We start from the raw sequence: 230686 nt of genomic DNA on the forward strand, positions 1-230686 counted from the left end.
TTGCCACTCCCGGGGGTTTTCCACAAAGGAATAGGCACTGGCGTTCTGCGGTTGTAGGCTGGATAACCAGCCGCGCTCAATGCACTGACGGGCGCCGGGAATCAGTGGCAGCGGCTCGGCGATTAGAGTGGCACTGAGCCCATCGGGTTTCAGCATTTCCAATAAGTGGCCGAGTAAACCAAAGCCCGTGACATCAGTGAGAGCGTGGGCGCCGTGCTGGGCGAAAACCCCCGAAGCGGCGGCATTGCTGTGCAGCATGGTCTCCAATGCCTTTTGCAGCCAGCGACCTTTGGCTTCCCCCATCCCCTCGGCGGCGAGAATGGTGCCGATGCCCAAGGGTTTACTCAATATCAGACAGTCTCCTGTGTGAGCCCCACATTTTTCCAGCAGTTGCTCGCGCTCAGCCAGGCCGTTCACAGTGAGGCCCAACTGCATCTCCGCTCCTTCGGCAGTGTGGCCACCGGAGAGTACGCAATGGTGGCGGTTGAGTTCGTAAATCGTACCGGCGAGCAGCTGTTGTAAGTCCCGTTGGGTGATTTCTTCTGCCGCGGTGGGCAGGGTGGCCAATACCTGTGCACTCACCGGGCGGGCATGCATAGCGAACAGGTCAGAGAGTGCGTGCAAAGCGGCAAGTCGCCCGAACAGCCAGGGGTCTGCAACCGGGGCGCGCAGTTGGTCGGAACTCTGCACCAATAATTGCGAGGCGGGCAGGTCCATCACGGCGGCATCATCTCCAAGTCCGCGCAGTAGGTACTCAGATTGCTGTATGGGAAGCTTGGCCAGGGCGCCGCGTAGTACTTCAGGGCCTACCTTGGCACCGCAGCCATTGCAGCGCATGCTCGCCAGAGAGATGCCCTGGCGCTGGTTGAGTATCTCGCGAGGTTGGGCGCTCGGCATCTCTTCCATGCTGATGGACAGATCGCTAAAGCGCTGCATAAAGTTGCGATCAATATGGTCTTTCCAGCGCCACAGGGGGGCTCCCACTGCGGCAAGTCCATTGCGCACCGCAACCGCGCGCTTGCCGCCACAGGCCAACAGGCTCAGAAAGCGCTTTTGCGGTCGGTAATTTTTCAATAGCTGTCCGGTGAGAGTGGCGCGCAGATTGTGAAACAGCACCGGCCCTTGCCGCACTGCGTAGACACCAGCCTTGGGCAGTGGCCCGGCGGAAAAACTGGCCACGTCACCGGCGGCAAAGATTTCCTGATGTCCCTGGGCACGCAGTTTACGGTCTACTACTACGAAGCCTTTATCGTCCAGAGCTAGCTGGGAATCCGCCAGCCAGGGGGGAGCACAGGCGTTGGTTGAGAGCAGCACCTGATCCAGATTGAGTAACTCGCCATTGTTGCTGCGTACGCCCTGCTCAGTAATTTCTGATACCGGCCAGTTGTGATGTATCTCTACGCCGAGGCTATCGAGCTCACGGGCCACTAGTTTTCGCGCGAGGAAAGGATAGCCTTGCGGTATTTCATCAGCTCCGTGTATCAGGTGTATTTGAACGCGCCCGGAATAGATCTGCTCCTCCAGGCTATAAGCCATTGCCATGGCCAGTTCGCAACCACCAGCACCGCCGCCGACAATACCCAGGCGCAGAGATGTGCGATTTTTCTGTACATGTCTCTGCAGTTTTTGCCAGAAGTTGTAAAAATGTCCGATAGGCTTGATGGGGATTGCCAATTCTGAGCCGGGTAGCTCACGCACCGGGGTGGCACCGACATCCAGGGACAAGAGGTCGTATTCTAATGGTGGACGCCCGAGCAGTGATACCGTGTGCGCCTTTACGTCGATATGGTGGGCACAGGCCTGAATAAAACGAGCGCCTGCAGCGCGACACAGGCGCGCCAGATCGATATGGGTGTCATCCAGTGAATAGTGGCCCGCTACCATCCCCGGCAACATGCCGGAATAGGCGGTTTGGATTTGTGGAGAAACCAATGTCAGGCGCGCACCCGGCAGGGGGTTCATTGCCCACATTTGCAACACAATGGCATGGGTGTGGCCACCGCCGACCAGAACGATATCCTGGTAGTTAGGATGCTCCTGCATTTTTGCTCACTACTGATTTCTGCAACAGTTGCTGGGGTAAAGCCATTGCCCGCCAGCCAAATTCTCCCGCCGTGCAAATTCACTTCTGGATAAATTTTAGACAGCGTGAGTTGGGGCGAGACTGATCACACGACGTCAGCCTTCATTATCGCGAATCGCGACGCCAGGGTAAAAAAAACTGTGGGGCTGGTCTTTACTTTATGGGCTTGGCTGTCGTTGCAGCTTGCGTTCAACTCATTTCGCGGCGCGATTTTTCCAATGCCAACAGAGCCTGCCCGTCATAATGCCCGCTTTCATCACCTGCTGTGGTGGTTGATTGGCGGATTATTATTGCTGGAAGGCTTTTCATTCGTGCTTTCCGGTTTGGTACGCGATAAGGCCAGTACATGGATGGCCGAACGCGGACTGGATTTTCAGGCGCAACACTTTCGAGTGTCTCTGCTGGATTTAAGCTTGTTGCTTGTGGATGCGCGTGCAATCAACCGCGAAGGGAGAGGGTTTTCCGCCCAGGAAATTCTGCTGGATTACAGTTGGTGGCAGTTGCTGCGTGGTCGCGCCAATCTGCCTCGAGTCTCTATTAGTGGCGCCTATATGGATCTGCAATCTGTGCCGGGAGAATGGCGCAGAGAATGGGAGGTGGGCGGCTGGGATTTGGCACAGGTTGAGCGCAAGGATAGGGATTTTAAGCTGGCAATCGAGCGAGCACGAATTCGTAATAGCGAACTCTGCTATTTACACAAGCCCATCTGGTCTACAGCCTCCTGCGTTTACATTGGCGATATAAGAGCGCGGGATTTCACCCTGGGGCTGTGGCGCAAAGGAAACGTTCCCCTAAAAGTTGATATTGCCGCTGCTGGGATTGAATTACACGAATTATTAGCCAGAGAGAGAAAGTCTGCGCGATATAACACGACTTTGGCGCATCTGCACTTGAAGTCTGGGGATTTTCGTTGGCCTAGTTTGCGCACCGAAGCGGATGCCTTCCACGCAGAATTTTTTTCCAGTTGCCCGCCACAACAGTGGGCTGATGCGATTCACGGATTACAGCGCTTGATCGGCCACTGTGCCGCAGCGCGTCGTTTGAAAGCCGCTGGGGATTTAAAATTTGATTTTGGTCGTGTCGCTATGGCGCAGTGGCGCCGTGCCAATGGCGAAGGCGTTATATTACGGCGCAGCGATCAGCGTTGGCAGGACTGGCGCGCAGAAACCATTGCTATCCGCGATTTTGATTATGTTCGCCCGATTAAACGGCTGCGCTGGCGTCGTGCGGGCGCTACCGCCTTCGATTGGTGTCCACAGCACTTGCGCGATGCCAAACACCACTTTTGTGTGCGAGCCACTACCCTGAATCTCCCCGGTCCTACCAAGTTTGACTGGAATCAACCGCTCAAAATAGTTACCGGTCCCAGTCGCGCCCAACAGGTGCGCTATGTGGATGTCGCCCAGCCTCACAGGCAGCCTCTGACAGCATCACAAGCTCGGCTGGGTCCACTGGAGTTTGATAAAGCCAGCCGAATTCTCTCAGTGGGCAGTTTATCGGTGGATAGTGCCAGCGGCTGTGTGCCCGGTGAATTGTGGGGTAAACCCGACCACTGCGTGCGCTTAGCTAGTTTACGTGGAGAGGAAAAAGTGGCGCTGCGTTTTGGTTCGCAGTCAAAGTCGATTCCATGGGGAGCTGCTAGTGGGCCAATGTATCTGGGACAGATGCAGCTAGAAGGATTGGCAGAAGAGAGGCTGCGACTGCGTCAATTAAAGTGGGAGGGTATCGACACTTTAGCATCGGATACACCTTACTCAATTCAGGATTTTTCCCTGGAATCCTTGTCTGGCTGCTTATCGCGTGGCTTGCTGCCTGAGGGCTTGGGGCCCTTGTGCGCCCAGCTCAGCAGTCTTAAGGGGCGAGGTAATTTTGCCTGGCAGCCAGGTGAGGATGGGTATGCCATTTTTGGCAAATTGGGGGTGCAACGACTCATGTTGGGAGATAGTCCCAGCGGTAATAAAGGGCTTTTACTACAGAAAATGGCCAGCGGTAGCGGATATTTTCGCCGCGAAGCCGTTGAAGATCCCTGGGCTGCCAGCGCCATGGCATCAAGTATCGGCCCGATAGAGGCGGATTATGGTACGGAGAAGGGCAATCTAGAGGAACAGGGGCCTCAAGCCAGTAACCAAATGGCCAGTGTGAATGCGCCAAACTTCAAACTGGAAAATGCCAGTTTGCAGCGCTTAGATGGTTGCTTACCAGATTCTTGGGCACGGTTAATTTACCGGGATTCCCTGCCGCTTGAGGAAATGCCCACTTGCTTTGACTTTCGTGACTTGCGCCAGCAACAGCCTCTTCGCATTGCTTGGCGCGGAGGCTTTGATATTGCCACTGCAGAATTTTCTATCGAGCGTGCTCTGGCACACACGACACAAAATCGCTCCCTGCTAAATATTGAAGACCTAAATTTCCCATTAGTTAGAATCCGATATTTACCGTCTGCGGCGCTCAGCACTTATATCGCCTTGCCTGAAAGTGCACTGGAAATACTGGATATTTGCCTACCGGATATCGCGGTACTTTCTGATATTCACATTCGCTGTATAGACCTGCAGAAGTTGCATTTAGGCGAAGCCTTCCACTTGGAGTTTGGTCGACAGCAAGCATCGGCCAATTTGAATGACTCCAGCATTGCTCAGATTCAACTGCTGGAGATGGACGGAATAGCTGCACTGGATATTCAACAGCTTTCTCTGCCAGAATTAGAATTTCTCTGGTCCCGCAATGGTGCTGCCACTTCAGAAATAAAGTTTGACAAGCTGTCTGCAGAGTCCCTATTGGCTTGTCTCCCACAGCGACAGGGCATAATGGGAAAACTCCCCCATTGTATATACAGTCGGGACTTGCACTCTATCAATAGCAGTGGGGTGTCACTGGGAGTGACAGAATTTACCCGTGCTGCCTCTGCCGAGCCCATTTGGCAGTTTGCAAAACTTGACATTCCTCGGATTTATTTTTCCCCCGGCTCCATCGATCTCTACGATTTAACGATCGACAATATCTTAGTTTGTGGTTTACAGCGCCTGTTCCCTAGTGAAATCGATAGGGCAAACCTGGCTGACTGTATTGAAACACCACAGATAAAATTTACGGGTAACCCAATTAGTATCGGCTTTGAAAGTAGCATTGATCGGATTAGTTCTGGCGCTGTTTACACTGGTCCAATCGCTTTTTGGCAAAAAGGCAGAGATTTCCTGCAGGCAGGCCTGCAACAGTTGAGTTGGCGGGGAGTCAACTGGAATGGTGGGAAGGACTTTTCTGTTGCCGACTTAAAGATTCTCAATACCCGGGTGTGCCTGCCAGACTCCGGCAAGATTGTAACGATAGAAAGGCTTGAGCGATCCAGAGCTGGAGATACGCGGAGCTGTTATGGCGTCGATGAACTGTATATGCCAGGTTTGCAGCGCGTATCCTTAAGTCGGCCTTTTACTCTTGAGGGCTCTTTACATTTAGCTGGTCTCTCTATTCCACGCAAAAATACTGAGCCAATTAAAATACCCAACTTTCAGCTGGATAATATCTCTTTTGAGGGGGAGGCACTGGTACGGGTGCAGGGTGCCAGTGGCTGTTTACCCGCCGGACTTTTGAAAGACAAAAATATTGTCCCTTGTTATCAGTTGAGCCAATTACGCTTGGGAGGTATGGAAAGTCTACAAGGGGCGACCGGGAGGGTTTTTCTGCTCAGGGACATCAGTGTGGCGGAAATACAAATGCATGAGAAGGGCTTTACGCAAGCATTGTCTTTCCCGTTGTTGAAGACGCAGAGATTGCAAGTGGAGCAATTGCGTTTGGAGGGACGATCTCTAGGAGTACAACAACTACGGCTTCTGAGTATCGCCAGCTGTATTCCCGCCGGTTATTTTGATCAAGGGATTCATTGCTTCAAACTCGGAGCCGTTGAGTTGGATGGTAACTTCAATGGCGTACACGGGCTAACTCTTCCACTGTTTAAGGTTGAGAATATTGATCTTTTTTCACCTCGAGGCGAATTATTAGTAGAGGGGGAAAGTATTGAGATTGCCCACTTTTCTATGAATTCAGAAGAATGGTACTTCGCCTGGGGGGAGGCCGTACATTTCCATTTCTTCAATCGGGATCCTGGTGTTCCCGAGTTTGAACGCCACAGTACCGTTGGGGACTTTAGGTTGTTGCATATTAAAGGCTTGAGTTTCCATAAGCGTATGGAGTTATTGACGATTGATTTTATCGATTTCCTGCGCCCACGTTTTATCTTGTTGAGGGATGAGCAGGGTCAGTTTCCGGTAACCTGGGAGATTGCCGAACTGCGAGGGATACCGATTAATCAATATCTACATAGGAAGAAAAAACACCGGCCTCCACTCTTATACCATATTGGTGATATCCACCTGCGCCATGGTACTTTTACCTGGGTGGATCGAAAACATGAGTTTCGCGCACGGCTGCCAGTACGCGATATCAATCTTAATCTCAGTGATATCAGCAATGTGGGGGAGCATCCTCCAGCTGTGATTGTCGCGAATGGCCGCCCCGGTGGATTTGGCGATATTCAATTAGGGGGGACAATAGACTACTTGGGGCAAAAAAAATGGAATGCAGATCTGACCGGTTACCTGGCTAATGTAAACCTGATACCGGCTACGCCTTATATGGCCAAGCTACTTGGTTTCAAGATACTGCAGGGGCAGATGGATGCGGTGGTGAATATCCATATCTATGAAAATCAATTAAATGCCTTTGCCGATGTGGTGTTGGAAAAAATAAAAGTTCGGCGTGTACGAAAAGATGATCAATTACCAGTTAAGAAGAGGTTTATCCCTCTGAACCTTGCCCTTTGGCTGTTAAAAGATGGTAAGGGGAATGTGAAATTTGGTATGCCTGTAACCGGTAATATCCGCGATCCAAAGTTTTCTATGGAGTATGTCTTCAGCGAGTTACTACATAAAGCCATTATGGATGCTTTGTTTAGTTACTTCACCCCCTATGGTATTTATCTTTTGGCTAAATTGGCCTGGGGGCGATTTATGGCGAAGTCCTTTGATTCCATTGATTTTGCTCCCGGCAGTGCGGAGTTAAGTGGTTTGGCGCTGGCACAACTTCAGCAAATGGTTGCAGTGTTACATAAACATCCAGATGCCCGTCCTGGTGTTTGTGGTATTGCCAATGCCAGGGATTGGAATGCAATGTACCCAAATTCAACAATTGGTCTACGCGGTAGTCGCAGATTTTTATCAAATTTCTACCGTAGGCCGCCTATTTTCTTGAGGGAAGAATTTGAGAAGCTAGCCTTAGAGCGCAGTCGAAAAGTTGAGCGCTATTTGATTGATGCAGGTATCCCAGCTGCTGAGCTTATTCCTTGCGCACCGGATTATATGGGACGTGACTTTGGTGATCCAAGAGTTGAATTTTCTAATTAATATCAGTGATATATTTCTAAGGGAAGTTGATATTTGATGGGTGCCTTATTCTCTATGCTGGAGATATATCATCCTCTTGGATGAGTGTTTTGTGGAAGTGTAAGTGGCTATATTTATCAGTGTGGAGATATGTTGTTATTAATAAATGAAATACTTCCTATATTCTAGCTTGCTTTATTTATCAATAAAATCTGCAAGATATTTCTATGTTTTTTCAGTGAGGTTTGGGTTATAAATGCCCAAAAGGTAAATCATATTATCATATCTTGAAGTGCTTCTCATTTTTGTGACATAGTTGGTATGAGTATACCTCTCTTTGGGTAGTGCTATTTACCACTGATATTGCGACTATCTGTCAACTTATTTACTGCTATAAGTATTCAGGGATTGAATATGAGAATAATTATATTTTTCCTACTGCTGTTCTCAAGTTCTTCATTTGCTATTGAGCAGCAGCAGCAGCCTCTAAAAACCATGTCTACATGCCTGGTTATGAATAAATGGAGCTCCTGGGGGATGTGGGAATTCCAAGTTTATGCAATGGCCAGAGAAAAAATCTTAATTGGTAATAAAGAAAACCACTTTCTTATTACGGCAGACGAACCAGGTTTTCGTCATATCGTTGCGGGGGAAGTAGTGGCAAATTACCCAGAGGCAATCACCCTGAAAGCGCTTGGTAGCCAGTGTATGGAAAACTGCCCAGAGAATCACACTAAAAGAATTAACTGGTTCAAGCGCCGTTGTAAGTTTTATGAGTCTTAGATTGCCCTGTGGCAACAGTTAGTAAGTGTACGCTTCTATAGCTTTACAGAAGAGAGAGGAAAATATGAGTGATACTAATCCAGTACAGGGAAGCTGCCTGTGTGGTTCTGTGACCATCAAGGCCGAGCTGCCTTCTTCTGACCTTGGAGTCTGTCACTGTAGCATGTGTAAAAAGTGGAGCGGTGGTCCACTGTTGGCGGTGGACTGCCAGACCAGTGTGGAAATCTCTGGTGAGGAGCATGTATCTGTATTTGACTCTTCGGACTGGGCTGAACGCGGTTTCTGTTCCAATTGTGGCTCCCATCTCTTCTACCGATTAAAGGAAACCCAGCAGTATTCAGTTCCTGCGGGTATCTTCGAACTTCCCCCTGAAGTGACAATGACCCATCAGATATTTATTGATGAAAAACCCACATACTATAGCTTTGCCAATGAGACCAGAAACATAACCGGCCTGGAGCTGGTCACTGAATTTTCCGGAGAGTAAGTGATCACACACTCCTGATTACTTTTGGGGGGACCATTTGTCCCCCTTTAAGGTTACTATTGTTCGCTAACAGCGCTATCGGTTTGAAAGCGGCTGTGCCCATAGCAAATCGTGGGTAATTTGGGCTATCTGGAAGCAGCATTATCAAGCTGTGAAAAGGGCCTGAAAATTTGCAATGATCAAGTAGTAATAGGGAGTGGCAGAGTGCCATGACAGAAACACAGATAGTAGAAATTTTCCTGGCCAATCAGTGGTGGTCCATAATCGCCTTGGTAGTATGTGTCATAGGTGTGACCCTGTGTTGGTTTGGGGGCCTAATGGCTGCATTGACTGCCTTGGGTAATAAGCACTGGGTTTGGGGAATTGTCACTATATTTCTTGGCCCGATTACCGGAATTCCCTATGCGTTGCGGTATAAAGAAGCGGAGTATGCTCGCTCTTTGATGCTTCGAGGAGTATGGGTGTTGTTGGTTGGTTTGGTTATTGCTATTTTGATTTTATTTTTAGGCCGCTAGATTTATTGCGCGTTACTTTTAAGTAGCGCGTATCTCTCCAGAAGTATTTCCCTACTACATTTCTCTACTACATTTCTTTGCTGCTGCAGGCTGTTTTAATTGCAGGATTTATGAGATTACATTTTTTAATCTTTAAGATTGAGTGTGATTAATTTTAGTGCTGATGCCTGCTCCGTGCTTAAAGGTTCTATATATAATTTTTTGATGTTGCTATGTTTTTAGGGTGTTGAAAATATAAGCTATTTTTATTCGGGTTAATTATTTTTGTATTGTGGTTTTTTTAAATTGCAGGAACCTCTTAAGTTTTGATGGTGGTTTGAGTGGGGTGTTTAATTGTTCTTATTGAATTTGTTCAATGTTTTCTGAGCTTTTAATTTTGTTCGTTTTTTTTTGTGTAAAAGCTTTTGCTAAGCTTGCCTGTCTTTTAGGTTAGTGGAGAAAAATCAATTTTTCAGTTTTTAAATAGGATATTTGTACCATTTTGAGGTTATTAATGTCCTTTTTCTGTGTGTGGAAATAAAAATAAATAAAATAATTGGCGTATTTTTCTTGAAAGAGATCCATGCTCATCGATAGAATTCGGCGTGTATTTTATTGTTGGGAATTCCGCAATAAACTGTCTTTAAAGGGATGATGGGTGCTTAAGGGAGGAAAGTCACATGTGTTGTTATTCTTAGTAGCTGCTTTTGGGTTCTTTAAAGGTGAAGAGCTTTCTATTTGCTGTTGTTTTTGAGGTTGAGGTTTTTATTTTTCGATCTATTTAGATCTCTGTCGTTTGGTTTTTAACATGTTGACTCTTGTTCGTAACTTTTTTGTGCTGCAGGTTTTAAGTGCCAGTGCTATTGCTTATGGGTCTGCCTTGAGCGGGCCGAGCACAGATACTGATGGGAAATATTCCTTGTCATATAAGTCTGTAGCGCCACTTGGGATAATGGGTGTATATCTAAAAGAGTATAAAAATGGAACTTTTACTCGGAATATTTCATTAGACTATGGGTTTTCCAGTTCAAACTCTACTAAATCTGTAACCGTTTCTTCTGCCGGTAAATACTTTTATGAGTATTGGCATGAACACTGTACTCCAGATATTATCTCCCCTGATGATTGGGAAGATAAAGTTACATCTTGCCCTGCTTCCCGATTCAATAGGGTTAAGTTAGGCACTCATACCGTTAACGTTATATTTCAACCAGCAGCGCCCTCCAGTATCAATTACGGCACTTTCGATAGTGATGGGGCTTACAAGGTTAGCTGGTCTTCCAGTACTGGTGCAGGCCGGTATGAGCTCTACCGTAGGGTAAATAGTGGCTCCTGGAGCAGGGTTTATAACGGTTCTAAAACTAGCTTTGATGAAAGTGGCCGCTCTAGCGGTAACTACCAATATCGTGTACGAGCCTGTAACACCGCAAAGAATTTATGTGGTGCTTATAAGAACGGCGGAACCATAAAGGTAGAGCTGACTCCATCAACCCCAACCTCTATCACTGTTCCCAGTTATACCTCCTCTAGCAGCGTTAGCATCAGCTGGGCTGCCAGCAGCGGGGCTACTCGCTACGAGGTACAACAGCGCAAGGATAACGGCAATTGGTCCGGCAATATTTATTCTGGTTCATCCACCAGTACAACGGTTTCCTCCCTGAGCCATGGTAGTACTTACCGCTTTAGAGTGCGGGCCTGTAATACCACTTGTTCTGGCTATCGAGAAAGTAAAGATTTAGAAGTCTATTTCCGTCCTGGCGTACCAACACCTAAATTAAATACCACCACCAGCCTCGATGGTAAATATACTGTCAGCTGGAATACCAAGCAGTTTGCCACCAGTTATCAGTTGGTCGATGGCAGTGGCTCCACTCTGTACAATGGTTCTGGTTTAAGTAAGAGTTTCTCTGGTGTTAGCAATGGCTCTTATAGCTATAAGGTTCGCGCTTGTAATGCCAAGGGCACTTGCTCCAACTACTCCTCGTTAGTAACGGTTAAAGTCGATCGCGCTGTTGGTGTGCCCGTAGCCTCAGCTTCGCCAACCAACAGCTGGGATGGCAAGGTCAAGCTTAGCTGGAGCGAAGTTAAAAAAGGCGGTCTTACCGTTGAATATCAAGTGGTAGACAGTGCAAATAAGCAGCTTTATCGCGGCACTGCACGCAGCTACCAGCTGAGTAACTTGCAAGACGGGCGCCACTGCTACCGGGTACGTGCACTGACCTCAACAGATCAGTCCAACTATTCACCGGAAGCTTGCGCCACCGTAGCGTTGCTGAAGCCACCTGTAGCGCCTAGTTATATCACTGTACCTTCCTCTACTGGCGAAGCTTATACCGTGAGCTGGCCATCAGTTGCCGAAACTGATAGTTATCTGCTGCAGCAACGTATTAATAATGGCAGCTGGAAAACCGTGTATAACGGTGCTGGCAACAGCTATAAATACAATGCCTCTCCATTAGTATTCGGTACGCACGATTATCGTGTACAGGCCGCGAACAAAGCGGGCTCTTCCGACTTTAGTAATACCTTCACGGTAACGATGGAGCTGGATCCCACGGTACAGATTCGCAAGCAGCTGTACTACAACGAAGCCGATCAGGTACCTGCGGCCCAGGAAAATCCTGCCCAGGGTATTTTCTCCCGGGATAGAGCGGCCTTCCGCTACCTGGATCTGATGTATATCGTTGATACCAACACCAATACGGTGATTAACCCTTACGCCAGTGGTGAAGCCACGGTTGAGTTTTCCAGCCTGTATGACACTGCCGAGCGTAACCGTGCCACAGATGTGGAAGCGTTTATTTTTGAGCAGCTCACTCATCATCCCAACAATGAAAACCTGCAACGTTTCACGCTGGATGTTTACTACGATCGCGCGGTAGCGGAAATGATCCTGGCTAATGAAGCCCTGGATAATGCCCGTATTAGCCGCCTGCGTAACGAAGCGGTAGAGGTCGAAGTTGGCCATATAGAAACTGCACACCAGTTGTTGAAGGATGCCCTGAAGCAGTACAACTCCCTGCTGACCTATGCACCGGAGTTTTTAGCACAATGGGGTCCCTCCCGTGGTCAAATTAGCCCCCGCTACTACGACCCCAACGACCTGGCACAAAAAGATGTAACCCCAGCAGAATTACTGTTCACCGGGTACAAAGATGTCACCATGCTCTATCAGCTGATGAGCAAATTGGCTTCTACTAAAGTGCAGCAAGCGCGTCTGGCCGTCGTTGCCGGACAGACCAATACCACCCTGCTGGCACAAATGGTTGACGAGATGAATACGCTGCGCAGTGAGTTGATTGCTAAAGAGCAATCATTGCGTGCGATCTTCCCGAATACCGACTTTACCCAGGTGCAAGGTTTCTCTGGTCTGCCCGAAGCAGTGTATGCATGGCAAACCCATCTCAGCGATTTGGAAAACTCCGTGAGCTGGCTCACGGGCGAAACCAACATTCTGGGCCTGCCGCAGGATTCAGTGTTGCTGGTACAGGGTTACGGTATCGATGGCAACACCGTGTTTGATTCCTTCAATGCACTGAGTGACTTCCTCGGTAATGACAGCAGTGGCCCTATCGCCACCGCACAGAATAGTCTCGCCGCCGCAAAAACCAGCTATGAGAACTACCGCCACAGTGCCGACAAGCTGGCCACGGAATATACCGACCGCCACCAGCAGTTGGGCAACTGGCTGTACAGCCTGTTGGGCTTGGAGTTCCCAAGTAACTGCTTCAGCAAAGACTGCATTATTGTTGAAGAGTCTGCACAGCAAGGTAGTGAAATTGCGTTGCAGGCAAACAATATCGATATCGCGCAAATCGCATTGAGCAACAACCTGCAGCGTATGGAAGACCTGCTGAGTGCGATTGAAATTGAAATCGAGCGACGTGCGGAGGAGGAAGGTATCGTCGACGGCATGTCGAAGATCATCCTGGATTACGGCTCCAAGCAGGAATCCATTTCTAAGCAAATCACCAAGATTCGTAAAGAAGCGGAGAAATCCAGAAAACGCGATGGCTTCCTGAAAGTAGTGGGTGGTGCAATTAAAGCCTACTACACCGGAGATACAAGCACGCTAGAGCAAGGTATCGATCAGGTGGTTTCTAGTCATATCAATCTCAAGAGCATTAAAGATATTGGCAAGCTAGAAGCAATGAGCATTCGCTTGGGTGCAGAAGAGCGAGCGAAGCTGAATGACAGCACCAACAAATTGTTGGATGTCGAAAGCCGAGCGCGCGTGCGTACTATGTGGCTGGAGGCAAATACCATCGCGCTGGATATTGCCCAAGCGGAAGCTACGGTTGAGCAGGAAGTAGAACGTTTAGTCGGCATGCTGAATCAGGCACAGCGGGTTATGAACCAGATGTTCACTACTAATGCCAATCTGGCCGAACGTTATTTTGCTGACCCGATCCATGCCAGCCGCCTGACTACGGAAATGTTGCGTGCAGAGCGTCACTTTGAGGAAGCGCAGAAGTGGTTGTTCTACGCGGCCAGTGCGCTGGAATACAAGTGGCAGGAATCGTTTGTGGGATCAGTGACTGGCTCCAGAAAGGAAGACATTTTCCAAGTGCGCAATGCCCAGGAACTGAGGGATTTCTATAGTGAGCTTTTGACCTTCGATCAACTTCATAAGCTTGGAAGTATAGAGCAGGCGACGGACACCTTCTCTCTGAAAGATGATGTGTTCGGCTATGTGGATAAAATCAATGGTATTTCACAAACCTATGCACATCCGGACCCCGCTCAACAAGACGGTCCGCGGCTGAGCCCGCAGCAAGCCTTGCAGGAAAAGCTGCGCCTGTTGTCACGTAAATACGGCAGTGATACCTGGATAACCGTGGAATTTAGTACTGTGAAAGAATTACCGCGCAGTAACTTCTTCCTGGGGCCGGTTATTGCCGACAACGGTGATTTGTCTTGCTTGGCAACTGGTGGTAATTACCTGGATAAAATTGAAACCGTTGGTCTTAATATCCCCCTTGCATATAGCGTTAGTGGTGAAACCGAAACGCCTGCATTTTTGACTTATGGGGGCACTAGTTTCCTGCGTAGTAAAACTCCGGGAACTCTGGTGGAAAATGCGGATGGAGTTGGTATTCAGGACGAGTTTATAACTCATAGCACTCGATTCTGGGATGCCGTTGAGGGAACTGGGCTGGCGTTCAGAAATAGCTACCGTGTTTCTATGTCTGCGAACTTGGATGTGCTTAATAGTGGCACTGGTTCAAATTCCACGATTACCAGTGCGTTTAAAGAACGCAGTGTCGCCGCCACTGGCTGGCGCTTGTCGCTCAAGTTGGCAGACCGTTATGGTTCACTGGTAGACCTCAATGCGGTTAAAGATGTTGAGTTGATCTTTAACCATCGTTTTAAACCGAGAAATGTTGATAGCTGTGGTGGCGATGATGGCACTGGTCCATTGTTGCTACTGCGTAAACCTGTAGTTCATTAATCTTATAAATAGATGCATCTCACATTATGTGAGGTGCATCGGTAATTATCTTAACCTTCTTGTGCTTAAGTTTTTGTGCATATCTCTCTGTGCTTGTTAGGTTATTTTATGAATAGAGTATTTAATATTTAGCATGATAAAGATATTCAAATTGACAGGCCCACTATTTGCCGTTGGGTTTGTGTCTTTTAGTTTCTTGCCACAACATGCCCAGGCCGGGTGTAGGATTGATGGTGAGCATTCTATAGGTGGATCTAGGGGACAGGTTGTTTACGACTGTTTTGTTCAATTGCCATCTAGCTTCACACTCAGCTATTCAAATCGTAAGGCGACATTAGCCTGGAAAGAGTATACGCTCACCAGCGGAGAAACCAGACATGAAGATTACTCTCTTATTCAAACATTTAATGGCAAAGAGACAGTTTTAGATCACTATCCGCCTTCAACTGGTTCTCGTGTTGTTAATTTAACAGCCAATGGTACTTATTCTTTTTGTTATAAAGCGGAAGGGGAGGCGGGCTTGGTTGGGCCTGGGTTTATTGGGCGCCCAATGACCAGAGAAACCTGCCGTGAGGTAACTGTTACCTCTACGCCTTCTACTATAAATTATCCGACTTTTGATAGTGATGGCTCATATTCCATTAGTTGGTCATCAAGTTCTGCAGCCAGTCGTTATGAGCTTGAGCGCAGTATAAATGGGGGTTCTTGGAGTAGAATTTATAATTCATCTGGCACCAAGATTAATGAAAGTGGTAAATCCAATGGAAGCTACCGATATCGCGTAAGAGCCTGTACATCCAATATGTGCAGTGATTATAAAACCGGTGGAACCCTCAAAGTAGAAAAAACCCCATCAACCCCTTCCTCTATCACTGCTCCCAGTTATACCTCCTCTAGCAGCATTAATATCAGCTGGGCTGCCAGCAGCGGGGCTACTCGCTACGAGGTACAACAACGCAAGGATAACGGCAGTTGGTCCGGCAATATTTATTCTGGTTCATCTACCAATACAACGGTTTCTTCCCTGAGCCATGGTAGTACTTACCGCTTTAGAGTGCGGGCCTGTAATACCACTTGCTCTGGCTATCGAGAAAGTAAAGATTTAGAAGTCTATTTCCGTCCTGGCGTACCAACACCTAAATTAAATACCACCACCAGCCTCGATGGTAAATATACTGTCAGCTGGAATACCAAGCAGTTTGCCACCAGTTATCAGTTGGTCGATGGCAGTGGCTCCACTCTGTACAATGGTTCTGGTTTAAGTAAGAGTTTCTCTGGTGTTAGCAATGGCTCTTATAGCTATAAGGTTCGCGCTTGTAATGCCAAGGGCACTTGCTCCAACTACTCCTCGTTAGTAACAGTTAAAGTCGATCGCGCTGTTGGTGTGCCCGTAGCCTCAGCTTCGCCAACCAACAGCTGGGATGGCAAGGTCAAGCTTAGCTGGAGCGAAGTTAAAAAAGGCGGTCTTACCGTTGAATATCAAGTGGTAGACAGTGCAAATAAGCAGCTTTATCGCGGCACTGCACGCAGCTACCAGCTGAGTAACTTGCAAGACGGGCGCCACTGCTACCGGGTGCGTGCACTGACCTCAACAGATCAGTCTAACTATTCACCGGAAGCCTGTGCCACCGTAGATTTACTACAAGCGCCAGCAGCGCCGAGCTATATCACTGTGCCTTCCTCTACCGGTGAAGCTTATACCGTGAGCTGGCCATCAGTTGCCGAAACTGATAGTTATCTGCTGCAGCAACGTATTAATAATGGCAGCTGGAAAACCGTGTATAACGGTACTGGTAATAGCTATAAATACAATGCCTCTCCATTAGTATTCGGTACGCACGATTATCGTGTACAGGCCGTGAACAAAGCGGGCTCTTCCGACTTTAGTAATACCTTCACGGTAACGATGGAGCTGGATCCCACGGTACAGATTCGCAAGCAGCTGTACTACAACGAAGCCGATCAGGTACCTGCGGCCCAGGAAAATCCTGCCCAGGGTATTTTCTCCCGGGATAGAGCGGCCTTCCGCTACCTGGACCTGATGTATATCGTTGATACCAACACCAATACGGTGATTAATCCTTATGCCAGTGGTGAAGCCACGGTTGAGTTTTCCAGCCTATATGACACTGCCGAGCGTAACCGCGCTACAGAGGTAGAAGCGTTTATTTTTGAGCAGCTCACTCATCATCCCAACAATGAAAACCTGCAACGTTTCACGCTGGATGTTTACTACGATCGCGCGGTAGCGGAAATGATCCTGGCTAATGAAGCCCTGGATAATGCCCGTATTAGCCGCCTGCGTAACGAAGCGGTAGAGGTCGAAGTTGGCCATATAGAAACTGCACACCAGTTGTTGAAGGATGCCCTGGAGCAGTACAACTCCCTGCTGACCTATGCACCGGAGTTTTTAGCACAATGGGGTCCCTCCCGTGGTCAAATTAGCCCCCGCTACTACGACCCCAACGACCTGGCACAAAAAGATGTAACCCCAGCAGAATTACTATTCACCGGTTACAAAGATGTCACCATGCTCTATCAGCTGATGAGCAAATTGGCTTCTACTAAAGTGCAGCAAGCGCGTCTGGCCGTCGTTGCCGGACAGACCAATACCACCCTGCTGGCACAAATGGTTGACGAGATGAATACGCTGCGCAGTGAGTTGATTGCTAAAGAGCAATCATTGCGTGCGATCTTCCCGAATACCGACTTTACCCAGGTGCAAGGTTTCTCTGGTCTGCCCGAAGCGGTGTATGCATGGCAAACCCATCTCAGTGATTTGGAAAACTCCGTGAGCTGGCTCACGGGCGAAACCAATATTCTGGGCCTGCCACAGGACTCAGTGTTGCTGGTACAGGGTTACGGTATCGATGGCAACACCGTGTTTGATTCCTTCAATGCACTGAGTGACTTCCTCGGTAATGACAGCAGTGGCCCTATTGCCACCGCACAGAATAGTCTCGCCGCCGCAAAAACCAGCTACGAGAACTACCGCCACAGTGCCGACAAGCTGGCAACGGAATATACTGACCGCCACCAGCAGTTGGGCAACTGGCTGTACAGCCTGTTGGGCTTGGAGTTCCCAAGTAACTGCTTCAGCAAAGACTGCATTATTGTTGAAGAGTCTGCACAGCAAGGTAGTGAAATTGCGTTGCAGGCAAACAATATCGATATCGCGCAAATCGCATTGAGCAACAACCTGCAGCGTATGGAAGACCTGCTGAGTGCGATTGAAATTGAAATCGAGCGACGTGCGGAGGAGGAAGGTATCGTCGACGGCATGTCGAAGATCATCCTGGATTACGGCTCCAAGCAGGAATCCATTTCTAAGCAAATCACCAAGATTCGTAAAGAAGCGGAGAAATCCAGAAAACGCGATGGCTTCCTGAAAGTAGTGGGTGGTGCAATTAAAGCCTACTACACCGGAGATACAAGCACGCTAGAGCAAGGTATCGATCAGGTGGTTTCTAGTCATATCAATCTCAAGAGCATTAAAGATATTGGCAAGCTAGAAGCAATGAGTATTCGCTTGGGTGCAGAAGAGCGAGCGAAGCTGAATGACAGCAGCAATAAATTGTTGGATGTCGAAAGCCGAGCGCGCGTGCGCACCATGTGGCTGGAGGCAAATACCATCGCGCTGGATATTGCCCAAGCGGAAGCTACGGTTGAGCAGGAAGTAGAACGTTTAGTCGGCATGCTGAATCAGGCACAGCGGGTTATGAACCAGATGTTCACTACTAATGCCAATCTGGCCGAACGTTATTTTGCTGACCCGATCCATGCCAGCCGCCTGACTACGGAAATGTTGCGTGCAGAGCGTCACTTTGAGGAAGCGCAGAAGTGGTTGTTCTACGCGGCCAGTGCGCTGGAATACAAGTGGCAGGAATCGTTTGTGGGTTCAGTGACTGGCTCCAGAAAGGAAGATATTTTCCACGTGCGCAATGCCCAGGAACTGAGGGATTTCTATAGTGAAATGTTGTCCTTCGATCAGTTGCGCAATCTCAGTGGCACTCAGCAGGCGACGGATACCTTCTCGCTGAAAGATGATGTGTTTGGCTATGTAGATGATATCAACGGTATTGCACAGACCTACCAACATCCAGACCCTGCCCAACAAGGTGGTCCTCGTTTAAGTCCGCAGCAAGCACTGCAGGAAAAGCTGCGCCTGTTATCGCGTAAATACGGCAGTGATACCTGGGTAACCGTGGAATTTAGTACTGTGAAAGAATTACCGCGCAGTAACTTCTTCCTGGGGCCAGTTATTGCAGACAATAACGATCTGAGTTGTTTAGCTGCAGGTGGATCTTACCTGGATAAAATTGAGACTATTGGGCTCAATATCCCCCTTGCATTTAGCGTTAGTGGTGAAACCGAAACTCCAGCCTACCTAACTTATGGCGGTACCAGCTTTTTACGTAGTAAAACACCAGGAACTCTGGTGGAGAGTGAGGATGGCGTCGGTATTCAGGATGAGTTTATTACCCATAGCACTCGATTCTGGGATACTGTTGATGGAGCCAACTTGGCTTTCCGTAATAGTTATCGGGTTCCTATGGCCGCTAATTTAGATGTACTTAATAGTGGTGCAGGTTCTAGTTCTACGGTGACTAATGTATTTAAAGAACGTAGTGTCGCCGCCACTGGCTGGCGCTTGTCGCTCAAGCTGGCAGATCGCTATGGCTCACTGGTAGACCTCAATGCGGTTAAAGATGTTGAATTGATCTTTAATCACCGCTTCAAATCAAGAAATATAGATAACTGTGGTGGCGATGATGGCCCTGGTCCATTGTTGCTACTACGTAAGCCTGTAGTTCATTAATCGCATAAATAGGTGCATCTCACATTGTGTGAGGTGCATCGTTAATCATCTTAACCTTCTTGTGCTTAAGTTTTTGTGCATATTTCGTTGTGCTTGTTAGGTTATTTTATGAATAGAGTATTTAATATTTAGCATGATAAAGATATTCAAATTGACAGGCTCACTATTTGCTGTTGGGTTTGTGTCTTTTGGTTTTTTGCCACAAAACGCACAGGCTGGATGTATAAAGGATGGTGAGCATTCTCTAGGGGTGAGAAATACTGTTTACGACTGCAGGGTAGACTTGCCAGCTAGCTTCACACTCAGCTATTCGAACCGCAAGGCGACATTAGCCTGGAAGGAGTATTCTCTATCGAGCGGAGAAATAAGAAATGAAGATAATTCCATTGTTCAAAGAGTTAGCGGAAAGGAGACCGTTTTAGATCACTATCCGCCTTTAACTGGTTCTCGTGTTGTTAATTTAACAGCCAATGGTACTTATTCCTTTTGTTTTAAGGCAGAAGGAGTTATGGGGTTAGATGGGAATGGATTTGTAGGACGTCCATTTACTAGGGAGACCTGTCGTGAGGTAACTGTTACCTCTACGCCTTCTACTATAAATTATCCGACTTTTGATAGTGATGGCTCATATTCCATTAGTTGGTCATCAAGTTCTGCAGCTAACCGCTATGAGCTATATCGCAGTATAAATGGGGGTTCTTGGAGTAGAATTTATAATTCATCTGGCACCCAGTTTAATGAAACTGGTAAATCCAATGGAAGCTACCGATATCGCGTAAGAGCCTGTACATCCAATATGTGCAGTGATTATAAAACCGGTGGGACCCTCAAAGTAGAGAAAACACCATCAACCCCATCCTCTATCACTGTTCCCAGTTATACCTCCTCTAGCAGCGTTAACATCAGCTGGGCTGCCAGCAGCGGGGCTACTCGCTACGAGGTACAACAGCGCAAGGATAACGGCAGTTGGTCCGGCAATATTTATTCTGGTTCATCTACCAGTACAACGGTTTCTTCCCTGAGCCATGGTAGTACTTACCGCTTTAGAGTACGGGCCTGTAATACCACTTGTTCTGGCTATCGAGAAAGTAAAGATTTAGAAGTCTATTTCCGTCCTGGCGTACCAACACCTAAATTAAATACCACCACCAGCCTCGATGGTAAATATACTGTCAGCTGGAATACCAAGCAGTTTGCCACCAGTTATCAGTTGGTCGATGGCAGTGGCTCCACTCTGTACAATGGTTCTGGTTTAAGTAAGAGTTTCTCTGGTGTTAGCAATGGCTCTTATAGCTATAAGGTTCGCGCTTGTAATGCCAAGGGCACTTGCTCCAACTACTCCTCGTTAGTAACAGTTAAAGTCGATCGCGCTGTTGGTGTGCCCGTAGCCTCAGCTTCGCCAACCAACAGCTGGGATGGCAAGGTCAAGCTTAGCTGGAGCGAAGTTAAAAAAGGCGGTCTTACCGTTGAATATCAAGTGGTAGATAGTGCAAATAAGCAGCTTTATCGCGGCACTGCACGCAGCTACCAGCTGAGTAACTTGCAAGACGGGCGCCACTGCTACCGGGTGCGTGCACTGACCTCAACAGATCAGTCTAACTATTCACCGGAAGCCTGTGCCACCGTAGATTTACTACAAGCGCCAGCAGCGCCGAGCTATATCACTGTGCCTTCCTCTACCGGTGAAGCTTATACCGTGAGCTGGCCATCAGTTGCCGAAACTGATAGTTATCTGCTGCAGCAACGTATTAATAATGGCAGCTGGAAAACCGTGTATAACGGTACTGGTAATAGCTATAAATACAATGCCTCTCCATTAGTATTCGGTACGCACGATTATCGTGTACAGGCCGTGAACAAAGCGGGCTCTTCCGACTTTAGTAATACCTTCACGGTAACGATGGAGCTGGATCCCACGGTACAGATTCGCAAGCAGCTGTACTACAACGAAGCCGATCAGGTACCTGCGGCCCAGGAAAATCCTGCCCAGGGTATTTTCTCCCGGGATAGAGCGGCCTTCCGCTACCTGGACCTGATGTATATCGTTGATACCAACACCAATACGGTGATTAATCCTTATGCCAGTGGTGAAGCCACGGTTGAGTTTTCCAGCCTATATGACACTGCCGAGCGTAACCGCGCTACAGAGGTAGAAGCGTTTATTTTTGAGCAGCTCACTCATCATCCCAACAATGAAAACCTGCAACGTTTCACGCTGGATGTTTACTACGATCGCGCGGTAGCGGAAATGATCCTGGCTAATGAAGCCCTGGATAATGCCCGTATTAGCCGCCTGCGTAACGAAGCGGTAGAGGTCGAAGTTGGCCATATAGAAACTGCACACCAGTTGTTGAAGGATGCCCTGGAGCAGTACAACTCCCTGCTGACCTATGCACCGGAGTTTTTAGCACAATGGGGTCCCTCCCGTGGTCAAATTAGCCCCCGCTACTACGACCCCAACGACCTGGCACAAAAAGATGTAACCCCAGCAGAATTACTATTCACCGGTTACAAAGATGTCACCATGCTCTATCAGCTGATGAGCAAATTGGCTTCTACTAAAGTGCAGCAAGCGCGTCTGGCCGTCGTTGCCGGACAGACCAATACCACCCTGCTGGCACAAATGGTTGACGAGATGAATACGCTGCGCAGTGAGTTGATTGCTAAAGAGCAATCATTGCGTGCGATCTTCCCGAATACCGACTTTACCCAGGTGCAAGGTTTCTCTGGTCTGCCCGAAGCGGTGTATGCATGGCAAACCCATCTCAGTGATTTGGAAAACTCCGTGAGCTGGCTCACGGGCGAAACCAATATTCTGGGCCTGCCACAGGACTCAGTGTTGCTGGTACAGGGTTACGGTATCGATGGCAACACCGTGTTTGATTCCTTCAATGCACTGAGTGACTTCCTCGGTAATGACAGCAGTGGCCCTATTGCCACTGCACAGAATAGTCTCGCCGCCGCAAAAACCAGCTACGAGAACTACCGCCACAGTGCCGACAAGCTGGCCACGGAATATACCGACCGCCACCAGCAGTTGGGCAACTGGCTGTACAGCCTGTTGGGCTTGGAGTTCCCAAGTAACTGCTTTGCCGAGGACTGTGTGATTGTCACGGAGGATGCGCAGAACGGTAGTGAAATTTCTCTGCAGGCGAACAATATCGATATTGCGGAAATTGCACTGAGCAACAACCTGCAGCGTATGGAAGACCTGCTGAGTGCGATTGAAATCGAAATCGAGCGACGCGCGGAGGAAGAGGGTATCGTCGACGGCATGTCGAAGATCATCCTGGATTACGGCTCTAAGCAGGTTTCAATTAAGCAGCAGATTGCCAAAATTCGCAAAAAGGCGGAACAGTCTAGAAAGCGGGGTAGCCTGTTTAAAGGGATTGTGAAGTCGGTAGCAGCTATCGTGAGTCAAAACTGGGCTCAACTAGCGCAAACGGTAAAAGAAACCGCAGAAACCGTTGCTGAGCACAACCGCAATATAAAAACGATTAAAGATATTGGTAAATTGGAGGCAGAGAGCGCCCGCCTAGCGGCGGAAGAACGCGCGACCTTAAACGACAGCTCAAATAGACTACTGGGTGTGGAGAGTAAGGCTCGCGTGCGCACTATGTGGCTGGAAGCAAATATCATTGCGCTGGATATTGCCCAAGCGGAAGCTACGGTTGAGCAGGAAGTGGAACGTTTGACTGGCATGCTGAATCAGGCACAACGGGTTATGAACCAGATGTTCACTACTAACGCCAATCTGGCTGAGCGTTATTTTGCCGACCCGATCCATGCCAGCCGCCTGACGACTGAAGTACTGCGTGCGGAGCGTTATTTTGAAGAAGCACAGAAGTGGTTGTTCTACGCGGCCAGTGCACTGGAATACAAGTGGCAAGAATCTTTTGTGGGGTCAGTCACTGGCTTCAGAAAGGAAAGTATTTTCCGTTTGCGCAATGCGCAGGAACTGAGGGATTTTTATAGTGAAATGTTGTCTTTTGATCAGTTACGTAATCTCAGTGGCACTCAACAGGCGACGGACACCTTCTCTCTAAAGGACGATGTGTTCGGCTATGTGGATAATATCAACGGTATTGCACAGACCTACGTTCATCCGGATCCTGCTCAACAAGGTGGCCCGCGCTTAAGCCCGCAGCAAGCTTTGCAGGAAAAGCTGCGCCTGTTGTCGCGTAAATACGGCAGTGATACCTGGGTAACCGTGGAATTTAGTACTGTGAAAGAATTACCGCGCAGTAACTTCTTCCTGGGGCCAGTTATTGCAGGTAATAACGATCTGAGTTGTTTAGCTGCAGGTGGGTCTTATCTGGATAAAATTGAGACTATTGGGCTCAATATTCCCTTGCTGCACAGTGTTAGTGCTGAAACAGAAACTCCGGCCTACCTAACCTATGGTGGCACTAGCTTCCTGCGCAGTAAAACGCCGGGAACCTTGATGGAGAGTGCGGATAGTGTAGGTATCCAGAATGAATTTATTACCCATACCCCGCGTTTCTGGGATACCGTTGATGGAGCAAATCTATCATTCCGCAACAGTTTTCGAGTGCCAATGGCTGCAAATCTCGATGTGTTTAATAGCGGTGCAGCTTCCGTTTCTACAGTGACCAGAGCTTTTAAAGAGCGCAGTGTTGCCGCCAGTGGTTGGCGCTTATCACTCAAGTTGGCAGATCGTTATGGCTCATTAGTAGATCTCAATGCCGTTAAAGATGTTGAGTTGATCTTCAATCATCGCTTCAAGTCGAGAAATATAGATACTTGTGATGACGATGATGATGTTGGCCCACTGTTGCTACTTCGCAAACCCGTGATCCAGTAATTTTGAAAAATCAATGCACCTCACATGAGTGAGGTGCATTAATATGAGTCAATGTGGTCTATGTGAGGCGGAAATTAATTTCTTATTTTTTAGGGTGATAAGCTTTATTTTGTTGATTTGTTGATTTGTTGATTTGTTGATTTGTTGATTTGTTTGATTTGCTAGTTGTTTAGGTGCGCTTTCTGGTTTCTCTTTCTGGCACTATGTTAATTGGTTTTTTATGTGTGAGGGGGGGGTAATCTAGGTGGGTTTTTGAAATTTACAGATTATTTGTTTTGTTGGTTTTTTGATTTTACTTCAGGGCGCGTAGCGGTGATGTGCGGTTTTGAAGTTGGTGGCATGCACAAGATTGGCTGTGATTGGTTTCAAATTTTTTGGGCTGTGGATAAAGAGTTTTTCTTAAGGTTTATAGGTTTGGGGTTGTGATAAATGGAAGTGATACCGTTTCTAAGGTTTATGAGTCCAATTTTTTCAATTGGACTTTTGTTGATTATTTTTTTTCCGCAAAGCGTTCGAGCAGAATGTTCACTGGAGGAGTATTTTGTCGGGCAGAATACAGTCTTTGAAATCACTTGTAATCCAAGTTTGCCGTCAAGCTTTTCGTTAAGCTATTCAGATCGTAAGGCAAGTTTAGCGTGGAGTGGTAATCTTCCAAAAATGCTAAGACAAGAAAACTCTCTTGTGCAAAGATTTGGGGGAAAGGAGTCTGTTCTAGATAGCAACCCACCTTTTACAGGTTCTAGGACTGTCAGTTTGACAGGTAATGGTGTTTATTCTTTTTGCTATAAAGCGAAAGGACAAAAGGGCTTTGTTTCAGAAGGTCGGGTTGAAACTGCAGAAATATGCCGTAGTGTAGCTCTCACTGCTACTCCTGCAGCAATTAATTATCCGACTTTTGATAGCGATGGTTCATATTCCATTAGTTGGTCATCAAGTTCTACAGCCATTCGTTATGAGCTTGAGCGCAGTATAAATGGGGGTTCTTGGATTAGAATTTATAATTCATCTGGCACCAAGTTTAATGAAACTGGTAAATCCAATGGAAGCTACCGATATCGCGTAAGAGCCTGTACATCCAATATGTGCAGTGATTATAAAACCGGTGGAACCCTCAAAGTAGAGAAAACGCCATCAACCCCATCTTCTCTCACTGTTCCCAGTTATACCTCCTCTAGCAGCGTTAACATCAGCTGGGCTGCCAGCAGCACAGCTACACGGTATGAACTGCAACAGAGCAGGGATAACGGCAGTTGGTCAGGCGTTTACTCAGGCCCTGCAACCAGTAAAACTGATTCCTTCTTGGTTCATGGCAGTACCTATCGATACAGAGTACGCGCCTGTAATACCACGTGCTCTAGCTATGTGGAAAGTGGCAACTTGCAAGTTTATATTCGCCCAGGCGAACCGTCGCCAAAATTAAATCCGGGCACCAGCCTCGATGGTAAATATGAGCTTAGTTGGGACGCTGAGCAGTTTGCCACCAGCTACCAGGTTGTAGATGGCAATGGCTCCTCTGTTTACAATGGTTCTGACCTGAGCAAGAGTTTTACTGACATTAGCAATGGTACCTACAGCTATAAGGTGCGCGCTTGTAATGTTAAAGGCACCTGCTCCAACTACTCTTCACCGGTCAGCGTTATAGTGGATCGTGTTGTTGGTATACCGGTGCTGTCTGCAGCACCCACTAGTAGCTGGGATGGCAAAGTAAAATTAAGCTGGACAGAAATTAATAAAGGTGGTCTCACCGTTGAATATCAAGTGGTAGACAGTGCAAATAAGCAGCTTTATCGCGGCACTGCACGCAGCTACCAGCTGAGCAACTTGCAAGACGGGCGCCACTGCTACCGGGTGCGTGCACTGACCTCAACAGATCAGTCCAACTATTCACCGGAAGCCTGCGCCACCGTAGCGTTGCTGAAGCCACCCGTAGCACCTAGTTATATCACCGTACCTTCCTCTACTGGCGAAGCGTATACCGTAAGCTGGCCATCAGTTGCCGAAACTGATAGTTATCTGCTGCAGCAACGTATGAATAATGGCAGCTGGAAAACCGTGTATAACGGTGCTGGCAACAGCTATAAATACAATGCCTCTCCATTAGTATTCGGTACGCACGATTATCGTGTACAGGCCGCGAACAAAGCGGGCTCTTCCGACTTTAGTAATACCTTCACGGTAACGATGGAGCTGGATCCCACGGTACAGATTCGCAAGCAGCTGTACTACAACGAAGCCGATCAGGTACCTGCGGCCCAGGAAAATCCTGCCCAGGGTATTTTCTCCCGGGATAGAGCCGCCTTCCGCTACCTGGACCTGATGTATATCGTTGATACCAACACCAATACGGTGATCAACCCCTATGCCAGTGGTGAAGCCACGGTTGAGTTTTCCAGCCTATATGACACTGCCGAGCGTAACCGTGCCACAGATGTGGAAGCGTTTATTTTTGAGCAGCTCACTCATCATCCCAACAATGAAAACCTGCAACGTTTCACGCTGGATGTTTACTACGATCGCGCGGTAGCGGAAATGATCCTGGCTAATGAAGCCCTGGATAATGCCCGTATTAGCCGCCTGCGTAACGAAGCGGTAGAGGTCGAAGTTGGCCATATAGAAACTGCACACCAGTTGTTGAAGGATGCCCTGGAGCAGTACAACTCCCTGCTGATCTATGCACCGGAGTTTTTAGCACAATGGGGTCCCTCCCGTGGTCAAATTAGCCCCCGCTACTACGACCCCAACGACCTGGCACAAAAAGATGTAACCCCAGCAGAATTACTATTCACCGGTTACAAAGATGTCACCATGCTCTATCAGCTGATGAGCAAATTGGCTTCTACTAAAGTGCAGCAAGCGCGTCTGGCCGTCGTTGCCGGACAGACCAATACCACCCTGCTGGCACAAATGGTTGACGAGATGAATACGCTGCGCAGTGAGTTGATTGCTAAAGAGCAATCATTGCGTGCGATCTTCCCGAATACCGACTTTACCCAGGTGCAAGGTTTCTCTGGTCTGCCCGAAGCGGTGTATGCATGGCAAACCCATCTCAGTGATTTGGAAAACTCCGTGAGCTGGCTCACGGGCGAAACCAATATTCTGGGCCTGCCACAGGACTCAGTGTTGCTGGTACAGGGTTACGGTATCGATGGCAACACCGTGTTTGATTCCTTCAATGCACTGAGTGACTTCCTCGGTAATGACAGCAGTGGCCCTATTGCCACCGCACAGAATAGTCTCGCCGCCGCAAGAACCAGCTACGAGAACTACCGCCACAGTGCCGACAAGCTGGCCACGGAATATACCGACCGCCACCAGCAGTTGGGCAACTGGCTGTACAGCCTGTTGGGCCTGGATTTTCCGAGTAACTGCTTTAGCAAAGACTGCATTATTGTTGAAGAGTCTGCACAGCAGGGTAGTGAAATTGCCTTGCAGGCAAACAATATTGAGCTTGCGCAAATTGCACTGAGCAATAACTTGCAGCGCATGGATGACCTGCTGAGTGCGATTGAAATCGAAATCGAGCGACGTGCGGAGGAGGAAGGTATCGTCGACGGCATGTCGAAGATCATCCTGGATTACGGCTCCAAGCAGGAATCCATTTCTAAGCAAATCACCAAGATTCGTAAAGAAGCGGAGAAATCCAGGAAACGCGATGGTTTCCTGAAAGTAATAGGCGGTGCAATCAAAGCATTCTACCTAAAGGATTCAGGCCTGTTGGAGCAAGGTATTGATCAGGTGGTTTCTAGTCATATCAATCTCAGAAGTATTAAAGAAATTGGTAAGCTGGAAGCAATGAGCATTCGCTTGGGCGCTGAAGAGCGAGCTGAACTGAATGACAGCAGCAATAAATTGTTGGATGTCGAAAGCCGAGCGCGCGTGCGTACCATGTGGCTGGAAGCAAATACCATCGCGCTGGATATTGCCCAAGCGGAAGCTACGGTTGAGCAGGAAGTAGAACGTTTAGTCGGCATGCTGAATCAGGCACAGCGGGTTATGAACCAGATGTTCACTACTAATGCCAATCTGGCCGAACGTTATTTTGCTGACCCGATCCATGCCAGCCGCCTGACTACGGAAATGTTGCGTGCGGAGCGTCACTTTGAAGAAGCGCAGAAGTGGTTGTTCTATGCAGCTAGTGCGCTGGAATACAAGTGGCAGGAGTTATTTGTGGGTTCAGTGACTGGTTCTAGAAAGGAAGATATCTTCCGATTACGCAATGCCCAGGAACTGAGGGATTTCTACAGTGAAATGCTGGCTTTTGATCAGTTAGGTAGCCTTAACGGGACTCAGCAGGCGACGGATACCTTCTCACTGAAAGATGATGTGTTTGGTTATGTAGATGATATCAACGGTATTGCACAGACCTACGTCCATCCGGATCCTGCTCAACAAGGTGGTCCTCGTTTAAGCCCGCAGCAAGCTTTGCAGGAAAAGCTGCGCCTGTTGTCGCGTAAATATGGCAGTGATACCTGGGTAACCGTGGAATTTAGTACTGTGAAAGAATTACCGCGCAGTAACTTCTTCCTGGGGCCGGTTATTGCGGGTAATGGAGATCTCGCCTGCTTGGCAGCCGGCGGTAATTACCTGGATAAAATCGAAACTGTAGGACTTAATATTCCTCTGCTACACAGCGTCAGTGGTGAAACAGAAACTCCGGCCTACCTAACTTATGGTGGTACCAGCTTCTTGCGCAGTAAAACTCCTGGAACCCTGGTGGAAAATGGGGACAGTGTTGGTATTCAGGACGAATTTATCACCCATACACCTCGATTCTGGGATACTACTGATAGAACTAATCTGGCCTTCCGCAGTAGCTACCGTGTCTCTATGACTGCGAACTTGGATGCGTTTAATAGTGGCACAGGTTCCAGCTCTTCAATGACTAGCGTCTTTAAAGAGCGTAGTGTCGCCGCTACTGGCTGGCGCTTGTCAATTAAATTGGCAGATCGCTTTGGTTCGCTGGTGGATCTCAACGCGGTTAAAGATGTTGAGCTGATCTTTAACCATCGTTTCAAATCGAGAAATATAGATACCTGTGATGACGATGGCGATACTGGCCCATTGTTACTACTGCGCGAGCCGGTAGTCCATTAACTCTCTTTTTTAATGCCTAATAATTAGAGTATTAATTCGGCAACCGAGCAGTAATCATACTGCTGGGTTGCCGTCTTTATTGAAGATTATTTTTTACAGCATGACTCACGCTGGAGTCTATCGATAAATACTACGAGTCTTTAAAGTGTTTTTTGAGGAAACACTGATTTTAAAAACAAGGATGCTTATGCTGCGCAATTTATTGCTTTCTTGCTGCATGGTTGTGTCATCTACGGCTGCTGTTGCCGCCAATGAACACACCGCTTTGCAAGCACCCGTTCTCAATCTGCCGACAGGTCCGGGCAGTATCTCCGGGCTCGGTGAGGCTTTCACCCCTAATTTAAATACCGGCACCAGTTCACGCCTAGTGAACTTGGCTGTGCCCCCTGGGCGTAATGGACTGGCTCCGGATGTATCACTGGAATACAACAGCGGGTTTGGTAACGGGCTATTAGGACTGGGGCATAAACTGGTTATTCCCTATATCCAGCGTCAAACAGACAAGGGCCTGCCTAATTATTCAGAGTGGGGTCAGGCTGATCGGCAGGATAACGACCGCGATGGTCGCACCGATGAGTTTGATGAGTTTGATACGTTTATCAATCACCTGGGCGAAGAATTAGTTCTGGTGGAAGACGGTGTTTATCGCACCAAAAATGCCAGCGATTTTGCTCGCTACGAGCGTCTGTCGAAGGGTTGGCTGGTGACTCAATCCAACGGCCTGCGTTGGTATTTGGGGCAAGACTCTAATAGCCGAGTCAGTGGCAACAACGGCACATCGGTATTCTCCTGGTATCTAGAGGCGGTAGAAGATACCCATGGCAATCGTATCGACTATCAATATCGCAAGTTGGATGATGGCGTTCAGATTTATCTGGACAGGATTCAATATAATACGAATGGCGATATGGCGGTGCAGTTTCACTATGAAGACCGCCCTGACGTCCTAACAAATTATAAAGCGGGTTTTGAGATTAAAACCGCTTATCGCTTGCAGCGCGTGGAAACACAATTTGCCGGGCGCCACTTACGTAAATACGAATTTTCCTATCAGCCGCTAACGGAATGGCAAAGCCTCTCCTTGTTACAGGAAGTCCATTCCAGTGCAGGCGAGGGCGAATCTACGGTAACCCTGCCACCAGTACGCTATGGCTACACCCACTATCAGCAGGATCAGGTGTTTATGTCACCGATGCCGGCTGCGAGTCAGGTACCACTGAATAACCCCGACGTCGCCTTCTTGGATATTAACCGGGATGGTTTGCCAGATGTTGTTAACACGGCACCGAATAAAGACGTCTACTGGCTTAATTTAGGTCCAGGGGACGATGGCCTGCCGCAATGGCAGAGCTATCGCGAAATGAATACTTTCTCCACCAGTCGTATTTCCTATGATGCCGTCACCTGGGCTGATATCGACGGTAATGGTGCAGTGAATATGCTGCAGTATGGCTCGGGCAGTACACACTATTTCCACCTGGATAATAATCATAGTTGGCAGTACAGCGGCGCTATAGATGGGCTGCAAATCCCCCTTGATAGCCCCCATGTGGATATGCTGGATATCAACAATGACAAACGTATCGATGTCTTTGCGACGATAACCAATAGCAGCGGTAAGGTTTTATCCCATGTGGTGCAGCTGAACCATCCCGATGGCTGGTCACAGCCTATTCAATTGCCGATGCCCACAGGCACCGCAGCTATGCGTTTGGGTGATCCCAATGTCTTTCTTCGGGATATGAACGGAGATGGTCTGCCTGATCTGGTTTGGGTTAGCAATGGCTACGCGGCTTACTACGCTAACCGTGGCCTGCAGGGTTTTGCTCCCGCAGTAGTGTTTGCCAATAGTCCCGATACGTTACACAACCTCAAGAATGTTCGTGTTACTGATATCAATGCCGACGGCCGCGCTGACCTGGTGTATCTGAATGGAACCCATGTATCCATCTGGCTTAACCAGGGCCTGAACAGCAACCAACATCAATTAGCCCAATTTAGCCAGCCACAACTGATCCAGGCCCAAGGCAATGTTGCTCCCGAAGAGGTGCGCCTGGTCGATATTAATGGTAACGGCTCTACGGATATTGTTTGGTACAGCCCCGGTCGCGGTGCTAATACTTTTTATTTCGCAGAGCTATTCCCCAATGAGCAACCGAATCAGCTAAAAACGATCGACAATGGCCTGGGTGCATTGACGACCCTGGAGTACGGCTCTGTTGTCGAGGAGATGGTGAGAGACCGCGAGGGTAACAGCCCCTGGTCGCAGGGTATCCCTGTGGCAATGCAGGTACTTAAGCGCGTTGTTGTGGATGATGGCCGCGGTGGTGAACAGCAAACCACCGAGATGGATTACTGGGACGGCTTTTACGATGCTGCCGATAAAGAATTCCAGGGCTTTGCACACAGTGAAGAGCGTCGCGTGGGCGATGCCAGTACCCCGACACTGGCAACCCGCTACGAATTCCACCTGGGCCAAAAAGCCGATGGCACCGAACAGGAAGCCCTACAGGGCAAGATCAAACAAATAGAAACCCGCGATGCCTTCGGCGGAATTTTCTGGCGAGAGGAAAATCAGTGGGAGTTGCGCCAACTGCTGTCCGGTTATGCCGAGGAAAGCCGCAAAGTCGAGTTTGCGGCTATGACCGAACGCCAGCAGCATATGCTGGAGCGGGGCAGTGGTACCCCAGTGACCCTTGCCTGGGAGTATGACTACGATAATTACGGCAATACCACTTATATCAAAGAGCTGGGCCGTACCGATGGCAACTGGCAGGATGAGCGTATTACCCAATTGCGCTTCAGTGCGGAATCCGCCTCTGCACAGGGCCACTGGTTCCTGCACCTACCGCTAGAGCGCAAGGTTACCGACCTATCGGGCCGCGCTGTGGCCAAAGAGCAGTGGTTCTACGATGATGAAAGTTTCTCCGCAGGTAATTTAGGCGCGGTCTCCAAGGGCAACCTGACCCTGCGTCGACTCTGGCACGATGCTGAGAGTGCAGATGCCTATGTTGCCGCAGAGCGCCACCGCTACGATGCCTTCGGCAACCGCATTCAAAGTTATGACCCCTTGTGGGACGCCAACACAGGCCACCAAACCAAAGTCACTTACGACTCGCAATATCACACCTTCCCAACAGAAGTGGGTTTGCATACCGGCAGCCGCTGGCTCACCGCTCGTGCGGGTTATGACAAGGGCCTCGGTGTACTTACCGACTACACCGATTTTAACGGGCAGCAGACTCAATATGGTTACGACAGCCATGGACGCCTCACCGCCATGGCCAAGCCAGGGGACAGCCTGCAACTCCCCACGGTTGAGTACGATTACCAACTGGCGCAGATGGTGGATGGTCACCGTATCAGCTGGGTAGAGACTCGCCAGCGCGAGCGGAGTGGTGCTAGCGGTACCATCGACAGCCGCCGTTTTTACGACGGTCTGGGCCGCACCCTGATGGTGCGCAGTGAAGCCGAGCAACCGGGGCAGGTTGTGGTCAGCGATCACAGTAACTTTAATGCGCGCGGCCAGGTAGTGCAGACCGCACTGCCTTACTTTGCCCAGGGGCTCGCCTATCGCGCTAATGATAAAGGTCAGCACCACCGACAATATCTTTACGACGCCCAAGGGCGTACCCAGGAGGTTTATCAGCCCTATACCGCGCAAAGTGGGGAAAGTGTCTTCAATCGCATCACCTATTTGCCCATGGCACAGATGCTGGAAGATGAAGAGCAAACTCGTGCGAACAGTGTTCACCATGGGGCCGCCAAAAAACTGGTGTTTGATGGCCTGCAAACGGCGCAGGGTGAATACCGCCTGAGGCAAGTGGATGAAATTGTTGGAGCCAATACCCAGGGCGGCATCGGTGGTGCCACCTGGTCCACCTATTACGACTACGACCTCAATGGTAATTTTACCCGCCTGCAGGATGCACAAAATAATGTGCGCACCATGCACTACGACGACCTGGGGCGCATGCGCTTCTTGGACGACCCCAACCGCGGACAGCGCTGGCAGTACTTTGACGATGCCGGCAACCTGCTGGCCACCCGCGATGCCCTGGGGCAGGAGCGGCACTATCGCTACGACGGCGCCAACCGTCTCTTTGCCGAGTATCAATTATCGCCGCGAGGAGAAGCTCCCAGCGGCGCAAATTGGCAACCGGGCTTGCAGCTGGGCTCCACCTCACCGGTAGTCAGCTACCAGTACGACCAGCGCGGCGAAGAGGGCGGTGCCTTCCTGCTTGGGCGCCTGGCTAAAGTGACCGACCAAGCCGGCTTCGAGCAATGGGGTTATGACGCACGCGGTCGAGTGGTACAGCGCCAGCGCAAGATCATCGGCCCGCAAATTAACAGCCCCCTCTACACCACGCGCTTCGCCTATGACAGTGCCGGGCGTATGACACAGCAGTTCTACCCCGACAATAGCCGGGTGAACTTCGAATACAACACCCGCGGCCTGCTCGAGCGCATCCCGGGAGTGGTGGAACGCCTGGACTATACCGCCAATGGTGTTTTGCAGCACCAAGGGCTGGCCAATGGTGTTGAAACTGATTGGGGCTTTGACGAGCGCCAGCGACTGGCTGGCTTGCGCACCCAGCGCAGCGGGGACGCCCTGCCACTGCAACAGTGGGATTACCGTTTTGATGCCGTCTCCAATGTACTCGGTATCGACGACAAACGCCCCAGCGACGCTCTCGCCGCAATGGCTGCCGAACTCGGCGCAACCAGTGCCCAGGCAGCCTCCCTGGCAAAAAATATTGTCTACAGCTACGACGATGTCTATCGCCTGACCGGCGTTGCCGACGATATCGAGCAGGTTTATTACAGCTACGACAAAATCGGCAACCTGCTGCAAGTGGGTCGCGCGAGTGTCGACCTGGCAGATATGGCTACCGCTGGAAATACCCAGATCACAGATCTGCGTTATGGCGGCAGCAATGACAATGGCAACACTGGCGCCTCCAACCGCAGCAGCCGTGGCAGCCTGCCTGGACCCCAAGCGTTGAGCTGGGCTGAAGGCCTGATTGAATACGATGACAACGGTAATCGTACGCAAGCCGGCGACCAGGCCTACCACTGGGACCACGACCAGCGCCTGACTTACGCCGGTAATCAGCAAGCCGCTGACCAGTACGGTTATGACTTTAAACACCAGCGCCGCTTTAAAATCACCGAACGTACAGGCGGAGCTCGCAGCGTCACTCTGTATATCGACGGAGATAGTGAAGTACGTGATGGCAAATTACTGAAGTACATCAGTGTTGGCCAGAAACGTATTGCCCGCAGTGACCAGAGTGGAGAAGTGTTCACGCCGACTGAGTATTACCTGCACACGCACGTAGGTTCTACCGACCTGACTCTGGATAAGGCTGGCAAGATCATTAATGCCTTTATCTATAAGTCTTACGGCGAGCTGGAAAATGTCTTCGGTGATAGTACCGCAGCACCTTACCGCTATGCGGGCAAAGAGCTGGATGAGTCCACGGGTTTAGGTTACTTCGAACGACGTTACCTGCAGTCTGACTTTGGTACCTTTATCAGCCCGGATCCGGTGCTAAATCACTCGGGACGTTTTACGGATCCACAGCGTTGGACGCCTTATCGCTATGCGCGGAATAATCCAATTAATTATGTGGATCCCAATGGTGAAACGGCTATTAGGCAGTATAACCAAAGCAATAACTCCTCAGCACAAGTAAGTAGTGGTATGTCGGTTAGTTATTCCAGTGGTAATGGAGTTGCCCGTGATGGTTCAAGCGGGGGAGGAAGCAAAGGTACACATGGGGCTTTGAAAAATAATTCTCAAAATTTAGGAAATGGGTTGCATAAAAATTTGAAAGTAGGGCAAGAGGCTAGTGAAAAGGGGCTACATGAGAATTTGGAAATGGGACCAAAAGAAGTAGAAAAAAAACAGATCACTCGTCCTAAACAGTGTGGAGCAGGCGTCGTCACGTGTAAAGCAAATGGAACAGGTGGCGCAACAACTCCGCCTGATCATCCTAGATGGCCAGGGACAGGTTATACAAAAGACGGCAGAAAAATTGCTTTATATACTTGCTCTAATAGTGGAGGACAGTGTTCATTTCATGCTCCAAGCGGTGGTAAGAATGTATACGGTGCCGTCTTAGAAACAACTGTTACAAGAAGTGGTGATCTTTCTACTCATGCTACAGGATTGAAATCTTTCACAGTGGATCCTTCGCCTGGATTTTTGGAGGAATATTTTGGTGTGAAGCCATCTGACTTTGTGGAAGAGTTGCGGGCTAACCAAAAAGTTCAGTAGGGGGTTTTATGTGGTTTTTCTTAGAAAAAATTAGTTTAGCTTCGCACCTATTAACGGTGTTGATAATTCTACTTGGGGGGGGGTATTGGGTTCGGAAGTCATTAAACCGTTTCTCAGTGACAGGCTTGCTAGGTGCTTTTTTACTGTCTATTTCAGTTGGCTTAAGGTTTTATTTACCTGAGATTGAGTCTATTGATTTGGGGTACAAGAAGCCATTGTCGGGTAGTCCAATTGTGTGGGTGATATATATGTATGGATATAATATTGGTTTGTTTGTTTTTTGCTTATCTGTTTTTTGTGGTGTGATAAGTAAAGGTTGTAAAAAGGATTTTATTGGTGGGCTTTGATTAAATATTTGGGCTTAGCTGTAGGCGCTGATTAAAAATAATTGGCGCTTATGGCTTTGGAGGTTTTTGACCTTTTCGTAGTTATTGTTTAGTTGTTATACGTTGTCAAAGCTTATTGGCTTTGTGTCTATGTAAATCATAGTAATTTGGTTTTTAAAATGTTGACTCTTGTTCGTAACTTTTTTGTGCTGCAGGTTTTAAGTGCCAGTGCTATTGCTTATGGGTCTGCCCTGAGCGGGCCGAGCACAGATACTGATGGGAAATATTCCTTGTCATATAAGTCTGTAGCGCCACTTGGGATAATGGGTGTATATCTAAAAGAGTATAAAAATGGAACTTTTACTCGGAATATTTCATTAGACTATGGGTTTTCCAGTTCAAACTCTACTAAATCTGTAACCGTTTCTTCTGCCGGTAAATACTTTTATGAGTATTGGCATGAACACTGTACTCCAGATATTATCTCCCCTGATGATTGGGAAGATAAAGTTACATCTTGCCCTGCTTCCCGATTCAATAGGGTTAAGTTAGGCACTCATACCGTTAACGTTATATTTCAACCAGCAGCGCCCTCCAGTATCAATTACGGCACTTTCGATAGTGATGGGGCTTACAAGGTTAGCTGGTCTTCCAGTACTGGTGCAGGCCGGTATGAGCTCTACCGTAGGGTAAATAGTGGCTCCTGGAGCAGGGTTTATAACGGTTCTAAAACTAGCTTTGATGAAAGTGGCCGCTCTAGTGGTAACTACCAATATCGTGTACGAGCCTGTAACACCGCAAAGAATTTATGTGGTGCTTATAAGAACGGCGGAACCATAAAGGTAGAGCTGACTCCATCAACCCCAACCTCTATCACTGTTCCCAGTTATACCTCCTCTAGTAGCGTTAGCATCAGCTGGGCTGCCAGCAGCGGGGCTACTCGCTACGAGGTACAACAGCGCAAGGATAACGGCAATTGGTCCGGCAATATTTATTCTGGTTCATCCACCAGTACAACGGTTTCTTCCCTGAGCCATGGTAGTACTTACCGCTTTAGAGTGCGGGCCTGTAATAGCACTTGCTCTGGCTATCGAGAAAGTAAAGATTTAGAAGTCTATTTCCGTCCTGGCGTACCAACACCTAAATTAAATACCACCACCAGCCTCGATGGTAAATATACTGTCAGCTGGAATACCAAGCAGTTTGCCACCAGTTATCAGTTGGTCGATGGCAGTGGCTCCACTCTGTACAATGGTTCTGGTTTAAGTAAGAGTTTCTCTGGTGTTAGCAATGGCTCTTATAGCTATAAGGTTCGCGCTTGTAATGCCAAGGGCACTTGCTCCAACTACTCCTCGTTAGTAACGGTTAAAGTCGATCGCGCTGTTGGTGTGCCCGTAGCCTCAGCTTCGCCAACCAACAGCTGGGATGGCAAGGTCAAGCTTAGCTGGAGCGAAGTTAAAAAAGGCGGTCTTACCGTTGAATATCAAGTGGTAGACAGTGCAAATAAGCAGCTTTATCGCGGCACTGCACGCAGCTACCAGCTGAGTAACTTGCAAGACGGGCGCCACTGCTACCGGGTACGTGCACTGACCTCAACAGATCAGTCCAACTATTCACCGGAAGCTTGCGCCACCGTAGCGTTGCTGAAGCCACCTGTAGCGCCTAGTTATATCACTGTGCCTTCCTCTACCGGTGAAGCTTATACCGTGAGCTGGCCATCAGTTGCCGAAACTGATAGTTATCTGCTGCAGCAACGTATGAATAATGGCAGCTGGAAAACCGTGTATAACGGTGCTGGCAATAGCTATAAATACAATGCCTCTCCATTAGTATTCGGTACGCACGATTATCGTGTACAGGCCGCGAACAAAGCGGGCTCTTCCGACTTTAGTAATACCTTCACGGTAACGATGGAGCTGGATCCCACGGTACAGATTCGCAAGCAGCTGTACTACAACGAAGCCGATCAGGTACCTGCGGCCCAGGAAAATCCTGCCCAGGGTATTTTCTCCCGGGATAGAGCGGCCTTCCGCTACCTGGATCTGATGTATATCGTTGATACCAACACCAATACGGTGATTAACCCTTACGCCAGTGGTGAAGCCACGGTTGAGTTTTCCAGCCTGTATGACACTGCCGAGCGTAACCGTGCCACAGATGTGGAAGCGTTTATTTTTGAGCAGCTCACTCATCATCCCAACAATGAAAACCTGCAACGTTTCACGCTGGATGTTTACTACGATCGCGCGGTAGCGGAAATGATCCTGGCTAATGAAGCCCTGGATAATGCCCGTATTAGCCGCCTGCGTAACGAAGCGGTAGAGGTCGAAGTTGGCCATATAGAAACTGCACACCAGTTGTTGAAGGATGCCCTGGAGCAGTACAACTCCCTGCTGACCTATGCACCGGAGTTTTTAGCACAATGGGGTCCCTCCCGTGGTCAAATTAGCCCCCGCTACTACGACCCCAACGACCTGGCACAAAAAGATGTAACCCCAGCAGAATTACTGTTCACCGGGTACAAAGATGTCACCATGCTCTATCAGCTGATGAGCAAATTGGCTTCTACTAAAGTGCAGCAAGCGCGTCTGGCCGTCGTTGCCGGACAGACCAATACCACCCTGCTGGCACAAATGGTTGACGAGATGAATACGCTGCGCAGTGAGTTGATTGCCAAAGAGCAATCATTGCGTGCGATCTTCCCGAATACCGACTTCACCCAGGTGCAAGGTTTCTCTGGTCTGCCCGAAGCGGTGTATGCATGGCAAACCCATCTCAGCGATTTGGAAAACTCCGTGAGCTGGCTCACGGGCGAAACCAATATTCTGGGCCTGCCGCAGGACTCAGTGTTGCTAGTACAGGGTTACGGTATTGATGGCAACACCGTGTTTGATTCCTTCAATGCACTGAGTGACTTCCTCGGTAATGACAGCAGTGGCCCTATTGCCACTGCACAGAATAGTCTCGCCGCCGCAAAAACCAGCTACGAGAACTACCGCCACAGTGCCGACAAGCTGGCCACGGAATATACCGACCGCCACCAGCAGTTGGGCAACTGGCTGTACAGCCTGTTGGGCTTGGAATTCCCAAGTAACTGCTTTGCCGAGGACTGTGTGATTGTCACGGAGGATGCGCAGAACGGTAGTGAAATTTCTCTGCAGGCGAACAATATCGATATTGCGGAAATTGCACTGAGCAACAACCTGCAGCGTATGGAAGACCTGCTGAGTGCGATTGAAATCGAAATCGAGCGACGTGCGGAGGAAGAGGGAATCGTCGACGGCATGTCGAAGATCATCCTGGATTACGGCTCCAAGCAGGTTTCAATTAAGCAGCAGATTGCCAAAATTCGCAAAAAGGCGGAACAGTCTAGAAAGCGGGGTAGCCTGTTTAAAGGGATTGTGAAGTCGGTAGCAGCTATCGTGAGTCAAAATTGGGCTCAACTAGCGCAAACGGTAAAAGAAACCGCAGAAACCGTTGCTGAGCACAACCGCAATATAAAAACGATTAAAGATATTGGTAAATTGGAGGCAGAGAGCGCCCGCCTAGCGGCGGAAGAGCGCGCGACCTTAAACGACAGCTCAAATAGACTACTGGGTGTGGAGAGTAAGGCTCGCGTGCGCACTATGTGGCTGGAAGCAAATACCATTGCGCTGGATATTGCCCAAGCGGAAGCTACGGTTGAGCAGGAAGTGGAACGTTTGACTGGCATGCTGAATCAGGCACAGCGGGTTATGAACCAGATGTTCACTACTAATGCCAATCTGGCTGAGCGTTATTTTGCCGATCCGATCCATGCCAGCCGCCTGACGACTGAAGTACTGCGTGCGGAGCGTTACTTTGAAGAAGCACAGAAGTGGTTGTTCTACACGGCCAGTGCCCTGGAATACAAGTGGCAGGAATCTTTTGTGGGTTCAGTCACTGGCTTCAGAAAGGAAAGTATTTTCCGTTTGCGCAATGGGCAGGAGCTTAGAGATTTCTATAGTGAGCTTTTGGCTTTCGATCAACTCCATAAGCTTGGAAGCATAGAGCAGGCGACGGACACCTTCTCTCTGAAGGATGATGTGTTTGGCTATGTAGATAATATCAACGGTATTGCACAGACCTACGTTCATCCGGATCCGGCTCAACAAGGCGGTCCGCGCTTAAGCCCGCAGCAAGCCTTGCAGGAAAAGCTGCGCCTGTTGTCGCGTAAATACGGCAGTGATACCTGGGTAACTGTGGAATTTAGTACGGTGAAAGAATTACCGCGCAGTAACTTCTTCCTGGGGCCAGTTATTGCCGACAACGGTGATTTGTCTTGCTTGGCAACTGGTGGTAATTACCTGGATAAAATTGAAACCGTTGGTCTTAATATCCCCCTTGCATATAGCGTTAGTGGTGAAACCGAAACGCCTGCATTTTTGACTTATGGGGGCACTAGTTTCCTGCGTAGTAAAACTCCGGGAACTCTGGTGGAAAATGCGGATGGAGTCGGTATTCAGGACGAGTTTATAACTCATAGCACTCGATTCTGGGATGCCGTTGAGGGAACTGGGCTGGCGTTCAGAAATAGCTACCGTGTTTCTATGTCTGCAAACTTGGATGTGCTTAATAGTGGCACTGGTTCAAATTCCACGATTACCAGTGCGTTTAAAGAACGCAGTGTCGCCGCTACTGGCTGGCGCTTGTCACTCAAGCTGGCAGATCGCTATGGCTCATTGGTAGATCTCAATGCGGTTAAGGATGTTGAGTTGATCTTTAACCATCGTTTCAAGCCGAGAAATGTTGATAGCTGTGGTGATGATGATATTGGTCCACTGTTACTACTGCGCGAGCCGGTAGTCCATTAACTCTCTTTTTTAATGCCTAATAATTAGAGTATTAATTCGGCAACCGAGCAGTAATCATACTGCTGGGTTGCCGTCTTTATTGAAGATTATTTTTTACAGCATGACTCACGCTGGAGTCTATCGATAAATACTACGAGTCTTTAAAGTGTTTTTTGAGGAAACACTGATTTTAAAAACAAGGATGCTTATGCTGCGCAATTTATTGCTTTCTTGCTGCATGGTTGTGTCATCTACGGCTGCTGTTGCCGCCAATGAACACACCGCTTTGCAAGCACCCGTTCTCAATCTGCCGACAGGTCCGGGCAGTATCTCCGGGCTCGGTGAGGCTTTCACCCCTAATTTAAATACCGGCACCAGTTCACGCCTAGTGAACTTGGCTGTGCCCCCTGGGCGTAATGGACTGGCTCCGGATGTATCACTGGAATACAACAGCGGGTTTGGTAACGGGCTATTAGGACTGGGGCATAAACTGGTTATTCCCTATATCCAGCGTCAAACAGACAAGGGCCTGCCTAATTATTCAGAGTGGGGTCAGGCTGATCGGCAGGATAACGACCGCGATGGTCGCACCGATGAGTTTGATGAGTTTGATACGTTTATCAATCACCTGGGCGAAGAATTAGTTCTGGTGGAAGACGGTGTTTATCGCACCAAAAATGCCAGCGATTTTGCTCGCTACGAGCGTCTGTCGAAGGGTTGGCTGGTGACTCAATCCAACGGCCTGCGTTGGTATTTGGGGCAAGACTCTAATAGCCGAGTCAGTGGCAACAACGGCACATCGGTATTCTCCTGGTATCTAGAGGCGGTAGAAGATACCCATGGCAATCGTATCGACTATCAATATCGCAAGTTGGATGATGGCGTTCAGATTTATCTGGACAGGATTCAATATAATACGAATGGCGATATGGCGGTGCAGTTTCACTATGAAGACCGCCCTGACGTCCTAACAAATTATAAAGCGGGTTTTGAGATTAAAACCGCTTATCGCTTGCAGCGCGTGGAAACACAATTTGCCGGGCGCCACTTACGTAAATACGAATTTTCCTATCAGCCGCTAACGGAATGGCAAAGCCTCTCCTTGTTACAGGAAGTCCATTCCAGTGCAGGCGAGGGCGAATCTACGGTAACCCTGCCACCAGTACGCTATGGCTACACCCACTATCAGCAGGATCAGGTGTTTATGTCACCGATGCCGGCTGCGAGTCAGGTACCACTGAATAACCCCGACGTCGCCTTCTTGGATATTAACCGGGATGGTTTGCCAGATGTTGTTAACACGGCACCGAATAAAGACGTCTACTGGCTTAATTTAGGTCCAGGGGACGATGGCCTGCCGCAATGGCAGAGCTATCGCGAAATGAATACTTTCTCCACCAGTCGTATTTCCTATGATGCCGTCACCTGGGCTGATATCGACGGTAATGGTGCAGTGAATATGCTGCAGTATGGCTCGGGCAGTACACACTATTTCCACCTGGATAATAATCATAGTTGGCAGTACAGCGGCGCTATAGATGGGCTGCAAATCCCCCTTGATAGCCCCCATGTGGATATGCTGGATATCAACAATGACAAACGTATCGATGTCTTTGCGACGATAACCAATAGCAGCGGTAAAGTTTTATCCCATGTTGCTCAGTTAAATCACCCCGATGGCTGGTCGCAGCCTATTCAATTACCTATGCCAGCGGGCACCGCGGCTATGCGTCTGGGCGATCCCAACGTATTTCTCCGGGATATGAACGGCGATGGCATGGCGGATCTGGTCGGGGTTGGCAATGGCTATGTTGCCTATTTTGCCAACCGCGGTCTGCAGGGTTTTGCACCTGCTGTCGTATTTGCCAATAGCCCCGATACACTACACGATCTCAACAATGTTCGTATTAGCGATATCAATGCCGACGGCCGTGCTGACCTGGTATATCTGAATGGAACCCATGTATCCATTTGGCTTAACCAGGGCCTGAATAGCAACCAACATCAATTAGCCCAATTTAGCCAGCCACAACTGATCCAGGCTCAAGGCAATGTTGCCCCTGAAGAGGTGCGCCTGGTCGATATCAATGGTAACGGCTCCACGGATATTGTTTGGTACAGTCCCGGCCGTGGTGACAATACCTTCTACTTCGCCGAACTGTTCCCCAATGAACAACCGAACCAGCTAAAAAGTATCGACAATGGCCTGGGTGCACTGACAACCTTGGAGTACGGCTCTGTTGTCGAGGAGATGGTGAGAGACCGCGAGGCTAACAGCCCCTGGCCACAGGGTATCCCCGTGGCGATGCAGGTGCTAAAGCGGATTGTTGTCGATGATGGCCGCGGTGGCGAACAGCAAACCACCGAGATGGATTATTGGGACGGCTTTTACGATGCTGCCGATAAAGAATTCCAGGGTTTTGCGCACAGTGAAGAGCGCCGTATGGGAGATGCCAGCACCCCGACACTGGCAACCCGCTACGAATTCCATCTGGGCCAAAAAGCCGATGGCACCGAACAGGAAGCCCTGCAAGGCAAGATCAAACAAATAGAAACCCGTGATGCCTTCGGCGGAATTTTCTCGCGCGAGGAAAATCAGTGGGAGCTGCGCGAACTGCTGTCCGGTTATGCCGAGGAAAACCGCAGGGTAGAGTTTGCGGCTATGACCGAACGCCAGCAACATCTGCTGGAGCGGGGCAGTGGTACCCCCGTGACCCTTGCCTGGGAATACGACTACGATAACTACGGTAATACCACTTATATCAAAGAGCTGGGCCGTACCGATGGCAACTGGCAGGACGAGCGTATTACCCAATTGCGCTTCAGTGCGGAATCCGCCTCTGCACAGGGCCACTGGTTCCTGCACCTACCGCTAGAGCGCAAGGTTACCGACCTGTCGGGCCGCGCTGTGGCCAAAGAGCAGTGGTTCTACGACGATGAAAGTTTTTCCGCTGGCAACTTAGGTGCAGTCTCCAAGGGCAACCTGACCCTGCGCCGACTCTGGCACGATGCTGAGAGCGCAGATGCCTATGTTGCCGCAGAGCGTCACCACTACGATGCTTTTGGCAACCGCATTCAAAGTTATGACCCCCTGTGGGACGCCAACGCAGGCCACCAAACCAAAGTCACTTACGACCCGCAATATCACACCTTCCCCACGGAAGTGAGTTTGCATACCGGTAGTCGCTGGCTCACCGCTAGTGCGAGCTACGACAAAGGTCTGGGTGTACTTACCGATTACACCGACTTTAACGGACAACAGACTCAATATGGTTACGACAGCCACGGGCGTCTCACTGCAGTGGCCGAAGCGGGGGACAGCCTGCAACTCCCCACGGTCGAGTACGATTATCAACTGGCGCAGATGGTGGATGGCCACCGCATCAGCTGGGTAGAAACACGCCAACGCGAACGGAGTGGCGCCGGCGGTACCATCGACAGCCGCCGTTTTTACGACGGCCTGGGTCGTACCCTGATGGTGCGCAGTGAAGCCGAGCAGTCGGGACAGGTTGTAGTCAGCGATCACAGTGATTTTAATGCGCGGGGGCAAGTAGTACAGACAGCGCTGCCTTACTTTGCTCAGGGTCTCACCTACCGTGCCAATGACAAAGGTCAGCACCACCGACAATATCTTTACGACGCCCAAGGGCGAGCCCAGGAGATCTACCAGCCTTATACCGCGCAAAGTGGGGAAAGTGTCTTCAGCCGTATCACCTATCTGCCCATGGCACAGGTGCTGGAAGATGAAGAGCAAACCCGCGCGAACAGCGTTCACAATGGCGCCGCCAAAAAACTGGTGTTTGATGGCCTGCAAACGGCGCAGGGCGAATATCGCCTGAGACAAGTCGATGAAATTGTTGGAGCCAATACCCAGGGTGGCATCGGTGGCGCCACCTGGTCCACCTATTACGACTACGACCTCAATAATAATTTTACCCGCCTGCAGGACGCGCAAAATAATGTGCGCACCATGTACTACGACGACCTGGGGCGCATGCGCTTCTTGGACGACCCCAACCGCGGACAGCGCTGGCAGTACTTTGACGATGCCGGCAACCTGCTGGCTACCCGCGATGCCCTGGGGCAGGAGCGGCACTATCGCTACGACGGTGCCAACCGTCTCTTTGCCGAGTATCAATTATCACCGCGAGGAGAATCTCCTGCCGGCGCAAACTGGCAACCGGACTTACAGCTGGGCTCTACCTCACCGGTAGTCAGCTACCAGTACGACCAGCGCGGCGAAGAGGACAGTGCCTTCCTGCTTGGGCGCCTGGCCAAAGTGATCGACCAAGCCGGCTTTGAACAGTGGAGTTATGACGCGCGCGGCAGAGTCGTACAGCGCCAGCGCAAGATCACCGGCCCGCAAATTGACAGCCCCCTCTATACCTCGCGCTTCGCCTATGACAGTGCCGGGCGTATGACACAGCAGTTCTACCCCGACAATAGCCGGGTGAACTTTGAATATAACGCCCGCGGCCTGCTCGAGCGCATCCCGGGAGTGGTAGAGCGCCTGGACTATACCGCCAATGGGGTTTTGCAACACCAAGGGCTGGCCAATGGTGTTGAAACTGATTGGGGCTTTGACGAGCGCCAGCGACTGGCTGGCTTGCGCACCCAGCGCAGCGGGGACGCCCTGCCACTGCAACAGTGGGATTACCGTTTTGATGCCGTCTCCAATGTACTCGGTATCGATGATAAACGCCCCAGCGACGCCCTCGCCGCAATGGCTGCTGAACTCGGCGCAACCAGTGCCCAGGCAGCATCCCTGGCAAAAAATATTGTCTACAGCTACGACGATGTTTATCGCCTGACCGGTGTTGCCGACGATATCGAGCAGGTTTATTACAGCTACGACAAAATTGGCAACCTGCTGCAAGTGGGTCGCGCGAGTGTTGACCTGGCAGATATGGCTACCGCTGGAAATACCCAGATCACAGATCTGCGTTACGGCGGCAGCAATGACAATAATAACAACGGCGCCTCCAACCGCAGTAGCCGTGGCAGCCTGCCCGGCCCCCAAGCGTTAAGCTGGGCCCAAGGCCTGATTGAATACGATGACAACGGTAATCGTACGCAAGCCGGTGACCAGACCTACCACTGGGACCACGACCAGCGCCTGACTTACGCCGGTAATCAGCAAGCCGCTGACCAGTACGGTTATGACTTTAAACACCAGCGCCGCTTTAAAATCACCGAACGTGCAGGCGGAGCCCGCAGTGTCACCCTGTATATTGACGGAGATAGTGAAGTACGTGATGGCAAATTACTGAAGTACATCAGTGTTGGCCAGAAACGTATTGCCCGCAGTGACCAGAGTGGAGAAGTGTTCACGCCGACTGAGTATTACCTGCACACGCACGTAGGTTCTACCGACCTGACTCTGGATAAGGCTGGCAAGATCATTAATGCCTTTATCTATAAGTCTTACGGCGAGCTGGAAAATGTCTTCGGTGATAGTACCGCAGCACCTTACCGCTATGCGGGTAAAGAGCTGGATGAGTCTACGGGGTTAGGCTACTTCGAAAGGCGCTATCTACAGTCTGACTTTGGTACCTTTATCAGCCCGGATCCAGTGCTAAACCACTCGGGACGTTTTGCAGATCCGCAGCGTTGGACGCCCTATCGCTATGCGCGGAATAATCCGATTAACTATGTTGATCCAAAGGGTGAGTCAGTAGTTAAACTGGCTGTGACTGCTGCAAAACTAGCATTTAAAGCTTACAGGCAATTCCGTAAGACCGGAAAACTGGATGCCAAGTCTTTGAAAGAGGTTGGTCTTGATGAGTTAGTAGGGGTTGCGGACGACCTGAATACAATATTCCTCGATGGCAAAGCGGGTTTTGGAGATAAGCTTGGTGCTGCTTCAGATGTATTGCTTGGTACGGAGTTTAATGATGGAGAGTTTAGTGACTTGAGGGGGCTGGGGAAACCTACGAGAAGCCTAAAGGCTCCAAAGGCCACAAGAACTGTAGAGGCCACAGAGGCAACAAAAGGTTCAGAGCGGGTTTACCATCGTCTGGGAGACCCTAAGGAGAGTATTGAAGCAATTGCTAAGAGTGGTGAACTTAGGGGGAATGCACCAAGAAACACTTTTGCAAGTGATATCCCAAAGGTACAGGCTTATGAAGGACCGTTACCCGCTAATGCAAAAGGCTTTGAGTTTACTACTCCTGCAACACCGGATAGGGGACATGTGCCGGGTAAACCTACCTGGTCAGGTAATGGACATAACCCAGATGTTAAAACTGTTGATGATCAAGCCATTATTTCCTGTAATGTAACCAAGATTAACTGTTAATTTTAGGATTAAAATATGATTAAAACAATTTGGAAAGGGAAAACCGGAATTGTCAATTGTTTTGGTCGATGCAAAATTAAATACAGTGAGGTTTTAAAATACTTAGAAAAAGAGCATTTTGTTGAGAGTGATGCATCTCGTACACACTCAGGTACGGAACGCTATTGGGTATTTAACGAAAATGGAGTTGCTTTAGCATTTTGTTACTATGATGCGACTGGAGAGCTATATGTGGGCTCCAACCAAGAGTTGGAATTCCCAGATAAGATAGCTGCTCAGTATATCCCCATATCATTAAATAAAGAGACTGGGGAAATGTGGAGATGAAGCAAATTTGGATATGCTCTATTTCTCTTATGATGAGGTGTAAGATAAGCCCGCTTTAGCGGGCTTATCTTTAATCGATAGACCATTGATGGATTTACGGAAGTCCACTGGGTCGCGATGTAAATAAACTTCCTTGACGTCGGTAAACCATTTCATGTCAGAGCTTTGAGAAACGTTGCCAGCCATTGGGGCGATAGAGAGCTTGGAAAAGTCAGCTCAGCCCATCGTCCGTGCAAGACAATAGCTTTGTCACCTGTGGCTTTATTTGCAATGGCGGGAATGGCTTGAATAAAAGGCTGAGGGTCAGATGTAGTCGTAGGGTTCGAAGCCTTGAGTTGGCGGCGACGCAGGCTGAAATATTTGGGACAGAGTTGTTTCTCACGGCAGAAGGCGGCGGCACTTAAGCCGCTGCTGCGGTGTTCTGCAAATAGTGTGAGCCATTCGGACTGGGTACGTTTGGGCATGATGGAATCTCCGATAAATATAGGGGAGATCGCAGAATAGTGAAGCTTGCAGAGAAAGGTAGAGTGTGGTTCTTTAGGCGCTTACAATATTATTAAAGGTGTGGGTGAAATAGTCATTATTTTTTGTGATGGTTTCATGTTTTTTGGTGCTGGTTTAGTTATGCTACAGTATTTTCTAGAGTGATTAATTTTTTGAAGGTGATGCGTATCACTACGACAATACCGGTTGAAAGAATAAGAGTGATAGAGGGCAGATGTCTGTGTTTTTAACTTGATTGTTAGTATAGTATTTTAAGGTGATTTTTAGATTTCCTGTTTTTAAAATGTTATGTTTACATTTTTTCAGCGGCTGAATAGTGTTTTTTGATTTCAGTGCGAGGGAGTGCGCGAGATATTTATTTCTTGGAATTAAATCAGTAATTAGAAGTTTTATGGGTGTCATCAATAAGTGAGCTTATGTTCATTACTTACAGGAGGCATTCTCTGATAATTTATCTATACATAACCTCTCTCGATCATCAAATAAGCGCCTCGCACACAGCACAACCGCCACAAAAGTACCAAACCCAGTACCCGCAGCAATCGTAAACATAATCAAAATCTGATATTTCACTGCAACTGTAGGGGATGTACCAGCTAATATCTGCCCGGTCATCATACCTGGCAGAAAGACAATACCGGCTGCGGCCATCGAATTGATCGTTGGCATTAATCCCGCGCGCATCGCATCCCGGCGAAATTCAATACTGGCTTGCCGCCAGGTTTCGCCCAGCATTAGGCGGTTTTCAATAATATCACTTGAACGTCGCATACTTTCTGTTAATCGGTCCAGGCCAAGGGCAACGCCGGTCATGGTGTTTCCCAGAAGCATGCCTAATAATGGAATAGAATATTGCGGTTGGTACCAGGGCTGGGGGCCGATTAGCACCACTAGACTCAGTATGGTGACGCTAAATGCGGAAACCAGCATGGATAAAGTGCCAATGGCAAAACTCCAGCCTCCGCGCAGGCGATATTTTTGCCGAGAGACGACTTGTTGCCCGGCAAACAATAACATTGCCAATCCCAGCAGACTGACCCATAACAGGGTGCCAACAGCGAACAGGGCTTCCAGTATGACTCCGACAAGCGCCAATTGAACCGCAGTGCGTACTGCCGCAATAATCAGCGGTTTACCGAGCTGTAATCGGGCAATATGGGTGCAAATTGCCAGGGCAACCACCAACGCCGCAGCCAGCGATAACTGCCACCAGGTCAGGTTGATCACACTCATTGTGATAGTTCCCGCTCCACAAGATGGCTTCCCTGAATCTCAAAATGCCTGCTGCCCACTCGCTGTATCTGTTCTTTACTGTGGGCCACCCAGATTACCGGGTATTGGTGCTTGCTGATTTCATCCATAAGCCATGCTTCTACTTTACTTGTAGTATCGGCATCCAGATTGGCAGTAGGTTCATCGAGTAAAAGTGCCTTTGGAGTGTAGGAGAGCGCGCGAATCAGCGCCAAGCGTTGTTTTTCTCCGGAGGATAGCCGGCTTACCTGCCATTCTGTTACCTCCTCGGGAAATCCTAAAATTTTTAATGCTTGCCCCATCGGCTGATTAAAGTGTTCGCCCACTGTCTCGTACCACCAGGCACTTTGTGCCGGTACCAACATAACCTGGCGGCGCCACTGGTGACCAGACATAGCCTCTTGTAAATTATTGCCAAGAGAGATCTGGCCGTTGTGAGGATCGACATCGGCGATGGCACGTAGTAAGCGGCTTTTACCAGATCCTGAGGGGCCAGATAAGCAAACAACTTCGCCTGGTGCTATAGCTAGATCTACTTTCTGAAGTAAATCGTTACTCAGATTTTCTATATGTAGTTTAGACATGACTCTTGCTGCTTACTTCTATTTATTGGGTTTCTAGGCTTCTTAAGGGCTGCACCTGTTCTCTATAAATGAACTTGCTTCGATATTATAACCTGGATATTAATTTTCCTGATGAAATAATTCGGAAGCTAAATGTCATATTAATTGGTTAAATTTTTCATGCTAATATTTTTAGTGGCTGTTATCTGTGTCAGTTGTTTATGTGATTTTAGAATGGGTTGATAGGGGGGTATGAGCCTCACTGGAGGCCTATCTTCTTTTGGTATGTATGAACTCTGAAGAAGAATAGCAAGCTCGAAAAAGTGTTAGGTGAAGATCTCTCCGTAGGATATTGTGCTGGGTCTGCCTATAAAAAGTGGCTGAATCTAGTGCTGCTTTGAAAATATTTATGTAAGTGATTGGTTGAGGGTGCTTGAGAAAGTTTTGAAGATATATTGTAAAAAAACTTTATGATCCTGTTTGCTTTGGGTAGAAGAAGCTTTTTGTTGCTAAAAAATTTAATTGTTGCTTTGTTTTAAAGGTAAAAAATAAGTGTCAAATTGAATGTTGTCGAGTCCGGTGAGTATGTTGAATTAGTGTTGGTGAGAAGATCCTGATGCATGCTTGTGTAGGTTTTTGCTTTTTATTTACCTAATGTAACTATAAATATGAGTTAATTTAATTGTTTTTTTTACCTAGCTGGTTGCTTCTCTAGGTCAAGAAATAAGTTTCTTCTAAACGCTTGGATGTATCAATCTTTCGACTGTCTTTTCAGTTAAGTCAAGTGTGATATGCCAATTTGAGGTTAATCTTAGAATCAGTGAAATGGGTTGACACAAGACGGGTTCTTAGGTGGAAGAAAAGAGGGATATAATGTGCTACTGGATAGCATATCCAGCGTATATGGCTAGTTGGGTAAAGGGAGATTGACTGATAAGGCAGTTAGGCCGCGGTTAGATATGGACTAAGTGGGAAACTACTGATGAGACTTTGGGGCTCAATGCTTTATGAAGACTTACCTGAGAACCAGTTAGTCTAGGATTTGATAGTGGCGCAATGAGTGTTAGTCATCATAAAATATATCTTAAAACCACCTGATAGATAGGAAAGGGCAGAGATCCTAGGTAAGCCTTACAATAGATTGAACGACCAAAACAGTATTTCCCCAGAATACGGGAGGATTTTATGAAAACGCAGGATAAGCGCATCACCGCTGAATTCCTCGCTGCTCAGGCTGCGGGTTCATGCCGAATAGAAGGCCTCAAGGTGACTCCTGAAGAGGAAGAGCGGATGAGAGATATCATTTCTGGAAAAGTTGATGCGGAAGAAGATATTCAGAAAATAGTGGATGCCTTCAAAGCCCAAAATACCAAAACGAAAGAATAAATTTATTAGCTTTTAGACCATTAGAGTTTTAGACATGGATGCCTACGCCCAGTATGATATTTCTGAGTACGATCCGTACTTGTTGCACAATTCAGAATGCCTAAAGAACTTGTTAGGATTTACTGATACATCATCTCTTAACGAAGCGGAAAGGGTGATCACTCAGCGCACATTGGCAGATCTGATAGCCTCTCCCGTGACTCCCACCTTTGATCTTGTACATCTATGTGAAATCCATCGACGCTTATTTCGACATGTGTACCCATTCGCGGGGAAAACAAGAAAAGTAGAGATTAGTAAAGGTAATAAGCTTTTTCTCCCTTATAGCTTGATTGAGAAAGAGAGCAGCAAGTGCTTCCAACAGCTGGCCTCTGAAGGATATCTGCAGGGCCTCGATCCAAGAGCATTTGGCCAGAGAGCGGGTTTCTATTTAGGTTGGATCAACAAGATCCATGCTTTTCGTGAGGGCAATGGGCGTTCGCAGCGGGTATTTGTAGATCAGTTGGCCAGTCAGAACGGTTACTTTGTGGAGTGGTCCGCGATAAGTGGGCAAGCCATGGCTGATGCTAGTCGAGCGGCAAGGTCGGTAGACCCCGAAGCTAAAGAGCTTTCTAGGCTGATCGGGCTGAATGTTGTTAGGAAAGTTTGGTAGTGAAGACGAGCGGCTCGTAGAAAAGCAAGCTTGGCGGTTCTAGCAGGCTCTTCAAATAGTCCAGCATGATGAAGGGGTTCGTTGCTCTTCACACCTTACCCTTTCAATCAAGTTCGCCGAGCGTTCACTCTGCTTTTAGGGAACTCTAAACAAAAGCCTCATTTTTTAGAGCTCCCTACGGTATATATGTAATCAAGAGTTGAGTGAAAAGTAGGTAATCAGGATTGCTTTGCCAAGTATGAAGTTTTTTGAAGATCTTGATGTTGTTTACTCGGCATATAAAAGATAGTAGTTGTTGCTTTAAAACAAGAAAAAATTTACTTTGTAAAAAATTAATAATAAGCGATTTATGGATAGTTAAAAGGCTTTAAGCTTGTAAGTAGAAGCTTTTGCCAGAGATGAAAGTGTTGCAGAGCTAATAAGCTTGATCTACTTCTTATAAGTTTTGCTGTGGACAGGTAACCAGGTTCAGGCTTGGGTCTGGCAACCCTAGTAGATGCAAGTTGCAGCAGTCTATAGTCGAGTAGCCGGGTGAAATAATTTTTGCTTTCAAGCTTACCGATGTCGAGGTTCTTCCCAATCTAGAGATATTGGCCTAGCAATAGTAACTTAACCCCCTTTGAACCTCCCGCCCCAGTCCGCCATAATCCGCTCCTTCCGAATCGAATAACGAGTGCTGTATGACCGACACCTCTGTCTATGAGGCCACAGAGCGCCTGCCGTTAAAGGAGTACACCGAGAAGGCGTACTTGGATTACTCCATGTATGTGATCCTGGATCGCGCCCTGCCGAATATCGGTGACGGCCTGAAGCCTGTACAGCGGCGAATTGTCTACGCCATGAGCGAGCTGGGCCTGAAGAATACTGCCAAGTATAAGAAGTCTGCGCGCACGGTTGGCGATGTGATCGGTAAGTACCATCCCCATGGCGATAGTGCCGTGTATGAAGCGATGGTGTTAATGGCACAGCCGTTCAGCTACCGTTACCCGTTGATTGATGGCCAGGGCAACTGGGGCTCGCCGGATGATCCCAAGTCCTTCGCGGCTATGCGTTACACCGAGTCGCGCATGGGCAAATATTCTGAAGTGCTGCTGTCGGAACTGGGCCAGGGCACAGTGGATTGGCAGCCAAACTTTGATGGCACCATGGATGAGCCCTGTGTGCTGCCAGCGCGGGTGCCGAATATCCTGTTAAACGGTACCACCGGTATTGCCGTGGGTATGGCCACCGATATTCCGCCGCACAATTTGCGCGAAGTGGTTAACGCAACGGTGGCACTGCTGGAAAACCCCAAGGCCACAGTGGAAGAACTGTGTGAGCATATTCTCGGTCCGGATATGCCCACCGAGGCGGAGATTATTACCCCGCGCGAAGACATTCGTAAGATTTACACCAGTGGTCGCGGCTCTATCAAAATGCGCGCCCTGTGGGGTAAGGAAGACGGCGATATTGTGATTACCGCGCTTCCCCACCAGGTGAGTGGCGCCAAGGTGCTGGAGCAGATCGCCCAGCAGATGCAGGCGAAGAAGCTGCCGATGGTGAGCGATCTGCGCGATGAGTCGGATCACGAAAATCCCACCCGCCTGGTGATTGTGCCTAAGTCCAACCGGGTGGAGATGGAGTCGGTGATGAATCACCTGTTCGCTACCACCGACCTGGAACGCAACTACCGGGTCAATATGAATATGATCGGTATCGATGGCCGCCCGCAGGTGAAGTCCCTCGATAAGATCCTGCGCGAGTGGCTAACCTTCCGCGCCACTACCACGCGCCGCCGCTTGCAGTTCCGCCTTGATAAAGTAGAGAAGCGCCTGCACCTGTTGGCCGGCTTGTTGGTAGCCTTCCTCAATATCGATGAAGTAATCGAGATTATCCGTACCAGCGACGAGCCCAAGCAGGAGCTGATGGACCGCTTCGAGCTGACGGATATACAGGCGGATTACATCCTCGATACCAAGCTGCGCCAGTTGGCGCGCCTGGAAGAGATGAAAATTCGCGGTGAGCAGGCGGAGCTTGAGAAAGAGCGCGATACCCTGACCAAGACTCTGGACAGTGAGCGCCGCCTTAAAACCTTGATCAAGAAAGAATTACTGGCTGCAGCTAAGGAGTTCGGCGATGAACGCCGTTCGCCCATCGTGGCCCGTGAGGAAGCCAAGGCATTTAGCGAATCGGAGCTGCTATCTTCCGACCCCATCACCGTGGTGGTTTCTGAGAAAGGCTGGATTCGTGCCGCTAAAGGTCATGAGATCGATGCGGCGGCACTGAGTTATAAGGCCGGTGACAATCTCGGTTTTGCCGCGCACGGCAAGAGTAACCAGCCGGCGCTGTTGCTCGACAGCACCGGGCGCAGTTATTCCATCGCCTCCCATACCTTGCCATCAGCGCGGGGCCAGGGCGAGCCATTGAGTGGCCGTATCAACCCGCCTTCCGGTGCCACATTTGAGGGGCTGCTCATGGGGTCGGACGACCAGCGGGTTCTGTTGGCCTCCGATGCGGGCTATGGTTTTATCGCCAAGCTCGCCGACCTGCAGTCGCGCAACAAGTCGGGCAAGGCCATGCTGACCCTGCCTAAAGGTGCCCAGGTTTTGCCGCCGCAGTTGTTAGACAGTCCCGAAGAGGCATTGTTGGCGGCGGTAACCTCGGAGGGACGCATGTTGGTGTTCCCCGTTACAGAGCTGCCGGAATTATCGAAAGGCAAGGGCAATAAGATTATCAATATCACTGCCGCGCGCGCTGCTAGCCGCGAGGAAGTGGTGGTGGGAATCGCCGTGTTGGAGGGTAAAAACCAGCTGGTCGTGCATGCCGGTAAGCGCCATACCAAGATCAAAATCTCGGAAATGGAGCACTACCGCGGTGAGCGTGGCCGACGGGGCAACAAGCTGCCACGGGGCTTTCAGAAGGTCGATAGCATCGAGGTGCTGGAAAAATAAGCCTTTACTAATGTGGCACGGTAAAAGCGGTCATTGCGACCGCTTTTTTATTGCCAGTTTTTAGTATTGATAAGCCGCGCATTGATGAAATAATAAGCAGGCTTATAATGAGCGCCCTCAAAAAGGGGGGAGACTATGTCAGGGATGGGCGGGTCCGGAAAAGACAGCGCAACCGAGATGAGCTTTGCGCTGCATAGCGCGGCGCGCCTGTTGCGGCGTAACTTTGACCGCCGAGCACGGGATCACGGCCTCAGCGATGCCCGCTGGCAGGTGCTCTGGCATCTGACACGGGAGCAGGGACTGAAGCAAACTGCCCTTGCGGGACGCCTGGAGATGGCACCGATCAGCCTGGCGCGCCTGCTCGACAAGTTGCAGGGCGAAGGGCTGGTGGAGCGACGGCCCGATCCAGAGGATCGGCGCTGTTTTAGGATTTATCCGACCGATCGGGCACAGCCGGCTATGGCGCTGCTGGGAGACCTGGCGGAGGAGACCCGCAGTCACGCCTTGGATGGCTTTACTGCGGCGGAAATAGGACAACTGCAGACGCTGCTCGGGCGGCTGCGCAAGAATCTGGTAGGCGAAGAGATTGAATGTGACTGACAAGCTGCACCTGAAGCTAAAGCCGAGTGCGATGCGCAAGCTGGGGGCCGCCCTGGGATTGGCGTTTGTCGCCCTGGCGGCCGGCTGGAGCCTGTATGGCGGCGGCGATATCGTCGAGACGCAAAACGCCTATGTAAAGGCGGATAAAGTTTCCCTGGCACCAGAAGTTCATGGTGTGGTGACCAAGGTGTTGGTCAGTGCCAATGAGCCGGTTTTTAAGGGCCAGTTGTTGATTCAAATTGACCGCACGGCTTATGAGCTGGCGGTGACCGAAGCTGAGGCGCGCCTGGCTCAGGTGCGCAATGATCTGCTGGCGCGCCGCGCCGAATATGCCGAGGCGGATGCCGCCCTGCAGCAGGCGCGTAAAGATGCAGACTTCTACCGACGCCAACTGGAGCGCAATGAAAAACTGGGCAAGGTGGCCTTCTCTGAAGCGGAGTTGGATAGCGCCCGCCAGCAGCTGGAGCGGGCCCGCGCGCAGATCACCATTAATGCGGAAAAACTCTCCAGCCTGCGTGCTGAGCTGGGCGGCGACCCCAGTGTGGCCCTGGAAGAGCAGGCCGACCTCAAGGTGGCCCAGGCGCAGTTGGACAAGGCCAATTATCAACTGTCGCGCACCCGAATTATTGCACCTATGGATGGCGTGATCGCCAATACCCTGCCACAAGTCGGAGAGATGGCCACCGTCGGCGAGAGCCTTCTGTATATGGTGGGCACCAGCGGCCTGTGGGTAGAGGCCAACCTTAAAGAAACTGAACTGGCCAGGGTGCGCACGGGCCAGCAGGCGGAGGTGACCCTCGATGCCTACCCGGACTTTGAATGGCAGGCCCAGGTGGACAGCATGAGTCCGGCCAGTGGTAGTGAGTTTTCACCTACTCCGCCGCAGAATGCCAGCGGTGAATGGCACAAGGTAGTACAGCGGGTACCGGTGCGTTTGCGCCTCTACCCCCTCAAGGATGCGCCGCCGCTCCGTGCGGGTATGAGCGCTAAAGTGCGTATCGATACCAGTGAGGATGCCAAGGTAGTATCCGCACGCGCCTCTACCGATGAGAGTGGCAGGGTGGTTCTCTAGAAGCACTTCAGTGGCTGGGATTTGCGCTGTGCGTTGGAGCGGTCGGTTTGGCTGTTAGAATCTGGCTAACCAGTGGCAACCGGCCAAAAAAAAGGCCCGCAATGCGGGCCCTGTAATTTACTCTTCGACTCTGTGCCAGGTCTGGGTGCGGTAGAGAAAACCGAGGTACCCACGCACTTTCAGGGTGTTGTCGTTTTCCAGCCAGAGCTTGCAGTCGTACACCTTGCCTTTCACCGGGTCCATAATTTCCCCGCCTTCGTATTTCTTGCCTTTCTGCACCATATTGGTGATCACGTCCATTCCTACAAGAGGCTTGCCCTTTAGGTCACCTGGGCAGTTCTCACAAATGGTGTCATTGGGCTTCAGCAATAGCTGAACGATCTTGCCGAAGTACTTACCGTCCTTTTCATAAATTTCCACGATGGATCTGGGCTTGCCGGATTCGTCATCAATAGTGCGCCACTTGCCTACAACATCTGCGGCATTGGCCTGCAGGGCGAACAACAGGCCGAATGTGGCCAGGAGCAGGTTTCTGATCATCTGTAGGTTTTCCTCTATTCAGTGGGTGACCCAGATCTTACAGCAAGTCACTTGCAGCGACACCGCATAAGTCATCATCAGGTAAAAAAATAACCGCATACAGACGACATTTGACCGCAAATACCTGCAATTTGTTCGCAAGTTGTACCAATTTGGCTATTGAGGTTAAACCAGGGGTGGTAGGACAGCGCAAGAGAAAAGCGGCAAAGGGAGGGCTACGTTTGATCCTATTGAGGGTGGTGTGGCTAATACTACTCCTACAGCTGGTTTTAGTGGGCGCACTGCTATGGCACCGCTTCGGCACCAAGTTGCTGCTGGTCAATTACTCGATGAGCGGCGGCGAAGGTGAGGGCGCCTGGGTTGTAAGTTGCAGCAGTTTCGGGCGAGTATGGGGCCCTTTAACGGATGTAAAGCTAGATTTCCTCTCGATACGTTTATCTCTGCAAAACGCCGGGATTTCCCCGGCTTGAACGGCTGGAGCTTAAACGGTGTGACGGTTTTAGATGCGGCGGCGCCATTGCCAAAGGAGGGATAGGCGCTCCATGTCTCGGCTGGTTCTCTACATGGGACAGCCCTGTCGATTCGTGCTCACTCCTATGCTTTATCCACAAATTCTGGGGGCAAAGCTGTGGGCAATTTTGTCCAAGTCCCTGGGGGCGCGCCTCTCTCTGGGCTGGTGGATTTATACGCAGGGTGGGGGTGGGTAGGACGGCTGACGCCGGCCTATCTATCTGGCAGTTTTTTGATTGTTTTGGGCTTTATTAGAGACTTGGCAAACTGCCTTTCTTGTTCAGTAGCGGAAAACAGCTTCAAATAGTCTGAGTCCACACTGCCGATATCTGCCTCTTCGACTTCCCTCACATAGGTCCGGATCGACTCTTGTGCCCAGCGTAGGCTCTCTGCACTTGGCGGCTTGAATTGATCATATATTTCTTTCACCGCTTTAATATTGTCCTCACGGCTCAAGTCAGGATCAAAGTATGTTCCCAAAATCGAGTGGAGTGCGACATTGACCTCTTCGGCAGTTAGTGCCTGCTTGTCGCCGTCATCGGAGAAGGGATCAATCAAGACACGCGCGGCCAAGTCTTCAGGAAATTCTATAAGCTCCCCGGTTTCAATCCGAATCAGCATGGTGTCACAGCCTGCACCCACTTAGGAGTTTATAGCTCTTCCAAGATGTCCCGCATTAAGACTCACCCAACCGCTTTGGGGGGGTGTCCAAGAACATTAGATCGATAAGCTCGTTATCAACCATTCCAATATCATCCCCTTTAATCTCGCGTACATACGCCTGGATAGATTCTTGTGCTATCCGCAAATTCTCTTCACTGGGCTGGCCTATCGCTTCGTATCGCTTTCTTATTCTTTCAACGTTCTCTTCGAAGCTGATTTCATCGCGCACCGCATAGGTGCCTAATATCGCATGTAGTAAGGCGTTCACTTCTTCAGCGGTAAATTCTGGTTTGTCGTCTTCACCGCATGAGGGATCAGCGAGAATAAGCGCGGCCAAGTCCTCTGGGAACTCCTTCAGTTCGCCTGTCTCAATTCTGATCAGCATGGTAATACCCTTAATTCCTTAGCTAGCTCTCTCTCGAAAATTTCAAACTGGGAATAGCTAGTAAAGTCTTTAGTGCTCATTGCCCAGCCAAGGCCGCCGTCGACTTCTACTTCGGTTAAATACTTCAGGTGGTGGCTGACAGCTTCGTGTATTTCTACGGCTTTGGCGTGGTAACGCCGTCTCTTAAACTGAACGGCACCCTTACGCCTGCTGGCTAGATCATCGGTGAGTAGGTAAAAGCCCAGGATGGACACCTTGTGGAGATCGGGCATGATCATCTTGATCGCCGACTGTGCGACAGCTTTTCCGAGGGCGTAGGGGTTTGAGCGGCCAGGCTTTGCAGAGTCCATGCTTCCGTGCTGGTCGGAAAACTTTAAGCCAACCACATAGCCATCCACGCCAAAGACAATGTGGTAGGACAGCTGAACATTGTAAGCTCTACCGTTTACAGATATCAGCTCACTCCTTGATTTTACCTGATTAAGTTGAGGGTGCCCCGTCATAACTTTCTTCCTTGAAGTGCAATCGAAAATCCTTATCGACTGAGACGGAGAATATATTGGGTGTCATGGTTTTGGCAATTCCAGCGGTTCACCAGCGGCCCCTATCCCCACTGTCAACGAACCATTTAATGGTGGGGGACAGTGCAGCGAGGACGATGATGATTACGGTCTGCCATAGGGCTGTGGTGTACCATAAAGGCTCTGGCCCTATCGAGTAACCGAGTGATGCGAAGGGTAAGTGCTTCATTCCGTATTCATCAATCGCCGGAATAAAGGCCCAAAAGTTGACAGCAAAGATTAGACTCCACCATCGACCGAAAGATCGAGGGATGAATTTGTAAAAGGCAAATAGAACGCCATTACCCAATATGGCTTGAATGCTTACCTGAGCAACGGTTTCTGGAGACAGCCCCGTTGCTTGGCTAATTCGCCAAATCGCTACAACTACTAATGCGGCTCCAACAAGAGGAAGCCATAAGAGGGGATCGTTAGAGTTATTGTTGGACATCTCAGCAATCTCCTTTGTTGTTCCATCACATAATCTCCCGGTTTTCTGAATTGCAAAGTCCAATTAGTTAAATTTGAGTGGCGGCTCACAAAATATTTGGCTTTTGATGGCTCTATAAGGAGAGGGGCATTTGGCAGCGTGGTGGTATAAGGAAGATGGAGTGATTCAGCACTCAAGCCATGGTTTTTTACTCCTCTACCTGCTCCTGCTTTCTATACTCGGCCTGTATGCGGCACACCTGCGACTTACTGTAGCCGGTAGCCATAACTGTCTCGGCAAGGCTAAGCCCTTTCTCCTCACGGAAGTAGCGCACCAACTGGTGGCGGTCTTTATCTGCTGGTCTGCCCTGGTACTTTCCGGCTTTCTTTGCGGCTTCGATGCCTTGCCGCTGTCGATGCTGGCGTGATTCATAGTCCTTGCGCGCCATGGCGGCCATCAAATCAATCAGCATATTGTTGATAGCTTCCAGTATTGCCTCAATCACCTGGTCCCCATTGGAGACGCGCCCGCGATCTAGGGCTAGGTAGGAGGTGGGCACGTCAAGACTCACTATGCGCAGCTTCTTTGCCTGTATCTGGCTTTTTAATTCGCTCCAATCGTTATTGCTCAAACGGGTAAGGCGGTCGATTTGTTCCACCAGTAACACATCATTGGGCTGGCTGTCGGATAGTAGGCGGTTTAGTTCTGGCCTCTGCAGGGTGGCGCCGCTTTGATTCTCGACGTAGTAAGAGGCGATGCGCTGGCCGTAGGGTTCGACAAAGGCGTCGAGGCTGGCGCGGGCGCGGTTGGCGTTTTGCTCTTCGGTGGAGGCTCGCAGGTAGGCGCGAATAAACATATATGTCCCTAATGGTCCCGTTTGGGTTGTCCGATTATATGCTGTCTCTTTTGGGTGGTCGCAAGCTCTTTTTGGGGTTTTGCTGTGGGTGTCTCTTTTGGGGGTGCTTAAAGAAGACAATCTCTAAAAGTTAAAATTAAACCAAATAGATAGATAAACCTTTTTTGTTGCATTTATTCAAAAGTGATTTATTCTTCCCCCTTCACGACAAAAGCAGGGGAGGGATAGCAATATGTACGATTTCCCAGTAGTGCTAACTAAGGCTGAAAGCCGTGCAGGGGTTTGGGTGGTTTGCCCGGATGTGCCGGAACTCAACAGCGCAGGCAATACCGCCGAAGAGGCGCTGGAGCAGGCGAGAGATGGATTAATCAGGGCACTGTCTCTCTATATCGACAACCGCCGACCAATCCCGATGCCGTCAGAGCCAGAGCCGGACCAACCAGTAATCCATTTGCCGGCCTTGGTCGCTGCAAAGGTTGCCTTGTGGAACGCTATGCAGGAACAGGGGATGCGAAAAGCTGACTTAGCCCGCTTGCTGGAATGTAGCCAGGCACAAGTGGATCGGCTGCTGGACTTGAAACACAGCTCTAAGTTGGAGCGCATCGAATACGCGCTTGGGTTGTTGGGTAAGCGTTTGGGGGTGGTTGTTATGGATAATGGGGAAGGGTAGATGTGGGAATGGATACTGGAATCCCTGGCCCAATTTTTTGGGAGTCTATTGTCTATAGCTGTAGCTGTGGGGCTTATTTCTACCTTCTTTAGGAAGTATGCAGAATCTGTATTCGTAAAAAGATATAGACGGGACCAGCTAATAGGCTTGATTAAATATGTGCATGAGCAGTGCAGTAATCAGCCAAAGAGGATGGAAGAGAATTACTCCAATCTTATTTTTCTCAAGGAAAAGCCTAATTTCTTGAAAGACAGCCCAAATAGCGATCGGCTTACCATTATATCTAGGAGCATACACCCGATCGACACATTGAGAAAAAGACACGAGGAGTCATTTTCACTGTTTACGAATGACCAAAATAATCTCTTGTTTGCGCTCTTTGATCGAATCGAAAACTACAACACACTGCAACCAGAGTTAAAGCCGGATGTGTCTAGCATGGAAGTGGCTTTGCAAATGTTGTTAGATATTTGCTTTATAAGTTTCTATGCAGAGAAGATTGAGGGTGAAGGGAAGGATTTTCAGCCTGGCAGGCCCATTGCCTCGCGTGAGACTCCGGCTGAGCTCAACAAGTTCATTCGGGAAAAGCTCAATATCTCAATCAAGCCTCATGATCTATTACTCGATGCTATGAAGAGGCTGGAAGGCAGAGAAATTATTAAGGGTGAAGATCAGTCACAGAACAAAAGCAAAGGTGATTGAAAATGGCTAACAACGACAAGAACCAGCTAGAGCTATTTATCGCGGATATTCTCGACGTAGCTCCCAAGGGTGACATGCTGACAATGGAGCACCCTATCTTTTCCCTGTCTAAGCGCAGGGACACCCGCAAATGGGTTTATAAGAGCGGGGAAAACTGGATCGAAGTAACGCCAAGCGCTGACGGCCGCGCAACCATGCACGACAAAGATGTGCTGATGTATTGCATTGGTCAGGTGGTTGAAGGGATAAACCAGGGCCGCGAAGTTTTCCGCCGTATGTTAATTGCGACCCATGATTTTTTCAGGTCACTTTAGGAGCTACAGCTCAACGGGATGCGCTTGCCGGATTCTGGGGGAGCGCTGGCCCAGACTTCGTGCTGAGGATGTTCGTCGAATGGGCTCTGCAGTAGCTGGCGCAGGGTATGCAAGGGTTGGTAATCACCGGTTTCGGCGGCTTCGATAACCTTCTGCGCCAAGTAGTTGCGCAATAGGTATTTGGGGTTTGCTGCCAGCATGGCTCGGTTGCGGGCGCAGGAATCACTGTGCTCACGCGCCAGGCGCCGATCGTAGTGCCCCAGCCACTGCTCGAGGGCGCTGTGCTGAGCCTCGGCGAGACATTCCTGAAGTCCTTGGGCGGGACGCTCTCCGCGGTAGTGGGATAGGGCGCGGAAGAAGAGGGTATAGTCTGCCTCCCCCTGTTGTAACAACTGCAGTAGGTCTGCGCAGAGTGCCTGATCGCCCTCCTCCTCGGTGGTGAGCCCCAACTTGGCGCGCATCCTCGCAGCAAAGGCATCGGTCACCTGGGGTTGGAACTGCTCCAGGCAGTCTCGCAGTGCCTCCACACTGACAAAGCCGGAGAGAGCGTGAGCCAGGGCATTCAGGTTCCAAAGTACTACACCGGGCTGCTGCTCGAAGGCGTAGCGGCCGGTATGGTCTGAATGGTTGCAGATAAAAGTGGGATCGTAGTCATCGAGAAAGGCATAGGGGCCGTAGTCAAAGGTGTCTCCAATAATCGACATATTGTCGGTATTCAATACGCCGTGGGCGAAACCCACTGCCTGCCAGCCCGCTACCAGTTCGGCACTGCGTCTGGTGGTAAAGCGCAGCATGGCCTCGGCCTGTTCACCAATACTGAGTTCTTGGGAGTCGGGGAGAAAACGCCGGCAGATCTCGCCGATAAGCTGTTGTTGGGCCTGCAGCTGCTTGGTGTAAAACAGGTATTCGAAGTGACCGAAGCGTACATGGCTTTCGGCCACGCGGATCAACATGGCGCCCTTTTCAATTTGCTCGCGGGTTACCGGTTCGTCACTACCGACGATACTCAACGCGCGGGTAGAGCGGATGCCCAGGCCACTTAGGGCCTCGCCGGCGAGATATTCGCGAATGGTGGAGCGCAACACTGCGCGGCCGTCGCCAAAGCGGGAATAGGGGGTTTGGCCGGCGCCTTTCAGGTGTAATTCCCAGCTTTTGCCCTGGTGTTCAACTTCCCCGAGCAGCAGGGCGCGGCCGTCGCCCAGATCCGGGTTGTAGACGCCGAATTGATGGCCTGTGTACTTCATGGCAAAGGGTCGGCTGCCGTGAAACAACTTGGCGCCACAACCCAGTTGGGCCCAGTCGGGATTGTTCGCCTCAGCGGCATCGATACCCAGCAGCTGCAGCACAGCGGGATTGGTATCGATAAGCTGTGGATGCTTGAAGGGGGTGGGGTCGATGCGGCGGCCAAAGGCATCGCCCATATCGGCGTAGCGGTGGCTGAGAGTAACTTCGCTGAGTTTCATAGATTTTGGGTTTGGGCTAAAAATAAATGTTGCCAGGCATGTTACCGGCATTAATCGCTATTCGCAGGGACGCTTATACCGCAAGTAGGCGTAGAGGGCGTGTATGTGATTGCCAGTGCTGCTCCTCCTGGTAAAGCAATTCCTCTATCGCCGGGCTGCTATCCAGCCATTCACGCTCAATTTGCAAGCGATAGGCATCTCCCTGGTCTGCCAAGTTGATTCCCCGCAAAGTGCGCTCTGTGCGGTCGCGATGAATAATGCTGGCAAGGCGCAGACACAGCAGTAAATCTGGGCTTGGGTGGAAACCGTAGTGCTCTTTTGGTGCTTTGATTGGACCGCGCTGGTTGCGCACTAGGTAGGCCAGGTGCTCCTGTTCGCCGTTGGAGAATCCAGCCATATCTGCATGCTTGATCATATAGGCACCGAGCTTGCGAAAGCTGCTGTGGGTGAGTGCCAGCCCCACTTCATGTAGCTGGATGGCCCAGCGCAGTCGTTGCCTTCCTTCCAGCGGGTATTCGGGGCGCAATTGCTGCAATAGTTTGAGGGCGGTGTCGTTCACTCGGCGCACTTGGTTCTGGTCAATCTGCCAGTGCTGTACCACAGCGTCTACAGTACTGGCACGGCGATCGCCACCGTGCAGCCGCCCCGCCAGGTCATGCACTATGCCCTCGCGAATGGCATAGGGCGAAACCTCCATGCGCTGGATATCCAATTCACAGAAGATGGCGTGCAGGATTGCCAGGCCGGCGGCGAATACCGGGTGCCGCTCCTCGTCGAGATCGGGCAGCTCCAGTTCGGCGATATGCTCCACCTTGGCAACTTCTTTGGCGAGACGGTCGATATCCTCGTGCACGATATCCGCCACCTCTCCTCCATTCAGTACCCGTGAAACCGCCTTCACGCTGCCAGAGCAGCCGATAACTTCCGCTTCGGCGGCAATGTGTTGTAACCCTTGCAACTCGGCGCGGGCGGCGCGCTGTGCGCGCTTAAAATGGTTGACGGTATTTTCACTGATCAGGCCATCGGCAAAAAAGCGTCTACTGTAGGAAACGCAACCCATTTCCAGGCTTTGTAACTGTTGGGGGGATTCGCTGCCGCGCACCAGTTCGGTGGAGCCACCGCCGATGTCGATAATGCAGCGAAGCCGTGGTGGGCCGTCGGCGGCGGCCATTACGCCACTGTAAATCAGGCGTGCCTCCTCAATACCGCTAATAATTTCCACGGGCACGCCGAGAATGGATTCGGCCTCTTCGAGAAAACCATCGGCATTAGCCGCGGCGGTGCGCAGGGTATTGGTACCGACGACGCGAATATGATCGACTGGTAGTTTTTGTAGTACAGGTTGAAAGCGAGTGAGAGCGGTCAGGGCGCGCTCCGATACCACGGGGTTTAGGTGGCGGTGGGCGTCCAGCCCCTCTGCCAGTCTCACCATGGCGCGGTCGGTATGCAGGCGTACCATGCGTTGATCGCGAAATTCCGCTAACAACAGGTGGAAGCTGTTGGAGCCGAGGTCGAGCGCAACGTAGCGCTCACTTGGTGATTGCATCGACATCCTTAGGCCCGTGTTAGTTAAGACGGCAAGCTACTCTACTATTAACTGTATAACCTTGTGCTCATGTTGATTATTTCAATCTGGCGGGGTCTTCCCCCTGGTTGTGACGAAAATGCGCGTAAATCTTCCTTTCGCGAGAATAGCTCGTCATAGGTTGATGCCTGTGCCCCTATAAGTTGTTCGATATGTACTTCCCCTAAATTGGCATCGAATTCTTGGGGCAGGGAAATTCACTCCGGTTGAATATGTATTACAAACCTTCAATACCTAACGATATCCCTCTATACCCAAAAGAGTTGAGCTGGTTGTCCTTCAATGAGCGAGTGCTACAGGAAGTTGAAGACGAAACTGTACCCATTATTGATCGGGTGCGTTTCCTGGGAATTTTCTCTAACAATCTCGATGAATTTTTCCGTGTACGTGTAGCAGATGTGCGCCGTCTTGCCGCGTTCGCAGGGGCTGAACAGGAGAAAAGACATTTTGCCAAACTACTCGGGCAAATTAATGAGCGTGTACTGCGCCTGCAACGACGTTATGCACGAGCTTACGCTAAAGCACTGGCAGATCTCGATAAACACAATATCCATGTAGTTAGGGAAACCACGCTAACTGAGCACCAACGCACCTTTGTCGAAGAATATTTCCATCGGGAAGTGTTGCCAGAGCTGGAGCCTTTTTTTATTGATGACCTTGATACTATGCCGCTGCTTAATGAGGCGAGTATCTATTTTGCCATTTTTCTGCGTTTAAAAGATGGTATCCAGCGTTATGCGGCAATGGAAATTCCCACCAATACTTTATCGCGTTTTGTTGTGATTCCACCCCGTGAGGGAATGCGTGAAAAAGTATATATTGTTCTCGACAATATTATACGGGCCTGTTTGGTGGAGGTGTTTCGCCAGGTTTTGCCGATTCGCTCGGCCAAAGCGTATATGTTCAAGATTAGCCGTGATGCTGAGCTTGAATTGGGTGAGCAGATAACCCAAAACCTCGTGGACCGTATGGAGAAATCTCTCAAGAGGCGTAAGCGCGCCGATCCAGTGCGCCTTGCTTACGATGCAGAAATGCCTGAAGTGCTCCTAAATATGGTGAAGAAAAAGTTAAAAATGGGGCGCTATGATACTTATACACCCGGTGGGCGCTACCACAACTCCAAAGATCTGATGAAGTTCCCCGCAGATTCTGGGAGTTATATCTATAAGCCACTATTACCGCTGCCAACGTTACCTGGTAAGGGGGGCGCCTTTGCACATATTCGCAGTGCCGATCGGCTTTATTATTACCCTTATCATGATTTTCGCGTAATCACCAATTTGCTCGCATCTGCAGCAATTGATCCACAGGTGCGAGAAATTCGGATCAATCTCTACCGGGTTTCAAAGAATTCACGGGTGGTGGCTGCTTTGATCAATGCCGTGCGGAATAATAAAAAAGTCATTGCTGTTGTTGAGTTACGCGCGCGATTCGATGAGTTGGCAAATATCCACTGGTCGAAGGAGCTTTTCGATGCGGGGGTAGAGGTTATTTATGGTGTTCCAGGATTGAAAGTTCATTGTAAATTGATTTCTATTCTTCGTCGAGAACAGGGTAAAGATAGGTTTTACAGTCATTTGGGGACAGGTAATTTTAATGAAAGTACTGCGCGAATTTACTGTGATTTTAGTTTGTTAACTAATAATCAGGAGTTGGGCCAGGATGTCTACAATGTTTTCGAATTTATTCGGCGTACTCGACGTCGTCCGGTGTTTCAGCATATCGCAGTTTCACCCCTGACAAACCGTGCTGCGCTTTTGGGGGCAATAGATCGAGAAATTGAGGCCGCCCAAAGGGGCGATAGAGCTGAGTTGTTTTTTAAGTGTAATAACTTGGTGGATAGCCAGGTAGTGGATCGGCTTTACAGTGCAAGTGCCGCAGGAGTAAAAGTAAGAATTATTGTACGAAGTATGTGCACCTTAGTGTGTGAGACAGCGGGTCTTTCTGATAATATTCATGTTGTCAGTTTGGTGGATAAATTTCTGGAGCATGCGCGTGTTTATATATTTTATAACGGTGGAGAGGAGGTAATGTGGCTCTCTTCAGCAGATCTTATGACTCGTAATTTAGATCACCGGGTGGAAGTGACTTTTCCAATTATGAATACTGATCACCGTGAGACGATTCGAAAAATTTTGGAGCTGCAATGGAGTGATAATCAAAAAGCTCGGATTGTGGATGCGAGTCAGAGTAATACTAAAATTGCCAACTCTGGCAAAAAAAACTGTCGTTCCCAGGATGCTATATACCGCTATTTGAAGAAGCAGTCTGACGCTTGAACTTAGTTGGTTTCGACAAGAACTGGTTTGCAAGCTTTAAAAGCACTCACAGTAATTTGGCTCACTTAGTCCCGGCTGAACCCCACCAACTTTCCTCGACTGAATGAAAAGCGATAGCGTTGTCCGATTTGCAGCCATTCATAGCAAGTCGACTGGATAATCATACGTGGAAACTGTGGGGTAACTACCCAGGTCTGGAAATCATTGCCAGGTCCTCGCCCGATCAGCCAATAGTAATCCCCTCTTTTGCAAAAGGCGCTGGGTGCGCAGGGCTCGCTACCCCAAACATAGGCCAGTACATCGTATTGCATTGGCACACTGGCCTTTTCCTGAAAAGGCTGGGGTTCACTGCCGGTGAAGGTGTAGAGGTTGTCGAATGGAATTGGGCGAAATCCCTGTGCTGGAGTTGCGCAGCTGACTACTTGGGGTTTTCCAGTGATACGGGCGTGAGGAGGCGGCGCCTTTTCCTTGCCGGGAATGGTCATTTCACTGGGCAGATAACCGCAGCCACTGGCTGTTAATAGAGCCAGGGCCGCTAGAGTTGCGGCCCATGCAAGTATGCGCACTGATCACCTATTCGAATTGTGGGGGCCTCCTACCAATATAGCCATAGATTGAGTGCTTATTTGTTGCGGGCGATGGCCGGAGCACGGCGATGGAAGCGCCACTTACGCCGGTAGGGGAAGGCGCTCTCCACATGCCCGGCGCGGATACGGTCTTGCAGGCGCCTCCAGTATCGATAATCGTAGAGGTCGCTGTGCAACCTCTCAAAAGCTGAGCGCGCGGTGGGATTACCGGAGAAGAACAGGCGGAACTCCTCTGGGAAGACGTCCGCTTCATCCACGGTGTACCAAGGTTTGTCTGCCAGTTCCTGCTCGGGTGTTTGCGCTTCGGGAATCTTGCGGAAATTGCACTCCGTCAGCGGGCACAGCTCGTCGTAATCGTAGAAGACCACGCGGCCGTGACGGGTCACACCAAAGTTCTTAAGAAGCATATCGCCGGGGAAGATATTGGCTGCTGCTAGCTGCTTGATGGCATTGCCATATTCCTCCATCGCTTCTCGAGTTTCCTCTTCGTTGGAGGTTTGTAAATAGAGATTGAGGGGTTCCATGCGCCGTTCTACATAGAGGTGCCGGATAATTACCCACTTCTCATTAATGACCAGTTTGGAGGGTGCTACCTCCTGTAGCTCACGCAGTAGTTCTTCACTAAAGCGATTGCGATAGAAGATGAAATTGGTGTATTCCTGGGTATCGGCCATACGCCCAACGCGGTCTGAGCGGGATACAAATTTATATTTCTCCCGCACAATTTCTTCGGTGACGGTTTTTGGGCGATCGAAGCGATCCTTAATGACTTTGAATACCACTGGATAGGAGGGCAGGGTAAATACGCTCATTACCATGCCCTTGATGCCGGGTGCTATTACAAACTGGTCGTTGCTCACCTTCATATGAGCAAGGATATGGCGGTAGAATTCGGTCTTGCCGTGCTTGTGGAAGCCGATGGAGTTGTACAGTTCCGACTTTTCCTTGAGCGGCATAATAGTGGAGAGAAAGCGCACGAAACGCGAAGGAATGGGCGCATCCACCATAAAATAGGAGCGGGTGAAGCTGAAGATAATACTAGCGGAATCATTGCTGTGCAGCAGGGTATCCACAAAAATACCACCACGGCCGTTATTCAAGCAGGGCAGAATAATAGGTACCACTTCGCCATTAAAAATCATGCGACCCACTAAATAGGCGGCCTTGTTGCGGTAGAACACAGACTCCAGCATATCTACACGCAGCTGTTTTTCATTCTCCAGCTTGGCCAGCGGCGCCTCGCGTAAAAGTGCACAGATATTTTCGATATCCCGCTGCATATTTTCCCAAGGGGCGGAAAAGCTGAAGTCTTTGAGGATGTCCTCGATCATATATTCGAGTCCATCACGCCCGCTATAGCTGATATAAATGCTGTAATCCCGTAGCGGTTTGTCGTCTGGTGCGCGAGAGGGTTTGACAAAAATATTCTTGTCGTGAATATCCGCGTGTCGGAATTGGCTGCAAAAGACAGAGTTGAAGAAGGTTTCGGCAATCTCGTAGTTACTGTGATTGGCGATTAGTTGTGCGTAGGTGGCGCGGGCATCCCGCCACAGTTCCAGTTGGCTGGTGTCTTTACTGGTAACTGAGTGCACCAGTTTGAGCACTTGGTTGACCTTGGTTTTGTACAGGTCGATGCGTTCCTTGTTGGCCTCATGTGCGGCCTGCCAGGAAGCAGTCTCAAAGCGCGCCTTGGCGCCCAGAGTGATGTTCTGATAGTCTGCGAAATACGCATCAAAACCATTCAGGATGGTCTTCGCGATGCGGCGGGCGGTCGGTGAGTGATTGGTCATGCACTAGACTTGGTTTTTGAGTTTCAGGTTAAGCATCTGCCTGGGGAGCATTTGGGGTGGCTGACGGGGGTAACCCGCGCCTTACCAGATTCCACCGCCCCGGCGCTTGCCGATCTCCCCGCGGCAGGGAATAAGCGGATAGTAGCACGGCACGCCGGAGTACCAGTTGAACGATTGGATCAGTAGTTTTGTCTTTTTCTTTGCGGTGATCGATCCGGTGGGCACTCTGCCGGTATTTATTGCGGTCACTTCCCGTCACGCCGAATGGCAAAAACGCAAAATTGCCTGGCTGGCCGTATTGGTAGCCGCTGGCATCTTGCTGTTCTTTTTATTGGTCGGTCAATTCCTGTTGGAGGCAATAGGTGTACCGCTGTCAGCTTTTCAGGTGGCGGGTGGCGTAGTGTTGTTCCTGTTTGCCCTCACTATGATATTTGGTGATAGTAAACCTGAGCAGGAGATGGAGATTGTCCGCGAGGGCCATGAGACCGCGATATTCCCGCTGGCGGTGCCCTCAATAGCCTCGCCGGGCGCCATGCTGGCGGCAGTGGTACTTACCGATAATCATCGCTTTGATATGATGCATCAACTCAACACTGCCACGGCGATGCTGGCAGTATTGGGGATTGTGATTGCACTGTTACTAACCGCAAATTGGATCTATCGGTTTATAGGGGATGCTGGCGCCAGTATCGTCAGCCGGGTGATGGGGCTGATACTCGCCTCGGTAGCCACCACCAATGTACTGCTGGGTATACAGCAGTTCTTCTCCATCTAAGCTGCCCAGTCAGAATGAACAGGCACCTCGAACGTCAGTTGGGGTGTCTTTACAAGTTTTCTCGTCGATTCATTTTGATTATTCCGCGTTTCGATTTCCCCATGCAGGATGCGTTTTATTCAATAAAAAGATGCTACTGAATACTGTATTGTACTGTGGTGAAGCATGCTTCCTCTGTGACTATGTTGTGCCAGTACAGCTAAAATACGCCTGAGTAATATCTTATGACTTATTATTTTGTTGTCTAAATATCATTAACAAATGGCCAAAAGAAGACTGTAGTCACAGTTACGTCCTTTGTTTGTTAGGCAATAGTCAGATAGTTGTTCACATCGCTAAACCTAACTATGATTAGATGATACACAATGATAAGTAATTGTTTTATAAGAAATGAATTGGCTAAGAGATAAGATCTTCAAAAGACAATCCTTTATCATTTTCTTGATGTGTTTCCCCTCTGTATTTTTGTTGTGATTTTTGGAAGCATCGGGAACATATTACATACCATTCTTAAGGGATTTTTATGGTGGTGAACCCACTTTTATTTATTCATGTTCCAAAAACTGCAGGAACAAGCTTTCGGCTTGGCGCATCAACATATTTTGGCGATGGTAGTATTTGTCTTGATTACGGCCCAGGATCGAAGCATACCAGCGATATTGTGAAAGCTTGGATGGGTGACAATCCTGATCTATGGTTATTTTTTCAGAAGATGAAATACAAAAATATTAAAATGCTTGCAGGTCATTCAAATTCAGTACGTTATCTTCCAATATTTGGCCTGGAAAATACAGTAACAATTTTGCGAGATCCAATACAGAGGTTGGTGTCAGAATATAAACACTATTCTCGACATAATGGGTATAAAGACAGTTTTAAGTCTTTTTATAGTAAGTCATCATTCACCAATCGGCAGCTAAAAATTTTTCGGAGGTTTTCTTGGCCACTTTTCGGCTTTGTTGGTTTGACTGAGAGGTATGATGAATCCCTACAGTTGCTAAATAATAAATATGGAATAGAAATTCCGTATTTAACAATGAATTTAGGGCGTGAGGATCTTAAGGGGAAATATGATATTCCTCAGAACCAATTAGATGAAACGTGTATTAGGAATGCTCGTGAAATTGATCTATATGATAAGGCAGTGTCACAATTTGAATGGAGAGTCTCACTTTTCAAGAACGGCATGAAATTTGTGGCCGGCCTGCTTAGCGGTCAGGCCAAGGAACATATTCTAGGGTGTGCTATTCCCGAGCAAAGCGATGATGCGGTTGTACTGCGTGTGAAAGTTGATGGGGCCTATAAGGGCGAAGTTCTAGCGAATGAATATCGTGCTGATCTACGCGCAAATGGTGCAGGCCGTGGTGGTTTCGTCGGTTTTTCTATAGATATCTCTGGCTTTGCAAAGGGCGCAATTCTGGAGTGTGAGGTGGCTGAGACGGGGCAACCGCTAGTAAATTCTCCCTGGGTAATTCGCGGTGAAGATTAAGTCTATTGGAGAAGTGACTTTTCTTCGTTATTTCTACCGATCTTTCTATGGTCTATATTGACTGACTCTTCGGGCTATCAATCGCCTGCAAATTTATTGCCTGCTTAGCAGAGGCATCTTTGAGCTGCGGATAAGAGCATGATACTAATCCCAGTTTTACTAATCTTTGGGGCCCTCTCCTGGTATATCTGCACCCTCGCTGCCGGTGGTGGGGCTATGCTGATGATTCCACTAGTCGGTCTCTTGATTGGGCCACATTTGGTGGCTCCTACGATTACGATTGGCAGTGTTATTGCCGCACCTTCCCGCGTGTTGTTCTTTTGGCCATATATTAACTGGAGCGTTATTTGCTGGATGCTACCCGGTAGTATTCTGGGGGCGATGGTTGGTGCCTATATTTATAGTCAAATGCACCCAATATGGCTTCAACTCTTTGTGGGCATCTTCTTGATGTCCACTTTGGTTCAATATCGGCTCGGTAGAAAACAATCTTCTTTTCCAATGCGTTTGCCCTACTTTTTCTTCCTAGGTGTAGTAGTCGCATTTCTCTCTGGGATTATTGGTGCTATTGGCCCGGTGCAGAATCCCTTCTTTATCAATTACGGCGTTGATAAGGAAAATTTGATTGCAACCAAGGCGTTGAACACCATGGTCTTACAGGCCACCAAAATAATGACTTACCTTAGCTTTGGTGCTATCACCATGAATTTGGCAAGTTATGGCGTTGCTATTGGTATTGGAGGGATTATTGGAGTTTACCTTGCTAAGCATCGCATCTTGCGTATGAGTACACAGCGCTTTCATTACTATATGCTCGCTCTAATGTTTATTTGTGGAGTGTTTCTCGCATCACGATCTTTGACACAAATTGCTCAATTAAGACCCGATATTTTTTCTGATATCACCTTACTCAGTTAGATACTTGTCGCAAAACGAGCGTATACGGATAAGCATTGAGACAGTGGAGAAATCTCTGTGATCAAGGATTAGTAATTAATAAGGGAATTGCTGCAATGTTGTGTCTTTTGTGTAAATTCGAACTTTAGTGGTTGCTAGTACCTATGGTGCTCCGATTGAGAGCCAAAAGATATGCAAAACTTTATTGAGGGGGCGGATTGATCACTGTGAAAGCGTTAGCTAGCCAGAATGTCTCGCGTTAAGTGAGAGGCTGTCATTTACTGCTCTGGAGGAAGGCATTATAAGGGGTAAGTGTTATCCCCGCGCGCCAAGACTATGAAAGACAGAATAATAAGACTGCGGTTACTGGATCTGTGGCGTTCTATTTTTAAATGTTGGTACATTCGTCCCTCTTTCTATGTTTTTCTACTATTAACCTTCTATGCCCTTTTCCTGTCCAAGGTTCCGGTATGGGCGCATACTCCCCTGGACGTGAACACCAATGAGCAGGGGGAAAATTCCACCGGACTCCATGCGATATGGCACGACAAGGGTGGAGAGAGCGATATTTATAGTGCACGACAAGCTCATGAGTTGGGAGAGTTTCGCATTCTGGAAACAGCGGGTTCCACCGGTCTAAGCGCCGGTGTTTTCTGGTCTCACTTTACGTTGCGCAATCGCGACAGCCACCCGCTAACCCTAAATATTGAGTATGTCGATCACCAGCTGGTCGGTTTGCAAGCCTTTAGCCGGAAGGCGGGCAGTGGTGATCTCTTCCGCGAGGTGAGCATCCTTTCTATTTATGAGCCTTTTACCCGTCGGCAGGTGGCGCATAACCGTTTTGTTTTTCCAGTGACCATCGCACCGGAGGCCACTCAGGAGCTAATGGTAAGGTTCGATTCTGGCGAATTGGGTGTGGTCTTTCCCAGTCTGCGTATCTGGAGCCCCCAGGCATTGCAACAAAATAGTAAGGGTGAGACGAGCCTGATCGCTTTTCTGTTTGGAGGCTACTTTCTAATGGCGGTCTTTGCCCTGGTGGGAGCGATCGCAATCAAAGAAAAGATTCTCTATATCTATTCTTTTTACTGCGCCAGCAAAATCCTGGTGTGGGGTACGGTGCTTGGATATACCCATCAATACCTGATGACCGGCAGCTTCCACTGGGGATACGGCTCTCTTAGTGGGGCTGTGGCAATTATGGCCGGGCTTGTCTTTGCACGGACATTTCTCGAAACCCGTCAGTACACGCCAAAGTTGGACTTCCTCTTACAGCTGATGTTACTCAACGGTGCTTTCCTGATTGGTTGCGTGTTTTTAGAGCTGAAGGCCCTTTCCCAAATATCCATGATCATCGCGTTGCTTTGTTATCCCCTGGTCGTGCCGATCGCGATGATTCGCTGGCGCCAGGGAGAGAATGCTGCAGGAGTGTTTGCCCTGGGGTGGGCCACCCTAGTGCTGGGGCTACTGGTGCAGGCAATGCGTGATCTCGGTTATGTGGTGCACAACCCGGTCAACTACTATTGGCCGCCGGTGGCCTCTTTTGTGGAGATGCTGGCGATTATGGCAGCGATCGGTTTAATGGTGCAGCGCCTGCGGTTACAGAAGGATCGGGCGGAAAAAAAATACCTGCAACAGCTGGAAGTATCCAAGATTGATCTTGAGGAGTTGGTGCAGTCACGCACTCGGGAGTTGGAGGCTGCCAAGGCCAGGGCGGAATTGGAAGCACGTACCGATCCACTTACCGGCATTCACAATCGGCGCAGTTTTTTTGAAGAGTCCAATCTTTTGCTCAAATTGGCTCAACGCAAGCAAATTCCCCTGGGTATATTGATGTTGGATATAGACCGCTTTAAATCAATCAATGATTGCCATGGCCACCTCATCGGTGATCAGGCCTTGTGTGCCACTGCCCGGGTAATAGCCCAGCATGTGCGTGAGGTAGATGTGTTTGGGCGTATAGGCGGTGAGGAATTTGCACTACTGGTTAGTGCCGATGGCCCAGGTACGCTGGCTGTTGCCGAGCGTATCCATGAAGATATCGCCAAAATTATGATCAAGTCCGGTCTGGGGCCGGTGCAGTTTACCGCTAGCATTGGCGTGGCCCAGCTGCAGGGAGAGAGAGACGTGCTGGAATTATTGCAGCATGCCGACAGCGCTCTTTACCGGGCCAAAAGGACAGGTCGCAATCGTGTCTTAGAGTATGCAGTGGCGGAGGGCTGAGCTACTGCACATAGGTCACTGCGTTGAGCACCCTGATACGCACGTTTTCCGGTAGAGGTACCAGACCGATATTGCCGGCTTCCGACTGGGAATTTTGGCTCAACATAAAGACCAGCATCTGTCTTAGAGCCTGAGCAACATCATCTTTCTGATTGGCGTAGAGCAGCAACCAGGAAAAGCTGGTAATCGGGTAGGCATCTTTACCTTTGGGGTCCCAGACCCAGGCGATCAGGTTGGGCGCGCCACTCACGGGCAGTTTGCTATCGGGAAATTCCACTTCTTCTAATGCAGCTACTCCGCTCTTGGCATTGGCTTCGATAAATTGACCGGCGCGGTTTTCCAGGATTGCTACCGGTAAATTGACGATGTTGGCAAAGCCGTGCTCCACATAACCGATGGCACCGGGTATTTCTCGTACTTTGGCCGCTACACCCTGGTTACCTGGTGCGATTTTAAAGGTCGACAGTCGGGGCCAGTCGGGTGTTCGGTCCAGGCCAATATTCTCACGGAACTCTTCACTAACGGCGCTGAGGTGGCCGGAAAAAATATAGGAAGTTCCGGAGCTCTCAGAGCGGGTAACCACTGAAATATCTGTGCGTGGTAATTTAATATCTGGATTACTGGCGGCGATGATTGGATCGTCCCAATGGCGGATCTTGCCCATAAAAATGCCCACATAGGCTTCCCGCGATAGTTTCAGTCTATTGATACCCGGTAAATTAAACACTAACACTACTTGCCCGGCAGTGACGGGTAATACAACACCTCCCTCTTTGAGTTTCTTGAGTTGATCGACTTCTATGGCCGCATCTGAGGCGGCAAAATTTACTGTATGGCCGAGGAAATCGCGGATGCCGTCCCCGCTATTACTCATTTCATAAAAAATAAAAATATTGTTCTCGCGGTGGGTAAACTGGCGAAACCACTCCACATAAATCGGATAGGGGAAACTGGCGCCACTGCCCCGCAGATTAACGGGGTTTTCTGGCACCTGGGCTTGCACTTGTAGGCCGAAGAGTGAAATGCCAGCGGTCACCGCCAGTATGGCTGCAAGGCGGCGTAGTACCGCGGTGTACCTCGATAACATGGGTTACCTCAACTGAAGGGTCACCGGTCTCTTATTGGAGACCAACGACGAGCCGCCAAAAATAGGCTTCGATTAAAAAATTCTAGCAGGACCGGCGGCTTCGTGTGAAAGTGCGCCGTTCTGGGATGACTAGCTGCCCACTTCACCGCCATCGTCCCTATAGATGGCCAATACCGAGGGGCGCGGTGGCAGTTCCGGGTTGTTATCCGGCCAGCGGTGTAAGGGGTGGTCGTAAGTAGAGTTGAGGGCGTCGGCAGGGTGTTGCACTGCGATAAACAGAGTTGTGCCATCGGGAGTAAACTCGGGGCCGCACACCTCAGCGCCCTGCGGGCATCCAAAGAAGTGTTTGGGCGCGGCGCGCATTGGCCCCTCGGTGGCCATGGCCCAGAGGCCGTCGTGGAAGCCGAAACGCTCGCAGCCGTCAGTGGCCACCCACATGTTGCCATGAGGATCGAAGGCGACATTGTCCGGGTTGGTAAACCAGCCGTGATTAGAAATATTGTAAGTGGATTGCTGCCCGTAAGCGCCGCGCTCCACGGGATTCTCCGCATTGGGATTGCCGCCAAGTAAAAACTGGTGCCAGCGGAATTGGTCGCCGGTGTGATCTCGGCCGGTTTTTTTACCAGGCATGGCCGGGGGCACAATTTCCAAAATATGCCCGGCAGTATTTTGGTGACGGGGATTAGCCGCATCCACACCGTCTTCGGCGCGGCTTTTATTCTTGGTTAACATCACATAGGTGCAGTCGTTGTGGGGATTGGTCTCTACATCCTCCGGGCGGTCCATAGGAGTGGCGCCCAGCAGTACAGCGGCCTGGCGTGCGTCAATCAAGACATCTGCTTGATTGTGAAAACCGTTGTTGCTGTTTAGAGGGCCCTGCCCAAAAACTAGTGGCAACCATTTCCCACTTCCATCCGCATCAAAGCGTGCCGCATAGAGGGTGCCTTCGGTCAGTAAATTGCGATTGTGGGTTGGATCTTTGGGCAGATAAGCCTCTTTGGAGACATAGCGGTAGACGAACTGATGTTCGTCGTCATCGCCGCCATAGGCCACCACTGGTTGGCCCGGCTTACAGACCAGGGTAAAGCCCTCGTGTTCAAAGCGGCCTAGGGTGGTCAGCTTGCGCGGTATAGATTGCGGGTCGTAGGGGTCGTATTCCACCATCCAACCAAAACGATTGGGTTCGTTGGGTTCTTGCTGTATATCGAAGCGTTGGTCGTAATCACCTAAGTTGCGATTGTGGAGTCTTACGCCGAAGTCACGGTGATTGCGCGCCTCGCGAGTATCCTCGACTTTGTTGGGATCTCCTTGGAAGGCGCCACCAAATCCCTCCTCGGCCACCAATACCGTGCCCCAGGGAGTCTTGCCACCGGCGCAGTTGCCAATGGTACCGAGCACCTGGGTGCCAGAGGGATCTGCGGTTGTTTGCAAGCGTTTGTCTCCGGAGGCGGGGCCACTAATTTGCATCGGCGTGGTCGCGGTGATGCGGCGATTGTAGGGGCTCTCCAAAACCGGCTGCCAGCCTTTGTCGGTACGTGTAATTTCTATTACCGAGTGGCCACAGGCGGCTAGTTCTATGGCTACATGCTCGGCACTGACTCCCCGCGTGGCACTATACTCATCGTTGTAACCAGAGAACATCAGGTGTGGTTGGGTGTACTCGTGATTTACACATAGTAGGCCGCGATCGCTGTTACCACTCTGGCAGTGGATATCTCCGTGCCCGGCAGGGGTATTCTCCGCCAATGGCATAAAGGCGATAAAGTCGTTGTTATAGCCAAAGCGTTGAGATTGCCCCTTCGCCGTCAATTGTTTCGGCTCAAATTCTTTGAGGTTAGCGACAATGGGGTCGCCCCACCGTAGCAGGATATCGGCGCTGTAACCCTGCGGTAAATGATGTTTGAAGTCCAAGCTGTGGGGAACTTCCTGAAATGAGAGATTCTCCCGATGATGCTCCGATCCGCAGCCAGGCATAAAGCTGGTTGCGGCGCCCGCAGCCGTGGCACCACCAATGGCCTTCAATAGCTTTCTACGGTCAGGGTTTTTAGGAGAATCTTTCATTGCTGCTGCTCCGTTGCGGGGAACCTAATAAAATTAAATTAACCTGACCTAATTAAATCGATGACATATCTTTTACGCAATCGATTAATTAAAAGAGGTTAATAAAAAGCGATAAATAAATAAGGATATTTAATTTATCTGGGAATTTTTCCAGCTATTTCTGAAAGCTTGATGACAGCTTAAAAAAACCGTCATGTAAAGTTCATAGTCGCCTACTAGTCTGCGCCCCAATAAATACGCCGCCGGGACTAATTGGAGTGGGACGCCATGAAAAGCACAACCATCAATTTTCGAACGCCCAACACCCCCGTTACCGCGCTTGCCATAGCAGTTTTTTGTGCTAATAACGGCTTGAGTGGCAATGCTTATGCACAAGAGAGCCAGGCCCGCACCATGGAAACGGTGACGGTTACCGCTCAGGCCAACAATGCGCGCAGCGACCTGGATCGTCAGCGTGACTCCAACAAGCTGGTGGCAGTACAAACTTCTGATGCCATTGGTGAGTTGCCGGATGCCAATGTAACAGAGGCCCTGCAGCGGATGCCTGGAGTCTTTATTGCCCGCGACCAGGGTGAGGGACGTTTTGTGGGGGTGCGCGGTATTGATCCCAACTTGAATGCCGCCAGCATCAATGGCGTCAGTCTGCCCGCACCAGAAATTGGCAGTCGCGCTGTGGCTCTGGATGTCATCCCCTCAGACCTACTTGCCAGCTTAGAAGTATTCAAAACCCTTACACCGGATATGAGTGTAGACTCCATCGGCGGGGCCATAGAAATCAAGAGTATTAACGCGCTGGACTACGATGGCAGTCGCTATAAATTCAGTGTTGAAAACAGTTATAGCGACCTGCAAGAGGAGCACAGTCCAAAATATGCAGCCACCATGACCAATGTTTTCGATCTCGATGGCAACAGGCGCTTTGGTGTCGCTCTGGCAGTCAGTCATCAGCAGCGAGATTTCGGTTCTGAAAATATTGAAACTGATGGTAGCTGGGAAGCGCTTGTGGCCGAGGACGGTAGTGAGGGGATTGGGGCAACTGAAATAGAACAGCGGGATTACACCATTACTCGTGAGCGCACCGGTATGGCCGCGAATTTCGACCTGAAATTGAGTAGTGGTGCACGAATCTATCTGCACAATCTCTATTCCGACTTCTCAGATCAGGAGATCCGTCAAAGCAATTCCTGGAAACTGGATGCAGAGCGCGATGAGCCAGAGACGATCTCCAGACATAGCGCCATTTGGGAAGAGGCGGCATTGGAAAAATCCTTGAAAGATCGTCTGGAAGAACAGGAGATTATTTCAACAGTATTGGGTGGAGAGCATAATTTCGAACAATGGGGTCTTGCCTACGTGCTGGGTTATTCTTACGCGGAGGAATCTGAGCCACATCGCCGCGATACCGACTTTGTCCTTGAACCACTGCGCCTGGGTTATGTGGAAGCGGGTAAAACTCCGCGTATGGCAGTGGACAGTAGCGACGCTGAAAAAATATTAGATCCCGCCAATTATCAACTGGACGAGTTGGTTATTGAGGATAATTTCTCCGAGGATGAAGAGTTGAGTTTACGTCTGGATTTTACCAGGGAGATAAACTGGGGCACCTATGACTCAACTGTGCAATTTGGCCTGCACGAACGCCAGAGGGAAAAACGCGGTGATCTGAATGCCAGCGTTTATGATGGTTTTGCCGGTGACTATACCTTGGCAGATTTTGTTCGTAACGATATTGATTACCGTCTCGATACCTTCGGACCGGGAGTTAATCCAGGCAATCTCAATCGATTTATTAATCGCAATATTGCCAGTTTTGAGATAGATGAAACTGAAACCGCCCTCTCTTCTGCGCGTGATTACCAGATGCAGGAAGACATCAGTGCGCTCTACGTAATGAATACCATCGAACTTGATCGCGCTCAATGGGTCTTTGGAGTGCGCTATGAACGCACCGATTTCAGTGCCGAAGGAATGCGTGTGATTGAATCCGAAGAGCCAGTACCCGGTGCCGATTTCATTGCCGATGAGGTCTATGCAAGTGCGGTCAATTATCAGCGCGATTACGATCACTTCTTCCCTAGTGTAAACTTCAAGCTTGATTACAGCGATAATATTGTGCTGCGTGCGGCCTACACCGAGTCCCTGTCGCGCCCCTCGTTTGGCCATCTGAGTCCCTCGCCGGCGCAAATTGAGTACGACGTTGGTGAGCTAGAAGTGGAAGCTGGCAATCCAGCTCTGCAACCTTATGAATCTCGCAACCTGGATTTCTCCGCAGAATACTACGCGGATCATCTGGGTATGCTATCGCTGGGATTGTTCCACAAGTCTATCGATAATTTTATTGTGATGTCCGATGTTTCCAGTAGTGCGGACTTTACTCAGTATATCGGTAACCTGATAGTGGAAGAGGCCGAAATACTTCAGCCTATCAATGGTGAAAGGGCACGGATTAACGGTGCGGAACTGGCTTGGACACAGGGCTTCGATAATGGTTTCCTACTGCGTGCTAACGCGACCTTCACAGACTCTGAAGCCCGTCTAGGACTGGGGCCGGATCGTCAACGTAGCGATGGAATATCTATGCCATCCCAAGCAGATCTGGTGGGGAATTTTATTGTCGGTTATGAGCGAGACACTTTTAGCCTGCGCTTGTCTGCTGCTTTTCGCAGCGAGCGATTGCTGGAGGTAGATATGGAGGATGCATCCCGTGATCGTTATGAAGAGGATCACTTACAATTGGATCTCTCTGTGCGCTACCACTTGAAAAACGGTTTACTGCTGACATTCACCGGAGTGAATTTGACCGATGAGCCTTATTATGTGCATAACTCTGGTTTCAACGGTCAATATGAAGAATACGGGCCGACTTATGCCCTGGGCCTGAGTTACAGCACTTTCTAGCGGGACAACATCTAAAGCATTTTTAATAAAATTACGGTGTTTATTCACTGCAAGGAGCCTCACACAGGTGGGGTTCTTTCTCCGGAATTGAATGGCTCTCCATGAAACAACTGCATTTTATTATTGCGATCATGCTCGCCGCTGCGCTACTCGTAAGCTGTGGTCACGATGTGGATTCTGTTTTACGCATTAAAAAGGCCTTGCCGCAACGGGTAATTCCCTTGGATGCGATGGACGCAGAACAGATTCTGCCGATACGGGTTGGGACTGAGCAATATTTATTGCTTGCCAGCGAGCGTCGCGGTTTGCTTGTAATAAATTCCTACGGAGAAATACTCGCCTCCCAAAAGGGAAGGGTGGAACGCCTAGCCGTAAAAGCTCTGCCTAATGAAAATTTACTGGTGGCCTCCTACGATGAGCGCCTGGCGCAAATAAATTTACATGAAATACGCCACAGTGATGCTTCAAAAAACGTAAATTTTAGGCTACTGGGTAGCCAGAAAATGCCAACTCCACAGAGTGCCCTGTGCTTTTCCCAACAAGAACAGCGCACTCATTTGTTTAGCATTGGTGAAGATGGCATAGGTCGTGAATATTTATTATTCCCAGCCCAACAACAGTGGCAGATGCAAGAAGTACGTCCACTCTATTTTGGTGAGCAAGTTAATGCTTGCGCAGTAAGCCCACGCTCCCAACGCCTGCTAGTATCTCAACCACCCATTGGAATCCTGAGCTTAAATACAAACGCGGAAAAGGATGAGCAGCGTAAGTTATTCCTCAGTGCTCAATGGCTTGGTGAAGACTTCGGCAATCTATGGTTTGATGCTCGTAGTGAAAGTCTGTGGCTGAGTGCAGGTGATCAGATACATCGCTACCGACTGCCTTTTTCCTCAGAGGAGCCAGAGTGGCACCTTCATATTAACGAGAACCACTCGGCAGTCTCCCCAGTATTCTTAAATGGTCAGCTCTGGGCCCTGGATGTTGATCGGGATCAGCTGTTGGTTTTTGATGATGTGGAAAGTGATTACTTAGAAACTGAGTCTACAGGATTTGATCCTGAGAGCGGTGATTCAATCGTCAGTGTATTTGCTCGCAATCAGACGGACCCGGTAGAATCATTTGGTGATGCTGCTGATGATCCTGCTATCTGGGCCAATAAATCCCAGCCACAGAATAGCCTGATTTTGGCAACGGACAAAAAAAGTGGCCTGAATATTTACAATTTATCGGGAAAGCTGCTCGAACATTTTCCTGTGGGACGTGTTAACAATGTGGATATCCGCAGTATTGAACATCCTCATTATAGTGCATTAGCGGCAGCATCTAACCGCTCGACCGCCGGAGTGAACCTCTTTGCCATCACGGCTGAGGGGCATGTCGAGCACCTGGGGCTACGCGCTATAAATTTGCAAGATCCTTATGGCCTATGTTTGCAAAAAACCGATAATCAACTTTTTGCTTGGGTATCGGATAAAGATGCTGCCTTGCACCAGTTTGAAATTGATCTTGGCGAGAATCCCACAGAATTTTCGTTAAAAAAGTATACAGAAATAGTCGTAAATAGCCAGGTTGAAGGCTGTGTCGTCGATGATAAGTGGCAGAGGCTCTTTTTTGCCGAGGAGGATCGGGGGATTTGGTCACTGGGCCTTAAAAAGCAACAGAGTAGTGAATACCAGGCTAAATTGGTTGCTGAAGTGGATGGTCAGACCCTGGTGGATGATGTGGAAGGGCTCGCCCTCTACCTAACAGAGGATAGTGGTTACCTGATCGTCTCTAGCCAGGGTAATGACAGTTATGCGTTATTCACACGTGATGGTAATGACTTTGTTGGTCATTTTAGGGTAACAATGAATGTGCGCTCAGGTATCGATGGAAGTTCTGAAACCGACGGTCTGGATGTTACCAGCCTGAACCTGGGACCGGAATATCCAATGGGTTTGCTTGTTGTCCAAGATGGCAGGAATCGTCTGCCCAATGCCAAGCAGAATTTCAAATTGATTGATTGGTATACGGTGAGTGAGGCATTGGGTTTGTCGGTCTTTGTTAAAAATTAACCATTTATATTTATTATGACAAAAACCTGATGAAATTTTCTATAGAGTTACTATGAAAAATATTGAGATTCGTCTTTGTTATAAACCTGATATACATAATAAAAATTGTTTTGGATATTTCCTGCTCCAAGCTATGATCTAGCGTTGTTGGTTATAGTGATTTTGATTAAATTTTCTACCTGAGTCAAAAAAATAAAAATTTGGTGAAAAATTAAATCTAGAGGATCTCTAAATAATTCCGCGATTCCTCTGGCCACCAGAGTAGTTTATAATCAAAATGTTGATTTGAAAGAATGCCTAGAATTTCCAAGAAGTTGCAATACAGAATGTAAATCGCTCTGAAACCCTTGAGGGGCAGGCCATATCTGCCACGTTCCAGCTCTTGCAGAGGGTTAGTACTATCCGCGGCTAACCTTTGTAATCCCTAAGACTCGCAGAGGCATTAAGGAATTATTTAGAGGCTCCGCTGCATCCCCGATAATGATTTTTGACTTATTAATGGATTAATTGTTGGGGCAGGTTTTGTATAGGTGATATGTTTGCTTATTAACCAGCTCTTTAAAATCCCAGCTACTAACTGCCCCTGCGACTTTAAAGCTTAAATTCAGGAATATATTCAGCTGCAATTTTATCTACAAACTGGATTGGCAATCCGCCAATTAAATTTGTAAGAACAACTATGGATAGTTTATCCTCCGGATAGTGAATCATAGTTGCCGCATTTCCGCCGCTCGCACTAACTGCACGGTGATGTTCCCGATCGATAACTTGCCATCCAATAGCATAACCATTCTCTACATGATTAAACCCAGCAGTTTGGCCATTCTTTAAAGTGATCGGTGTCCAAAGAGAATGGAGGTTTTTGAGCAGCTTTTTAGACTGCAAGGCAATAAGATATTGCGCAATTTCTGTTGCTGTTGAATTCATGCCAGCTGCACTTTGTAATATGTAAGGGAATTCAACGTAGTTATTTTTGTGCTGGCCCTTATCGGAATCGTAGAGATATTGCCTTGCATGATTGCTAATAGGACGCGTCATGTGTTCAAAGCCGGCATCAGCTGTTAATTTCATATTGGCGATTTTAAGCTGATTATCGATAATAAATTTTGGGAAGCCACCTTGTACGTATTTATCGATTATTTTACCGATAATAACATAACCCGTCTGATTATAACTAAACTGTGTGTTTACTTCAGATTTTAAAGGTAACTCTTTTACTTTGTTCCATGCAGCATCTGGATTGCCACGAACAACCAAATCAGCAAGGTAACCACTGAAAATATTGGGCAGCCCAGAAGTGTGTGCCATTAAATGTTTTATCTTTATTGACTTCCAGTAGGCAGGTAAGTCAGTAAGGTGTTTGCCAATCTCATCATCTAAGGAAAGGCGTCCTTGCTCTGCGAGCTGTAGCAATGCAACACCCGTAAACGCCTTAGTCATTGAGTTAATTGGAAATACAGTGTTGGATCTTACCGGCACATTGTCTTGTAAATTAGATAACCCATAATTTCCAAGTTTGATTATTTCACCGTTTTTAACGATGGCCAATTGGAGACCAGGGATTTGGCGCTTATCCATGATGCTTTTGATCAGCTTATCCACAGAGTCTGCATATGCTGGAAAGCTGAAGGATATCATAACAACAGCTAGAATTGTTAAGCGTAGTCTAGTTAGTAATCGAAGCGTATAATTCATAAACAATATATCCTTATTGTTTTCCAATCTTGGGGGAGCTTTATAGCTGAATTGTCTCTTTTATAAAGAATATGATCAATCATTATGGTAAGACTGTTATCTTGCTATAGATTCTTGAAAGAAGGATGTTTTACTATAGAAATGTAATTATTTGTAATTTCTATTTTTCATGGATATTTATGCAGTCAATGTATTTATAGGCTAAATTATTGCTGCTCAAATATACTCAAAATAAATACACACTTCTTTATGGCGAATATCTAAGGTAGCAAGTATTTAGATATATTAAATCTCCGTTAATCACTTTAAGTTAAGAGCAGTTAAATTTCCGGTTCCTGTTGGGTTGTACAATGTATACCTCCACCACCGGCTGCTATGCCATCAATATTGATTTGTATAATATCGCGATTAGGAAATGCTCTTTGTAATTTTCGCTTGGCTGAGGCATCTGCATAGTGATCGCCGAACTCAGGTGCTATGACCGCGCCATTGCAAACATAGAAGTTAATATATCCAGCGGCGAAATCCCTGTTGTCAAACCGCTCTCGAACTATTGAAGGTGCCTCTAATACAATAACTTCTAGTTCGCGGCCACTGGCATCCGTTACAGAGCGTAGAATCTCAAGATGCCGCTTTGTTACCGCGTGATCGAAAGAGTTGGGATCGGGATCAAAGCCGGCAACAACTACACCTGGGTGTACGAAACGGGCATAAAAATCTGTATGTCCGTCAGTGATATCCATATCTTTAATGCCAGGTAACCAGATAATTTTCTCTAGACCAAGAAGCTGCTTTAATTCCCGTTCGCATTGTTGCTTACTAACACCTGGGTTACGGTTATCGTTGAGCACACAACTCTCGGTTATGATCGCGGTACCATACCCATCAACCTCTATCCCGCCGCCTTCGAGTATCAGGTTAGTTTGGATACTGGGTACACCGGCCGACTGAGCAGTGAATGCAGCAACTTCTGCATCATTATCAAAATCCTGCTTTTCTCCCCAACCATTGAAGTTGAAGTCAATAGCCGCTTTATCACCGTTTTCATTTACAATAAAAACGGGGCCTGTATCACGTATCCACAAGTCATCTAGAGGGCAAACAACTAGTTCGATCTTATCTCCCATTAGTCGCCGGGCAAGTGGGAGATCTGCTTGTCGAACCAGCATTGAAACGGGCTCGTACTCCGCAATCGTCAGCGCAATTGTTGCCAAATTCTGCTGGACTTCCCTAAGGAGTTTCCGTCCCCAAATTTTGCGGCTTGCACCAAAGGCCATCCAAGTACGCAGGTGAGGCTCACCCTCATCTGGCATGTACCAAGTACTTTTACTATTCATTACTGCAAATGACTCCTTGGTGCCATTCAGTAGAGAGGCTGCAGTAAAAGTACCTAGAACCTTAACGAAATTACGACGATTGGTCATAAAGTGACCTCCCTTTCTTAAATACAAATGATGCTACCGAAGAAGATAAGTTGATTAAAAGGATATCAGGTTAACTAACCCATAGCAGTAATCCATGTATATTAGCCTCTTTTATGGCTACCAATAATTTACAATAAGTATAAAGTTCACAATCATCATAAAAAAGTGATTCATTGCTTCTTAAAATACGCAATTCAGAATCATCTGTGTTTGAAAGTGCTGGCCAGTGACGTTTTTTACCAAGTAACTCAGTATCGTGACTTAATTGTGGGTGTGAACTAACCTTCAGAAATTTTGTATTGAATATATTTAATTTCAACTTTTGATGCTCAATATCTAGTGGAATAAATGCCTCTGAATACTCGATTTTTTTAGTTCTTCTTTTGTCTAATATCGGTTTTAATAGATTATATGGTTTTTCTAAGTCATTCCATGAGCAATCATGTGAGCAGCAAAGTTCTTGCTGAGTATCATTAAATATTAGATTTAATTTATGTTCTAATGTTTTTTTACAACTGATGTCAAAAGTATTATTGTAAATTGCCGTTGGAGTTCCTACCCAGAAGCAAAACATTCTATCGTTTTTTCTAAATTTCTTTAATATGCTCAACAATATTTTTCCTTGAGACTTGAGGTAAAGAACTGTAGCCGATGGGTTGTGCAGGCTATGAAGTCAGTATTATCAAGGTTTTTTTAGAGAGCTAATTCCTACAATTTTTCTTCTGAATCAAGCCAAACTCTACATTTATTCAGCATCCACACCTCTGTGGGCACTGCCATGAGTTAATAAATAGATTGAATCATTTTCAATGAAAAGCAGCTCTGTATCATCATTCACAAACTTAGTTGAAATAATCTTTATATAGTGATCAGCTAGACAATGAGTATCCAGTCCGCCACTAAGGGATTAATTTAGTGTCAACTCCCCTAAAACAACATTGAATCAATTTTTTATCTAAATGGTTCGATCATGCATGTCAGAGAGGTGATTATTTAAATCGAACTCATGATAGCGAATAGTTTTAAGATAATTTAAATTCTTGAGGATGTTCTACTTTTGAGCATGGCTCGATAAAAAACGATCGGCCTGGCCAGTAGATTCGGTTCTATTTTAGGAGAGTATGTGGGGAGAGTTTAGAGGAGGGCGCTCAGGGTATTCCTAAGCGCCGGACAAAGTAAATTTAAATACCTAATTCAGCCCGAAGGGCTGCCATCTTTTGCGAATTTTCTTCTTTGGAGAGTGGAGTACCGGGGTCTTCTTCCAGCTTTAACTGTTCCGGGACACCGAGTTTTTCTCCTTCCAGTACGCGCGCACAAAGCTTGCGGTAGTGCTCTGCAAATACCGGGTAGGCGATAGATTCTGGGTTGTTGGAGAGAAAATACCAGTTGGATTCACGCCCAGCATGGTAAACCGCTGGGTGACTCCAATTGTGATTGGTTTTGGGGCTGGGCGCATTGCAGGCTTCGCGGTAGGCGGCGCGGGCTTCTGGCAGGCCGTTTTCGCCGGCGGCACAGAGCTGCAGCATTTTGTGAACTGTGGGCAGGTATTCGCTCTGCAGTATCGCGCGCTTTGCGCCCTGCATAATATCCTGGGCTTCAAAAGCGGCCAGCGCTTCGAGCCACAGGCGTTTTGCGTGATGCAGGGTTTCGGTATCCGGAAATGCGGCACTGAACTGGTTGTGGTAATTCAGTTTAAACAACGCGAAGACTTCGTTAATCGCGCGCTTTTTTTCGTTCAGTAGTTCCTGATCTTGCGCATTACCAGTTTGTGTCTGTGAGTATGTCGCCGATTGAGCGGTCGCGGGTGCGCTGGTTTGCGCTGTTGTGGGCGTCTTGTGGATTGCCATAAGAGTTTCCTATTGCCAACTTGTTGCGCTCTGCCCATTGATGGCGAGCGTGACGCACAAATACGGCGTCCCAGCTTTTGCGCGCGGCGTTTTGGCCGCGCCAGTAAATAATAAATTCCGGCACCAGTGATAGGGCGAAGTCACGCTCTATCTCGCACTGGTTCACCAGGTGGCTCAGGCAGTCGCCGCCGGGCTGCCAGTTGCGCGCTATGGGTTTGGCTACCGGGTTTTTCTCAATACCCTGGCAGTAGTAGGCCCATTCCTCGCGAGCGTACTCAATAAACAGCTCGCCCCAGCGCGCGCTGTGGCCACCGCGCTCTGTCCACTTGTAAATAAATTCCGGCAGCAGTTCGGCGGCAAAGCGCGGGTTGATTGCCAGGCGCTGTAGCTGTTCCCAGGTATGTTCACTGGGTTGCCAGTCGCGCGTCATAGCAGTGGGTTTGCGCTTTTCAATAAATGGAGTTTCCTGTTTCTCCCAGTCTTCCATGATCCAGTCATTGAATTCCAGATCCCAAGAAATGGATTGCTTGCCGCTGGAACGGTGGTAGTCGAGGAAGCGCTGTAGGCCGCGGCTGACAAATGTACTGGGTACCCCCTCGTCGGCCAGTTTGCGCAGGGTGTCGTTGTTCGGTTGCCAGTTATCCGGCAGGGCCTGCTTGCGCTGGGCAGTAGCGCGAAAGGCTTCCCATTTGCTCTTTACCTGGCGCAGGAACAGTGAGCCAAAGGAGTGGCGCGGCTCGGCCCGTTCGCGCCAGTAGGTGACAAACTCCGGTAACTGCTCCCGCACAAAGTGTTCCGGGATACCGAGCTGGCTGATGCGCGCCATAGTTTCGGCATCCGGCTGCCAGCTGGGGGCAATGGTGTTGGCACTGCGATTGGCTGGTGCCGGGGTGCGGCTCGGTTCCGGGGTTTGAGCCAGGGCTGTAGGACGGCGGTGTTCACTGGGCAGGGTGAACTTGAGGACTTCACTGCTACCGAAAGGAGCTGCGCCCAGCATCAGGGCGCCCTGATTGCGCAGGCTGGTGGCTACCCGCTGGATATCTGCTGCCTGCCAGAACGGCAGAAGCAGATAAAGTTGCTCGCCGGTGGCGGTAAACCAGTCCCGCCCAGCGTAGGGCTCCGCGGGCAGGAAAGGTATCAGGTCGCCCAGGGCGGTGAGCAATACCGCTTCCTCCAGGCCAACAGTTGAGGCCAGAGTCGGGGAGATACTCAGGGGTCTTTCGGGGAGCAGGGGGTGTTTCATGGCGCGATAATAACACTCCGGCGTGGGGCTTGCGCGGCCTTTACAGTGGCTCTTTATGGCCTGCTTTTGCCAGAGCAAGGCGCGCCAGTCCAGCCGCTAAGCTGAATAATGGCGACCCGGAAATAGGGCAGGGAAAATTATGGCTGTAACCCGTTGCCTTACCCTTGGGGTAAGGTTGTAACTTTGTCGCCAGAAACGGTATTGCGGGAGAGCATTATGGCGAGAGAACAGCAAGCAGCGCAGACACTATTCCGCCTCAGTGGCGTGAGCTGTGCCGGCTGTGTGAATAAGATTGAAAGCGCCGTGCAGGGTGTTGCGGGGGTGCAGGATGCCCGCATAAACCTGGCCGATAAAACCCTTAAGGTGCAGGGCGCGGCGACGCCGCAAAGTTGCATCGAGGCGGTGCGCCAGGCGGGTTATGACGCCGAGGTGGCCAAGAGTAGCGAGCGCCAGCGGCGCGAAGAGCAGCGTGCCCAGGAAGAGCGCCACTATCACCAGTTGCTGTGGCGCTCCGCTATTGCCCTGGGTGTGGGCCTGCCGTTGATGGCCTGGGGCCTGATCACCGATAAGATGTCCGTCAACAGCTTCGCAGATCAGCTGGCTTGGGGCGCCATGGGGCTTATTACCCTGGCAATTCTGGTGTTCTGTGGTGGTCAATTTTTCAGTGGGGCCTGGAAAGCGCTACGCCACCATAGCGCTACTATGGATACCCTGGTGGCCCTGGGTACCGGTACGGCCTGGCTTTTTTCCATGTTGGTGGTGCTGGTGCCCCACCTGCTGCCGGAAGCGGCGCGCCATGTGTACTTTGAGGCCAGCGCTATGATTATCGGCCTGATCAGCCTGGGCCAGGCACTGGAAGTGCGCGCTCGCGGGCGCACCAGTGCGGCGGTGGAGAAACTGTTGGAGCTGCAGGACACCTCGGCGCGGGTTCTGCGCGACGGTAAAGAAGTGGATCTGCCGATTGAGCAGGTTCAGGCCGGTGACCAGTTGCGCGTGCGCCCCGGAGAAAAGATCCCGGTGGATGGCGTGGTGCTGGAGGGTGGTAGCCTGGTGGATGAATCCATGCTCACCGGCGAGCCGGTGCCGGTGAAGAAGGGTGAGGGGGACAATCTGGCTGCCGGCACCCTGAACAAGAACGGCAGCTTGCTGTTCCGGGCGGAAAAAGTGGGGGCGGACACCCGCCTGGCACAAATTATTGAGATGGTCAAAAACGCCCAGGGCTCACGGGTGCCCATTGCGCGCCTGGCAGACAAAATCTCGGCCGTTTTTGTGCCGGTGGTGATGATCATCGCTGTGGTGGCGGCACTGGTCTGGTTCAACCTGGGACCGGATCCGCGCGCCGCCCATATGCTGGTGGTTCTTACCTCGGTGCTGATTATTGCCTGCCCCTGTGCCCTGGGGCTGGCTACGCCCATGTCGGTGATGGTGGGCGTGGGTAAGGGTGCGGAGTACGGTGTGCTGGTGCGCAACGGCAAGGCGTTGCAGCAGTCCTGCAATCTGGATGTGCTGGTTGTGGATAAGACCGGCACGCTCACCGAGGGCTCACCACGCCTCACCGATATCGAGAGCGAAGGCGATAGCGATGAGTTACTGCGTTTGCTGGCGAGCCTGGAACAGGGCTCGGAGCATCCGCTGGCTGAGGCGGTTGTGACTGCGGCCCATGAGAAAAAGCTTGATCTACAAAAGCCCAGTGATTTCGAAGCCATTACCGCACATGGGGTGATGGGGGTTATTTCCGGTAAAAAGATACTGCTCGGTAACAGTAAGTTAATGCAGCGGGAAAATATTCCCCTGGGTGACTGGAAGGCCCGCGCCAACAATCTGGCGGAGGCAGGGCGTACGGTGATGTATGCGGCAGTGGATGGTGTACTGCAGGGAATTATCGCTGTGGCTGATCCGATTCGGGATGATGCCGCAGCGGCCATAGCCCGTTTGCGTAAGTTGGGCTTACGCCTGGAGATGCTGACTGGTGATAACCAAGCCAGTGCCGAGGCCGTTGCCCGCCATCTTAAAATCGATAAAGTGCACGCTGAGTTATTGCCGGAAGACAAAGAGCGCATAGTGGCGCAACTGCAGAAAGACGGTGCGCGTGTGGGCATGGTGGGAGATGGTATCAATGATGCCCCAGCACTGGCTCGCGCCGATGTGGGCTTTGCTATCGGCGCTGGTACCGATGTCGCTATAGAAAGTGCCGATGTCACCCTGATGCGCTCCTCCCTACATGGAGTCGCCAATGCGGTGGAATTATCGCGGGCGACTCTCGGCAATATCAAACAGAACCTTTTTGGAGCCTTTATTTATAACACCCTAGGTATACCCATCGCCGCAGGGGTGCTATTTCCGCTCACTGGCATGTTGCTGAGCCCGATCGTGGCCGGTGCCGCTATGGCACTCTCCTCGCTTACCGTGGTGAGCAATGCCAACCGCCTACGCTTCTTTAAGCCCTCGGAGGTGCACTAATGATTGCGACCTTGGTAAATACGATCGGAGTACTGCTAATTATTGCCATCATCTGGTGGTTCTGGCTGGGCCCAAGGCGCGGTGCGGCAAAGACGGTGGCGGTCAGTGAACAACTGCAAATACTGGTCAAAGATGGGGTTTATGAGCCGGATCATATTCGCCTGCCTTCGGGTCATGCCGCCACCCTGCATTTTTTACGGGAAGATCCCAGCCCTTGCTCCGAGTGGGTGATTTTCCCCGATCTCGAAATCAGTGCTGAGCTAGCGCTCAATAAAGAAACCACGGTAGAAATCCCTGCGGCCAAACCGGGAAAATATCCCTTTAGCTGCCAGATGCAGATGTATCGTGGGACGCTTACCCTGGAATAAAGTGAACTCAACCGGAAGAGGTCAGTTTATTTTCTGCGAACAAGTCAATTAAGGTGTAATTTTTTCCAGTCAGGACCGACAACATTAATAGGCCTTCAGGTACTTCCTTCAAAGCTAACCCGACTTAGAACACTTAATGGGTCATAGGAGCATAGGGAAGTGCCCGGAGGAGACAGAGGGGAAGCCACTAGGTTTTCCAGAAGTGCTATTTACGATTTGGTCCCTAAATAATGAACACCTTTTTGCAAAAAACTTCTAGGGCCCTGCTGGGCCTTTCATTTACATTGATTGCTGCTGCCTTGTTTCTTGGCCAGAATGGGGGCCTGGCCTCCATTTTCGGATTTTATGGCGTTAATAGTGAGGCGGGCTTGCACATCGTAAGAATAGCCGTAGCACTACTCTTTGCGGTAGCTGCGGTTTTAGCCCTGCTATCACTGTTAAAACCACAATATATTCGCCCCCTGGCACTCCTGATTATATGTATATCCTTGGTCCCTTTGTTAAGTCTCTTCGGAAGTGCGCATTGGATCGATAGCCTCGGTGGGTTTCCCGCTATTGGCTCCGGGCAGGGCGTGATCAAGTACCTTGCCCTCACCGCGATTGGTCTGACACTTTTGAGCTGCAGTGCTTGTCAGTTAATGCGCTATATCTGGCTGAACTATTTACCAGTGGGGTTGGTTCTGTTGTGGATTGGCGGAATGAAGTTCACTGCAATAGAAGCCCAGGGTATTGAGGGCCTGGTGAGTAGTTCACCCTTGATGGCATGGCTCTATAGTTTCTTCAATGTACAACAGGCCTCCAATCTGATTGGCATCTATGACTTGATCGCTCTGATCATTTTGGCTTTGGGGTTAGTTATCCGGTCCCTGTTTTGGCCGGGAATACTGCTCTGTGGTGCGGTGTTTGTGACAACTCAGACTTTTCTGTTCAGCTATCCCGGAAGCTGGCAAAGCCCTGGAGTTTTGGCCTCTAGTGGCATATTTATTATTAAAGATCTTTGGTTTATCGCCAATCTGCTAATAATGATCGATATCCGTAAACATCTAAGTCACTCAGTTACCGGTAAGTAACAGGGTTGCGTCTAATCTTAGATATTGAGGCGTAAAGAATAGTATTTTTTATTTTGGAGCATAAATCACTACTTTGGCTGTTGGGCCTTGAGGGTTTCATTTCCTTCTGCCCTTGCCTCTCAGTAGACCTTTTATGGCGGCATAACATATGGATGATTTAATCTTTTTGCCCTTTAGCCAGTTTTTAGAAGAATCGTCTACTGAGTGAATATGTCTAGGTAACACAGGGATGTGTAGCTTTATGACTGCTAAATAAAAATGAGGTATTTATTGGTCTTCTAGTCTTGATTATTTTTTTAAGAACAATTCATAATTTTTAGTCATATATTCAGAGAGATTTTCTTGCTATCTAGGTAGTTGCTTCCCGTTGCCTATATGTCTAGATCTTTCTAAATATTTATACGTGGTTTTATTTTTCTTTTGTCAAGACAGTAAGCTTAAATAGAAATTCCCTTGCATGAATAATTTATTCCTTTCTTAAAATGGCAGTATGGCTTTTGGTGACAGTTTTTCACTATGTTTGCAAAATTGCGAAATTATTTGGAACCGTATCTAAAGGTCAAAGTCCATTAACCTGACAATAACGCCTCACAAGTATTTTTTAAATAAAGCGATGTTTACTTGGTCGGGCAAAAATAAGGAAGTAAATAAACCCAGGAAGGAAATCGCACATGCATAAATAATGGCTGTTGATATGACTTTACGAATGAAAAAAGCGGTTTCGTCACTGAAGAAACCTGCATTAAACAAAACTCTATTGGCGATGATTCTGGTGGGGGTCAGCTCTAATACAATTGGCCATGGCTACGTGGAAGAATATGATGGAGGTGCGGCATCTGCGCGGGGTACTTTATGTAAATACCCTCTAGCCTCTACAGGTCAAAAAAACATAAATTGTGGAGCCGTTCAATGGGAGCCGCAAAGTGTTGAAGGGCCCGAAGGGTTTCCAGAGAGTGGCCCGGCTGATGGCATGATCGCTAGTGCCGGTAGTAATGTATGGTCACCATTAAATGAACAAACTGCTGACCGCTGGCTGAAAACTCCCATAACTGCTGGTAAACAAACTTTTAAGTGGCACTTTACCGCGAATCACGTAGCTCGTGACTGGAAATATTATATTACCAAACCGGATTGGAACCCCAATCAACCATTATCCCGAGCTTCATTTGATTTAAATCCATTCTGTACTATTGATGGAAATAATCAAAAGCCACCCATTGATATGTATCACGAATGCGTGGTTCCTGAGCGAGATGGGTACCAAGTTATCCTTGCTGTGTGGGATGTGGCTGATACAGCCGCGGCCTTTTACAATGTTATCGACGTAGAATTTGATGGCGATGGAGTGCCCGAATCAGAATGGAATCAAGGTGGAACAATTAATCCAACACAAAACTTAAAAGTTGGCGATAAAGTTTCCACACGTGTTTATAGTAGCAGTAATGAAGAGCCAGCTTATGCAACAGTGCTGGAAATTGCTACTGATGAGCAGGGTATGGCTAATAACTGGGCACATGATCTTGCAACCAAAATCAATCAAGAACAGACCAGTATTCGCGCAGGCCAGTTTAATGGCGAAGATCAATTTAGCCCTGTCTTTGGCTCAAATCCAATATATTTACAGGATGGCAGCGGTTTAGAGCGTGTTGAAATTAATTATGAAATCAACAGCCCAACACCAGATTATGATTTAAATGTGTCAGGACTTGAGGATATGTACACAATATCTGACGATCCACTCTCACTGCAGCTTGCTCTCACCGCAAAAGGAAATATCAGGGCTGAGCTGAAAGTCTTGAACCATGCTCGTGAAACACTGGCTAATTATGAAGTCAATATGAGTGACGGTCAGAGATTAGATAGGACTTTGACACTTTCAAAGTCTGAACCTGGCCATCATATGCTCGTTATTGTGACAAAAGATATTGATGGCAATTTGATTGATCAAACTACACAAGATTTCCACTTGATGGAAGACGAAACTTCTCCACCGCCAGCAGGTGACTACGACTTTGTTTTCCCCGAAGGTCTAAAATCCTATACGGCAGGAACTAAAGTAATGGGCAGTGATGGGAATATTTATCAATGTAAGCCCTTCCCTAATTCTGGCTACTGTGTCCAGTGGAGCAGAAGTGCAAACCAGTATGAACCTGGCAGAGGTAGCTACTGGCAGATGGCCTGGGAAAAATTATAAATCCAACTAATCAAACAAGGCCCCACTAGGGGCCTTTTTGTATTTTACGATGTGCTTTACTTACGTTGAGCTACTCCAATAGGGCATTGGCTCTATTTAGTATGTGATTTGCAGTTTTCTATGGGTTTCATGAATTTCTTTAAAGCTGGGAATTCTAGGAGGTTTGGATAAGTAATTGTAGGCTGCTCGCATATGGCCAGCACAACGCCTAGCCGGTAAATTCCCAATGCCAGTGCCCAAGCCTGGGCAAACTATGGAGTTTATCTTCTTCGTGGGGCCTGACTTATTGAATAGTTTTACTGAGTTTAAAATGGCCCTGAAAGCATAGTAGGCATTCATGGTATTTGATATGTCCTCAGGAATACGCATAGTGGGGGCAGAAATCATGTAAGGCCAATTGGCATTCGAGGTTGAAATCACTATTGCTGATCCAATGGGCAGCTCACCATGAAAATCAGATTTAATTCGCTTTTGTAACTGATCTTCCACCTCAAACCCTAATTCATTTCTAATCGGCAGGTCGAGGCCTCCATCCATAATTCCAAAACTGTTTGCTGGGCTTACCATTGCATCGGCAGGTTTTGAGAAATAATCACCCTCAATAATTTCAAAAATCTCAATATCACTAAAAACCTGGTGCCATGCTTGAGTCAGCTCTTTTGATTTGTCGATTAAATATATCTTGTCAGGGAGCATTGTCTTTTACTTATATTTTGGGGGCAGGCACTTTATATCTTTGTGCTCATCAAGCACTCAATATGTCCCGTATGATTATCTACTTGCTCTTTTTGTGAGTGAAAGCCTTGAGATAGGTAAAACTGATAGCTATTAACATTCTCTTTGTAAACCGTTAGGTTTAACGGGTTTCTCTGTGATTTAGCGTGTGCTATAAGCCGTTTCCCAATGCCCTGGCCTTGGAATTCTGGATCCACAAAAAGCGCGGCTAAAGTATTGTCAGCTAGAGAGTAAAAGCCATATATCTTTGAGTGTATATCATAGATATAGGTTTCTGAGTTTGGTATATAGATATCGCGCATATTATCTATTTGAGACTCCCAGAAGTCAGCTGCGATAAAATTATGTGCCCTAATGGAGGCTTTTAGCCAAATATTTAAGATGGGCTCTATGTCGTTTGGGTTGTAGCTTCTAATCATTGTCAGTATATATCCTGAGCCATTAAACCTAGGCTCAATAGCCTAAGGGAAGATTAATACGATATTGACATACCTGATTCATTTTTGCAGTTGAGTTTCCTGGGGAATCCTGATTGCTATTTAGAGCTGCCAATCAGAGTATTAAACCTGATAATGACTCAAAAACATCTCCGCAGTACGCTCCGCCAGTGCGGCTTGTTCGGTTGAGCTAGGCGGGCCGGAGAGTTGTAACATCTGTGGCCAAAAACAGCTTCCCTTAATTAAGTTGTGTATCTGCCCGCTGGCGATTTCTGGGTCCAGTGGCTTCAGTCGGCCATCGGCTGCGGCGGCTTTAATCCAGCGTTGTACGCCGGTTTCATGGGCTTTGTATTTTTCCATTTCCTGACGCAGGGCTTCCGGCTGGTGGAAGAAGTAGTCGAAGGCCATACGGTTTAGTTCAATATACTGCGGGTTACAGATAGTTTTAATTTCCAGCGCCAAAAGCGTGTGCAGTTGAGTATAAAGGTCGCTATCCGGATTGTAGTCACAGCCTGGGGACTGGGTTGCCTGCTGCCAGAGCTCGCCAATCAAAAACATCACCAACGCTTCCTTGCTGGCAAAGTGGTTATATACCGTGCGCTTGGACACCTGGGCGCGGGTTGCCAGCTCATCCATACTGGTTCCCTGAACGCCCAGTTCCTGAAAGGCCTGCTTAGCGGCATCAATAATGGCCTGGCGCTTAATTTCGCTTCTGGTCGGCTTCTTTTCACTCATGTGACTCTCGATATCTCTGCTTGCGTCAGGAAAGCTACCTGGCGGGGAATTAATCTAAGTGATTGATTTTACACTAACTGGTTTACTTTTTCTTCTGCCGATAATAAACTGCACTGTATAGTTTACTTGGTGGCATCTATGAAGAAGCGCTGGTGGTTATTACTAGGAGTGATAGGTATGTCCGTTGGTCTGTTTAATAGCTGTGCTACACAGCCGCAAAAGTTTCAAAACACGGAGATCGTCTATAAAGCGGGGCTGGGTAAGATGGTGGACATCATTGCAGCCTATGCCCGTGCTCACAGGGTGGCACCGGTACCTAGAGTACCTCTTCCCCTACAGACGATCACAAAGGAAGTACTCACAACTAATGAGGGTCAGCCAACGATCTATCGCCTGGGGCACTCATCCGTTTTGATCCATCTAGATGGGGAGTTTGTGCTTACTGACCCGGTATTCAGCGAGAGGGCTTCACCAGTACAGTGGATGGGGCCGAAACGTTTCCATCCGCTACCTTTGTCTCTACAAGATCTGCCGGCGTTAAAAGCTGTAATAATCAGTCATGATCACTACGATCATCTGGATAAAACCAGCGTGCGCACCCTGGATAAGAAAGTTGAACGCTTTATTGTTCCTACAGGGGTAGGCGATTATTTACGGGGATGGGGAGTCGCTTCAGGCAAGATTATCGAACTGGCCTGGTGGCAGTCCTTTTCAATAGGGAGTCTGCAATTTACGGCCACTCCGGCGCAACATTTTTCCGGGCGCGGCCTAACTGATAGGGATAAAACTTTATGGGCCAGCTGGGTAATTGCAGGGCACGAGGCACGAATCTTCTTTAGCGGTGATAGTGGTTATTTCGGTGGCTTTCGGGAAATCGGGGAGCGCTTCGGGCCCTTTGATCTAACCCTGATAGAAACCGGTGCTTACAACGATCTGTGGAGTGAAGTCCATATGCTACCGGAGGAGAGTGTGCAGGCTCATTTGGATTTGCGTGGCCGTGCCATGGTTCCTATCCACAACAGTACCTTTGATCTTGCCCTGCACGATTGGTTTGAACCCCTAGAGCGCGCGTCAGTGGCCGCAGAAGCTCATGGGGCAACAGTTCTTACGCCTGTTATCGGTGTTCCGGTGAATGTGCGTACGCCCGCCCCGACACAGGCCTGGTGGAGGAAGTTTATAGCTGAAGTGCAGATCGATCTGGCTACTCAACCATAAATACGATCTTGCCAATTCAGTTGAGTTTCTTTCAAGAGGGAAGTGCAGATGGATAAACAATTTGTATTGATAACTGGAGCTTCGTGGGTTATGGGCAAGGGCTCTGACTGAGCACGGGCCGTAAAGGGTTTTTTGTCTACACACCTGCCCGATGTCGTGATCGAATGGGCGACCTAAAGGATCAAGATACTGCCCCTTTAAAAATGGATCTCACTCGCGAATGGTTTGGCGATCGTATTTGCAATCGGATGCTTTTATCAATGTTGCGGTAAGAGAGACTCACAGGCCGATATTTTCCTAAATAAATAGGATTTGAGTTGTATTGGGATAGTAGTAAATGAAATCAAAGACTGTATTAGTTACGGGAGCTTCTTCGGGAATCGGCGAAGCATTTGCGTATGAATGTGCTAAAAGGGGTACAAACCTAATTTTGGTGGCTCGATCTGAAGACTCCTTATCGAATATCGCAACAAAAATTAATGAATTATACCCAGTAGATACAAGCTTTATTCCTATGGATTTAAGCGTAGAAGGATCTGCGCAAAAGCTCTTTGATAAAACTAAAGAGATGGGTATTGAAGTTGACATTCTCATTAATAACGCAGGTTTTGGCAAGTGGGGAAGCTTTGAAAGCTTCACTCTTGAAACCTATAGGGATATGTTGCAGCTCAATATTAACACCCTTACAGAGCTGTGTTACTTATTTCTACCAGAGATGAGACTTAAAAAAACAGGCGGTATCATTAATGTTGCCTCTGGAGCAGCCCTGATGCCGGTACCTTATGCTGGAGTCTACTCTGCATCCAAAAGTTACGTACTGAATTTTTCGGAAGCTCTGCACAATGAACTACAAGGAACCGGTGTAACAGTAACCTGCCTTTGCCCCGGTGGAACCAAGACAAATTTTGCCGAGGTGGCGAATAATCAAGTCAAGGTGGATGAAAGTATCTACGAAACTGCTGAGTATGTTGCTCAAGTAGGGTTAGAAGGATTCTTGTCTCAAAAAAGTTATGTATTGTCAGGTAAGCAAAAGTGGGCACTGGTTTTACTTTCTCGACTTCTGAGTCGAGCGCAACTGCTGCGCCTATCGGGGAAAGTATTTAAGCGTATTGTAAGTAATGAAAAGACATAAAATTTCGCTATTTTACTAGAGCTGGATTATCCACTTGGCCTTGCTGTGGGCCTTATTGATAATCTGGGAGTGTTGTATTCCTGCTGACTCTGGAGAGTCAGAATACTGGGTTGCCGCTGAGTGGTATTTTTACGCTTCAGTTAGTAAAGGTTGCCTAAATTTCTGGGGTTAAAATGGTGTTCAATATTTTCTGGTAGCTGGTAGCTGGTAGCTGGTAGCTGGTAGCTGGTAGCTGGTAGCTGGTAGCAGTAGCTTTGGGTATTGAATTTAGGCTATTTGAGAATCGAGTGTGTCGCCATATTCAACTCATAGGATAAAGATTAGAGTGGATCCTGGGTAAGTTGTCTTAAAAGATACAATGACGTCTTATTTTGCAAAATTGCAGGATGTTGTATTGGTTTAGCTTTGCTTGAAGCTATGAAAGGCTACACTCCGCGAGTTTTTTGTTTTTAAATAAATGTGAGTTTTATGCCTATCTATTTACATGGCTATTAATTTTTGTGTCTAAGTTGACATTATGGTTTGCTCTGAATTAAAAACTGGGGTGTCGCTGATTGCATTGGTGATAGTAATTTCATTCAGCTAGGGAAAGTTTATGCGAATATTATTGTCAACGATTGTTTTTATACTTGTCGTTTCTGTGGGGGCGGTGTCTGCAGGAACTGCCGAGCCAGTCTCTTTTACTCGTGGCGAAATATTGTCTTTTCATTACCAGTCAGACCTCTTGGCGCGTCAGTATCAAATTGATGTGCTATTGCCTAAAGAGTACGATCCCGAGAACGATACCGTTCAATATCCAGTTGTTTATATGGTGGATGGTTATCTCGATTTTCCAATGATGGCTCCAAATTTCTTCAAGCAGAGTGTAACAGGAAAGATTCCGGCTTTTATTTTTGTCGGCATTGATTATGTTGATGATAGTTTGGGGAAGTTGCGGCGTCTCGATTTGACGCCAACTGCTGTGGAGATGGATGGGGAAGTTCAGGGGGGTGGTGCGAATCAGTTTCTTGAATTTATTAACAAAGAGTTAAAGCCCTTTATTAACAATACTTTCCCTGCTGATCAACAGGATCAGACCTTTATGGGGCATTCTTTAGGGGGATTGTTTGCTCTTCATACTTTGTTTACTCAGCCAGATAGTTTTCACCGTTATATTGTGGCAAGCCCTAGTATCTGGTGGGATGATAAAGTGATCCTTGCCAAGGAACGATATTATGCGGAATATAATGCAGATATGGATAAGCATATATTCATGTTTGTCGGTAAGGAGGAAGGGTTTATGGTGAAGGACATGAAACAACTTGTGCGCAGGTTAGAGTCGCGCAATTATCCTAGCCTTAAATTGTCGAAAAAAGTATTTAAAGGGGAGAATCACCTAACGGTTCCAGTGGTGGGTTACAATTTCGGAATTAGGGAAATATTTAAAGAAGATTAACGCTTTAGCTGCTTGGCTGACCTTTTTTGCACCTCTGCGAATTATTCTTGCCATCCTGTTTGATGTTGGGCACATAAAGATTTAAGGTTCATAGGGTGAAAATGGTAAATTTTCAGAGGTGCCGCTATTTTAATAGTGCCAATGTTAGCTAAGGGGGAATGATCTTTGGTTTATAACCAAGCTCGAAACCCCAGAACCCACACGGTATCGTATACTTTTTCTCCCTCTTCGCGTTCAAAGTCTGCAGTTTTTCCGATATTGCGATATTGATGTATGCCAATATAAGGGGAGAATTTCGGATGAAGTTCATAGCGTAAACGCATGCCAATTTCTATTTCAGATAGACCAGACCCTCCGTCTGAATTTTTGTCATTTTGCCCAAAAAAATCAAATTCTGCACGGGGTGCTAAACTGAACTTTTCTGAGAGTTTAAATGTATAAACCCCTTCTATGCGAAGGGCAGTGCTGCCGCTTCTACCAAGGAAAAATACAGCGTCCATTTCAAATGAGTAGGGGGTCTCGCCAATAATACCAATTGCAAACCAATTGCGGCTGGTATTCTCCAGGTAAAAATCATGACGAATTCCTGCGAGAATATTCCAATTAGCAGAAACTGCGTGGCTGTAAATGCCCCATAGCTCATTCTCCTCGGTCTCCCCGTTGGAGCGCTCGTAGTCTACTTCTGCGGATAGCTTGCTTTGGTCTGTACCATAGCTGATGTCCCCCTCAATGGTGGCTCCGTTATTACCTTGTAATTCAAATTGATCAAGGCTGAGCTTGGCGATGGGTTTGTCTTCTCCTAGGGTTGCATCATTGTTACTTCCAGATGTGGAGTGATACTGAAGGCCATGGTGTAAATCCTCTTGGGATTGTCCTTCGATAGCCAGCATCCCCATTAGTAAGGAAATAGTAATCGCTGGAGTTATTGATACTTTACGCAGAAGAATTTCATTTGCGTATCGTCTGGACTCCCGTTTACCCCATATAGGCTTGGTGCGACCTATGAGGTTCAATGAGGAGAAATCTTGCTGCAGATATGGTGAGTGAATAAAGTGTAGAGCTGAAGTGTTTATGTACGACACTTTTTGCCCTTTCTATACCATTTCTTCCTGATGTAATAATTTCATATATTTAATAGAAGTTGTTTCTGTATTCTGCCATTTTACAAAGTTTTGAGTTTGCTTGTTGTAAGGAATATTTACCAGTATAAGCATATTGCCTTTCTAATCTTTCAAATTTGATAAAATCTCTCTATTAATGAATCCTAAGAAAAAGTGTGAATTGCGACTGTAAGCCAAGAAAAATTCTGGTTTCCTGCTGCATTTACTTGGCGGATAGTTTGTTGTGAACAGAATGTTTTATAGAACCGGGAACTAAAACCAGGCGCGAAAACCGACAACCCACACGGTGCTATATACCTTTTCCCCTTCTTCACGGGCAAAATCTGCGGCATTGCCCACAACTCGTTCATGGTGAACGCCGACATAGGGGGAAAATTTAGGGTGAATTTCGTAGAGTAGGCGCAAGCCTATTTCTATTTGAGACAATCCACTGCCACTGCCAGCGATTTCATCATTTTGGCCAAAGAAATTCAGCTCCAAGCGCGGAATAAGGCTCACTTTTTCTGCGAGCTTTGCATCATATTCCCCTTCCAGGCGAAAAGCTGTACTGCCGTTCCTTCCCAGAAATAGCACTGCATCCATTTCTAATGAGTAAGGGGTTTCTCCAACCAGCCCAATCGCCAGCCAATTGCGGCTGGTAGTTTCCCGCTGTAGGTCGTGTCGGAAGCCGGCGAGGAAATTCCAATCTTTGGAAATGGACCGGCTGTAGACCAGCCATCGCTCATTTTTTTCCGTTTCTCCTCCTCCCCGCTCAAAGTCTACTTCCAGCACTACTTTATTGACGTCATCTCCATAACTGAAATCGCCTTCGATTGCCGCGCCGTTCATACCGCGCCGTTCGAATTGGTCAAGGCTGAGTTTGGCTACCGGCTTGTCCCCCTCCCCGGCCATACCATTGTCCTCTCCTGCGACTGATCCTTCTGAGGGGGCTTGGAAGCTGTGGTGCTGGTCTTCCCGATTTTGCGCTTTAGCTGCTTGAAAACCCAGTTGCAAGCACAGGGTAACAACGATTATCACTATCGCTTTGGTACAGAGAGTGCGCCTCATACCACGCGCACCTCTCGGAAAATACCGTATGTGCGATAAAGCATTTGGCAGTGTAATGCCCAGCGCCCCCGGTTATCGGCATTTATCAGGTAACTGATCTTGGCACCGGGCTGCACCATCACCGTGTGCTTGCGTGGTAGATACTCTCCGTCACCAGTTTCCAACTCACTCCATAAACCGTGCAGGTGTATGGGCTGGGTGAGTAGGGTGTCGTTCACCAGAGTGATACGTAGACGCTCGCCATAAGCCAATAATATTGGTGTGGCGTTTTTATATTTAACACCGTCAATGGACCATAGGTAACGAGCTGGATTACCGGTGAGATGTAGTTGTAGTTCTCGCTGCGGTTGTCGCTGGTCTAATGATGGTGTGAGACTGCGAAGATCCCCGTAGGTTAGGATGCGGCGGTTGTAGCGTTGCTGGTGTTCACGGAGTCCAACACCGGGATCATCCATTCCATTTTGGGGAGCGCGCGCGCGCAGGGCTACGCCATGGCCTTTTTCTGTTGGCTGGTGGATGATGGGGCTATGGCTTCCCAGGCCAGCGGGGGCCAGTTTGGCATTGCCTTCTTCTGCAGTGGACTGTCTATCAGCAGCTCTAGCACCACTGGCACGGGTGAATCCCATATCGCGCTTATCGAGAATAGGGATTGGATCCATGGGGGGAACTTTGGCAGAAAGACTCTGAGCGGGCGTTAAGGTACCGCGAGCGTAACCGCCGCGATCGATCGCCTGGGCAAAAAGGGTGTAGGCTCTGTCGCCACTGGGCCTAACTACCACATCGTAGGTTTCCCCAGTACCTAGGCGGAATTCATCCACTCTCACCGGCTGAATATTCTGGCCATCAGCAGTCACCACGGTCATATCCAGATCTGGAATGCGTAGGTCGAAGATTGTCATGGCAGAGGCGTTGATAAAACGCAGCCGTACTATCTCACCGGGGGCAAATAGGGCAGTCCAATTGTCTTCCGGAGTTTGTCCATTGATCAGGTAGCTGTAGGTGTAGCCTGTGACATCAGACACATCTCGATCAGACATGCCTGCGAAGTTCCATGGGTGTCGTTCACGCCAGGTTTGCTCTATGCCTTTCGCGCGTACATCTCGCCAGAGATCTGTGGTGGTGCGGTGGCGGCGCCGGTTGTAATAGTGGCCATCTTTCTTCAGGTTTGAATAAATCCGCTGGGGGGATTCATCGCTCCAATCGGAGAGCAACACTACATAGTCCCGGTCATAGGTCACCGGGTCTCCTCCAGCTGGATCAATGACGATAGCTCCGTAGAGTCCCTGCTGCCTCTGGAAGCCGGAGTGACTGTGATACCAGTAAGTTCCGCTTTGTGTGACTTTAAAGCGGTATCGAAAATTTTCCCCGGGTCTAATACTGGAGAAATTGAGCCCTGGTACACCATTCATAGGATTGGGCACCCTGATGCCATACCAGTGAATCGAAGTGTTTTTATCTAATTGGTTGAGGACATTGAGAGTTACAGTTTGCCCCTCGTGCCAGTGCAGGATTGGGCCGGGAATAGAATTGTTAACTGAAATTGCGTTGCGGGGTTGTCCGGTCAGGTTGACTGCCCTTTGGTCTACCTGCAGGGAGAAATTCTCGCCAGTTAAAGTCGTGGGAGGGGGGACTCGCGCCCTGGCGGGGGTAGGGGAGCCGGGCAGGCCCAGCAGGGCCATGCCGGCGCTGATTCCGGTTACAAAGGTGCGGCGCGAAACCGAGCCGCACCGCGGAGGTTTTGTCATCGACAGTCCTCAGAACTGTTCTCCGGCCGCGTTGATTTCTGCATAAACCACGCTGCTGCCGTCCTTGTTTAACTGCATTACCTGGTAGGGGGTAAAGCGATCGCCCATCTCCATGCCAGGGCTTCCGAGAGGCATACCGGGCACAGCCAGCCCCAGCGCACCCTTAGGCGGACTTTGCAAAAATTGCTGAATCAGCTTGGCTGGCACATGCCCTTCGAAAACATAGCCTTCCTTGGACACACTGGTGTGGCAAGACTGGTAGCGGGGTTCGATTCCGTGCTGTTTTTTGACGCCGTTGAGGTCATCGACATCCTTTGCCACCACTTCGAAGCCGCTATTGCGAGCGTGGTCCACCCAAACTTTGCAGCAGCCACAGGTAGCGGATTTATAGGTCGTTAGGTTTTGCGCTTGAGGTTCTTTAGGCTCGGTGGATTCGGCACAAGCACTGATGGCTAATGTAGTAACTAGCGCGGCAATTGCGGCTAAAAAAGATCGGTACATGGAATTACTCCTGTCATTCATATCAACTGACCCACCACATCGTCAGTGCAGCATAGGTGCAGCTAGTGGCGGGCAAAAAAGATTTATCGGCGAAGTTTACTGCTGGAGCCGAGGCTCAGGTGGCAATCGGAGGCCGCAGGGCGCTTTCCGGGTCGGGGGAAGGTTTAAATACTGTGTGGGCAGTTGCCAGGGAAATTGGCCGCGAAAAATTTGGGATATTGGCGGAGATTACGGCGAGGCTATTGCTCAATCCCGGGCAGCAGCCGCATTCGATACCACAGTCACCGCGGTGCTCACTGTGGCAATCATCGGCTTTATTCGCTTCGCAGTGGCCCTGTTCGCTAATATCCATGCTCAGCATATCTGCAGGTTCCGCACAGGGCACGGCTGATGCCAGGCCGGCAAAGGCCAACAGCAGTATCAGCAACAAGGTGCGAAGGTAGGCAATGTACATAAAGCAGGCCAGGAGAAGTATGTCGGTCAGTGTATGTGTGGGCAGCAGGGGGCGCAAGCACAGCGAGAGATTGGAGGAGGTTAAGGGAAAGCGTCTCGCTCTCCCTTGGTTTTTCATGCCTGTATTGATTCGGAGCCTACAGGGTTATCGCTTGTAAAGACTGTCCTCTAGACAGGTCTTTAGGGTTTCCTCAGAGGCAAGCGATAGTCCTGATGTCGCAGCAGATCGGGTCCACATTCCAACCGCTCCAACCAGCTCAGGAAGCCTTCCTTAACTTCTTCAGATGCAAAATAACCGCCGTGTTGAGGCACAATCATGGCTGGGTTCAGTTCTCGCACCATTTTCACCCACAGACGACAGGCCCAGTTGCCTCCCATATAGCGCTGGTGGAAACCTTCCATGGATGGAGTATGCGCATCAAAATCGATGACTTCGCCCTCCTCTCCACCGAGGGAAGCGCCCACGTCACCGGAAAACAGGATGCGGCTAACCGGGTCGTAGAAACTGAAGTTGCCGCAGGAGTGCATAAAGTGTGCGGGCAGGGCCCAGATTTCGCTATCGGCAAAAGGCAGCACCTCGCCCTTGTCACTGATGGGAATGATACGGTCCTGCCAACGTTCACTACCGGCACGCGAGGCGACAAAGCCGGATACTAGGTGGGGCAGGAAGCGCGACCACAGTTTGGATACCGCTACCTTGCAGCGCGAGTGCAGCATCCAGCGTGGCAGTGAGGCAATGATGTCCGGATCCTGGTGCGAGGCCAGGATATATTCCAGGTCACTCAGGTTCAGGTGGCGGCTGAGTTCGATGGTTAGGGGTGTGTAGGTGAGATCACCGCCGGGATCAATCAGTGCACCTTGGGTGCCGCGGCGAATCACAAACTGGTTGGCCTGCACTCCATCGCTGCCATTCTGTTCTTTAACCAGATCGCAGAAACGCGCAACCAGGTGAGGGCCTTGCTCAAATAAAATGTCCACGCCGCGGCCTCTCTTATTTAATTAGGTCAAGGTACTGGCTGAGGCGCTCCTTGTTGACGGCGATACGTTCACTCATTCCTTGAGCGTGTTTCTTGGCATCTTCCAGGTTGCCGGCCTGGCCTACCTGAATTACACCGACCATGCCCAAGGGCAGGTGCGGATCGCACTGGTACAGGTAAACGCCCTCTTTATTCAAGGTCACACTGACTTTCTCGCCCATGCCGCCATTCCAACTGTCGCCCTCGGCTGGGGAGAGTACGGAGCGGCTGTTGTGTGCCATATCGGTGGGCAGGAAGGTGACAGTATCGCCCACTGCAACGTTTAGGAACGCGGGTTCGAAAGTCATCATGCCGTCCTTGCCCTGGTTCAGCATCTTAACTTCGTGATCTGCTGCCAGGGCGGACGTCGAGGCCATGACGAGTGCGAGAAGCGCACTGCGAAGAGTAATAGACGACATATTTACTTCCTGTTTTGAGTAGTCGGTGATGTTGTAATGACTCTGCCTATAGCGAGGAGGCGAGACGCGCCGGATATTAGCCCGGTGAAAATACGAAGAATTGATCTAGATCAATCGCGCAGATCCCAGAGAAAGTGGGAAAAAGTGCCAATACACCACTTGGGTAAAGGAGAGTCATATCTGTCGGTTAAGCGCTGCCCTCTGAAGGGAGATAAGGGGTAAACTGTGCGCCAATTTGACTGGGTGACACTTTGGGGGAGTAACCTTGGCTGCTAAACGCAAAACTGCCTATGTGTGCAATGAATGTGGCGCTGACTATACAAAGTGGGCGGGGCAGTGCAGTGCTTGTGGTGCCTGGAACAGTCTCTCTGAAGTGCGTTTGGGGCCGGAGCATAAAGACAGCCGCGCGGCTAATTTCACCGATGCCCAGAGTGGCTATGCCGGCGCCGCCGGTGCTGGCAAGGTGCAGAAGCTCTCGGAAATCGACCTGAGTGAGCTGCCGCGTATTCCCACTTCCGCCTCGGAACTCGACCGGGTGCTGGGGGGCGGCCTGGTGCCGGGTTCGGTGGTGCTGATCGGCGGTCATCCTGGGGCCGGTAAATCCACGGTATTGCTACAGACTCTGTGCCACCTCGCTACTTCAATGCCGGCGCTGTATATCACCGGTGAAGAATCTCTTCAGCAGGTGGCTATGCGCGCCAAACGCCTGGGCCTGCCCACTGATTCCCTGCAGCTCCTCAGTGAAACTGATGTGGAGCGCATCTGCCTGGCGGCAAAAGAAGTCAATCCACGCGTGATGGTGGTGGACTCTATCCAGGTGATGCATATGAGCGATGTGCAGTCCGCTCCGGGCTCGGTGGCCCAGGTGCGTGAGAGTGCTGCTTACCTGACCCGCTTCGCCAAGCAGACTGGTACTGCGCTGATTTTAGTGGGCCATGTCACCAAAGACGGCAGTTTGGCAGGCCCCAAGGTGCTGGAACATATTATTGATTGCTCCATATTGCTCGAAGGTACTCACGACTCCCGCTTCCGCACCCTGCGTGCCCATAAAAACCGCTTTGGAGCGGTGAATGAGCTGGGGGTATTTGCCATGACCGAGCAGGGCCTTAAAGAAGTTTCTAATCCCTCCGCTATTTTCCTGCAGCGCGCCGAGGAGATCGCCGCGGGATCGGTGGTGACTTCCGTGTGGGAGGGCACCCGGCCGCTGCTGGTGGAACTGCAGGCACTGGTGGATGACAGCAGCCTCGGTAATCCGCGCCGGGTAGCGGTGGGCCTCGACCAGAACCGCCTGAATATGCTGCTGGCGGTGCTGCACCGCCATGGCGGCGTCTTGGTCGGCGATCAGGATGTGTTTATCAATGTGGTAGGCGGCGTCAAGGTAATGGAAACCAGTGCCGACCTGACTCTTTTGCTGGCAGTTGTTTCCAGCTTTCGCAATCGGGTGTTGCCGCGGGATCTGGTGGTCTTCGGTGAGGTGGGACTTTCCGGTGAGATCCGCCCCGTGCCCTCGGGCCAGGAGCGCCTGCGCGAAGCCGCTAAGCATGGTTTTCGCAAAGCGATAGTGCCCGCCGCCAATCGCCTGAAAAACGATATCGAGGGTATGGAAATGCACTCGGTAAAAACCCTGGCGGAAGCCCTTGCCGTGATCGACATGAGCTGAGTCGGATGAGTACCCGCACGTCCAGGCGTCATCTTCTCTGCTGGCAACTATTACTCGGTGCAGTGTTCATTCTGGCCGCGAAAGTCCAGGCCTATGAGCGCATTGCTTCGTTGAACCTGTGTCTGGACCAAGTACTGCTGAACTGGGCACAACCTGCGGATATTGCCTCTCTGACCTGGCTGTCCGCCGCCGAACAGTATCGCTCCCTGCCGATTCCCGAACACGTTCAGCTCAATCGCGCCCGCGCCGAGGAGCTGCTGCCATTAAAGCCAGATTTGGTTCTTGCCGGGCAGTACGGTGCCCAGCGTGCGGCTGAGCGACTGCAAGCACTGGGTATGAATGTGGTGACCATCCCCGATGCCTACAGTCTGGAGCAGTTGCAACAACAACTCGGTGCTTTGCAAGCCGTACTGGGCCCGCTTCCTCCGCTGCAAGAGCAGAAACGCGCGTTGGCACAACTACTCGATCAGCCCGCTGCTAAACAGCGCGCCAGTGCGGTGATTCTCTCCGCCAATAACATCACCTACGGCAGCGGCATGCTGGAGCACCAGTTGCTGCAGCGCGCCGGTTTTGACAATCTCGCCACCACTCAGGGACTGGCACGGATCAGCCTGGAAGAGGTGATTGCCCTGCAGCCGGATTTGTTGGTGTTCTATGGCAGCGAACAGCATTTCGCACTGGCTTACCTGGCCGCGCGCCACCCGGTACTACAGCGCTATATCGATAGCGGCCGCACCTATACCCTGCCGAAACAGCTGAGCCTGTGCCCGGTACTGGCGGTGGTGGATACACTGCAACAGTTGATGGATAAGAGAGAAGCGCTTGTACAATAAAAACGCGGTTTTGCTATTGCTGGCGGCCCTGCCGCTGGCCCTGCTCGGGGCACTGGGCAGTGGCCCGGTTTCGGTGGACCTTTCCAATGCGCTGGCTGAGGGCTGGAGTGGCCAGAGCAGCGATGCGGTGATTCTGTGGCAATTGCGACTGCCCCGTGCCCTGTTGGCAATACTGGTGGGCGCTGCCTTGGGGATGGGGGGCGCCGCCATGCAGGGGATGTTGCGTAACCCTCTGGCGGAGCCGGCGCTGCTCGGTGTTTCCAGCGGTGCGGCTTTGGCGGCGGTACTGTTTCTCTATTACGGCGCAGCCTGGAAATCCGGTTGGTTGTTGCAGGCTCTGGCTATTGGTGGTGCCTTTAGCGCGGCGGCGGCGGTGTGGTTGTTGGCGGGGCGGGGCGCCAGTGCCGGACGGCTGGTGTTGGCGGGGGTGGCCATTAACGCTTTCCTATCGGCACTGATTGCACTGGCGCTTAACTATGCGCCGAGCATGTTCGCTATGCAGGAGGTGGTGTTCTGGTTGATGGGCTCGCTGGCCAATCGCGGCTGGGACCAACTGTTTTTGGCATTGCCCTTTTTGGCCGTGGGGGTGCTGTGCCTGTTTTTCACACGCAATTATTTGCGCGCGCTGGCCTTGGGTGAAGACAGTGCGACTTCCTTGGGTTTCCAGAGCCGCGCCTATCCCTTTCTTATTTTGCTGGGCATCGCCAGTGCCGTGGGTGGTGCCGTGGCAGTAGCTGGCACCATCGGTTTTGTCGGATTGGTGGTGCCGCACCTGGTGCGCCCTCTGGTGCGCCAGGACCCCGCCCGTTTACTGTGGATCAGCGCTTTAGCTGGAGCGCTGCTGTTGCTGCTGGCAGACATTCTGGTGATTAATTTTGTCGGCGCGCAGGAGCTGCGCATTGGCGCGGTCACCGCTTTTATCGGTGCACCTTTTTTCTTCTGGCTGATTTTGACGGCGCGCAGGGGGCAGTGGTTGTGAATATGGCTAGTGAGAAAACTATTGAGGCCACCTGCGTTGCGCTGGAATTGCAGCGGGGGCGCAAGAGTGTCCTGCATGGCGTGAATTGTGTATTCAAGCCCTTCGAGCTGACCGCCGTGGTGGGCCCCAACGGCGCCGGCAAAAGCAGCCTATTGCAGTGTTTATCGGGCGTCTTGTCCCCCGATGCGGGTCATGTTGAGCTGAATGGTCTCGATGCGGGGCAATTGCCGGCATCCCAGCGCGCGAGGCTGGGGGCTTTCCTACCGCAGTCGGAAACTCCGGCTTGGTCTCTCAGTGCGGCGGATATGGTGGCCTTGGGTTTACTGCCCTGGGGGCGCCTGCCAGATCGCGAGCAGAGAATTCAACAGGCGTTGTTATTGGTCGATGCGCAGGAATTTGCCCAGCGCCCGGTCACTCAATTATCCGGTGGCGAGCTGCGCCGCGTGCAATTGGCCCGCCTGTTAGTAGGGCGGGCACCGCTGCTGATCGCCGATGAGCCCACTGCGGCGTTGGATATCCGTCACCAACTTCAGCTGATGCAGAACTTCCGCAGCCTGGCCGACAGTGGCAAAACCGTGGTGTTGGCACTGCACGACCTCAGCCTGGCGGCGCGCTTTTGCGATCGGATTCTCTTGATGCTGGATGGAGAATTGTTAGCTCAGGGAACACCGCAACAGGTACTGACTCCGACGTTGATTGGCGAAGCCTACGGGGTGAGTTGTGAATTCCGTTGGCGCGACGGTATCGCAGACTTTGTACCACTGGATTTGTTGCGAAAATCCAGTGGCTAGAAATTCCTGTCTCAGCCAAATCGCCTGCGCGGGGGCTGTGGCCGCCCCATTGCGGGTCCGCGGCGGAAGTCCTCGGAGGGTGTTCCTTTGTAGCAGCGCGGAATTATTGGCCACTCCTCAGTAAGGAAATAGGCATAAATACCCTGAGGAAAATCAGGGGTGCGCACAAAGCGGCCATTGCACTCATCGAGGGAGCCCGCCCCTTCAACATATTCGTAGTCCGCCACAAAGGTGCCGTCGTAATAGCCGCCAGGTTGCTTGTTACTTGTTGGCCGATGTCCAGATTTCACCCGATAGCTGGAGTGCATTTTTACTACATCAGTCTCCTCATTCATGTCATCGCCATAACCATATAGTGCGTAAATGGGAAAACCATCTGCGGCCCAACCAATCAGTGGTGAATGATGCTGCGGGGTAACTTGTAGTCTTGCCAGTAGTCCGGTGGGCAGACCGTGATAATGGTAGGCCCCGTTGGGCTGGACATGGGCGTAGTTGTCGTCAACGCCGAGGGGAACTGCACCGGAGAGCGCCTCATAGCGCCAGAGGCCGCGATTACCCAGGTACCACTCTGCGGCGCTGGGATCAAAGGGCACGCCGTTAATGCCAATACCAAAATTTTGCAGGCTTACTGGTGTGGATTTTTTTGCCAACTTGGGGGCTGCGGGTACTCGGTATTTGTAGCGTTGGGTTTCGATTTTGTGGGGATTGCCGGAGTTTGGGAAGGCACCGGTTTTATGGGTGGAGATACCGTTGGCTTCAATCACCCGCCAGGGCCCCTCGATTGTGACTTTAACGCGGCTGGTGGTGATTGGGTTGTGGTCGGCGGGAACCCTATAATGTAATCCCTCCGACTGCACCACCCGATGCCTGCGCGCCGGTGGTCTGCCGTTAGCGCGCTCTTGAGAAGGGATTCTGGCAATAGCCAATGTGCCCGTCACACAGACCGGAGCCTGATCTTCAGATAAGCGCAAGCATTGGCCGCTACTGTGACCGATGCTACAACTTGAGCCGGAGGTTAACCCTTGGCAGGCTTCCACGGTTGTTTCCGGCAGGTGTCCCAGAGCTGCCGGGGTGACACAGGTGAGGCCCACTAATAGCCACTTTTTCATACTGCATTCTCGAACTGCGAGGCCCGCAAGGGCCCCAATGATTTACTCGTTATTTTCTTTTCGATCTTTGCCCGGTCTGCGGCCTTCCATTTTTGTGGGAACACACACCAGTTGCTCTTCTCTAGGGGGCATGCGGCAAGTGCCTTCCAGGGTACCGTGCGGCGTTTCCACTTTGCAGGCATCACCCTTCGACATGGCCTTGCAGGCATCAAAGGCTTCCTGAGGAGGTTTGCGTGGCTGTGCGTTTGCAGAGGAAATCATGGCCATTAGGGCGACAGATAATAAAACCTTGTACATGGTGCTCTCCATTGAAGGCAGCTGGACAGCGCCTGCACTGAAGAGCAGGCGCGGGCGATTAGCGGCGGCCAGTATCCCCCCTTCCTGGGAGGTGTTTTTTAACCAGCCGCTGATAGCCAACATAGTTCAGGAATGCGCAAGGAATGTGGATTTTTGGTAAAGAAGTGTGCAAGCGAGTAAGGGCTGAGTGGTGTTTGAAAAACAGATTTTTATTGAAAATTACCCCGTGGATTTAACGTCTCACTTTCGCTGGGGAAGCGCCAGCCACGCTGTTATACTTGCCGCCGCTTTGGGTGCCCAGCAGTGTATTTACACTTGGCTGGGGTAAACGGGAAGTCCGGTGATGTGTATACAGAGTCCGGCGCTGCCCCCGCAACGGTAAATCATTTTTCTTTGCAAAATGATAAGCCCGATACCGGCCCTCGGCACTAAGCCGGAGTTTTTATATCCGGCCTTGAGGATAAAGCGGAGGGCTTTGTCTGGTCAGTGTGCCGGCCTGGGTTGCGCACCGATTGTACTCACCCTCCCTCAATCCGTTTTTCTGTTCGAGATTGGGGAACCACAATGAAAAAAACTTTATTAGCCGCTGCCGTCTTTGCCGCGGTGCAACCGCTATTGTCTGCGGCTGCGGACCTGGAAGAAATCATAGTGACTGCCAGCCGTCTGGATCTGCCCAAGAGCCAGCTGGGTGTCTCTGTTTCAATTCTTAATGCTGCCGATATTGAGCGATTGGGTTATACCAGCCTGCTGGATGTGATGCGCACTCTGCCAGGTGTTGCTGTCAGCAATAGCGGCGGAGCGGGTAAGGTCAGTTCCTTGTTTATCCGTGGGGAAAGTAATTTCCGTACCCTGGTGTTACTGGATGGGGTGAATATTGCCGACCCGACGGGTTTACAGGTAAGTACCCAATTGCAGCACTTGCAGGTTAGCGATATTGAGCGTATTGAAGTCCTGCGCGGGCCCCAGGGCATGCTTTACGGTGCCGGCGCCGGTGGCGTGATTAATATTATTAGCAAAAGGCCTGCTGAGAGTGTTAACGCCAGTGCCTCTGTAGAGGTGGGTCGTTACGGAAGCCAGAATACCAGTGCGAACCTTGGGGGAAGCATTGAATCCTGGTACTACGATTTAAGTGTTTCTGACTATTCCACCGATGGTTTTAATGCAACCGAAAAAGATTCTTCTGGTGAGGAAGATGGTTACGATAATTTTACCACCAGTGCACGTCTCGGTTACCAGATAAATGAAAATCTATCTCTCGAGGGTCAGTACCGCAAGGTGGATACTGAGACCGAGTACGACAACTGTTTTTCGGATTATCCTAATGATTGCCTGAGTCGCTTCGACCAGGAATTTTTCATCTTTAGTAGTCATTACCAGTTTGCCAACTGGAATCATAGAGTAAGCCTTTCTCAACAGGAGATTGACCGCGAAGAGGGTATCAGCCCTGGGGCTTTTCCATTTATAACAAGTGGTGAAATTCGTGAGGCAAATTATATCGGCAGCAATACCTTGAGCAGTGGAAAACTACTGTGGGGCGGAGAGTATGAACAGCAGAAATATGCTACAGAGTTTGCCGATGAGGTATTGGAAAGTACTGGCTTCTTTACGGAGTGGCACAGTGATTTCGCCGAAACAGTTTTCTATACCCTAGGCTACCGTCGCGATAGCCTGGAGACTGAGGATCACAATAGCTGGCGTGTCTCTGCAGCTCTACCTGTTTCTCTAGGTGATGATCAGCAGCTCAAGTATCGCGCGAGTTTTGGAACCGGTTACCGTGCTCCGAGCCCGTACGAATATACTACCAATGCTTCTTTGGGGGCTGAAACCAGTCGTGGTTATGAGTTGGGTCTGGAATACCAGTGGGCACAATTATTACAGGCTGAGCTGACCTACTTCGACCAGGAGATCAGCGATGCTATTTTTTATAATTACACAACCTGGTCTTATGAGCAGGATGATGGTGAGAGTCAATCTGAGGGGGTGGAACTGTCCTTGGGCGGCAACCTTAATAGCAATCTGGATTGGTCTATAACTGGCACTTGGCTGAACTCAGAGGACTTCACAGGCGCTCAGCGTGGTGGGGTGCCCCAGAGGGTATTTAACTTAGGCCTCAGCCACCAATGGCTGGGAGATAAGTTGACTCTGAGTGGTAACTGGCAGCGGGTTGAGGATCGTATCGATGGTTATACCGGAATTGCTCTGGAGAACTATAGTAAGGTTGATCTGAATGCCGTCTATCGGGTCTCCCCCAATATGCGGGTTAATCTACGCGGTGAAAATGTGTTGGACCGGAACTATCGCGAAGTTGCGGGTTATTACACAGCAGGCGCAGCAGTTTATGCCGGTATAGAATTTAGCCTATAAAAATGTTTGGAGAGATAGCCCCTTGGGCTATCTCTCTGTTCACTCTCTTCTAACGATTCAATCCCGGTGTTTCTCTTCCCGGCGGCTACTATTGCAGCGTCTAGTTTTTTCCGGGAGCTATTTTGTGGCGGTATTTAGTAATGATGACGTGGAATTGTATTTTGAAGTTCGCGGAAGGGGCCCGCGCTTGGTGTTTCACCCTGGTACCCTCAGTGATCTCAGGGTAGCCCCGACTATTTTCGACTCCCCGTTGGCGAATCGGTTTGAAATCTTAACCTTTGACCCCCGTGGCATCGGTCAGTCTAATTCACCCATCGATTCTCCCAATATGGCCGATTACGCCCTAGACCTTAAACGACTGATGGATCATCTCGATTGGCGGGATGTGTATCTACTGGGAGAATCATTTGGTGGCATGGTCGCTCAGGAATTTGCATTGCAATATCCCCAGTTGGTGCGAAAACTGGTTTTATTGGTAACCAGCTCCGGAGGCCGCGGAGGCGCTTCATTCCCGTTTCATCAGTACGATATTGAGGCTATGAGCCTCGAGGAAAAAGTGAATCTATGGGTGACTGCGGGCGATAGCCGCCTGCAAAGTGCCGATGGTATACATTCAGAATCAGCACTCTGTGCTTTTTTAAGTAAATATTATCGCCAGGTCTGCGAACTGGCGGCAAGCAAGCCTGACGGAGCCCAGTGTCGTATGCGACAGCTTCAGGCGAGAAAAGGCCACGATACTTTTGCTCGCCTACCGACTCTAGAGGTAGAAACGCTGATCTGTGCCGGGCGCTACGATAGTGTCGCCCCTTTTGAAAATCAGCGGGCTTTATTTCGGCAGATTCCCAATTCGCGCTTGGGCATTTTTTCCAGTGGCCACAATGTTCTCTGGCAGGATGATCTGATTTGGGATTTTATTTCTGCATTTTTAGCAATGACAGAGTGAGAAGCCTCTGAATAACTACGCACACTAGAGTGCAATCTGCACGCTCCCTTTACTTTAAATGTTTGATGGTATTTATGAGTTCAGAATCACAGGATAAAAAGAGTCGACATAAGTCACGTATGCAGAACCGTAAAAAAATTGTGGATGAGGCGGTTTCTAAAGCGCTGGAGGAACGCGGCATAGTGATTCTCTATACCGGCGATGGCAAGGGTAAAACCACTGCGGCGATGGGCACAGTCACCCGTGCCCTGGGCTTCGGTTACCTCACCGTGGTGACTCAATTTATTAAAGGCACCTGGGAGTGTGGAGAAAAGAATCTTCTAATGGGCGCCGCCCACCCGCTACAGTGGCATCAAATGGGCACTGATTTCACCTGGGAAACCCAGGATTTTGAGGCCGATAAAGCTGCGGCAATGGCACTTTGGGAGAAGGCGCGGGAGGCGTTGCGGGATGAGCGAGTTTATCTGGTGGTTTTGGATGAGATCACCTACGCACTGAATTACCGCTGGTTGGACAAAGAGGAAGTCGTACAGGCGATACAGCAGCGGCCGCGGGAGCAGACGGTTGTCATAACCGGGCGTGGGGCCAAGCAGTACCTCAAGGATGTAGCCGATACTGTGAGCGAAATGTGTGCGGAAAAACACGCATTCAATGCCGGTATTGCCGCTCGCAGAGGCATAGAGTGGTGATTGTGAAGTCGTGCAATGAGTAGAAGCTTTGAATAGAGGAGCTAAATAGAGACTTTAGCTGAAGCAGGGTTTACGCAGCCAAAGCCTCTTGTCAGCAGTACTTATTCGACTTCAGCCAACTCTTGTGCGGCTTCGCGGGCTACTATCTGTGCCATCAGCTGGCGTCTGACTCGCATTGGGGTGGTGGCAAACCAGCGATAACAGGCGCGGTTGAAAGAGCTCTGTTCGCGATAGCCCAGCATATCCGAAATCTGCGACATGGGGGGTTGTTTACCGCTTAAATAATACTCGGCACGCTCCCGGCGAATGCGATCCAAAAGATCCTCAAATACCAATTCCCGGTCCCTCAGCCTGCGCTGTAGGGTACGCTTGTGCATACCCAGCTGATTGGCTACTTCTTGTAGGCTGCACCTTTTTAAGGGCATCAGGCAATAAATCAGCTGCTGCACCTGTTCCACCAAACTGGCTTCCCCCTTTTGCAGAAGCTCTTCGATATAGGTTTTCAATAGTGGACGCAGGCTGGGATTGCATTTCTCTGTAGGTTGCAGCAGGGAGCTGCTATTCAGGATAAGTGCATCAGTTTCCTTGCCGAAGTGTACGGGAACCCCAAAGAAGTTTTCGTAATGGTCATGTACGGGGCGCTCGGTTTTTAGGTGAACACTTTCCAGCTGAAAATTACTCCCACAAAGGTGTTGTAGAGCTACCAATGAAACACCGAGTAGAAACTCGCGGGATTGTTGCTGGGGGAGAGGAGCGTCCCCGGCAAGCTGAGCTTCCAGGTCATCGATACACAGAAAACTTAGATGCGTGTGTTTCCCCTTTTTTGTCAGTTCAACTCGCAGATTATAGGGAGAATTGCCTAGCTGTTTTATCGCTGTGTTAAGGAATTCACCCAAAGTAAGGGACTGTAGTACAGCAGCCCCAAGAGAACCCAGTGCGGCAGCCCCCTGACTGTAGGCAAGACGCAGTCCAAAGTCGGCGCAGTTCAACTGGCTAGCGGTCTTGTTCAGCAGCTCAGCCGCTTGATCTAGTGCCAGATACCCATCAAGGCTCTCAACCTGGTGGGGGTTAATACGGGAACTGATCAGCAGAGCTTCAGGGCTACCTTTTAATTGGCTCACCAACTCGTAAAAGCCTGTTAACAGGGTCGTTCTTATTTGTTGAGTCAATTTTTATAAATCCTGTGAATCCCCTGGAAAAAATTACTTTTATACATTTCCCAGGTGGAGAAGGGTTAATCCAGCGGAATAGATCGGATCTGGGCGGACGCCAAAGATAAAAAAGAGCCATATGGCTCAAACTGTTTATCTAGTGAAGGCTTCTTTACGACTGGTTTAAAGGACAGTCGCTCTGGCCAGGGCCTGCTCTGTGTCGACGTCCTGTAATGTCGGTAATGGAGGGCAATAGCAATCTTTACCCTTCAAAAGGGCAAGGTAGGGCACAACCACGGTGCTCGTCCTGAGCGGAAAAATGAATGATAGTTAGATCAGGGCAGGTCTATGCTGGCGATAATCCGCGTATCGATCTCCGCAAAACGTTATTACTGCGTAATGTTACTCGTTTTATTTAGGTGTTTTAAAGGCCAAAGATAACTTGGGGGTACTTCCCGGAAGTGGTCGCATGGGAAATAAATCTTTTTATTGTTGTTTTTTAGGTATTTTATCCCTAAATTTTTAATTTAAGTATTTTTTGTTTTATGACGACTGCGTCACTGGGAATATAAATTTTTTAGTCTGGACGGAGAAAAAATTTAATATTGGCTCAATGGTACCAATTATATCAGGGGTCGTGGAGGATTAGATGAGACGCTCGAGATCTTTCAATTACAGAATTGAGCTTAAATGTGCATATTTCTTTCACAATTGAAAAGGCCCGCTAAAAAGCGGGCCTTTTCAATAAGTGGGTTTTAGCCACCATAATAAGTTGCTGCACCGGGACCAACAGGGAGGCCCAGGGCAAATACCCAGATATAGAACAATGCAGTCCAGCCAACAAAGAAGAAGATGGAGTAGGGGATCATTGTGGCGATCAGTGTTCCCATACCCAGATCTTTTTTATAGCGGGCGGCGAAGGTGATGATCAGACCGAAGTAGCTCATCATCGGGGTAATGACATTGGTAACCGAGTCGCCAATTCGATAAGCAGCCTGTATCACCTCAGGCGCATAGCCCAGCAGCATCAACATCGGCACAAAGATTGGAGCGGTAACGGCCCACTGTGCTGAGGCACTACCCAGCATCAGATTCACAAATCCGCACATCATGATAAAGAACAGGAATAGCAGCGGGCCTGTCAGGCCGATGCTCTGCAGGGCATCGGCGCCCAGTACGGCGAAGATAGTCCCCAGGTTGGTCACCTTGAAGAAGGCGACGAACTGCGCGGCGAAAAATACCAGCACGATATACATACCCATGCTGTTCATACTTTTGGCCATGGCATCAATGACATCACGGTCATTCTTCATGGTGCCCACCACCTTGCCATAGACAAAGCCGGGGATAGCGAAGAACACCAGGATAAGAGACACAATACCTTTCAGGAACGGCGAGCCGGCTACCAGGCCAGTTTCCGGGTTACGCAACACTCCCCACTCAGGCACAACCGTCAGGGCAAATACCGCTGAGACAGCCAGAACCGCAAGGCCAGCGTACTTAAGGCCGCGTTTTTCATCGTCGGTAAGCGTACCAAGTTTGTCCTGACTGAGATCAACGGAGGCCTCATTGGGATCGTACTTACCCAGCTTGGGTTCAACGATGGCCATTGTGACCCAGCTGCCAACAATGGTGATCAGGAAGGTGCTGACGATCATAAAGAACCAGTTCACTTCCGGGCCAACGCTATAAGTTGGGTCAATCATATGGGCTGCAGATTCGGTGATTCCCGATAGGAGTGGGTCCACCGTGCCCAGTAGCAGGTTAGCACTGTAGCCTCCAGATACTCCAGCAAAGGCTGCCGCTAAACCGGCGAGTGGGTGGCGGCCAAGAGAGTGGAAGATCATGGCGGCGAGAGGAATAAGTACCACATAGCCAAGTTCAGAGGCTGTGTTGGAGATGATGCCGGCGAATACCACGATCACGGTGACTGTGCGCTTGGAGGCTTGCAGCACCAAGCCGCGAACGGCGGCACTCAACAACCCGGAGTGCTCGGCGATACCTACTCCAAGAAGGGCTACGAGAACGGTACCCAGTGGCGCGAAGCCAGTAAAGTTATTCACTAGACCGGTGACGATCATCCGGAGGCCGTCGCCACTTAATAGATTGAAGACCTCAATTACCCCATCGGGATCGCGTCCCGCAGCGCCCACCGGGCGTGGGTCTGCCACAGAAAGGCCAAAATAGGAGGCTATACCGCTTAGAATCACCACACCCACAGCAAAGAGCGCAAAGAGCGTAATGGGATGGGGGAGCAGGTTGCCGAGCCATTCCACCACATCCAGGAAGCGGGTAAAGGCCGTTTTGCGTCCGGGCGGGCTATCCTGCTGGTCGCTGGGGGAGGTCGTTGTGGTCATTGTGTGTCCTCAATTTAGTTGGCGAGTAGCCCTAATTGCCTCTGGGATACCCGTTAGCCCAATAATTGGCTGAAAAATGTGCTAAGTGCGCGATCATACACAAAAGTCCTTTAGGTAAGAATGCCCGCATCGGAATGTTCTTGGTTAGCGGGTCGGCAAAGTCGGAAAGTAAAAAGCCCTACGTGGAAGAGGGCTATATTGGCAGGCGGCGGGAAATGAAAAGCGCCTATGCGTATCGAATAGAAGCTTGAGAGCTGGTATTTAACGTTTTAGATGACTTGTTCAAGTGACAGACTAGCCGCCTTTGCATTCCCGAATATGCCATAATCCGAAAACTCAGCAGTCAACCCAGCGGTGAAATAATGAAGATTGGAGTTTTAAAAACCGACGATGTGCGCAAGGAGCTGGTGGGCGAATACGGTGAATATCCGGAGATGTTCGCAGATCTATTGCGCAGCCAGGACCCCACACTGGAGTTCTCCACCTATGAAGTGCAGCACGGCCAGTACCCGGCCCAGGTCGATGAGGTGGATGCCTACCTGATTACCGGCAGTAAAACCGGTGTCTATGATGACAAGGAATGGATTCCTCCACTGATGGACTTTGTGCGCAAGCTGCATGACCAAAAAAAGCCAACTATTGGAATCTGCTTTGGTCATCAGCTGATTGCTCAGGCACTGGGTGGAAGGGCTCGCAAATCTGATAAAGGTTGGGGTTTGGGAGTGCATTCCTATGAAATGCAGGAAACCCCCTCCTGGATGTCGGAGCCTACGAATAGCTTCAACCTGTTGGTTACTCACCAGGACCAAGTAGATACCCTTCCTCCCGGCGGTCGAGTGCTGGCTTCCAGCGAGTTCTGCCCAATGGCTATGCTCCAGGTTGATGACCACATGCTCACCTTCCAGGCCCACCCGGAGTTTACCAAACCTTATTCCAATAGCCTGATGGAGTTACGTCGAGAAGCTTTTGGTACAGATGTGGTGGAAAAGGGCCAGGCCTCCCTGCAAAACGATATTCACGAGAATATGGTTGCAAAATGGATGCTGGAGTTTTTACGCAAGTAGCTTTATTCAAGGGGTAGATAATACTGCCCCTTGAGTTCGCCATCTAGTTTTAAATATTCTTCCTTCTTCCTTCTTCCTTCTTATTCTTAAATTGACAAGATGAATTGATGATCATCTTTCTGATGATTTAGTAAAATCTTCTCGTTTATTGATTTAGACCTGAGACGGACTATCTCTGCCTCCCTTTCTTTTTCTCTCGTGATGATTTTGAAGTCCTGTTTGTGTGTTTATTTGCGTCGCTTTTAATGCTTTTAAATCATTTTATTAATTTATTTTTGTTGTGGAGGTTATAGGGGTCGATTTTGTGGCGTTAATAATATTTTTCATTTTAAATAAATTTTTATGCCTGTTGTGTTGACTGTTTGAAGGGGAATAATATGGCTGTTTTGGTTGGTTGAATCAATATTTTATTAGAGTTGATAATGAGGTCGCTGGGGGACGATCATCGGTTTAAGTAAAGCTTGTAAATAATAAATTATAAATTTATTGATAATCAAAAGGATGGCTTTATGAAGAACTTCAAGCGGGTGCTGCTGGCTGCATCTATTAGCTTGCCGGTTATTGGGGGGCAAGCGTTGGCAGCAGGCAACGTGAATGGGTCTATTGATGGGACGGTTATCGGTAGCAGTGGTAACGATCTGAGTGGCGCTACAATTATTATAGAAAATGATAAAAATGGCTTTAGAAGGACTATGTCCACGGGTGAGGATAGTGACTTCCGGGTGAATTTGCCCACAGGCATCTATAAGGTGACTGTTCAGAAAGATGGCTACCAGCCCGCGGTGGTTGAAGCCGTTGCCGTTTCAATAGGTAGCTCCACCAAGTTGGATATACCGTTGATATTGGGAGATCTGGAGGAGGTGGTTGTAGTGGGGGAGGCGGTTCCCCAGATCCGCACTGGCACGGCAGAATCTGCACTGAATATTGGCTTGTCAGATATAGAGATGTTACCGGTTGCTCGTAATATTGAATCGGTTGCTTTATTGGCTCCTGGTACTGTTTTAGGTGATTCTGGGTTTGGTGAAGATAAGGATCTTATATCGTTTGGGGGGGCTTCCGTAGGAGAAAACGCTTATTACATTGATGGTCTCAATGTCACTAATTTCCGTAACGGGTTGGGTGGATCATCGGTACCTTTTGAATTTTATGATCAGTTCCAAATAAAAACCGGGGGGTATAGCGCTGAATTTGGTCGTTCTTTGGGGGGAGTGTTCAACGCCGTTACCAAGAAAGGCAGCAACGAATTTGAATATGGTGTGGTCGCCTATTATGAGCCAGCAGCCTTGCGTTCAGAAGCACCCGACTCTCTCTCTGCAGATGGGACTCTCTATGACTTAAATTCGGAAAATGAGCAGTCCAAGTACACAACAGATTATTATGTTAGTGGCCCTATCATTCCGGATAAATTATTTTTCTATGCCCTTTACGAACAGCAGGAAACGGTTGAAGAATTCACTACAAGAGGAAGTCCAAGCAGATACAACGATAGAAGTATTGATGATGATTTCTGGGGAGTCAATTTAACCTGGAATGTAACTGATAATCATATCCTCTCTTATATGCAGTTTTCAGACAAACGCACCAGGGAAAATGATCAATTCAATTACGACTATTTTAATAGAGATAAAAAAGAGTATACGGGCACTAAGTGGGATAAGCGTGGCGGAGATAACTGGCTGGTTCGCTATGATGGTCAGATAACAGATAATTTCAGTATTTCTATGCTCCATGGCCAGAATGAATACTCACTTACTACAATTAGTACAACTGATATGGAGTGCCCGTATGTAAGGGACTTTAGTGCCGGTGCTTTACCTGGAAATACGGATGACAGACCTGGCTGTCAAGCTAGCTCTAGAATTCAGTCTGGAGGTGATGAAAGGGTAGCTGATCGTATCGATTTTGAGTGGGTGATTAATGATCACACAATACGCTTCGGCTACGATCAGGAAACTAACTCCTCTTCGTCTAAAGAAACTTATTCTGGAACAGGTTTTAGGGAAGATGGGGGAGTGTTTTACACTTATGATTCATATAAACCTGGTAAAGAGCTTCCCAATGGCACGGTGGTTGACAATGTAAATGGAGATGGCTCTCTTGTTCATATAGTCTCTTATCGGGTTGGCGATGTAGAAGGGGACTTTGAGGTTGAGTCAAAAGCTTTTTATATCGAAGATACCTGGGATATTACGGATACACTTACTTTAAGTGCAGGAATTCGTAATGAAACTTTCTCTAATTTTAATGGAGAAGGCGATACCTTTATTGAAATTGATGATCAGTGGGCGCCACGGTTAAGCTTCTCTTGGGATCCAGGTGGTGATGGCGAGTCCAGAGTATATGGCAATTGGGGTCGTTACTTTATGCCTATCGCTTCCAATACCAATGTGCGCTTATCTGGCGGTGAATTGGGATTTGAAAGGTATTTCATTTTTGATGGCGAATACGATCCGAAGACATATGCCCCTACAAATGTGGGTGCCGATGGTGTTCCTACATCTGAAGAAGTTGGCTCTGCAAGGGTAACTTCAGGTGGTAATGTGCCGGATAGTGCTCAGCTCTCGGATAAAGACCTCAAGCCTATGTATCAGGATGAGTTTATTCTTGGTTATGAGAGGCTTTTTGCGGATGACTGGACATTGGGAATTAAAGCTACCTATCGTGATTTAAAATCACATATTGATGATGTGAGTATTGACCATGCGGTAGATGCTTTGGGATATGAGCACACTGGTGATGGCCATGGTTATGTGCTTGCAAACCCGGGAAGTGATATCACCATACCTTACGATCGTTATGGAACGGGTGAGTTGGAAATGACAACATTTTCGGCTGAACTGCTTAACTATCCTGAGGCCAAAAGGACTTATAAGGAGTTAGAATTTTCCGCGAAGCACGCCTTTGATGGTATTTGGGGTTTAAGTGCGAGTTACACCTGGTCTCAGAGTAAGGGGAATAGTGAGGGGTACGTTAAGTCGGACAACGCCCAGGATGATGCTGGGATTACCCAAGATTTTGATTTCCCTGAGTTGATGGATGGAGCCAACGGATATTTGCCAAATGATCGTACTCATAAAATAAAAATTTATGGGAACTATCAGGTGATGGAGAGTCTTTTGTTGGGGGCTAATTTTCTTTTGCAATCAGGACGCCCAATTAACTCCTTTGGTGCTGGCCATCCCAATGGAACCCCGGCTTATGGAGATACTTATTATGTGACTGACTCAAATGGAAATCTTATTAAGACAAGTCGAGGCAGTAGAGGGCGAACTAGCTGGGTCAATCAGATAGATTTATCCCTTGTCTATAGTACTCGCATTGGTTTGGCTGATGTGGAGCTTAGAGCTGAGGTCTTTAACCTTCTTGATGCGGATGCTGAAACAGAGGTTTATGAGTTTGCTGAGTCAAGTCCCGGTGTGTTAGATCCAAGCTGGGGGGTAAATCAAGAATATCAAGTCCCTCGGTATTTTCGCTTTGGGGCAAGTGCTAGGTTCTAGCTAAAACTTATTGTAAGTTGATATTTTTTGCGGGAGGTCTTCTATAAAAAGAAGGCCTCCTTTATCGAGAGTGTTCATGTTTACTCTCAAGGCCTAGTTTATGCTGGATAAAAAATCATCATCCACCATTTGAATCCTTACTCCGATAGGTTCGTCAATCTGAAATATCCTTCTAGCCGTATTGTCAAGCTCAATGGCCATGCTTTGTATCACCTCATGAGTGCGATGAGGTGTTCTATTACAGAGAATTTCGATATAACAACCGGCCGGCTCAACCTGCTTGGATTCGATCACGACAACTGGAATTTTTTCTCCCTCTGCTTCCAAGCGCTTGGTCACTATCTCATTAAAGATATTGGCTGTAGAGTCAGGAATTATCTTCGAGACTTCTACAAATATTTTACAGCTGGACATATGCGGGATTCCTAGTATCTCTATTGAAGAGGCTCTCGCTTCTTCGTGCAGCTAATATACAGTTAGTGTAGCTGTTAAAAAATAAGCTGCTAATTTTACAAATCTTTTAGGGGTCGCTAGCAATATCAGGATAATTAATGGGGCGCTGTGTCTATTGCTGTATATTTAATTTTTCTGTTGTTTTAGGTCTTTGCCATTGTCTGCTTAATTAAAGAGAGGGATGTAGAATTTTACTGTATGCGATGTAAGTGCAATCTAACCCTGATTCAACAAACTTCGATATATTTACAGAGTCTAGATAAGTTTTAACTGGATAGGGTAAGGTGGCTCTCTGCCTAAGCTATATCATTCGGATTTGTTATATCAAAACTGGAGGCTGAGGTAGTCATAAAACATTGGGTTTCCCGAACTAATAGGCTACTAGCCAATCTCTGGGCCCTGTTTTCATGGCAGCTATTCATACAAGCAATGGCCCACCTGAGCGATAGCAACATTGTGATAAATCAAGTACTGAATACGGTCTCTTAATTTATCAGCTAAAGCGGAGGCTGTGATCCCACCAAGACGCTGCCCCACTACCGGTATTTCTTGTAAATCCTCCCATGCTATCAGGTTGACTATATCGTCAAAGAAAGTACTGATACCCACCTTAGTGGAAAGGAGGTGTTGGCACTCACCTAGGCCTGTTTGGGTTAGGCTAAAGACCCAGCGCGAGCCTTTGATTGACTTTAGATCAGTACCAACCACTATGAAACAGACCGTGTATCAGTACTAGGCTTTTTGTAATTGGCTGTAATTTTATCGTCTATCTACTCGGTATAGAGCGTAGAAGTCCTCAGATGGCCCCAGAGGTATTGCTTGATATCCTAATTTCACATTTCAAATATCTAAAGAGGGGTGAGTTATCAGCCCTTGCCTTTTTAGGTATTTCCAGGCCTGCTTGAGCTGTTATCACAGATTTGATCGGGATGTGAAACTTCTCCAGTAAGTAAAATTTCTTCGAATTTGACTATCAGATAATAGAGAATTAGATTTGGCGCCGCGGCTCACAGATCACACTGGTTTCGCATAAATACAATGAATATCTTTCTCGCCTTAACTGGTACAAACAGGGTGAATCGTATTGCCAACACCGTTTATTCAAACTTCCCGCGCGATCAACTCCGACTCAATCTACTTTCTAGCGCTGATAAGCACATTAGGGGTATTTCTATTGCTGGGCTGGGGGATATGGTTTTTTTTTAAAGAAATCACAGTTTATAGCGTTAGTGACCAGGCGAGACTTGAACAAGAGCAGAATACTGTACATGTCAGCACCCAGAGTACAGGAAGAGTAGTTGCTATTACTGCCTCGCTAGGAGATACCTTGAGAGAAGGAGACTTGCTAATAGAGCTGGATACCAGGGCATTTGATTTGGATCTAGATGGTGATCTTCGAGTATCTCAGAGCCTCTCGGATCAATTACTGGGAATAGAGCGAGAGGAGCGTTTACGGGATAAAAAATTTACTGAAGACGACAAGGCTTTAAGTGATCAGCTGAAACTACTCCAAGAACAGCATAAACTTCAGATAAACAACCAGCAGATTCAGGCAGATGTGGCGGAGCGCTATGAACGTTTGCTGAAGAAACAGCAAAGCTCTGAACTTGATTACCTTGCAGCTAAACGTACCTATCAGCAAATGGCCATGGCCACCCTCGCATCGAAAGCGGCAATAAGAGCAACCCATGATCGCCGGGAGCAATTGGCTAGCGAGTACCAGTTATCCATGAGTGAATTGGAACAGCGTCGAGCAGATCTACAAAGACAGCTGGCGGAGGTGGATACTCGCATTCAGCAGAGCACCTTGGCGGTAGATGAACAGCGTCTGCGTGCGCCTATCTCCGGTAAGCTTGCTTCACTGGCGGATATTCAGGAAGGGGAGGTATTAGTCGCAGGGCAACAGATTGCCACACTACAAGCTGAGGGTAATATCACTGTACAGGCGTTTTTCTCTCCTGCCCTTGCTTTGGGACATATTCGTTCAGGGCAGAGTGCGCGAGTAAAATTAGATGGGTTTTCCTGGGCGCGTTATGGTCAGTTACAGGCCCGTGTAGAGCGGGTCGCTAGTGCTGTGCAAAAAGGAAAGATTCTCGTTGAGTTATCTCTCCGAGGAGAGATTCCCCCACAGTTGCCGCTATTGCATGACCTACCAGCAAGGGTAGAGATTGCCACTGGAGTAAAGACACCATACCAGTTGCTATTGCAAAGTGCTGGCGACTTCTTATCAGGGCAAGCAGAAAGTAGCGTAAATTCGTTGGAGACCCTGTAGTGAAGGGACAAGTTCGCTGGTTGGTTCCCGAAGTTGTGCAAACTTCCAATATGGATTGTGGCCCTGCATCCCTTAAAAGCTTGCTTGAAGGCTTTGGTGTAAATGTACACTACGGCCACCTGCGTGATGCCTGTCAAACTGATGTAGACGGCACTTCTATTAATACCCTAGAGAAAATTGCGGTTGAGCTGGGGTTGGATGCGGCACAGATGGTCGTGCCCAAGGATCACTTGCTGTTAGGTTCAGCTGGCTACTTGCCGGGGCTGGTGGTGGTGCGCTTGCCCAATGGTAATACTCACTTTGTTGTGGCTTGGCGTAATCACCGGGGAATTATGCAGGTTATGGACCCAGCCTCGGGAAGGCGTTGGCCCAGTGCGCGACACTTTCTCGATGAGTTGCATATCCACACTATGCGCGTTCCGCCGCAAGGGTGGAGAAGTTGGGCTGGAGGAAAAGATTTTATCAATCCCCTGCAAGAGCGGATGGAACAGCTGAGAATTTCTAAATCCATCAGCGAAGTAATGTGTGAGCAAGCCTTGAAGAAAGGGGACTGGCTCTCACTGGCTTTTCTAGATGCCAGTGTAAGAATGTTGGCAGCGCTCGTTGGCTCTGGTGCGGTACGACGAGGGGCAGAAACAAGTGCATTGTTGCAAAGGCTGATAAGTGACTTTTCAGAAGACACGATTAACGCTTATCAACTAGTGCCACAGAGCTATTGGTGTGTACGCCCTTCCAGTTCTCCCGGTACTGAAGAAGTTGACACAGTTGAGCTTGAACCAGAGCTGTTGGAGTTTAGCGGCGCCGTAATAGTCAGCGTAAAGGGAGTACGTGAAAGGAAAGAAATCAAACCTAAATCGGAGGCTCTAAGCAAAGCTTTACAAGTACAGTCAATAAGCCCACTCCGTCAGTTATGGGAGTTTTTGCGAGAGGATGGTTTGCTTGCCCCGAGTATCGTGATGCTCGCGATGTTTGCTGCGGTGCTTGGTGTGATGGTTGAGGCACTGCTATTTCGAGGTTTGATCGATATCCACTCGGAACTAGCTACGGAGGTGCAGAGAATCGGCGCTGTCACTTTATTACTGGGATTTATGTTGACACTCATACTTGTGCAATGGCCGATGACCAAGCTGCAGTTAATTATTGGTAAGCACTTGGAAAATCGTTTTCGCATGCGCTTTCTTTCCGCCTTGCCGAAAATACCAGACCATTTCTTTCATAGCCGCCCAACCTCAGATACCGCAGAGAGAGGTCATCGTATAGCAGCTCTGAGAGAGTTGCCTTTACTGGGGGGAGGGATACTCTTCAAAGGGTTGTCACTGCTCGCAACAGCTATTGGTATCGTTTGGATAGCGCCCACTACCGCGCCTTTGGTGTTATTAATAACGGGGTTACAGGTAGTTATTCCTCTGCTATTTCAGCCAGTACTTAGTGATTATAATATGCGTGTCCAGACCCATACTGGCGCTCTGGCTAGATTTTATATGGATGCCTTGCTGGGAGTAATACCAATTCGTACACACGGTGCTGGAGAGTCTGTTCGCCGTGAACATGAAAGTTTGCTTAGCGAGTGGATTAAAGCAGGCTATTCCTCTTTGCGTTTCCAGCTTAATAGCCAAGCGGTGCAGTTGATTGTGAATGGGGTTCTCACTTGTGTGCTGGTGATTTACTGTGTTCAGATCCTGGGGGCAAGTCCCTACTTACTTCTGCTTATTTATTGGGTATTGGCACTGCCGCCACTGGGGGAAGATATCGCACAGTTAATGCGGAGCTACCCTCGTCATAGGAATACCTTGTTGAGAGCTTTAGAGCCGCTGCAAGCGGTTACGGTTGGTGCTAGTGAAGAGCCTTTTAATGATGAAGGGGTTCAACCTTTAAAGGTGCCTGTATCATTTCGTTTTGATAATGTCAGTGTTAAAGCCAGTGGTAGAAGTATTCTTAAGAATATTAATCTGAATGTTGCCTCTGGGGAGCATGTCGCCATTGTTGGTTCATCTGGTGCTGGCAAGTCGAGCTTGGCCGGTTTATTGTTGGGTTGGCATAACCCTGAGAGTGGAATCCTATTGCTAAATGGCGAGAAATTACAGGGTGAATTACTGTGTCGTTTTCGTCTAAGTTGTGCTTGGGTCGACCCTGCAATACAACTTTGGAATAGCAGTTTACTGGATAACCTACACTACGGTAATGACTCCTCTTCCTCCTTGTTCCCAACACTACAACAGGCCGATCTATTAAACCTAGTTGCCTCCTTGCCGAATGGTTTACAGAGCACCTTGGGGGAAAGTGGTGCGCTTATCAGCGGAGGGGAGGGGCAGCGCGTGCGATTAGGTCGTGCTCTAGGCCGAGAGTCTCCAGCTTGTGTCATTTTAGATGAGCCGTTTCGCGGGCTAGACCGCGGGCAACGCCAGCGCTTACTTGCTCGTGTGAGGCGAGTATGGAAAGACACCACCTTAATTTGCATCACTCATGATATTTCAGAAACCAAAGATTTTCCTCGCGTATTGGTGGTAGAAGATGGGCAAATTATTGAGGATGACGCACCCACAAATCTGGAAGCGCAAACTGAATCTCGTTATGCCCAACTTCTCACAGCGGAAAAGAGACTCTGGCAAGAGTGTTGGCAAAGTACCGACTGGCGTCATCTGCGTATGGAGCAAGGGCGAATTACTGAGCTACAATCTGCAATAAAAAAACGGGCTCAAGATAGAGATACTGTGCAGTCTCAAGAGGTGCATAGTGAAACCTGAAGCTTCCATAAGCAAGCTGCGCCATCACTGTTGGCCTGCAGTCCAGCTAGATGGTGCAGTGAAAGCCCTGGCTCTTCATAGCGGCCTTGAGCCTGCAGTTCCTGACCCCGAAAGCAATACCCAAGTGTATGGGGATACAGATGCGCGCTTACAGTTACAGGCAGAAGCATTCGATCTAAATATTGAGCGAGTTACCTGCAAATATGGGGAGTTGGAGCAGATGCTGGTCCGGGCCGCACCAGCCATACTGCGTTTGCGCTTTGCGGAGGAGGAATATTTCATCGCTTTGTGTGGTGGTAATCGTCGTTTTTTACATCTTCTTACGCCATCACAACAAGTCGTAAAGCTGCGTTCAGGTCAAGTGTTGAGAGCACTAACAAGCGCACAAGAAACACCTCAGCGTCAACGTATTGCACGTCTACTGGACAGTGCCGAAATAGTTGGGCGGCGGCGTAAAAAAGCCACAGAGGCATTATTACGAGAAAATTTAGTAGAGCTAGAAATCGATGATTGCTGGTTGTTGCGGCAGCCTTCCCACCGCTCTTTTTGGCAGCAGCTGCGCCATCATCGCCAGCATTTGCGCTTTCTAAGTATGATCACCTGCCACACAATACAAATACTCTTGTTTATAGCCAGCTGGTGGTTGATAGGTCGTGCTGTTCTTGATGGCCATGTAGATAGTGGCTGGCTGGTAGCCTGGGTATTATTACTGATAACACAGATCCCCCTTTCACTCTTAACTGCTCGGTTACAAGGTTCCATATCGCTAGAAATCGGTGCCCTATTGAAGCAGCGCTTACTCGCCAGCGCTTTGCGAATAGATCCAGGCAAGGTGCGCCATATGGGTTCGGGACAGATACTTGGGCGTGTTTATGATGCAGAAAATATAGAAGCCAGTGCGCTACAGGCGAGCTTTATGCTACTACTCGGTGGTGTAGAGCTGGTATTGGCTTTCATGGTGCTACAGCTAAGTCTTGGAACTCCAATATCGTTGGGGATTTTGACCCTATTTTTACTTATAGCCATCGCTCTAGGGCGTGCCCAGTATTTGGCTCGTCAATACTGGACCGGTCAACGTTTGAGTATGACCCACCGTCTAATTGAGAAAATGCTTGGCCACCGGACCCGATTGGCACAGCAGAAACCTTCAGATTGGCACCGAGGGGAAGATCAGGAATTGGAAGAGTATTTTCGAAGTTCTACGGCAATGGATGGCAGCATGACTCGCATAGTCGCATTTTTGCCACGTATCTGGTTGCTATTGGGTATAACTGGCTTGGTGCCTGTTTTTGTCAATAGCAATACTGAGAGTGGGCAAATTGCTGCGGCTTTTGGGGGGGTACTGCTTGGATATCGCGCAGTACTAAAAGGCATGACAGGGTTTTCCAGTGGACTCAGTGCTCTGGTAACTTGGGAAAAAGTACGTGAACTCTTTTCCTTGGAGGCTGCTTTAAAGCGGGGCGCTAACTCTATCTCAGTGGCCAATAAAGTTCATTCAGGCATACAAGGGTCCAAGCAGCCATTGTGCTATATCCGTGACTTAAGTTTTAACTACCCTAATCAAGACAAGGCGGTCTTAAAAAACTGTAAGCTGAGTATTTATCCCGGTGATCGAGTAATTTTACAGGGGGCTTCTGGCTCAGGTAAATCTACTTTTGCAAATGTGATTGCCGGCATTCAAAAGCAGAGAGAGGGCATCTTGCTTATCAATGGGTACGATAGAACCAGTATTGGTGCTGAGCACTGGCGCAGACTGATTGCATCAGTGCCACAATTCCATGAAAATCATGTACTTGGCGATTCTTTCTTATTTAATTTATTAATGGGTGATGAATGGCCACCAAAGATGGAAAGTGTTCGTAGAGCCTATAAAATTTGTGATGAATTAGGTTTGACCCCATTGATTAAAAAAATGCCTGCGGGGATGTTGCAGACGGTTGGAGAAATGGGGTGGAGATTATCTCACGGTGAGATGAGTCGCTTATTTATTGCACGGGCACTTTTGCAGAATTCTGAGTTGTTGGTATTGGATGAGAGTTTTGCAGCTTTGGATCCAGATAATTTAAGACGATCGTTTCATTGTGTGCAAAACTATTCGAATAGCTTAATTGTGATCGCTCACCCATAATTTTTGGTTAATTGTGGTGTGACAGGTATAAAGCGGGTTAAGCTATGTTTATCCAGCGCCGTTGTTGGATGCAACTATTGCCTTACTATTAAAAGGAGCAAGCATATGTATATAGAGACTGATATTCAAGCTGGACCAATGACAGGAATTGATCCTCCCCCCCAAGCTATGGCTATGTCTGCCGCATAATAGTTAATCCTCTAAGGTGAGGAGATAGATTTTCGCCTTAGAGGGATTTTATTTGGGCTTGAAGCGCTGTAGGTGAAATAGGTGTGGAGTTGATAGTTTTTTCATAAGTTTTTTTGTGCTGCTCCCTTATGAGGTTAATAAGGGTGTGGTTTTTTGTGAGTAACCCCTTATTTTTCTTCTGGTTGTAGGTGCTAATCTAGTCTGCTATTTTATAAGCGGTGGATGTTGGTTTGTTGTGGAATTTTAATGTGCGTAAATAATTTTACTTCCTCTTTAATTGAGAGTTATTTCTAATTTTTGTGTAGCTGAAGGGCTGCCAAAAAGGTGATGATGATTTTATTTCTTGCTCGGAGCAAGTTTAATTTTTTCTGGTGGGGGAATCTTGAAGCAGGGCTAAATAGTTCTCTCATTTAGTGGTCAAATGACAGTAATTATTCAGTTGTGCAAGGGTTTGCTCAATTTTCAGCTTCAGGCATATCTTTTGAGCTCCCTACCATCTTATTGCCTTGAGGTTTTTCTGTCCCTCTTGTGTGGGCGGATGCGGTCGATTCCGCGACTCAGCGGCTATCTCTAGGAGGATAAGAGTCTACCGGTTTGTCATACTCTAAGCGATGCATTTTTGTGTTTATCAGGTAATTTGCGTAATAAATTTACTTCTGCAGGTAATGTCGAAATAAGGGTGTTTATCAGTGGGATGGCTTTGTTATTGGCTGCCATCATCCACTCTAAGTCCGTACCAAACTTGATTTATCCGATTTCATGGTTCCTTTTTTCTGATATAAAGCAGCAGTTAGAGAAATCTCCTTTCCCGTTGAGCAAAGACTTATGGTTCAGTTGCTGCAGATATTTCTCTAGGCTTGTAAGAAAACTCTTTACTCTTCCCTAAATTGAAGCCTTCTTCAACAAATACTCAGTGATGGATAGTGGGAGGGCGGGTCTTTTCATCGTGCTCCTGAGTACAAAGCCCATGGGGTATGATTATTAAGTGTTTGATTGTCAATGAGCTTTTGCCCTCCTTTCTTCATTTTAGACCAGTAGGGAAGAGCTTGATTTATTCCCGATGATCACCAGTCAATTCATACTTGAATCAACTCACTACTAGGGGCCTTTTTAATTGGTTGTATGGAAATTTCCGATTTTAAATTGTGAGGCGGATCCTATCCAAAAAGGGGAGGTGTGAGTATTAAGGTCGACATTAAGCCTGATCCAGAAACTGCAATTGATTCAGCTGTTGGATATTTTAAAGCTTATTTTGAATATAAAAAATGGTAAAAAGATAATGAGATCAGAGTGAAACTGCTGTGCTGCATAAAGCTGGCGGTTTAACGCGTGGTTTTTTTAAATCTTAAATTTTACAATAAGAGAACATAAAGCAAGTCGAAAATTATATTCAAGTGAGTCCTAGTGATGGATTTGATTCGGCTCCATCTGCCGGCAATTAAAAAAGCTGGAGTAGTAATTTGAATTAATATCGAGCTAGTATAAAGCCCGCATTACGCGGGCTTTATTATTCTTAGGTCTTCAGCTTCTTATAATGCATCCGATGCGGTGTGGCATCTTCACCTTTACGCTGCACGAAGTCTTCGTGGTACTCGGTGTAGTTACCTTCAAAGAAGACCGCTTCACTCTCACCCTCATAGGCGAGGATATGGGTGGCAACGCGGTCCAGGAACCAGCGATCGTGCGAGATTACCAGGGCACAGCCGGGGAAGTTGAGCAGGGCTTCTTCCAGGGCGCGCAGGGTTTCGATATCCAGATCGTTGGAGGGTTCGTCCAGCAGCAGTACATTGGCGCCCTGCTTGAGGGTATAGGCCAGGTGCAGGCGTCCGCGTTCACCACCGGACAGTTCGCCTACGCGCTTCTGCTGGTCACTGCCCTTGAAGTTAAAGCGGCCAACATAGTTGCGCGAGCCCACTTCGTAATTGTTGATCTTGAGCATATCGTGGCCGTCTGAGATGGCTTCCCATACGGTCTTGCTGTCATCCAGATTCTCACGGCCTTGCTCAACGTAGGCGACCTTAACGGTTTCCCCGATCTTGATCTCGCCGGAGTCCTGCTGCTCGGTGCCGCTGATCATACGGAACAGGGTGGACTTACCGGCACCGTTACCGCCGACGATACCTACAATCGCGCCCTTGGGCACACGGAAAGACAGGTTGTCGATCAGCAGGCGCTCGCCGAAGCCTTTGCACACCTCTTTAAACTCAATCACATTGTCGCCGAGACGCTCGCCGGGCGGAATGTAGATTTCGTTGGTCTCGTTGCGGGCCTGGAAGTCCTGGGACTGCATTTCTTCAAGGCGGGACAAACGGGCCTTGTTCTTGGACTGACGGCCCTTGGGATTTTGGCGGGCCCACTCGAGTTCCTTTTGCATAGCTTTGGCGCGAGCCTGTTCGCCGCGCTGCTCTTGCTCCAGGCGCTTTTCTTTCTGTTCCAGCCAAGTGGTGTAGTTGCCTTCCCAGGGGATGCCGTGGCCGCGGTCCAGTTCCAGAATCCAGCCGGCAACATTGTCGAGGAAGTAGCGATCGTGGGTGATGGCTACCACAGTGCCGGTGAAATCGTGCAGGAAGCGCTCCAGCCAGAATACGGATTCTGCATCCAGGTGGTTGGTGGGTTCGTCGAGAAGCAGCATATCCGGGCGGGACAGCAGCAGGCGGCACAGGGCCACACGGCGTTTTTCACCGCCGGACAGATTGTTTACGTCCGCATCCCAGGGCGGCAGGCGCAGTGCGTCTGCGGCGACTTCCAGGCGGTGCTCCAGGTTGTGGGCGTCCCAGGCCTGGATAATGTCTTCGAACTGTTGCTGTTTCTTAGCCAGGGCATCGAAGTCCGCGTCGGGCTCGGCATAATCGGCGTAGACCTGTTCCAGGCCGGCGAGGGCGTCAATGGCTTCGCGTACACCATCCTCTACGTTGCCGCGCACATTCTTACTGGCATCGAGTTGCGGTTCCTGGGGCAGGTAGCCGACCTTGATGCCGGGCATTGCGCGGGCTTCGCCGTTAAAGTCCTGATCGACCCCAGCCATAATGCGCAGCAGGGTGGATTTACCTGCGCCGTTGAGACCGAGTACGCCGATTTTGGCGCCGGGGAAGAAGGAAAGGGAAATGTCCTTCAGAATTTCACGTTTGGGGGGCACTACTTTGCCCACCCGGTTCATGGTGTATACGTATTCAGCCATTTGGGGTTCCGTAACTGGGTGTTGCAATCGCTCAGATTTTGCGCGCAACTTATCAGTTTGCGTAAAAAGTGCAACCGCGCCGCAGAGCATGTCGCCGTTGTACTCGCGTGTGGCTGACGTTGAATCTGATCTGTGCTTAACTGCGACGCTAATTAGTACAAGAGCAATAAGACAGATAGCAATGGATCAGGACTCCCCGGTGTTGTTCTCCCGGCGCGGCGCATTGGCGATCGCGACCCTCAACCTGCCCAAGGCACTTAATGCGCTCAACCTGCAGATGATTGATCTGCTTTCAGCGCAACTAGGTCAATGGGCGCATGACGATGACGTGGCCGCTGTGTGGATAGAAGGCAGTGGAGATAAAGCCCTCTGTGCTGGGGGCGATGTAGTGGCGCTGTATGAGCAATCGGCCGCCTACGGTGAGACGCCGGAATATAGTTACACAACTGAATTCTTCTCTCGTGAATATCGTCTCGATTATCAAATACACACTTATCCGAAGCCGATTGTGGTCTGGGGGGGTGGTATTGTGATGGGCGGTGGTATCGGCATTATGGCAGGTGCCAGCCACCGTATTGTGACTGAAACCACACGTATGGCGATGCCGGAAATCACTATCGGCTTATTTCCCGATGTGGGTGGAAGCTGGTTCCTGAACCGTATGCCGGGTCGCCTGGGGCTTTTCCTGGGGCTGACAGGGGCTCAGTTTAATGGGGCCGATGCCCTATTTGCCGGTATGGCCGACCGTATTATTGCCCAGGATCAGCGCGAGCCCGTGTTGGCGGCGCTGGCGGCGCTGGATTATTCGGCCAGTAGTGCGTTTAACCACCGCCTTGTAAGCGATTGCCTTAAAAGTTGCGAACTCTCCCCATTGCAGCGGCCGGAATCACAGCTGCGTGAACACTACGACCAGATTCAACAGCTTACCGACTTTGCCAGCCTGCCTGAGGTTTGCGCGGCAATCAGCGCCTACCAAGGAATGGATAAATGGCTGCAGCGTGCCGCCACTACTCTGGCCGGTGGTTCGCCATTGACCCCCTGGGTGGTGTGGGAGCAGTTGCGACGTACGCGCCACTTGTCTCTGGCCGATGTGTTTAGGATGGAGCTGATTCTTGCGGTAAACCTCTGTGCCAGTGGTCATTTCAAGGAGGGGGTGCGGGCTCTATTGATTGACAAGGATCGCACGCCAAAGTGGCGGCCTCTTAGCCTGGAGGAAATTAGTCCACAACAGCTGGAGAGCTGTTTTACTGCTCCCTGGAGCAGGGCGCATCCGCTTGCGGATTTATAAAGCGACCCGGGCCGCTTTGCGCACGGGATACCAACAACAAAATATGGAGTGGCTTTTATGGAAAAAATAGCCTTTTTTGGTCTGGGGAATATGGGCGGCCCTATGGCGGCCAATCTGGTGAAAGCCGGTTTTAGTGTGGCGGCTTTCGATCTCAATCCCACGGCTCTGGCGCAGGCGCAAGAAGATGGCTGTAGGCCCTGCGACTCCCCAATGAAGGCGGCTGAGGGGGCTTCCATTGTGGTCTCGATGTTGCCCAGTGGTGCGGCGGTGAAAGGGCTTTATCTGGGAGAAGAGGGGCTGCTGAACCGCCTGGCTGAGAATACTCTGATTATCGATTGCTCAACCATCTCTGCAGAAGATGCCCGCCTGGTAAATGAGGCCGCATCTGAGCGGGGCCTACTCGCCATTGATGCGCCAGTTTCAGGGGGTACCGCGGCAGCTCAGGCTGGTAGCTTGTGTTTTATGTGTGGAGGTGAAGAAGCGGCAGTAGATGCCGCGCGGGCGCCGTTACAGGCGATGGGCGCCAAGATTTTTCACGCCGGCTCGGCTGGGGCAGGACAGGTGGCAAAAATTTGTAACAACCTGCTTCTGGCGATCCATATGACCGGTACCGCCGAAGCCCTGCAGTTGGGGGTCGACAAAGGCTTGGACCCCAAGGTCCTGAGCGAGATCATGATGCAGAGCTCTGGCAACAATTGGTCTCTGGCCAATTACAACCCCTACCCAGGTGCTATGGAGAATGTACCTGCGGCAAATGGTTACTCTGGTGGTTTCACCGTGGCGTTAATGCTGAAAGACCTGGGGCTCGCCATGGATGCTGCAACTACCAGTGCCTCTTCCACGCCTATGGGGGCTCTGGCAAAAAACCTTTATCAGCTACACGGAGCCAGTGATGAAAACCAGAAGTTGGATTTCTCCAGTATCCAGAATATGTTCCGCCGCCCGGCAGGTGGTCTGACCTGGTAGGTATCTAGCTTCCGCGGGCTCCCTCCTCAGTTGATTGTTTCTGGCCAGTACCAGAGAGGGAGCTTTGCTTCAGTGTCGCCTAACGTTAAAAATTTGGACCAGTTCGCAAAATTGGCAATAGGTACCAATTACTAGCCCCCTAGCCGTTCCTTCATTACCCCCCTATCGCTATCTTCGCTGCCCCGCTCGGAAGGCCATCTGATGATTGGCAAGACAAGTGTTATGGGCAATACGCTGCTTTTAATTCCGCGAAATTCTACAGCTTGATTTGGATCAAGCTCACGATTGCGGCCAGCGGTTAACCTGCCTGCGACTTGTGATTGTGCCTGGAGGGGGCCTTCCAAAGTCGGGAAAAATGCTAAATCGCTATATGGAGAAGTTAATGAATCGTATAACTGCTTGTGCGACAGCCGCCCTGACAGCCGTACTTTCTGCACCAGTACTGGCCTACGAAGAGGGCAGCTTTATTTTGCGCGGTGGTATGGCCACAGTAGCGCCCGACACCAGTTCCAGCGCGCTTTATGTTGGTGGAGCTAAGCAAGACGGCACCGGGGTAGATGTGGATGACGGCTCCGCTCTGGGCCTAACCGGTGTGTATATGTTCCGTGATCACTGGGGTCTTGAGCTAGTAGCCGCCACCCCTTTTACGCATGAGATTCAAGCTGAAGGTCTGGGTGAAACTTTTGAGCTGGGTGAAACCAAGCATCTGCCGCCTACTTTGCTGGTGCAGTGGTATCCCATGGATACTCAGTCCGCGATCCAGCCTTATATTGGTTTGGGGGTGAATTACACCGCTTTCTTCGATGAGGAAATCAGCAGTACTGCTAATGCGGTCTTTGAAACCCTAGGGGCTACTGACGACGCAAAGCTATCTCTCGATAATTCCTTCGGTCTGGCGGCTGAAGCGGGTATCGACTTCGCCTTCGGTGCAGATCAGCGCTGGTTGTTTAATATGTCCGTGTTCTGGATGGATATTGATACCGACGCCACCGTAAAGGTACCTGGTGTGGGCAATGTCACCGCTAAAGTAGATATCGATCCGCTGGTTTATATGGCGGGTCTCGGCTACCGCTTCTAAGGTGGCAGCACTCTAGTTTTGGAGTGTGGCAGTCGTTGCGTTTTTCCAAGTGGGAGCTCGGCGACTGCCTTTTAGTTTGTGCGGGAGGCTGTCGCAAACAATTGATTGAGGTTGTAGAAATATGATGCAAGAGACTAAAAGCACTATAGGTGGCCTATCAGAACAACTTTTATCCCGATACAGTGGCCCCTGCCCGCGCTACACCTCTTATCCCACAGCCGATAGATTTAAACCTCTGGATGGCAGTATCAAACCTTGGGATGCACTTAAAAATATTCGCAGCTTATCCCTGTATGTGCATATCCCCTTTTGCCGTTCTCTCTGTTATTTCTGTGCTTGCAACAAGGTAATTACTTCCCAATACGGCCTCGCCTCCAGCTATCTGGATAATCTTTTGCAGGAAGCTCGCTGGTATCGGGACAAAGTGGCCCAGGTACCGGTCACCCAGTTGCACTTGGGAGGTGGTACTCCCACATTCCTCAGCGATGGAGATATGCGCCGTTTGATGGAAGGGCTGGGTGAGATTTTTGATTTACGCCCAGGCGTTGGAGTGGAGTACAGTATTGAAGCCGATCCACGCACCTTGGAGCTGGAGACCTTGGATACCCTAAGAGAGCTCGGATTTAATCGCCTGAGCCTGGGCGTGCAGGATTTTGATATCGAGGTGCAGAGATCCATCAACCGAATTTGCAGTGCCGACCAGGTGACTGAATTAACGGTTGCGGCGCGTGAGCGGGGATTCGAATCTATCTCCTATGATTTAATTTATGGTTTGCCCAAACAAAACCTCAGCAGTTTGCACAGCACCCTGGATAAGGTGCTAGATTTACAGCCGGATCGTATTGCCCTCTATCACTATGCGCATTTACCCCATCGTTTTAAAGCTCAGCGTCTTATCGATACGGAACTAATTCCCTCTGCCACAGAAAAAGTAGCAATGCAGCTGGCTGCGGTAGAGCACTTGGGCCAGGCCGGTTATGAATTCCTAGGTATGGACCATTTTGCCCGGCCGGGAGATGAGCTGGCCAAGGCTGCTCATGCAGGGATGTTGCAGAGAAATTTCCAAGGCTACACATTAATGCCCGCCGATGCGTTAGTTGGACTGGGGGCTTCGGCAATCAGCTACAGCCGTAATGGTTTCTGGCAGAACCTGCACCGTCTGAAAGAATATACCCAGGCCGTGACTGAGCGGGGTAATGCTTCGTGTCGAGGCTGGTTAATGAGTGATGAAGATAAGTTGCGTCAGTGGGTTATTACTGAACTGATGTGCCGGTTAAGCCTGGATAAAACTGAGGTTGAGCGTCGCACTGGCGTACCTTTTAATCAATACTTTTTCCAGGAGCTTAAAAGACTGGAACCCATGTTTGAGGATGGTCTTATTTATCAGGATGAAAAAAAGATCAGCGTCACGGAGCAGGGGCGCTGGTTTGTACGCAATGTTGCCTCGGCTTTTGATATTTACTTACACAGTCAGCAAACTGATGCGCAATATTCTCGTGTTCTTTAATGTTCTACAGGAGACGATTGTCTTCACAGCGGGTACAATAGCCGCAAATTAGTTTACCGACTGGTTTAGTATGATGGATTCCTCAGTAGCGGTTAGTTGCAGCAACTGCTCGGTTAGACGTTTATGCCTGCCTGCGGGGTTATCTCAAGCAGATATCGATCGACTAGAGCAGGTTACGCGCCGTAAGAAAATTGTAAAAGCCGGTGAGACCTTGTATCGCTCCGGTGATCCTTTTGCAAACCTTTACGCTATTCGTTCAGGCAGTTTTAAAACTGTGGTTATCGCAGCGGATGGCGATACGCAGGTCACTCATTTTGCCCTGCCAGGTGAGTTGTTGGGGCTGGATGCCTATAGTAGCCGCGTACACCCCAGTTACGCTGAGGCGCTGGAAGACAGCAGTGTCTGCCTGTTGCCCTTTACCCAGCTGGAATTACTGGCTAATCAGGTCACCGCGTTGCAGCAGCAGATTTATAGTATTTTTTCTGAAGAGCTGCGTCAGGAAAATGATATTTTAATGCTGTTGGGCAAGCGATCGGCTGATACCCGCTTAGCGGCTTTGCTGATTAATATTTCCAGCCGCTATGCCCGCCGCGGTTATTCGCATAGTGAATTTGTGTTGTCCATGCCGCGCACAGATATTGCCAATTATCTTGGGTTAACTGCAGAAACTGTAAGTCGATTATTTTCGCGTTTTCAAAAAGAAAAGCTGATTAAGGTAAGTGGTCGGGCGGTGGAAATACTGGATATGATCAGTCTCAGTGAACTGGCCGGAACCCATTACGGTTACGATGAAGACTGATTAAGCACTCTATCAGAGTTTGATAAGCTTAGTTGATTAAAAGGGCCCAGGCTAAATAATTAGCAGGCCCTATAAAATTTTTCAAATTATTTACGTTAGAGTAGCCTTAATTAAATAGCGGCGATGACCTCGGCCCATTTTCGTTGTTGGGCTTGAGACATATAGCTGGCCTTAAAGCTGTTGATAGCCAGCTGTTTTGCCTGTTTCTTGGTCATGCCAAGACTTTCACTCAGTGCTTGGTAATTGCGGTTTACGTAACCGCCGAAATAGGCGGGATCATCGGCATTTACCGTGACACAGAGCCCGCGCTCCAATAACTGTAATATGGGATGCTGGCTCATATCTTCGTAAACACACAGTGCGGTGTTGGACAGAGGGCATACAGTGAGGGGAATTTCCTGATCGATAAGTCGTTCAATCAGAGCCTCGTCTTCCACACAGCGCACGCCGTGATCTATGCGGCTTACATCGAGTAAATCCAGGGCCTCTTTAATATATTCAGCTGGCCCTTCCTCCCCCGCATGAGCGACCCTCTCCAGGCCTAATTCTTTAGCCATGGTAAAGACTTGCTGGAATTTTCTGGGGGGATGTCCCAGTTCTGAGGAGTCCAGGCCAACACCCTTAATAAATTCCAGGTAAGGTTTGGCGGATTCCAGAGTAGTGATGGCCTCTTCCTCACTCAGGTGGCGCAGGAAGCAGAGAATCAGGTGGCTACTAATTCCCCACTCAGATTCGGCATCTTTTAGAGCGCTGTGGATGCCCCGAATAACCACACCGATATCAATACCCCTTTCTGTATGGGTTTGGGGGTCGAAGAAAATTTCAGTGTGCACAACATTATCTTCACGACAGCGCAGCAAGTAGGCCATGGTTAGATCGTAAAAGTCCTGTTCATGGATAAGGACCGAGGCTCCCTGGTAGTAAATATCCAGGAAGGACTGCAGGTTGTGAAACTTATAGGCAGCCTTAATTTCCTCAACACTGGAAAAGGGGATTTCAATTTTATTGCGCCGGCTAAGCTCGAACATTAGTTCTGGCTCCAGCGAGCCTTCAATGTGCAAATGCAGCTCTGCCTTGGGGAGAGTCTTAATAAAATCCAGATCGGCGATGCTCATAGTAATAACTGTATTGGAGATAAGTGTGGGAGCTGTTACCCGGGCCGGAGGCATCGATTCAACAGCCGGAAAAATTGGTGGTAATGGTAACAGCTTCTTCCTTATGGCTGAAAAGCCATTCGCTAACCTGCTGGCCCGGGCATGGTTGGTGAAGCCGCAAGACTACAGAAAAGTAAACCATACGGTTTACCTTGTGGGTTGAAAGTGTAATATATACCAAGCAGTGTACTTTTTCTGAGTGTTGGAGCAGACCTATGGGCAGGGTAGTACTGATTACGGGAACATCGACAGGTTTGGGGCAGAGTTTGGCCACCAAAATGGCGAAGCGGGGGTATGTTGTCTACGCCACCATGAGGGATTTGGACAAAGCGGGCCCACTGCTGAAAGATGCCGGGCTTGGGCACAAGCTCAAGGTTTTAGCGCTAGACGTGCAGGATACGGGAAGTATTCAACATGCTGTGAATACCATTATTGAGGAGCAGGGGCGTATCGATATTTTGGTCAACAATGCCGGTGCCGGCTTTGTGAAAACCACCGAAATGGCCTCAGAGGCAGAGACACAGTGGGTTATGGATGTGAACTTCCACGGGGTAGTGCGTTGCACCAAGGCAGTACTCCCCCATATGCGAAAGGAGCGCAGCGGTCGGATTATCAACATTTCTTCTGTGGGTGGGTTAGTGGGGCAGCCGTTTAATGAACTTTATTGTGCTGCCAAGTTTGTTGTAGAGGGGTACACAGAGGCTATGGCTAGCTATATCCAGCCCAGCTTTAACATTCAATTCACTGCGGTTGAACCTGGCGGCATTTACTCTGAATTTGCCAACAGTGTTTTATCTCAACTGCAAGTGGGTGGTGGTGTGCCAGAAGGAGATTACCAGGGCTTATTCGAACAATATCTGAGTGGTATCCAGAGGCGCACACCAGAACAAACGGCCCGTCTTTATCAGAGTGCCGGGCAGGTGGCGCAGGTAGTTTTAGATGTTGTTGAAAGTGAAGATCCACCGGTTCGGGTCCGTACTTCTCCTTGGGCCAATGAATTTTGTGCTTATAAAACGCATGCAGATCCAAGTGGTAAAGCTCAGCGGAAAATGGTGATAGATACCCTGTTATCTGCCAATCAATGATTTACCGAAAAGTTCATTGTTTTCGCAGGGCTTTGTTTATTTAGATAAGCCCAGGAGCACCCGCTAGTCATTATTTTTATGTAGAAGAGTAATGTCTGAAATTGTGTAAACGTAGTATATATTGGTCCGTTGTTTTAGAAAGATGGTTAGCCTCGATACTAATTTTTTAATATTTAGTGTTTTATTTCTGAGTGGCGACGCTTTTCAATAATGCCGTTACAATTTTCCTATATTGTTAAACGGCGATTTGGGTATGGCTGATTCACCAGTGCCAGTAAGTTGCAGTAATTGCTCTGTCAGGCGTCTCTGTTTGCCTGCGGGCCTGTCTCTGGCAGAGATTGATCGCCTCGAACAGGTTACTGGAAAAAAGAAGGTCATTAAGACCGGAGAATCTCTCTACCGGGCTGGCGATTCATTTCAAAATCTCTACGCGATTCGCTCTGGCAGTTTTAAAAATGTAGTAATTGCCGCAGATGGTGATACCCAGATAACACATTTTGCCCTGCCGGGAGAATTACTTGGCCTCGATGCTTATAGTACCCGTGTTCACTCTAGCTATGCCGAGGCGTTAGAAGACAGCAGTGTCTGTCTCCTGCCTTTTGCTCAACTGGAAGTACTAGCGCAACAGGTTCCGGCCCTGCAGCAACAGATTTACAGCATTTTTTCCGAAGAGTTGCGCAAGGAGAATGAAATTTTAATGCTGCTTGGCAAGCGTTCTGCAGATACTCGCCTTGCCGCATTGCTTATGAATATTTCCAGTCGCTATGCCTGTCGAGGTTATTCCCCCAATGAATTTATCCTTTCAATGTCGCGTACAGATATTGCCAATTACCTAGGGTTAACTGCAGAAACGGTGAGTCGTCTGTTTACTCGCTTTCAAAAGCAGGGGGTTATCCAAGTAAATGGCAGGGTAGTGCAGATTCAAAATTTACTGGGGCTTAGTGAAATAGCGGGAACCCACTGTGGTTATGAGGGCGAGGTTTAGAAGCCTTTGAAGTGGCGAAAATTTTCTGGAAAGGATAAGGGTTTGAGCATTAAAAAATAAAAAAGGGGGCGAAAACGCCCCCGGAATCCACTACTTATCAGGAGTGTGTGGAGAAAGCTAATTCCTTTTCTGCACCTTTTTTCTCTACTTCTTCCGGTGCTTGTGACAGCCAGTCCATGGCCTCGTGCTGCTTCTCAAAGTAACGCACTTCGCCACTTACAAACCATCCTCCAACTTTGGTGGCCAGCTGTTGCCAGCCTTCATCCCCAAGTACAGCAATGCGGCAGAATTCATTGCCATGTTTAAGGGTTAGCTTGAATTCATCCCAAATCGCGTGCAGACCCCAGCCCTCAAAATCCCGCAAGTCAATCAGCATTTGTACCTTTGGTTTTTTAACGCCCTCAAGAGCATACTCTAGCAAAGGCGTTATATATTCGTAGTCCTCATGGGTCAACTGCCCAACAGCTTTGATGTACAGGAAGAAATCATCATCAATTCTCTCCATGCCAATGGAGATTCCGTGACGCTTGATTTTCATGTCTCCGCCTTTTTATAGTTTGTGAAATGACCCGGTCATCTTAAGCAAATACTTGTGAGGGTGTTTCTGGTTGAGTCAGATATTCGCGTAAAGATTCATATACATTTCTGGTGTTTTTATCGAAAAAAGGATCTTTTAACTGCTTGACCTGTCTGTATATTTGTTTCCAGTCTTCTACCTGTAGATATTGCTCTATTTGAGGGAAAATCGCAGAATTTTCCAGCTCAATATGATTTCGCTGTAACTGCAAATAGCTATTACTAGCTCCTTGTAACACTCTCCTCTCAACCATGGCGTCATTGGCTACGGCATAGAAAAGTGCACACATATGCTTGGTGGTTGCAGCAATTTTTTCGTGCTGCATCTGCGCTTCATAAATAGCACTTCGGTCATGCACAGGTTTGGTCAGCAAGCGAGCAAGAATCAAGTCTTCTACCGGATGATGATATTTATCTGGGTAAACAGAAAAATAATCCAGTGCGTCAAGAATCAGAGAGAGGGTGTTAGGGTCTCGCTCATGAGTTCCAAAAAGGTCCTGTAACAAGCGCTCAAAGGCATTGAGCATTTGCTGCATATTTTTATGGTCTAAACAGAGTTGTCGGTAGATGTTGTTCATCCCAGACCTCCGCGATCAGTTTCGAAGCTTATTGTTGCCAGCAGACTCGAGAGAGGAATTGATGTGGATCAAGTAGCGAAAAAAAAGTGGTACAACCTGAGGATTTTGGCGCAGTAAAGAAATTAGAGGGCACCATTTTTAAAAATTATTCAAAACCAGTTATCGAGTTAGAGTCATACAAAGGCTGTGAGATAACGAAATTGGGCTCAAGCCATGTTAATTGCCGCACAGGGTTTGAGTATTAATTCCTCATTTTTATTTTGGAGGCTGAGTGCTGTGGTGCACTCTAATTACGGGGGGGAGTAACGGTTAAATCAATAGGAGGATAGGCCATACATTATTATTGGTGTCCTACCGGTCCACACAAGCTGGTGACGGTGGGTATAAGTCACTGGTGTGAGAATGAGGCAGTGACTGGTGATCCTAGTATGGTTTTGATGTTGGCTTAGTTTAAGGGCCAGCAGTGACAAGGTATTTGAGGAAAGCAAGCTTTTAACGAGGTGGCTTATGAGTCCGGCCCCTGAATTGCTCATTTCTAAGGCAATCAATAGTCCAAAAGACGGCTAACTGGCCGGGTTTTGGTTTTCGCGCAATCCCTGTGACCTTGGTGTACAATGCGCGCCTTTCTAAAATGCTCAGGATTCTTTGAGTAGTCAGTGGGGCCTGTTGGCGCCTGAGGCCAAGTTGCAAGGCCTGAGCACAGTGGTACCGAGTTACACCAGTCTCTACTCAGCCCGCATTACCGAGGGAACACCATGTTTGATTCATCTGTCACGCTCGCTTCTTACGATCCCGAAATCTGGGAAGCTATCCGCGAAGAGGATTCTCGCCAGGAAGACCACATTGAGCTGATCGCCTCCGAGAACTACACCAGCCCACAAGTCATGGAAGCCCAGGGCAGCAGCCTCACGAATAAGTACGCAGAAGGTTATCCGGGCAAACGCTACTACGGTGGCTGTGAGTATGTGGATAAAGTGGAAACCCTGGCGATTGAGCGCGCCAAGGCGCTGTTTGGTGCGGATTACGCCAATGTACAACCGCACTCTGGCTCCCAGGCCAACTCGGCGGTATATCAAGCCCTGTGCGCCCCCGGCGACACCGTGCTAGGTATGAGCCTGGCTCACGGCGGCCACCTGACCCACGGTGCCCGCGTCAACTTCTCTGGCAAAATCTATAATGCGGTGCAGTACGGCCTGAACCCGGAAACCGGTGAGGTGGATTACGAGGAAGTGGAGCGTCTGGCTCTGGAGCACAAGCCTAAGATGATCGTGGCCGGTTTTTCCGCCTACAGCCGCGTCATGGATTGGGCGCGTTTCCGCGAAATCGCCGACAAAGTGGGTGCCTACCTGTTTGTAGATATGGCCCACGTAGCCGGTCTGGTTGCCGCTGGTGAATACCCATCGCCAATTCCCCACGCCGATGTGGTGACCTCCACCACTCACAAGACCCTGCGCGGACCGCGCGGTGGCATTATCCTGGCCCGTGCCAACGAAGAGATCGAGAAAAAACTGAACTCCGCGGTATTCCCCGGTGGTCAGGGTGGCCCGCTGATGCATGTTATCGCGGCCAAAGCGGTTTCCTTTAAGGAGGCCATGAGCCCAGAGTACAAGGCTTATCAGAAGAAGGTGGTAGAGAATGCCCGCGCTATGGCGGAGACTTTCCTCGACCGCGGTATCAATATCGTTTCTGGCGGCACCGATGATCACCTGATGCTAGTGGACCTGATCGGTAAGGAATACACCGGTAAAGATGCCGATGAGGCCCTGGGCAATGCCAATATCACGGTGAATAAAAATGCGGTGCCTAATGACCCGCGTTCTCCCTTCATCACCAGTGGACTGCGTGTCGGTACTCCGGCGATTACCACGCGCGGTTTCGGCGTGAAGGAAACCCAGCAGCTGACCCATTGGATCTGCGATATCCTGGACGCACTGGAAGGCGGCGATGTTGAAGCCACCATCGCCGATGTGAAGCAAAAAGTTCTGGAGATCTGTGCACAGTTTCCTGTGTACAAGAAAGCCTAATTTAGCTTTGCTAGAAAAAGCGGCTCGGTGAGCCGCTTTTTTTATGGCTGTATCACAGTGTGCTGCACCGCAGCGGTGCGTGGTGCAGTCACAGGGGGCAACGGCTGTGATAAACTGCGGCCCATTTTCCATTCCCCTGGGGACGATCCCACATGCACTGTCCTTTCTGCAGCGCAGAAGAAACCAAAGTAGTCGATTCCCGCCTGGTGGCGGAGGGCGATCAGGTGCGCCGCCGGCGCGAGTGCCTCGAATGCCATGAACGTTTCACCACCTTTGAAAGCGCAGAGCTGCTGTTGCCCAGGGTGATCAAACAAAATGGCCAGCGCGAGCCCTTCAATGAAGACAAATTGCGCGCGGGCATCCAGCGCGCGGTAGAGAAGCGCCCGGTCAGTATCGAGCGGGTGGAATCCGCAGTCTCCCAAATCAAGCATGCGCTGCGCGCAACGGGTGAGCGCGAGCTGCCCGCAAGGGCCATCGGTGAGCTGGTCATGGAGCAGTTGCGCGAGCTGGATGAGGTCGCTTATGTACGCTTTGCCTCGGTGTATCGACGCTTTGAAGATGTCAGCGACTTCAGTGAAGAAATTGAGCGCCTGACCAGTAAGGAAAACCAAACGCAATGAGTCAAATGGCTGTAGAGAGTGCCCAGGCACTGATGGGCCGCGCTATTCAGCTGGCGGAGCGCGGTCTCTATACCACTATGCCGAATCCCCGGGTCGGCTGTGTGATCACCGATGCTAATGGCAAAGTAATTGCTGAGGGCTGGCATAAGCGTGCTGGCGAACCCCACGCTGAAATAGAAGCCCTGCGCGATGCGGGCGAGCGGGCCCGCGGCGCCATCGTCTATGTGACCCTTGAACCTTGTAGCCACAGTGGCCGCACAGGTCCCTGTGCCGAGGCACTGGTACAGGCCGGTGTCGCCCGCGTGGTTTACGGTATGGAAGACCCGAATCCCAGGGTTGCCGGAAGCGGTTTGCAGAAACTGCGCGATGCGGGCATTGAGGTAGAGGGGCCAGTGCTGGAAGAGCGCTGCCGTGCGCTCAACCCGGGTTTTATCAAGCGTATGACCTTGGGGTTACCCCTGGTGCGCAGCAAATCTGCGATGAGTTTAGATGGTCGCACCGCCATGGCCAGCGGTGAATCCAAATGGGTTTCGGGCCCGGCTGCGCGCGCCGATGTGCAGCGCCTGCGTGCGCGCAGCTGTGCAGTGGTAACTGGCGTAGAGACTGTGCGATTCGACAACCCGAATCTCAATGTGCGCGCCGATGAGATGGCGCTGGAGCTGCTCGAAGCGGAACAGGCTGCAGAAGTTCAGCCCCTGCGCGTTATTGTCGACAGCCAGCTGCGCACGCCGGCAAAGGCCTTTATTTTGCAGGGGGACGCCCCCACACTGGTGTGCACTACTGAGCGCGCCGATCCAGAGCGTCGTCAGCGACTGGAAAACGCCGGTGCCGAAGTTGTCGTTTTACCTCAGGACAAGGACGGTCGGGTAGACCTGCTTGCCCTGCTCAAAGAGTTGGCCCGACGCGAATGCAATGAAGTACTGATAGAAAGCGGTGCGATCCTTTCCGGTGAGTTTCTCTACCGGGGGCACGTAGACGAATTGATTGTCTATCTGGCGCCCAAGCTGCTCGGCAGCACGGCGCGGCCGCTGTTTGAATTGCCCATCGAGCGTATGGGCTCGGTGCTGCCGATCACGATTACCGATATGCGCGCGGTCGGCCACGACTGGCGCATCACCGCAACCACGGATATCGAGCGCTGATGTTTACTGGAATTATTGAGGCGGTCGGCGAGATTGCCGATCTGCAGCCGCGTGGTGGGGATCTGCGCGTGCGTGTTAGGAGCGGCAAACTGGACCTCGCCGATGTGCAGCTTGGTGATAGTATCGCCACCAACGGCGTCTGTCTGACCGTAGTGGAGCTGCCCGGTGATGGCTACTGGGCGGATGTTTCCGCGGAGACGCTGGATGTCACCAGTGTCAGCAGCTGGAAGCGCGGGGATAGGGTCAACCTGGAGAAGGCATTGACCCCACAAACCCGCCTTGGCGGCCATATTGTCAGCGGCCATGTGGACGGTATCGGCGAGGTGGTGTGGCGTAAATCCGAGGCCCGTGCCGAGCGTTTTCGCCTGCGCGCACCGGATAATCTGGCTCGTTATATTGCCCACAAGGGCTCGATTACTGTCGATGGTACCAGTCTCACCGTTAACGCGGTGGACGGTGCTGAGTTTGAACTCACCATTGTGCCGCATACCTTGCAGGAAACGATTATGCAGGGCTACGCGGCTGGCACCCGGGTCAATCTTGAGGTGGACTTGATCGCACGCTACCTGGAGCGCCTGCTTCTTGGCGAGGAGGCGGCCAAATCCAGCGACGGTGGTATGACACTCGAATTTCTCGCCCAGAACGGGTTTTACAAGCGCTAGCTGGCTTTATCCCGGCATGCCGCGCCAGTGAGGGCGGGTGAGTGTAACTGCAGGGAAAGCCGCTCAATTTGCAATTGATTAATTTATCCAGAGTTAGCAATGGAATTAAATACGGTTGAAGAACTGATCGACGATATCCGCCAGGGCAAAATGGTAATCCTGATGGACGATGAGGATCGCGAAAACGAGGGTGACCTGGTGATGGCAGCGGAGCAGGTGCGCGCCGAAGATATTAACTTTATGGCTACCCATGCCCGCGGCCTGATTTGTATGCCCATGTCCAAGGAGCGCTGTGAGCAGCTGGACCTGCCGCTGATGTCGCGGGATAACGGTGCCCAGTTCAGCACCAACTTCACCGTCTCTATCGAAGCTGCCGAAGGGGTGACCACCGGTATTTCCGCTGCGGACCGTGCGCGTACCGTGCGCGCCGCCGTAAATAGAAATGCCAAACCCAGCGATATCGTTCAGCCCGGACATATTTTCCCGATTATGGCCCAGCCCGGTGGCGTACTGAGCCGTGCCGGCCATACTGAGGCCGGCTGTGATCTTTCTCGCCTGGCGGGTTTCGAGGCGGCCGCGGTAATCGTTGAAATCATGAATGACGATGGCACCATGGCACGCCGCCCGGATCTGGAAAAGTTCGCGAAAGAGCACAACCTGAAGATCGGCACCATTGCCGACTTGATTACTTACCGCGCGCTCAACGAGAAAACCGTGGAGTGCGTCAACGAACGCAAAGTGCGTACCGAGTTTGGCGAGTTTAAACTGCGCACCTATCTCGACAAGGCCCGCCGCGAGCGCCACTTCGCCTTTATCAAAGGCGAGCCTACGCCAGAGGAGCCAACCCTGGTGCGCGTACATGTGGGCAACACCCTGCGCGATGTACTCACCATCCAGCGCGGTGATGAAAAATTTGTCCCCTGGACTTTCCGCCGCGCCATGCAGCGCATCGAGAAAGAGGGCAAAGGTGTGGTGGTATTGATCTGCCATAACGAGACCACCGAGGAAATCGAGGAGAGTATCGATTGGCTGATCAGCGGCAAGCAGCAGCGCCCCAGCCAGGACTTAGTGTACAAGCAGGTGGGTACCGGTTCGCAGATACTGCGTGATCTCAAGGTGCGCAAGATGCGCCTAATGAGTGCGCCGTTTAAGTTCAGCGCTATTTCCGGTTTTGAACTGGAAGTGGAAGAGTACTTGAACGTCGAAGAGTAATAACAGAATGTTTCCCGGCGCATTTGAAATGGCACGGGTATGGAAAGAAATACGGATTGGACATTATGAGCAACATTCAAGTGATTGAAGGGGATTTTGTCGGCAGTACAGGTAAGTATGCGCTGCTGGTGAGCCGTTGGAACAGCTTTGTGGTTGAGAGCCTCAAAGACGGCGCCCTTGATACCTTGCGCCGCAAGGGCATCAAGGATGAGGATATCACCATCTACTACGCCCCCGGTGCCTTCGAATTCCCGCTGGCCGCGCAAAAGTTGGCGGAAACCAAAAAATTTGATGCGATTATTGCACTGGGCGCGGTGATTCGTGGCGGCACTCCGCACTTCGAATATGTCGCTGGTGAGTGCACCAAAGGTCTGGCTCAGGTATCCCTGAATACCGGTATTCCGGTGACCTTTGGTGTGTTGACTGTGGACTCCATTGAGCAAGCTATCGAGCGCTCCGGCACCAAGGCTGGCAACAAAGGTTGTGAAGCTGCCGAAACCGCCCTGGAAATGGTTTCCCTACTCGGCAAAATCTAATTGCCCAGCGCCGGCCAGTTGCGTCGGCGCTGCCCATTCTGAGAAGTATCTACCGGAAAAGACAATGACCGTAACTGCATCTGCCCGCCGCAAGGCGCGCCACTACGCCATGCAGGCGCTCTACCAATGGCAAATGGCCGGCGCCAGCCTCAATGCGATTGAAGCCGAGTTCCATACCGACAACGATATGAGCAAAGCCGACGTGGAATATTTCCGCGATATCTTCCACGGGGTAGCCAAAAACCTCGACGAAGTAGAAGGTGCTTACTCCTCCCATCTGGATCGAAAAGTGGAAGATCTGGACCCGGTGTCCCGCGCCCTGCTGCGCATGGCCACTTATGAACTGAAAAACCGCATCGATGTGCCCTACAAAGTAGTGATTAACGAAGCAGTCGCACTGGCGAAAAAATTCGGCCCTACCGACGCCTTCAAGTTCATCAACGGCATCCTGGATAAGACTGCTGCAGACCTGCGCACTGCGGAAGTGGCTGCAGACAAGAAGTCCTGAAGTTACGCTGATGGGAACTGCGCCGGGCGAATTTGAAATTATCCGCGATTTTTTCGCCAGTGCTCCTGTGGGCGAAGGGGTTGCTTTGGGTATAGGTGACGACTGCGCTCTATTGCAGGCACCTGCCTCGGGGCAGCTGGCCACCTCTATGGATACCCTGGTGGAAGGCCGCCACTTTCCCGCTGATGCGGACCCCGCTGCTATTGCCGCGCGTGCACTCAGGGTTAATCTCAGTGACCTGGCGGCAATGAATGCGCGCCCACTCTGGTTTACCCTGGCCCTGACCCTGCCTGACAGTGATGCAGTTTGGTTGCGCAAATTTGCCGATGGCCTGCTGCAGACCGCGGCACAGTTTGGTGTTTCTCTGGTTGGGGGTGATACCACTGCGGGCCCTTTGTCGATCACCATTCAGGTGATCGGACACACGGAATCGCCACTGCGCCGAGACCGTGCCGGCCCCGGTGATCACGTTTATGTCAGCGGTCCTCTAGGTGCTGCTGCCGCCGCTCTGCCGGTGGTGCTGGGAGAGCAGCGGGTGAATGCCGATGTGCTGTTGCAGTGTGAACGCGCCTTCTATTATCCCGAACCCCAATTCCCTGTGGCTGCGGCGATTGCCGAGTTGGCCAGTGCGGCTCTGGATATTTCCGATGGTCTGCTCGCGGACCTTGGACATATTTGTGAGTCCAGCGGTGTCAGCGCTGATATTCATCTGGAGCGATTGGCCGTTTCTCCCTTGGCGCAAACTCTTGCCGCAGAGAAAGCAATGGCTCTGGCTACAGGCGGTGGCGATGATTACCAACTCTGTTTTACCGTTCCCCAGCAGCGGGTTGCAGATTTGGACCAACTGGGCCTGAAAGTAACTGCTATCGGCACCCTCATTGAGGGCAGTACCGGGGTGCGCTGCTGGCATAATGGCAACCCTTGGTCGCCAGCGGTCACTGGCTATCAGCATTTTTAAATGGTATTGGCCCGGAAGTGCCGGTGGTGGCTTTGGAAATAAGACAATGAGAATACATAACCCCAGTTTTTCCGAGCTTTTGCGCGATCCTACTCTGCTGCTGGCTTTTGGTTTTGGTTCGGGGCTGGCACCCAAGGCACCGGGTACTTTTGGCACTCTGGCTGCCATACCTTTTTGGTGGCTGATGAAAGATCTCCCCCCATCTTGGTACCTGGGAATCCTAGTGGTGACGGGTTTAGTGGGGTGTTATTTATGTGGCGCTGCGGCAAAGAAGCTCGGTGTACATGACCATGGGGGCATCGTTTGGGATGAGATGGTGGGCTACTGGCTCACTATGTTTATGGCCCCGGCTGGCTGGATTTGGGCACTTTACGGTTTCGTACTTTTTCGCCTGTTCGATATCGCCAAGCCACCGCCCATCGGTTGGGCAGATCGGCGGGTACAGGGTGGCGTCGGAATTATGCTCGACGATATACTGGCCGCCGTTTATGCAGCTTTAATATTGCAAATAACCGTGTTTTTTGTAGGGGCTTAGTGGATAGGGATTATCGATGCACAAGGCATTTTGGCTTCTGCTGGGGTTACTGGTTTCCAGTACAGCCTGGGCACAACAGGTACAGCTGAAGGGTTTGTTTGGCGATAGCGCCATGCTGGAAATCGATGGCCGCCAACGCATTCTTAAGGCAGGCCAACAATCACCGGAAGGGGTTGGCCTGATTGAATCGACGACCAGTTACGCGCGTGTTCGAGTGAATGGACGCGAACAGAAGCTCACCCTGGATGCGCCCATCGCCGCAAGCTATGCCCAGGCTGAGCGCGCCGAAGTGCGTTTGATGGGAGATAGTCGTGGCCATTTCAATACCGATGCCTGGATTAATGGGATGCGGGTTCCGGTGATGGTGGATACCGGAGCGACTACTCTGGCAATCAATTACCCCACCGCCCAGCGTCTGCGCTTAAATCTTAATGGTGCCAAGCGCATACCGGTGTCGACGGCCAGTGGTATCACCAGTGCTTATTTGATCAATCTCAGCAGTGTCACTATCGGTGGCATTAAATTGCACAATGTAGAAGCTACCGTGCACACTGATAACTTTCCCCAAGTGGTGCTTCTGGGAAACAGTTTTCTCGGCCGGTTAGATATGGAACAGCAGAGGGGTGTGCTGATACTGCGCGCCCGCAACTGACGTGAAGAGGTATTAAGTTGACCATTCGTTATGTGGAATCCTCAAAGCTGCCCACTTCCTGGGGTATGTTTGAAATGCACGGCTTCGAAGAAGTGGAGACCGGCAAGGAGCATGTGGTGCTCACCATGGGGGACTTCGATACCAACGAGCCCCTACTGGCCCGCATTCACTCGGAATGCCTGACCGGTGATGCCCTGTTTTCCCTGCGTTGCGATTGTGGTGCCCAGTTGCAACATGCCATGCACCGCATTGCCATGGAAGGACGTGGAGCTATTTTCTACCTGCGCCAGGAGGGCCGTGGCATAGGCCTTTTAAACAAGATCCGTGCTTACCATTTGCAGGATTGCGGTGCGGATACCGTGGAGGCCAATGAGCAACTCGGCTTTGGCGCCGATATGCGGGATTATTCAATTCTGAAAGCGATGATCGACCACCTGGGTATTCATGCCATTCGCTTGATGACCAATAACCCGCGCAAAGTAAAAGCGTTGGAGGACTTGGGTATAAATGTGACTGAGCGCCTGCCGCACCAGTCCGGGCGCAATCCTCACAATGCCAAGTATTTGTCCACCAAGAAAGGTAAGCTTGGTCATTTGATTGAAAATGAGGATGAGGAAGGGAAAGAAGAAAAATAACTTTTAACCTCCTTCAGACACCCCCATAAAAAAGGCCGGATAATCCCGGCCTTTTTTTGTGGAAATTAATTAAAGCCGAGCTCGAGTATTTGGAGTTCGGCTTTGAATAATTCAGAGGTTCCTAAAATATTGGGCTTCTAATCTTTAAAGACCTTGCCCCCTTTCATCACAAAATCCACATCTAAAAGCTCATCGATATTATCCAGTGGCGAGCCATCGGTGGCGATAATATCGGCGTATTTACCGGATTCAATGGTGCCCAGTGAATCGCTCATATCGATCAGATCTGCGGCGTTAACGGTAGCGGACTGGAGGATGGCCATATTGTCCATACCGGCTTCACTCATCAGGACCGCCTCGCGTGCATTGATGCCGTGCTTGGATACACCTGAGTCGGTACCGAAGGCAATTTTTACTCCGGCATCGACCGCTTTACGGAAATTGCCGCGCATATCTGTGCCAACACGTATGGCTTTTTCCTTCTGAGCTTCAGATAAAACATCAGTATTTTTTGCCAGCTGTACCACGGTATCGCCGGCGAGAAGAGTCGGAACCAGGTAAGCGCCGGTTTCTTTAAATAGCTTATGAGCGCGGGGACCTGCGTAGGTACCGTGCTCAATACTGTCTACACCGGCCTCCAGTGCAGCGATAATCCCTTCTTCCTGATGCGCATGACTGGCCACTTTGCGACCCATGCGCTGGGCTGCCAGGACCACCTCTTTTAGCTCATCGATTTCCATCTGCTGGCCGGTACCTGTAGCGCGATCAGTAAGTACACCACCGGTAGAGGTAATCTTGATAAAGTCAGCGCCGTATTTGATTGCATGACGGGTCGCGCGGCGGCAATCATAGGGGCCGTCGCATACCGTTCTGGTTTTATCGTCATGCAGTGCCATTAACTCGGGGCTGACTCCACTGATATCTGCGTGCCCTCCGGTAATACCCACTCCGCCGGCTGCGATAATACGTGGGCCATCTACCCAGCCATTATTGATCGCATCGCGCATCGCATACATTTCTTCACCGCTATTACCCGCATCGCGTACAGTGGTAAAACCAGATTTCAGAATACGCATGCCAAACATTTGCGAGCGCATTTGGGTCAATGGCATGGACATCTTTAGGGCTTCGGAATCGTTTTTGGGGCCCAACTCAGTTTGCAGGTGAACGTGCATATCCATTAAGCCCGGCATTACGAAGCTGTCCTTAAGATCAATGACTTCGGCATCATCTCTATTCACATAACCAGGGCGGATGGAAGTAATCCTGCCATCCTCGATTATTACGCTTTGCTCTTTTAAAGGTTTTTTACCGGGAACAGCGAGCAGTGTGCCTGCGTGGATAATGGTTTCTGCCAGTACTGAGGAAGAGAAAAGAGTCGCTGCAATACTGCTGAGAAGGAAACGCTTCATGATTTGTACACCTATTTATTATTTAGGCACAAGCTAAATCAATCTGCGGAATATGACAATTGTGGGGTTATTACTTGGTGAAAGCCGGAAATAAGTTTCTAAAAAATCCAAAAAAAGACCGGAAAATCCGGCCTTTTTTAATCTGCAGAGAATTAATATCTGCGGCGTGGCTGCACAAATACTGCGGTAGTTCGGCCGGGCAGAGTAAAGGTGCCGCTGCTCCTATCAAATTTCACTTTGTACAGGCGTGGGTCTACAGAGCGGCGCTGACGTGGATGCTTGAACAGGTACTCACCAATAAGGTTTTCGCTGCTAAATTCCACCATTTCATTATCGCCATTAAACAGCACCACAATACGTTCAAAGCGGCGATCGATGTTGCCATTGGAATCGGATAACTCCATCACAATCAACCCAGGAATCTGGTCGGGTCCAGTGTTGAGGAAATTGAGGTGTGCCTCTACGGACTCTGCATCAGACAAGCGGAACAAGGGAGAGCTGTTGCGAATCGCCAGCTGCTCGCGGAATAGAGCGGAGCTCCACAAACGGTGCCGGCGCTCGGGAGCCAATTCCGGGTTTGCCAGTAAAAGTTGTATCAGGGACCAGTTATCTTCGTTTTTATCCGCGATAGGCAAACCTATACCCCAATTATCGGTGGCGAGGCTGAAGTCCAGTGCATTAAACCAGTCACCGGAGTTGTAACTGTCCCGATCCATCGACTTTGAGCGCAGGAAATCCTGGCCTGCGTGGATAAACGGCACTCCCTGGGCGAACAGAACCAGGGAATTACTGAATGCCTGGATACGCACTCGTTCAGCCAAGTCGGCGCTGTCGCTGGCTTTGATCTGTACTCCGTCGAACAGCGTCTCGTTGTCGTGGGCGGCAATATAATTAATGGATTCCTGCGGGTCGGCGGTATAGCCGGTGGGCTGGCCGTTATAGACCAGCTCGCTGCCGGTAATGATATTGCCGTTGGCATCTTCAAAAGGATAATCCGCCAGGTTGCCGGCGAGGGAAATGCGGACTTTATCTGCCAGGGTTAGCAGTGTGGCACGCTCATCTTCTCCCTCAAACTTGCCGTTGCTGTCGGTGAATAGACCGGTACCAAAGCCCTGCTCCTCAAAGCCTCCGAAGGGGTTGCCGCCACGCACGGAATCGCGCAGGCGATCGTTAAAAGTGCCTATACCGCTGCCCGCCATATTGCCCTGGCGGGCCTGTACAAAGCGAGCATCGTCAGCCACCTCGCCAAAATTCCAGCCCTCGCCGTACAGGTAGATAGCGTTGCCATCGACACCATCGGCTACCGGGGTCAGTGATTGCAGTGCCGCTTGCGCCTTGAGGATATTGTCGAGGCTATGGTGTCCCATCAGATCGAAACGGAAGCTGTCCACCTTATAGGCCCGGGCCCAGGTGACCAGGGAATCGATCATCAGCTTTTCCATCATGGCGTGCTCACTGGCGGTATTTGCGCAGCAGCTGCTCATTTCCACACCGCCCTCCAGATTGCGGCGGTGGTAATAGCCGGGGACGATTTTATCGAGTACGGAGTTGTCGTATTGGCCATAGGAGCTGGTGTGGTTGTAAACCACATCCATCACCAGTCGCAGGCCGGAGTGGGATAGCCCTTGCACCATTTGACGGAATTCGCGAATGCGCGCAGGTCCATCGGGAGCGCTGCTATAGCTGCCTTCGGGGACCGTGTAGTGCAATGGATCGTAGCCCCAGTTAAAGCCATCGGTATCGCGAATTGCATCTACCTGGGCCTGCTGCTCGCTGCTGTCCGATGCGTATTCTGAGAGGTCAGGTGTTTGCTGCTGTTGCGTGCGATCCTCATTGACTGTGGCAAAGTCAAAGGCCGGCAGCAGGTGGATATGGGTGAGGCCGGCGCGGGCCAATTTATTGAGGTGGCGCATGCCGTCGCTGTGCTTGCGGGTGAAAGCCTTGAAGGTGCCGCGCTCTGCTTCGGGGACAGTTTGATCCGCAATACTGAAATCGCGTACGTGCAGCTCGTAGACACTGATATCTTCCGGCTGGGTTAACCTGGGCTTGCGCAGGCGATCCCAACCGCGCGGCTTCAGGTCCCTGTCATTCAGGTTAATGATCTGGCTTTTGCCACTATTGATGGAGAGACTCAGGGAATAGGGGTCGGTGACCAGGTTGGTTTCAATCTGGCGGCTGAAGTAGGAGTACACCTCGACCTCATAGAGATAAAAACTGCGGTCCCACTGCTTGTCGATATCGGCACTCCAAACCCCGGTAGATTCATCGCGCAGCATGGATACCACCTGATCGGCGCTATCGCTGCTGGAGTCTGTAAACAGGTGCAGCTTTACTGCCTGTGCGGTGGGTGCCCAAAGATCGAGTTGGATACTCTCCTCGCCGACACGGGCACCGAGTTCACCGTCGTAGTAAAAGCGGTCATCGAGCGCACCTGCCATCTGCACACCAGTCGCATCCAGTAAGTTGTCCTCCGCATCGTAAGCGGCGAGGGCGAGCTGCTGGGCGACCAGATCACTGGTGGAGGCCTGCCCTGGCAATTGCCAGGCACTGAAACTGGCCAGGTGTGGGAATTTTTGTTGGGCGCTGTCGGGCAGGGTGGCGAGAGGGGTGAGATCGATGGTGCCATCGGAACGGATATCACCGTCCTCCAGTTTTAGCTCGGCGCTGTTGCTGTAGTGCAATTTAACCTTTGCACCTTCCTGCACCTGGATATCCCAGGCAAAGCTGCTGGCATCCACCCAGTGCGCTTTATCGCTGCTCAGGTCACCCTTGGCGAAGCCGTCACTGCTGACGGTGACTTCTTTACTATTCGAATCAAAAGCAAAATAGATTTCGTCGTAATCGGCGGCCACGGTAAAGCTGACGTTGGCTCCATTGTTGCCGTAGCTCTCCTCCCAGCCTTCGTGCAGGGCTACCTTGAATTCATAGGAACCGGCAGGCAGCGCTGAGGTGATAAAGGTGTAGGTGCCATCTCCATCGGCATCTTGCATCCAGCTGCGCAGGCAACTGGGTTGCCAGTCTCCCGGGCACCCGAGCAGGGATTGGAAGTTGCCGGCTACAGTGGCGACCACGCTATTGTGGTTGTCGGTGATCCAGTGACTCTCGTGGTCGTAGATAAATTTAACTTCGCGAGCCTCATCCAGGCTAAGGGAAATATTACCGCCGTCCCGCTGGCCGCCCCAGCCATAATTTTCATCCCAGCTATTGTTGAGAGCGGCTTTGTACTCCCAGTTGCCGCCGGGTATCAAAAAGTTGCCTTGCCATTTGTCGTCTTCGCTGTCATAGCGGAGCAGGGTGGCGACACAACCTGGTTGCCAGTCGCCATCGCAGCCCAGTTGGCTTTGTAGGTTGCCGGGAATATTGACCTCTGTGGGATCTGGTGTGTCAGATGCCCAAACCGGTATTTGGATGGAGCAGAAGACAGCCCCCAGAATCAGCCCGGCCCTTGTGCCGGGTCCTGTAAATTTTGTTGTTGGCATAGCGCTTCCCATTTTTTCTTGTACTTATTGCGGTTCTCTCAGTTGGTATTGAATCGCAGTCACGCATTGACGGCCTCCCACCCCGAGGAGGTGGAGGTCTGGGGGAGGTGGTTGGGGGTGTCATAAAACCTTTATAAATTCGTCACTTGGTGGAAACACCCGCAGGAGAAGATGCTTCTCGAGTAAACGCGATGGCGAAAGAAAAAGCCGGATCTATACTCAACTGATCGGGTTATGGTGAGTCGAGAAAGGTGATGCACTCGCTGTAATCGGATTCGAAGGCCGGCTTTTGCCGGCTTTGCTTTTTGTAGCGGGGCAATTACTAAGAGGCTTCCTAGGATTATCCTTGCTCCTATCCCCTGGTAGTGCTAATTTGCCCATAACCCGCCAGATACTATGGCGGAGTCCAGAACTCAGTAACTGCGGAGGATGATTGATGATTGTTGCAACCCTCCGTCGGGTCCAGTAGCAGCCTCCAGCTGCCCACGCCCGGCGATAGATTCCTAGACGTCGGGCTTTCCCTGAGAAAGCTCTGTTGGCCGCGTATGTGCGGTCGCTTGGTGCTTTGTTGCGCCCAGAGGGTTTCAATCTTGAGTAAATCTCACTTTACCCGCCGGTCTGTTAACAGGCTTGGCACTAAATCCCCATCTATCAAAATTGAGCGGGAAGCTTCTCCACTACAAAAACTCGGCTGGAAGTCTTTTTTCCAACAGCAGCTGACGCTCGAAGAACTCGAACAGTGTTTGCCGCTGCGGGTTATGGCTGTACACCGTAGTCGCCTGGAATTGGCCGGCGAGCAGGGGACTGTGTCCCTTCCCCTAACCGGGAGTCTTGTGGCTAATTTGCCCGCGGTGGGGGATTGGCTGTTGTTAGAGAAGAGCAGTGGATATTTCGTGCGTTTGTTGAGCCGCAGCAGCCAGTTTGAGCGCATGGCACCTGGGGGGCATCAGGTGCAGATGATCGCCGCCAATGTCGATAGTGTCTTTATTGTTTCTTCCCTGAATGATGACTTTAACCTCTCACGTATTGAGCGCTATTTGGCTCTGGCTCGGGAGTCCGGTTGCAGCCCACACCTGATTCTGACTAAGGCCGACCTGTGTGAAGATACAGCCCCTTTTCTTCAGGCATTGCGTCCATTCGGCGAGTTACCCGCTGCAATAGTAAATAGCCTGGATCGAGAAAGCGTGGCACAGCTGCGCCAGTGGTGCTTACCTGGGGAAACTATCGCGCTGTTAGGTTCTTCTGGAGTGGGTAAATCCACTTTGCTAAATGCGCTGTCTGGCGAATCCCTGGCTGAGACTGGGACCATTCGTGAAGCCGACAGCAAAGGGCGCCACACTACACGGAAACGCTCTCTTCACTCCCTGAGTTGGGGAGCGTTGTTACTCGATAGCCCTGGAATGCGGGAGCTGGGGTTGGTGCATGTTGAAGATGGCGTGGCGGAGACTTTTTCTGATATTGAGGCCTTGTCCAGAGAGTGTCGCTTCTCTGACTGCCAGCACCAGTCGGAGCCAGGCTGTGCGGTACAAGAGGCAATAACGGGCGGTTCGTTGGATGATCGGCGCTTGCGCAATTGGCAAAAACTGCAACATGAACTAAGCCGTAACGGTCAAACTCTGGCGCAGAAACGGGCAGGGGAGAGAGCGCTATCCCAGATGTATCGATCTGTGCAAAACCAGGCGTGTAAAAGTAAGTATCACGGAGAGGATTGAAAAAATGACTGCCTCTTTTTTTACACCTCTATTTTTTTAAGCGCTATTTAACCAGGCTTTGAAGGGCAGCATTCGCTGCCCTTCAAAGCGTTTATACAAGCTAGCGGGCCAATTTTAATGTGACTACCCCTACGATAATTAACAGTACTCCGAGATATCGTCCGAGACTGGCTGTCTCACCAAAGAAAATGACTCCCATCAGAAAGGCACCGGCCGCACCGATACTGGTCCAGACGGCATAGGAGATGCCAATGGGAATCTCTCGCTGGGCCAACCACAATAAAAACCCACTGAGGCCAATAAATACGACCGCCATTACAACACCCAGCAGGCGAGTCGATGCCTCTTGGGATATTTTTAGCCCCAGCACCCAGCCTATTTCACAAAGACCGGCCATTAACAGGTAGAACCAGGCCATGCTTTTCCTCTTTAAAGGGTAATTTTTAAAAAACCTTATTTCGACCTCCTCTTGGAGGTTAGGTCGGAGAATAGCTATCTGCCACTTTGCCTAGAAGTTAGGGAAAATAGATTGACTAATTTGCAGATGACGCCTTTTTATAGCGTGTTTTTACTTCGGTATAGCTTTTGACAGGGAGCTTGATAGTTTAATGCGGAAGGAGGCTCTGAGAGTAGAAGACGGGAGAGTGGGAAAACCCTGCCCAGGTCCTGTATGGTTGACTGGTATCGAAGGAAAAATAAGCTGGAAGCATGTTAATAAAAACCAAGAACCTGGTGTTAATACTTTTGTCGGTCAGTCAGGTGGCTTTGTCGGATTCGGCGAAAATAGAGTCGGTCGTTGTCACCGCCAGTCGTGTTGAGAAACAGTTTCAGGATTATCCAGAAAGTTTCTCCATGGTTGATCGTTTCGAGTTAAAGCTGATTAAGCACAACCATATCCAGCAAAGTTTAGCGCGGGTTCCTGGGGCCAATGTGGCAAGGGGTAACGGCCAGGAATATTTACCCGCATTGCGTTCGCCAGTACTGTCTGGGGCTGGAGCCTGTGGCAGTGTGCTGACAATGGAGGATGGCATCCCTCTGCGGGCACATGGATTCTGCAATATAAATGAGTTGTTTGAATCCCATAGTGAAATGGCTCAGAGAATTGAAGTTATTCGCGGCCCGGCCAGCACCCTGTATGGTTCCAATGCTATGCATGGTGTCGTGAATATTCTGAGTCCGGAAATTGAAGAAAATACCAAGGCCTTTTCTGGCATTTTAGGCTTTGAAGGTGGTCCTCACGATTACTATCGAGCCAGTATTTCGGCAGAATCTAACCTTTCTAACAAAGGCAGAGTGCGAGCAGATCTTTCCCTGGCATCTGATGGTGGTTATCGGGACCACTCTGGTTACGATCAACAAAAGCTCAGCCTTTTGCACTCTGTCACTACAGGGAAGACACAAATCCGTTCTCGTCTGGCAGTAACGAATTTAAATCAGGAAACAGCGGGTTATATCGAAGGATACAATGCCTATCGGGATGATCAGCGGGACAGGGAAAACCCGAATCCAGAAGCATTCCGCGATGCCTCCGCGGTACGGCTTTACTCCATTCTCGATATTGATTTGAGCTCGGGAAAAAAGCTATCACTGGCCCCTTATCTTAGAAAAACAGATATGCGTTTTCTGCAGCATTATTTGCCGGGGCAGGCGTTGGAAGAAAATGGCCAGGAGAGTATCGGCTTGCGGAGTAGCTATCTTTTTAACTGGGAAGGTAACTTGGAAGTAGTAATGGGGCTAGATACAGAATTTACTCAAGGCTACTTACGAGAACTCCAAAAAGATCCAACTGAGGGAACAGATTTTTTGCGGGAGACTATCCCCGCAGGTAAGCACTATGACTATCAAGTAAATGCTTACAGCGTTGCTCCTTTTACTTTGGCTACCTGGAATGTTACCGATACTTTAAAGCTTTACAGCGGTGTACGTTTTGAGTCGGTACAGTATGACTACAACAATAAAATGCTTTCTGGCCGTACGGCCGAGGATGGTCTCCCTTGTGGCTTTGGTGGCTGTAGGTTTAGCCGGCCAGAAGACCGCAAAGACAGTTTCCAGAATTGGTCACCCAAACTAGGAGCTACTTACGATTTCACATCAGGCCTGCAATTATTTGTAAATATGACTCAAGGATATCGGGTTCCCCAGGCAACAGAACTTTACCGTTTACAGCGCGAACAAACTGTTGCCGAATTGGAGTCCGAGCAAATCAGCAGTATTGAATTGGGGGTACGAGCTATTAAGGAAAACCTTTCTTATGAGCTCGTCGCTTATGGAATGCGCAAGCGCAATGTGATTTTTCGGGATACGGAGTACTTTAACCAATCTAATGGAAAAACCTCACATCGCGGTGTAGAGGTGGCTCTTGGCTATAAATTTGCCCAGGACTGGCGACTGGAGGCTTCTTCCAGTTATGCGGAGCACCATTATCGAGATGGGCGAGAGCTGAGGGGAGTACTACTGGATGGCAATCTTGTGGATTCAGCTCCCAGGGCTTTCGGTAGCTATCGCCTGCAGTGGCAACCTCGGCAAGGTATAAACGCTGAACTGGAGTGGTTGTATCAGGGGCGCTATTACACCGACCCCCAAAATCAGCATGAATATTCTGGGCATAACTTATTGAATCTGCGAGCCCGGTGGGAATTTGATCGTTGGGCTCTCTCAGCAAGGATGTTAAATCTAACCAATAGGGCTTACGCAGAGCGAGCGGACTATAGCAGCTTTGCTGGGGACAGGTATTTTCCTGGGGAGCCACGCGCAATCTATTTATCTGTATCTTCCGAGTGGTGATTTAATTAGAGGGTTTTTAGCGGATACTTCAGTCATAAAAAAGGGCAGGAAATACCTGCCCTTTCGTTTATCTAGCCCGCAGAGATTTGTGATGTTACAGGGGGAGTAACCTGGGCCGATGCAGAGCCCTGGCTTTCAATCCAGCTGTTCATTCGTGTTTCGAGAATATTTAAGGGCAGGGCACCGGCGCCAAGAAGGGCATCGTGGAAGCTGCGGATATCAAAATTATTGTCGAGTTCCTCTTCTGCTTTTGCACGTAGCTCCTTAATTTTTAATTGCCCTAATTTATAGGCCAGTGCCTGTCCAGGCCAAACCAGGTAGCGATCAATTTCCACGGTGACATCGTGCAGAGGCTTGGCACTATTTTCCATAAAATAGTCAATTGCCTGCTCACGGCTCCAGCCCAGCTGATGCATGCCGGTGTCTACAACCAGACGCACGGCGCGCCACATATCGTAGGTCAGCGCCCCAAACTCGCTGTAGGGATCTTTGTACAAACCCAGGTCATAACCGAGGCTTTCGGAGTAGAGGCCCCAGCCTTCCACAAAAGCGGTATAGAGAGCCATGCGTCGCAATGGGTGAATATCAGCTTGCTCCTGGGCCAGGGCAATCTGTAAATGGTGGCCAGGCATTGCCTCATGTACCGTCAGCGCTTCCATTTCCCATTTGGGTCGACTGGGCAGGTTGTAGGTATTGGCAAAGAAGATACCCGCGCGGCCGGCTTCGCTGGAGCCAGGCTGGTAATAGGCTGTGGTCTGTGACTGCTCCGAGTAGCCGGGAATGGGTTTAACTCCATAGGGCAGCCTGGGCAAGGTACCAAACAGGGCGGGCAGCTCGCCATCGATGCGCTTGGCAATATCTCGGTAGTCTCGTAACAGGGCCTCACGGCTGGTGTGGTAAAAGCGTGGGTCAGTGCGCAGGAATTCGGTAAAGGCCTTGAAGTCACCTTGGAAGCCTGTCTTCTGCATGACAGCTTGCATCTCTGCACGGATACGCTTCACTTCGGCCAAGCCTATGCGGTGGATTTCTTCCGGGCTAAGGTGAGTGGTGGTGCTCTTTTCTACTTTGTAGGCATACCAGCGTAGACCGTCTGGGCGACTGCTGAGGGCGATGCCTTTCTGTGCTCCAGGAATGTATTCCCTTTCGATAAATTCCGCCATGTCTCGCCATGCTGGTAATAACTGGCTTGCGTAGATGGCGAGGGCGCGCTGGCGAAGGCTTTTTTGTTTCGTTTTGGGGATGGCGCTGGGCATTTCCGCAAAAGCACTGAGTAGAGGACTCTGCTCGGGAGTTGTGGGGATCAGCGCGCGGATCTGCCGGGGTAGTTCACGCAGAGTGATTTGCGGCGGAGTAACCCCTTTTCTTAATCCCTGCTGCATCAGCGTCTGTGTCTGTGTTACCAAAGTTGGTAGCTTTGATAGGCGTGTCAGAATATCTTCGTAATCAGCAACCGTACTCTGCGGCATACTGTTGAGTACATTCGGCACATTGAGCTGGATACCGCTCATATGGGTAATGGGCTGTAGATGTTCGGGGAACTGAAAGCCCTTCACCTCCCCGAGCAAATCCTGGTAAAGCAGCTGGTAGTCCAGTTGTTGCTGCTCGGGCAACTCGCTGATATCGAGGTTGCGGGTAGCACCTAAAAGTCGACGAGTCTGCTCTTGCCGAGCCTCAATGCCTCTCTTTGAGTTGTCTACCCAGCGATCATTTTGCCCTGGATAGCCCTCATAAGTGGCCTGGCTGGGAAAGCTTTCCATAATCCAGCGATAGCGCAGATCCTGTAGGGCCACCAGTCTTTCAGAGGCATTCTCTTTCGGTAGCGCCCGATAGGCCTTCTTAAAACCTTCCTGTTCCATAGCGGTTGCATTGAGGCTGGCGAACAGACCGATGGATGCGACAAGAGTTTTCTTGAGTAGTGACATCTTTCCCCCAAGGCGTGCGGAAATTGATTGATAGAAGGGCGCTAGGTCACGCGGTATCGTCAAATCAATAGTAAGCGGCTGAGTTGTGGTTCAGGAGCCCGATATACCAGATGGTTATCGGGCCCTTATGGTTAGTTTGCGGCTGCGGCGCGGTCGTTAAAATTGTGCCGGTTAAGCAGCTGCAGGCGCCGGCGGATTTGTTCCTCAATGCCGCCGGCATCGAGGCCTATCTCTGCGAGTAGGTCTTTGTGTTTGCCGTGCTCAATAATGCGGTCCGGCAGGCCCAGTTGCAGTACGGGCAGGGTTCGCGCAGAGCTGTTGAGATACTCCATAACGGCGCTGCCAGCACCTCCGGCGATGGTATTTTCTTCGATGGTGACCAGCAACTGATGGCTGTCGGCCAGTTCATCAATCAGCGCTTCATCTAATGGCTTGACCCAGCGCATATCGGCGAGAGTGGCGCCGAGGCGCTCAGCCGCTGCCGTAGCGGGAGCGAGTAGGGTGCCGAAATTCAAAATGGCCACGCCTCTGCCTTTACGCAGTAGGCGGCCCTTACCGACAGGTAACTCGCGCATCTCTTCTTCTATTGCGGTGCCCATACCGGTACCGCGGGGGTAGCGCACAGCGGCGGGCCCCTCGTACTTGTATGCGGTATAGAGTAATTGGCGGCATTCGTTCTCATCGCTGGGTGCAGCGATGGCGAGGTAGGGCAAGCAACGCATAAAGGTCAGATCGAAGCTGCCTGCATGGGTTGGGCCGTCTTCACCTACAAGGCCGGCGCGGTCGATGGCGAAGGTGACATCCAGGTTTTGGATAGCAACATCATGCACCATTTGGTCATAGCCGCGCTGTAGGAAAGTAGAGTAAATGGCCACAACCGGCTTTTGGCCCTCGCAGGCGAGGCCGGCAGCGAGAGTAACGGCGTGCTGCTCGGCAATAGCTACGTCTTGGAAACGTTTTGGAAAACGCTTGGAAAACTCTACCATGCCAGAGCCCTCACACATGGCGGGGGTAATTCCGATTAGGCGCTCGTCCTTTTCGGCGGTGTCACACAGCCACTGGCCGAAAATATCCTGATACTTGGGCAGCTTCTTCCTGCCCGGCACAGCCACCTGGACTTTGCTCTCTGGCTCCAGCTTGTTCAATGCGTGGTAACCCACCGGGTCGGCTTCAGCCGGACCAAAGCCTTTGCCTTTGGTAGTGGCGATATGCAGTAGCTGGGGACCGGGCTGGCTGCGCAGGTTGCGCAGGGTGTGCACTAGATCGTGCATGTTGTGCCCATCCAGTGGCCCAACGTAGTTGAAGCCCAGTTCCTCAAACAGAGTGCCGGGTGTGATCATGCCTTTAACATGCTCTTCGGTGCGGCGCGCCAACTGCCAGGCCTTGGGAATAGCCGATAAAATCTTGCGGCTGCCCTCGCGCATATTGAGATAGGTCTTGCTGGCAAGAATCTTGGCGAAGTAGGTAGCCAAGCCTCCGACATTTTTAGAGATCGACATGCTGTTGTCATTGAGCACAACCAACATATCCCGGCCTGTGTGAGACGCGTGATTGAGCGCTTCGAAGGCCATGCCAGCGGTCATAGCGCCGTCGCCAATCACCGCTACGACTTTGCGCTCGTCGGGGGAGCCCAGGGCCATTCCCAGGGCGGCACCGATAGAGGTGCTGGAATGCCCCACGCCGAAGGTGTCGTAGGGGCTCTCACTGCGCTTGGGGAAGCCTGACAAGCCGCCTTGCTGGCGCATGGTGAGCATCTGCTCGCGGCGGCCGGTGAGTATCTTGTGAGGGTAGGTTTGGTGGCCCACATCCCAGACCAAGCGGTCCTCTGGCGTGTTGTAGATATAGTGCAGGGCGATGGTCAGCTCCACCACACCGAGACCGGCGCCGAAGTGTCCGCCGGTTTGGCCGACACAATACAACAGGTACTCGCGCAGCTGGCTAGCGAGTTCGGGCAGTTGGCGTTCATCGAGTGCGCGCAGCTGTGCCGGCTCGTCAATGACGTCAAGCAGCGGCGTATGCGGGCGTGTGCGTGGAATTTCTTCGAGCATCAAACGGTTCAATTGCTACAGATGGTATTAGTGAAGGGGATTGTATGCCTGTGAAGGGCATATTGCATCCCAATGACGGGGTAGAGATCCCGACTTAGTGGCCGCGTTGGACAATATAATCGGCCAGCTGCTTCAGTATTAGTGTATCGCCGGGCAGTGTTGAAAGGGCACTTAAAGCCTCCCCGCGCAAGCCGTGGAGCTTCTCTTTTGCGCCTTTGAGCCCCAATAGGGAGACATAAGTCGGTTTGTTGAGAAGGGCGTCTGCGCCCTGAGTTTTACCCAGAATGGCAGTATCTACTGTGACGTCAAGGATATCGTCCTGTACCTGAAAAGCCAGGCCAATAGCTTCTGCGTAGAGAGTTAGCGCTTCCAGTTGGTCGCTGGTAGCACCACCGTGCAGCGCGCCCATGCGCGCACTAGCGCGAATAAGGGCGCCAGTTTTCAGGCGATGCATCGCTTCTAGTTGTGCTAGGGTGAGGGTTTTATCCACAGAATCCAGGTCGATGGCCTGACCTGCAACCATTCCCCGGCTGCCAGATGCCTTTGAGAGCTCCGCAATAAGTAGTAGCTTCAATGCGGGTTCGGTGTTATCGGCCAGCAGCAGTTCGAATGCCTGGGTTTGTAGTGCATCACCGGCGAGAATAGCGGTGGCCTCGTTGTAGGCGATATGGCAAGTGGGGCGACCCCGGCGCAGGTCGTCATCATCCATGGCTGGCAGGTCATCGTGCACCAGTGAATAGGCGTGGATGCACTCAAGGGCAGCGGCGCTGGCGTCGCATCTGGCAGGATCAAAATCCACCCCACGGAAGACCTGGGCACAGGCGTACACGAGTGCTGGGCGCAGGCGTTTGCCAGGGCCCAGTGCGGCATAGCGCATGGCCTCAAAGAGCTTATTGGCACCGGGAATAGATTCTGTCAGCGTGTCGCGGATACGGCTTTCGACACGCTGGGAGGAATCCTTGAGGAATGCACTCAGCTCGGCGGGCAGGGTAGGGGAGCTCACTTAGGAATCGCCTGAGGAGTTATCGGCTTCGAACGGCAACTCGCGAATACTACCGTTCTCCTCCATCAGCATTTTGACCTTTTGCTCGGCGCTGGCGAGTTTTTTCTGGCACTCACGGGTGAGTTTGACCCCTTGCTCAAAGTCGGCCAGGGCCTCCTCCAGGGGCAGGTCTCCTGCCTCCAGGCGTTCTACTAATTCTTCAAGAGCCTCCAGGCTCTGTTCAAAACTTGCCGATTTTTTCTTTGCCGCCATAGCATCGCCTCGTAATTGCGGGGCAACCTTAGCCGCTGGCGCGGCAGGGGTCAATTGGCACGGAGTAAGGGGTAAGAGGGAGTTATTGCAAAGCCTCCCTTGAAAGCAGGTAGTGGGCCAATGCTTTTTTCTGCTCCTCGGTGAAATCATATCTGGGCATCGGGGGGGTTGGCGTATCAAAATAGTCCGCCAGGCTTTGCACGGTGTACTTTTTGTTGAGCCCTGCTAATGGTACCTGTTGCTGGTGGCACTGCGCACAATTGTGGCTCAGGTATAGCGCTCTTCCCTCGCGCGCGGCGGTGGCATCGGTTGGTGGCGGTTTTTTGGGTACCCTAGGTGTGGTAGGTGTTCTCTCCGCGGATAACTTTACTTTTTGTGGGGTAGCGGTGGGTGAGAGACGATAGATGGCCCCCGCGTAATCGTCTGAAATATAAATATTGCCCTTGCCATCTTCGGCAATTGCCACTGGCCTGCCAGAAACCTCCTTGCGGTTGTTGCTGAGGAAGCCCCAGAGGAAATCCCGTTGGGTGATTTTCCCGCCTTCATCCCAGTGTAGAGATACCACTTTGTAACCATCTTTCACGCTTCTGTTCCAGGAACCGTGCAGTGCTACTAAGGCAGCACCGCGATAACCTGTCGGTTGTTCCGGACTTCGCAGGAAGCGGATGCCTAGAGGGGCATTATGTGCGGCGAACTCGTGTACAGGGGGGAGGGAAGCGGCAATCATTTCTTTGATGGTGGGGTCTTCATCGTCGATAAAGTCCGGGTCCGGTACCCGGTCACCATAGGCGTAGGGCCAGCCGTAGAATTTGTCGGCTTGGATAAGGTTGAGCTCATCGGGTGGCAGGTTGTCACCCAGCCAGTCGCGACCATTATCTGTGGCATAGAGGCCGCCATCTTTGGGTGACCAGTCAAACCCCACACTATTGCGCAGGCCGGTGGCGAATATTTTGAGGTCACTGCCATCGGGACGCAGGCGCATAATACTGGCGCGTCGACGATCTTTTTCTACACAGACATTACAGCTGGAACCGCTACTGAGGTACAGCCAGCCATCCGGTCCCTTTTCAAGGGTTTTGGTCCAATGGCCGCTGTCTGCTAAGCCTTCGACGATTCTCTGGTAACGCCCTGCCAGGCGGGCATCGGAGTGATCAAAGGGCACTTTGCCTACAGCATCGCTTTCCGCTATATATAGCCAGTTCTCATGCAGTAGAAGTCCGTGTGGGCGGTTTAAGTCTCCAATTAAGATGCGCTGGCTGTCGGCGCGTCCATCACCGTTACGATCGGGGGTTAACAGGGTAACCTGTCCCTTCTTGGGTTGGGATACGAGGATATCCCCCGAACGGGTTATTGCCAGCCAGCGAGCATTGGGCACATTATCTGTAAATAGTTGTAGTTGATAGCCAGTGGCGGCTGTTAAATTTTGAGTGACCTCCTGCTCGCTGGTTTTCGCGCCTCCAATGATTTGGCGCCAGGGAACGCTAATACCCGAAGAGACTGCTGTGAAGGCGCTTGAAACAACGGCGCTGAAGATAAGCAAAAAAATTAGCGTATATTTCAACGTCTTTTTCCCTGTTTCGATTGAACTTGAAATAAAGGTGTTTATAGTGGCCGCGCTCATGCACTGAGCTCCGTTTTAGCACAGTGTACTCATCGAGTCTCCCTCTCATTTATTAAAGAAATATTTCACCTTGTGAGATATGTCTTACATAAAATTCAGCAGATTACCCCTACTCTTTTTTCGCCTGATGTCCATAATTAACTGGCAGGGACGCAAAAGGGACTGCAACTCTGCGGCAAAGGATAAAAGGAATGCGCCGCTCGCCCTAAGGATATGGGCACCATCCTGTGAGACGCACCGCCCGGGCCGGATTGCCTGGGCGGTGTTTTACATGCTCGAAGACTTTATATTTGTTCAAATAACTTTTAATAGTAATTCTTTACTTAATCTGCGTCCTCTCTAATCGTTAATTATTCACGGTCGGTACTTTTTATAAACCAGGTCTGCTTCTGTCTGGAATTTGTAATATTTATCCGCTTTAATGATGAGAGTTCGGCCATTATTGCTCGGGCCGGTGGAGGATGGCGCATTCAGCAATCAATCATTAGCAGTGCCCGTTTACGCTCTGGCATTCTCTCACTGCCGGACTCTTGTCCTCTCGCCATTGAAATCATCAGCGGGTTATCGCCCTTATCACTTTAACGCCTTATCCAAACTGGACTCTCAAGTTCAGCCTTATTTATCTATCTCTTTCTTCCAGGCAGCATGTCAAATCAGATACTTGAGTGCCGGAAAAGTATCCGCTTGGTTAGTTGTAGTAGTAGGCCGGGTTCTTCTGTCTAACTGCGGGGAGGCGAAGTCATGCAAGCACGCATTTTGCGCCTGAATTTGGCGGGACAGCCATTGGACTGGCTCACTTGGCAGGAGGCTTCCTGTTTATACGTCCGGGATCTGGTTACCTGGTCTTTGGGGGGCATAGTACAGAGGGTAAGGGGCGGGTTTAATCGGAATGGAGAGCGTTCGGCCCTGGATCTGGCATCAATTATCGCCTGTGGCGGTGCTCGAATGGCGCGGCCACGCAACCGTCCGCCGCTTACTAACCGCGCACTTTTTTTTCGTGATGTGCACACCTGCCTCTACTGCGGAAGTATTTTTAAGTCAGCTGAGCTAACTCGAGATCATGTTATCCCAGTGTCGAAGGGAGGGATGGACTCTTGGGAAAATGTGGTCACAGCCTGTCGCCGCTGTAATCAGCATAAGGGCAATTTTTTACTTGAAGATATTGATATGGAATTACTGGCTCTGCCCTTTTGTCCCAATGCTGCAGAATACTTGGCTTTGATTAATAGTGAACGGATCCGCGGAGATCAGATGGAATTTCTGCGCAGTCAATTTTCCCGTAGACGGCAACAGGATTGGTTGTTGCACTAGTTGTGTTTTGTTTAGTGACATTAAAAAAAGGGGCTATAGCCCCTTTTTTTAATGTCACTTTTCTGAGTGGAGTTCAAGGTAGTATTTATTTAACCGATTGTTTTACCGCGGAACGAATTTGACCCGTCAGATATTCAGTAAAATCATGGCCATGGTTTTGCATCATTTTGGGGAACATAGAGTTGGGGGTCATTCCGGGGAAAGTATTGACTTCATTTAGGTAGAGCTCCCCTTCGTCTGTTAGGAAAAAATCGATGCGAGAGAGATCTTTGAGCTTTAGAGCCTTAAAAGTACGTATCGAGACTTCCTGAATCCAAGCCAATTGGTGTTCGCTCAGACCCTCAGCTTTAATAAACGTCTCGGCGCGACTGCCTGCGGCATATTTTTCCTTATAGGTATAAAAAGTATCCGCTGGCGCGCGGACCTCACCGGGATGAGTGGCTATGAGCTCTTCGCCATAAGTGTAAACTGCCACCTCGAGTTCGCGGGCATTGAGGGCTTTTTCTACCAATACATAGGATGAGAGGGTAAAAGCTTCTGCGATTGCATCTTCCAAATCTTCCTTGTGGCTGACTTTAAAGCAGCCCACCGAGGAACCTTGGTTTGAAGCTTTGATAAAGACCGCTTCCCACTCTTCCAGTGCGGCGTGGGCCTTACTCAACTCTTCAGCCTCCAGGCTGTGTAGAAACAGATAGGGGGTGTTATCGATCCCTAGCGCGCTCAGCCACATTTTCGTTTTAATCTTGTTAAAACAAATTTTGCTCGCTTCCGGTGCTGAACCGAAATAGGGGATGCCGAACATCTCGAGCTGGGATTGCAGGTCGCCAGTTTCTCCTGGGTAACCGTGAATTGCTGGGATGACGTAATCCACATCCCAGGCATTGCCGGCTTCATCGCGAATCTTGCCATCGTAAAAGATATGATAGACGCGACCTTCTTTATCAGTCAGGCAGCCGCTAGCATCCATCTCAACTCGCATCAGGGCGATATCTTCAGATTCGGCCAATTGTCCTTCAATAAAATCTGCGGTGCGCAAGGACACTTCGTGCTCGCTGCTGCCACCGCCGCAGATAAGCAAGGTGTTGATCATAAAGTTATTCCATCGTGGTGCCAGCTGGAGGTGCCAGTAAAACCTGCTGGCACTGCTGCGGCATCGTCTTGGGTTTGGGTTTTGTCGGCTGGGCCTTAGTGCCGTTCAGTATTGCGTAGAATTCTTCGCTGAACCACCAGTCCAGGTCATTCCCGCAGGGTGTGGTGCGCACTGGAGCCTGAGGCTTGCAGTCACTGCTGCCGGCCGGGCAGGCAAGCCGCACATGAAAGTGGTAATTGTGTCCCCACCAGGGGCGTACTTTGCGCAGCCATTCATTGTCGGTGCCCGAAATTTCACATAAGTGACGCTTGATGGTGGGATGGACAAAAATCCGCTCTACCCGCTGATCCTCTGCGGCCATACGCAGGATCTTGGGGACTCGTTCGTCCCAATTTTCTTTGACCAAGCGATGTTCGCGGGTATCCGCCAGAGGGATAGCGGAGATATTATCGCGCTCCCACTCTGTCAGTGCCCGCTCTGCGGCACGCTTGTCTTGTGAAAACCAAATATCCACATCAAGGCCGGTCTGATGGCTACTGTGCCCTCCACTGCCAAAGGGACCACCTCGCGCCATGGACATATCGCCGATCTGTATTCTGCCGAGATTATTCCGTGCGACACTCCGGGAAAAGTCCTTGAGGAAGGCGATGGTGTCCGGGTGGGCGAAGTGGCGATCGCGGCCGGTGCGCACCAGTTGATAGCCCTCACCACGTAGAGGCAGGGTTTCTCCTCCCGCGAGACAGCCATTGGTATAGGTGCCTATGCTGGCTGGGTTCTGTGCGCTGGGGCTCTCACTCTCCTCCCAGGGGTTGGCCTGGGCCTGATAGCTCAGGATGGCGGTGGCTAGAGCCAGAGCGCTGGCGAAGAGCTTGGTATTGGCGAACAGTTTGGGGCGATTAAATAAGAGAGACATAAATCCCTAGTTACCGATAAGTCTGGTGGTCGGGTTGCGCTGGGCGCGGACCCGACGAGTATAGACTGACAGTTTACTAGCTCTGTGACGCAAGTATCTCTTTACAGTTCCCTATCAGTTGGTCCATTTCCTGATCTGTGCCAATAGAGATACGCAGGTATTCACTGATGCGGGGCTTATTGAAGTATCTCACCAGAATGCCCAGTTCGCGCAGTGCCAGGTAGAGGGCCTCGGCACCTGGGGCAGGGGGCTTCGCCAGTATGAAATTCGCTTTGGAAGGTATAACTTCAAACCCCAGTTCAAGCAGTGCCTCTTCTGTGCGAGAGCGTGTGGCGACAACCTTGCTGCAGTTGTTTTCATGCCAAGCCCTATCGCGGATGGCTGCAGTAGCCACTTCCTGTGCGATGGCATCGATAGGATAAGAATTGAAAGAGTTCTTGGCGCGCAGCAGCCCCTCAATCAGGTGTTCCTGCCCCATAGCAAAGCCGAGGCGCAGACCTGCCAGAGCATAAGACTTAGACAGGGTGTGAATGACCAGTAGATTGGGGTATTGCTCGATCAATTGGACGGCACTTTCCCCCCCAAAATCGATGTAGGCTTCATCAATGATCACCACTCGCTCTGGTTGTAGCTGCAGTAGTGCTTCAATTCTATCGAGTGATAAGTAGCGTCCTGTCGGGGCGTTGGGGTTGGGGATAATAATTCCAGCGGCAGTACCCGAGAAATCCTCCACATTGAGACTAAAGTCTTCTGAGAGGGGAATACTGCGGGACTCTATGTCGAAAAGCTGGCAGTACACCGGGTAGAAGCTGTAGGTGATATCGGGAAACAGTAAGGGTTCGTTGCGGCGGAAAAAGCTATAAAAACTCAGCGCTAGAACCTCATCGGAGCCATTACCGACGAAAACTTGCCTGTCATTCAGTCCATATCGCGTGGCAATGGCTGCGCGCAACTCACAGGACTCTGGGTCGGGATAGCGACGCAGGGCGTCGGCAAAATCTTTCTGTGCCAATAGTGCCAGTGCTCGGGGCGAAGCGGGGTAGGGGTTCTCGTTGGTGTTCAGTTTAATCAGAGTTGTACCGCTGGGCTGCTCACCGGGAGTGTAAGGTTCCAACTGTTCCAGGCCGGGGCTCCAAAACACTGTATTCACTGCTCTACCTCTACGTTCTCGTTTTCTGCGGGAGAGCTCTCCTTGCTCTCATTTTCCGGCTCTTCTTTTTTGATAGGAATATCAAATAGTGCGGCCGAACCGGTGATAAATTCCTGCATGGGCACCGGCTTACGCAACAGCATATTATCGTATTTGAGCTCAGTGGAGAGCGCCGGTGTTTCTCGGAAGTCATCGATCGAGCTGATCGTTTCCACCAGACTGAGGCCTAAAAAGCCGAGCGGCAGTACTAGTGCTACCGCCCAGCGCCAGGCGCGCCCTAGGTTGGTGGCCAGATAACAAGCGCACCAGAGCATAGTGGGCAAAATGACAGCGAGTACCAGGAAGTCCAGAACCTCCATGGTATCCCCTATGGCGAAGTTGTAATTCAGTATACTGCCGAACCACTCCCAGACGGCGTAAGTGAGTACGCCCATAGCGGCGATGGAAAGGTGAGCAAAAAAGTGTGTTTCGTGGCGTACCACCCTGCCTACAAAAGCCCAGGCACCCGCATAAATCACCAAGCCGATCACCGCACTGACTAAGATGTTGACGGCGATGGTCCACTGATAAGTACGCGCGTAGCCGAGGTAGCTGAGCAGTACCGTGGACAGAGCTACGGCGAGTACCAGGAGTGTGGCGTACAGAGGGTTGGATAGGCTGGCGAACAGATTTTCCAGCGAATGCAGAGGGGTGGCCTCGGCAACATCGTCATCGCAATTAAATATTCGTAAGCGCGACTTACCACATTGTATTAGATCCCCAGAGGTAATCTGATGGGAGGAGATCTCCCCCGGCTTAACCGATCGGTCTTTCAGATTCCCCAGTAGCTGGCTGCCATTCACCGTATTCAAATCGTGCAGAATATAACTGCCATCTTCTTCCCGACGAATTTCTGCATGGCGCCCATCAGTGTGGATGTCTTCCAAGATTGCATCGTTGCTATAGGCGCGGCCCAGGGTGAACTTATCACCTTCCATTCGGTAGCGCACCTGCACCCGGTGAGCGCGGTTGAGTTCTTCAATTATCAGTGCCATTGGATTTCGCTCGTGAACTTCTCGGCAAAGGCGTCGGCAGACTCCCGGGTAAAGCCGGATAGAGTAAAGTGGCTGACCAGCGCGCGATTCTTCTGGTCCACGCTGAGGCTCAAGAAAAAGATATCGTACAGGTCGGGGAAGTTTTTATAGCGTCTTACACAGTAACTGGTGCGGCTAATTAGCGGTTTTTTACTGCGCTCTGGTTTGGATACGGGGCCATTGCCATTGCGCGGCTGGGAGGTAAAGTTCTGGCGGCAGCGGAAGTTGGTGACATCCTCTTCACCGGCACTGTTGCCAGGATAAAAAGTGCTCATCTGATGCTCGTATTCCGCATAAAAGCGTGCCGGTAGAAGACCTTCAGATTCGAGCCAGAAAAACTCGTACTCCACTCGACCGGTGTTAAAGTCGTCGGAGAGAAAAATCACATCCTGCCCAGTACAACCTTTATCGATGCGTTTAATAGGATTGTCGCTATCTTCCTCACTGTTGCCCCAGCACTTAATGGCGGGCACTATTTCCCCAACAACCTTGGCCTCGCCGAGGGAGCGGCGCTGCCAGTCCGCCTCCAGTATGGAGTCGATAATACGCTGTTGATTGTCGAGCAGCTGCTGGTAGGTGACCTTTTGTAGGTCCAGCGCCACATTGCGTTGATGGAAGTGCTTTAACAAGTTGATCAGTTTATCCACCGGAACCAGGAAGCTCACCTGGTTACCGGCAGTTGCCACATTGATCCCCACTACTTGGCCGCGAGTATTAATAGCCGGGCCACCACTCATGCCGGGATTAATAGAACCGGCAAAATGAATACGATCGTAAAAACTACCTCCGGCGATACCGTTGTAAGTACCAGGGATCAGGGTCATCCCAAGATCCAGAGGATTACCGAGGGAGACTATGGTTTCGCCTTGCTTTGGGGTCTCGGTGGCGAGTTGCAAGTATTCTTCGCCTGGCTTGTCCTGGCGCAGTAGCGCTAAGTCGTTGACGACATCGATATCCAAGAGCTCCAGGGTGCCCTTGGTGCCATCGGTTGAAAGATATTCCAGTATATATTTATCCGGATCGCTAACTGCTTGCGCGACAACGTGGTAATTGGTGGCGAGTAGACCATCGGCGGAAATCTGGAATCCTGAGCCGAGCCCGGCTTTCGAATTAGAAGATTTTTCAATTAAGCGTATTTGATAGAGGCTGCCGCGATAGTCGCTGTAAAGCTGCTCATATCCCTGTGCCAGCGCCAGAGTTGAGAAACAGAAGAGCACCCAGGCCAGAAAGTGGGCAGAAAAATTCGGCATTTTGTTTGATTAAATTATGGACAGAAGCGGTGATACTACGGGATATAGGGTAGTGCAACAAGCGGGCCACGGCAGGGGATAATTACTGCGCGCCCGCTTTTCAGATTTTTACAGGTAGTCGGTGATTTTCGGTTGTGCTTCTACAACTTTTTTATGCGATTCCAGATAGAAGCGGGTGAAGGTAGCATCCGCTTCCTGCGGTGAGATAAAGCCTTCACTAAACCCAGGGCTGACCGGGTCCAGATGTAAACGCGCACAGCTGATCACATGAGCCGCTAGCTGGGCCATATTTTCATCTCCCACCGATATTCGGATTGTGGTTGCGAATATACCCGCCGCTTCCATGGCCTGAGGAGAAAGTTCGGAGTGAGAAGTCAACGCGGGGCAAAGCACCATGGTATTGGTCTGCCCCAGGCTTACCATCTGTCCAAATGCGGGCTCCAGCGCATCGAAGAAACTCTTGAAAGCCTCTGTGGGAATCTGTGCCGCTTCCATATCAATACTAAATAATGGGGTTGGCAGCTGATAGCGCATCAAGGCTTTGCGTAGCTTCGCGTTCGGATGGCTTTCCACCGCATGGCTGTTCACACGAATTTTGCTGTGACTGGCGAAGAAATGGCTGAGGCACTGGGTATTGATACACTTGGTCAACATACGCATTTCCAGAGTGCGCATACCACAGTGCACCTCCCAGGCTTTATCCGCATCTAGGAAAGCGCCTTTGATGTAATACACATCCCAGAACATGCACTGATCCCAGTTCAGCCCCTTGGCACTGTCTCCCTTGGGAATAAACATACGGTGGTTTTCCCCAATCACCACGCCAGCGGTTGCGGCACCGGTGCCGCCAATGTCTTTGGTGTAGGAGTGCACAACAAAGTCTGGACGCTCCTCGCGATCTTGGCGACGTAGTGGTTGGTAGAGGAAGGGGGTGGCCAGGGTGGCATCCAGGCTGATCAGAATATTTTCCTGGTGTGCAGCCTTACAGATAGCGGGTACGTCCAACATGATACCGTGGGGGTTGCAGGGCGATTCGATATAGACGTGGAGCTTGGAGCCTTGCTGAAGGGCATCGGCGTAATCGCGCTGTGTGTCGGCCAGTAGTTTTTCGAAGTCTTTACCGCTGGTGCCGTCAAACCAAACCAGCTGGATCGCCAGTTTGTCTGGTCGAGCATAAAAATCCTGTAAGAGCTGGTGTACGCCGCCATAGATATTGCGTGAGACGATTAAAATATCGTCGCGGCGCAGCTGATTGGAGAGTAGCGCGTCAATGGCGGCCATACCGGAATTGAAGTTCCAGGCCATATACTCATTGGCTGCCGGTCCGCACTCCAAATCCACAATGGCGTTGGCCAGGGAGATAGAGGTGGGGTTGAGTAGGCGCGAGTAAATATCGTGGCTGGGTTCACGGCCGCGGAAGGCGTCGTCTACCCACTCAGTACAGGCATAGATATAAGTGGCGGTGCGTGCAATCACCGGGGTAGCAGAAAAAATCGCCGGGATATTATCGAACAGTGGGTAGCCACCGCGGGTGGTGATATTGAAATCATCTCCCTGCAGACTCTGAAAGCTGGTGCGCAACGGATTTTGAAGGGTGTCCAATAGTTTTGCCAGCTGGAAACTCATAAAGCGCTTGGCATTGAAGTAGGCAATCTTGTCGGACCGATCCAATCGGTTCAGAGTTTCGCTTACCTGACTCCACAGCTGATTCAAGTTGCCCTGTGCTTGATATAACAGCGCCGCCGTTTGCTCCAGTAAGCGCCCGTGCTCCGACTCCCGATCAATACAAAAATGCTGGAGTTGCTCCCGAGCAAGCTCCGCAATACTAGTGGCCTCAGTGCTGTTGCGTCGGGGAGAGAGAATTTTTACATCTGCGAGATTCGCTTCCATCGTATCCTCATCAGGTGATGCTTTTTGTTATTAGATGACTCTAACAGCCTAAGAGAAAGGATAAAATACTTGGCGTGTAATTCCTTGTAATTGGCCGTGATAGACCTGTAATTCCCGAGTTCGTAAAGTAGCTACCAGTTGAGGGGGTACGGGAGATTGTGAAAGCGGTTCCCTGCCACGGATGGGCAGCCCCCACAACATTTCGGATGGATTTTGTATTCTCGCACTGTCGGAGGTGCGAGAAGCGGGAAGAATCAGCGCAAGCTGAGCGGACAAGCTGGAACCGACGGGTGCAGAGTCTTAGTCGGACCTTGTGGATGAGCTTGCCCGAGGCACGGATGCCAAATTTTGCTCTTGATAGTGTTGTTGTAACCGTCGATGGTTGGGACCATCATTTCGGGCCGGCAGTGGCTATACTGCCGGCTTTTTTTCAGAGCGGAACTGGTTATCATGACGCAGTCACAGACGTATTTTACACGAATAAAAACGTCTTAGAATGACACTAAATAACAAATGCTTACAAGGGGATGAACGATGAGCACTTGTGCCGATTTACCCGTACTGGAGTGCGAGGTACCTGAAGAGGGCTTGAAGCTGGATCTGGTTTTACGGCCCAGAGAGCAAAAAGATGGTGAGCCGCAGTACTGGCCGCTATTTAATGCCGGTAATCCGCAAGAGCATTTTGGCAATATGCTTTTCAAAACCTATAAGGGGGGTGTGGTTACGCTGAAGATCACCCTGGATTTATCTGAAGTTCCAGGGCGTGAGTTGGAATTTGTTCGCTACAAGCAAGACCATAAGTTGGACGGTGTTATCGCTTTAACTCCCGATTTTCGTCATCAATTCCGTGCACGTGCGAGGGAGGTAGATGGGGATTACACTAAGCTGGTAATTAAAATCAGGGATCATGATCGAATCCCGGATCGGTTTAATTTCCTATGGATGTGTGTCGATCCGACAACTGGAATGCACTTTGTCTCAGGTGATCCACAAACTGGGGTGGACCCAATTCCACCTACTGAGAATTAGGGACAAATAGCCTCTTTCACTCTGGTAGACGTTTGATATTGGGTGCAGAGTCGCTGGAAAGTGGGTAACGCGAACCACTCTGCCCCCATTCCCTGATTTAGAAGCTGCTCTAAGTGGTAATTAGATGATTGCCACTCTTTGGCGAGAGAATACACTTGTGCCGAAGCATACTTTACAAAAGTATCATCTGGAGATTCTCTCAAGAGCTCTTTTATTAAGAATATGGATTCAGAAGTATTACCCAGATAAGCAAGGGCTTGTGCGCGGAATTGCTTGGAGCGAATATCGTTGTTTCTTTCCGTCAGGGTAATAATTTTTGCAAATGCTTCAGTGGCACTATGTTCGTCTGAAAGCATTAAGTAAGTTTCAGCAACTTGAAAAGATATATGTATATTGTCAGGGGAGTCGTCTAGAATTCCTTTGAAAACCTCGAGGGCCTTCAAATATTTTTTCTGAAGAAAGAAGATTATCCCTAAGTTAGAGTTTGTTCGCCAACTGCGAGCAGCTGAAGGAACCGATAAGATTGCTTGTTCGGCAATCTGTAAATTTCCATTTTCCAACTCAATGGCTCCTAAAAGGGCATAAGCAGGATAGTAATTTGGAGAGTCTATTAAAAGCTGCTCTAATACAGTCCTTGGGGATATATAGTCGCCTGCTGAGAATTGATTTATTGCAATAAGGTAGTGATGTCGAGCCGATGGGCTAAGCGCTGCTGCTTGCTTGGCATAGGCTACGCCTTGCGAGTAATTTCCTTGCATATATTGAAAACGTGAAAACTGGGCTAATAGGTGGGCAGAAGGGTGTCCCTTTGCCTGTAACTTCTTAAGGGTGGCTTTGAACCCATCCTCATCAGAGCCGACGGATTGGATTAGCAATTTAGCCTCTAGTAAGGCTGTTTCATCTGTTCTTGAAACCTCAGTGCTAGCGAGTATCCTGAGCGCTTTGGTGAGAAATTTTTTGTCATTTGTGGCGCCAAACTTATGAATGGATGCCCAAGAATAAAGAGAATAAAGATTAATATTTCTTGGGTATTTGGCAATCAATTCCTCTATTGCCTCTAAGTCTGAAAGCAGCATTGGCTGGTTATTGCCGCGCTTGGCTAAAATCGTTAGGTATTGCCTATAATCGGTGGGCTCCATCCGTATATCGCTGGTGTTTTCCTGCCTGTAGTTTGTAGGAAAGAGCTCTAATGCAGTATTGCGGATTGTGTATTGGGCTTCCTGGCGCTCTTCACTGAGGAAAACAAAGCTACTTTGACTTTTAATTTGGCTATCCAAAGGATCAACCCTCTGCAATTCAATATTGCAACGCTGCTGCATGCAGTCTAGCCGTGCTTGAAGAGCATCGGTGACACCTTTGTCTCTGAGTTCTTGGAGTTGCTCCTCTAAAGAGCTGCCAACTTGGGGGGAGTAGCTAACCAAGGCACTAGATTTGAGACCTGAGGGAGTGCTCATAAGAGCTTGGCGTACCATGGCGTTGAGAAGAGTCGTAGCGTCACTCCCCCCATTTACCTCACCATTCAGTTCAATGGGTAGAACCGCGATATACTGCGCTGGTAACTGTATGAAAGTTTGCCAGCCTAGGTATGCAGCAATTACTAATGCGCCTACAAAGGCAAAGATTTTAGATGCAAGCTTGTTTTTTTTGCGAGGCTTAATCAGTAGCTGGGTGACCGTCTCAGAATACTGTTGGGTATTCGCATCAATACCATGCTTTCGCACCAGTTCGAGAGCCTCTGAGACCCTTTCTGCTGACTCAGGGCGTTGTTCTGGGCGCTTAGCAAGTAATCTGTCTAACAATGCAGCGAGTGGCTTGGGTATTTCTGGCCAAGTCTGTTGCGGTGGAATATGGGGTTTGCTGGTAATTTGCTGAGCAAAAGCCAGTGCGCTCTTGTCACCACGCTCAAAGGGTTTACTGCCGCACAAGAGTTCATAGGCGATACTGCCCAAGCTAAACAGATCGCTACGGGCATCAAGTGTCAAGCCTTGCAGCTGCTCTGGGGACATTGCCTGCACGCTGCCGGCGATATGGTCTTCTCTAGTGAGTTGTTGGTCGCAGTCGAGGGCTTTGGCGATACCGAAATCGGTAATTTTGGCTACGCCATCATTGGTGACCAGGATATTCTCGGGTTTTAAATCCCGGTGGATGATACCCAGGCAGTGGGCTTTACCCAATCCTTGGCAGATCTGCATCAGCAGATCAAGTTTCTCAGCTAGCGTGGCATTGCGCTCACGCATCCACTCTTTGAGGGTAACCCCTTCAACCAACTCCATAACCAGGGCAATATTGTGGTCTTCCTCCAGAACATCGTACAGACGTACAATGTTGGGGTGGTTCAGTCTGGCTAATAATTGCGCTTCGCTGCGAAAACGGGCTTCGGCAGAGTTGCCGGTCATATCAGAGCGCAGTTGCTTGATGGCGACCTTGCGCCCCAGCTTTACGTCTTCAGCCAGATAAACAACACCCATACCCCCGGCGCCAAGGGTGCGCTCTACCCTATAGCGACCTTGATATACCTCAGTTTTCTCCAGCGCAACTACGTCCATTGTATTTAGTTCTTTTCGGATGGATAGGGGATTCTACCCGATAGTACATTTTCGTGAAGCTATCTGTCTCCATTTCAGAGGAAATGGTTCACGTTATTCCATTTCTTTTGGATTGCTATCGGTTGCAAAAAGTGACTGCCTAATGTCTACAATGTCTTTATTTTCAGAGGAAAAGCGCTGGAGTTTCAGTACTCTAACATCTTTGGTGAGTCCACCCTGGCGGAAAGTCATATGTGACATGAATGGCTTTGCTGCTTATAAACGCAAACAAAGTGGGGCATAAGATCCGTACCTTAAGCGTGATTGCTATACGTACGGATCGATTCTTTTGAGCTACGAATAGCGATAAGGCCTAAGCCCCAAATTACGCTTCCTGCATCTCAGTCTTCGCTTCCAATTGAGTGCCTTTATAGATTTCAAACTGGTGACAGCCTAGGCGGATCTCCCAGGAGCGTCGCTCTACTAAGTTTGAGGTATCTACGGCATCTGGCAAGGATTCAGAGATCTGCTTGCGTGCGCGGAAAATCTGGGTGTTCAGGTGGTTGACGGTTATGCCCAGCTCGTGAGTGGCTACCTGGATGGAAACCCAGCCTTGGGAGTCTGTATCCATGTCATTTTGCATATCACGGAAGCGTGCTCGAGCCAGGTACAGCAGCAGGTAGTTGTGAATGCGTGCGGGCAGGGACTGCTTCATACCCTCTCGCTGCAGCTGCAGTTGTACATGTTCCTCGTGGGAGCTGACAGAGAAGCGCAGGCCGAAATCTGTAATGGATAACTGCTGTAGAGAGAGTTCTTTGGTTGCCCCTTGGTTGTCGGCGAGAAACAGTTGCCAGCTCTGCAGGCCGCAATCAATACGATCCCCGTGATTGACCATGCTCTTGCTGCCCCCTTCGCCGGTGCTACCGGTAAACTCGTATTGCCATTGGGCTGTAACGGGGCTGAAATGCAAGCTGGCGAGGGGCTCGCTCTCGTCCGGTAGCAGGTGGTATTGCTCCAATAGCTGGGCTTCACCAGTCTTCAGGTCAATTAACAAGTTTTCTGGGGCGTCGAGATTCTCGACAATCCAAGCGGGGTTATTGACTCGCCCGAAACAGATCTTGTCGCCGGTTTGCAATGGGTAGCTCTTGGCTGGAACCAGTTGCTGGCCATTTAGCCAGGTTCCATTGCGACTAAGATCGCGAATATTCCAATGCGTGCCGGTCCACTGAATGGCCGCGTGAATACCAGAGATTTCGGCACTGGTGATACGGGTATCCACGGCTCCTTGACGGCGGCCGATGGTGTGGTGTGCCATCAGGTATACGGGTTGGTCCCTATCTGGATGCTGTAAGCAAGCCATTATCTTGTCCTTTTTCTCCGGGTTGCGTCGGGCGCTGAGCTAGAGCTGCTTGCCAGAATTGTTGGCAGTTCAATGCTGCAGATGGGATTGCTCACTCGGCAGCAATAAAAAGTAACCTACAAATGCTATTGTCCAGATTCTTTGAGATTCGCTCTACAAGGCCAAGAGAGTTTGGCTATTTCCCCCTTTAAGGGAGAAGTGGGCGCTCACTAGGGGTCTGGCTGTAAATAAGTTTGAGGTTCTTTATACCTACTGTGGAATGATTGTAATCACTGCTACTACTAATGGTTGCTATTTTCACTGAAAAACTTTGCTGTCGTCAAAAGTAGCGTAATAGTTTGTGCTTACTAATTGTGAACTGGTTAAAATTTTAAGTGCTTTCAGTTTCTTTACTGCCATCTGGGCTAGCTGCCAGATGTCTTTTCACCAGTATTTAGCGAGAGCCGAGAGATTCTTTAAGAATTAGCTTTAGGGAGCTGAAGGCCATTTGGCACTAATCTAATGGATCTGCTAGCGCTTAAAAATGCCATTTTTGCGGCAGTTTCTGCCAAGTGCTGTTAAATGGGTACTTGAGGGATAGGAGCCCGATTTGTTGTAAATCGGGCTGTCAAAGGAATAAGAGTTTCTAAATAGGTTTAGATACGGATGCCTTCAATATCCAGAATCATTTCAACCTTCTGGGAGGCTGGGCCCAGATTGTAGTCGATACCGAAATCCTTCAGATCAAACTCTGCAGTGCCACTGAAGCCCTGACGGTAGCCACCCCATGGGTCCTTACCGCCCCCAATATTGGTAACGTCGATAGTTAGCGGCTTGGTTACCCCACGTAGGGTTAACTCACCTTTCAGCAGTGCCTTTCCGTCTTCTGTTGGTTCAAAGCTGGTGCTTTTGAAGGTTGCTGTGGGGAATTTTTCCGTGTGGAGGAAGTCGGAACCGCGCAGGTGCTTGTCGCGCTCGGCGTGATTACTGTTAAGGCTGGTTACGTCAATATTGACGTTTACAGTAGATTTTTCCGGTGCCTTGTCATCATAAAAGAATGAACCGTTGAAATCGTCAAAACGCCCATAGAGCCAGCTATATCCCAGGTGTTTAATGCGAAACTGGACGAAGGCATGGGCGCCTTTGGTATCGATTTTATATTCCGCCGCTTGGGCTGTGGTGCCGAGCAGGGCAGCGAAAAGAAGGGCCGTGAGCTTCTTCATAGGGAGATTTCCTTTTTTGTGGTTGTAACTGTGTTTTGCTTATTCAAACGGGTCGGCATGCCAGATAGTCCAAGCATCCTGCGAAGTGTTACGTCCTTGTCGAAAAAATGATGCTTCAATGCCGCCAGGGCGTGAATGCTGATCAAGATGATCAAGGTCCAGGCCAGAATTTCGTGAAGGCTCCCGGCAATATCTTCCTGATTGGGAATGCCTTGGATAGTAGCCGCTACGCTAAACCAACCGAATACATCAATGGGGCGCCCATCGGCGGTCGATATCAGGTAACCCGATAGCATAATGGCCAATAGAAGCAGGTAGATGAGGTTGTGTATGCCACTGGCAGTGAGTGCTTGCCATCGAGGCGTTCCTGGGGCAGCCCTGGGGGTGATATTCACTGAACGCCACAGCAAGCGAAGCACCAGAGCAATCAATAGCAAAATACCTATGCCTTTATGGATGCTGGGGGCCTGCTGATACCAGGGGTCATAATAGGACAGCTGACGCATCCACCAGCCGAGCACAAAGAGGCCTATGATCGCTGGGGCCATTAGCCAGTGCAGCATAATCGCGACCCAGCCGTAGTTATTTTGGTTGTTACGAGCTTGCAAGCTCTTTCTCCAAGTGTGTTTATTGATCGGGTAAATTGATGAGGCTATAGTATGCTGATTTCATTAGCCTCGAATCCCGCCAGGGTTTTTCTTTCTGCTTGAAGAAGGTCTGGAGAGGCTACATTCGCACTCACCCCGTTAGCGGATTATAACTTGGCGCTAGGGTATCGTTTTTGTTGTCTATGACCAATGGCTGAAGGGAATCTTTGCGAGAGAGATCAATTAGGCTCAGGTGACGAATAAAAGAGACAGAAAGCGCAATAATTGTGCTGTTAGTGGTGGCGGCTCCGATTACCCTCACGTTCTGCGGCAAGAAGAATCCGCTCGCAGGCCCCTCTGTCCAGGGCTGTAGATCGCTGAGCCAGCTGCTCAGCCAGCCAGCTGGTGGAGTGATGTTCGCGGTCCAGGGCGAATTGTTCAAGCTGCCAGATCACGTCGAGCATTAACTGCCGCTCCAGTTTGTCTTCAGTTTCCTGGCTGGAGAACAGCCGTGGCTCTAGCCTCTCCAAGTCGCTGCGCTTCAATACCAGCTCTGCCAGGCTAGGGTACCAGCGGCCACTGAAGGGCTCAGGGCGTTGATGATAGTCAAACGTGATTCGCAGGCGATTGCCCTCGGCGTCCTCGAGTAGAGGGGTGTCTTGCTCATAAGCGGGTAGGGCGGGGCTGTGTCGCAAGATACCGACAAGGGCCCGCCAGTCACTGCGGTTCTCTGAGCACAGGCGCAGTGGCTCAATCAATTCCCTCTGCCCCTCGTGATTGAGAAAGGTTAGTTTCTGCCCCGGACGATACCAGTAGAGATCGAGGAGCTTTTCCTCGGCTAAATCTGCAAGATGGATGCTGGTTAGGGGTTCCTCCGCTAGGGCGCTCAAGTGGCTGACGGCCTGCTGGACACTCAGCCATTGCTTGCGATGGAAATGTTTGCCATTGGACGTGGTCATGCGCTGCTCCAGCCTCGCGTTAAGCTCCCCAAATTTTAGTAACCCTGAAAAACCACTATAAGTGGCTTATAGGCTTGGCAAGTGATAAGTGAAGTCACATTTGCTGGCTATGATCCAATCGAGCCGTGAATTATCGCCAGATTTATTCAATTGTAGGAATATTAAAGTGGTGCTGATTGAGGAGGCCTGGGAACACCTATTACATTGCCAGGATATTAGTTTAGCAGTGGAGCATTGGTATAGGTTCGGCTCAGGAAACTGTGACTGGAGATTATTAACACAGAGACTGGGATGAATTGGTGGGTCATGCCATTGGCTGGAGATGTACAATGGCACTTTTATTTACCTGGGGTGCTTATGAAGTTACGAAATGCTCTTTTACCGCTGTTTCTCTCTGCAACCCTGTCAGCACCTGTTGTCGCTGGTGTGTCTTCTCAGGCACAGGAGACTTCTGACTATGCAGTTGAAAAATATGAAGAAGCCATGACTGAGACCTTAGCGAGCTTGGTACGCTTTGAAACGGTAGCTCGCGAAGACCTGCCTTTGGAGCGCAACCCTGAGTTTAAAGGCTTCAAGGACACTCTACAGGATAAGGCTCGGGAGCTGGGGCTGGAGTATCAGGATTTCGGCCATGTTGTGGTAATTGCCCTGGGTGAGGGGACAGAGAAAGTGGGTATTGTTACCCATGGGGATGTCCAGCCAGCCAACCCATCCAAGTGGCAGAAAAGTCCGTTTGTGTTGGATGCGGAAAGTGAGCCAGGCAAGCTGATTGCCCGTGGCAGTGAGGATGATAAAGGTCCGATCGCTACGGCCCTTTATGCTATGAAAGCGATTCAAGATCAGGCGGTGCCCATGAAGCGCAGGGTTGAACTTCTGGTCTATTTGGCGGAAGAGTCTGACTGGGAGCCCCTCAAGGAATTCCTGAAAACTTATCCAATCCCTGCCTACAACATCACCATCGACGCTAATTATCCGGTAGTGACTGCCGAGAAGGGCTGGAGTGAGGTGCAAGTCACCACTGCTGGTGTACTGGCAGCGAACTTCGATAAGCCTTACATAAAAAGTTTCTCAGGTGGCTATTTTCGTAGCCAGGTGCCGGATGAGGCGCGTGCTTTGCTGGGAAATGTTAATGCTGAGTTAGTTTCGGCTATCCGCGCTCGCGCCGTTCAGAACAAGCATGTCTCATATGAGTTTAAAAGCGGTAATGGCAGTTTAGAGGTAGTGGCTCGCGGTGTGGCTACCCACAGCTCAGAGCCTGAACATGGGGTAAACGCGATCGCCTATCTTGCGGATGCGCTCAGTGTTTACGATTGGCCCGCCAATGACGCTGGTGCGACGGTGCGCTATCTGAATGACTTGGTGGGCACAGGGGTCCTGGCTGAGAAGTTTGGCAGTATCGCTTATCGCGATGCATTTATGGGGCCAATGACGGCGGCAGTCACCATGGTGAAAGAGACTGACTCTGGACTGATCAGCCACCTCAACCTGCGTCGCCCCACAGGTAAAACAGCCCCGCAGCTAGAAAAGGAGATTGACTCTACCTTGGCCGAGTGGCAGGAACTTTCGGGTATCACATTGGCAGATACAAAAGTGATTTTGGGGAACCCCTACCGAGTAGACGATGCTCCTCACGTGAAACCTTTGCTAGAAGTTTTTCGTCATTTCACCGGTATGGAAAAGGCTGAGCCGGTCGCGATTGGTGGTTCCACCAATGCCAAGCTATTACCTAATGCTGTGAGCTTTGGGCCTTCTATGCCTGGAGTTGCTTATTCCGGGCATTCGGAACATGAATTTATTACCGTTGAACAGTTTCGGCTGAACCTAAAAATGTATACGGCGATGATGATTGAGGTGGCTAACCTCTAGGCTGGTGAATCTGTGAGTTGTTGAATAAAAATAAGAATGTGGGCGCCAGAGTTTACTATGTAAAAACGGTTTTCTCGGGCGTCCGTTAGGAATCTCTTTTACCACTATTTTAGAAGCATAAGATGTTAAATTTTCTTCCCTCGGCAGTGTTGTTGATATTGGCTTCGGTGTTGCTGGTCATCAGCACAATCCTTTGCTTTATTCCCATTTTGTTTTTTGTTGTCGTGAGATTGATTTTTCCATTTTCAGCGCTGCGCAAAATCTACACATCCATTTTTATGTCAATTGCTGAAGCCTGGATTACCATGAATAAAGGCTGGATGAAACTTACTCAAAAGACAGAGTGGGATGTGAAAATTGGAGGAGAGCTGAAAAAAGATGGCTGGTATTTGGTAACCTCCAATCACCAGAGTTGGGTGGATATCTTTGTACTACAGTCAATTTTTAACCGAAAAATCCCTTTCCTGAAATTTTTCATCAAGCAGGAGCTTATCAAGGTTCCTGTAATGGGGATCTGTTGGTGGGCTTTGGATTTTCCATTTATGAAGCGTTATAGCAAGGCATATTTGGAGAAGCATCCGGAAATGCGCGGCAAAGATCTGGAGTCAACCAAAAAGGCTTGTGAGCGCTTTAAATTAATTCCCACCAGTATTATGAATTTCCTGGAAGGTACGCGTTTTACTCAGGAAAAGCATGATAGGCAGGGTTCCCCTTTTAACTATTTGCTCAAGCCCAAGTCTGGTGGTATTGCTTTTGCCATGCAAAGTATGGGGGAGCAACTTAACCGCCTGTTAAATGTAACCATTGTCTACCCAGATGGTATCCCATCATTTGCGGATTTCCTTGCGGGAAAAGTGAAGCGCGTAGTCGTTCGGGTGGAGCAGATTCGCATACCAGATAAATTTTTTACGGCTGATTATATGAATGATCAGGTATTTCGTGCTGAATTTAATCATTGGGTGTATAAACTTTGGCAGGATAAGGATCAGTTGATTGGGAATCTATTGAGTGATTCTAAAGGGACTTAAGAGGCACAGGCTAATTTTATGGCGAATGCTATTTAAGAAGGCTTGAGGGGCTGTTTTTTCAGCCCCGCCTTCCCAACAGATTTCCTCAATGAGGAATCAATCAAAGCCAGATGGGTAGCTGAGCACGAATTTCTTCTGGTTGGCTTTCTACCAGATTCTTACCGGTCTCTCCTGCAATGGTAGCGCGGGTTGGTGTCTTGAGAGCATCCCGTAGGTTACCCACCATATATGGCTCGGCTACGATATAAAGTTTTTCGTAGCGTCCCTCCTGTCGCCCCCGCTCTAAGGTATGAGCAATCTCTCTGGCAAATTTCTCACCGTTGCGATGGCGTAGATCGGAAAAATTACCCATGGTGTGGCGACCCTTGCCACGGCTGTCAAAAGTGCGTCCAGGGGCGTCACTTTCGAGATCGCGGCCCGATAGTCGGGATTCAGGGTGGAGGAGAGCTTCGATTTCGTGGAGGTTTCCGGCGCGTTTTTGTGCTTCAAATATTCTGGCTTGCGATTGGTTGGCCACAAGAACCCATGCTAAAGCCATGAGCGTATCCTCATTCTTTTACTCTCTATTATCCTAGTTAATTTCAGCGCCATCCACTATCTGTCTGGATTTAATTGGGTAACTATCTGATTTTTTTCATTTTCTAGAATATTGGAGAGTTAATTGTGGATAGAGGAGTGGGATTTGCCTGCGATGCTTTTCGGTTCATTTCGTAGAGCGTTATAGATTTTCTAAATAGATAAAATCTAAATATCCACAGTTGTCTTTATGCCTTTTGTGATGGTTATTGCAGGCACATATTCCTACCAGATGGCGTGAGATTACCTAGAATGAAATCAAGATGTGAGAGGCGCAAGCCGGATCCGTGGATCTAGCTTGCGCCTCTTGCGACATAGTGGTAGATGGAGGTTGTAAGTATGAGTCTGATACCCAGAGGTTCCCTGCTGGATCTGGATAATATGTTTGAGCAGATGTTGTCACCAGGCCGTGCTATCGGCAGTGAAAGGGAGGGATTTTTTTCGCCACGTATCGACGTGAGTGAACGGAAAAAAAAATATGAAATCAGTGCCGAACTGCCCGGTGTCGGTAAGAATGATATCAATATCACTTTGGAGAATGGGGTTTTAACCCTAGAGGCGGAAGTACATCGCGAGATCAAGGAAGAAAAAGATGGTCGGATTCTGCGACAAGAGCGGCGTTATGGAAAATTCCTGCGTAGTTTTAATCTGGGGGAAGATGTTCGAGAAGATGAAATTGATGCGAATTTCAAAGATGGCATTCTGACTCTGACTGTCCCCAGACACGAAGGACACCCGCCACAGAGAAAGCGTATCGAAGTGCACTGATTTTTTCATGCGACGGGCTTCCGTCGCTTTAAAAGTATGTTTTCAGTATTAGTTGAGGTAAAGAAATGAAAGTGAAACAGGCAATGCATCAGGGTGTGACCTGGTGTACACCAGATACCTCTCTACAGGAATTGGCAAAAATCCTGCGGGACGAGGATATCGGTGCGGTTCCCATCGGTGAAAACGATCGATTAGTGGGTATGGTGACCGACCGAGATATCGTATGTCGCGGTGTTGTGCAGGGAGGCAATCTTTCTTCCCTAACTGCCCGTGATGTAATGACTGAGGGCATTGAGTGGTGCTGGGAAGAGGATGACCTACTCTCCGCGGTACACAAAATGGAACAGCAGCTGCTGCGGCGAATGCCAGTTCTAAATAGTGAGAAGCGCATGGTCGGCATTCTCAGTCTCGGCGATATCACCTCAGCCATTGCCAGTAAGCAGGGTGGTCACTTCGCCTCTGCGGTTTCGGCTCACCACTAGTTTCCGTAGCCCCATTATGGGGCTTAACTTATTTTTCTGGGCCCTGTGAGGAGAATTCTCCGATGGGGCCCAGTCTTATTTTACTTTCTTATTGATTCATAGGTTCTGGTAGGGTTGCACGAATTAGCGAGTGAGGGCGTATACTCCGCACTTTTTGAGGTAATCCATGGCAGTCAGTCAGGAACAGCTGCTTCAGCGCAGTGGTGGTCAGTGCGAACTCTGCAAAGCTCAGGATAATTTGGAAGCTTATGAACTGCCGGAGTCCCCTGTCGGGACAGAGGGCCAGTTACTCCTATGCCAGACCTGCCGCGATCAGCTGAACAATCCAGCCGAACTCGACAGCGCTCATTGGCAGTGTTTATCTGACAGCATGTGGAGCCAAGAGCCGGCGGTGCAAGCTTTGGCCTGGCGGCTTCTCAAGCGCCTGTCTACGGAAACCTGGGCGCAGGATTTACTAGACATGCTTTACCTGGATGACGATCTTCTTAACTGGGCCCAAGCCGGTGCACTACCTCAAGCGGGCGACATTCTTGTTCACCGCGACAGCAACGGCGTGCAACTGCAGGCAGGTGATAGTGTGACCATTATCAAGGATCTGGATGTAAAAGGGGCCAGTTTGGTGGCCAAGCGCGGTACTGCAGTTCGTGGTATCAGTTTAACGGATAACCCAGAACACATTGAAGGGCGTGTCGAAGGACAGCGTATCGTTATCCTGACTAAGTTCGTCAAGAAAATTGGTTGAATCTCTATTGATTGCCAGCTTTGGATATAGGACTAGTTTACGAAGGGAAGGGGTGTTTCCTGTCACATTTCAGTCTTGTGAAAGATTACTGGAATAAATTTGCCCTGTTATCATCCCTGAGATACTTCCCTAGACTTTAACCGCCTGGCATTGGCCGTAGATCCCAATGCTAGCTGGTGCGCCTGGCTATGGCTGTGGTTGTAGCTGTGACAGGCAGTGGAGATGGATTGATGAGCCCCACCTATGAAATTCGCAGCGGCACCCTCGCGGGTTTCAACACTCTGGTTCCCCAGTTGGGCGGAATACCTTCGGATTTGCTCGCTGAGGTTGGCCTACCCGCGGATTGTATGCGTCGCCCGGATATCTTGATTCCAATCTCTACTCTGATCGACTTGTTAAACCTGTGTGTGCGTGAGCTGCAATGCAATGACTTTGGCTTGCGGCTGGCGGAGCAGCAGGGCCTGCGTATGCTTGGAGTGTTGGGTAAGTTGGTGCTCAAAGAGAAAGACCTGGATGCCGCGTTGAGTGCCAGCCACCGCTACATGGTATTACACAACCAAGCTGATCACTGGCGAATAACTGAGCGCGATAGCAGACTCTACGCTTATCGCATTAGCCATTATGAAGGGCTTGGAGTTGCTGAGCAGTACAGCGAGCTGGCCTTGGGCGCCGCCTGCAGGCTATTTAGGGAGTTGGCTGGAGTGGATATTCGCCCTCGCCAAGTGCATTTTTGCCATGTACCGGTTTCTCCACTCCAGCGTTACCGTGAGTACTTTGAAGCTGAGGTATTTTTTGCCCAGGAATATGATTGTCTCGTGTTTGATGCTGAAGTGTTAGAAAGGCCTTTGAATGCGGCTAGTGAGGGATTGGTGCAATATTTTGAGGAATTTACCCAGTTGCTCATTCAGGGGCAAAGGGGGGATATAGCGAGTCAAGTGCGGACGCTGATCTTGCAGACACTGGGGGCCCAACAGCATAATCTGGCACAGGTTGCCCAGCTGGTGGATACTCCTGTTCGCACTTTGCAGCGCCATTTACGTGCTGCCGGCACCTCTTTCAAGCAGCTTTTACAAGAAGCGCGCATGGAAACGGCTCGATGGCATTTACGGTCCTCAAATATTGATATTGCTCTACTGTCGGCGAGCCTTGGTTATACCGATACCAGTGCCTTCTCCAAAGCTTTTCGCACTGTGCATGGCAATTCCCCCTTACAGTGGCGCAAGCTACAACATTGATTTTTACTTCTAGGTTTTTCAAAGGGTATTTACCCGGCAGTGTCCCGCCTCATTTCAGTATCCTATTTTGTCATTCCCTTTTTGCCTCATAAATACTGGCAGGCTATGCTGGGCACCTGTTGATTGAAACAACGACCAGTAAGGAATAACACCATGGGTGCAGAGACGATTCGCTGTAAAGCCGCTGTGGCCTGGAAAGCGGGCGAGCCGCTTTCTATCGAGGAAGTTGAGGTGATGCCGCCGCAAAAAGGCGAGGTACGTATTAAGCTGACGGCTACCGGGGTCTGCCATACCGATGCTTTCACACTTTCGGGGGAGGATCCTGAGGGTGTCTTCCCTGCGATCCTTGGCCATGAGGGAGCGGGTGTTGTGGAGTCGGTGGGTGAAGGAGTTACCGGCTTAACGGTTGGGGATCATGTTATCCCGCTCTATACCCCCGAGTGTGGCGAATGTAAGTTTTGTTTGTCTGGCAAAACGAACCTCTGCCAAAAAATTCGAGCAACCCAAGGTAAAGGTTTGATGCCGGATGGCACCACGCGTTTTTCGATAAATGGAAAGCCCATCTATCACTATATGGGCACCTCCACTTTTTCTGAGTATACGGTATTACCGGAAATCTCCCTGGCGAAGATTAATCCCGAGGCGCCGCTTGAGGAAGTTTGTCTTCTTGGTTGTGGTGTCACTACGGGGATGGGAGCGGTGATGAATACCGCTAAGGTAGAAGCGGGTTCAACCGTGGCAATCTTTGGTTTGGGTGGAATTGGCCTATCAGCAATTATCGGGGCCAAGATGGCGGGTGCTGAGCGTATTATTGGCATTGATATCAATGAAGATAAATTTGCCCTGGCAAAAAAACTCGGCGCGACAGAGTGTATTAACCCCAAAAATTATGAACAACCCATCCAAGAGGTCATTGTCGATCTTACCGATGGTGGAGTGGACTACTCCTTCGAATGTATTGGTAATGTAAATACTATGCGGTCTGCGCTGGAGTGTTGCCACAAAGGTTGGGGCGAGTCTGTAATTATTGGCGTTGCCGGTGCGGGTCAGGAAATCAGCACGCGCCCCTTCCAGTTGGTTACTGGTAGGGTGTGGCGCGGCACTGCATTTGGCGGAGTGAAAGGTCGCTCTGAACTTCCGGATTATGTCGAGCGTTATCTGGCCGGGGAATTTAAGTTGGATGACTTTATTACCCACAAGATGCCCTTGGATAATATTAATGAGGCCTTTGATTTGATGCACAAAGGCAAGAGTATTCGCAGTGTCATTCATTACGAAAACGTTTGAGTGGGATAACTTATGTCAATTGAGCTTGTCAGTAGCACCAGATTGTTTGATGGGTTGCAACAAGAATACCGGCACCGCTCCGCTGTGTTGAATTGCACTATGCAGTTTTCTATTTTTTTGCCTCAGGGTACAGACAGCGAAGAAGGGCATCGTTATCCGGTGCTTTATTGGTTATCGGGTCTGACTTGCACCGATGTTAATTTTAGCCAGAAAGCGGGCGCCCAGCGTATGGCTGCAGAGCTGGGTATTGTGTTGGTCATACCAGATACCAGCCCTCGCGGAGAGGATGTTGCCGATGACCCCACCTACGACCTTGGCCAGGGAGCAGGGTTCTATGTGAATGCCACTCAAGAACCCTGGAAGCAGCACTACCGCATGTATGACTACATAGCGGCTGAATTACCGGCGCTAATTGAAGGGCATTTTCCGGTAAGTAAGAAGCGCGCTATCAGTGGTCATTCCATGGGAGGTCATGGCGCCCTGGTTATTGGCTTGCGTAACCCTGAGCGATATACCTCAGTTTCAGCATTTAGTCCGATCTGTAATCCGATCGCTTGCCCCTGGGGAGAGAAAGCGTTTGGTGCATATCTGGGCGCGGATACAACCTGCTGGGAAGGTTACGATGCGAGTGTTCTTGTGGGGCGAGCGACAACGCACCTCCCGATACTGGTCTCCCAGGGCGATGAAGATCAATTCCTTGAGCAACAGTTACGACCGGAGGCCCTGCAAATGGCCGCCGAAGCTTGTAGTTATCCTCTGCGACTGGAGCACCATGCTGGATATGATCATAGCTACTTTTTTATCGCCTCATTTATTGAGGAGCACCTGCGTTTCCATGCGGATTACCTCTTGAGTAACGATAAAATTCCTGCCTAAAGCTGCTGTCATATCGTTTAGAGCTGCGCTGCAACCGGGCACTTTATAATTGCCCGGTTGTAATACATGAGCTTTTTATCGAGCTTACCTGGGTGTCTTTCACCTATCTGACTGAGCGGCAACTGCACGACATTCACCGTGAATCTCTGCCCGGCCTTTCTCGAAAGTCTGTTCAATCAGGAACCAGCCGCTAGAACAGAATCCATTTTCATTTATGAGGAGTTCCACCCTCGCCATTGCTATTTTCTTAATATCGCCTGAGTTTGATTGACTGTGGCCAGGTTTACCAGAGCTGGGCTTGCCCCTTGCTGGCTTACCCTTACCGCCCATTCCGGGGCCACCGTTATGTTTACTGCTGTGGCTTCCATCGTCATGGGGCGCTGCCCCCAGGCTTGCCTTATATACAAAGCGTTTGTGTCCTAGTTCAGTGATATCAGCAACAAGAGATTCGTTAGTGGGAACCTTAGGCGCGGAGCTACAGCCGAAGATGAGCAGGGAAGCTCCCATAGTAGAGAGGAGGTTAGCCTTCATTGTTGTTATCCTGTGAGTCATTCGTTTCCAGTATGACCTTTGCCCTGTACTAACGTCGGTTAAGCAGAGTAAACAATTGTTAAGGTCAATCAATTCAACAAGGTGTTTCTTTCTTAGGGGCCTTTACCGGATATTTTCTTCTTACCTAAATAAGTTACTCTTGAAATCTGTGTTTTTATATATGCGTAGAGGTCTACCCAGATTATTTTTACTATAATCTATGGCTTGATAATGGGAAAAGGGCCTAAAAAATAAAGTGATTTTATAGTTCTATGATGATTTATAGAGGAGAAATAGAGAGTAAATTTTCGGGTTTTATTTTAGGGTGCACAGTGTCTCCTGGGCAGCTGGAGAGACCTGTTTTTCTGACGCGCTAGGAAATTGTCCTCAGTCACAAAGACCTGCAGAAAAGTTATAATCTGACAACAAAATTTTGTTACAGGCTTTTAAAAATACTTGTTTTCCACGAACTCACCCTGGTTTTGGCCGGCGGCGGTACGTCCTTGTATTGTCTCACTTATCTGCTGTGATTTACGGTAAGGAACTATAGTTTTCCTAGGCGCAATAAAGTTTTATCAGGCTCGTCGCCTCTGAAAAGAAAGCAATCCGACAGCAGTCAGCGTTTTTAATACTGAGGTCCAAGCACTCATATTTGGTTTCGTTGGCTTTCCTTTGCCAATAAGGGCCAGCTGTTGTTCGTACCAAGTGACATCCAGCATAGCCATAAAATCCAGTCTGGGAATACCTGTGGTGAGCTTTTTCAATGTTATCTTATGGTTGCCATCCGATAACAGTTTGTGCGATAGCCGTGGGTCAACCGCTAATGGGCGGGCTAGGCCGATCATATCCACGGCATTTGATACAAGGGCGGCCTCCATGGCAGCTGCGGAACGGAAGCCACCGGTGACTACGACAGGAATTTGCAACTGTGCACGTGCATTTTCTGCATATTCGATAAAATAGGCCTCTCGCTTGATAGTGCTTTCTTTCACATTGGCACCAACCATACTTGGGTTTTCATAATTGCCGCCGGAGATTTCAATTAAGTTAATACCTTCATCCTGCAGGGCTTTCAGAACCTGCATGGATTCCTCTTCACTGAACCCACCTTTTTGAAAATCTGCTGAATTGAGTTTTACGCCTACCGGAAAATCTTCACCAACGGCTTCGCGAATAGCGCTATACACCTCGCGTAAAAATCGTAAGCGATTTTCTAAGGTACCTCCCCACTGATCATTTCGCCGATTGTGGTGAGGGGATAGAAACTGATTGATCAGATAACCATGAGCAGCATGTATCTGAATCCCAGTAAATCCAAATTCTTTCGCCTGTGCTGCGGCCCAGGCAAATTTTTTAATGATAATTACTATTTCATTTTCAGTGAGTTCTCTCGGGCGGTTGAAGGTCTTCTCTAAGCCATTAGCCAATGGAATTGCAGAAGGTGCGACGGGTTCGGTACTTAAAAAATTGGGTGTTTGCTTGCCTGGATGATTTAATTGCATCCAGATTTGTGTACCGTTTTGGCGCCCAGCTTGGGCCCATTTCCGGAACAGGGAAAGGTCCGACTTCTCGTCTAATACCACATTCCGCGGCTCACCCAGAGCTGTTCGATCAACCATGACGTTGCCGGTGACCAGTAAACCTGTGCCTCCTTCTGACCATGTGCGATATAAGTGAATCAGCTCCTCGGTGGGGGCATGATTGGGATCCGCTAATTGCTCACTCATAGCAGATTTAAACAAGCGGTTTTTCACACTGGTTCCCGGCAGAATACTCAGTGGACGAGCGAGAGGTGTAGCTCGATCGGTGTTTTTTAAGGCGTTGATACTATTTTTCAAAATGAATGTCCTGACTGTAAGTTTTAATACTGGCCAGTGTTTGTGCCCCTTGTTGCGTCACCAAGGTGCTAAAAAACGTCCGTAGCTGTCTGAGTAAATCATTGGGATCACCGGATACCTGGTATTGCAGAATACTGCCCTGCCAAACGCTATAACACAGTGTCGCAAGGTTATCGGCGGGGACGTCACTGCGTAGATCTCCTTGATCCTGTGCCAAATGTAATATCGACTGAAGATTTTCCAGCCACCTGTGCTCTACAGACCCAATGGCTTCACGGCAAAGAGGACTGGCCTGGGCTACCTCGGCCGACATCGCGCCGAGTAGACAGGCACAAGACTGACCAACTTTTACTTTGTTTTGAACACGGTTATGAAAGCAGCACCAGAGCTGGATCAAGCCAGGTGCCTGATCCAGGTTTATTATCGTCTGCGCTAGTTCCGCATCAATCTGCTGGCCGTAGCGGTGAATAATGCTGGCTACGAAGGCCTCTTTACTGGGGAAGTAGTTGTAGAACGAACCTTTGGGTACACCTACTGCATCCAGCACCTGCTTGATACCAGTGCCGTGATATCCCTGGCTGGTCAGCATCGCGGTGCCTGCTTCTAACAATGCTTCTTTGGTGTTTTGGCTTTTACGTGGTCGAGCCATGAATATTAGACCGGTCGTCTATTAACTAATGGTCAATATATGACCGATCGTCCTGGAATGCAAGAGGGAGAGTTTTGTTTTGGTATTTTCTAGGCTAGGGATCAGGAAAGGTTACTTATATGGGGAGATTGGCCCCGACGACCTATTAATCATTGGCCACACACAATAGTTTACTGAAATCGAAAATACTCTTTCAAAATAAAATTTAATCAGGGATTTTGAATCAATATAAGGCTTTTTGCACTCTTTAATTGGTTATTTTTGGTTTAAATTACCTAGTTTGCTAGGGGGGGCGCTACTCTTTTCATCGCCGCATACTGAGATGGTTCCTCTATCAACTTGCCTGCTCCGACTATAGAGTCTCCCTCAGAGTTAGATAAGTAAATGGATCAATTGTGATTGAGTTCGCGGTGGTAACAGGGAAGAGCCGCAACCTGGATATCTTTGGGGGCAAATTGTTATGGAAGGAGGTGAGAACTGTTTTAATAGAAGAAGTAAATTGGTTCTTCTTACTGATTTTGTTTCGCCAAAAGCCAGCCCCAAGATTGTCTTCAGGCACTGCGAATATCGATGATGCAGAGTAAATGACGGTAAAGTAAGACAATTGCAGAAGGTTTGATTGTCACTCTGTTAAATTCAGAAAGAGAGCTTGATGCCCTCCGTTATCTGAAGATTACATTGTAGAATTCAAGGACTTTGTTGCTTGCAGAGAAAGTGGTTTAACGCCTTTCTTAACGCAGATTTGCGCCTATAGCATAAAACACTAAAACAAAGAGCCCTTCTATGAAAAGAAAACTGCTTGCCCTACTTAGCTGTACAACCTTTGCGGGACTCTGTTCCGCGGATACGTTGACTATTGAGCGAATATTCTCCGACCCGGCCCTTGGAGGCACAGCGCCCCGTGCCCTTGAGTACTCTCCCGATGGTAGTCGGGTAACTTTTCTGAAGGGGCGCGATGAAGACTATAACCGTTACGATTTGTGGGAATATAACATTGCCGATAAAGAGTCCCGTATCCTGGTGAATTCCGATAGCCTGCACAGTGGTCATGAGGAATTGTCCGATGAAGAAAAAGCCCGACGCGAGCGCCAGCGAATTTATGGCAGTGGCATTATGGAATACAGCTGGTCGGAAGATGGTAAGTCCCTGTTATTTCCGTTAGCTGGAGATGTTTATTACTACGGCCTGGATAGTAAATCCGCGCGGCGCTTAACTGAAACTGAAACTTTCGAAACCGATGTGCGGGTTTCCCCTAAAGGGCGTTATGTTTCTTTTATTCGCGACCAGGATATTTTTGTTGTTGACCTAAAGAATGGTAAAGAGCGTGCATTAACCAGTGATGGCCACGGGCCTATTAAAAATGGTATGGCCGAATTTGTTGCTCAGGAAGAGATGGGGCGTATGAGCGGATACTGGTGGTCACCAGATGACCGTCATATCGCCTTTCTGCAGGTGGATGAGTCTCCGGTGGATAAGGTGACTCGCAGTGAAATCTATGCTGATCGCATTGACCTGATTCAGCAACGCTATCCCGCTGCAGGGAGAGCGAATGTAAAAATTCAGCTGGGCATTCTGAATGTAGAAACCGGTAAATCCCGCTGGGTAAACCTTGGTAATGAGCAGGATATTTATATTCCTCGCGTGCAGTGGGCGCGCGATAACCTACTGACTTATCAATGGCAGTCCCGCAATCAACAGAACTTGCAGTTGCATGCTTTTGATCTGAAGACGAACACTGGTAATACCCTGTTGATTGAGTCCAGTGATACCTGGGTAAATTTGAGTGATGATCTTCACTTCTTGGAGAATAAAGATCAATTTATCTGGTCTTCAGAGAGAGATGGTTTTAAACATCTCTATCTCTATGATCTAAGTGGTAAATTGTTGAACCAGATCACACAGGGTGACTGGGTAGTGGATGAAGTTGAAGCGATTGATGAGAATCAGGGCTTGGTGTATTTCACCGGGCGTAAAGATACTGTGATAGAGCGACATTTGTATCGAGCGCCATTCAATGGGGATGGAAAGATACAACGTATCTCTAGCAAGAAGGGAATGCATGATATCGAGTTTTCCCAAGATGCCTCGGGTTATATCGATAAATTTTCCAGTGTAAATACCCCGCCTCAAGTAAGCTTGCATAATGCCAGTGGCGAACTAACGACCTGGCTGGAAGAAAATGCGGTTATTAATGGGCACCCTTTACACCCTTACAAAGCTGATTGGATTACTCCTGAGTTCGGTACCATTGAATCCCCTCTGGGGCATCAGCTTAATTATCGACTTTATAAGCCAGCTAATTTTGATGCATCAAAGCGTTACCCGGTTATGGTTTATGTCTATGGTGGACCCCATGTTCAGGTAGTTACCAATAGCTGGGATAAAGCCTTTAACCAGTTTATGGCCCAGCAAGGGTATGTCGTTTTTTCTCTGGATAATCGAGGTTCTGCTAATCGCGGAACGACTTTTGAGAACCCCATTTTTAAAAATATGGGTAGCCCTGAAGTTGAAGATCAGGTTACTGGGGTGAAATTCTTGCGCACACTACCTTTTGTCGATAGTGAGAATATTGGTATCTTTGGGCACAGTTATGGGGGCTATATGGCTCTTATGAGTATGTTTAAAGCGGGTGACTATTTTAAGGCGGGTGTATCCGGTGCTCCTGTTACCGATTGGTCCCTTTATGATACCCATTATACTGAGCGTTATATGGGGAACCCCGAGACCGATGCGGATGCCTATCAGGCTTCATCAGTTTTTCCGTACACTGAGGGACTTAAGGGCTCCCTGTTGATTTATCACGGTATGGCGGATGATAATGTCTTGTTTACTAACACCACCCGACTGATCAAACAGCTGCAGGATAATGGCCAGCAGTTTGAATTGATGACCTACCCTGGCAAGAAGCATAGTTTGCGCGGTAAACAAACTCGGATTCACCAGTACACAATGATCAGAGATTTCTTTGATCGACATTTACGTAAAGACAGATAATTTTAGTTATATTATTTTCTGTATATCAGGTCCCCAGGTAAATAAAGCTTGGGGTTTGATCAGTGAAGTACTGATATCATTCTTATCTCTTCTACATTTTTTGTACCAAGTCTCCAATCATCCCAAGAACATCTCTATTTGTCTCATATGGTGTTCAATCATTTTTGGTGATTGATATTTTTTGTTTACTTTCTTTCTCATGGGTTATGTTGTTTGAGGAAATTGAGAGTGCAAATAATCTACTAAGTAATTTTTGGTAGATCTGTTCAGGAATATATTGGGTTAGGGTGAATTATGTTGAATAGAATTGGTGGTAGATTTATTGTATTAGCTGCATTGATAAGTTTTTTTGGATGTGCTGGTGTTGGAACTGAAAAAGAGATGCCGTCACAGGAAGTAAGTCGCGAAATGGTGGGAGTTGAAGCAGAACTACTATCTGCTTATATGCAGGACCAATCCCTATTGACTCTAGTTGATGCGCGAACAGTGGGGGAGTTTGAGGCTGGACATGTAAACGGTGCAATTAATGTCCCTCTAGGTGATTTCGATGAAGTGAGAGAGCATTTAACAATAGGTCTTGACGAGATGGTATTGGTTTACTGCAAAAGTGGCACACGGGCAAAAAGATTGGCAAATAAATTATTTGCAGTCGGCTATAAGGATGTCAGAGTTATATCATCGCACCAGTTGAAATTTATTGAAGGAGAAATAATTTTTGCAAACTTGGATTAAAGTTTGATGTGGGTAAAAGAGACAAGGTAAACCGGCTGATATGCTGGTTTACCTTGAAGTAATTATCGTAAGAACCATTTACTGACTAGCAGTGTCAAAACGATCCAGATTCATTACCTTAGTCCAGGCCTTAGAAAAATCCTGCACGAATTTCTGCTGAGAGTTATTAAAGGCATAGACCTCAGCGACTGCTCTGAGCTCAGAGTTGGAGCCAAAGATTAGATCCACAGGGGTTGCCGTCCACCTCACCTTACCGGTTTTGCGGTCGCTACCCTCATAAACCCCCTCTGCTTTATCGGATTTTTTCCATACTGTGGACATGTCTAGTAAGTTGACAAAAAAGTCGTTAGTGAGTGTTCCTGGTTTATCGGTAAAGACGCCGTTTTTCGATCCATCAGTATTGGCGTTCAGCGCGCGCATACCGCCAATCAAAACCGTCATTTCTGGTACAGTGAGGGTCAACAGACTGGCGCGGTCCACCAGCATCTCGGTGGGTGTACGGCTATTATTACTACTGAAATAATTGCGAAAGCCGTCGGCTGTGGGTTCCAGCATTGCGATGGAATTAACATCAGTCTGTTGCTGGCTTGCATCGGTACGACCGGGCTTGAAAGAAACGCTGATCTTTTGCCCCCCATCCGCAGCTGCTTTCTCAACAGCAGCAGTGCCACCGAGAACAATAAGGTCGGCGAGAGAGACTTTCTTACCCCCAGATTGGGCACTGTTAAACTCTTGCTGAATTTTTTCTAGCTGTGCTAGAACCTTGGCAAGTTCCTCTGGGTCATTGACTGGCCATTGTTTCTGGGGATTCAGCCGTATACGTGCGCCATTTGCTCCTCCACGCATATCTGAGCCGCGAAAAGTCGAAGCAGAGCCCCAGGCCGTTCTTACTAGCTCAGGCACGGTAAGGCCTGAGGAGAGGATTTTCGTTTTAAGTTGGCCGACATCATTGTCATCTATTAGAGGGTGATCAACTTTTGGTACTGGGTCTTGCCAGATCAGATCCTCTTTGGGAACTTCCACACCCAGATAACGCGCTTGAGGGCCCATATCGCGGTGAGTCAACTTGAACCATGCCTTGGCGAAAGCGTGTTTAAATTCCTCAGGATTTTCCTGAAAGCGCTTGGCAATTTCCCGGTAACTGGGATCAAACTTTAAAGATAAATCGGTGGTAAACATGATTGGTGCATGCCGCTTGTTTTTATCAAAGGCGTCTGGCACCAAGTTGGCCGCAGCTTGATCATCGGGGATCCACTGTACTGCACCAGCGGGGCTCTTGGTTTTTACCCAGTTAAACTTGAATAAATTATCCAGGTATTGTTGGCTCCAGTTAATAGGAAGGGCCGACCAAGCCCCTTCAAGCCCAGAGGTCATTGTGTCATCGGCATTACCCTTACCACACTTGTTTTTCCAGCCTAGTCCCTGTTGCTCAATTGGGGCTGCTGCCGGTTCTGGGCCTAAGCAATCAGCTTTTACCGCGCCATGAGCCTTGCCAAAAGTATGGCCACCAGCTATCAGAGCAACCGTTTCTTCATCGTTCATGGCCATGCGGGCGAAGGTTTCACGGATGTCGATAGCCGCAGCCTTGGGATCAGGATTGCCGTTGGGACCCTCTGGGTTTACATAAATCAATCCCATCTGAACGGCCGCCAGTGGTCTTTCTAACTGGCGATTACTGGTGTAGCGCTCATCGGCCAGCATCTTTGTTTCCGGGCCCCAATAAACCAGATCTGGCTCCCAGTCGTCTATACGGCCACCGGCAAAGCCGTAGGTCTCAAATCCCATGGATTCAAGAGCAACGTTGCCAGTGAGTACCATTAGGTCAGCCCAGGATAGATTGGCGCCGTATTTCTGCTTGATAGGCCACAGCAGGCGCCGTGCTTTATCTAGATTGGCATTATCTGGCCAGCTATTCAGAGGGTCGAATCGCTGCTGCCCCCCCCCTGCGCCTCCACGTCCGTCGTTAACCCGGTATGTACCTGCGCTGTGCCAGGCCATTCGGATCATAAAGGGGCCATAGTGCCCATAATCCGCAGGCCACCACTCCTGGGAAGTTTTTAACAGCGTTTCAATGTCACTCTTTACTGCTTTGAGATCCAGTGTTTTAAAAGCCTCGGCATAATTAAAGTTTCCTCCCATGGGGTTAGACTTTGGGGAGTGTTGCCGCAAGGGGCGCAGATCCAGCTGGTTGGGCCACCAGAATTGGTTAGATTTAGGTTGGAAGTCCTTTGGGCCCTGGCGGGTGACGGGATCGGTCACTACCTCCTCCTCAGCAGAATACGTATTTGACGCCAATAATGACAGTGTGATGAAAAGAGCGGTACCTAGTGAAGCTCTATAGAATCGCATTGCAATCATCTCCATACGATAAGGAATGCAGATTACAGCTTTTTAATTTGGTCTTTCTTACGAATTTAAAGAGGTATATAGCCTATATTGGCGACGTAATTTTTGCGAGCTTTGTCGGATCAAGCAGTTGAGAAAGTGTTTATTTCCAGCGGATGATAAATAAATAATATTGGCTAGCGTGGTTTTTTGGGGGCGATATTGGACGTTATCCGTATTTATCTATCGTGATTTTATAGGTACTAATCACCTGTGTCTTTGATGAATAATTTCTAAGGATTAAATGTAATCTATTTGGTTGTTAAGCTTCTTTAAAAACTTAATTGTTGAAAATGACGAAATAAATACAGGTGCCTAACACTATTTTTTAATATTGGTGGCTTTTATGATATGTGAGCGATAGCTTCTTTGGGGAGTTAAAACAAGACCACCTCAATACGCAGAGATAAGCTGTTGCGTTCAGGTGTGCTGGCCCATGATTCTATTTTCTTATTCTAGGGCTAAGCCTATGGCAATGATTTATAAGGAGATTCTGTATGCGTATTTATTTTATTTTTGGGGTGCTTTGTCTTTTATTGATGGCTTGTGGTGAATATTCACAAAAAGCGACCAAACATTCTGAGGAACTGAATGCCAAAGTTAAGCCGGCGAGCAAAGTCACCAAAGCGCATAACTTGTCTGTAGAGAAGCAACTGCCTTTCTCCAATGACTTGGATTTCCAGCTAGCCAAACGTGGGTTTATTGCCACGATTCCGGGAGCACAGGTTACAAACGCTATGGGAAGGGAGGTCTATGGACTGGCTCAGATGCAATTTCTAGATGGGGCGCCAAAGGATACAGTTAATCCGAGTCTTTGGCGGCAGGCTCAACTTAATGCTTTGAACAATGGGTTGTTTGAAGTTGTTGAAGGGATTTACCAGGTTCGCTCACTAGACCTAGCCAATATGACCTTGATCAAAGGGGAAACGGGATGGATTGTTATCGATCCCCTAACTTCTATGGAGACAGCTGCTGCTGGCTTGGCTCTGGCTAATAGGACGTTAGGCAATAGGCCTGTTAGCGCTGTAATTTTTACCCACAGCCATGCGGATCATTTTGCCGGTGTGGCGGGAGTTCTCACGATGCAACAGCTAGCCGAAGGGAGTGTGGAAATTATCGCGCCTGACGGATTTTCCGAGGAGGCAATCAGCGAGAATGTACGCTCGGGCAATGTGATGCAGCGGCGGGCGCTCTACCAATTTGGGGACCTGTTACCATCCAGCCCAGATGGATTTGTGTCCTCGGGTCTTGGCAATCGCGTGTCTGATGGAGAGCACGGTATTGCAACGCCTACACAGTTGATTCCCGAAGAAGGGGCAGAGATGAAAATAGATGGTGTAGATATCATCTTTATGAGTACCCCTGGAGCCGAAGCTCCCACCGAGATGGTTTTCTTCTTTCCCCAGTTTAACGCCCTATGTATGAGTGAGATTGCCAATCACACTTTACATAATATCTATACGCTTCGCGGTGCTAAAACTCGGGATGCGCTGGCGTGGAGTCGTTACATAGAGAGAGCCATGGAAAAATTTGGTGGAGATACCCAGGTGGTTTTCAGTAGCCATCACTGGCCCACCTGGGGAAATAGTGAGGCGCTGGATTACCTAGTAAAGCAACGAGATCTCTACAAATATATTCACGATCAGACTCTACGCCTGGCTAACCATGGCCACGACATGATCGAAATCGCCGAACAAATACAATTGCCAGAGGCGCTCTCCCACACCTGGGCTAACCGGGGTTATTACGGTACGGTCAATGTGGGAGCAAAAGCGGTGTACAACCGTTATCTAGGATATTTTGATGGGAACCCTTCCAATCTACACCCACTCCCTCAGGAAGAAGCCGCGCTTCACTATGTAGAGTATATGGGGGGGGAAGAAGAAATAATGAAGCGGGCACGGCAGGATTTTTCCCAGGGAAATTACCGTTGGGTGGCGATGGTGTTAAAGCACTTGGTTTTTGCTGAGCCAAAAAATCAGGAGGCACGTTATTTATTGGCGGATGCTTTCGAACAGCTGGGGTATCAGGCGGAGTCTGGAATTTGGCGCAATTTTTATTTAAGTGGTGCCAGGGAGTTACGCCACGGAGTTGAGTTCCGTGAGGAGATGCACCCGCCGGAAGAAATTGTTGCGCGGGTGCCTCTACAACTTTTATTTGATGCTATGGCGGTACGTCTAAATGGGGAGAAGGCGGCGGATGCGGATATCCGCTTAAATATTGAGATGACGGACAACAAAAATAAATACTTAGTGGTCGTTAAAAATGGAGTTTTACACGGTTATCCAGGTCGACACAGTGAAGATCCTTCAGCGAGTCTGGCACTAAGTAGCACCGACCTGCGACTGATGTTCAGTGGTTTGGTCGGTGCTCCCACCATGATCAAGGAGGGGCGCTTAAAGGTGCGCGGCAATCCCTTGGCTTTGATCCAGTTTGGCAGACTCTTCGATAAGTTTGATAGGAACTTCAACCTGGTGACCCCTTAATTGGGAGATGCCGGGCAAGGTGGGCAACAGTTTGTCGGGCCTCATATCACCCGTTACTCGTTGCGGTATGAGTCCCTGATAAGTGGAAGCGGCCGGCTTCGCTTTTAGAGCAAAATTGTTACAAGTAGCCTCAACTTTGAGTGCCGGTGACATGCCGCTTTCCTTGGAAGTGAAGTCTACACCGTTAATACCACTGCGCGCGGCAATAACAAGCCCAGTATTCATACCGCTAAGCCAACTATTGAGAAGCCCGGAAGACAGAAGATCGATACTTTCTAAACCCTTATAAAAAGGCACAAAGCTCTCTGCCAGATTGCCACGTACCGATGAGCCCCCCACAGAGTCCCAGGTGGCGTTTTCCTCACTCCAGTTACTGGCGGCCTGGTAGATACCGAAAGTGCTACCTGATCGATTCGTGACATTCAGCTGCAGAGTGGCAGAGCTGATAGAGGAGCAGCCGGAAAGACTGCCTAGATCAAATTTAATCAGTGTGTAGAGTGTCCCATAGGTGTGGTCACTCCCATCGGCCAGTAGTCCTTCGGGGTCATGGTTAAAATTACTTGATGCGTAACGGGAGGAGATAAACACATCATCGCTTATTGGTAGGGAAAAGCTGCCGTTACTATCTGAGCTCTCTTGAATCACGCTGCGGCCAGCGTTATTAGCGATCAAATTCATGGATTCCCCCAGGCGGTTGGCGCTCCACCAATTCACATTATCTGGCAGGATGAGTGGATCGGCGGCACGTGCCTCCCGAGTCAGAGTTTCTGCAGTGTTATCGAACTGTGCGGTGCGCACTACCAGTCCACTTAAACTCACCTGGATGACCTTAAACTGCTGGATACTGGCCATGTCGATGGTCCAGGTTTTGGCGTCGTTAGCGGAACGCGCTGGAGCGCCCCAACTCCCTTCCCCCACGTAAACGGTACCGCCGTTGGTGGTGGTAGAAAAGTTATTGCCACTGGGTATCACGGCCTCAGTCATTTTGGTGAGATGAGTATCGGATTCCACCACCAGGTTCATCGCATAGTCGTAAAATGGCTGCGCCCACCAGTTAAATAAAGTGGGATTGTCAGACTTGCCGCTGTAATGGGGGAACATGGGCTTGTGATATTGGGCGAGACGCCAGCTGGCGGCGCTGCCATAGCTGGATAAATCGCTCGACAGCCAATTATTCATTGCGCTGGCGTAAGAGGACCATCCACTATTCTGAAACTGGCTATTTAAGGTGTAAATACGCAGTAAAGGTGACACCTGCACGGCACCATAAGTGTCGCTGGGCGAACAGTCGCCATCGCCATTAAAATCCACGCCGAAGACTTCGCAGAGGGTCGAGTAATTATCATCTTCGTGATTGCCGTGAGTGGGGATCAATGGGTAGATTCGCTTGTAGCTATAACCATCAATCGTATCGCTGGAGTAAGTCAACTCCCAGTCGTCGAGGAATTCTCGCATTTCTGAGGCGCTATTGGCATTGGTGAAGTCGCCGCCATGCATCACTGCGAGAGGGCGTATTTTAGCTAGCAGAGTATTTCCCTGGCGACGAGTGGTATGTCCTGTGCGGGTATCACCACCGGCAATTACTACAAAAGGCGCGTTTTCTGCTGGAGCTGTCCTAAACCAAAATCGCTCACCACAGCCATTTTGGTCACATACACGAAAATAAACAGGAGAGTCCGCATTCAAATTTTGCAGGCGTACAAAATGGCTGGTGATACCGCTATCGAATGTTTCGCTATTGCTGACAAATGCGCTGTTCCAGCTGCTTTCATTGGTGGAGTAACCGTAGCTGACATAGGGATTACTGCTGTTGCCATCTGGAGAAAAACCGATGACAGCACTGCTGGAAGCATCGCCATCCCAGGCAAGGCGGTAGTGTTTGGTGGCGGCACTGACGTCGACTGCCAGCAACAATGTCGAAATAGTGAGAGCGGGGCCTATATATCGTCTCATTGCGGAAATTCCTCTGCAAAGTTGGGACTTTTTGTGAGAGGCCACCGCCTGGAGGGGGCAGGTTGGTGGCGCGCAGGAATTATTGGGGAACGATGTGACAGATGCTTGAACGATTGGTTACCAAGCGTGTGAAAGCTGCATTGCGATAGGGAATTGTGACGGTTTGCCCATTTATAAAATTGACCGATGCGCCACCGACTTTTAGATAGGAGTAGATGCCTTCGAGGGGGAGGTCGCCATCACTGGTCCAGTAATCACCGCGCTGGGTTTTGGGGAAGTATCCAGTTTCGATACTGGGGCTTCCCGGCTGTGCGTCTGGAGCCACCAGTGAACGCAGTTCGCTGGCGGAGGGCAGGCGCCAATGTTTTGCATCACAGAGTTGTTCCCGGTTAGTGTGCCGGATTAAATCCTCTGTGTCACAGCGCTCTGCTTCGAAATAACAATCTCCATTATTGGCAACGCCCTGATTGTTTAATAGTCGCGAATAAGTCCAACGTCCATCGTGAATGTCCTCACTATCTGTCTTGACCTCCCACAGCAGACCGCTGCGGCTATCGCAGACACAGGACCAGGGGCCCTCCCAGGTATCCATTACTTTTCCCTCAGCGCTCACTTTTAGAAGGTGGTATTGCTGCGGTTTTGGAGGCTGTGGTGTGTGGATAACGGCAGCACCGATCAGACAGGCGGGGAGAATAAAAATCAAAAAGAGTCGCGTGATCATTGTGCTTTACTCAGATTCAGTTGGATGGCTCTGGTATGACGGGTGTGGGCAACTTGTGCGCGATCAAATGCGGAAACCCACAGGCAGGTGCCATCTTCAATAGGAATATCCAGGGGAGAGGCTGTATTTAATTTGCGTACAAGCTCTAGCGACCAGTATCCATCACGCCAAATACCTTTGGCTCTAACATCCGCACGATCACCCTCGAAGCGATTGGAGGTATAAAGTACCGAAGGCATTAGAGTACCTGGTGCTATCCGGTCGCTTTCTGCTGAGTAAGGTTGGTAATCAAACCAGGAGATGGTCCAATCAAGCTCCTGGCCTTCTTTAACATTTTGAAAGGGAGCCAATACATTAGCATCACTAGGCAAGCGTTTAGGAGTGATGCCAGTGGGGGAATACCATTTCCAGTTCAGTAAATAAGCACCGGATTCCTTTGCATCCTGTTGGTAACCTGCCGTGTAGCGGCGTTTACCTGCACGCACTTTATCTGGCGCGCCGATAAAATTGTCATCCGCCAGATACATTTTATTAGTGCGTACTGCTTTCCAGTGCCAAAGATCGTGTAGTTGCCCCGATTGGCTGTAGTGATACCCCTTGCCATGCCAGTTTGATGGCTTATTTGCCAGTGGTGAACGTCCCAGATGGGCGGTGCCAGCACCTCCAAAGTTACAGTTACTGGAAAGTAACAAGGCAAATTTGTCTTCGTAAAAATTCTTTTCATCAAAATTCTCAAAGCCTTGCTGCTGGATCTTCCAACCTTGATCCGTTTTTATCAGGGGTAAATGAGTCAGGCTTTCTGTGGGATCCTGCCAGGAAATATGAAAATAAATCTCCTCACCATTTTGCAGAGCTTTGAGATGCACATCAGTGCGACCCTGATAAAAATTTGCGCCGCCATCGGTACTGATTTTTAATGGCCGAGCTTTTGCCCATTGGGGTTCATCGGCATGGCCATCAATATCAATGATCGTATGGATAGGAATCGAGGTTACGGGCAGTTGATAATAAGAAAATTTGGTCAGAAGCAGCCAACCGCCGAGCAGAAAGATGGGCAGCAAACTACATAGCAATGCCAGTTGAATTCTTTTGTTTGTGGCTGGCTTGAGGATATAGAGAAGAGCACTTTGCCCGAACTGCAGTAGATAAACGCCTGCGTGTAGAAAAATATAGACGCTGAGTCCAAGCGCGGCGAAAAAATGTAATATTCGGACCAGTGATAACTGGCCTATCCCAGCAAAGAGCAGCCAGCCACTGGCCAACGAGATGCCAATGAGGCTAATGCCCCCCCAGGTGACTACTCGGTGGTAATTCCATTGTTTATGAGCGCATGATTGTTCAATTCGATAAAGTCGAATAGCATTCGAGTATAAATAAGAAAGGGCAACCAGCGAAAGCAGGAGTGCAGAGAAGAAATGTACACTGTGTACCTCTCCCTGGGGCAGCAGTTCTTCAATTGAGGCAATGGCGGGTTTAGTGAGTGTGGCAATACGCAACCCACTGAAAAGACTGCAGATCACTGCTATTACTAATGCAGCATGCAGCAGTATCCACATGGGACTTTTTGATCTGTCAGACATAATTAGGCCCTAAAAAAGCCCACAGGCTATCGGCGGGATATGACAGTTTAGAGAAACTTATGTGGCTCTGAGAAATGGTTAAAACTCATTACTCCGCCAAAATGCAGTCTTTGCTAAAAAAGTGATGTTGGGGACGCGTTGAAAATATTTAGGCCATGCTTAATTAGGGAGAAACTGTAGGGAGGCTTAGCGACGCTAAGTTTTACTTAAAGATTTCAAAGCTAAGTTAGTCGCGTAATCGCGTTATTTTGAAGCTTTTTCGTATTTCGAGGGTTTCTGACAGGGCGCTTAGTTGTGGCCTATCTTTGCGCCAGTTGAAGTCTTCGTGCCGAAAATCAAGGTATGAAAGTGCAGAGCCGAGCGCAATTTGTAGAAGACAAAATGTTTGAGGAAATTGATGGATTCTGGCTTCAAAAAAATCTAGGGTGCGATTGATTGCACTGTTGTAGCGCTGCCACCAAAATTCTGACTGAAGCCCTTCACGCCCGCGAATTTTCTCTACCTGTCTGTGAACCAAGATCTCCATTAGACCTGAGGACACACTATAGAGTGTTTTTAAATTCCAGTCATTGTCTATCGCAGAGCTGAGGTGGCCATCTCCAAGTTGTTTATCTAGGAACTCACAGATCACTTCGCTATCCATAATAACGTTTCCGTTATCTAAGGTCAGACAGGGGACTTTACCTAAAGGATTATTGGATATTAAATCATTTGTATTGTGAAAAGGGTGAGAAAAAACCTCACTAACGCGGGAGTGTAACTTGAGTTCTTCTATAACAATTCGGGTTTTCGGGCAAAGGGGGAGGAGTAAGTCAGAAAGAGTTGCATAGCGGCGCTTAATCACTCAGCCACTCTATATGGCCGGCATTGGTGATGAGGCGCCGCTAATTTTGCAAAATAACTACTAATGGTGGGGAATGACATCAGTAATACGGTTATAGAGGTGTTGTTTGAGATAGGCACGTTGCTTTTTTAGTCTTGAATAGTGATCGTCATCAGTGCCGATGCCACTATCCTGTAGTCCTCTAATTTGTTTATCCAGTTTTCGATACTGGTCGTTATCTAGCTTGAATTCTACGTCATTCCTGATCAGGTGCTTGATAGTATCGGCGTACTCGGGAAAATCCAACTCCAGCTCATGCGCGGCTATGGACATAGAAAACCTCCCCTCCATTCAGTTAAAGCATCAAGGGTAATATTAGTTTGTGAATTTGAAGTCACAAAAATCACCAACAAGAAGCAGACTGGGCTGCTAATTATTGGACGATGATTTACCCCCGTTGTTTCAAGCTGATAACGTATTAGGCGGCTAATTTTTAGGTATGAAAAGGTTGTTCAATTATAGGATTTCTTGAAGGCGGTATTCTTTATGAAGAAAAATTCTAAAAAAAGAAAATTTTAGAATGCCATTTTTTTAGAGAGTATGCTTGTGATTGATCAGAAGTTTACTCTGAGTGTGTCGTTTATGAGATTGTAAGGCGAAAGCGATGGTGAAATGTTAATGGCTTTCAGTATTGCCGCATTCGTAATTTTTATATTGATAAAAAATGAAATTTAACTAATTGGAAGTTTTGTTGGCTGGGTACACAAAAAAGCCTGGCAAATATTATTGCCAGGCCCTGGGTGTGTCGATATTATCTAAATTTTAATTAATAAAATTTAGGCTTTATGCTGAGGCTTCTAATGGAGCAAAGCGCAACTGACGTCTTTGCAACAGCTCTCCGAGATACAGCTTTAAGTATGCTGCAGCGGCACGCTTGCCCTCTGCGGCGGCTTCCTCGGTAATTCTTCCGAAACGCGAGTATGCCTGGGAACAAAACGAATCATTGATATTGATGGCGCACATAAAACGGTCGCGCCAGTCCTGTGATGGAGGCAACTCAAATTCACGAGACAGATTTTTAATCAAGGTATCTGCCAAGCGCCAGTTGTTTTCCATCTGTAATTGACGTAGAGCCCAGCTGGACTGTGGCCCGTAGTGAACTTTAAGTGCGGAGATATTATCTTCGTAATAACTACGCACTAAGTCGCACAGGTGGTAGAGCATATCTTGCCAGCTATCCGCTGGTGAGAAATCAGAGTGCCCCAGTACCACATCGCCAAATGACTTGTAGTGACGTTCCGCCAGAGCGGTAAGGCTGGCATCTACGCTTGGGAAAAAGTGGTACACGGATGCAGCTGGGACCCCAGCTACCTGGCTCAGATTGGCTAGACTTATGTCCGTGGAATCCTGCTCGGCAATGAGGGTTTCCAGCGCGTCGAGAAGCTTTTCATACTTCTCACGGCCGTTTTTACGTTGTGGTTTGCGCGGACTAGCAGTGTCGCGCCGGCTAATAGCACGTCGATCGATTTGGTTCAAATTCACCTCCCCTTAGACAAGCGCAGTTGGCAAGCGCCAGAAGTGCGCTTTACTTCCTTGTAAAAAATTGTCTTCTGGAATTGATGATTATTATCGTACCAATTTCGGGGAGCAAGGGGATTTTGTTCGAATTGTGGGATAGTTCCGCGCTGGCGGATTAATTTTGATCAAGTGTTACTATCCCACACAATTCGAAAAAGGTTGTGCTAATGGTAGTGAAGTTCGGAAGCTTTACCGCGAAACACATAGTACGAGAATGCCGTATAGATCAGTATGATCGGCACTACAATCAGGGCGCCCACCAAAATGAATTTCAGTGAAGCGGTGGCACTGGCGGCCTGCCAGATATTCAGCTGCCCAGGCACTATGTCGGGAAAGAAGCTGAAAGCCAGGCCGATAAAGCACATCAGAAAAATGGTCACTACCAATGTAAAGGGCAGTGCACTGTGCCTATCGTTGACTTTGGGTAACCTGGCCAACAGGAGGTCATTAAAAATAAAAGCCAGAAAACACAGGGTGGGTATCAGGAGTACGAACATCACCAATGGATAGCTGAACCAACGATCAAAAACGGCTGGATTGACCAATGGATTGATCGTGGAGACTGAGACTACGCCAAGGAGAGTCGCCCGCCCAGCCCGACGCGCCCAGCGTACGGCGCGTTCCTGCAACAGTGACTCGGTTTTCAACACCAGCCAGGCCGAGCCCATATAGCTGTAGGCGGCAGTTACCCCCAGGGCACTGACTGCAGAGAACAGCTGTGCCTGCCAGCCAGGCTGGAACCCCATCACATATTGCCCCAGCATATAACCCTGGGCCAGGCTGGTGATTATGGATCCTGCTTTAAACGTCCTGTCCCAGGCGAGCTTATGCCCCACGGCTGCTTTGGCGCGAAAGTCAAAAGCCACGCCGCGCAAAATCAGCCCCACCAGCATTATCGCCGCTGGTATATAGAGATGCATCAGCACTAGGTTGTGGGCGATGGGAAAGGCGATAAGCAGTAGGCCGATGGCGAGCACCAGCCAGGTTTCATTGGCATCCCAGAAAGGACCAATCGAGGCAATCATGGTGTCCCGCTGGGGCTCGTCTTCCTTACCCAGGGGGAGGAGAATACCCACCCCAAGGTCGTAACCATCCAAAATGGCGTAAACCAGTACTGCTAGACCCATTAGGCCGATAAAGACAACGGGTAGCCAATAGGCTGCGGATGATGCGGCCTCATTCATGTGATTCCCCCTTGGATTGCTCTTGGGTGGATTTCGGTAGGTTGGTCAGGCTGCCACCGGCGAGAGGTTCTTTGGTTTCAAACTCCTCCACTTTGACCGATTTCAAAGCCATTACTTTTAGGGTGTGAATATAGGCATAGAGCAGGATGACATAGACAAGCAGATATAGGGTGAGAGAGAAGCCCACATGGGAAGGTGGAATCTGGGTTACGGCATCTGCGGTTTTGAGAACCCCGGTTACAAGCCATGGTTGCCGACCAATTTCAGTGACATACCAGCCTGCTAAGGTGGCTACCCAACCCGCGAACGTCATTCCTACCAGGGTTTTGAGCGCCCAGTTGGGTAGCTCTTTGCGCCGCCAGAGGAGGTAGCAACCTCCCCAGGCGACAGCCAGCATTAATATCCCCATACCCACCATAATTCGGAAGGCGAAGAAAACGGGTGCAACCGGCGGATGATCATTGGGGAATTCATCGATACCTTTTATTTCTCCATTTAAATCATGGGTCAGAATAAAGCTGGCCATTTTGGGGATAGCTATCTCGAAATGATTGGTCTTCTTCTCACCATCGGGTATTGCAAATAGTAATAGTGGCGCGCCCCTTTCGGTCTCCCATACTCCCTCCATTGCCGCCACTTTCTGCGGCTGGTACTTAAAAGTGTTAAGACCGTGTAGGTCGCCGACAAAGATCTGGATTGGAATAAAAACAGCTGCCAATACCAACCCGGTTTTTAGTGCTAGCCGCGGTGCACGCTTTGGGTCACCTTTAAGTATCCGGTAAGCAGAGATACCTGCGACAAAGAAGGCTGCAGTGAGACCCGAGGCCAGTAGCATATGAGTGAGGCGATAGGGGAAAGAGGCATTAAAAATAATAGCCAGCCAGCTCTCTGGGTAGGCGACACCATCTCGTAGTTCAAAGCCGGATGGGGTCTGCATCCAGGAATTGAGTGCAATGATCCAGAAGGCGGAAAGTGTGGTGCCAATAGCCACTACAAAGGCTGAGAAGGTGTGAACTTTGCTGGGGACACGATTTATTCCAAACAACATGATACCTAGAAAAGTGGCTTCCAGAAAAAAAGCGGTAAGCACTTCATAACCCAAGAGAGGCCCGGCGATATTGCCAACCCGTGCCATAAACCCTGGCCAGTTGGTACCAAATTGGAAAGACATAGTGATGCCACTAACGACACCGAGCGCGAAGGTTAGGGCAAAGACCTTTACCCAAAAACGATAGGCTCTCATCCAAACCGGATTATCAGTTTGGTCGTAGCGAAGCTTGAAGAAAACAATAATCCAGGCGAGGGCTATTGTGATGGTGGGAAAGAGAATATGAAAACTGATATTGGCCGCAAACTGTATTCGGGAGAGGATCAGAGTATCTAGCATGGGAGCCTCTGCTGGTCGGACTAATTTATTAACCAGATAACCGGGCGACTCTTCCTGATAGGCCCGGGGGTGCCCGTTAAACACCATTGCAGGAGTATGGACCCAGGGTGTTTATTGAGCGGCTGCCGACGTTGTGTCGGCGGCGGTTTATCCTTTTACCGCCTGTCTTGGTTGCCCAGCGGGCAATTCAGGTATAGGTTTATTCTGGAGCCTTTCCTCCTGTCATTTTACTTTTCAGCTCCAGTAGCTTGACGATGCCGGAGCCCAGTTTCATTAGCTTGAGTAAATCGTCGTGTTCCAGCTTGCTCAGGGTGTTGGCAAACTCTTCAAGTAATTCCAGCAGACTGTAGACTTCTTGAATTTTTTCCTGGGCCTGTGCTTCTTGTTCATCCTGAGGTTCATTGAGCAAGAGCTGGCGCAATAGGCTCAGGGTGGGGTCCAGTTCACGTTTACGTCGCTCTTCAAATACAGTTCGAGCAAGCTCCCAGATGGACCCTGCAGCGGTGAAATAGTCTTTTCGGTCACCTGGCTGGTGCTGTAGCTCAACAAGGCGCCAGGCTTGCAGTTCTTTGAGGCCCATACTCACATTGCCGCGACTGATCTTCAGTGCCTGAGCCAGCTGCTCGGCATTTAGGGGGGAAGGGTGGATGGTAAGCAGGGCAAACATCTGGCCCACGGTGCGATTAAAACCCCACCGGCTGCCCATTTCTCCAAAGTGCAGTACAAAAGCCTGGGCTTGACTGGATAGTTTCATTTTCTTCTTAAGCTTCAGAAATTTCTGAAAATTGTAAATGTAAATTGATCCAAGTCAATAAATAATTGGAAAAATTTTGTTTTAAGTTTTTTGCTTTGGGCTGTAGATAAGTAAATTGTCAGGGAGGGCGGGCTCACAAGTAGTGGTAGGCAGAAAGTGTTTTCTCTCAGGACGTTATGGGTATTTCAGAGGGAGTGATGCCTGTGCTCTACGCGGCCAGTCGCTAGGTACAATAAAGCCGCGACCCATTTCACCTTCTTGGCCCATAAGTGCAAAACATAGAGGCTTATCAATTGCTGAGCTCTGAAGTCCGGCCATAAGTTGCTCAAAAGAGACGCCGTGGGGTTCTTCCCATTCTATTGATGCCATCCAGGCTTTTTTGGGAAGCTGGAGCCAGCGCAGGCCTGCTGAGATATTTCCTTGAGTGGCAAGGTTTCCGAGGGTTTCCAAGTCGGTCCACCAATTACTATTGCATAGATGCTTCAGATTCCTCCCCGGTGTCTGATTAGTTGGTAATCGGTTAAAGAGTCGGCCTGGCATCAGCGTCCACTGTCGATCAATATAAAGCTCCTGAGCTTCTAATAGAGGTTGTACGGATTGTTGTTGGATGAGAGGCAGTTGATGTTCCGCCATACGCTTTAATTTGATATCCAGGCGATCTTTGAGGCCTGGGCCAACCCAGAAGCCGACGGGCTGAGAGAGGTAGAACTTCACCGCAACCTCCCAGTGCTCGCAGCGATTACTGGGTAGGTGATGAACCACAAAGTCCAGTTCGCCGAGAGTTCTACCCTCAATACGCAGGGGCAGGTTCTGGTGCAGCAACTGGTAATCGGGGTGGTATTGAAAAGCGAAAGACCAGAGTCGCTCAAAGTAAACGCCAAGCCGGTTGGTGGGTTTGTGCCGGTCGCCTTCAATCAGGTATGTTTCGAGCGTATCTATTAATTCTTGTTTGACTTCTTTGCGGGAAAAATAAGTGTGCAATTGGTTGCGGCGAGCCATAGGTAGCCATGGCAGGTCAATGGTGCTAGTTGATTTGTCACTAGTATCAACAATATCGCTACTGCCCAGGGACCAAAGTAGGTTGGACCAGTCATCTACAATAGGGCTGGGAAGTCGATTGGTCATATAAACCCTGTCAGCGGCAAAAAAGCTCTCTGATTCTACCAGAATCGGCACTTGACTTGGGACTGTGCTAGGGTTCATCTTCCAGAGAGATATTTAATAATAAAACTGCTGTCCCCCTATATCTCACCTCGTGTGGATTACACGTTTTTGCCAAAGCGTAATCTACATGGGATATGGGGAGATATAGCCAGACAATAATAAAAAGAGGAGGTGAATGTGGAATCAGGGCCTATGATCTCGATCGGTCTACCCATCGCACTGTTTATCATTATGGTGGGCATTGGAATGACCCTGACCGCCAGGGATTTCCATCAGGTGACGGTAAAACCAGGTGGGTTAGTGGTGGGTACACTTGCCCAGATTGTACTTATGCCACTTGTGGCTTTTGTTCTGTGTTGGGCGCTCAGTTTACCCGCACCGATAGCTGTGGGTTTGGTGATTATTGCAGCCTGCCCGGGTGGAACGACCTCAAACCTTTTTACGTTACTCGCTCGCGGTAATGTAGCGCTCTCCATAGTGTTAACGGTTTCGGCAAGCCTAATTACGATTCTGACCCTGCCGTTCTTCACCAATTTCGCCCTGCGCCAATACTTTGGAGCAGAGCAGGAAATCGTTCTCCCTTTTGCCAAAACTGTCGCCATGTTATCGGTGATAGTCTTGCTACCCGTGGTGATTGGCATGTTGATACGGGCTTGGAACCCTCATTTGGCAAGCCGCGCTGAGGGCATTGTAAGTATTTTTGGGGCGCTGGTACTGGTCATTTTAGTGGTGGGATTGGTGTGGGGTATGAGAGACCGGATTGGAGAGCTCATGCTGTTGGCCGGCCCCTCTACAATTTTGCTGAATTTACTGGGGGTGTTGACTGGCTTAATCATCAGCCACTTCAGTGGGCTTTCCCGGCGGGATGGTCTGGCAGTAGCTACCGAGCTGGGCATCAAGAACGGGACTATTGGTCTCATGGTGACCCTCACACTGATGCACTCCAGTGAAATGTCGGTGCCTTCAGCCGTATATGGAGTACTTATGTTTCCATCGGGGATGTTGCTTGCCTATTATGGCCGCAAGAAAGCGCGCGAAGCTGGGGAGGCAGACGCGGCGCAAGCTGGCGAGGTCGGATGAAATCCTCTCAGTCCAACAGCTTTATATAGGTATCCAAGTGCGAGATATCCGGCACACTGATGCGACCGTAAGAGCACTCTATTAGTCCCTTGGATTCAATATTCTTTAATACCCGGTGTACTCCCTGCCGGGTCATCCCCATGGTGTTGGCGAGTAGTTCTTTGGTGAGGCGGAAACTGGTTGGGCCACTTTTTTCGCCGCCGTTGTGCATTTGGGCCATAAAAAGCAGACGTCGAGCAATTCGCGCTTCGGTACCACGTAGTACATCGTCCTGGATAATGGACATTACTGTCCAAAGCCTGAGGCTAATTTGTTCCAATGCTATTGGGTAGGCTTCGGGGTGTTGTTTCATTTTTGCCCTCAAGATTTCACCCGGAATATCGACTACAGCACAGTCAGTGTGAGCGCTTGCTCCAAATACTCGCGGAGTGCCAGGGCAAAATACGGTATCACCAAACCAAGCTCCACTATCTAAAATCGCAAGGGTCGCTTCGCGCCCGGCAAAATTACTGGAGCATATTCTTACTTGTCCTTCAGCGATAATTGAAAGGCGCTCCTGATGGGAGCCCGAAGGGTAGATGCTATCACCCTGAGAAAAGTACTGGCATTGTGCCTGTTGGGCTAAGAATTCTCGACCCTCACCGGGTAGGCCAGCTAGCAGTGGGCATTTATCAAGGAAACTAACGTTTTTATTCATTTGCCAAGTGTAAACAATTTGACAGTGTTTACAGCAGGGATGATTCAGAATTTGAGCTCTAATAAAGCTGGGGAGAGGACGATGAAACTGGAAACCATACCTTCACTTAAGGGACGTGTTAGCGATGAAGAGTGGCAATTACGTATAGATTTGGCTGCGGCTTACCGATTGATCGCCTATTTTGGGTGGGACGATACTATTTTCACTCATCTCTCTGTACGTATTCCTGGGCCAGAATCACACTTTCTTATTAACCCTTTTGGGATGTTTTTTGACGAAATTACTGCTTCCAGTTTGGTAAAAATCGATTTGCAGGGAGAAAAAGTGGATGAAAGTGTGGCAATGGTGAATCCTGCAGGGTTTACTATTCACAGTGCAATTCATGAAGCGAGGAAAGATGCCCACTGCGTTATACATACCCATACTACTGCCGGGGTAGCTGTATCTGCTCATGCAGAGGGTTTACTGCCAATCTCGCAGCAATCACTATTTCCCCTTGCAAGTATTGCCTACCACGACTATGAGGGAATTGCTGTGCGCAAGGATGAAAAGTCACGTTTGGTGGCTGACCTGGGATCAGCGAACTATATGATCTTGCGCAATCACGGACTGTTAACCTGCGCTTCTACTATTCCTGATACCTTTTTAGCAATGTTTATATTGCAGCGTGCCTGTGAAATTCAGGTCACAGCTCTTGCTGGCAACCCACCACTCACTCCGGTGCCCCAGAATATTGTGGATAAAATAGTGAGTGAAGGAGATATGGTTACCAGTAATCAAGGGGGGCTATTGGCTTGGCCTGGATTTTTAAGGAGGTTGGATAGAGTTAACCCAGGGTATAATGAATAGCATTTGTCCCAAATACCCTGAATGTGATTTTAGGTTCTATATTTCTGGGTATTGATCAAGAATTTAAAATTTAAATTGGATGTTGGGGAATTAAGCGCCACAATCAAAGGAACCCTGATTTAGGCCTGGCTAATGGACTTTACTTTCAACAAAATGGAATTAATGTGGGCTTATCGCCACCAATGAGTCCTCGAAGGCTAATCAACGGTATTCCAACATGCTCCAGTACTTTCTTAAAAAAAGATTAAAAAAACATGACTCTAATAATAATTTAAAGGTGGAGTCTCTGGTTTTAGGTCATCTTCTCGGATTGAAGGCTCTGAATTGTGAGTCATCCGGCGTTGGCAATGATAAGCCGCATAATATAGTCGTTTCGCTGACTTCTTATAATAAGCGTATTTATGATGTTTACTTATGTATAGAAAGTCTTTATCAACAATCCTTGAGAGCAGATGCAATAGTTCTATGGTTATCCTTACGTGATTTCCCCGATAGGAGATTACCTGAGATACTTCGAAAACAGCAGGCTAGAGGCCTACAAATTCATTTCGTGGAGAATGATTTTGGGCCTTATATGAAATATATGTATGCCTTTGATATGTTTCCAAATAGTCTCATTGTCACTGTGGATGATGATGTGCTTTATCCTTCAGATACTATCGATTTACTATATCAATCTTATTTGAGAGCTCCCTCACATATCCATTGTCATAGGGCACATAAGATTCTGTTAAACGGAAAAGGGGAATTGAAACCTTACGAAAGTTGGCGCTCTTATGGGCTAAATAGTGAGCCATCTCCTTTCCTTTTTGCTACGGGAATGGCTGGGGTTTTGTACCCTCCGGATTCATTACATGAGGATGCTTTCAATAGTAAAAAATTTATGGAGTTATGTCCTGCTGCTGATGATGTTTGGTTGAAGGCGATGAGTTTATTGCGAGGAAAATATGTTACCAGGGTTCCAGACTATCGATACTGGAGGGAACGCTTTCTTACTATTCAGGGATCACAGATTCAACAGTTAAAGGAGATCAACTTGAGAGGCACAGGTGGTAATGACTGCAAGATTAAAAGGGTGTTTTCAGAGTATCAATTACTTGACTATTTACAGGAGCGAAATCAGCCTGTTTTAAGTCCTCACTAGGGGGTGACTTGGGTGAAAGACCAGAGCTGCCCCAGATAGGGGTAATCTACTCAAGCACTTTTTTTTAGGTGAAAGAAGCTGCCCTCGGCCTTAAATTGGGTTTTTGTCCTAAATATTGTGTTTGAGTGGCCATTGGCTGTGGCATCTGGCATAATCTGCCAAGTTTGTACCCACTTCCGCCCTCTTCTCTTTTGATGGTGTTCCCAAGCTGAGCGGATTGCTGTTCGGCTATTCGGTACAATAGGTTGAGTTTGCTGGATGGCCCTGAATGTTCCAATATTTTTTAAAGAAGCGCTTAAAAAAGCACGACCTAAACAATAATTTGAAGTTGGAAGCACTTGTTCGCTGCCAGTTGCTTGGTCTACACGCTTCAAGCAACACAGATCCGGGAGTGGGAAATGCTAAGAGACATAATATTGTTATATCTCTAACGTCCTTCGATAAGCGAATCCACGATTTATATTTGTGTATTGAAAGCCTCTTCCAGCAATCCCTTAAGGCTGATGCAATTGTTCTTTGGTTGTCTACCAAGAACTTTCCAAATAAGACTTTGCCCGAGACCCTTAAAAAGCAACAGCAAAGAGGGCTGCAAATATTTTTTGTTGAGGAAGATCTGGGACCCTATAAAAAATATGCTTATGCTTTTGAAAGATTTCCTGACAGCCTGATTGTTACTGTTGACGATGATGTTCTTTATCCGCCGGATATGATTGATTTACTTTATCAGGCATATGAAAAAGATCCATCCAAGATTTATTGCCACAGGGCTCATCGAATGCGTCTAGATAAAAAAGGAGCACTACTGCCTTATGGAAGTTGGGAAAGTAGCATAAGGGACACAGAGGCATCTCATTTAGTCTTTCCAACTGGCATGGGAGGAGTTATGTATCCTCCAAACTCCTTGCATAAGGATGCGTTTGACCCCGAAAAATTTATGACCCTGTGCCCAAATGCAGATGATATTTGGTTGAAGGCAATGAGTATTAAAAGCGGGACTTTGGCTGCGCGTATTTCTGATTCCCGTAGCTGGAGACATCGCTTCTTAATGATTCAGGGCTCACAAGAATATGCATTAATGAAGGAAAATCATAAGAACCGTCAGGGGAATGATTGCAAAATTAAGAAGGTCTTCTCTGAATATGACATCTATGATTTGCTGAAATAGTAAAAGATTGAATTGTCGTTGAGATGAGAAGCTAGAGTCTACCATTTATAACGAAACCCAAACTCTAGCCCTCCTACAAAACTGTCCCCAATACTCTCCAGGCCGCTGCTGAAAAATAATTCGGTATAGATGGAACAGTGGTCCCCACATTCCTCATAACTAGCCCCCATTCTTAAGTCTGCATACCAAAAATCTGGTTTTTGGTAGAGGCGGGCCCCAGAAACGACTAAGTCAGTTTCCTGGTTGAGATTTAGAGTGACCCCGGGAGTTACATAGTAACCAAAGCGCTCCAGAGGTAGGGAACCGTACATATTTCTACTTGATTTACGCTGGCTTTTGCGCTTTTCAAAAGTGGTTCCTAGGCGCAATAAAAACCCATTATTATTAATGTCTCCTACTTTTACAGCGTAGGTATCTTCGAAATCCTCTGCTTCCTCAGAAGTATAAATAAGTTGTGCATGGGGGGTAATAGAATAATAATCATAGAGCTTGAAGCTCCACCCTCCTTCTACAGAAAATCCATAACCATAGCCCTCACTGCTATTGCGAAGAGCACGTAGGTCTTCTGCGTCGAAGTTAAAGTCAAACCAACTTAGCTTAAACTGAGTATCCAGGTACAGGCCTTGGTAGCCATACCAGGTTAAATAGCTACTGACGCCATATGTTTTGGCATCTATATTGCCATCACCAAAAAATGATTCTACTGTATTTCTTGAATCGCCATAGTGCAAAGCCAAACTAACAATAGGTGTGGTGTCAAGAATTAATAGGTTGAGAGGAAAGTCGATACCAAACTGAAATTGATAATAAGTTTGATCCCAACTTGCCCAGGTGGTGGACTCTTTGGGAGTTGTAGTTATATAGCGTGCGCCATTACGTAGCCATAGTCCCTTGCGATCAATAGCGGTTTCCAATGAACTGGTGTAATCGGTGTTATAGACGTCCCGATAACTGCTACCAACCCAATAACGATTGCCTACACGACTCCGCAATGTGGAGGGGATATTTAAAGAGCGCAGCACTTGCGGAAGGGTTTCATACATTACCGCAGCGGGCTGCCAGCGAATCATACCGCCTTTGGGAAGGCGACTTGAATTACTTACTGTAGAACGTAGATACCAATTACCATCCTCATTTCCAGTTTCGTCACTGTGGTGTAGGGTATAGGCGTATGCTCCACCAATAGTTGCTGGTTGCTCATCCTTGGTAATGTAGTCGCCGTTTAAAATAAAGGCATCTTCAGTAGAGTCACCCTCGATAGAAATTAGTTTTATTCCATTGTCTTGGGTGCGTGCGCCAGTGCCGTTGCGATTATAAACGGTTACATAAGTTGATCCGCTGGTATCCCCTCTGATGATTAGCTGGTCACTGCCGGCAGAACTGTCATTGAGTGCTACATCTAACCACAGGCGTCCGTTTTCGCCGCTATAGTGTCCATACTTATTATCACTATTTTTTTGAATGATTAGAGTGTTGAATTCTTTATTCGCAAGATCGATAGTGCCGTCGTTAGCTACGCTGCCGGTAATTTTATACTCTTTGGCATCTATAAAAGTTTGGCCGCCCCATTTGATGTGTAACCCCAATGGATTGTTTTCAGCGTCTTGGCCGCCGCCAACATTTAAACTGCCCGTTAAAATAATTTTTGAACTACCCCAAACAACAACACGTTCCCAGTTGGTTAGTTTGTTGCCATCCACACGATAGTCTAGCTTGAAAATCAGTGTGTCGATATTCCCATCTTCTGCACTGAGGTCATCACCACCATTTAAAATTGCATCACCCTCGAAAGAATAGGAGTCAATGACTAAGGTATCTGATCCATTACCACCGCGTATCTCATTGCTAATTCCCTCATCCCAATGGATGTAATCATCTCCCCCACCGGCATCCAGGTAATTAAAAATGAAACCTCCATCCAGAATAATTTGGTCGTTACCTTCGCCGCCCCAAACATGAAAGGTGAGTCCGTCTAAAATTTGGATATCATCGTCACCAGCTCCGCCATAAATCCCCCCGCCATTAAGGTAGTTACCAATGTCGCTATTGCGATTATCCAGTACGATTAGATCGTTTCCATTTCCGCCAAAGACAGAATCTTTAACTATTGCCCCTTTCACATGAATGGCATCGTCGCCTTCGCCACCGAAGACGCTATTGATAGTGCCGCCATTTAAATCCAAGGTATCATTGCCGCCTAGTGCATCGACATCGGCCTCTTCTGCATCATTATCTTCGTCACAGGTTATTTGATCTGCGCCACTAGTACCCGTATTACTCGGAGTACACTGCGCGATGGCTTTCAAGGGGAAAATAATCGCTAGTGTCAATGCGGGAGAAAAAAGTAAAGCATTAATCCACTGGCGGACGAAATAGTTTGATTTATAGTTTTCCATTGGGGTGTCTGCACTAAGTTTCATTTACAGAGTTCCGCCATTCAGAACTTGGTGCCAATGCCAACATTGATGATCCAGGGGTTGTAATCGAAGTGTGCGTAGAGGCGGTCTGATCCTAACTCTGTGGGGAAGTTAACTGTGGGGTCGGTATCTGATAAGTAGTAAAGAGCCGCCAGATTAATTAACAGAGGATAACGAAATTGACGGAAATCTAGGTTGAAGTCGATACCCCCTTGAAGAGCCCAATCCCAGGAATGTCCCATATTAAGAGCCCCTGGCGCCACTGACATACCTGAGTCCATCAAATATTCATCAAATTGGCGGCTGATAGAAACCGTATGGTAATCGGTATAGTTAATACCGGCGCCTAGATAGGGTCGAAAAAAATAGGATGGATCGAGAAAATACCAGTTAGCAAAGGCGAGAGTGGTCGATACCTTAAAATCCCCCAGTTGAATTTGGCTGCTGCCTGGGTTGCCAGTAAAGTTGTCGAGGGTCACATCATAGGCAGCACTGTTAATGTGCATCAGCTCGAACCCCAAGCGGTCTGAGGGGCGCCATACTCCGGAAATTTGCCAAGTTTGTGCTGTGTCTATTTCCCAGGTCGAATTATATAAGTCCCATTGTTGTAATACCCGGTATTTCAGTGAAGTTCCGGCATCATTGGGAGCAACATAACTGAGCCCGAAGCGAACTATAAATTCACCCCAGTCAATGTTGCGCCAATCTTCCTGAGCTTTAACACTGATTGTGCTTGTGGCTAAAAGGAATATAAAGAGTCTGAAAATTATTCCCTGGATTTTCATCGTTATACCTTTCTGTGAAAATCGATGACGGCCGGCGTCATTTATTGTTTCCCGTTACATTTAGATAACTGGTGATTTTGGACTCACCAATAGGTATCCCAAAAGTAGCAGGATTCGGCCGGTGCAGAGTAAATTTGACGAGTATTAAATCGGGATTTTTTGGTGGAAGATTGGCTATCACCCAATAGGTTTAACCTGTGTGCGGAGTTAGCCAATTAAAATACTGAATTTTTCTGTACTTTTACATTATGGATTATTGACTGGGAGATAGAGGCCAAGCGATACCGCTCTCTACCGGTACCGTCTCAAGGTTGCGGGCATACTCAAGGAATCCTGCGGCGGCAGGAGATAATGGACGGGACTTTCGCCTGGCCAGATACCAATGGGTAATAATTGGCAGTGATTCCACTTCTAAAATTGACAGGCCGGAATGGCCGCCAAATGCGAGAGTATGTTCGGAGAGAATAGATACCCCGAGCCCTGACATTACAGCGTGCTTTATCGCTTCATTACTTTCGATGGTCATGCGAATATTGAGGTCGATATGTCTCTCTTGTAGGAAACGCTCAATAGCGTGACGGGTTCCAGAGCCCTCCTCGCGCCGCAGGAAGGGACCGCTGGCAAACTCTTCAAGGGGAATCTTTTTTCTACCTGCTAGCGGGTGCTTCTCCGGTGCTATGGCCAACAGTCGATTGGGCAGAAATTCCACCAATTCCAGGTCAGGGTTTTTGGGAGGGTGGCTGAACACATAAAAATCATCCTCATCCTCACTGGTGTAGTCGATGATCTGCCGACGATTACCCACGCGAAAGAGAATATCCAACTTTGGGTGCTGCTCGTAAAATTCGCCAATCAGGTGGGGAATAAAATATTTGGCGGTAGTGACGACTGCCAGTTGTAAACGCCCTGTTCCAAGACCGCGCAGTCTGGCTAGCTTTAATTCCAGATATTCATAGCTCTTGAGGATTTCTCGGGCACTGTCCACCAGAGTCTGTCCGGCTTCAGTGAATTGCAATTGTTTGCCTACGGCGTAGTAGAGGGGCAAGCCTACGGCACCAGACAACTTGGCCAACTGCATGGATACACTGGGCTGAGTCAGATGCAGCGCTTTTGCGGCGCCACTGATACTGCGGTGTTCATATACTGTAAGTAAAACCTCCAACTGCCTGACAGTGCCGATGCGGGAGTGAGCTCTGCTGGATAACATGATTTTTCTTGTTCATAGATAAAAGATGATAGTTAGCATAATCATTATCTATTTTTATCTATTGGTCTACCTAGGGATAATGCGCCCACTTCAATCTATGGGAGGGGGCCTCTGCATGCACAAGTCACAACTTTACTTTGGTACCTTGGTAGGACTGTTAGTTATGTCCATTGGATGGGTATTGGCGCTGGTTGGTATTGATGCCGCTGCACTAATGGTGGTGGGGCTGGTGGTGGTGCTTGCCAATGTGGGTTACGTGCTAATGAAGCGCGTTCCTCAGAAAATTCGACTACCCCTATCTGAACGCCGCGATCGGTCCAAGCGCGGGAAGTACTGATCATGCAGCTGGATGTTGTAGTTGGTTTCTTCATCCTTGGGGCTCTGGCGCAGCTGCTACGTAGTGATTTACGCCTGCCTACCGGTCTCTACCAAAGCTGTGTGATCTTTCTGCTGCTGGCTATAGGGCTCAAGGGTGGGGCGGCCCTCAGTACTTATTCCGCTTCCACCCTGATTCCTCAATCTCTCGCAGTTTTGGCCTTTGGTGCACTGCTTCCTTTGTTGGCCTTCCCACTTCTCTATTGGATAGGCAAATGGAGTCGGCTGGATGCAGCGGCTACTGCAGCCCACTACGGGTCGGTCAGTGTGGCAACCTATGCCGTGGCGGTGGCCCTATTGGAGGCGAAGGGTATCGATTACGAAGCCTATTTCCCCTTATTCGTTGCTCTACTGGAAGTTCCGGCTATCGTGGTGGGAATTCTTCTAGCACGGAAATCGATGCAGAACAGCAACAAGGGGCGCCTGGCTCATGAACTGACTTGCAATCAGGGGGTTCTTCTCCTGCTTGGCGGGATCGCCATCGGCGCCTGGGCCGGTGAGCGTACTGCAACAGTAATGCCTTTCTTTGGCCAGTTATTTCACGGTGTACTGGCTCTTTTTCTGCTGGAAATGGGCAGAGTCGCGGCGGCGCGACTGGCAGATGTGCGCGGGCAGGGTGCGTTCTTGCTGAGTTTTGGTATATTTATGCCCCTGCTAGGCGGTGCGGCCGGGGGTGCCCTGGGAGCATTACTGGGGTTGTCGGCGGGAGGAATTTTCCTGCTGGCAGTACTCGGTAGCAGCGCCTCCTATATCGCGGTACCCGCAGCTATGTCTGTGGCTCTGCCGCAGGCCAATGCCAGCGTGTCCATCACACTGTCCCTGGCGATAACGTTCCCTTTCAATGTCCTGGTGGCGATTCCCGTCTACCTGGCGTTTGTTCAACATTGGAGTTAGCCGCAAGTGAAATCACTGCCCTTTGAAAAAGTCACCATCGTTATGGGGTCGCGATCGGATTGGCCCACCATGGCCAATGCCACCAAACCCTTGAACGAGCTGGAGGTTCCTTTTGCCACTGCGGTTGTGTCCGCTCACAGAACCCCCCAGCGTCTGGTGGAG

The 230686-nt window shown here is 49.4% G+C and carries 169 protein-coding genes and 1 riboswitch (2 of these 170 cut by a window edge); of the genes, 91 read left to right on the forward strand and 78 right to left on the reverse strand.

Features of this window, described 5'->3' with window-relative positions; genetic code table 11:
- Positions 1–2043: the 5' portion of a slr1591 family oxidoreductase gene (locus ACJJIV_RS13615; RefSeq protein WP_444889296.1), read on the reverse strand. It extends 243 nt beyond the left edge of the window; only the first 2043 of its 2286 coding nucleotides appear in the window; it begins with the start codon at positions 2041–2043; the stop codon falls past the left edge of the window.
- Between the two features lie 258 nt (positions 2044–2301).
- Here ACJJIV_RS13615 and ACJJIV_RS13620 point away from each other — a divergent pair, with 258 nt between their 5' ends.
- The 14 genes from ACJJIV_RS13620 (at position 2302) to ACJJIV_RS13685 (ending at position 47457) form a co-directional block, all read left to right on the forward strand.
- Complete coding sequence (locus tag ACJJIV_RS13620) at positions 2302–7479, forward strand: DUF748 domain-containing protein (RefSeq protein WP_444889297.1); 5178 nt, start codon at positions 2302–2304, stop codon at positions 7477–7479.
- A 393-nt stretch (positions 7480–7872) separates the two neighbouring features.
- The gene (locus ACJJIV_RS13625) at positions 7873–8241 is read left to right on the forward strand and encodes a hypothetical protein (protein WP_444889298.1); all 369 of its coding nucleotides are present in this window, start codon (positions 7873–7875) and stop codon (positions 8239–8241) included.
- A gap of 64 nt (positions 8242–8305) precedes the next feature.
- Positions 8306–8728, forward strand: a complete 423-nt coding sequence (locus tag ACJJIV_RS13630; RefSeq protein ID WP_252083436.1) for a GFA family protein — start codon at positions 8306–8308, stop codon at positions 8726–8728.
- 209 nt (positions 8729–8937) lie between these two features.
- Positions 8938–9243, forward strand: a complete 306-nt coding sequence (locus ACJJIV_RS13635; protein WP_444889299.1) for a hypothetical protein — start codon at positions 8938–8940, stop codon at positions 9241–9243.
- A gap of 787 nt (positions 9244–10030) precedes the next feature.
- Positions 10031–14674, forward strand: coding sequence for a fibronectin type III domain-containing protein (locus ACJJIV_RS13640; protein ID WP_444889300.1), 4644 nt, complete (start codon positions 10031–10033; stop codon positions 14672–14674).
- 151 nt (positions 14675–14825) lie between these two features.
- On the forward strand, positions 14826–19493 hold the full coding sequence (locus ACJJIV_RS13645; RefSeq protein ID WP_444889301.1) for a fibronectin type III domain-containing protein: 4668 nt from the start codon (positions 14826–14828) through the stop codon (positions 19491–19493).
- Positions 19494–20001: 508 nt separating this feature from the next.
- Positions 20002–24318, forward strand: a complete 4317-nt coding sequence (locus tag ACJJIV_RS13650) for a fibronectin type III domain-containing protein (protein WP_444889302.1) — start codon at positions 20002–20004, stop codon at positions 24316–24318.
- Between the two features lie 252 nt (positions 24319–24570).
- Complete coding sequence (locus tag ACJJIV_RS13655) at positions 24571–24744, forward strand: hypothetical protein (protein ID WP_444889303.1); 174 nt, start codon at positions 24571–24573, stop codon at positions 24742–24744.
- A 327-nt stretch (positions 24745–25071) separates the two neighbouring features.
- Positions 25072–29412, forward strand: coding sequence for a fibronectin type III domain-containing protein (locus ACJJIV_RS13660; protein ID WP_444889304.1), 4341 nt, complete (start codon positions 25072–25074; stop codon positions 29410–29412).
- Positions 29413–29599: 187 nt separating this feature from the next.
- Positions 29600–35695, forward strand: a complete 6096-nt coding sequence (locus ACJJIV_RS13665) for a toxin TcdB middle/N-terminal domain-containing protein (RefSeq protein WP_444889305.1) — start codon at positions 29600–29602, stop codon at positions 35693–35695.
- A gap of 8 nt (positions 35696–35703) precedes the next feature.
- Entirely contained in the window at positions 35704–36042 is a 339-nt protein-coding gene (locus ACJJIV_RS13670) for a hypothetical protein (protein ID WP_252083428.1), read from the forward strand.
- A 158-nt stretch (positions 36043–36200) separates the two neighbouring features.
- The gene (locus tag ACJJIV_RS13675; protein ID WP_444889306.1) at positions 36201–40853 is read left to right on the forward strand and encodes a fibronectin type III domain-containing protein; all 4653 of its coding nucleotides are present in this window, start codon (positions 36201–36203) and stop codon (positions 40851–40853) included.
- A 187-nt stretch (positions 40854–41040) separates the two neighbouring features.
- Positions 41041–47130 carry a toxin TcdB middle/N-terminal domain-containing protein gene (locus ACJJIV_RS13680; RefSeq protein ID WP_444889307.1) on the forward strand — a complete coding sequence of 2030 codons (6090 nt, stop codon included), beginning with the start codon at positions 41041–41043 and terminating at the stop codon, positions 47128–47130.
- 15 nt (positions 47131–47145) lie between these two features.
- A complete protein-coding gene (locus ACJJIV_RS13685; RefSeq protein ID WP_444889308.1) occupies positions 47146–47457 on the forward strand; it encodes a hypothetical protein in 312 nt (103 codons plus the stop codon).
- Positions 47458–47609: 152 nt separating this feature from the next.
- Here the strand turns inward: ACJJIV_RS13685 and tnpA are convergent, their stop codons facing one another.
- The 3 genes from tnpA to ACJJIV_RS13700 all read right to left on the reverse strand — a co-directional run bounded on the left by tnpA (position 47610) and on the right by ACJJIV_RS13700 (position 49796).
- A complete protein-coding gene (gene tnpA, locus ACJJIV_RS13690) occupies positions 47610–47921 on the reverse strand; it encodes an IS66 family insertion sequence element accessory protein TnpA (protein ID WP_444889309.1) in 312 nt (103 codons plus the stop codon).
- A gap of 463 nt (positions 47922–48384) precedes the next feature.
- The gene (locus ACJJIV_RS13695; protein WP_444889310.1) at positions 48385–49194 is read right to left on the reverse strand and encodes an ABC transporter permease; all 810 of its coding nucleotides are present in this window, start codon (positions 49192–49194) and stop codon (positions 48385–48387) included.
- A complete protein-coding gene (locus ACJJIV_RS13700) occupies positions 49191–49796 on the reverse strand; it encodes an ABC transporter ATP-binding protein (RefSeq protein ID WP_444889311.1) in 606 nt (201 codons plus the stop codon). Before ACJJIV_RS13700 ends, ACJJIV_RS13695 begins: the two co-directional genes overlap by 4 nt.
- Before the next feature lie 1164 nt (positions 49797–50960).
- Between ACJJIV_RS13700 and ACJJIV_RS13705 the strand changes: the two genes are divergently transcribed.
- The 5 genes from ACJJIV_RS13705 to ACJJIV_RS13725 all read left to right on the forward strand — a co-directional run bounded on the left by ACJJIV_RS13705 (position 50961) and on the right by ACJJIV_RS13725 (position 56415).
- Complete coding sequence (locus tag ACJJIV_RS13705) at positions 50961–51161, forward strand: antitoxin VbhA family protein (RefSeq protein WP_252083422.1); 201 nt, start codon at positions 50961–50963, stop codon at positions 51159–51161.
- 34 nt (positions 51162–51195) lie between these two features.
- The gene (locus tag ACJJIV_RS13710) at positions 51196–51813 is read left to right on the forward strand and encodes a Fic/DOC family protein (RefSeq protein ID WP_252083421.1); all 618 of its coding nucleotides are present in this window, start codon (positions 51196–51198) and stop codon (positions 51811–51813) included.
- A gap of 680 nt (positions 51814–52493) precedes the next feature.
- Positions 52494–54743 (forward strand): DNA topoisomerase IV subunit A, encoded by a 2250-nt coding sequence (gene parC, locus ACJJIV_RS13715; protein ID WP_252083420.1) that lies wholly within the window; start codon positions 52494–52496, stop codon positions 54741–54743.
- A gap of 135 nt (positions 54744–54878) precedes the next feature.
- Positions 54879–55343, forward strand: a complete 465-nt coding sequence (locus ACJJIV_RS13720) for a MarR family winged helix-turn-helix transcriptional regulator (protein WP_444889312.1) — start codon at positions 54879–54881, stop codon at positions 55341–55343.
- Entirely contained in the window at positions 55336–56415 is a 1080-nt protein-coding gene (locus ACJJIV_RS13725) for an HlyD family secretion protein (protein WP_444889313.1), read from the forward strand. Before ACJJIV_RS13720 ends, ACJJIV_RS13725 begins: the two co-directional genes overlap by 8 nt.
- Before the next feature lie 117 nt (positions 56416–56532).
- Here ACJJIV_RS13725 and ACJJIV_RS13730 read toward each other — a convergent pair whose 3' ends face one another.
- A complete protein-coding gene (locus tag ACJJIV_RS13730) occupies positions 56533–56955 on the reverse strand; it encodes a DUF2147 domain-containing protein (protein WP_444882859.1) in 423 nt (140 codons plus the stop codon).
- Between the two features lie 221 nt (positions 56956–57176).
- Here ACJJIV_RS13730 and ACJJIV_RS13735 point away from each other — a divergent pair, with 221 nt between their 5' ends.
- Together ACJJIV_RS13735 and ACJJIV_RS13740 are read left to right on the forward strand one after the other, a co-directional pair.
- On the forward strand, positions 57177–57425 hold the full coding sequence (locus ACJJIV_RS13735; protein WP_444889314.1) for a hypothetical protein: 249 nt from the start codon (positions 57177–57179) through the stop codon (positions 57423–57425).
- Positions 57426–57497: 72 nt separating this feature from the next.
- A complete protein-coding gene (locus tag ACJJIV_RS13740) occupies positions 57498–57662 on the forward strand; it encodes a hypothetical protein (RefSeq protein WP_444889315.1) in 165 nt (54 codons plus the stop codon).
- 16 nt (positions 57663–57678) lie between these two features.
- On the opposite strand, the gene ACJJIV_RS13745 is transcribed toward ACJJIV_RS13740, so the two are convergent.
- From ACJJIV_RS13745 to ACJJIV_RS13765, 5 genes are all read right to left on the reverse strand, one after another.
- The gene (locus tag ACJJIV_RS13745; RefSeq protein ID WP_444889316.1) at positions 57679–58086 is read right to left on the reverse strand and encodes a hypothetical protein; all 408 of its coding nucleotides are present in this window, start codon (positions 58084–58086) and stop codon (positions 57679–57681) included.
- A 55-nt stretch (positions 58087–58141) separates the two neighbouring features.
- Complete coding sequence (locus ACJJIV_RS13750; protein ID WP_444889317.1) at positions 58142–58513, reverse strand: hypothetical protein; 372 nt, start codon at positions 58511–58513, stop codon at positions 58142–58144.
- Positions 58507–59016 (reverse strand): hypothetical protein, encoded by a 510-nt coding sequence (locus ACJJIV_RS13755; protein ID WP_444889318.1) that lies wholly within the window; start codon positions 59014–59016, stop codon positions 58507–58509. Before ACJJIV_RS13755 ends, ACJJIV_RS13750 begins: the two co-directional genes overlap by 7 nt.
- Positions 59017–59104: 88 nt before the next feature.
- Positions 59105–59524 carry a hypothetical protein gene (locus ACJJIV_RS13760; protein ID WP_444889319.1) on the reverse strand — a complete coding sequence of 140 codons (420 nt, stop codon included), beginning with the start codon at positions 59522–59524 and terminating at the stop codon, positions 59105–59107.
- Positions 59525–59711: 187 nt separating this feature from the next.
- On the reverse strand, positions 59712–60359 hold the full coding sequence (locus tag ACJJIV_RS13765) for a recombinase family protein (protein ID WP_444889320.1): 648 nt from the start codon (positions 60357–60359) through the stop codon (positions 59712–59714).
- A gap of 232 nt (positions 60360–60591) precedes the next feature.
- On the opposite strand from ACJJIV_RS13765, the gene ACJJIV_RS13770 reads away from it, so the two are divergent.
- Genes ACJJIV_RS13770 through ACJJIV_RS13780 form a run of 3 tightly spaced genes read left to right on the forward strand, consistent with a single transcriptional unit; the run spans position 60592 to position 62045 of the window.
- Complete coding sequence (locus ACJJIV_RS13770; protein ID WP_444889321.1) at positions 60592–61029, forward strand: type II toxin-antitoxin system HicB family antitoxin; 438 nt, start codon at positions 60592–60594, stop codon at positions 61027–61029.
- Positions 61030–61731, forward strand: a complete 702-nt coding sequence (locus ACJJIV_RS13775) for a hypothetical protein (RefSeq protein ID WP_444889322.1) — start codon at positions 61030–61032, stop codon at positions 61729–61731.
- A 2-nt stretch (positions 61732–61733) separates the two neighbouring features.
- On the forward strand, positions 61734–62045 hold the full coding sequence (locus ACJJIV_RS13780; protein ID WP_444889323.1) for a replication initiator protein A: 312 nt from the start codon (positions 61734–61736) through the stop codon (positions 62043–62045).
- Here ACJJIV_RS13780 and ACJJIV_RS13785 read toward each other — a convergent pair.
- On the reverse strand, positions 62042–63508 hold the full coding sequence (locus tag ACJJIV_RS13785; protein WP_444889324.1) for a protein adenylyltransferase SelO: 1467 nt from the start codon (positions 63506–63508) through the stop codon (positions 62042–62044). The genes ACJJIV_RS13780 and ACJJIV_RS13785 overlap by 4 nt on opposite strands.
- 73 nt (positions 63509–63581) lie before the next feature.
- On the reverse strand, positions 63582–65054 hold the full coding sequence (locus ACJJIV_RS13790) for a Ppx/GppA phosphatase family protein (protein ID WP_444889325.1): 1473 nt from the start codon (positions 65052–65054) through the stop codon (positions 63582–63584).
- 251 nt (positions 65055–65305) lie between these two features.
- On the opposite strand from ACJJIV_RS13790, the gene ppk1 reads away from it, so the two are divergent.
- Positions 65306–67372, forward strand: coding sequence for a polyphosphate kinase 1 (gene ppk1, locus ACJJIV_RS13795; RefSeq protein WP_252083414.1), 2067 nt, complete (start codon positions 65306–65308; stop codon positions 67370–67372).
- Positions 67373–67437: 65 nt separating this feature from the next.
- On the opposite strand, the gene ACJJIV_RS13800 is transcribed toward ppk1, so the two are convergent.
- Both ACJJIV_RS13800 and aceK read right to left on the reverse strand, forming a co-directional pair.
- Positions 67438–67938, reverse strand: a complete 501-nt coding sequence (locus ACJJIV_RS13800; protein WP_252083413.1) for a hypothetical protein — start codon at positions 67936–67938, stop codon at positions 67438–67440.
- Positions 67939–67994: 56 nt separating this feature from the next.
- A complete protein-coding gene (gene aceK, locus ACJJIV_RS13805; protein ID WP_252083412.1) occupies positions 67995–69749 on the reverse strand; it encodes a bifunctional isocitrate dehydrogenase kinase/phosphatase in 1755 nt (584 codons plus the stop codon).
- 166 nt (positions 69750–69915) lie between these two features.
- Between aceK and ACJJIV_RS13810 the strand changes: the two genes are divergently transcribed.
- The 4 genes from ACJJIV_RS13810 (at position 69916) to ACJJIV_RS13825 (ending at position 75130) form a co-directional block, all read left to right on the forward strand.
- The gene (locus ACJJIV_RS13810; protein WP_252083411.1) at positions 69916–70524 is read left to right on the forward strand and encodes a MarC family protein; all 609 of its coding nucleotides are present in this window, start codon (positions 69916–69918) and stop codon (positions 70522–70524) included.
- Positions 70525–71047: 523 nt separating this feature from the next.
- Entirely contained in the window at positions 71048–72013 is a 966-nt protein-coding gene (locus ACJJIV_RS13815) for a sulfotransferase family 2 domain-containing protein (RefSeq protein ID WP_444889326.1), read from the forward strand.
- A 138-nt stretch (positions 72014–72151) separates the two neighbouring features.
- Positions 72152–72931 carry a sulfite exporter TauE/SafE family protein gene (locus ACJJIV_RS13820; protein ID WP_444889327.1) on the forward strand — a complete coding sequence of 260 codons (780 nt, stop codon included), beginning with the start codon at positions 72152–72154 and terminating at the stop codon, positions 72929–72931.
- 315 nt (positions 72932–73246) lie between these two features.
- Positions 73247–75130: a diguanylate cyclase gene (locus ACJJIV_RS13825; RefSeq protein WP_444889328.1), complete on the forward strand. Its 1884-nt coding sequence runs from the start codon at positions 73247–73249 to the stop codon at positions 75128–75130.
- 1 nt (position 75131) lies between these two features.
- Here ACJJIV_RS13825 and pstS read toward each other — a convergent pair whose 3' ends face one another.
- Together pstS and ACJJIV_RS13835 are read right to left on the reverse strand one after the other, a co-directional pair.
- Entirely contained in the window at positions 75132–76217 is a 1086-nt protein-coding gene (gene pstS, locus ACJJIV_RS13830) for a phosphate ABC transporter substrate-binding protein PstS (protein ID WP_252083407.1), read from the reverse strand.
- A gap of 129 nt (positions 76218–76346) precedes the next feature.
- Entirely contained in the window at positions 76347–78278 is a 1932-nt protein-coding gene (locus ACJJIV_RS13835) for a PhoX family protein (protein ID WP_444889329.1), read from the reverse strand.
- A 267-nt stretch (positions 78279–78545) separates the two neighbouring features.
- Here ACJJIV_RS13835 and ACJJIV_RS13840 point away from each other — a divergent pair, with 267 nt between their 5' ends.
- Together ACJJIV_RS13840 and ACJJIV_RS13845 are read left to right on the forward strand one after the other, a co-directional pair.
- Positions 78546–81176 (forward strand): TonB-dependent receptor, encoded by a 2631-nt coding sequence (locus ACJJIV_RS13840; protein ID WP_444889330.1) that lies wholly within the window; start codon positions 78546–78548, stop codon positions 81174–81176.
- Positions 81177–81277: 101 nt separating this feature from the next.
- Complete coding sequence (locus ACJJIV_RS13845; protein ID WP_444889331.1) at positions 81278–83230, forward strand: phytase; 1953 nt, start codon at positions 81278–81280, stop codon at positions 83228–83230.
- A gap of 591 nt (positions 83231–83821) precedes the next feature.
- Here the strand turns inward: ACJJIV_RS13845 and ACJJIV_RS13850 are convergent.
- The 5 genes from ACJJIV_RS13850 to ACJJIV_RS13870 all read right to left on the reverse strand — a co-directional run bounded on the left by ACJJIV_RS13850 (position 83822) and on the right by ACJJIV_RS13870 (position 89439).
- Positions 83822–84832: a serine hydrolase domain-containing protein gene (locus ACJJIV_RS13850; RefSeq protein WP_444889332.1), complete on the reverse strand. Its 1011-nt coding sequence runs from the start codon at positions 84830–84832 to the stop codon at positions 83822–83824.
- A 413-nt stretch (positions 84833–85245) separates the two neighbouring features.
- The gene (locus tag ACJJIV_RS13855; protein WP_444889333.1) at positions 85246–86349 is read right to left on the reverse strand and encodes an agmatine deiminase family protein; all 1104 of its coding nucleotides are present in this window, start codon (positions 86347–86349) and stop codon (positions 85246–85248) included.
- A 70-nt stretch (positions 86350–86419) separates the two neighbouring features.
- Positions 86420–86959: a hypothetical protein gene (locus tag ACJJIV_RS13860; RefSeq protein WP_444889334.1), complete on the reverse strand. Its 540-nt coding sequence runs from the start codon at positions 86957–86959 to the stop codon at positions 86420–86422.
- 571 nt (positions 86960–87530) lie between these two features.
- A complete protein-coding gene (locus ACJJIV_RS13865) occupies positions 87531–88196 on the reverse strand; it encodes a replication protein P (RefSeq protein ID WP_444889335.1) in 666 nt (221 codons plus the stop codon).
- Complete coding sequence (locus ACJJIV_RS13870) at positions 88108–89439, reverse strand: DnaT-like ssDNA-binding domain-containing protein (RefSeq protein ID WP_444889336.1); 1332 nt, start codon at positions 89437–89439, stop codon at positions 88108–88110. Before ACJJIV_RS13870 ends, ACJJIV_RS13865 begins: the two co-directional genes overlap by 89 nt.
- 216 nt (positions 89440–89655) lie before the next feature.
- Here ACJJIV_RS13870 and ACJJIV_RS13875 point away from each other — a divergent pair, with 216 nt between their 5' ends.
- From ACJJIV_RS13875 to gbpA, 4 genes are all read left to right on the forward strand, one after another.
- Positions 89656–91899, forward strand: a complete 2244-nt coding sequence (locus ACJJIV_RS13875) for a heavy metal translocating P-type ATPase (protein WP_444889337.1) — start codon at positions 89656–89658, stop codon at positions 91897–91899.
- Positions 91899–92267, forward strand: a complete 369-nt coding sequence (locus ACJJIV_RS13880) for a cupredoxin domain-containing protein (protein ID WP_444887260.1) — start codon at positions 91899–91901, stop codon at positions 92265–92267. Before ACJJIV_RS13875 ends, ACJJIV_RS13880 begins: the two co-directional genes overlap by 1 nt.
- A gap of 230 nt (positions 92268–92497) precedes the next feature.
- On the forward strand, positions 92498–93337 hold the full coding sequence (locus ACJJIV_RS13885; protein WP_444889338.1) for a DUF417 family protein: 840 nt from the start codon (positions 92498–92500) through the stop codon (positions 93335–93337).
- Positions 93338–94019: 682 nt separating this feature from the next.
- Entirely contained in the window at positions 94020–95531 is a 1512-nt protein-coding gene (gene gbpA, locus ACJJIV_RS13890; protein WP_286036986.1) for an N-acetylglucosamine-binding protein GbpA, read from the forward strand.
- 96 nt (positions 95532–95627) lie between these two features.
- Here the strand turns inward: gbpA and ACJJIV_RS13895 are convergent, their stop codons facing one another.
- The 3 genes from ACJJIV_RS13895 to ACJJIV_RS13905 all read right to left on the reverse strand — a co-directional run bounded on the left by ACJJIV_RS13895 (position 95628) and on the right by ACJJIV_RS13905 (position 97438).
- Positions 95628–96227 (reverse strand): macro domain-containing protein, encoded by a 600-nt coding sequence (locus tag ACJJIV_RS13895; protein ID WP_444889339.1) that lies wholly within the window; start codon positions 96225–96227, stop codon positions 95628–95630.
- A 32-nt stretch (positions 96228–96259) separates the two neighbouring features.
- Positions 96260–96685 (reverse strand): N-acetyltransferase, encoded by a 426-nt coding sequence (locus ACJJIV_RS13900; RefSeq protein WP_252083395.1) that lies wholly within the window; start codon positions 96683–96685, stop codon positions 96260–96262.
- Positions 96686–96826: 141 nt separating this feature from the next.
- Positions 96827–97438: a TetR/AcrR family transcriptional regulator gene (locus ACJJIV_RS13905; RefSeq protein WP_444889340.1), complete on the reverse strand. Its 612-nt coding sequence runs from the start codon at positions 97436–97438 to the stop codon at positions 96827–96829.
- Between the two features lie 138 nt (positions 97439–97576).
- Between ACJJIV_RS13905 and ACJJIV_RS13910 the strand changes: the two genes are divergently transcribed.
- The 3 genes from ACJJIV_RS13910 to ACJJIV_RS13920 all read left to right on the forward strand — a co-directional run bounded on the left by ACJJIV_RS13910 (position 97577) and on the right by ACJJIV_RS13920 (position 101220).
- On the forward strand, positions 97577–98653 hold the full coding sequence (locus tag ACJJIV_RS13910; protein WP_444889341.1) for an MBL fold metallo-hydrolase: 1077 nt from the start codon (positions 97577–97579) through the stop codon (positions 98651–98653).
- Positions 98654–98990: 337 nt separating this feature from the next.
- Complete coding sequence (locus ACJJIV_RS13915; protein WP_444889342.1) at positions 98991–99785, forward strand: SDR family NAD(P)-dependent oxidoreductase; 795 nt, start codon at positions 98991–98993, stop codon at positions 99783–99785.
- A gap of 595 nt (positions 99786–100380) precedes the next feature.
- Complete coding sequence (locus ACJJIV_RS13920; protein ID WP_444889343.1) at positions 100381–101220, forward strand: alpha/beta hydrolase; 840 nt, start codon at positions 100381–100383, stop codon at positions 101218–101220.
- A gap of 170 nt (positions 101221–101390) precedes the next feature.
- Here the strand turns inward: ACJJIV_RS13920 and ACJJIV_RS13925 are convergent, their stop codons facing one another.
- The 7 genes from ACJJIV_RS13925 to ACJJIV_RS13955 form a co-directional block, all read right to left on the reverse strand.
- Entirely contained in the window at positions 101391–102302 is a 912-nt protein-coding gene (locus tag ACJJIV_RS13925) for a copper resistance protein B (protein WP_444889344.1), read from the reverse strand.
- A gap of 291 nt (positions 102303–102593) precedes the next feature.
- Positions 102594–103388, reverse strand: coding sequence for a copper resistance protein B (locus ACJJIV_RS13930; protein ID WP_444889345.1), 795 nt, complete (start codon positions 103386–103388; stop codon positions 102594–102596).
- The gene (locus ACJJIV_RS13935) at positions 103385–105133 is read right to left on the reverse strand and encodes a copper resistance system multicopper oxidase (protein ID WP_444889346.1); all 1749 of its coding nucleotides are present in this window, start codon (positions 105131–105133) and stop codon (positions 103385–103387) included. Before ACJJIV_RS13935 ends, ACJJIV_RS13930 begins: the two co-directional genes overlap by 4 nt.
- Before the next feature lie 9 nt (positions 105134–105142).
- A complete protein-coding gene (locus ACJJIV_RS13940; protein WP_444889347.1) occupies positions 105143–105634 on the reverse strand; it encodes a DUF411 domain-containing protein in 492 nt (163 codons plus the stop codon).
- 115 nt (positions 105635–105749) lie between these two features.
- Positions 105750–106205 carry a hypothetical protein gene (locus ACJJIV_RS13945; protein ID WP_444889348.1) on the reverse strand — a complete coding sequence of 152 codons (456 nt, stop codon included), beginning with the start codon at positions 106203–106205 and terminating at the stop codon, positions 105750–105752.
- 62 nt (positions 106206–106267) lie between these two features.
- Positions 106268–107065, reverse strand: coding sequence for an oxygen-binding di-iron domain-containing protein (locus ACJJIV_RS13950; RefSeq protein WP_444889349.1), 798 nt, complete (start codon positions 107063–107065; stop codon positions 106268–106270).
- Positions 107066–107078: 13 nt separating this feature from the next.
- Positions 107079–107522, reverse strand: a complete 444-nt coding sequence (locus ACJJIV_RS13955) for a pseudoazurin (RefSeq protein WP_444889350.1) — start codon at positions 107520–107522, stop codon at positions 107079–107081.
- A gap of 265 nt (positions 107523–107787) precedes the next feature.
- Here ACJJIV_RS13955 and radA point away from each other — a divergent pair, with 265 nt between their 5' ends.
- From radA to ACJJIV_RS13975, 4 genes are read left to right on the forward strand one after another with little or no spacing between them, the layout of a single operon-like run.
- Entirely contained in the window at positions 107788–109182 is a 1395-nt protein-coding gene (gene radA, locus ACJJIV_RS13960) for a DNA repair protein RadA (RefSeq protein WP_444882823.1), read from the forward strand.
- Positions 109183–109187: 5 nt separating this feature from the next.
- Positions 109188–110015 (forward strand): ABC transporter substrate-binding protein, encoded by an 828-nt coding sequence (locus ACJJIV_RS13965; protein WP_252083382.1) that lies wholly within the window; start codon positions 109188–109190, stop codon positions 110013–110015.
- Positions 110005–110994 carry a FecCD family ABC transporter permease gene (locus ACJJIV_RS13970; RefSeq protein ID WP_444889351.1) on the forward strand — a complete coding sequence of 330 codons (990 nt, stop codon included), beginning with the start codon at positions 110005–110007 and terminating at the stop codon, positions 110992–110994. The genes ACJJIV_RS13965 and ACJJIV_RS13970 overlap by 11 nt, the downstream gene beginning before the upstream one ends.
- Before the next feature lie 2 nt (positions 110995–110996).
- Positions 110997–111785, forward strand: a complete 789-nt coding sequence (locus ACJJIV_RS13975; protein WP_444882821.1) for an ABC transporter ATP-binding protein — start codon at positions 110997–110999, stop codon at positions 111783–111785.
- A gap of 11 nt (positions 111786–111796) precedes the next feature.
- On the opposite strand, the gene ACJJIV_RS13980 is transcribed toward ACJJIV_RS13975, so the two are convergent.
- Complete coding sequence (locus tag ACJJIV_RS13980; protein ID WP_444889352.1) at positions 111797–112894, reverse strand: YHYH protein; 1098 nt, start codon at positions 112892–112894, stop codon at positions 111797–111799.
- Between the two features lie 42 nt (positions 112895–112936).
- Positions 112937–113314, reverse strand: a complete 378-nt coding sequence (locus ACJJIV_RS13985) for a hypothetical protein (RefSeq protein ID WP_444889353.1) — start codon at positions 113312–113314, stop codon at positions 112937–112939.
- A 151-nt stretch (positions 113315–113465) separates the two neighbouring features.
- A riboswitch (cobalamin riboswitch) is annotated at positions 113466–113629 on the forward strand.
- Positions 113630–113755: 126 nt separating this feature from the next.
- Here ACJJIV_RS13985 and ACJJIV_RS13990 point away from each other — a divergent pair.
- The 3 genes from ACJJIV_RS13990 to cobO all read left to right on the forward strand — a co-directional run bounded on the left by ACJJIV_RS13990 (position 113756) and on the right by cobO (position 117187).
- A complete protein-coding gene (locus ACJJIV_RS13990; protein ID WP_444889354.1) occupies positions 113756–115555 on the forward strand; it encodes a TonB-dependent receptor plug domain-containing protein in 1800 nt (599 codons plus the stop codon).
- A 124-nt stretch (positions 115556–115679) separates the two neighbouring features.
- Positions 115680–116498 (forward strand): alpha/beta fold hydrolase, encoded by an 819-nt coding sequence (locus ACJJIV_RS13995; RefSeq protein WP_444889355.1) that lies wholly within the window; start codon positions 115680–115682, stop codon positions 116496–116498.
- Positions 116499–116572: 74 nt separating this feature from the next.
- Complete coding sequence (gene cobO, locus ACJJIV_RS14000; RefSeq protein WP_444889356.1) at positions 116573–117187, forward strand: cob(I)yrinic acid a,c-diamide adenosyltransferase; 615 nt, start codon at positions 116573–116575, stop codon at positions 117185–117187.
- Between the two features lie 101 nt (positions 117188–117288).
- On the opposite strand, the gene ACJJIV_RS14005 is transcribed toward cobO, so the two are convergent.
- Together ACJJIV_RS14005 and ACJJIV_RS14010 are read right to left on the reverse strand one after the other, a co-directional pair.
- Positions 117289–118356 (reverse strand): AraC family transcriptional regulator, encoded by a 1068-nt coding sequence (locus ACJJIV_RS14005; protein ID WP_444889357.1) that lies wholly within the window; start codon positions 118354–118356, stop codon positions 117289–117291.
- 737 nt (positions 118357–119093) lie between these two features.
- Complete coding sequence (locus ACJJIV_RS14010) at positions 119094–120695, reverse strand: AbgT family transporter (protein WP_252083373.1); 1602 nt, start codon at positions 120693–120695, stop codon at positions 119094–119096.
- A 362-nt stretch (positions 120696–121057) separates the two neighbouring features.
- Between ACJJIV_RS14010 and ACJJIV_RS14015 the strand changes: the two genes are divergently transcribed.
- Together ACJJIV_RS14015 and ACJJIV_RS14020 are read left to right on the forward strand one after the other, a co-directional pair.
- Positions 121058–121759, forward strand: a complete 702-nt coding sequence (locus ACJJIV_RS14015; RefSeq protein ID WP_252083372.1) for a glutamine amidotransferase-related protein — start codon at positions 121058–121060, stop codon at positions 121757–121759.
- Between the two features lie 509 nt (positions 121760–122268).
- A complete protein-coding gene (locus ACJJIV_RS14020) occupies positions 122269–125256 on the forward strand; it encodes a TonB-dependent receptor (protein ID WP_444889358.1) in 2988 nt (995 codons plus the stop codon).
- 93 nt (positions 125257–125349) lie between these two features.
- Here the strand turns inward: ACJJIV_RS14020 and ACJJIV_RS14025 are convergent, their stop codons facing one another.
- Positions 125350–125670, reverse strand: a complete 321-nt coding sequence (locus ACJJIV_RS14025) for a hypothetical protein (RefSeq protein WP_444889359.1) — start codon at positions 125668–125670, stop codon at positions 125350–125352.
- A gap of 1123 nt (positions 125671–126793) precedes the next feature.
- On the opposite strand from ACJJIV_RS14025, the gene ACJJIV_RS14030 reads away from it, so the two are divergent.
- The 3 genes from ACJJIV_RS14030 to ACJJIV_RS14040 are packed head-to-tail and all read left to right on the forward strand — an operon-like array spanning position 126794 to position 132853.
- On the forward strand, positions 126794–127981 hold the full coding sequence (locus tag ACJJIV_RS14030) for an HlyD family secretion protein (protein WP_444889360.1): 1188 nt from the start codon (positions 126794–126796) through the stop codon (positions 127979–127981).
- On the forward strand, positions 127981–130725 hold the full coding sequence (locus ACJJIV_RS14035) for an ATP-binding cassette domain-containing protein (RefSeq protein WP_444889361.1): 2745 nt from the start codon (positions 127981–127983) through the stop codon (positions 130723–130725). Before ACJJIV_RS14030 ends, ACJJIV_RS14035 begins: the two co-directional genes overlap by 1 nt.
- Positions 130715–132853, forward strand: a complete 2139-nt coding sequence (locus tag ACJJIV_RS14040) for an ATP-binding cassette domain-containing protein (RefSeq protein WP_444889362.1) — start codon at positions 130715–130717, stop codon at positions 132851–132853. The genes ACJJIV_RS14035 and ACJJIV_RS14040 overlap by 11 nt, the downstream gene beginning before the upstream one ends.
- A 1702-nt stretch (positions 132854–134555) precedes the next feature.
- On the opposite strand, the gene ettA is transcribed toward ACJJIV_RS14040, so the two are convergent.
- Positions 134556–136220 carry an energy-dependent translational throttle protein EttA gene (gene ettA / locus ACJJIV_RS14045; RefSeq protein ID WP_444889363.1) on the reverse strand — a complete coding sequence of 555 codons (1665 nt, stop codon included), beginning with the start codon at positions 136218–136220 and terminating at the stop codon, positions 134556–134558.
- 181 nt (positions 136221–136401) lie between these two features.
- On the opposite strand from ettA, the gene ACJJIV_RS14050 reads away from it, so the two are divergent.
- From ACJJIV_RS14050 to fnr (ACJJIV_RS14070), 5 genes are all read left to right on the forward strand, one after another.
- Entirely contained in the window at positions 136402–137508 is a 1107-nt protein-coding gene (locus ACJJIV_RS14050) for an enoyl-CoA hydratase/isomerase family protein (RefSeq protein WP_444889364.1), read from the forward strand.
- Between the two features lie 57 nt (positions 137509–137565).
- The gene (mmsB, locus tag ACJJIV_RS14055) at positions 137566–138474 is read left to right on the forward strand and encodes a 3-hydroxyisobutyrate dehydrogenase (protein ID WP_444889365.1); all 909 of its coding nucleotides are present in this window, start codon (positions 137566–137568) and stop codon (positions 138472–138474) included.
- Between the two features lie 382 nt (positions 138475–138856).
- A complete protein-coding gene (locus tag ACJJIV_RS14060) occupies positions 138857–139552 on the forward strand; it encodes an OmpW/AlkL family protein (protein WP_252083363.1) in 696 nt (231 codons plus the stop codon).
- 124 nt (positions 139553–139676) lie between these two features.
- Positions 139677–141059 (forward strand): oxygen-independent coproporphyrinogen III oxidase, encoded by a 1383-nt coding sequence (hemN, locus tag ACJJIV_RS14065; protein ID WP_444889366.1) that lies wholly within the window; start codon positions 139677–139679, stop codon positions 141057–141059.
- Between the two features lie 73 nt (positions 141060–141132).
- Positions 141133–141858, forward strand: a complete 726-nt coding sequence (gene fnr, locus ACJJIV_RS14070; protein WP_444882801.1) for a fumarate/nitrate reduction transcriptional regulator Fnr — start codon at positions 141133–141135, stop codon at positions 141856–141858.
- Between the two features lie 110 nt (positions 141859–141968).
- Here the strand turns inward: fnr (ACJJIV_RS14070) and ACJJIV_RS14075 are convergent, their stop codons facing one another.
- Complete coding sequence (locus tag ACJJIV_RS14075) at positions 141969–142973, reverse strand: adenosine deaminase (protein WP_444889367.1); 1005 nt, start codon at positions 142971–142973, stop codon at positions 141969–141971.
- 25 nt (positions 142974–142998) lie between these two features.
- Between ACJJIV_RS14075 and ACJJIV_RS14080 the strand changes: the two genes are divergently transcribed.
- The 3 genes from ACJJIV_RS14080 to fnr (ACJJIV_RS14090) all read left to right on the forward strand — a co-directional run bounded on the left by ACJJIV_RS14080 (position 142999) and on the right by fnr (ACJJIV_RS14090) (position 145082).
- The gene (locus ACJJIV_RS14080) at positions 142999–143175 is read left to right on the forward strand and encodes a hypothetical protein (protein WP_444889368.1); all 177 of its coding nucleotides are present in this window, start codon (positions 142999–143001) and stop codon (positions 143173–143175) included.
- A 52-nt stretch (positions 143176–143227) separates the two neighbouring features.
- A complete protein-coding gene (locus ACJJIV_RS14085; RefSeq protein ID WP_444889369.1) occupies positions 143228–144097 on the forward strand; it encodes an SDR family oxidoreductase in 870 nt (289 codons plus the stop codon).
- Between the two features lie 253 nt (positions 144098–144350).
- Entirely contained in the window at positions 144351–145082 is a 732-nt protein-coding gene (gene fnr / locus ACJJIV_RS14090; protein WP_444889370.1) for a fumarate/nitrate reduction transcriptional regulator Fnr, read from the forward strand.
- A gap of 97 nt (positions 145083–145179) precedes the next feature.
- Here the strand turns inward: fnr (ACJJIV_RS14090) and ACJJIV_RS14095 are convergent, their stop codons facing one another.
- Positions 145180–145620: a SpoIIAA family protein gene (locus tag ACJJIV_RS14095; protein ID WP_444889371.1), complete on the reverse strand. Its 441-nt coding sequence runs from the start codon at positions 145618–145620 to the stop codon at positions 145180–145182.
- Positions 145621–145660: 40 nt separating this feature from the next.
- The gene (locus ACJJIV_RS14100) at positions 145661–146236 is read right to left on the reverse strand and encodes a hemerythrin domain-containing protein (RefSeq protein ID WP_444882795.1); all 576 of its coding nucleotides are present in this window, start codon (positions 146234–146236) and stop codon (positions 145661–145663) included.
- A gap of 755 nt (positions 146237–146991) precedes the next feature.
- On the opposite strand from ACJJIV_RS14100, the gene glyA reads away from it, so the two are divergent.
- The 11 genes from glyA (at position 146992) to ribA (ending at position 155720) form a co-directional block, all read left to right on the forward strand.
- Positions 146992–148260, forward strand: coding sequence for a serine hydroxymethyltransferase (gene glyA / locus ACJJIV_RS14105; protein ID WP_252083354.1), 1269 nt, complete (start codon positions 146992–146994; stop codon positions 148258–148260).
- Positions 148261–148412: 152 nt separating this feature from the next.
- A complete protein-coding gene (gene nrdR, locus ACJJIV_RS14110) occupies positions 148413–148880 on the forward strand; it encodes a transcriptional regulator NrdR (protein ID WP_252083353.1) in 468 nt (155 codons plus the stop codon).
- A complete protein-coding gene (gene ribD, locus ACJJIV_RS14115; protein ID WP_444887221.1) occupies positions 148877–150022 on the forward strand; it encodes a bifunctional diaminohydroxyphosphoribosylaminopyrimidine deaminase/5-amino-6-(5-phosphoribosylamino)uracil reductase RibD in 1146 nt (381 codons plus the stop codon). Before nrdR ends, ribD begins: the two co-directional genes overlap by 4 nt.
- Positions 150022–150684: a riboflavin synthase gene (locus ACJJIV_RS14120; protein ID WP_252083352.1), complete on the forward strand. Its 663-nt coding sequence runs from the start codon at positions 150022–150024 to the stop codon at positions 150682–150684. Before ribD ends, ACJJIV_RS14120 begins: the two co-directional genes overlap by 1 nt.
- A 99-nt stretch (positions 150685–150783) precedes the next feature.
- Complete coding sequence (gene ribBA / locus ACJJIV_RS14125; RefSeq protein WP_252083351.1) at positions 150784–151896, forward strand: bifunctional 3,4-dihydroxy-2-butanone-4-phosphate synthase/GTP cyclohydrolase II; 1113 nt, start codon at positions 150784–150786, stop codon at positions 151894–151896.
- A gap of 65 nt (positions 151897–151961) precedes the next feature.
- Positions 151962–152432, forward strand: coding sequence for a 6,7-dimethyl-8-ribityllumazine synthase (gene ribH / locus ACJJIV_RS14130; RefSeq protein WP_152454910.1), 471 nt, complete (start codon positions 151962–151964; stop codon positions 152430–152432).
- A 64-nt stretch (positions 152433–152496) separates the two neighbouring features.
- On the forward strand, positions 152497–152940 hold the full coding sequence (gene nusB, locus ACJJIV_RS14135) for a transcription antitermination factor NusB (protein ID WP_444882793.1): 444 nt from the start codon (positions 152497–152499) through the stop codon (positions 152938–152940).
- Between the two features lie 10 nt (positions 152941–152950).
- Positions 152951–153898: a thiamine-phosphate kinase gene (gene thiL, locus ACJJIV_RS14140; RefSeq protein ID WP_444889372.1), complete on the forward strand. Its 948-nt coding sequence runs from the start codon at positions 152951–152953 to the stop codon at positions 153896–153898.
- A 46-nt stretch (positions 153899–153944) separates the two neighbouring features.
- Positions 153945–154433: a phosphatidylglycerophosphatase A family protein gene (locus ACJJIV_RS14145; protein ID WP_444889373.1), complete on the forward strand. Its 489-nt coding sequence runs from the start codon at positions 153945–153947 to the stop codon at positions 154431–154433.
- Positions 154434–154449: 16 nt separating this feature from the next.
- Positions 154450–155085: a retropepsin-like aspartic protease family protein gene (locus tag ACJJIV_RS14150; protein ID WP_444887219.1), complete on the forward strand. Its 636-nt coding sequence runs from the start codon at positions 154450–154452 to the stop codon at positions 155083–155085.
- A 17-nt stretch (positions 155086–155102) separates the two neighbouring features.
- The gene (gene ribA, locus ACJJIV_RS14155; RefSeq protein WP_252083347.1) at positions 155103–155720 is read left to right on the forward strand and encodes a GTP cyclohydrolase II; all 618 of its coding nucleotides are present in this window, start codon (positions 155103–155105) and stop codon (positions 155718–155720) included.
- A 137-nt stretch (positions 155721–155857) separates the two neighbouring features.
- Here ribA and ACJJIV_RS14160 read toward each other — a convergent pair whose 3' ends face one another.
- Both ACJJIV_RS14160 and pulA read right to left on the reverse strand, forming a co-directional pair.
- Positions 155858–157132: a metal-dependent hydrolase family protein gene (locus ACJJIV_RS14160; RefSeq protein ID WP_444889374.1), complete on the reverse strand. Its 1275-nt coding sequence runs from the start codon at positions 157130–157132 to the stop codon at positions 155858–155860.
- 152 nt (positions 157133–157284) lie between these two features.
- Positions 157285–160611 (reverse strand): pullulanase-type alpha-1,6-glucosidase, encoded by a 3327-nt coding sequence (gene pulA / locus ACJJIV_RS14165; protein WP_444889375.1) that lies wholly within the window; start codon positions 160609–160611, stop codon positions 157285–157287.
- Positions 160612–161201: 590 nt separating this feature from the next.
- On the opposite strand from pulA, the gene rsgA reads away from it, so the two are divergent.
- A complete protein-coding gene (gene rsgA / locus ACJJIV_RS14170; RefSeq protein WP_444889376.1) occupies positions 161202–162323 on the forward strand; it encodes a ribosome small subunit-dependent GTPase A in 1122 nt (373 codons plus the stop codon).
- A 100-nt stretch (positions 162324–162423) separates the two neighbouring features.
- Here the strand turns inward: rsgA and ACJJIV_RS14175 are convergent, their stop codons facing one another.
- Complete coding sequence (locus ACJJIV_RS14175; RefSeq protein WP_444889377.1) at positions 162424–162741, reverse strand: DMT family transporter; 318 nt, start codon at positions 162739–162741, stop codon at positions 162424–162426.
- A gap of 290 nt (positions 162742–163031) precedes the next feature.
- Between ACJJIV_RS14175 and ACJJIV_RS14180 the strand changes: the two genes are divergently transcribed.
- Positions 163032–165107 carry a TonB-dependent receptor gene (locus tag ACJJIV_RS14180; protein ID WP_444889378.1) on the forward strand — a complete coding sequence of 692 codons (2076 nt, stop codon included), beginning with the start codon at positions 163032–163034 and terminating at the stop codon, positions 165105–165107.
- A 71-nt stretch (positions 165108–165178) separates the two neighbouring features.
- On the opposite strand, the gene ACJJIV_RS14185 is transcribed toward ACJJIV_RS14180, so the two are convergent.
- From ACJJIV_RS14185 to ACJJIV_RS14205, 5 genes are all read right to left on the reverse strand, one after another.
- Positions 165179–167029: a DUF885 domain-containing protein gene (locus ACJJIV_RS14185; RefSeq protein WP_444889379.1), complete on the reverse strand. Its 1851-nt coding sequence runs from the start codon at positions 167027–167029 to the stop codon at positions 165179–165181.
- Positions 167030–167160: 131 nt separating this feature from the next.
- Positions 167161–169077 (reverse strand): 1-deoxy-D-xylulose-5-phosphate synthase, encoded by a 1917-nt coding sequence (gene dxs / locus ACJJIV_RS14190; protein WP_444889380.1) that lies wholly within the window; start codon positions 169075–169077, stop codon positions 167161–167163.
- A 94-nt stretch (positions 169078–169171) separates the two neighbouring features.
- On the reverse strand, positions 169172–170080 hold the full coding sequence (locus ACJJIV_RS14195) for a polyprenyl synthetase family protein (RefSeq protein ID WP_444889381.1): 909 nt from the start codon (positions 170078–170080) through the stop codon (positions 169172–169174).
- Positions 170081–170332, reverse strand: coding sequence for an exodeoxyribonuclease VII small subunit (locus ACJJIV_RS14200; RefSeq protein ID WP_444882781.1), 252 nt, complete (start codon positions 170330–170332; stop codon positions 170081–170083).
- Between the two features lie 82 nt (positions 170333–170414).
- Entirely contained in the window at positions 170415–171893 is a 1479-nt protein-coding gene (locus ACJJIV_RS14205) for a DUF7133 domain-containing protein (RefSeq protein ID WP_444889382.1), read from the reverse strand.
- Between the two features lie 801 nt (positions 171894–172694).
- Between ACJJIV_RS14205 and ACJJIV_RS14210 the strand changes: the two genes are divergently transcribed.
- Complete coding sequence (locus tag ACJJIV_RS14210) at positions 172695–173264, forward strand: HNH endonuclease (RefSeq protein ID WP_444882779.1); 570 nt, start codon at positions 172695–172697, stop codon at positions 173262–173264.
- Positions 173265–173349: 85 nt separating this feature from the next.
- Here the strand turns inward: ACJJIV_RS14210 and ACJJIV_RS14215 are convergent, their stop codons facing one another.
- The 6 genes from ACJJIV_RS14215 to ACJJIV_RS14240 form a co-directional block, all read right to left on the reverse strand.
- Positions 173350–174354, reverse strand: a complete 1005-nt coding sequence (locus ACJJIV_RS14215; RefSeq protein WP_444889383.1) for a D-alanine--D-alanine ligase — start codon at positions 174352–174354, stop codon at positions 173350–173352.
- A 4-nt stretch (positions 174355–174358) separates the two neighbouring features.
- Positions 174359–175267 (reverse strand): penicillin-insensitive murein endopeptidase, encoded by a 909-nt coding sequence (mepA, locus tag ACJJIV_RS14220; RefSeq protein ID WP_444889384.1) that lies wholly within the window; start codon positions 175265–175267, stop codon positions 174359–174361.
- A gap of 76 nt (positions 175268–175343) precedes the next feature.
- Entirely contained in the window at positions 175344–176417 is a 1074-nt protein-coding gene (gene hisC, locus ACJJIV_RS14225) for a histidinol-phosphate transaminase (protein WP_444889385.1), read from the reverse strand.
- Positions 176414–177451 carry an FHA domain-containing protein gene (locus ACJJIV_RS14230; RefSeq protein WP_444889386.1) on the reverse strand — a complete coding sequence of 346 codons (1038 nt, stop codon included), beginning with the start codon at positions 177449–177451 and terminating at the stop codon, positions 176414–176416. Before ACJJIV_RS14230 ends, hisC begins: the two co-directional genes overlap by 4 nt.
- Positions 177442–178740: a S1C family serine protease gene (locus tag ACJJIV_RS14235; protein ID WP_444889387.1), complete on the reverse strand. Its 1299-nt coding sequence runs from the start codon at positions 178738–178740 to the stop codon at positions 177442–177444. The genes ACJJIV_RS14230 and ACJJIV_RS14235 overlap by 10 nt, the downstream gene beginning before the upstream one ends.
- A gap of 108 nt (positions 178741–178848) precedes the next feature.
- Positions 178849–180630 carry a trans-sulfuration enzyme family protein gene (locus ACJJIV_RS14240; RefSeq protein WP_444889388.1) on the reverse strand — a complete coding sequence of 594 codons (1782 nt, stop codon included), beginning with the start codon at positions 180628–180630 and terminating at the stop codon, positions 178849–178851.
- A gap of 534 nt (positions 180631–181164) precedes the next feature.
- Here ACJJIV_RS14240 and ACJJIV_RS14245 point away from each other — a divergent pair.
- Complete coding sequence (locus ACJJIV_RS14245; protein WP_444889389.1) at positions 181165–181659, forward strand: hypothetical protein; 495 nt, start codon at positions 181165–181167, stop codon at positions 181657–181659.
- Here ACJJIV_RS14245 and ACJJIV_RS14250 read toward each other — a convergent pair.
- From ACJJIV_RS14250 to ACJJIV_RS14270, 5 genes are all read right to left on the reverse strand, one after another.
- Positions 181656–184205, reverse strand: a complete 2550-nt coding sequence (locus ACJJIV_RS14250) for a protein kinase domain-containing protein (RefSeq protein ID WP_444889390.1) — start codon at positions 184203–184205, stop codon at positions 181656–181658. The genes ACJJIV_RS14245 and ACJJIV_RS14250 overlap by 4 nt on opposite strands.
- 364 nt (positions 184206–184569) lie before the next feature.
- Positions 184570–185544 (reverse strand): FHA domain-containing protein, encoded by a 975-nt coding sequence (locus ACJJIV_RS14255; protein ID WP_444889391.1) that lies wholly within the window; start codon positions 185542–185544, stop codon positions 184570–184572.
- Between the two features lie 635 nt (positions 185545–186179).
- Positions 186180–186746: a YceI family protein gene (locus ACJJIV_RS14260; RefSeq protein ID WP_252083326.1), complete on the reverse strand. Its 567-nt coding sequence runs from the start codon at positions 186744–186746 to the stop codon at positions 186180–186182.
- The gene (locus ACJJIV_RS14265; RefSeq protein ID WP_444889392.1) at positions 186743–187354 is read right to left on the reverse strand and encodes a cytochrome b; all 612 of its coding nucleotides are present in this window, start codon (positions 187352–187354) and stop codon (positions 186743–186745) included. The genes ACJJIV_RS14260 and ACJJIV_RS14265 overlap by 4 nt, the downstream gene beginning before the upstream one ends.
- Positions 187355–187626: 272 nt before the next feature.
- Complete coding sequence (locus ACJJIV_RS14270; RefSeq protein ID WP_444889393.1) at positions 187627–188292, reverse strand: hypothetical protein; 666 nt, start codon at positions 188290–188292, stop codon at positions 187627–187629.
- A gap of 357 nt (positions 188293–188649) precedes the next feature.
- On the opposite strand from ACJJIV_RS14270, the gene ACJJIV_RS14275 reads away from it, so the two are divergent.
- Both ACJJIV_RS14275 and yihG read left to right on the forward strand, forming a co-directional pair.
- Entirely contained in the window at positions 188650–190158 is a 1509-nt protein-coding gene (locus ACJJIV_RS14275; protein WP_444889394.1) for a dipeptidase, read from the forward strand.
- A 122-nt stretch (positions 190159–190280) separates the two neighbouring features.
- Positions 190281–191186 (forward strand): 1-acylglycerol-3-phosphate O-acyltransferase, YihG family, encoded by a 906-nt coding sequence (yihG, locus tag ACJJIV_RS14280; protein WP_444889395.1) that lies wholly within the window; start codon positions 190281–190283, stop codon positions 191184–191186.
- Positions 191187–191286: 100 nt separating this feature from the next.
- Here the strand turns inward: yihG and ACJJIV_RS14285 are convergent, their stop codons facing one another.
- Positions 191287–191724: a host attachment protein gene (locus tag ACJJIV_RS14285; RefSeq protein WP_444889396.1), complete on the reverse strand. Its 438-nt coding sequence runs from the start codon at positions 191722–191724 to the stop codon at positions 191287–191289.
- A 377-nt stretch (positions 191725–192101) separates the two neighbouring features.
- Here ACJJIV_RS14285 and ACJJIV_RS14290 point away from each other — a divergent pair, with 377 nt between their 5' ends.
- From ACJJIV_RS14290 to fghA, 6 genes are all read left to right on the forward strand, one after another.
- On the forward strand, positions 192102–192530 hold the full coding sequence (locus ACJJIV_RS14290; protein ID WP_444889397.1) for an Hsp20/alpha crystallin family protein: 429 nt from the start codon (positions 192102–192104) through the stop codon (positions 192528–192530).
- Between the two features lie 65 nt (positions 192531–192595).
- Complete coding sequence (locus tag ACJJIV_RS14295) at positions 192596–193012, forward strand: CBS domain-containing protein (RefSeq protein ID WP_252083319.1); 417 nt, start codon at positions 192596–192598, stop codon at positions 193010–193012.
- 166 nt (positions 193013–193178) lie between these two features.
- Positions 193179–193754: a PhnA domain-containing protein gene (locus ACJJIV_RS14300; RefSeq protein WP_444889398.1), complete on the forward strand. Its 576-nt coding sequence runs from the start codon at positions 193179–193181 to the stop codon at positions 193752–193754.
- A 188-nt stretch (positions 193755–193942) separates the two neighbouring features.
- Positions 193943–194989: an AraC family transcriptional regulator gene (locus ACJJIV_RS14305; protein ID WP_444889399.1), complete on the forward strand. Its 1047-nt coding sequence runs from the start codon at positions 193943–193945 to the stop codon at positions 194987–194989.
- 153 nt (positions 194990–195142) lie between these two features.
- A complete protein-coding gene (locus ACJJIV_RS14310) occupies positions 195143–196276 on the forward strand; it encodes an S-(hydroxymethyl)glutathione dehydrogenase/class III alcohol dehydrogenase (protein WP_444889400.1) in 1134 nt (377 codons plus the stop codon).
- Between the two features lie 12 nt (positions 196277–196288).
- Complete coding sequence (gene fghA, locus ACJJIV_RS14315) at positions 196289–197152, forward strand: S-formylglutathione hydrolase (RefSeq protein WP_444889401.1); 864 nt, start codon at positions 196289–196291, stop codon at positions 197150–197152.
- 99 nt (positions 197153–197251) lie between these two features.
- On the opposite strand, the gene ACJJIV_RS14320 is transcribed toward fghA, so the two are convergent.
- The 3 genes from ACJJIV_RS14320 to ACJJIV_RS14330 all read right to left on the reverse strand — a co-directional run bounded on the left by ACJJIV_RS14320 (position 197252) and on the right by ACJJIV_RS14330 (position 200170).
- Positions 197252–197683 (reverse strand): hypothetical protein, encoded by a 432-nt coding sequence (locus ACJJIV_RS14320; RefSeq protein ID WP_444889402.1) that lies wholly within the window; start codon positions 197681–197683, stop codon positions 197252–197254.
- A 575-nt stretch (positions 197684–198258) separates the two neighbouring features.
- The gene (locus tag ACJJIV_RS14325; RefSeq protein ID WP_444889403.1) at positions 198259–199521 is read right to left on the reverse strand and encodes an NADH:flavin oxidoreductase/NADH oxidase family protein; all 1263 of its coding nucleotides are present in this window, start codon (positions 199519–199521) and stop codon (positions 198259–198261) included.
- A complete protein-coding gene (locus tag ACJJIV_RS14330) occupies positions 199511–200170 on the reverse strand; it encodes a TetR/AcrR family transcriptional regulator (protein ID WP_444889404.1) in 660 nt (219 codons plus the stop codon). Before ACJJIV_RS14330 ends, ACJJIV_RS14325 begins: the two co-directional genes overlap by 11 nt.
- A 783-nt stretch (positions 200171–200953) precedes the next feature.
- Here ACJJIV_RS14330 and ACJJIV_RS14335 point away from each other — a divergent pair.
- Together ACJJIV_RS14335 and ACJJIV_RS14340 are read left to right on the forward strand one after the other, a co-directional pair.
- A complete protein-coding gene (locus tag ACJJIV_RS14335) occupies positions 200954–203164 on the forward strand; it encodes a S9 family peptidase (RefSeq protein ID WP_444889405.1) in 2211 nt (736 codons plus the stop codon).
- 294 nt (positions 203165–203458) lie between these two features.
- Positions 203459–203896: a rhodanese-like domain-containing protein gene (locus ACJJIV_RS14340; protein ID WP_444889406.1), complete on the forward strand. Its 438-nt coding sequence runs from the start codon at positions 203459–203461 to the stop codon at positions 203894–203896.
- A gap of 78 nt (positions 203897–203974) precedes the next feature.
- Here the strand turns inward: ACJJIV_RS14340 and katG are convergent, their stop codons facing one another.
- The gene (gene katG / locus ACJJIV_RS14345) at positions 203975–206245 is read right to left on the reverse strand and encodes a catalase/peroxidase HPI (protein ID WP_444889407.1); all 2271 of its coding nucleotides are present in this window, start codon (positions 206243–206245) and stop codon (positions 203975–203977) included.
- Positions 206246–206778: 533 nt separating this feature from the next.
- Here katG and ACJJIV_RS14350 point away from each other — a divergent pair.
- Positions 206779–208767 carry an alkyl/aryl-sulfatase gene (locus ACJJIV_RS14350; RefSeq protein ID WP_444889408.1) on the forward strand — a complete coding sequence of 663 codons (1989 nt, stop codon included), beginning with the start codon at positions 206779–206781 and terminating at the stop codon, positions 208765–208767.
- Here ACJJIV_RS14350 and ACJJIV_RS14355 read toward each other — a convergent pair.
- From ACJJIV_RS14355 to ACJJIV_RS14400, 10 genes are all read right to left on the reverse strand, one after another.
- The gene (locus ACJJIV_RS14355; RefSeq protein WP_444889409.1) at positions 208678–210720 is read right to left on the reverse strand and encodes a DNRLRE domain-containing protein; all 2043 of its coding nucleotides are present in this window, start codon (positions 210718–210720) and stop codon (positions 208678–208680) included. The two genes, ACJJIV_RS14350 and ACJJIV_RS14355, sit on opposite strands and share 90 nt — an antisense overlap.
- Before the next feature lie 79 nt (positions 210721–210799).
- Positions 210800–211441 carry an Lcl C-terminal domain-containing protein gene (locus ACJJIV_RS14360; protein ID WP_444889410.1) on the reverse strand — a complete coding sequence of 214 codons (642 nt, stop codon included), beginning with the start codon at positions 211439–211441 and terminating at the stop codon, positions 210800–210802.
- Positions 211438–213021 (reverse strand): ethylbenzene dehydrogenase-related protein, encoded by a 1584-nt coding sequence (locus ACJJIV_RS14365; RefSeq protein ID WP_444889411.1) that lies wholly within the window; start codon positions 213019–213021, stop codon positions 211438–211440. Before ACJJIV_RS14365 ends, ACJJIV_RS14360 begins: the two co-directional genes overlap by 4 nt.
- A gap of 226 nt (positions 213022–213247) precedes the next feature.
- The gene (locus ACJJIV_RS14370; RefSeq protein WP_444889412.1) at positions 213248–213865 is read right to left on the reverse strand and encodes a glutathione S-transferase N-terminal domain-containing protein; all 618 of its coding nucleotides are present in this window, start codon (positions 213863–213865) and stop codon (positions 213248–213250) included.
- Positions 213866–213925: 60 nt separating this feature from the next.
- On the reverse strand, positions 213926–214177 hold the full coding sequence (locus ACJJIV_RS14375) for an HP1242/YdcH family protein (protein ID WP_252083304.1): 252 nt from the start codon (positions 214175–214177) through the stop codon (positions 213926–213928).
- Between the two features lie 510 nt (positions 214178–214687).
- Positions 214688–215380: a TetR/AcrR family transcriptional regulator gene (locus ACJJIV_RS14380; RefSeq protein WP_252083303.1), complete on the reverse strand. Its 693-nt coding sequence runs from the start codon at positions 215378–215380 to the stop codon at positions 214688–214690.
- A 206-nt stretch (positions 215381–215586) separates the two neighbouring features.
- Entirely contained in the window at positions 215587–216606 is a 1020-nt protein-coding gene (locus tag ACJJIV_RS14385; RefSeq protein ID WP_444889413.1) for a cytochrome d ubiquinol oxidase subunit II, read from the reverse strand.
- Positions 216599–217993, reverse strand: a complete 1395-nt coding sequence (locus ACJJIV_RS14390; protein ID WP_444889414.1) for a cytochrome ubiquinol oxidase subunit I — start codon at positions 217991–217993, stop codon at positions 216599–216601. The genes ACJJIV_RS14385 and ACJJIV_RS14390 overlap by 8 nt, the downstream gene beginning before the upstream one ends.
- A gap of 199 nt (positions 217994–218192) precedes the next feature.
- The gene (locus ACJJIV_RS14395) at positions 218193–218747 is read right to left on the reverse strand and encodes a GbsR/MarR family transcriptional regulator (RefSeq protein ID WP_444887187.1); all 555 of its coding nucleotides are present in this window, start codon (positions 218745–218747) and stop codon (positions 218193–218195) included.
- Positions 218748–218921: 174 nt separating this feature from the next.
- A complete protein-coding gene (locus ACJJIV_RS14400; RefSeq protein WP_444889415.1) occupies positions 218922–219872 on the reverse strand; it encodes a DUF1853 family protein in 951 nt (316 codons plus the stop codon).
- Between the two features lie 216 nt (positions 219873–220088).
- On the opposite strand from ACJJIV_RS14400, the gene ACJJIV_RS14405 reads away from it, so the two are divergent.
- Positions 220089–220991 carry a bile acid:sodium symporter family protein gene (locus tag ACJJIV_RS14405; RefSeq protein WP_444889416.1) on the forward strand — a complete coding sequence of 301 codons (903 nt, stop codon included), beginning with the start codon at positions 220089–220091 and terminating at the stop codon, positions 220989–220991.
- A 7-nt stretch (positions 220992–220998) separates the two neighbouring features.
- On the opposite strand, the gene ACJJIV_RS14410 is transcribed toward ACJJIV_RS14405, so the two are convergent.
- Positions 220999–221688 carry a Crp/Fnr family transcriptional regulator gene (locus ACJJIV_RS14410; RefSeq protein WP_444889417.1) on the reverse strand — a complete coding sequence of 230 codons (690 nt, stop codon included), beginning with the start codon at positions 221686–221688 and terminating at the stop codon, positions 220999–221001.
- An 81-nt stretch (positions 221689–221769) separates the two neighbouring features.
- Here ACJJIV_RS14410 and ACJJIV_RS14415 point away from each other — a divergent pair, with 81 nt between their 5' ends.
- The 3 genes from ACJJIV_RS14415 to ACJJIV_RS14425 all read left to right on the forward strand — a co-directional run bounded on the left by ACJJIV_RS14415 (position 221770) and on the right by ACJJIV_RS14425 (position 224846).
- The gene (locus ACJJIV_RS14415) at positions 221770–222537 is read left to right on the forward strand and encodes a class II aldolase/adducin family protein (protein ID WP_252083296.1); all 768 of its coding nucleotides are present in this window, start codon (positions 221770–221772) and stop codon (positions 222535–222537) included.
- Between the two features lie 217 nt (positions 222538–222754).
- Positions 222755–223681, forward strand: coding sequence for a hypothetical protein (locus ACJJIV_RS14420; protein WP_252083295.1), 927 nt, complete (start codon positions 222755–222757; stop codon positions 223679–223681).
- 268 nt (positions 223682–223949) lie between these two features.
- A complete protein-coding gene (locus tag ACJJIV_RS14425) occupies positions 223950–224846 on the forward strand; it encodes a glycosyltransferase (protein WP_444889418.1) in 897 nt (298 codons plus the stop codon).
- A 38-nt stretch (positions 224847–224884) separates the two neighbouring features.
- On the opposite strand, the gene ACJJIV_RS14430 is transcribed toward ACJJIV_RS14425, so the two are convergent.
- The 3 genes from ACJJIV_RS14430 to ACJJIV_RS14440 all read right to left on the reverse strand — a co-directional run bounded on the left by ACJJIV_RS14430 (position 224885) and on the right by ACJJIV_RS14440 (position 229255).
- Positions 224885–227266, reverse strand: a complete 2382-nt coding sequence (locus ACJJIV_RS14430) for an autotransporter family protein (RefSeq protein ID WP_444889419.1) — start codon at positions 227264–227266, stop codon at positions 224885–224887.
- Positions 227267–227283: 17 nt separating this feature from the next.
- Positions 227284–228048, reverse strand: a complete 765-nt coding sequence (locus ACJJIV_RS14435) for an OmpW/AlkL family protein (protein WP_444887180.1) — start codon at positions 228046–228048, stop codon at positions 227284–227286.
- Positions 228049–228301: 253 nt separating this feature from the next.
- Entirely contained in the window at positions 228302–229255 is a 954-nt protein-coding gene (locus ACJJIV_RS14440) for a LysR family transcriptional regulator (RefSeq protein WP_444889420.1), read from the reverse strand.
- Between the two features lie 115 nt (positions 229256–229370).
- Between ACJJIV_RS14440 and ACJJIV_RS14445 the strand changes: the two genes are divergently transcribed.
- The 3 genes in view from ACJJIV_RS14445 to purE are tightly spaced (at most 6 nt apart) and all read left to right on the forward strand, a layout consistent with a single transcriptional unit that may run on beyond the window.
- Positions 229371–229592 (forward strand): hypothetical protein, encoded by a 222-nt coding sequence (locus ACJJIV_RS14445; protein WP_444889421.1) that lies wholly within the window; start codon positions 229371–229373, stop codon positions 229590–229592.
- A gap of 2 nt (positions 229593–229594) precedes the next feature.
- Positions 229595–230524: a sodium-dependent bicarbonate transport family permease gene (locus ACJJIV_RS14450; RefSeq protein WP_444889422.1), complete on the forward strand. Its 930-nt coding sequence runs from the start codon at positions 229595–229597 to the stop codon at positions 230522–230524.
- A gap of 6 nt (positions 230525–230530) precedes the next feature.
- Positions 230531–230686, forward strand: the 5' end (the start) of a protein-coding gene (gene purE, locus ACJJIV_RS14455; protein ID WP_286036982.1) for a 5-(carboxyamino)imidazole ribonucleotide mutase. It continues 336 nt past the right edge of the window; 156 of the gene's 492 nt are visible here — the first part of the coding sequence; the start codon lies at positions 230531–230533; its stop codon lies beyond the right edge, outside the window.

Source organism: Microbulbifer mixtoriginis (SeqCode) (genome assembly GCF_052466765.1).

Coding starts and splice junctions, on each gene's coding strand:
- ACJJIV_RS13620 (WP_444889297.1), top strand. CDS start 2,302: ATGCCAACAGAGCCTGCCCGTCATAATGCCCGCTTTCATCACCTGCTG.
- ACJJIV_RS13625 (WP_444889298.1), top strand. CDS start 7,873: ATGAGAATAATTATATTTTTCCTACTGCTGTTCTCAAGTTCTTCATTT.
- ACJJIV_RS13630 (WP_252083436.1), top strand. CDS start 8,306: ATGAGTGATACTAATCCAGTACAGGGAAGCTGCCTGTGTGGTTCTGTG.
- ACJJIV_RS13635 (WP_444889299.1), top strand. CDS start 8,938: ATGACAGAAACACAGATAGTAGAAATTTTCCTGGCCAATCAGTGGTGG.
- ACJJIV_RS13640 (WP_444889300.1), top strand. CDS start 10,031: ATGTTGACTCTTGTTCGTAACTTTTTTGTGCTGCAGGTTTTAAGTGCC.
- ACJJIV_RS13650 (WP_444889302.1), top strand. CDS start 20,002: ATGGGGTTAGATGGGAATGGATTTGTAGGACGTCCATTTACTAGGGAG.
- ACJJIV_RS13665 (WP_444889305.1), top strand. CDS start 29,600: ATGCTGCGCAATTTATTGCTTTCTTGCTGCATGGTTGTGTCATCTACG.
- ACJJIV_RS13670 (WP_252083428.1), top strand. CDS start 35,704: ATGTGGTTTTTCTTAGAAAAAATTAGTTTAGCTTCGCACCTATTAACG.
- ACJJIV_RS13675 (WP_444889306.1), top strand. CDS start 36,201: ATGTTGACTCTTGTTCGTAACTTTTTTGTGCTGCAGGTTTTAAGTGCC.
- ACJJIV_RS13680 (WP_444889307.1), top strand. CDS start 41,041: ATGCTGCGCAATTTATTGCTTTCTTGCTGCATGGTTGTGTCATCTACG.
- ACJJIV_RS13685 (WP_444889308.1), top strand. CDS start 47,146: ATGATTAAAACAATTTGGAAAGGGAAAACCGGAATTGTCAATTGTTTT.
- tnpA (WP_444889309.1), bottom strand. CDS start 47,921: ATGCCCAAACGTACCCAGTCCGAATGGCTCACACTATTTGCAGAACAC.
- ACJJIV_RS13695 (WP_444889310.1), bottom strand. CDS start 49,194: ATGAGTGTGATCAACCTGACCTGGTGGCAGTTATCGCTGGCTGCGGCG.
- ACJJIV_RS13700 (WP_444889311.1), bottom strand. CDS start 49,796: ATGTCTAAACTACATATAGAAAATCTGAGTAACGATTTACTTCAGAAA.
- ACJJIV_RS13705 (WP_252083422.1), top strand. CDS start 50,961: ATGAAAACGCAGGATAAGCGCATCACCGCTGAATTCCTCGCTGCTCAG.
- ACJJIV_RS13710 (WP_252083421.1), top strand. CDS start 51,196: ATGGATGCCTACGCCCAGTATGATATTTCTGAGTACGATCCGTACTTG.
- parC (WP_252083420.1), top strand. CDS start 52,494: ATGACCGACACCTCTGTCTATGAGGCCACAGAGCGCCTGCCGTTAAAG.
- ACJJIV_RS13720 (WP_444889312.1), top strand. CDS start 54,879: ATGTCAGGGATGGGCGGGTCCGGAAAAGACAGCGCAACCGAGATGAGC.
- ACJJIV_RS13730 (WP_444882859.1), bottom strand. CDS start 56,955: ATGATCAGAAACCTGCTCCTGGCCACATTCGGCCTGTTGTTCGCCCTG.
- ACJJIV_RS13740 (WP_444889315.1), top strand. CDS start 57,498: ATGTCTCGGCTGGTTCTCTACATGGGACAGCCCTGTCGATTCGTGCTC.
- ACJJIV_RS13745 (WP_444889316.1), bottom strand. CDS start 58,086: ATGCTGATTCGGATTGAAACCGGGGAGCTTATAGAATTTCCTGAAGAC.
- ACJJIV_RS13750 (WP_444889317.1), bottom strand. CDS start 58,513: ATGCTGATCAGAATTGAGACAGGCGAACTGAAGGAGTTCCCAGAGGAC.
- ACJJIV_RS13755 (WP_444889318.1), bottom strand. CDS start 59,016: ATGACGGGGCACCCTCAACTTAATCAGGTAAAATCAAGGAGTGAGCTG.
- ACJJIV_RS13760 (WP_444889319.1), bottom strand. CDS start 59,524: ATGTCCAACAATAACTCTAACGATCCCCTCTTATGGCTTCCTCTTGTT.
- ACJJIV_RS13765 (WP_444889320.1), bottom strand. CDS start 60,359: ATGTTTATTCGCGCCTACCTGCGAGCCTCCACCGAAGAGCAAAACGCC.
- ACJJIV_RS13770 (WP_444889321.1), top strand. CDS start 60,592: ATGTACGATTTCCCAGTAGTGCTAACTAAGGCTGAAAGCCGTGCAGGG.
- ACJJIV_RS13775 (WP_444889322.1), top strand. CDS start 61,030: ATGTGGGAATGGATACTGGAATCCCTGGCCCAATTTTTTGGGAGTCTA.
- ACJJIV_RS13780 (WP_444889323.1), top strand. CDS start 61,734: ATGGCTAACAACGACAAGAACCAGCTAGAGCTATTTATCGCGGATATT.
- ACJJIV_RS13785 (WP_444889324.1), bottom strand. CDS start 63,508: ATGAAACTCAGCGAAGTTACTCTCAGCCACCGCTACGCCGATATGGGC.
- ACJJIV_RS13790 (WP_444889325.1), bottom strand. CDS start 65,054: ATGCAATCACCAAGTGAGCGCTACGTTGCGCTCGACCTCGGCTCCAAC.
- ppk1 (WP_252083414.1), top strand. CDS start 65,306: ATGTATTACAAACCTTCAATACCTAACGATATCCCTCTATACCCAAAA.
- aceK (WP_252083412.1), bottom strand. CDS start 69,749: ATGACCAATCACTCACCGACCGCCCGCCGCATCGCGAAGACCATCCTG.
- ACJJIV_RS13815 (WP_444889326.1), top strand. CDS start 71,048: ATGGTGGTGAACCCACTTTTATTTATTCATGTTCCAAAAACTGCAGGA.
- ACJJIV_RS13820 (WP_444889327.1), top strand. CDS start 72,152: ATGATACTAATCCCAGTTTTACTAATCTTTGGGGCCCTCTCCTGGTAT.
- ACJJIV_RS13825 (WP_444889328.1), top strand. CDS start 73,247: ATGAAAGACAGAATAATAAGACTGCGGTTACTGGATCTGTGGCGTTCT.
- pstS (WP_252083407.1), bottom strand. CDS start 76,217: ATGTTATCGAGGTACACCGCGGTACTACGCCGCCTTGCAGCCATACTG.
- ACJJIV_RS13835 (WP_444889329.1), bottom strand. CDS start 78,278: ATGAAAGATTCTCCTAAAAACCCTGACCGTAGAAAGCTATTGAAGGCC.
- ACJJIV_RS13840 (WP_444889330.1), top strand. CDS start 78,546: ATGAAAAGCACAACCATCAATTTTCGAACGCCCAACACCCCCGTTACC.
- ACJJIV_RS13845 (WP_444889331.1), top strand. CDS start 81,278: ATGAAACAACTGCATTTTATTATTGCGATCATGCTCGCCGCTGCGCTA.
- ACJJIV_RS13855 (WP_444889333.1), bottom strand. CDS start 86,349: ATGACCAATCGTCGTAATTTCGTTAAGGTTCTAGGTACTTTTACTGCA.
- ACJJIV_RS13865 (WP_444889335.1), bottom strand. CDS start 88,196: ATGGCAATCCACAAGACGCCCACAACAGCGCAAACCAGCGCACCCGCG.
- ACJJIV_RS13870 (WP_444889336.1), bottom strand. CDS start 89,439: ATGAAACACCCCCTGCTCCCCGAAAGACCCCTGAGTATCTCCCCGACT.
- ACJJIV_RS13875 (WP_444889337.1), top strand. CDS start 89,656: ATGGCGAGAGAACAGCAAGCAGCGCAGACACTATTCCGCCTCAGTGGC.
- ACJJIV_RS13880 (WP_444887260.1), top strand. CDS start 91,899: ATGATTGCGACCTTGGTAAATACGATCGGAGTACTGCTAATTATTGCC.
- ACJJIV_RS13885 (WP_444889338.1), top strand. CDS start 92,498: ATGAACACCTTTTTGCAAAAAACTTCTAGGGCCCTGCTGGGCCTTTCA.
- gbpA (WP_286036986.1), top strand. CDS start 94,020: ATGGCTGTTGATATGACTTTACGAATGAAAAAAGCGGTTTCGTCACTG.
- ACJJIV_RS13895 (WP_444889339.1), bottom strand. CDS start 96,227: ATGCTCCCTGACAAGATATATTTAATCGACAAATCAAAAGAGCTGACT.
- ACJJIV_RS13900 (WP_252083395.1), bottom strand. CDS start 96,685: ATGATTAGAAGCTACAACCCAAACGACATAGAGCCCATCTTAAATATT.
- ACJJIV_RS13905 (WP_444889340.1), bottom strand. CDS start 97,438: ATGAGTGAAAAGAAGCCGACCAGAAGCGAAATTAAGCGCCAGGCCATT.
- ACJJIV_RS13910 (WP_444889341.1), top strand. CDS start 97,577: ATGAAGAAGCGCTGGTGGTTATTACTAGGAGTGATAGGTATGTCCGTT.
- ACJJIV_RS13915 (WP_444889342.1), top strand. CDS start 98,991: ATGAAATCAAAGACTGTATTAGTTACGGGAGCTTCTTCGGGAATCGGC.
- ACJJIV_RS13920 (WP_444889343.1), top strand. CDS start 100,381: ATGCGAATATTATTGTCAACGATTGTTTTTATACTTGTCGTTTCTGTG.
- ACJJIV_RS13930 (WP_444889345.1), bottom strand. CDS start 103,388: ATGAGGCGCACTCTCTGTACCAAAGCGATAGTGATAATCGTTGTTACC.
- ACJJIV_RS13935 (WP_444889346.1), bottom strand. CDS start 105,133: ATGACAAAACCTCCGCGGTGCGGCTCGGTTTCGCGCCGCACCTTTGTA.
- ACJJIV_RS13940 (WP_444889347.1), bottom strand. CDS start 105,634: ATGTACCGATCTTTTTTAGCCGCAATTGCCGCGCTAGTTACTACATTA.
- ACJJIV_RS13945 (WP_444889348.1), bottom strand. CDS start 106,205: ATGAAAAACCAAGGGAGAGCGAGACGCTTTCCCTTAACCTCCTCCAAT.
- ACJJIV_RS13955 (WP_444889350.1), bottom strand. CDS start 107,522: ATGTCGTCTATTACTCTTCGCAGTGCGCTTCTCGCACTCGTCATGGCC.
- ACJJIV_RS13965 (WP_252083382.1), top strand. CDS start 109,188: ATGAGTACCCGCACGTCCAGGCGTCATCTTCTCTGCTGGCAACTATTA.
- ACJJIV_RS13975 (WP_444882821.1), top strand. CDS start 110,997: ATGGCTAGTGAGAAAACTATTGAGGCCACCTGCGTTGCGCTGGAATTG.
- ACJJIV_RS13980 (WP_444889352.1), bottom strand. CDS start 112,894: ATGAAAAAGTGGCTATTAGTGGGCCTCACCTGTGTCACCCCGGCAGCT.
- ACJJIV_RS13985 (WP_444889353.1), bottom strand. CDS start 113,314: ATGTTGGCTATCAGCGGCTGGTTAAAAAACACCTCCCAGGAAGGGGGG.
- ACJJIV_RS13990 (WP_444889354.1), top strand. CDS start 113,756: ATGAAAAAAACTTTATTAGCCGCTGCCGTCTTTGCCGCGGTGCAACCG.
- cobO (WP_444889356.1), top strand. CDS start 116,573: ATGAGTTCAGAATCACAGGATAAAAAGAGTCGACATAAGTCACGTATG.
- ACJJIV_RS14010 (WP_252083373.1), bottom strand. CDS start 120,695: ATGACCACAACGACCTCCCCCAGCGACCAGCAGGATAGCCCGCCCGGA.
- ACJJIV_RS14015 (WP_252083372.1), top strand. CDS start 121,058: ATGAAGATTGGAGTTTTAAAAACCGACGATGTGCGCAAGGAGCTGGTG.
- ACJJIV_RS14020 (WP_444889358.1), top strand. CDS start 122,269: ATGAAGAACTTCAAGCGGGTGCTGCTGGCTGCATCTATTAGCTTGCCG.
- ACJJIV_RS14025 (WP_444889359.1), bottom strand. CDS start 125,670: ATGTCCAGCTGTAAAATATTTGTAGAAGTCTCGAAGATAATTCCTGAC.
- ettA (WP_444889363.1), bottom strand. CDS start 136,220: ATGGCTGAATACGTATACACCATGAACCGGGTGGGCAAAGTAGTGCCC.
- ACJJIV_RS14050 (WP_444889364.1), top strand. CDS start 136,402: ATGGATCAGGACTCCCCGGTGTTGTTCTCCCGGCGCGGCGCATTGGCG.
- mmsB (WP_444889365.1), top strand. CDS start 137,566: ATGGAAAAAATAGCCTTTTTTGGTCTGGGGAATATGGGCGGCCCTATG.
- ACJJIV_RS14060 (WP_252083363.1), top strand. CDS start 138,857: ATGAATCGTATAACTGCTTGTGCGACAGCCGCCCTGACAGCCGTACTT.
- hemN (WP_444889366.1), top strand. CDS start 139,677: ATGCAAGAGACTAAAAGCACTATAGGTGGCCTATCAGAACAACTTTTA.
- fnr (WP_444882801.1), top strand. CDS start 141,133: ATGGATTCCTCAGTAGCGGTTAGTTGCAGCAACTGCTCGGTTAGACGT.
- ACJJIV_RS14075 (WP_444889367.1), bottom strand. CDS start 142,973: ATGAGCATCGCCGATCTGGATTTTATTAAGACTCTCCCCAAGGCAGAG.
- ACJJIV_RS14085 (WP_444889369.1), top strand. CDS start 143,228: ATGGGCAGGGTAGTACTGATTACGGGAACATCGACAGGTTTGGGGCAG.
- fnr (WP_444889370.1), top strand. CDS start 144,351: ATGGCTGATTCACCAGTGCCAGTAAGTTGCAGTAATTGCTCTGTCAGG.
- ACJJIV_RS14095 (WP_444889371.1), bottom strand. CDS start 145,620: ATGAAAATCAAGCGTCACGGAATCTCCATTGGCATGGAGAGAATTGAT.
- ACJJIV_RS14100 (WP_444882795.1), bottom strand. CDS start 146,236: ATGAACAACATCTACCGACAACTCTGTTTAGACCATAAAAATATGCAG.
- glyA (WP_252083354.1), top strand. CDS start 146,992: ATGTTTGATTCATCTGTCACGCTCGCTTCTTACGATCCCGAAATCTGG.
- nrdR (WP_252083353.1), top strand. CDS start 148,413: ATGCACTGTCCTTTCTGCAGCGCAGAAGAAACCAAAGTAGTCGATTCC.
- ribD (WP_444887221.1), top strand. CDS start 148,877: ATGAGTCAAATGGCTGTAGAGAGTGCCCAGGCACTGATGGGCCGCGCT.
- ACJJIV_RS14120 (WP_252083352.1), top strand. CDS start 150,022: ATGTTTACTGGAATTATTGAGGCGGTCGGCGAGATTGCCGATCTGCAG.
- ribBA (WP_252083351.1), top strand. CDS start 150,784: ATGGAATTAAATACGGTTGAAGAACTGATCGACGATATCCGCCAGGGC.
- ribH (WP_152454910.1), top strand. CDS start 151,962: ATGAGCAACATTCAAGTGATTGAAGGGGATTTTGTCGGCAGTACAGGT.
- nusB (WP_444882793.1), top strand. CDS start 152,497: ATGACCGTAACTGCATCTGCCCGCCGCAAGGCGCGCCACTACGCCATG.
- thiL (WP_444889372.1), top strand. CDS start 152,951: ATGGGAACTGCGCCGGGCGAATTTGAAATTATCCGCGATTTTTTCGCC.
- ACJJIV_RS14145 (WP_444889373.1), top strand. CDS start 153,945: ATGAGAATACATAACCCCAGTTTTTCCGAGCTTTTGCGCGATCCTACT.
- ACJJIV_RS14150 (WP_444887219.1), top strand. CDS start 154,450: ATGCACAAGGCATTTTGGCTTCTGCTGGGGTTACTGGTTTCCAGTACA.
- ACJJIV_RS14160 (WP_444889374.1), bottom strand. CDS start 157,132: ATGAAGCGTTTCCTTCTCAGCAGTATTGCAGCGACTCTTTTCTCTTCC.
- pulA (WP_444889375.1), bottom strand. CDS start 160,611: ATGCCAACAACAAAATTTACAGGACCCGGCACAAGGGCCGGGCTGATT.
- ACJJIV_RS14175 (WP_444889377.1), bottom strand. CDS start 162,741: ATGGCCTGGTTCTACCTGTTAATGGCCGGTCTTTGTGAAATAGGCTGG.
- ACJJIV_RS14180 (WP_444889378.1), top strand. CDS start 163,032: ATGTTAATAAAAACCAAGAACCTGGTGTTAATACTTTTGTCGGTCAGT.
- ACJJIV_RS14185 (WP_444889379.1), bottom strand. CDS start 167,029: ATGTCACTACTCAAGAAAACTCTTGTCGCATCCATCGGTCTGTTCGCC.
- dxs (WP_444889380.1), bottom strand. CDS start 169,077: ATGCTCGAAGAAATTCCACGCACACGCCCGCATACGCCGCTGCTTGAC.
- ACJJIV_RS14200 (WP_444882781.1), bottom strand. CDS start 170,332: ATGGCGGCAAAGAAAAAATCGGCAAGTTTTGAACAGAGCCTGGAGGCT.
- ACJJIV_RS14210 (WP_444882779.1), top strand. CDS start 172,695: ATGCAAGCACGCATTTTGCGCCTGAATTTGGCGGGACAGCCATTGGAC.
- ACJJIV_RS14215 (WP_444889383.1), bottom strand. CDS start 174,354: ATGATCAACACCTTGCTTATCTGCGGCGGTGGCAGCAGCGAGCACGAA.
- mepA (WP_444889384.1), bottom strand. CDS start 175,267: ATGTCTCTCTTATTTAATCGCCCCAAACTGTTCGCCAATACCAAGCTC.
- ACJJIV_RS14230 (WP_444889386.1), bottom strand. CDS start 177,451: ATGGCACTGATAATTGAAGAACTCAACCGCGCTCACCGGGTGCAGGTG.
- ACJJIV_RS14235 (WP_444889387.1), bottom strand. CDS start 178,740: ATGCCGAATTTTTCTGCCCACTTTCTGGCCTGGGTGCTCTTCTGTTTC.
- ACJJIV_RS14240 (WP_444889388.1), bottom strand. CDS start 180,630: ATGGAAGCGAATCTCGCAGATGTAAAAATTCTCTCTCCCCGACGCAAC.
- ACJJIV_RS14245 (WP_444889389.1), top strand. CDS start 181,165: ATGAGCACTTGTGCCGATTTACCCGTACTGGAGTGCGAGGTACCTGAA.
- ACJJIV_RS14250 (WP_444889390.1), bottom strand. CDS start 184,205: ATGGACGTAGTTGCGCTGGAGAAAACTGAGGTATATCAAGGTCGCTAT.
- ACJJIV_RS14255 (WP_444889391.1), bottom strand. CDS start 185,544: ATGGCTTGCTTACAGCATCCAGATAGGGACCAACCCGTATACCTGATG.
- ACJJIV_RS14260 (WP_252083326.1), bottom strand. CDS start 186,746: ATGAAGAAGCTCACGGCCCTTCTTTTCGCTGCCCTGCTCGGCACCACA.
- ACJJIV_RS14270 (WP_444889393.1), bottom strand. CDS start 188,292: ATGACCACGTCCAATGGCAAACATTTCCATCGCAAGCAATGGCTGAGT.
- ACJJIV_RS14275 (WP_444889394.1), top strand. CDS start 188,650: ATGAAGTTACGAAATGCTCTTTTACCGCTGTTTCTCTCTGCAACCCTG.
- yihG (WP_444889395.1), top strand. CDS start 190,281: ATGTTAAATTTTCTTCCCTCGGCAGTGTTGTTGATATTGGCTTCGGTG.
- ACJJIV_RS14285 (WP_444889396.1), bottom strand. CDS start 191,724: ATGGCTTTAGCATGGGTTCTTGTGGCCAACCAATCGCAAGCCAGAATA.
- ACJJIV_RS14290 (WP_444889397.1), top strand. CDS start 192,102: ATGAGTCTGATACCCAGAGGTTCCCTGCTGGATCTGGATAATATGTTT.
- ACJJIV_RS14295 (WP_252083319.1), top strand. CDS start 192,596: ATGAAAGTGAAACAGGCAATGCATCAGGGTGTGACCTGGTGTACACCA.
- ACJJIV_RS14300 (WP_444889398.1), top strand. CDS start 193,179: ATGGCAGTCAGTCAGGAACAGCTGCTTCAGCGCAGTGGTGGTCAGTGC.
- ACJJIV_RS14305 (WP_444889399.1), top strand. CDS start 193,943: ATGGCTGTGGTTGTAGCTGTGACAGGCAGTGGAGATGGATTGATGAGC.
- ACJJIV_RS14310 (WP_444889400.1), top strand. CDS start 195,143: ATGGGTGCAGAGACGATTCGCTGTAAAGCCGCTGTGGCCTGGAAAGCG.
- fghA (WP_444889401.1), top strand. CDS start 196,289: ATGTCAATTGAGCTTGTCAGTAGCACCAGATTGTTTGATGGGTTGCAA.
- ACJJIV_RS14320 (WP_444889402.1), bottom strand. CDS start 197,683: ATGAAGGCTAACCTCCTCTCTACTATGGGAGCTTCCCTGCTCATCTTC.
- ACJJIV_RS14330 (WP_444889404.1), bottom strand. CDS start 200,170: ATGGCTCGACCACGTAAAAGCCAAAACACCAAAGAAGCATTGTTAGAA.
- ACJJIV_RS14335 (WP_444889405.1), top strand. CDS start 200,954: ATGAAAAGAAAACTGCTTGCCCTACTTAGCTGTACAACCTTTGCGGGA.
- ACJJIV_RS14340 (WP_444889406.1), top strand. CDS start 203,459: ATGTTGAATAGAATTGGTGGTAGATTTATTGTATTAGCTGCATTGATA.
- katG (WP_444889407.1), bottom strand. CDS start 206,245: ATGCGATTCTATAGAGCTTCACTAGGTACCGCTCTTTTCATCACACTG.
- ACJJIV_RS14350 (WP_444889408.1), top strand. CDS start 206,779: ATGCGTATTTATTTTATTTTTGGGGTGCTTTGTCTTTTATTGATGGCT.
- ACJJIV_RS14355 (WP_444889409.1), bottom strand. CDS start 210,720: ATGAGACGATATATAGGCCCCGCTCTCACTATTTCGACATTGTTGCTG.
- ACJJIV_RS14360 (WP_444889410.1), bottom strand. CDS start 211,441: ATGATCACGCGACTCTTTTTGATTTTTATTCTCCCCGCCTGTCTGATC.
- ACJJIV_RS14365 (WP_444889411.1), bottom strand. CDS start 213,021: ATGTCTGACAGATCAAAAAGTCCCATGTGGATACTGCTGCATGCTGCA.
- ACJJIV_RS14375 (WP_252083304.1), bottom strand. CDS start 214,177: ATGTCCATAGCCGCGCATGAGCTGGAGTTGGATTTTCCCGAGTACGCC.
- ACJJIV_RS14385 (WP_444889413.1), bottom strand. CDS start 216,606: ATGAATGAGGCCGCATCATCCGCAGCCTATTGGCTACCCGTTGTCTTT.
- ACJJIV_RS14390 (WP_444889414.1), bottom strand. CDS start 217,993: ATGCTAGATACTCTGATCCTCTCCCGAATACAGTTTGCGGCCAATATC.
- ACJJIV_RS14395 (WP_444887187.1), bottom strand. CDS start 218,747: ATGAAACTATCCAGTCAAGCCCAGGCTTTTGTACTGCACTTTGGAGAA.
- ACJJIV_RS14400 (WP_444889415.1), bottom strand. CDS start 219,872: ATGACCAATCGACTTCCCAGCCCTATTGTAGATGACTGGTCCAACCTA.
- ACJJIV_RS14410 (WP_444889417.1), bottom strand. CDS start 221,688: ATGAATAAAAACGTTAGTTTCCTTGATAAATGCCCACTGCTAGCTGGC.
- ACJJIV_RS14415 (WP_252083296.1), top strand. CDS start 221,770: ATGAAACTGGAAACCATACCTTCACTTAAGGGACGTGTTAGCGATGAA.
- ACJJIV_RS14420 (WP_252083295.1), top strand. CDS start 222,755: ATGCTCCAGTACTTTCTTAAAAAAAGATTAAAAAAACATGACTCTAAT.
- ACJJIV_RS14425 (WP_444889418.1), top strand. CDS start 223,950: ATGTTCCAATATTTTTTAAAGAAGCGCTTAAAAAAGCACGACCTAAAC.
- ACJJIV_RS14430 (WP_444889419.1), bottom strand. CDS start 227,266: ATGAAACTTAGTGCAGACACCCCAATGGAAAACTATAAATCAAACTAT.
- ACJJIV_RS14435 (WP_444887180.1), bottom strand. CDS start 228,048: ATGAAAATCCAGGGAATAATTTTCAGACTCTTTATATTCCTTTTAGCC.
- ACJJIV_RS14440 (WP_444889420.1), bottom strand. CDS start 229,255: ATGTTATCCAGCAGAGCTCACTCCCGCATCGGCACTGTCAGGCAGTTG.
- ACJJIV_RS14445 (WP_444889421.1), top strand. CDS start 229,371: ATGCACAAGTCACAACTTTACTTTGGTACCTTGGTAGGACTGTTAGTT.
- ACJJIV_RS14450 (WP_444889422.1), top strand. CDS start 229,595: ATGCAGCTGGATGTTGTAGTTGGTTTCTTCATCCTTGGGGCTCTGGCG.